The organism is Bacillus sp. BSL6 (assembly GCF_052928345.1).
In genome coordinates, this window is sequence record NZ_JAVGCW010000002.1 from 461,371 (window position 1) to 692,056 (window position 230,686).

The 230,686-nt window shown below is 35.9% G+C and carries 240 protein-coding genes, 6 pseudogenes and 3 other annotated features (1 of these 249 cut by a window edge); of the genes and pseudogenes, 76 read left to right on the top strand and 170 right to left on the bottom strand.

The window, feature by feature from the left end:
* Positions 1-1,085, bottom strand: the 5' portion of a protein-coding gene (locus RCJ96_RS08580) for an FAD-dependent oxidoreductase (RefSeq protein ID WP_416504207.1). Its footprint begins 250 nt before the window's first position; the window shows 1,085 of its 1,335 coding nt (coding positions 1-1,085); the start codon lies at positions 1,083-1,085; its stop codon lies off the left edge, out of view.
* 197 nt (positions 1,086-1,282) lie between these two features.
* Between RCJ96_RS08580 and RCJ96_RS08585 the strand changes: the two genes are divergently transcribed.
* On the top strand, positions 1,283-1,714 hold the full coding sequence (locus RCJ96_RS08585) for a hypothetical protein (RefSeq protein WP_000332405.1): 432 nt from the start codon (positions 1,283-1,285) through the stop codon (positions 1,712-1,714).
* A 42-nt stretch (positions 1,715-1,756) separates the two neighbouring features.
* Here RCJ96_RS08585 and RCJ96_RS08590 read toward each other — a convergent pair.
* Positions 1,757-1,983, bottom strand: a pseudogene (locus RCJ96_RS08590) (YARHG domain-containing protein); the annotation flags it as partial.
* Positions 1,984-2,059: 76 nt separating this feature from the next.
* Positions 2,060-2,845 carry a zinc ribbon domain-containing protein gene (locus RCJ96_RS08595; RefSeq protein WP_416504208.1) on the bottom strand — a complete coding sequence of 262 codons (786 nt, stop codon included), beginning with the start codon at positions 2,843-2,845 and terminating at the stop codon, positions 2,060-2,062.
* Between the two features lie 197 nt (positions 2,846-3,042).
* Between RCJ96_RS08595 and RCJ96_RS08600 the strand changes: the two genes are divergently transcribed.
* Positions 3,043-3,876: a hypothetical protein gene (locus RCJ96_RS08600; RefSeq protein ID WP_446699757.1), complete on the top strand. Its 834-nt coding sequence runs from the start codon at positions 3,043-3,045 to the stop codon at positions 3,874-3,876.
* Positions 3,877-3,910: 34 nt separating this feature from the next.
* On the opposite strand, the gene RCJ96_RS08605 is transcribed toward RCJ96_RS08600, so the two are convergent.
* From RCJ96_RS08605 to trpE, 11 genes are all read right to left on the bottom strand, one after another.
* Entirely contained in the window at positions 3,911-4,636 is a 726-nt protein-coding gene (locus tag RCJ96_RS08605; protein WP_416504210.1) for a DUF5694 domain-containing protein, read from the bottom strand.
* A gap of 118 nt (positions 4,637-4,754) precedes the next feature.
* Positions 4,755-5,438, bottom strand: a complete 684-nt coding sequence (locus tag RCJ96_RS08610; protein ID WP_416504211.1) for a DUF2278 family protein — start codon at positions 5,436-5,438, stop codon at positions 4,755-4,757.
* A gap of 92 nt (positions 5,439-5,530) precedes the next feature.
* Positions 5,531-7,030 (bottom strand): L-lactate permease, encoded by a 1,500-nt coding sequence (locus RCJ96_RS08615; protein WP_270795322.1) that lies wholly within the window; start codon positions 7,028-7,030, stop codon positions 5,531-5,533.
* Positions 7,031-7,144: 114 nt separating this feature from the next.
* A complete protein-coding gene (locus RCJ96_RS08620) occupies positions 7,145-7,504 on the bottom strand; it encodes a DUF4029 domain-containing protein (protein WP_270795323.1) in 360 nt (119 codons plus the stop codon).
* A gap of 74 nt (positions 7,505-7,578) precedes the next feature.
* On the bottom strand, positions 7,579-8,355 hold the full coding sequence (trpA, locus tag RCJ96_RS08625; RefSeq protein ID WP_416504212.1) for a tryptophan synthase subunit alpha: 777 nt from the start codon (positions 8,353-8,355) through the stop codon (positions 7,579-7,581).
* A 3-nt stretch (positions 8,356-8,358) separates the two neighbouring features.
* Positions 8,359-9,552 carry a tryptophan synthase subunit beta gene (trpB, locus tag RCJ96_RS08630; protein ID WP_416504213.1) on the bottom strand — a complete coding sequence of 398 codons (1,194 nt, stop codon included), beginning with the start codon at positions 9,550-9,552 and terminating at the stop codon, positions 8,359-8,361.
* Positions 9,549-10,163, bottom strand: a complete 615-nt coding sequence (trpF, locus tag RCJ96_RS08635) for an N-(5'phosphoribosyl)anthranilate isomerase (protein ID WP_270795326.1) — start codon at positions 10,161-10,163, stop codon at positions 9,549-9,551. Before trpF ends, trpB begins: the two co-directional genes overlap by 4 nt.
* On the bottom strand, positions 10,160-10,921 hold the full coding sequence (gene trpC / locus RCJ96_RS08640; protein WP_416504214.1) for an indole-3-glycerol phosphate synthase TrpC: 762 nt from the start codon (positions 10,919-10,921) through the stop codon (positions 10,160-10,162). Before trpC ends, trpF begins: the two co-directional genes overlap by 4 nt.
* A gap of 1 nt (position 10,922) precedes the next feature.
* Entirely contained in the window at positions 10,923-11,948 is a 1,026-nt protein-coding gene (gene trpD / locus RCJ96_RS08645; protein ID WP_270795328.1) for an anthranilate phosphoribosyltransferase, read from the bottom strand.
* Positions 11,945-12,532, bottom strand: coding sequence for an aminodeoxychorismate/anthranilate synthase component II (locus RCJ96_RS08650; RefSeq protein ID WP_000636343.1), 588 nt, complete (start codon positions 12,530-12,532; stop codon positions 11,945-11,947). The genes trpD and RCJ96_RS08650 overlap by 4 nt, the downstream gene beginning before the upstream one ends.
* A complete protein-coding gene (trpE, locus tag RCJ96_RS08655) occupies positions 12,529-13,947 on the bottom strand; it encodes an anthranilate synthase component I (protein ID WP_416504215.1) in 1,419 nt (472 codons plus the stop codon). Before trpE ends, RCJ96_RS08650 begins: the two co-directional genes overlap by 4 nt.
* 52 nt (positions 13,948-13,999) lie before the next feature.
* Positions 14,000-14,244, bottom strand: a binding site (T-box leader).
* Between the two features lie 42 nt (positions 14,245-14,286).
* Positions 14,287-14,524 (bottom strand) — a binding site (T-box leader).
* A gap of 306 nt (positions 14,525-14,830) precedes the next feature.
* Between trpE and putP the strand changes: the two genes are divergently transcribed.
* Both putP and RCJ96_RS08665 read left to right on the top strand, forming a co-directional pair.
* Positions 14,831-16,309 (top strand): sodium/proline symporter PutP, encoded by a 1,479-nt coding sequence (gene putP / locus RCJ96_RS08660; protein ID WP_074609817.1) that lies wholly within the window; start codon positions 14,831-14,833, stop codon positions 16,307-16,309.
* A 270-nt stretch (positions 16,310-16,579) separates the two neighbouring features.
* Complete coding sequence (locus RCJ96_RS08665) at positions 16,580-17,044, top strand: Ig-like domain-containing protein (RefSeq protein WP_446699758.1); 465 nt, start codon at positions 16,580-16,582, stop codon at positions 17,042-17,044.
* Here RCJ96_RS08665 and RCJ96_RS08670 read toward each other — a convergent pair.
* Both RCJ96_RS08670 and RCJ96_RS08675 read right to left on the bottom strand, forming a co-directional pair.
* Complete coding sequence (locus tag RCJ96_RS08670; protein ID WP_446699759.1) at positions 16,957-17,355, bottom strand: PH domain-containing protein; 399 nt, start codon at positions 17,353-17,355, stop codon at positions 16,957-16,959. The two genes, RCJ96_RS08665 and RCJ96_RS08670, sit on opposite strands and share 88 nt — an antisense overlap.
* A gap of 76 nt (positions 17,356-17,431) precedes the next feature.
* The gene (locus tag RCJ96_RS08675) at positions 17,432-18,343 is read right to left on the bottom strand and encodes a DMT family transporter (protein ID WP_074609821.1); all 912 of its coding nucleotides are present in this window, start codon (positions 18,341-18,343) and stop codon (positions 17,432-17,434) included.
* Between the two features lie 203 nt (positions 18,344-18,546).
* Here RCJ96_RS08675 and RCJ96_RS08680 point away from each other — a divergent pair, with 203 nt between their 5' ends.
* The 6 genes from RCJ96_RS08680 to exsF all read left to right on the top strand — a co-directional run bounded on the left by RCJ96_RS08680 (position 18,547) and on the right by exsF (position 23,766).
* Positions 18,547-19,278 (top strand): alpha/beta hydrolase, encoded by a 732-nt coding sequence (locus RCJ96_RS08680; protein ID WP_001076848.1) that lies wholly within the window; start codon positions 18,547-18,549, stop codon positions 19,276-19,278.
* Positions 19,279-19,370: 92 nt separating this feature from the next.
* On the top strand, positions 19,371-19,889 hold the full coding sequence (locus tag RCJ96_RS08685) for a YjcG family protein (RefSeq protein ID WP_000765876.1): 519 nt from the start codon (positions 19,371-19,373) through the stop codon (positions 19,887-19,889).
* Position 19,890: 1 nt separating this feature from the next.
* A complete protein-coding gene (locus RCJ96_RS08690) occupies positions 19,891-20,313 on the top strand; it encodes a GNAT family N-acetyltransferase (RefSeq protein WP_074609823.1) in 423 nt (140 codons plus the stop codon).
* A gap of 99 nt (positions 20,314-20,412) precedes the next feature.
* Complete coding sequence (locus RCJ96_RS08695; protein ID WP_000191172.1) at positions 20,413-22,479, top strand: ATP-dependent helicase; 2,067 nt, start codon at positions 20,413-20,415, stop codon at positions 22,477-22,479.
* Positions 22,480-22,621: 142 nt separating this feature from the next.
* Entirely contained in the window at positions 22,622-23,095 is a 474-nt protein-coding gene (gene cotY / locus RCJ96_RS08700) for a spore coat protein CotY (RefSeq protein ID WP_446699760.1), read from the top strand.
* A gap of 167 nt (positions 23,096-23,262) precedes the next feature.
* A complete protein-coding gene (gene exsF, locus RCJ96_RS08705) occupies positions 23,263-23,766 on the top strand; it encodes an exosporium protein ExsF (RefSeq protein WP_000492942.1) in 504 nt (167 codons plus the stop codon).
* A 76-nt stretch (positions 23,767-23,842) separates the two neighbouring features.
* On the opposite strand, the gene RCJ96_RS08710 is transcribed toward exsF, so the two are convergent.
* Both RCJ96_RS08710 and RCJ96_RS08715 read right to left on the bottom strand, forming a co-directional pair.
* Positions 23,843-24,028, bottom strand: a complete 186-nt coding sequence (locus RCJ96_RS08710; protein ID WP_002194706.1) for a hypothetical protein — start codon at positions 24,026-24,028, stop codon at positions 23,843-23,845.
* Between the two features lie 101 nt (positions 24,029-24,129).
* Positions 24,130-24,489, bottom strand: coding sequence for a DUF1360 domain-containing protein (locus RCJ96_RS08715; protein ID WP_000899662.1), 360 nt, complete (start codon positions 24,487-24,489; stop codon positions 24,130-24,132).
* A gap of 125 nt (positions 24,490-24,614) precedes the next feature.
* On the opposite strand from RCJ96_RS08715, the gene exsY reads away from it, so the two are divergent.
* Positions 24,615-25,073: an exosporium assembly protein ExsY gene (gene exsY / locus RCJ96_RS08720; protein WP_029437865.1), complete on the top strand. Its 459-nt coding sequence runs from the start codon at positions 24,615-24,617 to the stop codon at positions 25,071-25,073.
* Between the two features lie 61 nt (positions 25,074-25,134).
* Here the strand turns inward: exsY and RCJ96_RS08725 are convergent, their stop codons facing one another.
* From RCJ96_RS08725 to RCJ96_RS08770, 10 genes are all read right to left on the bottom strand, one after another.
* Positions 25,135-25,668: a spore coat CotO family protein gene (locus RCJ96_RS08725; RefSeq protein WP_074609826.1), complete on the bottom strand. Its 534-nt coding sequence runs from the start codon at positions 25,666-25,668 to the stop codon at positions 25,135-25,137.
* A gap of 140 nt (positions 25,669-25,808) precedes the next feature.
* The gene (fabI, locus tag RCJ96_RS08730; protein ID WP_000421886.1) at positions 25,809-26,579 is read right to left on the bottom strand and encodes an enoyl-ACP reductase FabI; all 771 of its coding nucleotides are present in this window, start codon (positions 26,577-26,579) and stop codon (positions 25,809-25,811) included.
* 108 nt (positions 26,580-26,687) lie between these two features.
* The gene (gene rfbD / locus RCJ96_RS08735; RefSeq protein WP_074609828.1) at positions 26,688-27,542 is read right to left on the bottom strand and encodes a dTDP-4-dehydrorhamnose reductase; all 855 of its coding nucleotides are present in this window, start codon (positions 27,540-27,542) and stop codon (positions 26,688-26,690) included.
* A gap of 11 nt (positions 27,543-27,553) precedes the next feature.
* Positions 27,554-28,522, bottom strand: a complete 969-nt coding sequence (gene rfbB, locus RCJ96_RS08740; protein WP_001024148.1) for a dTDP-glucose 4,6-dehydratase — start codon at positions 28,520-28,522, stop codon at positions 27,554-27,556.
* A gap of 15 nt (positions 28,523-28,537) precedes the next feature.
* Complete coding sequence (rfbC, locus tag RCJ96_RS08745; RefSeq protein ID WP_000864162.1) at positions 28,538-29,083, bottom strand: dTDP-4-dehydrorhamnose 3,5-epimerase; 546 nt, start codon at positions 29,081-29,083, stop codon at positions 28,538-28,540.
* A gap of 8 nt (positions 29,084-29,091) precedes the next feature.
* Complete coding sequence (locus RCJ96_RS08750; RefSeq protein WP_074609829.1) at positions 29,092-29,829, bottom strand: sugar phosphate nucleotidyltransferase; 738 nt, start codon at positions 29,827-29,829, stop codon at positions 29,092-29,094.
* Positions 29,830-29,843: 14 nt separating this feature from the next.
* Positions 29,844-30,524 (bottom strand): glycosyltransferase family protein, encoded by a 681-nt coding sequence (locus tag RCJ96_RS08755; protein WP_000651513.1) that lies wholly within the window; start codon positions 30,522-30,524, stop codon positions 29,844-29,846.
* A gap of 12 nt (positions 30,525-30,536) precedes the next feature.
* A complete protein-coding gene (locus RCJ96_RS08760; RefSeq protein ID WP_074609831.1) occupies positions 30,537-31,223 on the bottom strand; it encodes a glycosyltransferase family protein in 687 nt (228 codons plus the stop codon).
* The gene (locus tag RCJ96_RS08765) at positions 31,220-31,909 is read right to left on the bottom strand and encodes a class I SAM-dependent methyltransferase (RefSeq protein ID WP_074609832.1); all 690 of its coding nucleotides are present in this window, start codon (positions 31,907-31,909) and stop codon (positions 31,220-31,222) included. The genes RCJ96_RS08760 and RCJ96_RS08765 overlap by 4 nt, the downstream gene beginning before the upstream one ends.
* A 151-nt stretch (positions 31,910-32,060) precedes the next feature.
* Complete coding sequence (locus RCJ96_RS08770) at positions 32,061-33,161, bottom strand: glycosyltransferase (protein ID WP_074609834.1); 1,101 nt, start codon at positions 33,159-33,161, stop codon at positions 32,061-32,063.
* A gap of 165 nt (positions 33,162-33,326) precedes the next feature.
* Between RCJ96_RS08770 and RCJ96_RS08775 the strand changes: the two genes are divergently transcribed.
* The 7 genes from RCJ96_RS08775 to RCJ96_RS08805 all read left to right on the top strand — a co-directional run bounded on the left by RCJ96_RS08775 (position 33,327) and on the right by RCJ96_RS08805 (position 40,688).
* Positions 33,327-34,178 (top strand): BclA C-terminal domain-containing protein, encoded by an 852-nt coding sequence (locus tag RCJ96_RS08775; protein WP_446699761.1) that lies wholly within the window; start codon positions 33,327-33,329, stop codon positions 34,176-34,178.
* A gap of 122 nt (positions 34,179-34,300) precedes the next feature.
* The gene (locus RCJ96_RS08780) at positions 34,301-35,146 is read left to right on the top strand and encodes a TylF/MycF family methyltransferase (protein ID WP_000428861.1); all 846 of its coding nucleotides are present in this window, start codon (positions 34,301-34,303) and stop codon (positions 35,144-35,146) included.
* Positions 35,147-35,282: 136 nt separating this feature from the next.
* Complete coding sequence (locus tag RCJ96_RS08785) at positions 35,283-36,041, top strand: class I SAM-dependent methyltransferase (protein WP_139302882.1); 759 nt, start codon at positions 35,283-35,285, stop codon at positions 36,039-36,041.
* Positions 36,042-36,047: 6 nt separating this feature from the next.
* Positions 36,048-36,983, top strand: coding sequence for a glycosyltransferase family 2 protein (locus RCJ96_RS08790; protein WP_074609839.1), 936 nt, complete (start codon positions 36,048-36,050; stop codon positions 36,981-36,983).
* 142 nt (positions 36,984-37,125) lie between these two features.
* A complete protein-coding gene (locus tag RCJ96_RS08795) occupies positions 37,126-38,286 on the top strand; it encodes an FtsW/RodA/SpoVE family cell cycle protein (protein ID WP_074609840.1) in 1,161 nt (386 codons plus the stop codon).
* A gap of 74 nt (positions 38,287-38,360) precedes the next feature.
* Positions 38,361-39,101, top strand: a complete 741-nt coding sequence (gene prpE, locus RCJ96_RS08800; RefSeq protein WP_074609842.1) for a bis(5'-nucleosyl)-tetraphosphatase PrpE — start codon at positions 38,361-38,363, stop codon at positions 39,099-39,101.
* A gap of 198 nt (positions 39,102-39,299) precedes the next feature.
* A complete protein-coding gene (locus RCJ96_RS08805) occupies positions 39,300-40,688 on the top strand; it encodes a peptidase G2 autoproteolytic cleavage domain-containing protein (protein ID WP_416504217.1) in 1,389 nt (462 codons plus the stop codon).
* Between the two features lie 47 nt (positions 40,689-40,735).
* Here the strand turns inward: RCJ96_RS08805 and RCJ96_RS08810 are convergent, their stop codons facing one another.
* From RCJ96_RS08810 to RCJ96_RS08825, 4 genes are read right to left on the bottom strand one after another with little or no spacing between them, the layout of a single operon-like run.
* Positions 40,736-41,629: an RluA family pseudouridine synthase gene (locus RCJ96_RS08810; protein WP_074609845.1), complete on the bottom strand. Its 894-nt coding sequence runs from the start codon at positions 41,627-41,629 to the stop codon at positions 40,736-40,738.
* A 15-nt stretch (positions 41,630-41,644) separates the two neighbouring features.
* Positions 41,645-42,442: an NAD kinase gene (locus RCJ96_RS08815; RefSeq protein ID WP_416504218.1), complete on the bottom strand. Its 798-nt coding sequence runs from the start codon at positions 42,440-42,442 to the stop codon at positions 41,645-41,647.
* Positions 42,443-42,460: 18 nt separating this feature from the next.
* Positions 42,461-43,099, bottom strand: coding sequence for a GTP pyrophosphokinase (locus RCJ96_RS08820; protein ID WP_001081482.1), 639 nt, complete (start codon positions 43,097-43,099; stop codon positions 42,461-42,463).
* Between the two features lie 30 nt (positions 43,100-43,129).
* On the bottom strand, positions 43,130-43,501 hold the full coding sequence (locus tag RCJ96_RS08825; protein ID WP_001180009.1) for a UPF0738 family protein: 372 nt from the start codon (positions 43,499-43,501) through the stop codon (positions 43,130-43,132).
* A 146-nt stretch (positions 43,502-43,647) separates the two neighbouring features.
* Between RCJ96_RS08825 and RCJ96_RS08830 the strand changes: the two genes are divergently transcribed.
* From RCJ96_RS08830 to RCJ96_RS08845, 4 genes are all read left to right on the top strand, one after another.
* Positions 43,648-44,226, top strand: coding sequence for a CYTH domain-containing protein (locus tag RCJ96_RS08830; RefSeq protein WP_074609849.1), 579 nt, complete (start codon positions 43,648-43,650; stop codon positions 44,224-44,226).
* Between the two features lie 180 nt (positions 44,227-44,406).
* Positions 44,407-44,805: a globin domain-containing protein gene (locus RCJ96_RS08835; RefSeq protein WP_074609851.1), complete on the top strand. Its 399-nt coding sequence runs from the start codon at positions 44,407-44,409 to the stop codon at positions 44,803-44,805.
* Positions 44,805-45,698, top strand: a complete 894-nt coding sequence (locus tag RCJ96_RS08840; RefSeq protein WP_242303921.1) for a ClpXP adapter SpxH family protein — start codon at positions 44,805-44,807, stop codon at positions 45,696-45,698. Before RCJ96_RS08835 ends, RCJ96_RS08840 begins: the two co-directional genes overlap by 1 nt.
* A 229-nt stretch (positions 45,699-45,927) precedes the next feature.
* Positions 45,928-46,101, top strand: coding sequence for a hypothetical protein (locus tag RCJ96_RS08845; RefSeq protein ID WP_000754592.1), 174 nt, complete (start codon positions 45,928-45,930; stop codon positions 46,099-46,101).
* Positions 46,102-46,221: 120 nt separating this feature from the next.
* On the opposite strand, the gene pepF is transcribed toward RCJ96_RS08845, so the two are convergent.
* The 4 genes from pepF to mecA all read right to left on the bottom strand — a co-directional run bounded on the left by pepF (position 46,222) and on the right by mecA (position 51,724).
* A complete protein-coding gene (pepF, locus tag RCJ96_RS08850; protein WP_416504219.1) occupies positions 46,222-48,048 on the bottom strand; it encodes an oligoendopeptidase F in 1,827 nt (608 codons plus the stop codon).
* Positions 48,049-48,098: 50 nt separating this feature from the next.
* Entirely contained in the window at positions 48,099-49,343 is a 1,245-nt protein-coding gene (locus tag RCJ96_RS08855; protein WP_416504220.1) for a competence protein CoiA, read from the bottom strand.
* A gap of 80 nt (positions 49,344-49,423) precedes the next feature.
* A complete protein-coding gene (locus RCJ96_RS08860) occupies positions 49,424-50,968 on the bottom strand; it encodes a cardiolipin synthase (RefSeq protein ID WP_074609857.1) in 1,545 nt (514 codons plus the stop codon).
* Between the two features lie 72 nt (positions 50,969-51,040).
* Complete coding sequence (gene mecA / locus RCJ96_RS08865) at positions 51,041-51,724, bottom strand: adaptor protein MecA (protein WP_000350710.1); 684 nt, start codon at positions 51,722-51,724, stop codon at positions 51,041-51,043.
* Between the two features lie 326 nt (positions 51,725-52,050).
* On the opposite strand from mecA, the gene RCJ96_RS08870 reads away from it, so the two are divergent.
* The gene (locus RCJ96_RS08870; protein WP_074609858.1) at positions 52,051-52,725 is read left to right on the top strand and encodes a TerC family protein; all 675 of its coding nucleotides are present in this window, start codon (positions 52,051-52,053) and stop codon (positions 52,723-52,725) included.
* Positions 52,726-52,774: 49 nt separating this feature from the next.
* Here the strand turns inward: RCJ96_RS08870 and spx are convergent, their stop codons facing one another.
* A complete protein-coding gene (gene spx, locus RCJ96_RS08875; RefSeq protein WP_000258267.1) occupies positions 52,775-53,170 on the bottom strand; it encodes a transcriptional regulator Spx in 396 nt (131 codons plus the stop codon).
* Positions 53,171-53,763: 593 nt separating this feature from the next.
* Here spx and RCJ96_RS08880 point away from each other — a divergent pair.
* Positions 53,764-53,967, top strand: coding sequence for a hypothetical protein (locus RCJ96_RS08880; RefSeq protein ID WP_000559980.1), 204 nt, complete (start codon positions 53,764-53,766; stop codon positions 53,965-53,967).
* Between the two features lie 26 nt (positions 53,968-53,993).
* On the opposite strand, the gene RCJ96_RS08885 is transcribed toward RCJ96_RS08880, so the two are convergent.
* Positions 53,994-55,640 carry a peptide ABC transporter substrate-binding protein gene (locus RCJ96_RS08885; RefSeq protein ID WP_074609860.1) on the bottom strand — a complete coding sequence of 549 codons (1,647 nt, stop codon included), beginning with the start codon at positions 55,638-55,640 and terminating at the stop codon, positions 53,994-53,996.
* A 352-nt stretch (positions 55,641-55,992) separates the two neighbouring features.
* On the opposite strand from RCJ96_RS08885, the gene RCJ96_RS08890 reads away from it, so the two are divergent.
* Positions 55,993-57,438, top strand: a complete 1,446-nt coding sequence (locus RCJ96_RS08890) for an MATE family efflux transporter (protein ID WP_074609862.1) — start codon at positions 55,993-55,995, stop codon at positions 57,436-57,438.
* Between the two features lie 149 nt (positions 57,439-57,587).
* Here RCJ96_RS08890 and RCJ96_RS08895 read toward each other — a convergent pair whose 3' ends face one another.
* The 5 genes from RCJ96_RS08895 to RCJ96_RS08915 all read right to left on the bottom strand — a co-directional run bounded on the left by RCJ96_RS08895 (position 57,588) and on the right by RCJ96_RS08915 (position 63,302).
* Positions 57,588-58,523, bottom strand: coding sequence for an ABC transporter ATP-binding protein (locus RCJ96_RS08895; protein ID WP_000166346.1), 936 nt, complete (start codon positions 58,521-58,523; stop codon positions 57,588-57,590).
* Positions 58,516-59,559, bottom strand: a complete 1,044-nt coding sequence (locus RCJ96_RS08900; RefSeq protein ID WP_000854348.1) for an ABC transporter ATP-binding protein — start codon at positions 59,557-59,559, stop codon at positions 58,516-58,518. The genes RCJ96_RS08895 and RCJ96_RS08900 overlap by 8 nt, the downstream gene beginning before the upstream one ends.
* An 18-nt stretch (positions 59,560-59,577) precedes the next feature.
* On the bottom strand, positions 59,578-60,594 hold the full coding sequence (opp3C, locus tag RCJ96_RS08905; RefSeq protein ID WP_000974101.1) for an oligopeptide ABC transporter permease: 1,017 nt from the start codon (positions 60,592-60,594) through the stop codon (positions 59,578-59,580).
* The gene (opp3b, locus tag RCJ96_RS08910) at positions 60,591-61,520 is read right to left on the bottom strand and encodes an oligopeptide ABC transporter permease (RefSeq protein ID WP_000534165.1); all 930 of its coding nucleotides are present in this window, start codon (positions 61,518-61,520) and stop codon (positions 60,591-60,593) included. Before opp3b ends, opp3C begins: the two co-directional genes overlap by 4 nt.
* Before the next feature lie 126 nt (positions 61,521-61,646).
* The gene (locus tag RCJ96_RS08915; protein WP_074610631.1) at positions 61,647-63,302 is read right to left on the bottom strand and encodes a peptide ABC transporter substrate-binding protein; all 1,656 of its coding nucleotides are present in this window, start codon (positions 63,300-63,302) and stop codon (positions 61,647-61,649) included.
* A 319-nt stretch (positions 63,303-63,621) separates the two neighbouring features.
* Here RCJ96_RS08915 and RCJ96_RS08920 point away from each other — a divergent pair, with 319 nt between their 5' ends.
* Together RCJ96_RS08920 and trpS are read left to right on the top strand one after the other, a co-directional pair.
* A complete protein-coding gene (locus tag RCJ96_RS08920; RefSeq protein WP_001044991.1) occupies positions 63,622-64,002 on the top strand; it encodes a DUF3899 domain-containing protein in 381 nt (126 codons plus the stop codon).
* 105 nt (positions 64,003-64,107) lie between these two features.
* Positions 64,108-64,324, top strand: a binding site (T-box leader).
* 75 nt (positions 64,325-64,399) lie between these two features.
* Positions 64,400-65,389, top strand: coding sequence for a tryptophan--tRNA ligase (gene trpS / locus RCJ96_RS08925; protein ID WP_000110985.1), 990 nt, complete (start codon positions 64,400-64,402; stop codon positions 65,387-65,389).
* Between the two features lie 157 nt (positions 65,390-65,546).
* Here the strand turns inward: trpS and RCJ96_RS08930 are convergent, their stop codons facing one another.
* From RCJ96_RS08930 to RCJ96_RS08960, 7 genes are all read right to left on the bottom strand, one after another.
* The gene (locus RCJ96_RS08930) at positions 65,547-66,293 is read right to left on the bottom strand and encodes a YjbA family protein (RefSeq protein WP_029437838.1); all 747 of its coding nucleotides are present in this window, start codon (positions 66,291-66,293) and stop codon (positions 65,547-65,549) included.
* 143 nt (positions 66,294-66,436) lie between these two features.
* Positions 66,437-67,225: a DUF2268 domain-containing protein gene (locus tag RCJ96_RS08935; protein ID WP_416504221.1), complete on the bottom strand. Its 789-nt coding sequence runs from the start codon at positions 67,223-67,225 to the stop codon at positions 66,437-66,439.
* A gap of 106 nt (positions 67,226-67,331) precedes the next feature.
* The gene (gene fabF / locus RCJ96_RS08940) at positions 67,332-68,570 is read right to left on the bottom strand and encodes a beta-ketoacyl-ACP synthase II (RefSeq protein WP_000412651.1); all 1,239 of its coding nucleotides are present in this window, start codon (positions 68,568-68,570) and stop codon (positions 67,332-67,334) included.
* A 31-nt stretch (positions 68,571-68,601) separates the two neighbouring features.
* A complete protein-coding gene (fabH, locus tag RCJ96_RS08945) occupies positions 68,602-69,534 on the bottom strand; it encodes a beta-ketoacyl-ACP synthase III (protein WP_001100536.1) in 933 nt (310 codons plus the stop codon).
* A gap of 401 nt (positions 69,535-69,935) precedes the next feature.
* Complete coding sequence (locus RCJ96_RS08950; protein WP_009879752.1) at positions 69,936-70,112, bottom strand: ComZ family protein; 177 nt, start codon at positions 70,110-70,112, stop codon at positions 69,936-69,938.
* Positions 70,113-70,165: 53 nt separating this feature from the next.
* Entirely contained in the window at positions 70,166-71,038 is an 873-nt protein-coding gene (locus RCJ96_RS08955) for an NAD-dependent epimerase/dehydratase family protein (RefSeq protein ID WP_416504222.1), read from the bottom strand.
* A gap of 29 nt (positions 71,039-71,067) precedes the next feature.
* A complete protein-coding gene (locus tag RCJ96_RS08960) occupies positions 71,068-71,802 on the bottom strand; it encodes an alpha/beta hydrolase (RefSeq protein WP_416504223.1) in 735 nt (244 codons plus the stop codon).
* A gap of 157 nt (positions 71,803-71,959) precedes the next feature.
* Here RCJ96_RS08960 and RCJ96_RS08965 point away from each other — a divergent pair, with 157 nt between their 5' ends.
* Entirely contained in the window at positions 71,960-72,142 is a 183-nt protein-coding gene (locus RCJ96_RS08965) for a YjzD family protein (RefSeq protein ID WP_001211116.1), read from the top strand.
* A 37-nt stretch (positions 72,143-72,179) separates the two neighbouring features.
* Here the strand turns inward: RCJ96_RS08965 and clpB are convergent, their stop codons facing one another.
* Together clpB and RCJ96_RS08975 are read right to left on the bottom strand one after the other, a co-directional pair.
* Complete coding sequence (gene clpB / locus RCJ96_RS08970) at positions 72,180-74,780, bottom strand: ATP-dependent chaperone ClpB (RefSeq protein ID WP_416504224.1); 2,601 nt, start codon at positions 74,778-74,780, stop codon at positions 72,180-72,182.
* A 211-nt stretch (positions 74,781-74,991) separates the two neighbouring features.
* Positions 74,992-75,171, bottom strand: coding sequence for a YjzC family protein (locus tag RCJ96_RS08975; RefSeq protein ID WP_000531421.1), 180 nt, complete (start codon positions 75,169-75,171; stop codon positions 74,992-74,994).
* A 492-nt stretch (positions 75,172-75,663) separates the two neighbouring features.
* Between RCJ96_RS08975 and RCJ96_RS08980 the strand changes: the two genes are divergently transcribed.
* From RCJ96_RS08980 to RCJ96_RS08990, 3 genes are all read left to right on the top strand, one after another.
* Complete coding sequence (locus tag RCJ96_RS08980; protein ID WP_001041235.1) at positions 75,664-76,473, top strand: Cof-type HAD-IIB family hydrolase; 810 nt, start codon at positions 75,664-75,666, stop codon at positions 76,471-76,473.
* 105 nt (positions 76,474-76,578) lie between these two features.
* A complete protein-coding gene (locus tag RCJ96_RS08985) occupies positions 76,579-76,719 on the top strand; it encodes a hypothetical protein (protein WP_000516816.1) in 141 nt (46 codons plus the stop codon).
* The gene (locus tag RCJ96_RS08990) at positions 76,720-76,917 is read left to right on the top strand and encodes a DUF3813 domain-containing protein (protein WP_000527392.1); all 198 of its coding nucleotides are present in this window, start codon (positions 76,720-76,722) and stop codon (positions 76,915-76,917) included.
* Positions 76,918-76,942: 25 nt separating this feature from the next.
* On the opposite strand, the gene RCJ96_RS08995 is transcribed toward RCJ96_RS08990, so the two are convergent.
* Positions 76,943-77,800: a YitT family protein gene (locus RCJ96_RS08995; RefSeq protein ID WP_074610636.1), complete on the bottom strand. Its 858-nt coding sequence runs from the start codon at positions 77,798-77,800 to the stop codon at positions 76,943-76,945.
* A gap of 100 nt (positions 77,801-77,900) precedes the next feature.
* Between RCJ96_RS08995 and RCJ96_RS09000 the strand changes: the two genes are divergently transcribed.
* Both RCJ96_RS09000 and prsA (RCJ96_RS09005) read left to right on the top strand, forming a co-directional pair.
* Positions 77,901-78,032 carry a DUF3941 domain-containing protein gene (locus RCJ96_RS09000; protein ID WP_001120845.1) on the top strand — a complete coding sequence of 44 codons (132 nt, stop codon included), beginning with the start codon at positions 77,901-77,903 and terminating at the stop codon, positions 78,030-78,032.
* Positions 78,033-78,162: 130 nt separating this feature from the next.
* Positions 78,163-79,020, top strand: coding sequence for a peptidylprolyl isomerase PrsA (prsA, locus tag RCJ96_RS09005; RefSeq protein WP_001214230.1), 858 nt, complete (start codon positions 78,163-78,165; stop codon positions 79,018-79,020).
* A gap of 49 nt (positions 79,021-79,069) precedes the next feature.
* On the opposite strand, the gene RCJ96_RS09010 is transcribed toward prsA (RCJ96_RS09005), so the two are convergent.
* Positions 79,070-79,924, bottom strand: a complete 855-nt coding sequence (locus tag RCJ96_RS09010) for a CvfB family protein (protein WP_000281267.1) — start codon at positions 79,922-79,924, stop codon at positions 79,070-79,072.
* A 390-nt stretch (positions 79,925-80,314) separates the two neighbouring features.
* Here RCJ96_RS09010 and RCJ96_RS09015 point away from each other — a divergent pair, with 390 nt between their 5' ends.
* The gene (locus tag RCJ96_RS09015) at positions 80,315-80,806 is read left to right on the top strand and encodes a YajQ family cyclic di-GMP-binding protein (protein ID WP_001040153.1); all 492 of its coding nucleotides are present in this window, start codon (positions 80,315-80,317) and stop codon (positions 80,804-80,806) included.
* 483 nt (positions 80,807-81,289) lie between these two features.
* On the opposite strand, the gene RCJ96_RS09020 is transcribed toward RCJ96_RS09015, so the two are convergent.
* Both RCJ96_RS09020 and RCJ96_RS09025 read right to left on the bottom strand, forming a co-directional pair.
* Complete coding sequence (locus tag RCJ96_RS09020; RefSeq protein WP_098923568.1) at positions 81,290-82,192, bottom strand: helix-turn-helix domain-containing protein; 903 nt, start codon at positions 82,190-82,192, stop codon at positions 81,290-81,292.
* 315 nt (positions 82,193-82,507) lie between these two features.
* Positions 82,508-83,809 carry an alpha-amylase family glycosyl hydrolase gene (locus RCJ96_RS09025; RefSeq protein ID WP_074610541.1) on the bottom strand — a complete coding sequence of 434 codons (1,302 nt, stop codon included), beginning with the start codon at positions 83,807-83,809 and terminating at the stop codon, positions 82,508-82,510.
* A gap of 213 nt (positions 83,810-84,022) precedes the next feature.
* Between RCJ96_RS09025 and RCJ96_RS09030 the strand changes: the two genes are divergently transcribed.
* The gene (locus tag RCJ96_RS09030) at positions 84,023-85,255 is read left to right on the top strand and encodes an ammonium transporter (RefSeq protein ID WP_416504226.1); all 1,233 of its coding nucleotides are present in this window, start codon (positions 84,023-84,025) and stop codon (positions 85,253-85,255) included.
* Between the two features lie 270 nt (positions 85,256-85,525).
* On the opposite strand, the gene katB is transcribed toward RCJ96_RS09030, so the two are convergent.
* The 3 genes from katB to asnB form a co-directional block, all read right to left on the bottom strand.
* The gene (gene katB / locus RCJ96_RS09035) at positions 85,526-86,992 is read right to left on the bottom strand and encodes a catalase KatB (RefSeq protein WP_001069156.1); all 1,467 of its coding nucleotides are present in this window, start codon (positions 86,990-86,992) and stop codon (positions 85,526-85,528) included.
* A gap of 59 nt (positions 86,993-87,051) precedes the next feature.
* Complete coding sequence (gene hemH / locus RCJ96_RS09040) at positions 87,052-88,011, bottom strand: ferrochelatase (RefSeq protein ID WP_073543590.1); 960 nt, start codon at positions 88,009-88,011, stop codon at positions 87,052-87,054.
* A gap of 188 nt (positions 88,012-88,199) precedes the next feature.
* Positions 88,200-90,047 carry an asparagine synthase (glutamine-hydrolyzing) gene (gene asnB / locus RCJ96_RS09045; RefSeq protein WP_074610534.1) on the bottom strand — a complete coding sequence of 616 codons (1,848 nt, stop codon included), beginning with the start codon at positions 90,045-90,047 and terminating at the stop codon, positions 88,200-88,202.
* Between the two features lie 238 nt (positions 90,048-90,285).
* On the opposite strand from asnB, the gene RCJ96_RS09050 reads away from it, so the two are divergent.
* The gene (locus RCJ96_RS09050) at positions 90,286-90,840 is read left to right on the top strand and encodes a DUF2777 domain-containing protein (RefSeq protein ID WP_000616042.1); all 555 of its coding nucleotides are present in this window, start codon (positions 90,286-90,288) and stop codon (positions 90,838-90,840) included.
* Between the two features lie 60 nt (positions 90,841-90,900).
* On the opposite strand, the gene RCJ96_RS09055 is transcribed toward RCJ96_RS09050, so the two are convergent.
* Positions 90,901-91,263: a YisL family protein gene (locus RCJ96_RS09055; protein ID WP_000233503.1), complete on the bottom strand. Its 363-nt coding sequence runs from the start codon at positions 91,261-91,263 to the stop codon at positions 90,901-90,903.
* 150 nt (positions 91,264-91,413) lie between these two features.
* On the opposite strand from RCJ96_RS09055, the gene rocD reads away from it, so the two are divergent.
* Positions 91,414-92,604: an ornithine aminotransferase gene (rocD, locus tag RCJ96_RS09060; protein WP_000616655.1), complete on the top strand. Its 1,191-nt coding sequence runs from the start codon at positions 91,414-91,416 to the stop codon at positions 92,602-92,604.
* A gap of 110 nt (positions 92,605-92,714) precedes the next feature.
* Positions 92,715-92,999 carry a hypothetical protein gene (locus tag RCJ96_RS09065; protein ID WP_000926868.1) on the top strand — a complete coding sequence of 95 codons (285 nt, stop codon included), beginning with the start codon at positions 92,715-92,717 and terminating at the stop codon, positions 92,997-92,999.
* Between the two features lie 35 nt (positions 93,000-93,034).
* Here the strand turns inward: RCJ96_RS09065 and RCJ96_RS09070 are convergent, their stop codons facing one another.
* Positions 93,035-93,934, bottom strand: a complete 900-nt coding sequence (locus RCJ96_RS09070) for a fumarylacetoacetate hydrolase family protein (protein ID WP_416504227.1) — start codon at positions 93,932-93,934, stop codon at positions 93,035-93,037.
* Between the two features lie 247 nt (positions 93,935-94,181).
* On the opposite strand from RCJ96_RS09070, the gene RCJ96_RS09075 reads away from it, so the two are divergent.
* From RCJ96_RS09075 to gerPF, 7 genes are all read left to right on the top strand, one after another.
* Positions 94,182-94,361 carry an aspartyl-phosphate phosphatase Spo0E family protein gene (locus RCJ96_RS09075; RefSeq protein WP_000462840.1) on the top strand — a complete coding sequence of 60 codons (180 nt, stop codon included), beginning with the start codon at positions 94,182-94,184 and terminating at the stop codon, positions 94,359-94,361.
* Positions 94,362-94,457: 96 nt separating this feature from the next.
* A complete protein-coding gene (gene gerPA, locus RCJ96_RS09080) occupies positions 94,458-94,679 on the top strand; it encodes a spore germination protein GerPA (protein WP_001111188.1) in 222 nt (73 codons plus the stop codon).
* Between the two features lie 14 nt (positions 94,680-94,693).
* Positions 94,694-94,900 (top strand): spore germination protein GerPB, encoded by a 207-nt coding sequence (gene gerPB / locus RCJ96_RS09085; RefSeq protein ID WP_001012508.1) that lies wholly within the window; start codon positions 94,694-94,696, stop codon positions 94,898-94,900.
* Between the two features lie 67 nt (positions 94,901-94,967).
* Positions 94,968-95,582 carry a spore germination protein GerPC gene (gene gerPC / locus RCJ96_RS09090; RefSeq protein WP_416504229.1) on the top strand — a complete coding sequence of 205 codons (615 nt, stop codon included), beginning with the start codon at positions 94,968-94,970 and terminating at the stop codon, positions 95,580-95,582.
* Between the two features lie 6 nt (positions 95,583-95,588).
* Positions 95,589-95,783 carry a spore germination protein GerPD gene (gene gerPD, locus RCJ96_RS09095; protein ID WP_001052802.1) on the top strand — a complete coding sequence of 65 codons (195 nt, stop codon included), beginning with the start codon at positions 95,589-95,591 and terminating at the stop codon, positions 95,781-95,783.
* Between the two features lie 15 nt (positions 95,784-95,798).
* Entirely contained in the window at positions 95,799-96,185 is a 387-nt protein-coding gene (locus RCJ96_RS09100) for a spore germination protein GerPE (protein WP_000902334.1), read from the top strand.
* Positions 96,186-96,227: 42 nt separating this feature from the next.
* Entirely contained in the window at positions 96,228-96,443 is a 216-nt protein-coding gene (gerPF, locus tag RCJ96_RS09105) for a spore germination protein GerPF (RefSeq protein ID WP_001141566.1), read from the top strand.
* 32 nt (positions 96,444-96,475) lie between these two features.
* Here the strand turns inward: gerPF and RCJ96_RS09110 are convergent, their stop codons facing one another.
* From RCJ96_RS09110 to RCJ96_RS09140, 7 genes are all read right to left on the bottom strand, one after another.
* Positions 96,476-96,763: an RNA polymerase alpha subunit C-terminal domain-containing protein gene (locus tag RCJ96_RS09110; protein ID WP_262726315.1), complete on the bottom strand. Its 288-nt coding sequence runs from the start codon at positions 96,761-96,763 to the stop codon at positions 96,476-96,478.
* A 12-nt stretch (positions 96,764-96,775) separates the two neighbouring features.
* Positions 96,776-100,501, bottom strand: coding sequence for a helicase-exonuclease AddAB subunit AddA (gene addA, locus RCJ96_RS09115; protein WP_416504230.1), 3,726 nt, complete (start codon positions 100,499-100,501; stop codon positions 96,776-96,778).
* A complete protein-coding gene (gene addB, locus RCJ96_RS09120; protein WP_446699762.1) occupies positions 100,498-104,013 on the bottom strand; it encodes a helicase-exonuclease AddAB subunit AddB in 3,516 nt (1,171 codons plus the stop codon). Before addB ends, addA begins: the two co-directional genes overlap by 4 nt.
* A gap of 116 nt (positions 104,014-104,129) precedes the next feature.
* Positions 104,130-104,693: a signal peptidase I gene (lepB, locus tag RCJ96_RS09125; protein ID WP_000751900.1), complete on the bottom strand. Its 564-nt coding sequence runs from the start codon at positions 104,691-104,693 to the stop codon at positions 104,130-104,132.
* A gap of 56 nt (positions 104,694-104,749) precedes the next feature.
* The gene (locus tag RCJ96_RS09130; RefSeq protein WP_000347516.1) at positions 104,750-105,343 is read right to left on the bottom strand and encodes a TVP38/TMEM64 family protein; all 594 of its coding nucleotides are present in this window, start codon (positions 105,341-105,343) and stop codon (positions 104,750-104,752) included.
* A 306-nt stretch (positions 105,344-105,649) separates the two neighbouring features.
* A complete protein-coding gene (locus RCJ96_RS09135; RefSeq protein ID WP_074543157.1) occupies positions 105,650-106,246 on the bottom strand; it encodes a DUF4306 domain-containing protein in 597 nt (198 codons plus the stop codon).
* 212 nt (positions 106,247-106,458) lie between these two features.
* A complete protein-coding gene (locus tag RCJ96_RS09140) occupies positions 106,459-107,040 on the bottom strand; it encodes a competence protein ComK (RefSeq protein WP_000444431.1) in 582 nt (193 codons plus the stop codon).
* A gap of 284 nt (positions 107,041-107,324) precedes the next feature.
* Between RCJ96_RS09140 and RCJ96_RS09145 the strand changes: the two genes are divergently transcribed.
* Positions 107,325-107,510: a hypothetical protein gene (locus RCJ96_RS09145; protein WP_416504232.1), complete on the top strand. Its 186-nt coding sequence runs from the start codon at positions 107,325-107,327 to the stop codon at positions 107,508-107,510.
* A gap of 307 nt (positions 107,511-107,817) precedes the next feature.
* A complete protein-coding gene (locus RCJ96_RS09150; RefSeq protein WP_416504233.1) occupies positions 107,818-108,036 on the top strand; it encodes a hypothetical protein in 219 nt (72 codons plus the stop codon).
* A 126-nt stretch (positions 108,037-108,162) separates the two neighbouring features.
* Here RCJ96_RS09150 and cspA read toward each other — a convergent pair whose 3' ends face one another.
* The gene (cspA, locus tag RCJ96_RS09155) at positions 108,163-108,366 is read right to left on the bottom strand and encodes an RNA chaperone/antiterminator CspA (protein WP_000301522.1); all 204 of its coding nucleotides are present in this window, start codon (positions 108,364-108,366) and stop codon (positions 108,163-108,165) included.
* 352 nt (positions 108,367-108,718) lie between these two features.
* Here cspA and RCJ96_RS09160 point away from each other — a divergent pair, with 352 nt between their 5' ends.
* The gene (locus tag RCJ96_RS09160) at positions 108,719-109,510 is read left to right on the top strand and encodes a phosphotransferase (protein ID WP_416504234.1); all 792 of its coding nucleotides are present in this window, start codon (positions 108,719-108,721) and stop codon (positions 109,508-109,510) included.
* Positions 109,511-109,674: 164 nt separating this feature from the next.
* Here RCJ96_RS09160 and aceA read toward each other — a convergent pair whose 3' ends face one another.
* From aceA to RCJ96_RS09210, 10 genes are all read right to left on the bottom strand, one after another.
* A complete protein-coding gene (gene aceA / locus RCJ96_RS09165) occupies positions 109,675-110,952 on the bottom strand; it encodes an isocitrate lyase (RefSeq protein ID WP_000787352.1) in 1,278 nt (425 codons plus the stop codon).
* A 23-nt stretch (positions 110,953-110,975) separates the two neighbouring features.
* The gene (gene aceB / locus RCJ96_RS09170; protein WP_416504235.1) at positions 110,976-112,565 is read right to left on the bottom strand and encodes a malate synthase A; all 1,590 of its coding nucleotides are present in this window, start codon (positions 112,563-112,565) and stop codon (positions 110,976-110,978) included.
* 184 nt (positions 112,566-112,749) lie between these two features.
* Positions 112,750-113,406 (bottom strand): S-layer homology domain-containing protein, encoded by a 657-nt coding sequence (locus tag RCJ96_RS09175; RefSeq protein ID WP_074610518.1) that lies wholly within the window; start codon positions 113,404-113,406, stop codon positions 112,750-112,752.
* 339 nt (positions 113,407-113,745) lie between these two features.
* Positions 113,746-114,405, bottom strand: coding sequence for an S-layer homology domain-containing protein (locus RCJ96_RS09180; RefSeq protein WP_070805463.1), 660 nt, complete (start codon positions 114,403-114,405; stop codon positions 113,746-113,748).
* 411 nt (positions 114,406-114,816) lie between these two features.
* Positions 114,817-115,488: an S-layer homology domain-containing protein gene (locus RCJ96_RS09185; protein ID WP_416504236.1), complete on the bottom strand. Its 672-nt coding sequence runs from the start codon at positions 115,486-115,488 to the stop codon at positions 114,817-114,819.
* Positions 115,489-115,572: 84 nt separating this feature from the next.
* Positions 115,573-116,475, bottom strand: a complete 903-nt coding sequence (locus tag RCJ96_RS09190) for a DMT family transporter (RefSeq protein ID WP_416504237.1) — start codon at positions 116,473-116,475, stop codon at positions 115,573-115,575.
* 95 nt (positions 116,476-116,570) lie between these two features.
* Complete coding sequence (locus RCJ96_RS09195) at positions 116,571-117,836, bottom strand: M48 family metallopeptidase (protein WP_242303925.1); 1,266 nt, start codon at positions 117,834-117,836, stop codon at positions 116,571-116,573.
* Between the two features lie 134 nt (positions 117,837-117,970).
* Positions 117,971-118,156 carry a hypothetical protein gene (locus RCJ96_RS09200; RefSeq protein WP_009879976.1) on the bottom strand — a complete coding sequence of 62 codons (186 nt, stop codon included), beginning with the start codon at positions 118,154-118,156 and terminating at the stop codon, positions 117,971-117,973.
* A gap of 15 nt (positions 118,157-118,171) precedes the next feature.
* Positions 118,172-118,471, bottom strand: a complete 300-nt coding sequence (locus tag RCJ96_RS09205) for a hypothetical protein (RefSeq protein ID WP_416504238.1) — start codon at positions 118,469-118,471, stop codon at positions 118,172-118,174.
* 37 nt (positions 118,472-118,508) lie between these two features.
* Positions 118,509-119,357 carry a CPBP family intramembrane glutamic endopeptidase gene (locus tag RCJ96_RS09210; RefSeq protein ID WP_416504239.1) on the bottom strand — a complete coding sequence of 283 codons (849 nt, stop codon included), beginning with the start codon at positions 119,355-119,357 and terminating at the stop codon, positions 118,509-118,511.
* Between the two features lie 141 nt (positions 119,358-119,498).
* Here RCJ96_RS09210 and RCJ96_RS09215 point away from each other — a divergent pair, with 141 nt between their 5' ends.
* Both RCJ96_RS09215 and RCJ96_RS09220 read left to right on the top strand, forming a co-directional pair.
* Positions 119,499-120,203 (top strand): response regulator transcription factor, encoded by a 705-nt coding sequence (locus RCJ96_RS09215; RefSeq protein WP_416504240.1) that lies wholly within the window; start codon positions 119,499-119,501, stop codon positions 120,201-120,203.
* Positions 120,204-120,212: 9 nt separating this feature from the next.
* Positions 120,213-121,955: a sensor histidine kinase gene (locus RCJ96_RS09220; RefSeq protein WP_416504241.1), complete on the top strand. Its 1,743-nt coding sequence runs from the start codon at positions 120,213-120,215 to the stop codon at positions 121,953-121,955.
* A gap of 323 nt (positions 121,956-122,278) precedes the next feature.
* On the opposite strand, the gene RCJ96_RS09225 is transcribed toward RCJ96_RS09220, so the two are convergent.
* The 3 genes from RCJ96_RS09225 to RCJ96_RS09235 all read right to left on the bottom strand — a co-directional run bounded on the left by RCJ96_RS09225 (position 122,279) and on the right by RCJ96_RS09235 (position 123,936).
* Positions 122,279-122,431, bottom strand: coding sequence for a hypothetical protein (locus tag RCJ96_RS09225; RefSeq protein WP_000394952.1), 153 nt, complete (start codon positions 122,429-122,431; stop codon positions 122,279-122,281).
* Positions 122,432-122,608: 177 nt separating this feature from the next.
* Entirely contained in the window at positions 122,609-122,974 is a 366-nt protein-coding gene (locus RCJ96_RS09230; protein ID WP_416504242.1) for a VOC family protein, read from the bottom strand.
* A gap of 59 nt (positions 122,975-123,033) precedes the next feature.
* Entirely contained in the window at positions 123,034-123,936 is a 903-nt protein-coding gene (locus RCJ96_RS09235) for an AraC family transcriptional regulator (RefSeq protein ID WP_061184615.1), read from the bottom strand.
* A 137-nt stretch (positions 123,937-124,073) separates the two neighbouring features.
* Here RCJ96_RS09235 and RCJ96_RS09240 point away from each other — a divergent pair, with 137 nt between their 5' ends.
* Positions 124,074-124,559, top strand: coding sequence for an RNA polymerase sigma factor (locus RCJ96_RS09240; protein ID WP_074609629.1), 486 nt, complete (start codon positions 124,074-124,076; stop codon positions 124,557-124,559).
* Between the two features lie 5 nt (positions 124,560-124,564).
* Positions 124,565-125,683, top strand: coding sequence for an anti-sigma factor (locus RCJ96_RS09245; protein ID WP_416504243.1), 1,119 nt, complete (start codon positions 124,565-124,567; stop codon positions 125,681-125,683).
* A gap of 40 nt (positions 125,684-125,723) precedes the next feature.
* On the opposite strand, the gene RCJ96_RS09250 is transcribed toward RCJ96_RS09245, so the two are convergent.
* Positions 125,724-127,103, bottom strand: a complete 1,380-nt coding sequence (locus tag RCJ96_RS09250; protein WP_242303929.1) for an MFS transporter — start codon at positions 127,101-127,103, stop codon at positions 125,724-125,726.
* Between the two features lie 134 nt (positions 127,104-127,237).
* Here RCJ96_RS09250 and RCJ96_RS09255 point away from each other — a divergent pair, with 134 nt between their 5' ends.
* The gene (locus tag RCJ96_RS09255; RefSeq protein WP_242303930.1) at positions 127,238-127,570 is read left to right on the top strand and encodes a winged helix-turn-helix transcriptional regulator; all 333 of its coding nucleotides are present in this window, start codon (positions 127,238-127,240) and stop codon (positions 127,568-127,570) included.
* A 39-nt stretch (positions 127,571-127,609) separates the two neighbouring features.
* Here RCJ96_RS09255 and RCJ96_RS09260 read toward each other — a convergent pair whose 3' ends face one another.
* From RCJ96_RS09260 to RCJ96_RS09270, 3 genes are all read right to left on the bottom strand, one after another.
* A complete protein-coding gene (locus RCJ96_RS09260; protein ID WP_242304090.1) occupies positions 127,610-128,527 on the bottom strand; it encodes an HD domain-containing protein in 918 nt (305 codons plus the stop codon).
* Between the two features lie 271 nt (positions 128,528-128,798).
* A complete protein-coding gene (locus RCJ96_RS09265) occupies positions 128,799-129,905 on the bottom strand; it encodes a metallophosphoesterase (RefSeq protein ID WP_048557257.1) in 1,107 nt (368 codons plus the stop codon).
* A 146-nt stretch (positions 129,906-130,051) separates the two neighbouring features.
* Positions 130,052-130,969, bottom strand: a complete 918-nt coding sequence (locus RCJ96_RS09270; protein ID WP_139302871.1) for an alpha/beta hydrolase — start codon at positions 130,967-130,969, stop codon at positions 130,052-130,054.
* Positions 130,970-131,138: 169 nt separating this feature from the next.
* Here RCJ96_RS09270 and RCJ96_RS09275 point away from each other — a divergent pair, with 169 nt between their 5' ends.
* Complete coding sequence (locus tag RCJ96_RS09275) at positions 131,139-131,684, top strand: TetR/AcrR family transcriptional regulator (protein WP_074609634.1); 546 nt, start codon at positions 131,139-131,141, stop codon at positions 131,682-131,684.
* 49 nt (positions 131,685-131,733) lie between these two features.
* On the opposite strand, the pseudogene RCJ96_RS09280 reads toward RCJ96_RS09275, so the two are convergent.
* The 22 genes and pseudogenes from RCJ96_RS09280 to RCJ96_RS09385 all read right to left on the bottom strand — a co-directional run.
* Positions 131,734-132,085 (bottom strand): annotated as a pseudogene (locus tag RCJ96_RS09280) (hypothetical protein); the annotation flags it as partial.
* A gap of 209 nt (positions 132,086-132,294) precedes the next feature.
* Positions 132,295-133,299, bottom strand: coding sequence for an ABC transporter permease (locus RCJ96_RS09285; protein ID WP_139302873.1), 1,005 nt, complete (start codon positions 133,297-133,299; stop codon positions 132,295-132,297).
* A gap of 1 nt (position 133,300) precedes the next feature.
* Positions 133,301-134,179: an ABC transporter permease subunit gene (locus RCJ96_RS09290; RefSeq protein ID WP_074609636.1), complete on the bottom strand. Its 879-nt coding sequence runs from the start codon at positions 134,177-134,179 to the stop codon at positions 133,301-133,303.
* Positions 134,180-134,323: 144 nt separating this feature from the next.
* Entirely contained in the window at positions 134,324-134,506 is a 183-nt protein-coding gene (locus RCJ96_RS09295; protein WP_074609638.1) for a hypothetical protein, read from the bottom strand.
* Between the two features lie 5 nt (positions 134,507-134,511).
* Positions 134,512-135,102, bottom strand: a complete 591-nt coding sequence (locus RCJ96_RS09300; protein WP_074609639.1) for a MauE/DoxX family redox-associated membrane protein — start codon at positions 135,100-135,102, stop codon at positions 134,512-134,514.
* Positions 135,099-136,904 carry an ABC transporter ATP-binding protein gene (locus tag RCJ96_RS09305; RefSeq protein WP_074609641.1) on the bottom strand — a complete coding sequence of 602 codons (1,806 nt, stop codon included), beginning with the start codon at positions 136,902-136,904 and terminating at the stop codon, positions 135,099-135,101. Before RCJ96_RS09305 ends, RCJ96_RS09300 begins: the two co-directional genes overlap by 4 nt.
* A 592-nt stretch (positions 136,905-137,496) precedes the next feature.
* Positions 137,497-137,658, bottom strand: a complete 162-nt coding sequence (locus tag RCJ96_RS09310) for a hypothetical protein (RefSeq protein WP_000073170.1) — start codon at positions 137,656-137,658, stop codon at positions 137,497-137,499.
* Between the two features lie 266 nt (positions 137,659-137,924).
* Positions 137,925-138,050: a hypothetical protein gene (locus RCJ96_RS09315; RefSeq protein WP_442866598.1), complete on the bottom strand. Its 126-nt coding sequence runs from the start codon at positions 138,048-138,050 to the stop codon at positions 137,925-137,927.
* A gap of 170 nt (positions 138,051-138,220) precedes the next feature.
* Positions 138,221-138,739: an SMI1/KNR4 family protein gene (locus RCJ96_RS09320; RefSeq protein WP_000551522.1), complete on the bottom strand. Its 519-nt coding sequence runs from the start codon at positions 138,737-138,739 to the stop codon at positions 138,221-138,223.
* A gap of 64 nt (positions 138,740-138,803) precedes the next feature.
* Positions 138,804-139,651, bottom strand: a pseudogene (locus RCJ96_RS09325) (hypothetical protein).
* A 177-nt stretch (positions 139,652-139,828) separates the two neighbouring features.
* Positions 139,829-140,479, bottom strand: a complete 651-nt coding sequence (locus RCJ96_RS09330) for a hypothetical protein (RefSeq protein WP_080493759.1) — start codon at positions 140,477-140,479, stop codon at positions 139,829-139,831.
* Positions 140,480-140,521: 42 nt separating this feature from the next.
* On the bottom strand, positions 140,522-141,277 hold the full coding sequence (locus RCJ96_RS09335; protein WP_416504244.1) for an Imm26 family immunity protein: 756 nt from the start codon (positions 141,275-141,277) through the stop codon (positions 140,522-140,524).
* Between the two features lie 164 nt (positions 141,278-141,441).
* Positions 141,442-142,044, bottom strand: coding sequence for a hypothetical protein (locus RCJ96_RS09340; protein WP_416504245.1), 603 nt, complete (start codon positions 142,042-142,044; stop codon positions 141,442-141,444).
* Positions 142,045-142,159: 115 nt separating this feature from the next.
* Entirely contained in the window at positions 142,160-142,684 is a 525-nt protein-coding gene (locus tag RCJ96_RS09345; protein ID WP_001008520.1) for a hypothetical protein, read from the bottom strand.
* A 43-nt stretch (positions 142,685-142,727) separates the two neighbouring features.
* Positions 142,728-142,973 carry a hypothetical protein gene (locus RCJ96_RS09350; RefSeq protein WP_000282232.1) on the bottom strand — a complete coding sequence of 82 codons (246 nt, stop codon included), beginning with the start codon at positions 142,971-142,973 and terminating at the stop codon, positions 142,728-142,730.
* A 181-nt stretch (positions 142,974-143,154) separates the two neighbouring features.
* On the bottom strand, positions 143,155-143,652 hold the full coding sequence (locus tag RCJ96_RS09355) for a barstar family protein (protein WP_446699763.1): 498 nt from the start codon (positions 143,650-143,652) through the stop codon (positions 143,155-143,157).
* 263 nt (positions 143,653-143,915) lie between these two features.
* The gene (locus RCJ96_RS09360) at positions 143,916-144,941 is read right to left on the bottom strand and encodes an S-layer homology domain-containing protein (protein ID WP_270795363.1); all 1,026 of its coding nucleotides are present in this window, start codon (positions 144,939-144,941) and stop codon (positions 143,916-143,918) included.
* A gap of 89 nt (positions 144,942-145,030) precedes the next feature.
* The gene (locus RCJ96_RS09365) at positions 145,031-145,282 is read right to left on the bottom strand and encodes a hypothetical protein (RefSeq protein WP_074609650.1); all 252 of its coding nucleotides are present in this window, start codon (positions 145,280-145,282) and stop codon (positions 145,031-145,033) included.
* Between the two features lie 112 nt (positions 145,283-145,394).
* Positions 145,395-146,927 carry a fatty acid--CoA ligase family protein gene (locus tag RCJ96_RS09370; protein ID WP_416504246.1) on the bottom strand — a complete coding sequence of 511 codons (1,533 nt, stop codon included), beginning with the start codon at positions 146,925-146,927 and terminating at the stop codon, positions 145,395-145,397.
* A 146-nt stretch (positions 146,928-147,073) separates the two neighbouring features.
* Positions 147,074-147,517 (bottom strand): hypothetical protein, encoded by a 444-nt coding sequence (locus RCJ96_RS09375; protein ID WP_242303936.1) that lies wholly within the window; start codon positions 147,515-147,517, stop codon positions 147,074-147,076.
* A gap of 254 nt (positions 147,518-147,771) precedes the next feature.
* Positions 147,772-148,761, bottom strand: a complete 990-nt coding sequence (locus tag RCJ96_RS09380) for a lipoate--protein ligase (protein ID WP_000897258.1) — start codon at positions 148,759-148,761, stop codon at positions 147,772-147,774.
* A gap of 9 nt (positions 148,762-148,770) precedes the next feature.
* Complete coding sequence (locus RCJ96_RS09385; RefSeq protein WP_000784661.1) at positions 148,771-149,505, bottom strand: MBL fold metallo-hydrolase; 735 nt, start codon at positions 149,503-149,505, stop codon at positions 148,771-148,773.
* Between the two features lie 180 nt (positions 149,506-149,685).
* Between RCJ96_RS09385 and yhfH the strand changes: the two genes are divergently transcribed.
* Positions 149,686-149,814: a protein YhfH gene (gene yhfH / locus RCJ96_RS09390; protein ID WP_000567010.1), complete on the top strand. Its 129-nt coding sequence runs from the start codon at positions 149,686-149,688 to the stop codon at positions 149,812-149,814.
* A 39-nt stretch (positions 149,815-149,853) separates the two neighbouring features.
* Here the strand turns inward: yhfH and RCJ96_RS09395 are convergent, their stop codons facing one another.
* A complete protein-coding gene (locus tag RCJ96_RS09395; protein ID WP_000103718.1) occupies positions 149,854-150,867 on the bottom strand; it encodes a LacI family DNA-binding transcriptional regulator in 1,014 nt (337 codons plus the stop codon).
* Between the two features lie 197 nt (positions 150,868-151,064).
* On the opposite strand from RCJ96_RS09395, the gene RCJ96_RS09400 reads away from it, so the two are divergent.
* Complete coding sequence (locus RCJ96_RS09400) at positions 151,065-152,006, top strand: helix-turn-helix transcriptional regulator (protein WP_001082269.1); 942 nt, start codon at positions 151,065-151,067, stop codon at positions 152,004-152,006.
* Positions 152,007-152,090: 84 nt separating this feature from the next.
* On the top strand, positions 152,091-152,594 hold the full coding sequence (locus tag RCJ96_RS09405) for a DinB family protein (RefSeq protein WP_416504247.1): 504 nt from the start codon (positions 152,091-152,093) through the stop codon (positions 152,592-152,594).
* Between the two features lie 49 nt (positions 152,595-152,643).
* On the opposite strand, the gene RCJ96_RS09410 is transcribed toward RCJ96_RS09405, so the two are convergent.
* Genes RCJ96_RS09410 through RCJ96_RS09420 form a run of 3 tightly spaced genes read right to left on the bottom strand, consistent with a single transcriptional unit; the run spans position 152,644 to position 153,883 of the window.
* Entirely contained in the window at positions 152,644-153,327 is a 684-nt protein-coding gene (locus tag RCJ96_RS09410) for a Yip1 family protein (protein WP_171484186.1), read from the bottom strand.
* A gap of 24 nt (positions 153,328-153,351) precedes the next feature.
* The gene (locus RCJ96_RS09415; RefSeq protein WP_270795373.1) at positions 153,352-153,654 is read right to left on the bottom strand and encodes a DUF2087 domain-containing protein; all 303 of its coding nucleotides are present in this window, start codon (positions 153,652-153,654) and stop codon (positions 153,352-153,354) included.
* Entirely contained in the window at positions 153,647-153,883 is a 237-nt protein-coding gene (locus tag RCJ96_RS09420) for a hypothetical protein (RefSeq protein WP_076868305.1), read from the bottom strand. The genes RCJ96_RS09415 and RCJ96_RS09420 overlap by 8 nt, the downstream gene beginning before the upstream one ends.
* A 321-nt stretch (positions 153,884-154,204) precedes the next feature.
* Between RCJ96_RS09420 and RCJ96_RS09425 the strand changes: the two genes are divergently transcribed.
* A complete protein-coding gene (locus RCJ96_RS09425) occupies positions 154,205-154,918 on the top strand; it encodes a hypothetical protein (RefSeq protein WP_270795374.1) in 714 nt (237 codons plus the stop codon).
* A 152-nt stretch (positions 154,919-155,070) separates the two neighbouring features.
* On the opposite strand, the gene RCJ96_RS09430 is transcribed toward RCJ96_RS09425, so the two are convergent.
* The 4 genes from RCJ96_RS09430 to RCJ96_RS09445 all read right to left on the bottom strand — a co-directional run bounded on the left by RCJ96_RS09430 (position 155,071) and on the right by RCJ96_RS09445 (position 161,177).
* Complete coding sequence (locus tag RCJ96_RS09430; protein WP_270795375.1) at positions 155,071-157,872, bottom strand: YhgE/Pip domain-containing protein; 2,802 nt, start codon at positions 157,870-157,872, stop codon at positions 155,071-155,073.
* Between the two features lie 216 nt (positions 157,873-158,088).
* Positions 158,089-158,661, bottom strand: a complete 573-nt coding sequence (locus RCJ96_RS09435; protein WP_000963371.1) for a TetR/AcrR family transcriptional regulator — start codon at positions 158,659-158,661, stop codon at positions 158,089-158,091.
* Between the two features lie 213 nt (positions 158,662-158,874).
* A complete protein-coding gene (locus RCJ96_RS09440) occupies positions 158,875-160,773 on the bottom strand; it encodes a M56 family metallopeptidase (RefSeq protein ID WP_242303938.1) in 1,899 nt (632 codons plus the stop codon).
* 2 nt (positions 160,774-160,775) lie between these two features.
* Positions 160,776-161,177, bottom strand: coding sequence for a BlaI/MecI/CopY family transcriptional regulator (locus tag RCJ96_RS09445; RefSeq protein ID WP_242303939.1), 402 nt, complete (start codon positions 161,175-161,177; stop codon positions 160,776-160,778).
* Between the two features lie 332 nt (positions 161,178-161,509).
* Here RCJ96_RS09445 and RCJ96_RS09450 point away from each other — a divergent pair, with 332 nt between their 5' ends.
* Positions 161,510-162,364 carry a hypothetical protein gene (locus RCJ96_RS09450; protein ID WP_074609668.1) on the top strand — a complete coding sequence of 285 codons (855 nt, stop codon included), beginning with the start codon at positions 161,510-161,512 and terminating at the stop codon, positions 162,362-162,364.
* Positions 162,365-162,422: 58 nt separating this feature from the next.
* On the opposite strand, the gene RCJ96_RS09455 is transcribed toward RCJ96_RS09450, so the two are convergent.
* From RCJ96_RS09455 to RCJ96_RS09470, 4 genes are all read right to left on the bottom strand, one after another.
* The gene (locus RCJ96_RS09455) at positions 162,423-162,950 is read right to left on the bottom strand and encodes an alpha/beta fold hydrolase (RefSeq protein ID WP_242303941.1); all 528 of its coding nucleotides are present in this window, start codon (positions 162,948-162,950) and stop codon (positions 162,423-162,425) included.
* A gap of 172 nt (positions 162,951-163,122) precedes the next feature.
* A complete protein-coding gene (locus tag RCJ96_RS09460) occupies positions 163,123-163,410 on the bottom strand; it encodes an alpha/beta fold hydrolase (RefSeq protein ID WP_270795379.1) in 288 nt (95 codons plus the stop codon).
* A gap of 15 nt (positions 163,411-163,425) precedes the next feature.
* The gene (locus RCJ96_RS09465; protein ID WP_270795380.1) at positions 163,426-163,728 is read right to left on the bottom strand and encodes a hypothetical protein; all 303 of its coding nucleotides are present in this window, start codon (positions 163,726-163,728) and stop codon (positions 163,426-163,428) included.
* A gap of 139 nt (positions 163,729-163,867) precedes the next feature.
* Positions 163,868-166,234 (bottom strand): DUF6359 domain-containing protein, encoded by a 2,367-nt coding sequence (locus RCJ96_RS09470; RefSeq protein WP_416504257.1) that lies wholly within the window; start codon positions 166,232-166,234, stop codon positions 163,868-163,870.
* A gap of 241 nt (positions 166,235-166,475) precedes the next feature.
* Between RCJ96_RS09470 and RCJ96_RS09475 the strand changes: the two genes are divergently transcribed.
* Positions 166,476-167,828 carry a DUF4026 domain-containing protein gene (locus RCJ96_RS09475; protein ID WP_074609673.1) on the top strand — a complete coding sequence of 451 codons (1,353 nt, stop codon included), beginning with the start codon at positions 166,476-166,478 and terminating at the stop codon, positions 167,826-167,828.
* Between the two features lie 39 nt (positions 167,829-167,867).
* Here RCJ96_RS09475 and hemY read toward each other — a convergent pair whose 3' ends face one another.
* The 4 genes from hemY to RCJ96_RS09495 form a co-directional block, all read right to left on the bottom strand.
* On the bottom strand, positions 167,868-169,289 hold the full coding sequence (hemY, locus tag RCJ96_RS09480; protein ID WP_416504248.1) for a protoporphyrinogen oxidase: 1,422 nt from the start codon (positions 169,287-169,289) through the stop codon (positions 167,868-167,870).
* A 19-nt stretch (positions 169,290-169,308) separates the two neighbouring features.
* Positions 169,309-170,244 carry a ferrochelatase gene (hemH, locus tag RCJ96_RS09485; RefSeq protein WP_000726777.1) on the bottom strand — a complete coding sequence of 312 codons (936 nt, stop codon included), beginning with the start codon at positions 170,242-170,244 and terminating at the stop codon, positions 169,309-169,311.
* Positions 170,245-170,258: 14 nt separating this feature from the next.
* Positions 170,259-171,305 carry a uroporphyrinogen decarboxylase gene (gene hemE / locus RCJ96_RS09490; protein ID WP_000252614.1) on the bottom strand — a complete coding sequence of 349 codons (1,047 nt, stop codon included), beginning with the start codon at positions 171,303-171,305 and terminating at the stop codon, positions 170,259-170,261.
* Positions 171,306-171,484: 179 nt separating this feature from the next.
* Positions 171,485-173,602, bottom strand: a complete 2,118-nt coding sequence (locus RCJ96_RS09495) for a transglycosylase domain-containing protein (RefSeq protein ID WP_074609677.1) — start codon at positions 173,600-173,602, stop codon at positions 171,485-171,487.
* Positions 173,603-173,729: 127 nt separating this feature from the next.
* Here RCJ96_RS09495 and hmoB point away from each other — a divergent pair, with 127 nt between their 5' ends.
* Entirely contained in the window at positions 173,730-174,233 is a 504-nt protein-coding gene (gene hmoB / locus RCJ96_RS09500; RefSeq protein ID WP_074609678.1) for a heme-degrading monooxygenase HmoB, read from the top strand.
* 166 nt (positions 174,234-174,399) lie between these two features.
* Here hmoB and RCJ96_RS09505 read toward each other — a convergent pair whose 3' ends face one another.
* The 11 genes and pseudogenes from RCJ96_RS09505 to RCJ96_RS09555 all read right to left on the bottom strand — a co-directional run bounded on the left by RCJ96_RS09505 (position 174,400) and on the right by RCJ96_RS09555 (position 183,896).
* Positions 174,400-175,818 carry a PH domain-containing protein gene (locus RCJ96_RS09505; protein ID WP_242303946.1) on the bottom strand — a complete coding sequence of 473 codons (1,419 nt, stop codon included), beginning with the start codon at positions 175,816-175,818 and terminating at the stop codon, positions 174,400-174,402.
* Positions 175,811-176,287 carry a PH domain-containing protein gene (locus RCJ96_RS09510; protein WP_001182705.1) on the bottom strand — a complete coding sequence of 159 codons (477 nt, stop codon included), beginning with the start codon at positions 176,285-176,287 and terminating at the stop codon, positions 175,811-175,813. Before RCJ96_RS09510 ends, RCJ96_RS09505 begins: the two co-directional genes overlap by 8 nt.
* A 75-nt stretch (positions 176,288-176,362) precedes the next feature.
* Positions 176,363-176,659 (bottom strand): protoporphyrinogen oxidase, encoded by a 297-nt coding sequence (locus RCJ96_RS09515; protein WP_074609682.1) that lies wholly within the window; start codon positions 176,657-176,659, stop codon positions 176,363-176,365.
* Positions 176,660-176,906: 247 nt separating this feature from the next.
* Positions 176,907-177,890 carry a hypothetical protein gene (locus tag RCJ96_RS09520; protein ID WP_074609683.1) on the bottom strand — a complete coding sequence of 328 codons (984 nt, stop codon included), beginning with the start codon at positions 177,888-177,890 and terminating at the stop codon, positions 176,907-176,909.
* Positions 177,891-178,581: 691 nt separating this feature from the next.
* Positions 178,582-178,953, bottom strand: coding sequence for a DUF1304 domain-containing protein (locus tag RCJ96_RS09525; RefSeq protein ID WP_074609685.1), 372 nt, complete (start codon positions 178,951-178,953; stop codon positions 178,582-178,584).
* Between the two features lie 457 nt (positions 178,954-179,410).
* Positions 179,411-179,725 (bottom strand): annotated as a pseudogene (locus tag RCJ96_RS09530) (L,D-transpeptidase family protein); the annotation flags it as partial.
* A 183-nt stretch (positions 179,726-179,908) separates the two neighbouring features.
* Entirely contained in the window at positions 179,909-180,442 is a 534-nt protein-coding gene (locus RCJ96_RS09535; protein ID WP_416504250.1) for a hypothetical protein, read from the bottom strand.
* Positions 180,443-181,144: 702 nt separating this feature from the next.
* Positions 181,145-182,596: a PH domain-containing protein gene (locus tag RCJ96_RS09540; RefSeq protein WP_242303947.1), complete on the bottom strand. Its 1,452-nt coding sequence runs from the start codon at positions 182,594-182,596 to the stop codon at positions 181,145-181,147.
* Positions 182,589-183,065 carry a PH domain-containing protein gene (locus RCJ96_RS09545; protein WP_074609692.1) on the bottom strand — a complete coding sequence of 159 codons (477 nt, stop codon included), beginning with the start codon at positions 183,063-183,065 and terminating at the stop codon, positions 182,589-182,591. The genes RCJ96_RS09540 and RCJ96_RS09545 overlap by 8 nt, the downstream gene beginning before the upstream one ends.
* A gap of 79 nt (positions 183,066-183,144) precedes the next feature.
* Positions 183,145-183,312 (bottom strand): hypothetical protein, encoded by a 168-nt coding sequence (locus tag RCJ96_RS09550; RefSeq protein ID WP_000783813.1) that lies wholly within the window; start codon positions 183,310-183,312, stop codon positions 183,145-183,147.
* A 2-nt stretch (positions 183,313-183,314) separates the two neighbouring features.
* Positions 183,315-183,896, bottom strand: coding sequence for a TetR/AcrR family transcriptional regulator (locus RCJ96_RS09555; RefSeq protein ID WP_074609694.1), 582 nt, complete (start codon positions 183,894-183,896; stop codon positions 183,315-183,317).
* Between the two features lie 155 nt (positions 183,897-184,051).
* On the opposite strand from RCJ96_RS09555, the gene yjcZ reads away from it, so the two are divergent.
* Complete coding sequence (gene yjcZ, locus RCJ96_RS09560) at positions 184,052-184,195, top strand: sporulation protein YjcZ (protein WP_000522744.1); 144 nt, start codon at positions 184,052-184,054, stop codon at positions 184,193-184,195.
* Between the two features lie 39 nt (positions 184,196-184,234).
* On the opposite strand, the gene ecsC is transcribed toward yjcZ, so the two are convergent.
* Genes ecsC through ecsA form a run of 3 tightly spaced genes read right to left on the bottom strand, consistent with a single transcriptional unit; the run spans position 184,235 to position 186,903 of the window.
* Complete coding sequence (gene ecsC, locus RCJ96_RS09565) at positions 184,235-184,942, bottom strand: ecs operon protein EcsC (protein WP_000634131.1); 708 nt, start codon at positions 184,940-184,942, stop codon at positions 184,235-184,237.
* A gap of 13 nt (positions 184,943-184,955) precedes the next feature.
* The gene (gene ecsB, locus RCJ96_RS09570; protein WP_074609696.1) at positions 184,956-186,167 is read right to left on the bottom strand and encodes an ABC transporter permease EcsB; all 1,212 of its coding nucleotides are present in this window, start codon (positions 186,165-186,167) and stop codon (positions 184,956-184,958) included.
* Positions 186,160-186,903 (bottom strand): ABC transporter ATP-binding protein EcsA, encoded by a 744-nt coding sequence (gene ecsA, locus RCJ96_RS09575; protein WP_001292599.1) that lies wholly within the window; start codon positions 186,901-186,903, stop codon positions 186,160-186,162. Before ecsA ends, ecsB begins: the two co-directional genes overlap by 8 nt.
* Positions 186,904-187,462: 559 nt before the next feature.
* Between ecsA and RCJ96_RS09580 the strand changes: the two genes are divergently transcribed.
* The 3 genes from RCJ96_RS09580 (at position 187,463) to RCJ96_RS09590 (ending at position 189,301) form a co-directional block, all read left to right on the top strand.
* Positions 187,463-187,897, top strand: coding sequence for an HIT family protein (locus RCJ96_RS09580; protein ID WP_001016840.1), 435 nt, complete (start codon positions 187,463-187,465; stop codon positions 187,895-187,897).
* 185 nt (positions 187,898-188,082) lie between these two features.
* Positions 188,083-188,445 carry a YtxH domain-containing protein gene (locus RCJ96_RS09585; RefSeq protein ID WP_000030300.1) on the top strand — a complete coding sequence of 121 codons (363 nt, stop codon included), beginning with the start codon at positions 188,083-188,085 and terminating at the stop codon, positions 188,443-188,445.
* Between the two features lie 298 nt (positions 188,446-188,743).
* Positions 188,744-189,301, top strand: a complete 558-nt coding sequence (locus tag RCJ96_RS09590; protein ID WP_000834918.1) for an HTH-type transcriptional regulator Hpr — start codon at positions 188,744-188,746, stop codon at positions 189,299-189,301.
* A gap of 5 nt (positions 189,302-189,306) precedes the next feature.
* Here RCJ96_RS09590 and RCJ96_RS09595 read toward each other — a convergent pair whose 3' ends face one another.
* Entirely contained in the window at positions 189,307-189,642 is a 336-nt protein-coding gene (locus RCJ96_RS09595; protein ID WP_000383662.1) for a DUF1878 family protein, read from the bottom strand.
* A 118-nt stretch (positions 189,643-189,760) separates the two neighbouring features.
* On the opposite strand from RCJ96_RS09595, the gene RCJ96_RS09600 reads away from it, so the two are divergent.
* The 4 genes from RCJ96_RS09600 to RCJ96_RS09615 all read left to right on the top strand — a co-directional run bounded on the left by RCJ96_RS09600 (position 189,761) and on the right by RCJ96_RS09615 (position 194,604).
* Positions 189,761-189,955, top strand: coding sequence for a hypothetical protein (locus tag RCJ96_RS09600; protein ID WP_000172692.1), 195 nt, complete (start codon positions 189,761-189,763; stop codon positions 189,953-189,955).
* A gap of 426 nt (positions 189,956-190,381) precedes the next feature.
* A complete protein-coding gene (gene prsA, locus RCJ96_RS09605) occupies positions 190,382-191,245 on the top strand; it encodes a peptidylprolyl isomerase PrsA (RefSeq protein WP_000710071.1) in 864 nt (287 codons plus the stop codon).
* 377 nt (positions 191,246-191,622) lie between these two features.
* Positions 191,623-193,953 carry an RNA polymerase recycling motor HelD gene (gene helD / locus RCJ96_RS09610; RefSeq protein WP_074609697.1) on the top strand — a complete coding sequence of 777 codons (2,331 nt, stop codon included), beginning with the start codon at positions 191,623-191,625 and terminating at the stop codon, positions 193,951-193,953.
* Positions 193,954-194,040: 87 nt separating this feature from the next.
* A complete protein-coding gene (locus tag RCJ96_RS09615) occupies positions 194,041-194,604 on the top strand; it encodes a hypothetical protein (RefSeq protein WP_416504251.1) in 564 nt (187 codons plus the stop codon).
* Positions 194,605-194,772: 168 nt separating this feature from the next.
* On the opposite strand, the gene RCJ96_RS09620 is transcribed toward RCJ96_RS09615, so the two are convergent.
* From RCJ96_RS09620 to RCJ96_RS09630, 3 genes are all read right to left on the bottom strand, one after another.
* On the bottom strand, positions 194,773-196,221 hold the full coding sequence (locus tag RCJ96_RS09620) for an MDR family MFS transporter (RefSeq protein WP_416504252.1): 1,449 nt from the start codon (positions 196,219-196,221) through the stop codon (positions 194,773-194,775).
* 25 nt (positions 196,222-196,246) lie between these two features.
* A complete protein-coding gene (locus RCJ96_RS09625) occupies positions 196,247-197,638 on the bottom strand; it encodes an MFS transporter (RefSeq protein WP_074609702.1) in 1,392 nt (463 codons plus the stop codon).
* Positions 197,639-197,799: 161 nt separating this feature from the next.
* Entirely contained in the window at positions 197,800-198,165 is a 366-nt protein-coding gene (locus RCJ96_RS09630) for a DoxX family protein (protein WP_074609704.1), read from the bottom strand.
* A 284-nt stretch (positions 198,166-198,449) separates the two neighbouring features.
* Between RCJ96_RS09630 and RCJ96_RS09635 the strand changes: the two genes are divergently transcribed.
* Entirely contained in the window at positions 198,450-198,935 is a 486-nt protein-coding gene (locus RCJ96_RS09635; protein ID WP_416504253.1) for a MarR family winged helix-turn-helix transcriptional regulator, read from the top strand.
* A gap of 52 nt (positions 198,936-198,987) precedes the next feature.
* Here RCJ96_RS09635 and RCJ96_RS09640 read toward each other — a convergent pair whose 3' ends face one another.
* The 4 genes from RCJ96_RS09640 to RCJ96_RS09655 form a co-directional block, all read right to left on the bottom strand.
* Positions 198,988-200,253: an FtsW/RodA/SpoVE family cell cycle protein gene (locus RCJ96_RS09640; protein WP_416504254.1), complete on the bottom strand. Its 1,266-nt coding sequence runs from the start codon at positions 200,251-200,253 to the stop codon at positions 198,988-198,990.
* Between the two features lie 6 nt (positions 200,254-200,259).
* Positions 200,260-200,667 (bottom strand): PadR family transcriptional regulator, encoded by a 408-nt coding sequence (locus tag RCJ96_RS09645; protein WP_074609709.1) that lies wholly within the window; start codon positions 200,665-200,667, stop codon positions 200,260-200,262.
* A 4-nt stretch (positions 200,668-200,671) separates the two neighbouring features.
* Complete coding sequence (locus tag RCJ96_RS09650; protein ID WP_416504255.1) at positions 200,672-201,205, bottom strand: sigma-70 family RNA polymerase sigma factor; 534 nt, start codon at positions 201,203-201,205, stop codon at positions 200,672-200,674.
* A 284-nt stretch (positions 201,206-201,489) separates the two neighbouring features.
* Positions 201,490-201,657 carry a hypothetical protein gene (locus RCJ96_RS09655; RefSeq protein WP_416504256.1) on the bottom strand — a complete coding sequence of 56 codons (168 nt, stop codon included), beginning with the start codon at positions 201,655-201,657 and terminating at the stop codon, positions 201,490-201,492.
* 238 nt (positions 201,658-201,895) lie between these two features.
* On the opposite strand from RCJ96_RS09655, the gene RCJ96_RS09660 reads away from it, so the two are divergent.
* Entirely contained in the window at positions 201,896-202,060 is a 165-nt protein-coding gene (locus tag RCJ96_RS09660) for a hypothetical protein (protein ID WP_000561154.1), read from the top strand.
* 197 nt (positions 202,061-202,257) lie between these two features.
* Here RCJ96_RS09660 and glpD read toward each other — a convergent pair whose 3' ends face one another.
* The 17 genes and pseudogenes from glpD to RCJ96_RS09745 all read right to left on the bottom strand — a co-directional run bounded on the left by glpD (position 202,258) and on the right by RCJ96_RS09745 (position 223,406).
* Entirely contained in the window at positions 202,258-203,940 is a 1,683-nt protein-coding gene (gene glpD, locus RCJ96_RS09665) for an aerobic glycerol-3-phosphate dehydrogenase (protein ID WP_000672813.1), read from the bottom strand.
* Positions 203,941-204,073: 133 nt separating this feature from the next.
* Positions 204,074-205,564 carry a glycerol kinase GlpK gene (glpK, locus tag RCJ96_RS09670; protein WP_416504746.1) on the bottom strand — a complete coding sequence of 497 codons (1,491 nt, stop codon included), beginning with the start codon at positions 205,562-205,564 and terminating at the stop codon, positions 204,074-204,076.
* Positions 205,565-205,577: 13 nt separating this feature from the next.
* Entirely contained in the window at positions 205,578-206,399 is an 822-nt protein-coding gene (gene glpF / locus RCJ96_RS09675; RefSeq protein ID WP_001272193.1) for a glycerol uptake facilitator protein GlpF, read from the bottom strand.
* 228 nt (positions 206,400-206,627) lie between these two features.
* Positions 206,628-207,188, bottom strand: coding sequence for a glycerol uptake operon antiterminator GlpP (glpP, locus tag RCJ96_RS09680; protein WP_000394287.1), 561 nt, complete (start codon positions 207,186-207,188; stop codon positions 206,628-206,630).
* Between the two features lie 1,012 nt (positions 207,189-208,200).
* On the bottom strand, positions 208,201-209,052 hold the full coding sequence (locus RCJ96_RS09685; RefSeq protein ID WP_038356538.1) for a DUF2935 domain-containing protein: 852 nt from the start codon (positions 209,050-209,052) through the stop codon (positions 208,201-208,203).
* Positions 209,053-209,225: 173 nt separating this feature from the next.
* Positions 209,226-209,426 carry a sporulation YhaL family protein gene (locus RCJ96_RS09690; protein ID WP_000449227.1) on the bottom strand — a complete coding sequence of 67 codons (201 nt, stop codon included), beginning with the start codon at positions 209,424-209,426 and terminating at the stop codon, positions 209,226-209,228.
* Positions 209,427-209,506: 80 nt separating this feature from the next.
* On the bottom strand, positions 209,507-210,382 hold the full coding sequence (locus tag RCJ96_RS09695) for an alpha/beta fold hydrolase (protein ID WP_446699764.1): 876 nt from the start codon (positions 210,380-210,382) through the stop codon (positions 209,507-209,509).
* 235 nt (positions 210,383-210,617) lie between these two features.
* Positions 210,618-210,809 (bottom strand): hypothetical protein, encoded by a 192-nt coding sequence (locus RCJ96_RS09700; protein ID WP_080493761.1) that lies wholly within the window; start codon positions 210,807-210,809, stop codon positions 210,618-210,620.
* On the bottom strand, positions 210,809-211,897 hold the full coding sequence (locus RCJ96_RS09705) for a response regulator aspartate phosphatase (protein ID WP_074609720.1): 1,089 nt from the start codon (positions 211,895-211,897) through the stop codon (positions 210,809-210,811). Before RCJ96_RS09705 ends, RCJ96_RS09700 begins: the two co-directional genes overlap by 1 nt.
* A 255-nt stretch (positions 211,898-212,152) precedes the next feature.
* The gene (locus RCJ96_RS09710) at positions 212,153-213,130 is read right to left on the bottom strand and encodes a ring-cleaving dioxygenase (protein ID WP_001072554.1); all 978 of its coding nucleotides are present in this window, start codon (positions 213,128-213,130) and stop codon (positions 212,153-212,155) included.
* A 44-nt stretch (positions 213,131-213,174) separates the two neighbouring features.
* On the bottom strand, positions 213,175-214,119 hold the full coding sequence (locus tag RCJ96_RS09715; RefSeq protein WP_416504745.1) for a ring-cleaving dioxygenase: 945 nt from the start codon (positions 214,117-214,119) through the stop codon (positions 213,175-213,177).
* Positions 214,120-214,620: 501 nt separating this feature from the next.
* Positions 214,621-216,048, bottom strand: a complete 1,428-nt coding sequence (locus RCJ96_RS09720; protein WP_074609723.1) for a serine hydrolase domain-containing protein — start codon at positions 216,046-216,048, stop codon at positions 214,621-214,623.
* A gap of 294 nt (positions 216,049-216,342) precedes the next feature.
* A complete protein-coding gene (yhaM, locus tag RCJ96_RS09725; protein WP_000726638.1) occupies positions 216,343-217,287 on the bottom strand; it encodes a 3'-5' exoribonuclease YhaM in 945 nt (314 codons plus the stop codon).
* A gap of 41 nt (positions 217,288-217,328) precedes the next feature.
* Positions 217,329-219,587: an ATP-binding protein gene (locus tag RCJ96_RS09730; RefSeq protein WP_270796832.1), complete on the bottom strand. Its 2,259-nt coding sequence runs from the start codon at positions 219,585-219,587 to the stop codon at positions 217,329-217,331.
* Positions 219,588-219,799: 212 nt separating this feature from the next.
* Entirely contained in the window at positions 219,800-220,930 is a 1,131-nt protein-coding gene (locus tag RCJ96_RS09735) for an RNA-guided endonuclease InsQ/TnpB family protein (RefSeq protein WP_446699765.1), read from the bottom strand.
* 641 nt (positions 220,931-221,571) lie between these two features.
* Positions 221,572-222,168: pseudogene (locus tag RCJ96_RS09740) on the bottom strand (AAA family ATPase); the annotation flags it as partial.
* A complete protein-coding gene (locus RCJ96_RS09745; protein ID WP_242304093.1) occupies positions 222,165-223,406 on the bottom strand; it encodes a metallophosphoesterase family protein in 1,242 nt (413 codons plus the stop codon). The pseudogene RCJ96_RS09740 and the gene RCJ96_RS09745, both read right to left, overlap by 4 nt.
* A gap of 168 nt (positions 223,407-223,574) precedes the next feature.
* Between RCJ96_RS09745 and RCJ96_RS09750 the strand changes: the two genes are divergently transcribed.
* A complete protein-coding gene (locus RCJ96_RS09750; RefSeq protein WP_000539556.1) occupies positions 223,575-223,760 on the top strand; it encodes a YhzD family protein in 186 nt (61 codons plus the stop codon).
* A gap of 26 nt (positions 223,761-223,786) precedes the next feature.
* Here RCJ96_RS09750 and RCJ96_RS09755 read toward each other — a convergent pair whose 3' ends face one another.
* The gene (locus RCJ96_RS09755; RefSeq protein WP_000582791.1) at positions 223,787-224,149 is read right to left on the bottom strand and encodes a hypothetical protein; all 363 of its coding nucleotides are present in this window, start codon (positions 224,147-224,149) and stop codon (positions 223,787-223,789) included.
* Between the two features lie 154 nt (positions 224,150-224,303).
* Here RCJ96_RS09755 and RCJ96_RS09760 point away from each other — a divergent pair, with 154 nt between their 5' ends.
* Positions 224,304-224,444, top strand: a complete 141-nt coding sequence (locus RCJ96_RS09760; RefSeq protein ID WP_000273537.1) for a YflJ family protein — start codon at positions 224,304-224,306, stop codon at positions 224,442-224,444.
* A gap of 136 nt (positions 224,445-224,580) precedes the next feature.
* On the opposite strand, the gene RCJ96_RS09765 is transcribed toward RCJ96_RS09760, so the two are convergent.
* The 3 genes and pseudogenes from RCJ96_RS09765 to RCJ96_RS09775 form a co-directional block, all read right to left on the bottom strand.
* Positions 224,581-224,745 (bottom strand): hypothetical protein, encoded by a 165-nt coding sequence (locus RCJ96_RS09765; protein WP_175574543.1) that lies wholly within the window; start codon positions 224,743-224,745, stop codon positions 224,581-224,583.
* 32 nt (positions 224,746-224,777) lie between these two features.
* Positions 224,778-225,172: pseudogene (locus tag RCJ96_RS09770) on the bottom strand (carboxymuconolactone decarboxylase family protein).
* A complete protein-coding gene (locus RCJ96_RS09775; protein WP_074609777.1) occupies positions 225,172-226,341 on the bottom strand; it encodes an MFS transporter in 1,170 nt (389 codons plus the stop codon). Before RCJ96_RS09775 ends, RCJ96_RS09770 begins: the two are co-directional and overlap by 1 nt.
* A 178-nt stretch (positions 226,342-226,519) precedes the next feature.
* Here RCJ96_RS09775 and RCJ96_RS09780 point away from each other — a divergent pair, with 178 nt between their 5' ends.
* Positions 226,520-227,365, top strand: a complete 846-nt coding sequence (locus RCJ96_RS09780) for a helix-turn-helix transcriptional regulator (protein ID WP_074609732.1) — start codon at positions 226,520-226,522, stop codon at positions 227,363-227,365.
* A 194-nt stretch (positions 227,366-227,559) separates the two neighbouring features.
* A complete protein-coding gene (locus RCJ96_RS09785) occupies positions 227,560-228,552 on the top strand; it encodes a zinc-dependent alcohol dehydrogenase family protein (RefSeq protein WP_074609779.1) in 993 nt (330 codons plus the stop codon).
* A gap of 31 nt (positions 228,553-228,583) precedes the next feature.
* Here the strand turns inward: RCJ96_RS09785 and RCJ96_RS09790 are convergent, their stop codons facing one another.
* On the bottom strand, positions 228,584-229,351 hold the full coding sequence (locus RCJ96_RS09790) for a transglutaminase-like domain-containing protein (RefSeq protein ID WP_416504744.1): 768 nt from the start codon (positions 229,349-229,351) through the stop codon (positions 228,584-228,586).
* A gap of 182 nt (positions 229,352-229,533) precedes the next feature.
* Between RCJ96_RS09790 and RCJ96_RS09795 the strand changes: the two genes are divergently transcribed.
* Positions 229,534-229,830: a hypothetical protein gene (locus tag RCJ96_RS09795; RefSeq protein WP_416504743.1), complete on the top strand. Its 297-nt coding sequence runs from the start codon at positions 229,534-229,536 to the stop codon at positions 229,828-229,830.
* A gap of 66 nt (positions 229,831-229,896) precedes the next feature.
* On the opposite strand, the gene RCJ96_RS09800 is transcribed toward RCJ96_RS09795, so the two are convergent.
* Positions 229,897-230,208, bottom strand: a complete 312-nt coding sequence (locus RCJ96_RS09800) for a YbjQ family protein (RefSeq protein WP_000637511.1) — start codon at positions 230,206-230,208, stop codon at positions 229,897-229,899.
* 142 nt (positions 230,209-230,350) lie between these two features.
* Positions 230,351-230,554 carry a DUF4028 family protein gene (locus tag RCJ96_RS09805; RefSeq protein WP_416504742.1) on the bottom strand — a complete coding sequence of 68 codons (204 nt, stop codon included), beginning with the start codon at positions 230,552-230,554 and terminating at the stop codon, positions 230,351-230,353.
* Positions 230,555-230,686 lie beyond the last annotated feature (132 nt).

Below are 230,686 nucleotides of genomic sequence, written 5' to 3' on the forward strand. Positions count from 1 at the left end.
GTGGAATCTACTTTGACTGTTTTATACGGGATATGTAATCCTTTTGCTTCCTTTTCATTTAAGCCTGTTCTTGCGAGCGTCAAATTCATAAATTTAATAATGCCTGTACCCAACGTTCCTTTAAAAGCTCTTCGTTTATTCAGCATATTCAGTCCAGCAAGTCGCCCTTGTTTATTTGCAGTTGTTCCAATTGGAATATGATCATGAATTTCTTTTATAACGTGATAATGTGTCGCACAATCACCAGCTGCATATACGTCTTGCACATTCGTTTGCATATATGCATTTACCTCGATTGCCCCTTTATGATTTGTACGTATATTCGTTCCTTCAAGAAAATCAGTATTCGGCTTCACTCCGACAGATACTAGAACAAGATCCGTTTTATACGTACCTTTATCCGTTTCAACTGCTTCTACTCGTTCATTCCCTTTAAACGCTTTTACATTTTCATTCGTTAAAATTTCAATATGATGTTTATCTGCTTCTTTATGTATATACTCCGCCATATCCGCATCATAAATCGTACCAATATGATCATTTCGCTCAATCATTCTTACTTTTTTACCAAGTTCAACGAATGTTTCTGCCATCTCAAGCCCAATTGCACCGCCGCCAATAATAGTTACATCTTCAACTTTATTCGTTTCTAGCGTTTTTAATATGCGCTCAGCATCTGGGATTGTTTTTAAAAGATGAACGCCTTGTAAATCTCGCCCTTCCCATTCTGGCATAACAGGACGTACTCCGGTCGCAATTAATAAACGGTCATACGAAAATTCAAAGACATCTTTCGTCTTCGTATGCTCTGCGTATACCATTTTCTTTTCCGTATCTACTTTCGTTACTTCATGTCGTACTTTCGCATCAATTCCGTATTTCTCACGAAACGTCTTTACATTACGCGCGATTAACTTTTCCGTTGAAGCGATAGCACCACTAATGACATATGGTAACCCACACTGCGCGTACGAATAAATTTCACCTTTTTCTAACGTCACAACATTTGCATTTTCATCGTTTCTAACAATTTGCATCGCTGCACTCATACCAGCTGCATCTCCGCCAATAATGACATAGTTCACTTTACCACTCCTTCTTTTTTACATACTCTTTACGTTTTCCATATTTTATAGAAATAACACCTACTTCTATTGTAAAGAAAGAGAATTTCATCTTCAAATTTAGTGCACAAACCTATGCCTAAATAGGTAACTGTCGTGCCTTATAAACAACATGTTTAATATGCTATAACAGTTACTATTGAAAGTAGGTGAAATATATGTGCGCCGGCCTTCTCGCCCAGCTTCCAGATGAACCGCAAGAACCAAAAGAACCGAAACCCGCCGTCTCACTTGACCAAGAATTTTCCATTAATGCAACAATATATAGCGCTCGTGCTTGGTTATCTAACGATGATACATTTGCGCAAGATATTTGGAAAGCTACCCAATTCGCTTCAGCATCACATGCTGGCAAGTCCATCTTTCCAGTCGGTTCTGTTAAAATTATAAACTTCTCTGATGATACAATTACTGTTATTGCTTCACCAGAATCAGATCATGCGCTCAAAATAGTCGTACCACCCCATTCCGAGGCAGCCCTAACGTCTGGTCCTTTATCACATATACAGGCTAGTACATCAGGAGGATCCAGTAAAGTCACATTTCTCTTTCACATCTTTTTCTCAAGGGATCCTGGTTCAGATAAATAACGATAAAAAGGTACAGTTATGCACTGTACCTTTTTATCGTGTTTATTCTCTTGATTTAATGAGTTCAACATTATAAGATTCAATATCCGTTAGCTTTCCTGTATAATACTTGTTTTCTCTATACCAAGACTGCTTTGAAAAATATGTCCATGCCTTGCGTATATTTCGTTTCTCTCTATTTTCAATTGTTCTTTCGATAAGTATGTTAAGTCCCCACTCGTTAATTTTCGGATATCACTATCAAGAAAGATGAAGCCATTATATACATACTGAGGTTTTGACAAAATTGAACACCGTCTGCAAAATGAATGCCACACTTTGTACATACATTCATCCACCTTTTCGTTAGAAGCCAGTGAATCCCTGTGTAAAGGTTTGAATTATCGTGCTAATGTAAGACCACAGTACAATGAATGTTGCAATTCCAATTAAAACATTTGCGATAAGAAGTGTATAAATAAGGTCTAATCCGCCGTTATCTAGCTTTACTATAGCGACAATTATACTAATTGACATATACGTTGTAGCCAGCCCTAATAAGATTGGTAAGAAAAAGATTAATAAAAAGCTAAACAGAAAAGAAAGAACTAATATAGCAATAGCTGGCGTCGCTATCGTTCCCCACACACCGAATACTTCAAGAAATGAAAATGAAGATTTCATCATCTTTCCACTTACAAAAATAATAAATCCGACAAATAAAGTTAAAATTAGTAAAAATAAAAAGACCGTTACAGAGTCCCAAAAGAAATTAGGAGTCGTTATATCTGGTGCAAATGTTCTCGTAACAGCAGCTGCTGTGCTCATCATTCTATAAAAAATACATGCTCCTAAAAAACAAATAAGAACAAGACTTACAATTCCATTTCGTACTTCAACCTTGCCGCTTTTCATAATCGCTGTTGGTGCTTTGAAAGCATGTTTAAAAAACTGAAAATACCCACTCGCAAATCGCTTCGCTTTCTCTACCGTTTCATTCGGACGAGTTTCCTTCGCTTGTGCTACGCGTACTTGTTGCTCACCTTCTTCCTGTGAACTACTCGCTACTGCCCCCTCCGTTAACGAATGTCCACAATTCCCGCAAAACTTTGCCTCTGCTGTATTTTCCGTATGACATGCCGGACATTTCATTCTCTCATCCCTCCTTAAGGCATATACCATATAGGGTGTTACAAATTCAATATATGAATTAGGACATAAAACATGACTACTAGAAAAAGATTATGCAATCCTTCGTTCAAAAGAAAATATATGTGCTAGCATTCTTGAAAAATAATGCTATTATGAAACAGAGCAAATAACATTTTTAACAGATCGGATGAAAAACAATGGAATTTGTAAACTCAATTTTTCAAATACTCCTTACAAGCATAATCCAATTATTTTCTTTAATTGGCATTATCATTGTAATTGGATTTCTATTAGGCTATTTAGAATCTCTCACACGAATGTATTGGTCGAGAGCTTTCGGCAGAAAAGGATTCCTTTTAACAGCGTGGATTGGTGTCCCTATTCACGAACTCGGACATGCCATTATGTGTGTATTATTCCGTCATAAAATTGTAGCAACGCAGTTTTTCCCAACAGATACAAGTCAAGGTGCTTTAGGTTACGTACAACATCAATACAATCAAAAAAGTGTATATCAACGAATTGGGAACTTCTTTATCGGCATCGGGCCTATTATTTCTGGTATTACGGCATTAATCCTTTTAATGCGCTATTTCGTACCAGATTCATATTTCTTATTTAATACAACTCTCGAAAAAACAATCGCTACTACTTCTATTAATGTAGAAATGGTGCAAAACATGCTCTTGTCGACGTTCGTATTATTAAAGAGCTTATTTACAATAAGTAATGTATTGAATCCTTCCTTTTGGCTATTTTTATTTATCGCCATTTGTATTTCTGCACATATCGCTTTAAGTAAACCAGACATTAAAGGATCAATAGACGGTGTCATCGTCATGTTTATCGTGTTATTTTTATTCAATATTATAGCGGGACTTTTTCAGTATGATAGCAACCAGCTTATTGGAAAAGTGATGAAGTATAATATGTACCTCATTGCGTTTTCTAGCGTAGCACTACTGTTCTCTTGTATTTCTACACTTGTTAGTTTTGGGTTTTATAAAATAAGAGGAGGGCGTTCTATTTAAATAAAAGGGTATCCAATTACAACTGGATACCCTTTTATTTAAATGCATGTTCTTCATACAGATATTTATCTGCTAATACGACCTCACAATTCTCTCCTTCTTCAAGGAATCTAGCAACAATCGAACAATGTGACACACCAACTATAAATAAAATACGCTCCTCAGTTGATTCAATTAAACGAACAATATTTGAATACATAATTAAATTTCTTTTATACCACCATGTTAACCATTCCATCCCAACATATTGACCGAAATCACCAATGCGTGCCATATTCACATATAACTTATGTAGTTGATTAAATACTTCTTGATTATTCATTTCTTGGTAAAAATCAAGAACACTTTTAGTATCCGCTAAATTTATTTCTGGTACCAAACTAAATATTTCTTCAAATAAATCTGGTTGATTTTCTTTCACCCATTTATGTACATCCCAAACATCAGTAACTTCATTTCCACCCATCCAATCAATTGCATATACCTGTTTATGCTTTAAGTTTGCTGCCATTCTAAAACCAATTTGATCTATTTCATTTAATGCTAATTCGTATGCACCTATCTTGTACTCTTTAAAATCCTCATTTAATTTATCCTGCTTATCTGTAATACTTTCAACTGCAATTTTTGTTGGCTGGAATTTCTGTATGATAGAAACAAGCTCTCTAATTTCGGCTTGCCTCTTTTCCGATAATAATTCTTCATGCTCACTCATATGACACGATCCCAGTATTAGAACTTTCGGTTTATTTCCTTTCATTTCCACCCTCTTTTTTTCTGACTATTCAATTATATCAAGGTGGACAAAATTGTAAATAATTGTATCACACAAAAAAAGACCATCTATAACTTGCAATGGCCTTTTCCTGTATAATAAACTATCTCTTACTTGTATAATCACAATGCTCAACCGGAACACGAGCATGTCCCTCTTCATCGGTACACCATGACTGCGATTGGAAGGCAAGAAAAATACCGACCCATTCTTCTTCCTTTTCAAATTGAATGAGTATTCCTCCGTCTTGCCATATGCCATTATCACCTTTCCATTTCTCTACATTTCCTTGATTCATGTGAATATCGTGTATCCCGTTTCCTGGTTCGAAATGAAAGTAAGAATCGGGTGTATTTTCTTCGGGTCCCCATCTTTCACCAAACGCATAAATAATTGCTTTTTCTTCTATTGCTCGTTTTATATAACGTTCTATTTTTTCATTTAAATCATTATCCACTCCTGCTTTTTCAGCAGGTAAAGGAATCATTTGTTTTGAGTCAAATAGATTTCCTCTTACATAATCTAAAGCTACTTTCGGTTCATTGTTTTTTATTTCTGTAAAACCAAATGGTAATGTCGGTAAAATATGAATCGCCTCTGACCGAATATCGTTACTCGCAAAATATAAAACTTCTGACGGATAACTTTGCGACTTTACGTTAATCGCAATGCGATAATCTACTTCTGCTTCATCTTGTAAATGAACTTGATAATGAGGAGTTTTCCCTTTTCCGATCTTAGATTGTATAACGGTACCTTTTAACACACCATAATTTTTTAAGGGCATACATTTCATCTCCTATCCATTTAGTAGAAGCTTTTCATAATTTAAAGCATTATCCAGTAACAAAAAAAATCCTCCTAAATATAGGAGAATTTTTAATTTCTCAACATATACCAGAAAATAACTTCCACTACTATAAGTAATACCGCACCAAAAATCATTAACGTCGTCTTCTTTAATAGTTCATTTTCACGATACGGGATGTTACATAAATACGCACCTAGTGTAATCCGTGATGGGCAAGCAATTGTCGCTACTGACGATGCGGTGTTTTGCAGTGTTGTGACGTATTGCCAAGGGAGTGCTACGTTTTGCGCGGTTTGCATTTGTAGTTTTATAAACATCGCATTTGATCCTGCGTTACTACCTGTTAAAAAGCCACCGATCCCACCGATAAACGGAGCAACGAAAACGAAAAATGTTCCAAATGAGTCACCAGCTGTTTTTGCTAGTAATGAATGCATGCCAGATGCGCCCATTAGTTCTGAAATAGCAATAAACATTGTCGTTGTAATAGCGAACGGGATCCATTGTTTTATCGTTTGTGAGAGTGATTGTTTCATAATATGAGATGGAATGCGGAAGAAAATAATAGTAAATAAACAAGTCATACCGAGCCAAAAACCTGGTGAATACAGCATTTCTAATTTGTAAGAGTATGATTTTAAATCAAGGACTGCATATGATCTGAACAAGTCATGTAATGCAGGAACGAGGCGAGAAAGTAAAATACAAACTGTTAGAAATATATAAGGGCTAATAATTTTTATAATAGATACTTCTCTTTCCGTTGCCGCAGCATGTTCTGTTATTAGATTTTGTTCGTTTTTTCCCTTTAATTTAATGATAAGAAAGCCAAATGTAATTGTAACGATAGAACTTAATATACCTGCGAGTTCAACACTTACGTATGCGTTAGAAAGATAGATTCCGAGAGAAAATAATAGAAAGAAGCCGAATCCTTCCTTCCACTTTTCAATAACCGCCTGCCAGCCACCAACAACATGTAAAGAAAGAATGACGAAATAAGCGAACATCGGGATACTTAATAGCGCTGTATTTGTACCGAGTGTTGTAAGCGGCATATCGATGAGCTGGGAACCGATAATCGTACCAGTTGCCATTGCGCCCCATGAACTAGCTAGTAAGCCGATAAAAGAGAGCAGTACAGCTTGAAACGGTTTATAACCTAATGAAAGAAAAATAGGTGCTGCAACCATAAAGCCAATTCCAAATCCACTTACTGATTCAATTAGTGGGCAAATGCCAAAACACATAAGAAGCATTTGTAATAAACGATCGTGCGTCACTTCTTCTAAAAAACGTGCTACTTGATCGATGTACCCCATTTTGTTCATGAGGTGAAATAAAAAAATACCGAAAAATAAAACGTACCCGACAATAAAACAAATTAACCATCCTTTAATCGTTGCGTGCACAGTTTCACTTATCCCTAATTGAAACGTTGGCGAGAGTAAAACGATTCCAACACATACCGCATAAGAAATTAACGAGGATCTTAATGACGTTTGTTTAAATAAAAATAAACAAATGAAAATCATCATAATTGGGATAAGTGCCAACAATATGGCCATGTTATCATCTCATTTCGTTTAAAATACAATTTTTAACTATTATATAACAGATGTCATAATTTTCAATTGTTTTTACAACAGTTTCAAAAAAGAGCCGTTTGGCTCTTTTTTGGATCACTCCCATTTTCTATTATCCTGAAAAACTGTCTGCTGCCTAATTATTTTGTCTAACACAACAAACACAATATAAGCACATATGACTTGCAATACAACATTCCCAAATTTCATGAATTCAAATGAATGGATCCATCGGAATAATTCATTTAACAATACAATCGAAACGATACTAAATAATTCTATACTAATCGAAAATATACATATTTCTAAAATAGATTGCTCTTGAATGCGATTTAAGTTGGAAAAGATGAATACATATCCTAAAAATAAAGCCATCAACTCTATTTTCGTCATGCTAATGAGCCAAGCGTATAGTGGTACAGTTAAGAGAAGATATAGTAGTTTACGTCTTAGCATGCTTTCTCACCCTCTAAATTATATGTATTTTCTGTATATTTTAACATTTATTATAGAAAACAAAAAGAAGAGACTTATGCCTCTTCTTTTTGTTTTGTTGCCTGTATGAATTCACATATTTCTTCTCGTTTTTCATTTTCTAACAGTTCAATAATTTTACTTCCAACGACAACCCCGTCACATATTGTAATCATTTCTTCTACATGTTCCTTCGTTGAAATACCGAACCCTGCCACTACCGGTAAATGCGTATGTGATTTTACTTTTTCTAAGTAACTATGAATCTCCTCTTTAAAATTTTGACGTACGCCTGTTACGCCCGCTACTGTAACGGCGTAGACGAACCCTTCTGATTCACTCGTAATTTTTTTGATTCGCTCAATTGGGCTCGTAACAGTAACAAGTGGAATGAGCGCAATGTTTGCCTCTCGAAGTAACGGAGCAATAATGTCTTGTTCTTCATACGGTAAATCCGGAACGATAATACCGTCTACCCCTGCTTCCATACAGTTCTCGATAAATCGTTCTTTCCCGAATGCAAGTACTGGATTTAAATATGTCATAAGTACAAACGGAATTTGTACTTCTTTCCTTACCTCTATTAATGCTTGAAAAATGCCTTTTACTGTTACACCGCTATCTAGTGCTCGTTTCCCTGCTCTTTGAATTGTTGGGCCATCTGCAACTGGATCTGAAAACGGGATACCAATTTCAACGATGCTTGCTCCTGCTTCATCAAGAAAACGAATTCTTTCTTTTAATTTTTCAAGGCCACCATCTCCGCCCATTACGTACGGAATAAATGCTTTCTTGCCATTTTCAAATGCTGCTTTCATTTTTTCTACTCCCATTGTTTACACCTCTTCCATATAACGTTTTATACTCTCTACATCTTTATCACCGCGGCCAGATAAACAAATGACCAGCCCTTTGTCTTGCTTCATTTGCGGCGCTAATTTTAAAGCGTACGCGACAGCATGCGAGCTTTCTAACGCCGGGATAATTCCTTCTTTTTTCGTTAATAATTGAAATGCTTCTAACGCTTCATCATCTGTAATGGAATGATACGAAACGCGGCCAATATCTTTTAGTAAACTATGTTCTGGCCCAACACCAGGGTAATCAAGTCCCGCCGAAATAGAGTGAGCTTCTTGAATTTGTCCTTCTTCATTTTGCAGAAGATACATCATCGATCCGTGGAGAACGCCAACGCTTCCTTTCGTTAAAGTAGCTGCATGCTTTTCTGTATGAACTCCTTTTCCAGCTGCTTCTACGCCGTAAAGAGCAACTTCTTCATCGTGTACGAACGGATAAAACATACCCATCGCATTACTACCACCACCAATACAAGCAACGACTGCTTCTGGTAACTTTCCTTCTAATGCTTCATATTGTTTTTTTGTTTCTTTCCCAATTACACTTTGGAAATCACGAACAATTTGCGGGAATGGATGTGGTCCGAGAACAGATCCCATAATGTAGTGCGTATCATGCACATGTGAAACCCAGTAGCGAAGCGCCTCGTTTACCGCATCTTTTAATGTACCGCTACCTGCTGCTACACTTTCTACTTTCGCTCCGAGTAATTCCATTCGGAACACATTTAATTTTTGACGTCTTACATCTTCTTCTCCCATAAAAATGACACATTCTAAACCGAGTAGAGCACATACAGTAGCTGTTGCAACTCCGTGTTGTCCAGCCCCTGTTTCAGCGACAACTTTTTTCTTGCCCATTCGCACCGCAAGAAGTGCCTGACCAATTGTATTGTTAATTTTATGAGCTCCTGTATGGTTCAAATCTTCACGTTTTAAATAAATCTTTGCACCTCTGCAATACTCCGTCATATTCTCAGCGAAATAAAGCGGCGTTTCTCTTCCGACATACGTTTTTAAATAATGATTTAATTCCTTTTGAAATGCTTCATCTTGCATCGCTTCTTTATATGCTTCTTCTAGTTCTAATACAGATTGCATTAACGTTTCTGGAACGTATCGTCCTCCGTATATACCGTAGTGACCTTTTTCATCTGGATATGCGTAGTTCATTTAGAACACTCCTTCGCTTTTATAATAAATTGTTTTATTTTCTCTACATCTTTCTTTCCTTCTGTCTCTACTCCGCTGCTCACATCGACCATATATGGCCGAACAGTTCGAATTGCTTCTTCTATATTAAGAGTGTTTAATCCACCAGCTAATATCGTTTTCTCTCGTAATTCTTTTGGCATATGCGCAAGTAACTCCCAAGAAAATGTCTTTCCATTTCCCCCATGAAACTTTTCCTTCGGGCTATCAAATAATATATAGTCCGTTTCATACCCTTGAGCGTTTTTCATATCCCTCTCTGAAGTTACTCCGAGCGACTTTATAGACGGAATATTCAATCTTCTAATTTGATGATTATCTTCATCCCCATGTAGTTGCACATGCGTTAACCCGCATTCATCTGCAATTTTCTGGATTACTTCTACTGATTCATTTACGAAAACACCGATTTTTAACACGTTGGCTGGAAGTTCCTGAATGATTTCTTTCGCTAGCCCTGGAGTAATTTTCCGCTTACTTTCTGCAAAAACAAATCCGAGTGCATCAGCTCCGTATTCGCAAGCACGTTTTGCTGTTTCCATATCAGTGATCCCGCAAATTTTCACTTTCATATGTTCACCTTACAATCTTCAAAAAAGGTATGAATAGAAGACGATGTCATAAGCGCTTCTCCAACTAGTACACCTTTTGCCCCAGCTCGTTTAACGCGGATCATGTCTTCTTTTGAATGAACCCCGCTCTCACTAATCCAAAGTAATTTTTCCTCATTTAATCGTTTTCCAAGCTTTTCTGTTTGACTTAAATCGACTTCGAATGTTTTTAAATTACGGTTGTTAATACCGATAACGTGCGGATTTAATTGAATTGCAATTTCTAATTCCTGTTCATCATGAACTTCAACAATCGCTTCTAATCCTTTTCCTAGTACGTAGCTATACAACTCTTTTAATTTCTCTTTCGTTAACGCCGCTACGATTAGTAAAATAATATCTGCACCAGCTTCATACGCTCTATCAATTTGAATCTTATCGATTATGAAATCTTTACATAAAAGCGGAAGGCTACTTTCTTCTCTTGCCGTTTGTAAATCATAAAATGATCCTTTAAAAAATTGACCGTCTGTTAAAATAGAAACTGCACCAGCGCCACATTCTTCATATGTCTTCACTTGTTTTCGTACATCAACATGTAAATTAATATCTCCTTTTGATGGTGATGCTCGCTTTACTTCTGCAATGACAGTAAATTGCTCTAGAGCCTTTACAAGTGAGCGCGTTTTTCTTTTTTCTTTTACTGGTGTATATGTTTCATATAATGCCGCAACTTCCTTTTTCTTTTGATCTACAATTTTGTCTAAAATCGTCCCCACTTTAATTCACCCTTTCTAATTTTTCGTTACTTGCTGCAATTAATAAGTTTAGTTTCACTAATGCTTTTCCAGAGTCAATGCTATGCGCTGCGAGTGTTATTCCTTCTTCAATCGTCTTTGCTTTTCCATTTGCGAAAAGAGCAAGCCCTGCATTGAATAAAACAGTATCACGGTAAACACTCTTTTCTCCGCTTAATACTCCGAGCGTAATCTTTGCATTTTCTTTCGAATTCCCTCCTCTAATCTCTTCGTTTTTCACTATTGAGAATCCATATTTCTCAGGTTCAATACTCGTTTCTACTATTTCATTATCTTTTAAAATGACAACATGATTTTCTCCTTGCAATGATGCTTCATCTAAAAACCCACTTCCGTTTACGACAAGTGCTTGTTTTCTTCCTAGTTTCTGTAGTACTTGCGCAACTGGTAGTAACATATCTCGTTTATAAATGCCGACAAATTGTGTTTCTAAATTCACCGGATTCGTTAACGGTCCAATTAAGTTAAAGATCGTCGGAACGTTTAATTCTTTTCTTATTTTCATAATGCGCTTTAATGCTGGATGCATCGCTGGTGCGAATAAAAATGCGATTCCGACATGCTCTAATAAATAATCAATTTCGTTTGGCGTACTACTAATATTTACACCGAGTTCTTCTAATAAATCTGCACTTCCTGTTTTACTAGAAACAGCACGATTACCATGTTTTGCAACCTTTACGTCAGCTCCTGCCAGTACAAATGCTGATGTTGTGCTAATATTAAACGTTTGGGCACCGTCACCACCTGTCCCGCAATTGTCCATCGCGCCTTGTATATGATTCGAAAACGGTAATGCCTTTTCGCGAAGAGCTCGAACGAGACCGTATATTTCTTCTGCCGTTTCACCTTTCGCTTTCAGTAAGACTAAGAAAGCTGCAATTTCACTTTCCAATATGTTTTCATTTAATAAAAGAAGCCCCGCTTTATACATTTCCTCTTCTGTTAAATGTTGTCCCTCCACCAATTTACGAAGATAGTTATTCATACTCTTTCCTCCTCTTTCACTTCGCCTAAAAAGGCACGTATTAACTTTCCGCCTTCTTCTGTCGCGATTGATTCCGGATGAAACTGTAATCCGAAGAGCGGATAATAATTGTGACGAACTGCCATTATTTCTCCATCGTCCATCGCTGTCGCTAATATGTCAAAACACTGTGGCAAGCTCGTTTGTGCTGCAACAAGAGAATGGTAGCGCATCGCTGTTAGCGGCTGCGTCACATATGAAAAGATTGACGTTCCGTTATGTTTCACACGCGATGTTTTTCCGTGTTTAATGCGCTCTGCTCTTACAATCTCTCCTCCAAACGCTGATATAATTGCTTGATGACCAAGGCAAATACCTAATATGGGAACATTCTTATAAAAATGATGAATCACTTCAATACAAATGCCAGCATCCTCTGGTTTTCCTGGTCCTGGTGAAAGCACAATTCCTTTCGGCTTCATTTCTTCTAATTGTTCTATCGTTATTTGATCATTTCTTACGACAACAATCTCTTCTTCGTATTCGCCTAATAGTTGATACAAGTTATATGTGAATGAATCATAATTATCGATCAGTACAATCATTTCATTACCTCCAATAGCGCTCTCGCTTTATTTAATGTTTCTTCATATTCAGCTACTGGATCTGAATCGTAAACGATACCCGCTCCTGCCTGAACGTATGCTTTTTCATCCTTTACAACCATTGTTCGAATGGCGAGCGCCATATCAAGATTCCCTGAAAAACTAACGTATCCAACTGCACCGGCGTACACATTTCTTTTTTCATTCTCTAGCTCATTTATAATTTCCATCGCTCTAATTTTCGGAGCACCTGATACCGTCCCCGCTGGTAAGCAATACGCTAATGCATCAAATCCGCCCATTCGTTTTCGCAATGTTCCGTAAACTTCAGATACAATGTGCATAACATGAGAATATTTTTCTACTTTCATATATTTATCTATCGTAACTGAGCCGATTTCACTCACCCTACCAATATCATTTCGCCCAAGATCTACAAGCATCATATGCTCCGCTCGCTCTTTCTCATTTTCTAACAGCTCTTTTTCAATTTCCGTATCTTCCTCCTTCGTTTTCCCTCTCGGCCTCGTACCAGCAATTGGATTTGTCATCACTTTATCCTCTCTTACTGATAACAAACTTTCTGGCGAAGAACCGAGTACAACATAATCTTGAAAATCGATATAGAACATATATGGTGATGGATTGGCAATTCGAAGTTTTCGATATAACGCGAATGGATCACCAACACATTCACTTTGCAAACGCTGAGATAATACAACTTGAAATATGTCCCCGGCCCCGATGTGTTCTTTCGCAGTTTCTACCATCACGCAAAATTCTCTTTCCGTTATAGAAGAAGTGAATGATAATGTTGATCTTATTTCAGTTACTTCCGCTTCTTCTCCCTGTAGCACTTCCTCTTTGTATATTTGCAACCTTTCATATACTTCTTCGTAATCTGCTGAATCATCTTCCCTGCATACATATACAAACGACAACTTTTGGCGTAAATGATCGTAAACGATAAACTCACGATATAGTAAAAGGTGTACTTCTGGAATATTCAATGGATCATGTAAATCTGCTCCAATGTTTTCATATTGCCGAATGACGTCATAGCCAATATAACCAACTGCTCCACCGCAAAATGGAAATGGACTATCTACTTGAGCTGACGCGATCACTTCTTCTAACACTTGAAGTACGTTACTTTGCAACTTTTCTGACCTGCCGTAAATGGTTCGTTCCACTTCCGTACCAACGCTTTTCACTTCTCCATAAGGATTACATCCTAAGTAAGAATAACGCCCTTTATCTTGATGAAGCTGTGAACTTTCTAATAAAAATTTCTTCTTCCCTTTCATACGTCTATATAAAGAAATTGGCGTAATGCTATCTCCTTCTTCTTCAATAATTACTAAAAATATTTTTCTTTGTTCTTTCTGTTTTATAAATTCCTCTTTTGTCATCATGCCTTTCACCTCATCCTGAAAAATAAAAAAGTCCTCTACATATCGAAAATATGTAGAGGACGATAAATTTACCGTGGTACCACCTCATGTTGGACGCAAAAGCATCCCGCTTTATTCAGGTACAAAATATATACCTTATCCTTGTAACGGCGGAACCCGGGTTGCCTACTGAAAATAATTGTTCAGCATACCTCTCGTAAGCCCATTCCGTATATAGCACCGCACCGGGCTCCCACCTATTCCCGGCTCTCTGTAACGTCTCCAATATACGTACTCTTCTTACTTAAACGATTTCTTCTATTTAATTTTTTATACACAAAAAGGGAGTACTCATCCTATAGAAAGGACGGGTACTCCCGTGGTGCCACCTTAATTCGTTACGAACGTAACGCACTTTACCGTATCAAAAACAATACGTGTCTCTTGTATCGATGAGATCGTGTCGCCAAAGCCTACTTCTTTCGTTTCGGTTTGGAAGCTCCGAAGCCCATTCCACATCAATTCCATACTGATTCGCACCAACCATCAGCTCTCTGACATGTTCATCATGTGTACTCTTCTTCATCAACGCTTGCATTTTTTTAAGTTGCACTCATTATAGACCTAACTTTTTTCACAAGTCAATACTTTTTAAAAAATTTTATTTTTCTCTCCTTTCAATATTATATTGACAAAACAACCTCTTTTTATGTAAATATAATAAATACTCTATTAAAAATAAGGTTTTTTGTATGAATATTATATATTAAAAAAGTAAAATGACATCAAAAAACGCTTACATTTCTGAAAATTCATATTTCTATATGGATTTTTCAGAATAATCATGATAGATTATAAATATGCATAACGCATCAAAAGACATGACAAAAGGAAGGGGAACTACATGAGTACGCAGATGTTAACTTTAACTTCTATCTCTATTTACATGCTCGGGATGTTAGTAATTGGCTATTTTGCCTATAAACGAACGTCCAACTTAACAGATTATATGCTTGGCGGGCGTACACTAGGCCCCGCAGTAACGGCATTAAGTGCTGGAGCATCCGATATGAGTGGTTGGCTTTTAATGGGCTTACCCGGTGCAATGTTTAGCGTTGGATTAAGTAGTAGTTGGATTGCGATCGGCCTAACACTAGGCGCATACGCAAACTGGCTATATGTCGCTCCTCGCTTACGTACCTACTCAGAAATTGCAAACAACTCTATTACTATCCCAGAATTTTTGGAACATCGCTTCCAAGACAAATCCCATATGCTACGCTTAGTATCTGGACTTGTTATTATGATTTTCTTTACTTTTTATGTAGCTTCAGGATTAGTTTCAGGCGCTGTATTATTTGAAAATTCATTTGGTATGAACTACCATGTTGGATTATTCATTGTTGCAGGCGTTGTTGTAGCTTACACGTTATTTGGTGGTTTCTTAGCAGTAAGTTGGACAGACTTCGTGCAAGGAATCATTATGGTGATTGCTCTTATTCTTGTTCCTACTGTTACAATTATGAATGTAAATGGGCTTGGTCCAGCATTTAGCACAATTAAATCAATTGATCCAACATTATTAGACATTTTTAAAGGCACTTCTGTATTAGGTATTATTTCATTATTCGCATGGGGCCTTGGTTATGTTGGACAACCACATATTATCGTACGCTTTATGGCGATTTCTTCTGTAAAAGAAATTAAAAGTGCAAGACGAATTGGTATGAGCTGGATGATTTTCTCTGTTGTCGGAGCTATGTTTACTGGTCTTATCGGTATTGCATACTACTCAGACAAAGGATTAAAACTATCCAATCCAGAGACAATTTTCCTTGAACTGGGAAAAATTTTATTCCACCCACTTATTACTGGATTTTTATTAGCCGCTATTTTAGCAGCGATTATGAGTACAATCTCATCTCAGTTACTCGTGACTTCTAGTGCCATAACTGAAGACTTATATCGTACTTTCTTTAAACGTTCTGCTTCTGATAAAGAGCTTGTATTTGTCGGCCGTATGGCTGTACTTGTTATTGCATTAGTTGGATGTACATTAGCGTTTAAACAAAATGATACGATTTTAGCTCTTGTTGGATACGCTTGGGCTGGATTTGGCTCTTCATTCGGACCTGCTATTTTATTAAGCTTATATTGGAAACGTATGACGAAGTGGGGCGCACTTGCTGGTATGATTTCTGGTGCCGCTACAGTCATTATTTGGACTCAATTCAAATTCTTAAAAGAATCCTTATATGAAATGATTCCTGGTTTCACTATTAGTTTACTAGTAATCGTAATTGTTAGTTTACTAACACAGCCTTCAAAAGAAATTGAAGAGCAATTTGAGGATTTCGAAAAACAACATAGTGATAATCTATAAAGGAAAAGCTCTGCTGTTATGATAGCAGAGCTTTCTTTTTATCCCGCTATTTGTTGGCAATAAGACTCACACCTCAAAATTCGGCGAATATGAAGGAGTTAGGTGGGAAATAACTGCCCGATTGGTAAGAACTAATTAAATTTGCAATTTATCAATGTTCGACAATCTTCTGCTCGAATTTAACAATTTCTTTATGTTTCATTAAATTAAACGTAACACTACTCCTTTATAGTAGTACTATCAGCACTTATACAGAAAGGGGACTCCAACATGTTAGCAGCTTTCCAGCAACAACAAACACGAAAGTTTTCACCTATCACCAATACTTCTGCGTCTTGTTTGAACATACAACCTAATCCACCTAAAATTTCAATTGCTCCTTCTGTTATTTCAGTCATCGGTGTTCATATGGAAAAAAATAAGTTGAAAATAAGAACTGGCCAAAGCACTGAGTTATCCGCCACTGTTTTGCCAGTACAAGCAACCAATAACGAACTTATTTGGACAAATATGAATGCTGATGTTATCACACTGTATCCAAAAGGTGATACAGTAACGATTACTGGAAAAAGTGCCGGAAGAGCAGTCGTAATTGTCACAACTGCTGAAGGAAAGTTCCGTGACCTATGTATCATTCATGTACAACCTTATATGACAAATCCAAAGTATGTATTTTTACTTGTAACGAGATTGATGAATTGCTCTTTATCTTTAGGAGAAATAATTTCTGTTTGATGTGATCCATAAATAATTTCAAGTCGATCAAATGATAAGGCATAAGCTGCTATTGGATTTTTCGTATTTGAAATTTGTTTTATATCTCGTATAAATATGCGCTTGTTAACGGAACCTGATCTAATAGTAATTGTTTCTTCTCCGACAATATATTTTGTTGAAAACCAACTCCAAATAAATACTATGGCTAACGGAATTGTAAAAAATAAAAGAAAATATTCTCTCCCTGCAAATATAGGAGCAAAACACGCTCCCATGACAACGAAAAAAATCGGATATAACCATGTATCTTTTTTTGATGGAAACTCCATTTCCCTTCCCCTTCTACGCCCGTATTTCTATAAAACAAAAAGAGAAGTATCACAACCTCTCTTTTCTCTCTTAACATTATAATTCCTGTGTATAAACAGGCTCGTTTACGACATTTTTTGCTGTTCGTTTTTGTTGCTGCAATAAGAAAACAGATACACCAAACAATACGAGCATGCTACCGATCATTTGCATTGCATTTAATCTTTCCCCAAGTAAGAAAAACGCTAGTATAGATGCTCCAACTGGTTCCCCTAAAATACTCATCGAAATTGTTGTTGCATTTACGTAGTTTAATAACCAATTATTAATGACGTGTGACACTGTCGGCACGACCGCAAGTAAAAGAAAGACGGTCCAATCCCACTTTGTATAACCTGTAAAAGGCACTTGCAACACTATATTATAAATCCCCATAAAAATACCTGCGAATGCAAAAACAGTAAAGCTATAAATCCAATGTGATACTTTCTTTACTGTCGTTTGCCCGATAAATAAATAACCGACAACTGCTATTACACTTAAAAAGGATAATATATCTCCATAAATTGCTTGTTCACTTAGTCCTAAATCTCCCCAACCGATACACACTACACCTAGTATCGCAATTGCCATTGTCGCAATGGCTGAGTATGTTGTTCTTTCTTTAAACAAGAAAAAACCTCCAACTAAAGATACGATTGGTTGAAGCGCTAAAATAATCGTCGAACTCGCAACTGTTGTATGCTTTAAAGATTCAAACCATAAAAGAAAATGAAGTGCTAAAAAGAAACCAGATCCAATTAAAAATCCCCAATCTTTTATTTGAATCTTACTAAACTCTTCCCGTTTTTTCCAAACGATAGGCAGCATAAGAAGTACGATAATCCATAATCGATACATACTTAATATGGAAGATGGTGCTGAGGACATCTTTACAAAAACTGCTGCGAATGAAATGGCTATAATGGAAATGGCTAATGGTAGTGCGATTGACCTTTCTTGTTTCAAATTCCGTCTCCCCTCTCACCTGTCAAAAATCCCACTTCATTATATCCGTTTTCTTTCCTAACTTAAATACTAATTTTTTAGATTCTTCGTACCATTATGGTAAAATAGAAACGAAAGCACCTATTAGTGAATATTTCTTTCTTTTTCACTACAAGCGTCGCTCTTACAATCATTACAGTAAATTTTTATTTAGGGGGATCTACATGAATCAAACAATTGGGAGAATTGAAGAGATTTCATTTTATAGTGCATCACTTCAAGAAGATGTTACACTTCTCGTTTACTTACCGGTAAATTACACACCACTGCACAAACATACAGTTGTCATTGCACAAGATGGCAGAGATTATTTTCAGCTTGGGAAAGCACACCGTGTAATTGAGCGCCTTCGTGAAACTGAAGAAATTGACCGTACAATTATTGTCGGTATTCCATATAAAAATGTACACGATCGTAAAGAAAAATATTTCCCAAATGAAGTAAAAAACGCTGCGTATATTCGTTTCCTTGCTCATGAACTTGCACCATATATCGATGAAAATTATCCAACGTACCAAATGGGAAAAGGTCGTGTGCTAATTGGTGATTCTCTCGGCGGAACAGTTTCCTTTATGACTGCACTTATGTATCCGCATACATTCGGTAAAGTTGTTATGCAATCACCTTTTGTGGATGAAACAGTAATGAACTTAGCAAAAGACTTCAAAAATCCGGAGGCGCTAGAGCTTTATCACGTTATTGGGACAGAAGAAACAGCTGTAAAGCGCACTGATGGACAAGTATCTGATTTCGTAGGGCCGAACCGTGAGCTTAATACCCTTCTGACAGATAGAAATTTCATCACACATTACGAAGAGTTTGAAGGCAATCATACGTGGAAATATTGGCAAACTGATTTACCGAAAGCTTTCTCTCATATGCTATCAATGAAATAATAGAGAGCAGTATTCAGAATAATTTGATATAATAGAGTAAGAGAGTTATTTTCTCAAAATCTAACTAGACTTACAAAGGGAGGAATTGGAACATGAAATTAGGCATTGTAATTTTTCCATCTAAAATGATTCAAGATAAAGCGAACGGATTGCGTAAACGTTATGATCCACACTACGCATTAGTTCCGCCACATATTACATTGAAAACACCCTTTGAGACGCAAGATGAACAATTAGAATCGATTGTAAACGAGTTACATACAATCGCAAGTAAAACGAACCCTTTCACCCTTCATGTTGGAAAAGTTGGTTCATTCGCACCTGTTAATAATGTTATTTATTTTAAAGTAGAAAAAACACCTGAACTTACTTTCTTAAATGAGGAAATGCATAGCGGATTCTTTACACAAGAACGCGAATACGCTTTTGTACCTCATTTAACAATTGGGCAAGGCTTATCAGATGCAGAGCATGCTGATGTACTAGGTCGATTACGTATGAAAGATTTCTATTACGAACAACCAATCGACCGTTTCCACCTACTATATCAATTAGAAAATGGAACATGGACTGTACACGAAACATTCCGCCTTGGAAAGGGGAACAACTAATTTGCATGCACAGATCGTACAAACGGACGAACAACTAAGAGATGCATTCTCTGTACGTAAGCAAGTATTTGTGAAGGAACAGCAAGTTTCTGCTGAAGAAGAGTATGATGAGTTTGAAGAAACTTCCATACACGTTGTTATATATGATAATGATGTTCCCGTTGGTGCTGGGCGTTTTCGCACCGTTGATGGAATAGGAAAAATGGAACGCATTTGCGTACTAGCTTCCCATCGTAAAAAAGGCATTGGAAAAATTGTTATGGATGCACTTGAAGCATATGCGAAGGAAAACTCGCTACCAAAATTGAAGCTGCATGCTCAAACACATGCTGAAGATTTCTATAAGAAACTTGGATATGTAACGAATTCTGATGTATTTATGGAAGCAAATATTCCTCACATCGTTATGACAAAAGAATTGTAATTTGAAAACAGGAGGTATCCCCTCCTGTTTTTTACATTGCTATTTTCTTTTTCTTCCGCTAAAGTTAAATGTTGATGCTATAGTTTTGAAGGTGAATATATGACACAAGAAAAATTTTCACAAAAATCATTAACGCACGCTGATATTCCACGTGCAACATATCATATTCCGAAAACATCTACCCATTTAATTATGGAAGAAGATGCAGATGCAGCGTATTTCCGCGCTCTCGAACAGCAAAATGTATTTTTAAACGAAAAACAATTAGAAGCCGTACGAACGACAGAAGGTCCTGTTCTTACACTGGCTGGTGCCGGAAGCGGGAAAACATCTGTTTTAACAACTCGCGTCGGTTATTTAGTAAATGTAAAACAAGTTCATCCGAGAAATATTTTATTACTTACATTTACACAAAAAGCAGCTGAAGAAATCCGAAATCGTGTAGCGAATTTACCAGGTATGAATCATGCTGCAAGTAGCTACGTTGTTGCCGGTACGTTCCACTCTGTCTTTTTAAAATTGCTTCGTAGTCAAGGATATAATCAGCAAATTTTAGCAAACGAAAAACATAAACAAATTATGATAAAGAAAATTTTAAAAGAATTGCGTTTAAAAGACGATTATGATGCTGAAACGATGCTCGCGATGATTTCACTTGAGAAAAACAAATTAAATCGTCCGAAAGATGTAAAAGCAAAAACACCCGTTGAACAAGAATTTAAAGAAGTATACGAGCGTTTTGAAGAAGTGAAACAACGATATAATTATATTGATTTCGATGACATCTTATTAGAAACATATTATATGTTAGAAAATAACGCTCCTTTGCTTACCCAATTACAACAACGTTTCCACTATATTGAAGTAGATGAGTTCCAAGATACATCGTATGCTCAATATGAAATTGTAAAATTGTTAGCTTCGCCAAGAAATAATTTATTTATCGCAGGTGATGACGATCAAGCTATATACGGTTGGCGAGGAGCAAGTCACCAAATTATTTTATCTTTTCCAAAAGAATTTGATAACACTACGATTATCGCCCTTAATACGAATTATCGATCCAATCCTTTTATTGTCGGACTTGGAAATGAAGTTATCAAACTAAATCAAGAACGGTTTGATAAAGAGCTATATTCTGTTCGTGAAGAAGGTGTACAACCTTTTTATGCAAGACCGGCTACGACTCTTGATGAAGCAAATCAAATTTTGCAGCTCATTCAAGAAAAAGTAGATAGTGGTGAACGAAATTATAAAGATTTTTGTTTGCTGTATCGCACACATTCTGTAAGCCGTTCGTTACTTGATCAGCTTACCATTCATAAAATCCCGTTTATTAAGCACGGTGCGAGTCAGTCATTTTATGAACATTCTTTAATTAAGCCTGTATTGGATCATTTACGACTAGTAATTGAACCATTTCGATTAGAATCACTTTCAAACATATTGCCAACGATGTATATCGGGCGTGATGATTGTATTTCATTTATTGAACGTGAACAATGGAAATATGGTGAAGGCCGTTTCCCTTCTCTTCTTCATTTCTTATTATTAAATCCGAACTTAAAACCTTTTCAAGTGAAAAAGGTAAATGAGCGTATCGATTTTATTAAATTTATAAAAGAATTAGAACCGAAAAAAGCATTAAAAGAAATTATTCATGGCAAAGGAAAGTATTTAGAGTACTTACAAAGTAACGATCGTTCATCCTTTACGATGCATAAAGATATACAAGAAGAAATGTTAGAAGAATTAATGGAGTCAGCAAATCGTTTCACCGACATTCCAGCTTATTTACAATTTATTGATGAAGCAATTCAAGGGCAAAAAGAAATGGAAGCATTAAAAACAATGCCGCAAAAAGATGCTGTTTCACTTATGTCTATTCATAACGCAAAGGGCCTTGAATTTCCATGTGTCTTTTTACTTGGAGCGAGCGATGGTATTCTGCCCCATACTTCTTCTTTAAAAGATGCAAATGATCGTGTTACAGAGACTTCTGAAGCTTTAGAAGAAGAACGCCGACTACTTTATGTCGCAATTACACGTGCAAAAGAAGAATTGTACATTTCCTCTCCACAATTTTTCAGAGGAAAAAAATTAGATATATCTCGTTTTTTGTACACTGTACGAAAGGATTTACCTGAAAAGACATCCACTAAATAAGGATGTCTTTTTTTATATTGCATTATGTACATCCCTCCTATATAAATTCCCTGTTTTCATCATGATAATTAACGTAATATCAACCATATCTCATTCATATTGTAATAGTGTATGTCAGAACTCACGAGAAGGAGTGAACATAATGAGCTGCAATTGTAACGAAGACCATCATCATCATCACGATTGTGATTTCAACTGTGTATCAAATGTCGTTCGTTTTATACATGAATTACAAGAATGTGCAACCACAACATGTGGATCTGGTTGCGAAGTTCCATTTTTAGGAGCACATAATAGTGCATCCGTAGCAAATACGCGTCCTTTTATTTTATACACAAAAGCTGGAGCACCTTTTGAAGCATTTGCACCTTCTGCAAACCTTACTAGCTGCCGCTCTCCAATTTTCCGTGTCGAGAGTATAGATGATGATGATTGCGCTGTATTGCGTGTATTAAGTGTAGTATTAGGTGATACTTCTCCTGTACCACCTACCGACGATCCAATCTGTACATTCCTAGCTGTACCAAATGCAAGATTAATATCGACTAACACTTGTCTTACTGTTGATTTAAGTTGCTTCTGTGCTATTCAATGCTTGCGTGATGTTACGATTTAAAACTAAATAATGAGTTAAGCATGGATTGGGTGGCAGATAATTCTGCCACCCAATCCATGCTTAACGAGTATTATTATGTAAATTTCTTAAAATTGGGAACTTGTCTAGAACATAGAACCTGTCCTTTTCATTAACTGAAAGTAGAAACAGATAAAGGAGTGAAAAACATGTTCTCTTCTGATTGCGAATTTACGAAAATTGATTGCGAGGCGAAACCAGCTAGTACACTACCTGCCTTCGGTTTTGCTTTCAACGCGTCTGCACCTCAGTTCGCTTCATTATTTACACCACTACTATTACCTAGCGTAAGCCCAAACCCAAATATTACTGTTCCTGTAATAAACGATACAGTAAGTGTCGGAGATGGCATCCGAATTCTACGAGCTGGTATTTATCAAATCAGTTATACATTAACAATTAGTCTTGATAACGTACCTACTGCACCAGAAGCTGGTCGTTTCTTCTTATCATTAAATACACCAGCAAACATTATTCCTGGATCAGGTACAGCGGTTCGTTCTAACGTTATTGGTACTGGTGAAGTAGATGTATCCAGTGGTGTTATTCTTATTAACTTAAATCCTGGTGACTTAATTCAAATTGTACCAGTCGAGTTAATTGGAACTGTAGACATCCGTGCTGCAGCATTAACAGTTGCACAAATTAGCTAGTAAAAAGCGGTATTTCTCCTTTGAAATACCGCTTTTTATATGTATAATAAAAAACACTCACAGTAGCATGAGTGTTTCATTCTTCATAGTGTTTTATTGTGTTCTTTTTTTTCCCACAATTACATCCCTTTTTCTTCACAAACCCTTGTTGTTGCAATTGTTCTTGATATGCCTGTTGTTGTGCATAGTGCTGTTGCTGTATGTTATACCATTGCTGCAGGTCATATGAATTTTGCCTTGGATTATTGCTCACAGCAAACATCTCCTCTACTGTCAATTCTGTCTATTTACTATATGAACAACTCTTTATTTCCGTTCCCTCATTCTTTTAAACTCCGCTTTTTCTCGTATTATGGAAATATATTATTCTCCCATAAAATATCCTGTAATCGTTTCAATGATTGCTGCTGCTCCTGCAATAGCTAATAATGCAAGTAACGGCTCTGCAACGATCGGAATCCAATTATATAAAACTAATAAAAAAGCACTAACCCATACACCTGTACACCAATAACAGCTTAACAATTCGCCAATCCACTTTCTTAATCCTTTACCTTTTACTTTTGTAAAAGTTGATACACTTCCATCCGGTTCTGTAATCTCTAATTCATCAATAAATGGTCTTCGCAAAAAAGCTGTAATTTTATCATACACAATTAAACGGGTGAGCCTAAAAGCCGCTAACGCGAAAATAAAAAATAAAAGCCAACTTGTAAACAGCATAATTCCACCTTCCCTTATCTTCTTTCGCCTATTTAAAAAAAAAGGTCTTGAGATTGTGACCAAATCTCCTCGACTCCAATATCTTATTAATGTAAATACAAACAAGAAGATAAGGAGTGACATTAATGAGTTGTAACGAAAATAAACACCATGGCTCTTCTCATTGTGTAGTTGACGTTGTAAAATTCATCAATGAATTACAAGATTGTTCTACAACAACGTGTGGATCTGGTTGTGAAATTCCATTTTTAGGTGCACACAATACTGCATCAGTAGCAAATACACGCCCTTTTATTTTATACACAAAAACTGGAGAACCTTTTGAAGCATTTGCACCATCATCAAGCCTTACTAGCTGCCGCTCTCCAATTTTCCGTGTGGAAAGCGTAGATGATGATAGCTGTGCTGTGCTACGTGTATTAAGTGTAGTATTAGGTGACGGTACTCCGGTACCACCTGGTGACGATCCAATTTGTACGTTTTTAGCTGTACCAAATGCAAGACTAGTATCGACATCTACTTGCATTACTGTAGATTTAAGCTGTTTCTGTGCGATTCAATGCTTACGCGACGTTACTATCTAATAAAGTGAAGTAAACTAAAAAACTATTGGGGTGGTAGAAAGTTTCTACCACCTTTACATATTTAAAAGCCGGCCATACTAATTGATTGGATTTCATCTATAGACAACTTAATATCTCGCATACTATTTGGCGGCATAATCGCTACAATTCCATTACGATACGATATGATTGATCCGACATATGAGAGGGTAGCTGTTTTTATTCTGCACCTTACTTTCGGAATATAGTGAGGGCGATTTAACAAAAAATGAATCTTCTCTTCATTATTCATATCCTTAAATGATTTATTATACGGAACAGTTCTCACTGGCTCTTGCTGTTCTTGTACTTGTTCCTCTTCTTCTATTTTCCCTTCCACTTGCTGCTCCTCTTGTTGTTCCTGTTCTTGTTCTATTACCTCTTCCACAGCACTACTTACAACATTTTCATCTCTATTACTTTCCTCTTTTCGATCCTCATTTTCAAAGTTTGTTAAGATAATTCTTTTTATTTTCGGTGCAGCAAGTTCCAAACTTACTTGCGCAATATATAACAACGGTTTTCCAACTGTTGAACTTTTATTTTTATTCTTCACACTCGTCCCTCCCACTTCCATACGTAGCTGAATAAATCGTGTACTATTATAGTTATATTCATAACGTGGTAAGAACTTTCGTTAAAAATCGTTCTTTCTAAGAACAAATAAAAAGGACAATCTCAACATGTAGAGATTGTCCTTTAAAATTAATATTATATTTATCCTAAGATATGATACCCTGAATCAACGTGAATGTTTTCTCCTGTTACGCCGCGTGCTAAATCACTGAATAAGAATACTGCTGTATCCCCAACTTCTTCTTGCGTTGTTGTACGACGAAGTGGTGCGCGCTCCTCAATTTCTCTTAAGATTGAGTTAAAGTCGCCTACACCTTTGGCAGATAACGTACGAATTGGACCTGCAGAAATAGCGTTAACGCGAATGCCGTGTTGGCCTAAATCATTTGCTAAATATTTCACGCTCGCTTCTAATGAAGCTTTCGCCACACCCATAACGTTATAGTTTTTCACAACGCGCTCGCCGCCAAGATATGTTAACGTTAAAATATTTCCGCCTTCTGTCATTACTTTCTTCGCTTCTCTTGCTACAGCTGTTAAAGAGAATGCACTAATATTTTGTGCAAGTAAAAATCCATCGCGAGAAGTATCTACAAATTCACCTTTTAAGTCGTCACGATTTGCAAAAGCAATACAGTGTGCAACACCGTGAATTGTACCAACTTCTTGCTTGATTGTTTCAAAACAAGCTGTAAGTTCTTCATCATTTGTTACATCACAAGGTAATACAAGCGATTCTTGTCCTTCTAATGTATCCGCTAATTCACGAACATTTCTCTCTAAACGTTCTCCTGCATATGTGAAGATTAATTTTGCACCTGCATTATGCAAAGAGCGAGCAATTCCCCATGCAATACTTCTTTGGTTCGCAACGCCCATAACAACAAATGTTTTCCCTTGTAATAGTTCCATGATATATCCTCCCAGAAATACTTATACTTGTTATTAGTACCTGATACTATAATTATAGTAACATAAAACCTCTTAAAGGCAAACAAAAAAGTCATTAACTTAAAATTGTTAATGACTTTTGGTTTCTATAAAAAAACGCTCTAATCCTTCTTCCCAAGAAGGCATTTGCAAAAAACCATTTAATCGTAGCATGTTATGTTGGAAAATAGAATATTTCGGCCTTGCTGCTGCAGCCCCAAATTCTTCGGTTGAAACAGGTAACACATTCACCTTCATATTTGCATACGAAAATATTTTCTTTGCAAATTCAAACCAAGAACATGATCCTGTATTGGATACGTGATACGTACCGTATAAAGAAGTATGAATGAGCTTATTAATCATCACATTTAAATCCGCCACATACGTAGGAGAACCGATTTGATCCGCTACAACAGATATTTCTTCTCTTTCTTTCCCTAATCGTATCATCGTTTTCACAAAATTATTTCCATACTTACCATATAACCACGATGTACGAACGATAAAGTATTTATTATGTAACTCTTTGACGAACTGCTCTCCCGCATATTTAGAAGCCCCGTATATATTGATCGGCGCCGGATTATGAAATTCATCGTACCCCTCCGGTCTGTCGCCTTGAAATACATAATCGGTACTAATATAAACTAACTTCGCCCCAACTAATTGTGAAGCAACTGCTACATTTCGAGCTCCTATTGCATTTATTCTATACGCAAGATCTCGTTCTTTCTCAGCATGATCAACCTTCGTATACGCTGCACAATGAATAATGATATGTGGCCTTATTTCTTTTACTACTTGCTGCACTTTGGATATATTTGTTATATCTAGTAACTTTTTATCAAATGGATATATGTCATATTCTTCAGGATTTAACTCTTCTTGTAGTTGCTTTCCTAATTGACCATTTGCTCCTGTTATGATAATCCGTTCTTTCATTTATATACCCCTTACTTTTTTAATGGTTTCCACCATTCCTCATTCTTCTCATACCATTGCACCGTTTCTTGTAACCCTTGCTCAAACGTATACTTCGGTTCCCAATCAAATTCATTCTTCATTTTCTCTGCATCAATCGCATAACGGCGGTCGTGTCCTAAACGATCTGTCACATATTCAATATCCTTTTCCGTTTTTCCTAAGAGAGTAATAATTTGTTCCACAACATCTATATTTGTTTTTTCATTATTTCCACCTATATTATATACTTCTCCTATACGTCCCTTATGCAAAACAACGTCAATCGCACGACAATGATCCGTTACATGTAGCCAATCTCTTACATTTAATCCATCCCCATATAACGGTAATTTTTTTCCTTCGAGCGCATTCGTAACCATTAACGGAATTAATTTTTCAGGATATTGATACGGCCCATAGTTATTGGAACAACGCGTTACGATAACTGGTAATTGATATGTTTTATAATAAGATAAAGCTATCATATCGGCGCTCGCTTTGCTTGAAGAATATGGACTATTTGGAGCTAACGGTGTTTCCTCGGTAAATCGCCCTGTTTTTCCTAAAGATCCATACACCTCATCCGTTGATACTTGCACGAGTTTAATATGCGGATATTTTTTTACTAATTCTAATAAGGTGACTGTCCCAATTACATTTGTATCATAAAAAGGGATCGGATTTTCAATACTACGGTCCACATGTGATTCAGCTGCGAAATTGACGATGACTTGCACATCACGTTCCTGAATAACATGCTCCAGCAGCTCTCCATTTTGAATTTCCCCTTTTACAAAATAGTAATTCGGATGATCTTGAATAGACTTTACATTATTTAGATTTCCACTATATGTTAATGCATCGAAATTAATAATTTTATATGTTTCATAGCTTTGTAACATATAATGCACAAAATTACTTCCAATAAATCCAGCTCCACCTGTTACTAATATATTCATAAACAACTCTCCTACTCAAAAGCTATCTTCACATTCCTGAAGTAATGGTAATATTCGATCTTTATCAGACAAAATAGGACTTGTTACCGGCCATGGAATTGCTAATTCTTTATCGTTCCAAAGTACCCCTGAGTCATGATCGGCACTATAATACTCATCTACTTTATACATAACAATCGTATGCGGGACAAGTGTACAAAAACCGTGCGCAAATCCTTTTGGTACTAATAATTGCCGATGATTATCTGCGCTTAAAATATATCCTCTCCACTGTTTAAACGTTGGTGAATCTTTTCGCAAATCTACGATAACGTCATAGATTGCTCCTTGCATAACTTGAATAAGTTTCGTTTGTGCTTTCGGATTTTTTTGAAAGTGTAATCCGCGAATCGTTCCCGCTTCCGCTGAATACGAAACATTATCCTGTACAAATGAATGCGTAACCCCTAATGTTTCTAGCACCTTCTTATTATAACTTTCAGTAAAAAAGCCACGATCATCTCCAAATAACCTCGGTTCCAACAATTTTGCGTCGGTAAAGTTTGTTTCTATAACTTTCATATTCTCACCTATTCTCCGTTAAACTGTTTACCAAAGTTTATATCCCGCGCTAACGTATTCGCCCTTTGAAGAGAAACATGAGTTCCTGCATCAGTCCACCAGCCGCTCATTTCATTATAAGTAAGTACCCCTCGTTTTAAATACCAATTATTGATATCTGTAATTTCAAGTTCTCCCCTTGCGGAAGGTTTTAATTCTTTTATATAAGAAAAGACTTTCGAATCATACAAATAAATTCCTGTAACTGCATAGGAACTTTTCGGCTCTTTCGGCTTTTCTTCAATTTCAATTATTTTTCGGTTTTGAATATTTGCCACGCCAAATCTCTCCGGATCATCTACAGATTGCAGCAGTACTTTCGCACCTTCTTTTTGATTTGTAAACTCTTCAACGTACGGACGAATGTCATCTGAAAAGATATTATCCCCTAATATAACTACCATGCGATCATTCCCAACAAAATCTTCACAAAGCCCTAATGCTTGTGCAATTCCGCCAGCTTTATCTTGCACACGATAAGTGAAAGACACGCCAAACTCTTGACCGCTTCCTAAAAAACTAACAACATCTCCCATATGCTCTTTACCTGTAATAATCATAATATCTGTGATTTCACATTGTTTTAGCTTATATACCGCATGATAAATCATTGGATATCGTCCAACAGGAAGCAAATGTTTATTCGTTACTTTTGTTATGGGATATAATCTCGACCCAGTTCCACCTGCTAAAATAATTCCTTTCACCCTGCATCTCTCCCTTATGATGGAGATAGTATATCTTTGTAATGTTCTACAAACACTTTTCGATCCTTCTCATATGTATCCGCATCAAACTCATCCCCGTTGTAGTGAATACACCATAAATTTGCTTGATTAGGGATACCAATTAAATAACCTGCCTTTTGAAACTCTAAAGACTGCGACACATCATAAAAGTGGAATCCTTGAAATAAGTCTTCTCGCCACGGGATATCATACTGTGTGGCCATTAATAATCCATCAATTGCCTGAACTGACATAAATGATTGATTCCCATAAAAGAGCTGATCTAAATTTAATAGTTGGTAATTCTGTCTTCTATACTCAATCACTTTCCCTACTAAATTTTTCCCTTCCCACCATATCCCATTGCTCGGTAAAAACTGAGCACCAGCTACTCCAATTAAACCAAGTTTTTCGTTATCTTTAAAAAGAGAAATAAGTGTATAAAACATCTCACGATTAATAAGATAAGTATCTTGATGTATATAAACCTTATACTTCGCGGGATATGAAAGTGCTCGGTTATATGCACTTGCCATACTTTTCGCATCTCGTATCGGAAAAATTTGTACAACATAACCAGGGGGAACAAAAAGGTTTCTTATCTGTCTCTCGCACTGTTCAAATAACTCTTCATTGTTTATACAAACAACGACTAATATTGTATGATCTTTCATTTTGTAGCCCCTCTATTCGTCTTGATTTACATCTGACATATAGTGCTCCACAAATATCTTTCTATACTTGTCATAGTTGGTCATATTCACATCAATATGATAGTGAATGCACCAAGCATCACGCTGTACAGGAACCCCAACTGTATAGCCAGCTTTTCTAAATTCAAATGATTGGGACACATCATAATAGTCAAACCCATCAAACAAGTCTTCTCGCCACGGAATATCGTATTGCGTTGCCATCAATAAACCATCAATACATTCCACAGGCATAAATGTTTTTGACTCATGGTACGGCTGTTCTTGACTTGCCATATAAAATAAATCATTCATATAACCAATTACCTTTCCAACAACTCCTTTTCCTTCGTTCCATATCCCGTTTGGAGGAACGTATTGTGCTCCAATCATTCCTATCATCCCAAGATGTTCATGTTCGTTAAATAATTGCAGTAGTCCATGTAAAAATGCTACATTCATAATAAAAACATCTTGGTGTATATACACTTTATATTTCGCTGGATGCGAAATCGCTTGATTATATCCGCTCGTCATACTTTTCGCATTCCGAATTGGCATAAACTGTACAACATATCCTGGTGGCACTGCCAATCTCAATATATGTCGTACACACTGTGCATACATTTTCGAATCATTTATACATGTAACAAATAATATCGTTTTCTCAGCAGCGCTCATAACGATGATTTTTCTGCTTCAATAATATACTGAAATACGACCGTCTCAGCCATGAAGCCACTTCCAAGACGATATTTTTTACAAACTCCATATAACTCCTCAATTAACGGTTCATACATTTTATGATCAATATATACACGATCTACTTTACTAATAGAATATCCTGCTTTTAAAAACATTCGAAGCATTTCATTAAATGTAAAGAAACGAATATGCGTTTTATCTAATAAACCATATTCTGTATACGTCCAATTTCCAGCAAGTAACGGTGCTAATACTGAAATGTGAGCAACGTTTGGTATACTTGCTAAAATCACACCATTTTCTTTTATATATGGCTTTACTTTTTCTATTACAGCCCAAGGATCAAATAAATGCTCTAATACATCCCCAAATATAACGCAATCAAATTGTTCCTCCTCGTACGGCATATCCATTGTTTCTATATCACCTAAAACAACATGATCTAGTTTTTCCTTTGCTTGTTCTGCCGCCTCTGGGAATGCCTCAATTCCTGATACACGTGTGCCATTTTCTTTTATGGCAGCTCCCAATGCACCACTCGAGCAACCGATATCAAGAACTTCTTTCCATTCCTTTTTTATATGCTTTAATAAATTCGGATTCACTGCATTATAATAATGCCCAGACTTTTCTTCGTATAAAGAATTTTTTGGGGAATTCATTTTACACACTCCTTATGCAAATTGAATTTAAAATATAAATCTCATCTAAAATCTATAGATATAACCAGTACTAGTTACATTGCCAATACTTTACTATATAGCCAATCTATTAGAGTTAGAATCGCGATGAGCCATTTCTAAAAAAAGCTGCCTATAACGATTTATATTGTTTATCAAAAACACTCCGAAAATATTTGCGGTTATATTCGATTGCAGCATTATTTGGAACATAAGCAGCTGCTAATTCGTTGTAATAATAAGCTTTGTCTTGCTCTCCTAACTTGCTATAACAAATACACATTTGTAAATAGGGAAGCCATGTGTAGCTCGCTGGACTATGAAATGGACTCTCCGTGGCCATTGGTACTTCCGTTGCAAGTTTAAACCAAAATATCGCTTCATTATATTTTTGTTGTTCCATATATATATATCCTATTCTTGTACAATTCTCTCCTCTAGGAATAGCATACCGAAACGACTTCACACAAGATTCAACTGCCTTTTCCCATAATCCAAGCTTTGCATAGCAATCTCCTAATTTACCACATGCATAAATTTTCTCTTCATACCATCCTTCGTCTTGATTAAGAAATGTTTCATATAGAAGAACTGCATCATCATATTTTTGGTTATCCATACATTCATTTGCGTAATAAAATAAATCTCTCGGACTCAATTCTTCTCCAGCTGCTACAGCATCTTGAAAAATTTTCAAATTACGATTTGTTACCTTTTTTTCTTTTTTATGTGTAATAGCAACATTACTACTAAAAGTTTCACCAGAAATAGCTAAATATTCATGGACCTTTCCAAACCATTGAAATTGTTTTTCACGCTTTACAAGTCGATTTCTTTTTGTACAATATAAAGGTTTCCCGTTAGAATCCATTGCAAGATGATAAGGCATCGAAACAGCATCAATTTTAGGATCCAATTCTCTTTTTAACAGTTTCAATGCTTCTTGAGCATCTTCTAATAATACGTCATCTGCATCTAGCCACAATATATACTCTTGCGTCGCTTTTGAAAAAGAAAAATTTCTAGCTGCCGCAAAATCATTAATCCATGGAAAGTCATATATGTTAGAGGTATATTGAGCTACAATTTCTTTCGTTCGATCAACGGAACCTGTATCAACAACTATAATTTCATCCACAATTTTCTCTACGGTGTCTAAACAACGGGCTATGGTCTCTTCCTCATCTCGAACAATCATACACAAACTAATTGTAATTCCTTGCTTGTTCAACATAATCACCCTCTTCCAAATCAATCATATGTTATACATATACTAAACTTTCCACTTTTTTAAATTGTTCAAGCAGTTTAAGATTTCTTTTCAATAATTCAAATGTCCGTGTCATTTTCTTTCGGTTTTGCATCTACTATATAATGAACGCTTTATGGAGGTGAATTTATGTCAAATCATAATTATTCAGATGGATTAAATCCCGATGAGTCTTTATCAGCTAGTGCATTTGACCCTAATCTTGTAGGACCAACATTACCACCGATACCACCGTTTACCCTTCCTACCGGACCAACTGGGCCGACTGGACCAACTGGACCGACTGGGCCAACTGTACCAACTGGGCCGACTGGAGCAACTGGACCGACTGGGCCAACTGGGCCAACTGGAGACACTGGTGCTACTGGACCGACTGGAGCAACTGGAGCAACTGGAGACACTGGTGCTACTGGACCAACTGGGCCAACTGGAGACACTGGTGCTACTGGACCAACTGGGCCAACTGGAGACACTGGTGCTACTGGACTGACTGGGCCGACTGGAGACACTGGTGCTACTGGACTGACTGGGCCGACTGGTGCTACCGGACTGACTGGGCCAACTGGACCATCAGGGCTAGGACTTCCAGCAGGATTATATGCATTTAACTCCGGTGGGATTTCTTTAGATCTAGGAATTAATGATCCACTACCATTTAATACTGTTGGATCTCAGTTTGGTACAGCAATTTCTCAATTAGATGCTGATACTTTCGTAATTAGTGAAACTGGATTCTATAAAATTACTGTTATCGCTAATACTGCAACAGTCAGTGCATTAGGAGGTCTTACAATCCAAGTGAATGGAGTACCTGTACCAGGTACTGGATCAAGTTTAATCTCACTTGGAGCACCTATCGTTATTCAAGCAATTACGCAAATTACGACAACTCCATCATTGGTTGAAGTAATTGTTACAGGGCTTGGGCTATCATTAGCTCTTGGTACGAGTGCATCCATTATTATTGAAAAAATCGCTTAATTTTTTACTTAGCAGTAAAACTGATATTAGTTTTACTGCTTTTTCATTTTTAAATTCAATCATTAAATCTTCCTTTTCTACATAGTCATAATGTTGTATGACATTCCGCAGGAGGCACTTATATGGAAAATAAATCAGCTGTCCAGCTTTATCTTGAGCTATTAAAGAAAACCATTTTATTTGAAATATGGTTGGAATACGAACCATACTTACCTGCTTCGTTACATATATCTAAAGAACTATCATATGAACCAGTTACGGTCCCACTTCCTTTATTTCTTAAGCAGTATGTAGAAAATCACAATTTAAAAATCGTTAACCCTAATGTTTCAAACAATGAGCGTCAAGGTGGTAAGGATTGGCCAAGAGCTGCACACAGTATGGTTGGTCGAAAACGTATGAATCAATTACAAGAGGCGATGGAGACTGTAGTCAGAGAAAATATAGAAGGCGATTTTATTGAAACTGGTGTATGGCGCGGAGGATCATGCATTTTTATGAATGGGTTTTTACAAGCAAACAACATTACGGATCGTACTGTATGGGTTGCTGATTCGTTTGAAGGTTTGCCCGCACCTAACTTAGAACAATATCCGAAAGATTACGGTGATTATTTGCACACATTCGATTACTTACGAGTTTCTTTAGAAACAGTGCAAGAAAACTTTAGAAAATATGATTTATTAAATGATCAGGTGAAATTTTTAAAGGGTTGGTTTAAAGATACATTGCCTTCAGCACCGATAGAAAAAATTGCAATTGCTCGCCTTGATGGTGATATGTATGAATCAACGATGGATAGTCTTGTAAATTTATACGATAAAGTTTCAATAGGTGGCTTTATTATTATTGATGATTATGGACTGATAACATGCGCAGAGGCCGTAACAGATTTCAGAAGTGAAAGAAACATAAAAACTCCTATGACTCAAATCGATGATTTCGGTATTTTTTGGAGAAAAGAATAGAATAAAAAATTATTTAATTGAGGGGTACTATTATACTACTAATTCATGAAAACAAATCTTGTAATGAATAAAAGCAAAGCTCCCCTCAATATAAGGTAGAAATTTCCTACTTTACTATAAGAAAGGTGTGAATTTTTTGAACGAAAATGAGAAAAAAATCACATTAATTCCACCCCCAGAACTCGTTCAATATGTAGGTGGTCATTTTGAAGAAGTTGGAAAAGAGTTTATGCAGTATTTTATTGAAATTGGCAATTTAAAATCAAATGAAACAGTGTTAGATGTAGGCTGTGGTATCGGCCGGATAGCGGTTCCATTAATGAACTATTTAAGCGATGATGGTAATTATTATGGATTTGACTTATTTAATAAGGGAATTACATGGTGCAAAAATAACATTTCAACACGCCGTAACAATTTCCATTTTGAACATGTCGATATATATAACCAATTCTACAATCCCGATGGAAAAGAAGATGCTTCTCAATACAAGTTTCCATATGAAGATGAATCATTTGACTTTATTTTTTTAACGTCTGTATTTACCCATCTTCTTCCGAAAGAATTAGAGCATTACTTAAGTGAAATTTCTCGAGTTTTGAAAAAGGATGGGAGATGTTTTATTACTTTCTTTTTAATTAATCCTGAGTCTTCCTATTATTTAAATGCAGGTCTAAGTGCGTTAGGTTTTTATCATCAAATTGACAATTGTTATGTTCTAAATAAAGAGATCCCAAATTTCGCAGTTGCCTATCCTGAGGAAGATATTCGTACCCTATTAAATAAGTATGGACTAGAATTGCAGACTCCTCCCCATTATGGTTCATGGTGTAGCAGAACTGAATACACAAGCTATCAAGATATTATTCTTACACAAAAAATTTCCGAAAGGTAGTTGTATATGAATAATATAAAAAATCCGCCTCTCGTTTCCATCCTTATTCCAACCTATAATCGGCCTCATTATTTTAAAATCGCTCTAGAAAGCGCATTAGCACAAACCTATCCAAACATTGAAATTATTGTAGGAGACGATAGCACAAATAATGAAACAGAAAAATTAATATACAGAGATTATTTACATAAGCATAAACATATAACGTACATTCGAAACCCCTCTACTTTAGGACAATTTCATAACGCCCTTATGCTTTTAGAACAATCAAATGGAGAGTACATAAATTTCTTAATGGATGATGATATATTTTATAATAATAAAATTGAAAAAATGATGTTTTATTTCCAAAAAGACTTAAATCAAAATCTCGCACTTATTACATCTTATCGTACTTGGATTAATGATGATGGAGATATAATTGAACAACACCCCTCCATGAAAAGATTATATGATGAAGATACTCTACTAAATGGGAAAGATTTTGGAAACCGTATGCTTATACTAGGGCAAAATATTATTGGTGAACCTACGACTGTACTCTTTCGAAAATGCCTATTAACAGAACCTTTCGGTACTTTAAATGGTAGAAATTATAATTGTAGTGTGGATATGGCTTCTTGGATCAGTTTACTTTCCAAAGGTGATGCAATCTATATTACGGAACCTTTAAGTTCTTTCCGCCTTCATACGGGACAGCAAGTACATCACAAATACCTTGAAGGTTGCGAAGATTTTTCACATCTCGTTTTACATTCAAAAAAATATGGTTTTCTACAAGAGATTGACTATTACAAAACGAGTCTGTTAAAAGCTTGCGAATGGTATAAAAACGCTACAACATTTTATCAGCTATATCCAGAACTCATTCCAACGACCGATACACATACTCGCCTTTCTCATTGTTTGAATATAGTTACAAAAGAACTCCATGCAATCTAATCCATCACAAGGGGGAATTCCTTCCTTGTGATGTATGACTTCCCGCAAATAGTGGAATAAATGTATGCATAGTCTGCTTGTATATTATTTTTTTCATGACATAATCCACATATTTACTAGGCGATAGAAAGGAATACATACATTGAAAGATCCAAATTCTCAATATCAAATAGACTACGTATTACTATGCATCTTATTTGCCATTGGGACTGTTAGTTGCTTTGCAATTGCAAGTGCACAAGCCTCTTTACCACCATTTTTGCAAAATGTAAATTTTGTATTAAAGCAAATCCAGTGGTACTTCATTGGATTCATAGCCATTGGTGTTATTATGATTATCGATTTCGATCGTTATCAAAAAATTGCTTGGTATTTATATAGCTTTGCATTGGTACTACTAATTGGGCTAGAACTTCAAGTACCAGGTGCCATTACAATTAAAGGTGCGACCGCTTGGTACAGGCTCCCAGGCATCGGAAATTTCCAGCCTTCTGAAATTATGAAATTGTTTTTAATTATCGTCACCGGACGAATTATAGCAAATCACAATGAGAAATATTTTTACCGAACAATACACGATGATTTTTTATTACTCGGAAAAATATGCGCAACAAGTTTGCCGCCCCTACTACTTATCGCAAAGGAACCTGATTTAGGAAACACAATGGTAATTTCAGCTATGCTTGCAGCAATGATATTAGTTTCTGGTATACGTTGGCGTTTTATTTTCGGGTTAGCTTCCGGTATCTTTGCAGCTGGCGTTACATTAACGTATATTTTTTTTACTCATACAAAATTCTTTAAAGCACACATTTTACAAGAATATCAATTAAATCGCTTCTACGGCTGGTTAGCTCCATACAAATATGATGCGCAAGGCTATCAATTAAGACAAGCTTTCTTAGCTACTGGATCAGGAGAAATGCAAGGAAAAGGTTGGGAAAATGGACAAGTATACTTTCCAGAACCACATACAGATTTTATTTTCACTAATGTCGCTGAGCAATTCGGATTTTTAGGCGCAAGCGTCATTATTGCACTTTTTTTCCTACTTATTTTCCGCATGATTCATATCGCTATAGAAAGTAATGACCCTTTCGGTAGTTACATCTGCGCTGGTACAATCGGAATGTTTACTTTTCAAGTATTTCAAAATATCGGGATGACAATCGGACTACTACCTATTACAGGAATCACATTACCCCTTATGAGCTACGGAGGAAGTTCCTTACTCACATACATGATAGCGATTGGATTTGTTTTAAACGTCCGCTCAAGAACGAAAATCTTTATGTTTAACTGAAGCACAAAAACGGTATATTTTTATCTCTATCCTTTTTTAGATATACTAATGAAAAATATGATGGAGGTTTAAATATGAAATATGACATTATAGGGGATATACATGGATGCTTACAAGAGTTTCAAAATTTAACAGAGAAGCTAGGGTATAACTGGAGTAGCGGTCTACCGATTCACCCTGATCAACGCAAACTTGCATTTGTTGGTGATATTACAGATCGCGGCCCTCATTCATTACGTATGATTGAAATTGTATGGGAACTTGTCATACATAAAAAAGTAGCTTACTACGCTCCGGGAAATCACTGTAATAAACTATACCGATTTTTCCTTGGGCGTAATGTAACAATCGCTCATGGACTCGAAACAACTGTTGCTGAATATGAAGCACTGCCTTCTCATAAACAAAACATGATAAAAGAAAAATTCATCACACTTTACGAGCAATCCCCTTTATATCACGTACTCGATGAGAAAAGGTTACTCGTGTGTCACGCCGGCATTCGGCAAGATTACATAGGAAGACAAGATAAAAAAGTACAAACCTTTGTATTATATGGCGATATCACTGGAGAAAAACATGCTGACGGTTCACCTGTCCGTCGCGACTGGGCGAAGGAGTATAAAGGAACAGCTTGGGTTGTATATGGACATACACCCGTAAAAGAACCTCGCTTTGTAAATCATACAGTCAATATTGACACTGGTGCTGTATTTGGTGGCAAACTAACTGGACTACGTTATCCTGAAATGGAGATTGTTTCCGTTCCTTCCTCCCTGCCTTTTGTCCCTGAGAAATTCCGCCCAATTTCATAACTCATATGTAAGGATTACCGTATCCTTTAGGCGTCTCTCATATAAAGTGAAACTTTAATCAGCCCTCACCAATCCCACTTTAATGGGCAGCCCGTCCATTAAAGTGGGATAAAAATTGGGTAAAGTCATTAAAAAAAGATGCAATAAAGTGCATCTTTTTTTAATGACACGGCATATACTGTCGCAGGAGGTGACAGAATGAAGAAAAAATCTTCTAAACAAAAAAGAAAATGCCCGCCTTTTTATCTGCCCATGTACGGAATTAACAACTGGTGCAGCATTCGAGCTGCAGCTGTAGAAGAACTGGAAGAACAAGAGGCTTCCACAAAAAACAAAGATAGACCAAAATATGTCTCATTACAGAATGCTGTAATGAGCCGCATAATTGATAATAGAAAAGCAAAGATGCAGCAAAAAAATAAACCTCTCTCTACTCATATTGAACAGATTGTGCCTTCTGAGCAAGTAGAGAAGAATACAGAAGAAAACAGCCCTGTAGCAATAAATAAAAAAGCGGAAGCAGACATTCCAGCTGCTATTATAAATCAAGTAAAAAAAATTAAAGAAGCATTAGTACCGTCAGGTGATATACAAACAGAAAAAACGATTATCATTCAGACCCCTACATCTGAAAATACAAAAGTAAAAAAAGATGGGCGGTATGCATATGCAGAGGGTCTTCACTCTCATGCAGAGGGTACAGCTTCACATGCAGAAGGACTTCTGACACATGCAAAAGGTTCTTTCTCTCATGCAGAAGGATCAAAAACGAAAGCAACTGGACATAGTTCCCATAGTGAAGGAAGTGAAACGACAGCAGGTGGCTCCTATTCTCATGCGGAAGGTAAACATACAATCGCTTTAGGCGAAGCAGCACATGCAGAAGGAACCGCGACTATCGCTAACGGATTCTCTTCTCATGCGGAAGGTAATCATACATCAACAGCTCATTTTGCAGGTAGCCATATTATGGGGCGCTTCGGCGCAGCAGATGAATCTTATTCTTGGTTTATTGCAAACGGTACAAATGAAACCGATCATAATATCGGTGCAAAGTGGCTTGCTCATAATGGAGAAATGTACATTGAGGGCGCTTCTTACAATGCAAGCGGAACTGATTTTGCGCAAATGTTTGAAACAGTAGACAATACTTTTATTGATGTAGGTTATTTCGTTACATTTAGTAGCGAAGAAAAAATTCGAATCGCTACTTCAAACGATTCATTCATCTTAGGAATATCTAGTGCCACCCCCGCTCTTATAGGAAATAGCGGTGCTTTAAGTTGGCAAAAACGCTATAAAACAGATAGCTTCGGAAAACGTCAATATGTACGTACGGAATCGCAAGACATACAACCTCTTTTAAATACAGAATGGGATCCAGCTTGCAAATATATAGCAAGAAAAGACCGTAACGAGTGGCTTCCTGTCGGATTAATTGGACAAATGTTAGTACGTGATGACGGTACTTGCGAAACGCATGGATATTGTCGTCCAAATAACGATGGCATTGCTACAAAATCTGAAAGTGGCTTTTTCGTTATAAAGCGCACGGGCGACAATCAAATTTTAATATTATTCCGCTAAGAAAAAGGGAACAAAATTCTTCGTTACATAAGAATTTTGTTCCCTTTTTAAGTATGTCTTAATACCGCTTGCATATCGCTTGGAATCGGTGTAGTGAAAGACATTTCTTTCTCTAAAATAGGATGATAAAACGTCAAGGATGTACTGTGAAGCGCTTGTCGTTTCATTTCATCTCTTTTTCCACCATATAAATTATCGCCAAGTAGCGGATGTCCTATGTACGCCATATGCACACGAATTTGATGCGTTCTCCCTGTATCGAGCTCAAGTGATACGTGCGTCTTATGATTGACGCTATCGATCACTCTAAAATGAGTAACGGCTCTTTGCCCCTCCTCACAAACGGTTCGCTCAATAATGCTATCCGATTTTCGTCCAATCGGTGCGTCAATCGTTCCTTCTCTTTCTACCATCTCACCGTGAACAATCGCTTCATACGTTCTTTTCACAGCTTTTTGTTGATGCTGTTTCGATAAAAGATGATGTACGAAACGATTTTTTGCAATAAGCATAAGCCCTGAAGTATCACGATCTAACCTCGTTACGATGTGCACCGTACTTGCAAGATGTCGCTTATCATAATGAGATAAGAGCGCATTCGCAACACTTCCTGCCGGATGTTCTCTAGACGGGATCGTTGACATGTTTGCCTCTTTGTTTATGACAAGAACTGCATCATCTTCATATACGATACATAAAGGAATATCTTCAGCAATCATCCCTTCACTTCTTTCCTCTACTGGAAAAAAGACACGTAATTCTTCACCAGCTTGCAACTGATGACGAACGCTCGCATGTTGACCATTTACTTCTATAGATCCGCCATGAAACTTTATATCCGTTAATGCGGCTTTGGAGATCCCTTTTGTTTTTAAAAATTCTCTAACCAAAGTTCCTTCCTCAGCCGAGTCTATATCCCATTTCAATGTAAATCTGTTCAAATATATAAACCCTTTCTATTTATCTGCAACAAACGAGTCACGAACTCGTTTCCAGAACGGAAATGGACGGAAACGAACGAATCGTACTTTCTCATTTGCCACGCGATACTGAATTGATTTCACATTTTGATGAACCATCGTTAAATGGTCCACCGTAATTTGTAAGTTCATTCCTGCAGTCGGCTTCAGCACGCATGTATGATGTTTCGGCAATACGAGCGGCGAACCTACCGTACGAAACACACGGTTATTAATCGATGCCATTTCCGCAATTTGAATCGCTTCAATAGAAGGGTGAATAATTGCTCCGCCAAGCGCCTTATTATACGCAGTACTTCCCGAAGGAGTAGAAATACAAAGGCCATCCCCGCGGAACGTTTCAAAGTACTCTCCGCGTATTTCCACTTCTGTTACTAATGTACCTTCTGCACTTTTTACAGTCGCTTCATTCATCGCTAAATACTGCGACTCTTTACTCCCATTCACATAGCGAATAATCACTTCTAAAAGCGGATATTCCACCACTTGGAATGGTGTTTTAGCAATTGCAATTACTAATTTCTCTACTTCTGTCGGTAACCAATCTGCATAGAAACCTAAATGCCCTGTATGTACACCAACAAATGCTGTTTCATCCAATCGATTATAATAACGATGAAACGCATATAAAAGCGTTCCATCTCCCCCAACAGAAATTACAATATCGGGTTCCTGTTCATCCATTATAAATCCAAAATCTAGCAAGTATTCTTTCATCGTGCTTGCCAGTGCATCTGATGATTGATCTCCCTTTGACATAATTGTAAATTTCATCGCCCAACACCCTTTAGTTTATGATTCGGAATCTTTCGTTTCTTGCTTTCTTGAAAAAGCTTTCTGCGCTTCTTGAATTTCAAGACGGATAGAAGACATTTCTTCATCTAATAAAAATGCTGCTTCCGCTGCACGTTGCAAGCGTATTTTAATATCTTCAGGAAAACGTCCACTATATTTATAATTTAAAGAATGCTCAATTGTTGCCCAAAAGTTCATTGCTAACGTACGTATTTGGATTTCTACCAACACTTTTTGTTCTCCTTGAATTGTTTGAACAGGATAACTAATAACAACGTGATAAGAACGATAACCACTATCTTTCTTTTGCGTGACATAATCACGCTCTTCCACGATTTCAAAGTCATTTCGTTTTCTAAGATATTCTACAACAGGCTTAATCTCATCAACAAATTGACACATCATTCGAAGGCCTGCGATGTCTTGCATATCTTCTCTTAGCCTGTCTAACGGTACATTTCTCTTCTCCGCTTTATCAATAATGCTTGCAACCGACTTTACCCTTCCTGTTACAAACTCAATTGGAGAATGCTCTGTTAACATTGCAAATTGAGTACGCATTCCTTTTAGTTTCACTTTCAGCTCTGCCACCGCTTGATGGTAAGGTGCTAAAAATTCTTCCCAATTTCGATTCATTTCAACCACCACCAAAATCAATCCATTTGCTTATAGAAATACTTTTTCTACAGCAGTTACTAGTTCTTCTCCGTAATTTGCATTACCTTCAATATTTTCAACTAAATATTCTACTTCTTCTTTTAATCCTTCTAATTCCATTTCAATGTCATTCACGCGAACAAACATAACCACATCGTTATTCATCGCTTCATGCATTGCTTCCCAGCATGTGTGCGGAATACTTACATAAATGAAAGATGATTCGTTTTCTAAGATATATAAAAATGATAAATTGTCTGAGTCTACAAGTACGTGATTACGCGCACTTAACCCCTTTACCTCTATTTCACTATTTTCCGCACAAAAAATAAGAGCATTCTCTCTCTTTTCTACGCTCTTAACTTGGATTTTATTTTGCATGCTCTAACTCCTCCATCTCAACTTCCTGTCTTACTTAACAGTATTATTGTATCATAACATGGACGCAAACAAATAAAACATTGAACCAAATTTGTGAAAAAGCGATAATGTTTAAAGAATTATTTTTCAAAAGGAGCGCGCATACAATGACACAAGAAATTGAAATTGAATTTAAAAATATTGTTACAGAAGAAGAATTCCATGCATTATGTAAATCATTTTCTATTGAGGTATTTACGAAACAAGTGAATCACTATTTTGAAACACCGAACTTCTCATTAAAGGAAGCTGGCTCTGCACTTCGTATTCGTCATAAAGGAGAAACTTATACATTAACATTGAAACAACCTGCAGAAGTCGGCTTGTTAGAAACGCATCAAGTTATAACAGCAGATGAAGCAAGATTGATGATGGAAACAAATACAATTATTCAAGGCGCTGTAGTAGATCAACTACACACATTACAAATTCCTGTTTCTACTTTAACTTATATGGGTAGTTTAACAACTGAAAGAGCCGAAACACTATTTGAAGGCGGAACGCTTGTCTTTGATCATAGTTTCTATTACAATCACGATGATTATGAAATTGAATTTGAAGTGCAAGATGAAGAAGCAGGCAAAGCTGCATTTATTCATTTATTAAAGCAACACGACATACCAATCCGTCATACAAATAATAAAGTAAAACGCTTTTTCCTTGCCAAACAAAACAAAGCACGCTAAAGTGAAAATTCCACTAGTGAATACGTTCTACTAGTGGATACATCTCACTTTTTGAAAAGGAAAAGATTCTTTTACATCTGTAGAATAAGCAAAGAACGTTATGAAGGCTGTTTATTTGCCCTCCCTAACATTCCATTGCTACAATAGATATACATTTCATGGAAAAAGGAGTTTAAAAGGATGAGCAAGCAACCGATGACACCATTTGAAGCAATTGGCGGTGAACAATGCATTGCAATATTAGTAGACACATTTTATTCCTATGTCAGTAAACACCCTGACCTATCTCCCATCTTCCCGGATGATTTAACAGAAACAGCTAGGAAGCAGAAGCAATTTTTAACACAATATTTAGGTGGTCCTAATTTGTATACGGAAGAACATGGTCATCCTATGTTAAGAGCACGCCATCTCCCGTTTGAGATTACTCCAAAACGAGCAGAGGCTTGGCTATCGTGCATGGAGCAAGCAATGGATGACACAGGAGTGCACGGTCATATAAGAGAGTTCGTTTTTGAACGTTTAGCATTAACTGCTCAGCATATGGTTAATACTCCAGACGAAACAGGTGAACTATAATGGATAAACAGGAAGCAAAGCATATCAATATGCCATCTCCTTCCGCATGTGAGCATAAGTCTGTAGAAGCATATTTATTTATTGATCCACTTTGTAAAGATTGCTGGGAAATTGAACCCTTTATTATTAAACTATGGCTTGAATATGGGAAATACTTCTCTATTCGTCATATCGTAACAGGAAAAGTGGACGGAACGAACGCTTCCTCACACAAATGGAATAAACCTGCTAATATTCGATTTGTGTGGGAAAAGACAACAAGTTTACAGGGTTTTTCATGTGATGGAAAGGTACATATGCAAGAAGCATCGTCAACACCATATTTAGTTTCGATGGCAATTAAAGCAGCGGAGTTGCAGGGCCGAAAAGCAGGTTCGAAGTTTTTGCGAAAACTCCAAGAATACATTTTCCTTGAAAATGTATCAAATCCTGACTGCGAATTATTACTTGCATGCGCAAAAGATAGCAATATTGATGTAGAAGAATTTAAAAAAGACCTATATTCCGCTAGTGCAAAAAAGGCTTTCCAATGTGACTTAAAATTCACAAATGAGATGCATATTACAGAAATACCTTCTCTCGTATTCTTTCATGCAAATTCAGATGAAGAAGGTATTAAAATCGCTGGAACGTATTCCTACGACGTCTACGTACAATTATTGAAAGAACTTGTAAAATGTGAAATCGAGCCAGAGCCATTACCACCTTTAGAAGTATTCCTGGAAGCGACACAATTTATCTCTTCAAAAGAAGTAGCATTTATATATGACTGCTCGAAGCAAGAAATTGAACGTGAACTAAAAAAATTACAACTGAAACGAAAAGTACAAATGATTGACGTAAAATGTGAGCGTTATTGGAAATGGATAGCAAAAGAAAAAGACCTGGTGTAAACACCAGGTCTTTTTCTTTACGGCTTATAAAAATATTAAAGGGGATGGGAGAAATTTTCACGTTCAAACAAAGGGGTATATGTTTGTATGTGAATTCGTTCACGCTTATTATATTACAAGATTCGACGTCAGATGACAACCCCTTTTGTCGAATTTCACACTTTTGTCACATTCTAAACGTTTTCATTTTTGAATAAGCTATAAAAAAGCTATTTTGGAGGTGTTTTGTATGAAAAAAACGTATATTTTACTTATCATTCTAGCTATCATTGTTTCTTTTTTCTTGTACATCCTCTCCCTACTACAAGCTTTTCCTAAAATGATTGCCTTTCCTCTTTTATTCGGAGTCATTGTCATCGCTCTCTCTTATTTCAACCATAAAAAACGATTTAAAGGGTTTTAATGAACTGTAAAACTGCCTTCTAGTTTAGAAAAAAGAAGACAATTCGATTTATTCTCCCGACAAATATCGACAAAATAACATGTAAACAAAAAGACGAGGAGAAATCCCTCGTCTTTTCTATTACTTCTCTTCAAATAATAATGCTTCTAATTCATTTAATTTCTCTTCAAATACTTGCAATGCTTCTTTTACCGGTTCTGGAGATGCCATATCTACTCCAGCTTTTTTCAGCACTTCAATTGGATAATCCGAACTTCCTGCTTTTAAGAACTCATTAATATAGCGTTCTACTGCTGGTTGCCCTTCTTCTAAAATTTGTTTAGATAGAGCAGTTGCTGCACTAAATCCTGTTGCGTATTGGTATACGTAATAGTTGTAGTAGAAGTGCGGAATACGTGACCACTCTAAACCAATTTCTTCATCAATTACTAAAGCATCACCGAAATATTTCTTATTTAAATCATAGTAGATCTCCGTTAACATGTCTGGCGTAACCGCATGTCCCTCTTGTACTTTCTTATGAATAATATGCTCAAACTCTGCGAACATCGTTTGACGGAATACAGTACCACGGAATCCTTCTAAATAATGATTTAATAAGTATAGACGCTCTTTCTTATCTTCTGTCGTTTTTAATAAATAATCGTTTAGCAACGCTTCATTACAAGTTGATGCTACTTCCGCAACAAAGATTGAATAGTCACCGTATACGTGCGGCTGCGTTTTTCTTGTGTAGTAACTATGCACAGAATGACCAAATTCATGAGCAAGTGTAAATAAATTATTTACATTATCATGCCAGTTCATTAAAATATAAGGATTTGTTCCATACGCACCAGATGAATATGCTCCGCTTCGTTTTCCTTTATTCTCATACACATCTACCCAACGATTTTCATATGCTTCTTTTAAAATATCAACATACTCATCACCAAGTACATGTAAAGACTTTAATAACATGTCTTGCGCTTCTTCATACTTCACGTTCATTTTCACTTCTGGTACAAGTGGTGTATATAAATCATACATATGAAGCTCATCAAGCCCTAGTGCACGCTTACGAATATCAATGTAACGATGTAACAAGTGTAAATTATCATTTACAGATTCAACAAGTTGATCATACACTGCTTCAGGAATATTATTATTACTTAATGCCGCTTGACGTGCAGAGTCGTATTTACGAACGCGCGCATTAAAATTATTACGTTTCACAGCTCCGCTTAACGTACTTGCAAATGTATTCTTATATTTTCCGTACGTTTCATATACAGCTTTAAATGCATCTTCACGCACACGACGATCATCACTTTCTAAAAACTGAATGTAACGACCATGTGTAATCTCTACTTCTTCTCCATCCTCACCTTTAATAGATGGGAATTTCAAATCCGCATTATTCAACATACCAAATGTATTACTTGACGCACTCATTACTTCAGATGCTTCTGCTAATAAAGCCTCTTCCGCTTCAGATAATACGTGAGGGCGTTGACGCGTAATTTCTTCTAACGCATGTTCATATACACTTAAGTCTCTATTTTCTTTCAAGAATGTTTGCAATGTATCTTCTGAAATCGATAAAATTTCAGGCACAATATATGCTGTGCTACTAGATACTTGTGAATATAAATTTGTCGCGCGGTCATTTAACGCTTGATACACAGAGTTTGTTGTATCTTGATCGTAACGCATATGTGCATATGTATATAACTTACCTAATCGCATTGAAATTTCATCTTCATATTGCAATGCTTCAAGTAAATTGTTCGCAGAGTCACCAAGTTTCCCTTTAAATTCAGTTAACTTCGGTAATAGCTCTTTAATAGCTTGGAATTCTTGTTCCCATTCTGCATCTGTTTGGAAAATATCTTCTAATCGCCACGTATTTGATTCTTCAATTTCGTTACGATCCGGTAATGTTTTTGCTGTGTTTTGTTCAGACATGCTTTAAGCCCTCCTTTAAATATCTCTACTTACATACAATTCGATTTTTCTTATGTAATTCCTTCACGATCAGTCTTTATTATATCCGCTTTTCCTTCTCTCATGTTGTACTTTGCCTCAAATAAAGATAAGGCATACGCTAAACTCCTTTCATCATATTTCATAACTTCCTCCTCTGTTTTTAACATGGATATCCCCCGTATTTTCCGGTACTTATAAGTCCCTACTCTCTGCAAGACACCTGCATAACATAAAAATGTCATATATTCAGTAACTGCCACTTTCCATATATGCTGTGAAAAGTACGGGAGCATACACCTTTTCGTATACTTTTTTATATAACTACACACATACTTGAGGGAAATACAATCCCCTACCGCAAGCCCACCTATACACTTCATGTATATAAAAGCTTGCCATATAAATGGATTTGTTCGAAAAGCAAATGTGGACGGGAGTGGCACACCAATTTCAGAAGGGAAATTTGCTGGGTTACATTTACATTGGTATAAGAGGCGCAATAGTGACTTATCATTATAATTCAAGATGGGCAAAGCGTTTTGACGAAAATAGTCCTTTCGCCTCTTCCATTCTCGGTTTAATACTTCCCTTTGGAAAGGAACAGGAGAAAAGAGCATTTCAAAAGTAGTCGTTTCAATTGGTAAATATATAATATGTGAAAAAGCAACGCTTGTAGAAAATGATGTAATAAACGTGCATTTCATAAATGATTTTTGTTTCGAACAGAAGAAAATAAGAAGTGGCTGAGGATAAGATTGTAAGGAGAAAGCCATAAGTGAGGAGAATTTCATCCAATATGCTGATTGCTTCTTCAATTGATTTCCACCAATAATCCAAATGACCCGTATACCAGCTCGCCAATACGAATAGGTTCGTTTGCAGAGCTGTTCTATAGAAAGATTCGCGCACTGGTATTCAATCGCAATTTTTCTCCCTGCTCTCTCTATAAAAATATCCGGTCGTTGCTGAATCTCTGGTAGATAATGCTCTATCTCTACATGAACATTTTGACGTTTGAACCACCGATATAACAATTCTTTACCGTACATATGATATATAGATTCTGCTTCATAAAAGGCTAAACATGAATCTACTTTCTTATGAGCAAAATGCCACCTTTTTTGTTTTCCTAATCTCATTAGTACTTCCTTCCCGCAAGCTATGCAAAAGAAACTTTCCCTTTTGCGCATATGGTGTAAAAGCTCTTCATCATGATGATCGAGTAGATGAATTTTTTCTCCGTTTTCTCTTTTTGCGATAAATATCGGAATCACACCCTTTCAGCTCCTTATATTCTACAATTTATTACAAATTCCTTTTAAAAAAGAGATGTCCCAATTTTGGACATCTCTTTTTATAATAAAGGCGATAATAACCGGTACGTTGATTCAACAATTCGTCTATGAAGACGCCTTTTATGAAAACGATCGACGTGAATTTCACTTGATTCTTCTAAATCGTCTTTAAAATCTTGAACAAGTTTTCGAATGCTATCTGTATCATATAAAAAGGCATTTACTTCAAAGTTCAAATGAAAACTTCTCATATCCATATTCGCTGTCCCAATTGAAGCTAAATCAGAATCGACAATGACAACTTTACTATGGAGAAAACCTTTCTCGTATTCATATATCTTTACCCCTGCATCTAAAAGCTCTGGGAAATACGATCTCGATGCGTAAAAGACAGTGCGCTTATCAGGCTTACTCGGCATTAACAAACGAACATCGATACCAGCAAGCGCAGCTACCTTTAATGCGGATAAAATATCATCATCCGGAATGAAATACGGCGTTGCAATCCAAATGGATTTCCGCGCAGAAGCAATCATAGCAAAATATAAATGTTTAATTGTTTCCCATTTATTATCCGGCCCACCTGCAACGAGCTGCACGCCTCCCCAATGCTCCCCCTCAACTGCTTTCGCTTGTAAATATTCAGGGGCTAGCACAGCCTCACCAGTCATATAAAACCAATCTTGAAGGAAAATAAGCTGCAAACTTTGCACAGCTTCACCACGCAAATATAAATGCGTGTCTCGCCAAAAGCCGAAGTACTTATCCTTTCCTAAATATTCATCACCAATATTTAATCCACCTACAAATCCTTCATTTCCATCAATAATAACGATTTTTCGGTGATTTCGATAATTAATCTTATCGTTTAAAATCGGAAAGCGCACAGGGAAGAACGGAATCATTTCGACACCTGCACCGTTTAACTCTTCAATATATGATTTTGATAATTTAAAACTTCCAACCGCATCATATAAAAAACGAACGACTACGCCTTCTTTTGATTTTTGTATTAAAATATCTTTAATTTCTGTTCCAAGTTTATCATCACGCACAATGTAATATTCCATATGAATGTGATGTTTCGCTCGTTTTAATCCATCTAAAATAGCCTGAAACGTTTCATCTCCATTTGTTAATGTTCTCGTTTCAGTTTGAAATGAAATATTTAAAGCGCCTAAGCGATCCGCTAAACGAAATAACAGCTCTTGATGCTTATGATTGCGCAAAATCCGTTCTTCGTAATCTTCATGTCCCTTATATTGTAAAAACGCTTGTTCATCGAGCAACGCCTTCTTTTGGAACATTCTCTTCCTTCGAAAGTTCTGTCCGAATAATAAATAAGCGAAGAATCCAAATACGGGAAAAATACCTAAAACAATGAGCCATGTAAGTGTTTTTGACGGATGACGGTTCTCTAAGAAAATAACGCAGCCAATTAAAAATGCAGATACCGTAAATAAAATACTAATAATACCTAAAATCGAAACATCTTTTATCCCAATTACATCCGAATAAAATGCCACATCAATAAACATACGTAATGAAACAAATAATGCGAACAATAGTAAAACAAAGAAAATCAACTTTAACGTATTTTTCATCTCTTACCTCCTTACTAAGAAAGCTTTCCTATTCTTCATATAAAAAGCCGATTTCATACTACAGAAATCGGCCTACGTTTTAGCAGGAAAATTATTGCGAATTGTTTCAAGCGCATGCTCTTTCACAATTTGTTTCCCATACTCACTTACACGATGAATTGTTAAAGTTGATTCTTCTCCGTATTCTAAAACAATACTTAAAATGCGATCAATTTCTTCCTCATCATGTAGCACTTCATCGAATTCCACATATACATAATAGCGGTCCTCAAATGAATACAGCTCATCTTTTATATCTTCAAAGATAAGACGATGACTTAATGAAATGACATCTTCAAAATCATTAAACTTAATTAAAAAGCCAAACGTACCATCTTCGTTAAAGTTTGTACCTGCTTGTTCCTCTACCTCTTCCACTAATTCTTGCTGGAATAATGATTCAATACCTTCATCTAGAGGAATGTCTATAATTTTATCTACACCTATTGGTAGTTCTAGCTTTTGTCCATCCTTTGAAAGTTCTGCTTTCGTTACAAGTACTTCAATCCCTTTATCGACTGCTTGCACTTGAATCCATAACGGCCCATCAATAAAGAAATCGTCATGATCACGAGCTTCGTCCATCATTTCCCAAAAGAGCTCTTCGCTTCTTTCGCGGTCATACCAAATTTCCTCACGATTAAAGCCTCTGTCCTCTATATCAATGTACGTAATAAAAAATTTCATCGTATGATCATTAATTCTTTCAATATCCAAAATACAACTCTCCCTTCCTGCTTAGAATTGTTATGAAGGGATTCCCCACTCATATGACAAATCAATAGATTCTTGTACTCTCATTTTATGATAAGATTCTCCAGAATGGAAATAAAATCGATTTATTTTACAAAAATAGTTATATGCCTATCTTTAATCGACCATCTACACAAATATATCATTATAGCGATTTCTCACTCCTAAAAAATTTGGACATACATTTCCACCTTCCCCCGTACACTGTAATAAAGTGAAACTTTTATTAGAGAAGATTCACCACATACATATAGTTCGCTTATTAAAACATCATAAATGGAGGCAGACGAATGGACTTAGAGTTTTTAACATCTGTACTAATGATTGTCGGTATCGATGTTGTATTAGGTGGTGACAACGCAATTGTTATCGCACTAGCTAGCCGAAATTTACCTGAATCGAAACGAAATAAAGCTATTTTGATCGGTACTCTTTTAGCAATCGTACTAAGAATTATCCTTACTATACTAGCTGTCTATTTGCTCGACATTCCATTTCTGCAGCTTATCGGGGGCATTTTACTTACATTCATTGCAGTAAATTTACTAACTGATAATAGCAACGATCTTTCTTCTATTCAAGGAAAAACAACTTTATTTCAAGCTGTGCGTACAATTGTATTCGCGGACCTTGTTATGGGATTTGACAACGTTATTGCCATTGCAGGGGCAGCTCACGGAAGATTTTCACTCGTAATAATCGGCTTGCTCATTTCTATCCCGATTATTATTTGGGGCAGCAAACTCATTTTAATGCTTATGGAACGCTTTCCATTCCTCATTTATTGCGGGGCAGCAATTCTCGCTTATACAGCAGGCAAAATGGTCACACATGAAGACAGACTTGCATCCTTTTTTCATAACAATCCAAGTTTCACTGCAGGCATTCCCTATTTGTTCATTTTCACTATTTTATGCATCGGCTTTATCGTACAACAAGTTCGATTACGCAATGTGAAACATTAAAAAAAACCTTCTACTATATAATAGGTAGAAGGTTTTCATATTATTATAATTAATTTACAAGACGCTGTGCTTCACGCAATTGGAACGTTCTTACTGTACGTGGTAAGAAACGGCGGATTTCGTCTTCATTGTAACCTACTTGAAGGCGTTTCTCGTCAATCATAATTGGACGACGTAAAATCCCTGGATAGTCACGAATCATCTTATATAAATCTTGAAGTGGTAAAGACTCTAAGTTTACATTTAATTCTTGGAAAACTTTTGAACGAGTAGAAATAATCTCATCCGTTCCGCTTTCTGTCATACGTAAAATCTCTTTAATTTCCTCAATCGTTAATGGATCTGAGAAAATATTACGTTCTGTATAAGGAATATGATTTTCCTCTAGCCATAATTTCGCCTTTCTACAAGACGTACAGCTTGGAGAACTATATAATGTTACCATACAAAGCTCACTCTCCTTAAAGAGTACAAATTCTGTACTAATTACAGTTTAAATTTCTAAATTCAGCAATTTTGCGCGATACCTTGTCTTAAAACAAAGTAAAAAAATTGCATTTCATGTAAGCAACAACTTTTAGTAAACAACAATTACTTTTAATAAGTAACTTCTATAATCATTATACAATAGATTTTGCAAGAAATATACAGTAAATTTCCTTCTAATTGAGAAAACTCTTCCGTGCATTTCACTGCTATGTAACATAATCACACTTACTTCAGCTGTTCTTTAACAATAATCTTCAACCCTCTTAACGCTTGCTTTTCATAGATTTTTCATATGATTTATAGTTATTTCCTCATAATCTTTTCTATGAAAACGAGAACGTTTTCTTACCTTTTTTTGATAAATCAATTAAGAAATGTAAGACTATATAAGTGAGAATCTTAAAGAACATTTGTTCTTATTTTAACAAACATTCTCATTCATGTCTATACGATTTCTAAAATAAACCCATTATTTTTCTGACATTTCTTTCTTTTTTATCTTTTATCTCATACAATAAAAATACAGACAGGCAAAGGGGGAATTTGCAAATGATTGCTTTTTTTATTGATTTTGTCACTGTTGCTACCCTCATCATCGGAATAACAGCATTGATTGGTGTCATTACAAATAGCATTGGTGAAAAACTCTTTGGCGGAAAAGAAAAGATGAAGTTTGTTAATAAAAGTTTGGATGTGCAATCCGGCTGGAACGAGGTCGGTGGGAAAGGTATTTATAAGAAACGTACGTATTAAAAAAAGCAGGCAATCACCTGCTTTTTTTATTTCTCTACTGACGCCCATTTAAAGCTTAAATCGCCGCCATATTTATGGTTGTACATATTTTTAATTGAATCTCTTTGCAAGTATGCTCTACCACGTTGATATACTGGAACAATCGCAGCGTCATCAAGTAACATTTTCTCTGCTTCTAGTAAGCTTTTCCAGCGAGCATTTACATCGCTTCCATCTTTTTTCGCTTTCATGATGATCTCATCATATTTCGGATTAGAATATTTCATTTTATTTTGTGATCCGTCAGTTACAAACATATCAAGATATGTAATTGGATCTGGGAAGTCCGCACTCCATCCAGAGAATGACATGACAAAATCGCCCGCATCTTCTAATTTTAGTTTTTGTGCGAATGGTTGTTGTTTAATTTTCACTGTTAAACCTGGTAAATTCTTTTCTAACTCACCTTTTAAATATTCCCCTGTTTTCTTCGATAATTCAACATCTTCATTTAATAACTCTAATTCGATTTCATTTTTACCAAGCTCTTTTTTACCAGTTTCCCAATATTTCTTCGCTTCTTTCACGTTTGGTTTTACAATATCTCCATTTACAGCACGGAAGTCCTTTTTATCCGGTCCTTTAATGAAGTTATCAGGAATTAATCCTGTTGCTGGCTTAGAACCGTTATTTAATAATGTATCAACGAACGGTTTACGTTCAAAAGCAAGTGAAATTGCTTTACGAATATTTTTATTTGCTAACGCTGGATCTTTTTGATTTAAACGAAGGAAGAATACAGATGTATCTTCTACTGTTTGGAAATCTGGTTTTCCTTTATATTTATCGATGAACTCCGCTAATAACGTCGCTCGATCGACTGCGTTTGTTTCATACAAATTAATTGGTGTAGACGTATCTTTAACAATATTAAAGTTTACTTCCTCAATCTTCACTTCTTTATTGTCCCAATATGACGGGCTCTTTGTCATTTTAAAGCTACGTTCATGTTGCCAATCACTTAATGTAAATGGTCCGTTATAAAGTGTTGTATTCGCTTCCAAACCAAACTTCGTACCTTGTTCTTTTACAAACTTTTCATTCACAGGATAGAAGATTGGATATACCATTAAATCTACAAGGTATGGAATTGAATTGTCTAATTCCACTTCTAATGTATGATCATCAATCGCTTTTACACCTAATTGATCCGGACTCATCTCTTTTTTATTAATTTTCTCTGCATTTTTTATATCATACATAATGTACGCTGATTTCGCAGCTGTATCTGGGTTAATTGCTCTTTGCCATGCATATACGAAATCTTTCGCCGTCACAGGCTCACCATTTGACCATTTTGCGTCTTCACGTAATGTAAATGTATATTTTTTACCGTCTTCTGACTTTTTAAATTCCTTCGCTACACCAGGAATTAGCTTATCATCTTTTCCTAAACTGTATAAGCCTTCCATCGTATTAGTCATTACTCTTGAAGAAACTGCATCAGCTGATAACGCTGGATCCATCGTTGGAATTTCTTGCGTTTCAATTAAATTAATAACTTGCTTCGCACCGCTTTTCCCGCTATCCCCTTTTGCGTTCGCTTGCGGTTCATCTTTTTGGTAGCTACATGCCCCTAACATCATGCTCATTGCTACTGTTGATACTACAAAAACTGGCATCTTTTTTTTCATACTTCCACCCTCCACAAAAATGTTAGCCCTTTCATTTTCAAACAAAAAGAAATATATATATGTTCTAATAATTCATATTATACACACAAATATATTTTTTGTATATTTATATTTCTATTTTATTAAAATTTTCTGTTAAAAATCAAACCTTTGTAAACGCTTCATATTGCTGATTATCCTTACTAAAGTGTTGAAAATAGTCATTTTTATATTTTTCTAAATTATCAGAGAAAAACAAATTTTATATTTTATAATACTTTACGCATAATTATCCTTCTGTTTTTATCATAAAATAGCACTCTCTTCATAATAAAAATATGTAGGTTAAAATGAGTGCAAAGGATAAGAAAGTATGTTACGATACACTTTGCTAAAAATAGATATCGGTAAAGAGGGGACGGACATGACAGCAATTCAGGCAAAAAACGGGCCTACAGAGAAATTAAGTTTATTCTTATTAACATGGCCTATTTTTCTAGAAGTTTTTCTATTTATGTTAATGGGGATCGCTGATACTTTCATGTTAAGTGCATTATCAGACGATGCTGTATCTGGGGTTGGTGCAGCGAATCAATATCTCCATATCGCTATTTTGGTACTAGAAGTCATCGGGAACGGCGCAGCCATCGTCGTATCTCAATACCTCGGTTCCAAACGTTTTATGGAAGCATCAAAAATATCAGCTTTAGCCGTCACATTAAATTTAGTGGTCGGACTCGTTATAAGCGCTGGTTTTCTTTTATTCTCAAAACATATGATGATGGCAATGAACTTACAAGGCGATGTACTTATGTATGCACAAAGCTATTTATCCATCGTCGGAGGAGCTATTTTCCTTCAAGCTATTATTAATTCATTAGCCGCAATTATCCGCGTACATGGCTTCACAAAGCAAGCGATGTTTATTTCTCTTGGAATGAATATTATTCATATCGCCGGAAACTACGTACTCATTTTCGGAAAATTTGGTTTCCCAGAGCTAGGTGTACAAGGGGCTGCCATTTCTTCTGCTGTCAGCAGGCTAATCGCGCTTATCGTTTTCTTCTTGTTACTGTACCGCGTTATGGAGTACCGTGTAAAATTACAATATTATTTCACCTTATCAAAAGAATATATCGGGAAAATTTTAAAAATCGGAATTCCATCTGCATTTGAGCAGGTTATGTATCAAGCTTGCCAAATTGTCTTCTTATACTATGCAACATATTTAGGAACGGAATCGTTAGCGGCTAGACAATACGCTACGAACATTTCTATGTTCACTTATTTATTCGCTATTGCAATCGGTATGGGAACTGCAATTATTATCGGACGCCTCGTTGGCGGTGGTGAAAAAGATGAAGCGTATGAACGCGTATGGAAAAGTGTAAAGTGGGCGATTGGTGTCACTTTATGTATGGTTGCTCTCGTTATTACATTCCGCACACAATTAATGGGACTATTTACAGATAATCCGCACATTATTGCGTTAGGTGCAAGCGTCCTTTTACTAAGTGTACTACTTGAAACAGGGCGTACGATGAACATCGTCATCATCAATTCACTTCGCGCAGCTGGTGATGCAAAGTACCCAGTTTTAATCGGCGCATTCTCTATGGTGTTAATGAGTTTACCACTCGGTTATTTTTTCGCCTTCCATTTAGATATGGGACTCGTTGGTATTTGGCTAGCAATTGCTATTGATGAATGGACGCGCGCCATTATTATGTTCTTCCGCTGGAAAAGTAGAGCGTGGGAGCGTTATGCACTTGTTAAACCTGAAGAACAAGAGGAGATTGTTTCTGTTCAAGCGCAATAATACGCGTTTCATTAAGGTGTAGTCATTCGTATAGGAAACTTATATTTGCGATTCTTTAAATATATCGACTTACCGAGAAATAGTGACAACTCTTTTATATAGTAGAAAAAAGCCATTCTTCAGTAATAATAGAAGAATGGCCTTTTTTATTATTGATAAATCTCTTTATATTTCTTATACTCCGCTTCAGAACATAATACGAAATGTCCTGGGCGAATTTCACGCATTGTCGGTTCTTCACTACCATAATTGTGCTGAGATGGATCGTATACGATACGTTTACGATTGCGCTCATAATCTGGATCTGGAAGTGGAATTGCTGATAATAGTGATTTTGTATATGGATGAATTGGATTTGCATATAACTCATCACTTGTTGTTAATTCAACGATTTGACCACGGTACATTACACCAATGCGGTCACTAATGTATTTTACCATTGATAAATCATGGGCAATGAATAAGTATGTTAAACCTTTTTCTTTTTGTAACTTTTTCAGTAAGTTTACAACTTGCGCCTGAATTGATACGTCAAGTGCTGAGATTGGCTCATCGGCAATGATAAATTCAGGTTCTACAGCAAGTGCACGAGCGATACCGATACGTTGACGTTGTCCACCTGAGAATTCATGAGGGAAACGGTTTGCGTGCTCTTTATTTAAGCCAACTGTGTTTAATAATTCATGAACACGGTCCATACGCTCTTTTTTGTTTTTCGCTAATCCGTGAATATCAATACCTTCTGCAATAATATCCCCTACTGTCATACGAGGGTTTAATGATGCATATGGATCTTGGAAAATCATTTGCATTTTACGGTTGAATTTCTTCAATTCTGCGCGTGATTTTTTGCCATGTACATTTTCACCGTCGAACAATACTTCACCAGCAGTTGCATCATATAAACGAATAATCGTTCTTCCAGTTGTTGATTTACCACAACCTGATTCTCCTACAAGACCAAATGTTTCTCCGCGGTAAATATCAAATGAAATATCATTAACCGCTTTGACAACACCACCACTCACGTCGAAGTGCTGCTTTACATTTTTTACTTCAATTAATTTCTCACGTTGTTTAGTCATGTTGTTCACCTGCTTTCATTTGAAGAATGCGTTTTTCAACGACTGCCGGCGGTCTTACTTCTGGAGCTTGCTCATGAAGTAACCAAGTTGCCGCATAGTGTGTATCACTTACTTTAAATAAAGGTGGGTCCATTTCAAAATCAATTTTCAGTGCCTGCGGGTTACGTGGTGCAAAAGCATCTCCCTTTGGCGGCTTCAATAAATCTGGAGGCGTTCCAGGAATTGCGTATAACTCTTCCTCTGAGCCATCTAAACTTGGCATAGATGCGATTAAGCCCCAAGTATACGGATGTTTTGGATTGTAGAAAATTTCATCTACAGTTCCGATTTCAACAACTTTACCAGCGTACATAACTGCTACGCGGTCCGCAACGTTCGCCACTACACCTAAGTCATGCGTAATGAAAATGATTGCTGCTTCTGTTTTTTGTTGAATGTCCTTCATAAGCTCTAAAATTTGCGCCTGAATTGTAACGTCTAGCGCTGTTGTCGGCTCATCGGCAATCAATAATTTTGGGTTACAAGCTAATGCCATCGCAATAACTACACGCTGCCTCATACCACCAGAGAATTGGTGCGGATATTGTTTTAAACGAGCTTCTGGATTTGGAATACCTACAAGGTCGATTAATTCCAACGCAACTTTACGTGCGTCTGCTTTACTCATTCCTTGGTGTTTAATAAGGCCTTCCATAATTTGATTTCCAATTGTCATCGTTGGGTTTAATGATGTCATTGGATCTTGGAAAATCATCGCGATATCTTTACCACGTACTTGCTGCATTTCTTTTTCTGTTAATTTCGTTAAGTCACGACCTTCAAATACGATTTCACCATTTTTAATGCGTCCAGGAGGATTCGGAATTAATCCCATTAACGCTTTAGAAGTAACTGATTTCCCAGAACCAGATTCTCCTACAATCGCTAATGTTTCCCCTTTTTTCAAATCAAAAGTAACGCCGCGTACAGCTTGTACTTCACCTGCATGTGTATCAAAGGAGACTTGTAAATCTTTTACCTCTAACAATGTTTTCATCTTTGCCTCTCCCCTCTTTTACTTACGCATTTTTGGATCTAACGCATCGCGTAATCCGTCTGCCATTAAGTTAAACGCTAAAATTAATATACTGATGACAACCGCAGGAATGAACATCATATGCGGATACGTTTGAATTGATTTATAACCGTCATTTACAAGAGAACCAAGTGATGCGAATGGTGGCTGAATACCTAAACCGATGAAGCTTAAGAACGCCTCACCAAACACCGCTGTTGGAATTGTAAACATTGTCATTACGATAATTGGTCCCATTACGTTCGGGATTAAGTGTTTTACAATTAATTGTGTATTTGTTGCACCTAATGTACGAGATGCTAATACGTATTCTTGATTTTTTAATTTAAGGATTTGTCCACGAACGATACGCGACATCCCTATCCAACCTGTAATTGCCATTGCGAGTGTAATTGACCATATACCAGATCCCATAATGATTACCATTAAAATAACGATGATTAAGTATGGAATACCGTTAATAATCTCCATAATACGTTGCATAATGTTATCTACTCTACCGCCATAGAACGCTGAAATACCTCCATATGCAACCCCAATTACTAAGTCAATTGCTGCTGCTAAAAGAGCGATATATAATGATACGCGTGTACCTTCCCATGTTCTTGTCCATAAATCGCGTCCAAGATCATCTGTACCAAACCAGAAATACTCTTTAATATCACGTTTTTCATATTGGTCAACACCATATTGATCTGTACCGTCAAATGGTAACCAATGAACATTTTCAATAACTGGAATTTTCGGTGGCAATTTTGCACGTCCTAAATCTTGCTCTTTATACGAGTGCTTACTTACCATCGGTCCGAAGATTGCTAGTAAGATAATAAGCGTTAATAAAACTAAACCAAACATTGCTCCTTTATGTTGGAACAAACGTCTTCTTACATCTTGCCAAAACGTTAAGCTTGGACGGGCAATGACTTCATTATCCACATTATTTTGATTAGCTTGTTGAAATAAGTCTGGAGATAATTTTTGTACATCTTTCATCATTTTTTCCCTCCCGCTAAACGAATACGAGGATCAATAATTCCGTATAAAATATCAACAATGAAAATAACTAAGATGAAGATCGCACTATAGAAAATTGTAGTTCCCATAATAACTGTATAGTCATTCACTGTAATAGATTTAACGAACTGTTCCCCTAGTCCTGGTACAGCATAAATTTGCTCAATAACTAATGTACCTGTAATTAACCCTGCAACCATCGGTCCTAAAATTGTTACAACTGGAATTAACGCGTTACGAAGGGCGTGTTTGATAATGATAACGCCTTGGCTAATTCCTTTCGCTTTCGCTGTTAAAATGTAGTCAGCTTGCATAACTTCAATTAACTCTGCACGAGCGAAACGTGCGATTGTTGCGATAACTGCCATCGATAAAGCAATTGTAGGCATTACTGTAAACTCTGGTCCTTTCCAGAATGCTACTGGGAACCATCCAAGTTTTACCCCTACGAAATATTGTAGTAATGCGGCGAATACGAACGATGGTACCGACATCCCGAGTACGGAAATAATTGTCGCTCCATAGTCGACCCACGTATTGTTACGAAGTGCCGCAACGATTCCTAAAATTAAACCGATAAATGTTCCTAATATAATCGCTTGTAAACCAAGTTGTGCTGATGGTCCAATGCGATCCACAATCATATCTGTTACTGGACGGTTATCATATTGGAATGATACCCCTAAATCACCTTTTGCTAAGTTACCTAAGTAACGTGCATATTGAACTGGTACTGGATCATTTAAACCATATTTTTCAAGAATGATTTCTTTTTGTGCAGGTGATAACTTCTCCTGATTTTTAAGCGGAGAACCTGGAAGTAATTTCATCAAAAAGAAAGTCAACGTAGTAATTAAAAATAATGTCAAAGCCATGTACACGAAACGTTTTAATACATAACGTCCCATAGTCAAGCACCTCCCCGTTTTTCTCAAAAGCAATAAGATAGTTTAAAATATTCTTACTTTTATTTTTTTAAAATAAGAGTACATGCCCATCATAGGCATATACCCTAATAAACGATGGAAAAAAGATTATTTTTGTTCAACAGATGCCCATTTGTAAGTTAATTTACCCCCATAGTTAATTGGGATAATATCTTTAACGGCACCTTTTACTACATACGCTGAACCTTTTTGGAAGATTGGAGTGATAACTGCATCCTCTTTAATTAACATCTTCTCTACCTCTAAAAGATTGTCCCAGCGTGCTTGTAAATCTTTTGTATCTGTTTTAGCTTTTAGAATTAACTCATCATATTTCTGATTAGAATAGCCTGTTTTATTTTGAGAACCATTTGTAACAAACATATCTAAATATGAGATTGGATCTGGGAAATCTGGTCCCCATATACCAAACGCAATATCATATTGCTGAGAATCTTCTAATTTATTTTTTTGTGCGAATGGCTGCTGTTTAATTTTAATTGATAAACCTGGTAAGTTCTTTTCCATCTCACCTTTTAAGAATTCGCCAACTTTTTTCGCATCTTCATTATCGAAGTTTAAGAATTCTAGTTCGATTTTATCAGTGCCAAGCTCTTTCTTCGCTGTTTCCCACAGCTTTTTCGCTTCTTTTGGATTTGTTTCAACTAACTTTCCATTTTCAGCTCGGAAATCTTTTTTATTCGGACCTTCAGCAAAATCTTTTCCAACAAATCCATAAGCTCCAATTGCACCATTATTTAAAATAACCTTCGCAATGTTATCACGATCAAAGGACATTGAAATTGCTTTTCTTAAGTTTTTATTACTTAAGTATTGATTACTTTGATTAAATCTTAAGTAAGCAACCCCTGCTTCTTTTCTTGTGTGGAATTCTGGGCTTTGTCTAAACTTATCAACAAATTCTGAAGATAGAGCCGCACGATCAATCGAGTTTGTCTCATATAAATTTACATCAGTTGACGTATTTTTAACAATATTAAAGTTAATTTCTTCGATTTTAACCGTTTTATTATCCCAATATGATGGGTTCTTCTTAAACTGGAAGCTTTGCTCATGTTTCCAATCACTCATAACAAATGGTCCATTATATAATGTTGTATTTGCCTCTAACCCAAACTTATCACCTTGCGCTTTCACAAAGTTCTCATTAAGTGGGTAAAATACTGGATAAACCGTTAAATCAACAAAGTAAGGAACGGGATTGTCTAATTCCACTTCTAATGTATAATCATCAATCGCTTTTACACCTAATTGGTCAGCAGGTAATTCTTTTTTATGAATTTTCTCTGCATTTTTAATATCAAACATAATGTACGAATACGTTGCTTTTGTATCTGGATTTACTGCTCTTTTCCATGAATACACAAAGTCTTTTGCCGTTACAGCTTCCCCATTCGACCACTTTGCATCTTTTCTTAATTTAAATATGTATTTCTTTCCATCCTCTAGCTTTTGAACATCTTCAGCAATTCCAGGCAATCTCTTTTGATCTTTGCCGATACGATATAAACCTTCCATCGTATTATTTAATGCTGTAGAAGATGCAGAGTCAGATGCTAATGATGCATCCATTGACGGAATTTCAGATAACTCTGTTAAATTAAGAACCTGCTTTCCGTTACTACTACTCGTAGCGTTTTCTTTCCCTTTTGCTTTTGCGTCATCTTTTTGATAGCTGCACGCACCAAGCAACATACTTGCAGTTAAAGTCGATGCAAGTAATAACGGTATCTTTTTCTTCATGTTGTGTTGCCTCCCCTAATTGCACTTCCTGTACCCTCACTTGTAAAAAAGTAGAATTGAAAGAATAATCTCCAAGTTTCTACAATTTTCATTATACATATAATATAACAATTGTGAATATAGTTTTTTGTTTTTTTGTTAAAATTTTTAATAAAATGTTTATATTTTTATTTTTTTGTAAAGGGATACGTTAACATTGCTACCATCATCTTGCAATCAGACCTTTAATTGCGTATAATTTTCAAAAAATTAATTCTAGTACATATTATAGCTTTTATAGTATAATAATTCTAGTAATATTTTGACGGAGGGGAACATTTTGAATAAAGTTTTTTTTCATACTTGTATACTAATTTTCATAGCGATAATTGCTTCTAGTATTGGCGCATTCCTTGTTTCATCGCAGTTTTTGTTGAATTTTGTCAACATCTCGTTCTATATCGCACTATTTTTTATTCTTATAGGCGGTTTTTTATTCATATTTCAAAATGGATTTTTTAATGTAACAATTTACGCCTTCCAAAGAGTATTTGGTACGAACAAAAAAATCGACTCTTTAATTGAAGAAGTAGAGGAACCTGTCGATAAGAAAGAACGTATTTATAAAACATATTCATTCAAATGGACGTATCCAATTTGCATTACCGGTATCGTTCTTGGGTTGTTCTCGACCTTCATTAGCTTTACTATTTTGATGTAGTTTGCAAACACTATCCCATATGATATAATAATCTGCAAAACATTTTGTTATAAAACTTTAGTTCTTTCATATTTAAAGAGCTCAAGTAACAATAAATAAATTTATATGTATGCGATGATAAAGAAGAGTACATATTGAGGCAATTTCAGAGAGCTTGTGGCTGGTGTGAACAAGTAATTGTACAGTATGGAATGGGCTTTTGAGCTCCAAACCGAACCGAAAGTAGTAGGCTTTGGCGTTATATCCAAACGTTATTATGGATTAGAGAGATTTCACAGTAGTGAAATAATTAGGGTGGTACCGCGGTCCATTCGTCCCTATAATTTTTTGGGATGAATGGGCTTTTTTGTTTGCCTTCTCTTCCCTATCACGCATTCAAATTTAGGAGGAATTACTTATGTCAGTTATCTTTTCTGGTATTCAGCCGAGTGGAACGATTACACTTGGAAACTATTTAGGAGCTATGAAGCAATTTACAGAGCTTCAGAACGAACACGACTGTTATTTCTGTATTGTAAATCAACATGCGATTACAGTACCTCAAGATCCCGTCGGGCTTCGTAAAAACATCCGCAGTCTTGCTGCACTTTATGTAGCATGCGGTATCGATCCTGAAAAAGCTACGTTATTTGTACAATCAGAAGTACCGGCACACGCTCAACTAGGATGGATTATGCAATCAGTTGCTTACGTTGGAGAATTAGAGCGTATGACGCAATATAAAGATAAAGCGTCAGGTAGAGATTCAGTACCAGCTGGATTACTAACGTATCCACCATTAATGGCTGCTGATATTTTACTTTACAACACTGAAATCGTGCCTGTTGGTGATGACCAAAAGCAACATATGGAATTAACACGTGACCTAGCAGAGCGTTTCAACAAACGCTTCCGTGAAGTATTCACAATTCCTGAAATTCGCATTCCAAAAGTAGGAGCTCGCGTTATGTCACTAACAGAGCCTACGAAAAAAATGAGTAAATCTGATCCGAATCCAAAATCAATGATCAGCATGCTTGACGAACCAAAAACAATTGAAAAGAAAATTAAGAGTGCTGTAACTGATTCTGAAGGTATCGTGAAATTTGATAAAGAAAACAAACCTGGCATCTCTAACTTATTAACAATCTACTCTTCATTCTCTGGAAAAACAGTTGAAGAAATTGAAGCAATGTACGAAGGAAAAGGATACGGCGACTTTAAAGGCGACTTAGCGCAAGTAGTCGTAGAGGCAATTCGTCCAATCCAAGACAAATATAACGAACTAATCAACTCACCAGAACTAGACGAAATTCTAGACAAAGGTGCCGAAAAAGCAAACCGCGTCGCATTCAAACAACTACGCAAAGTAGAAAACGCAATGGGACTAAGCAGAAAACGTAGGTAATTTATAAAGCGGAGGCGGCTCGTTCAGCTCTGACTGGCTAAGGTTCTTTCGCATAAAAGGCGCTTTTTGCCTTCTTATGCGGAAGGTTCTTAGACACGAAGAGCTTGCTGCTGAAGATAAGTTACACCAAATTAAAAAACCGCCAATTGGCGGTTTTTTAATTTACCTTTTGCTCGTTTTCCATTTCCCATAACTTTTCAAAAAATGGCTGTCCTTTTACGAGACGCTCGCATAATTGTTCGTGCTTCTCAGACCAACCTGATTTCGCTTCATCATACAGCTTAGCCCAAATATCTTCAAATTCCATATGCTGAACCATTCCGTATGCTGATGGATCCCACTCTGTGAACCAATAGCGAATTTCTGCTGTGTTTTTCGTTGTATGTAATTGATCTAACGCCATAAATAATAATTGTTTAAGCTGTCTTTCTTTACGAGTTAAGCCATTCATAATGAAAGGTGATGGTGATAAAATATGATGTTCTTTTTCCATTTCTTCTACTTGGAACTCATACTTTTCTGCTTGTACGTTTTCTACCATCTCATATACCATCTGCTCTTGGCGCGGTATAAGTCTGCTCTTTCGAATTGGCACGTTGTAACCAATTGTATCAATCGCAATAATTCCTTTTCCATCTGTAACTACAAAGCAATACTCTTGCTGCAAACGTTCATGATTTTTACGAATATAAGCCTTATGATGTACGTCTTCCAACATTTTTTGCGGAAGCTCTAACAATTCGTTCTCGATGTAATGATATAATGTGGAATCTACTTTTAATAATGGCACTTGATCTAATAGCTCAATCGTATCATCTTTCCGCCATTCGTAAAAATGACAAACGTTATACCCATTCTCTTCACCTTCAAACCAATTTACCCATACATCATGTAGATATAACATTCACTACCCCTCACTTCACTACTGTTTGTATCCATCATTATGTTCAATTTTTCTTAACTTTATTCCACCTAAGGAAATATATTCTAATTATTATTTTTTCTTCTATTAATACTAAAAAAACAGGAAAGAGAGCTCCTGTTTTTTTATATATGAAATGTATTGGCTTTATTTAATATTTCTTTCGCATCTATAGGCAATAAAGAAAGTGTATCTTCTCCTTGCAAAGTTACACAATCTTTGACAATATGAAATCCAAGCGCATAGCCAAGCATCTTTGGATAAGAGTGAAATCCATTTAATAAGATGTCGTGCTCCCTTGTTCCTCGCTTTATACTTATTCTTTCATGTACAACGTTTTTCCAATAATATATAGCCCCTTCTTTTGAAAGATACGTCGTCCACGGTGCATTGTTTTTTTCTGAATATCTTTCCGTTACCGCTTGCTCAGCTAACCCTTCCATAATCATCGTATCAAGTAATGTATATTCCGTTTCTTTCGTCTCAATTTGATGCAACCTGCATATGTGATGATATTCATGCGCCAATAGCACTTTTAATTCTTCCACCGAATTCCGCCCACATACGAATAAGAAAATAACGTGACGCATAGATAATCCAGCCCTGCCGTTATACTCTTCTTGTATAGTTCGATTATAGGAATCTGATAATAGAATAAAAACAGGGACATCTGGACCTTTTAACCAATTTTTCAGTTTCTCATACTCCGCACGTAACTCTTTCCAAACTTCCTTTTTCTCTAACTCTTTAATTTCTCGTTCTCCTCGCATAACAGGGCGATACATACCTTTAGAAATTAAAAAGCGATACAACCTTTCTTTTGGCAGCGGGATATACTTCGTAAACTTCTCACACAGCTTTTCTGGCCGTCCATAATATAGATGTAACCACTCAGCAGTTTCAACAATCCCCATCTTTATCCCTCCTTTTTCTTATGTATATGCAAAAGGAGAAAAAGGCGTAAAAATAAATAAGGAGTTTTTTCGCAATATGTTACGAAAAAACTCCTTATTTCATCTATTATTTATACGCTTTAAATACTAATACTGCGTTATGACCACCGAATCCTAATGAATTACTTAACACCGCGTTTACTTCTTGATGTCTCGCATTATTCGGTACGTAATCTAAGTCACATTCTGGATCTGGTGTTTCATAGTTAATTGTTGGAGGAATTACTCCATCTGTAATTGATTTAATAGAGAAGATTGCTTCAACAGCACCAGCTGCCCCTAATAAGTGACCTGTCATTGATTTCGTTGAGCTGATTGCTACTTTATACGCATGCTCACCGAACGTTTCTTTAATTGCCATCGTTTCATACTTTTCATTCGCATCCGTACTTGTACCATGCGCATTAATGTAATCAATATCTTCTGGCTGTAGACCTGCATCCGCTAAAGCTTGACGCATTGCGCGCACGCCGCCTTCACCACCAGGAGCTGGCATTGTAATATGGAATGCATCACCAGTTGCACCGTAACCAGCGATTTCCGCATAAATGTGAGCACCACGAGCTAATGCGTGCTCTAATTCTTCAAGAATTAAAATACCTGAACCTTCACCCATTACGAAACCACTACGGTTTTTATCGAATGGGCGGCAAGCTGTTGCTGGATCTTCATTGAATGTTAATGCTTTCGCTGAGCTAAATCCTGCGAATGCCATACTTGTTAACGGCGCCTCTGCTCCGCCTGTAATCATTGCATCAGCATCACCACGCTGAATTGCTTTAAACGCATCACCAATTGAGTTTGCACCAGATGCACAAGCCGTTACAGAACAAGTGTTAATTCCTTTTGCTCCTGTTGCGATTGATACTTGGCCTGCTGCCATATCTGGGATCATCATCGGTACGAAGAATGGGCTCACGCGGCGCGGGCCTTTCTCAGTAAAAATCTTAAATTGTTCTTCGTATGTTTCCATACCACCAATACCAGAACCAATCCATACACCAATTCGAGGTCCATTTTCTTCTGTAATCTCAAGCTTTGCATCTGCCACTGCCATTTTCGCTGCTGCTACTGCATATTGTGTAAAGCGATCCATACGACGCGCTTCTTTTTTATCAATATATTTCTCGACTTCAAAATCGTTAATTTCTGCTGCTACTTTTGCTGGAAATAGTTCCGGATCAATTCTTGTAAGTCGTCCGATTCCAGATACACCTTTTTTAATGTTTTCCCACGCTGTTTCAACATCTGTACCGACCGGTGTAACAGCTCCTAGTCCTGTAATTACGACCCTCTTTTTTTCCATACAAAATACACTCCTTTTTTTCTCTCAGTCCTTATTTACCCCAACGAAGAGCGACTGCTCCCCATGTTAATCCGCCGCCAAAACCAACAAGTATAATTAAATCACCATCTTGAATACGTCCGTTTTGCAATTCCTCTACCATTGCAATCGGAATGGAAGAAGCTGATGTATTACCGAACTTCTCAATTGTCATACTCATTTTTTCTTGTGGTAGATTTAATCTCTCTCTTGCAGATTCCATAATACGAATATTCGCTTGATGCGGTACTAAGAAATCCACATCTTCTTTCGTAAGACCAGCTTTATCTAGAACGCGAAGACAAGAATCCCCAAGTTGACGAACAGCAAATTTAAAGACTTCTCTGCCATTCATCATAACATACTCATCTTGATAAAGATGCTTACCGCCACTTCCGTCCGCTCCTAATTCGAAAGATAGAACGCCTTTACCTTCTGAAACAGCTCCCATTACGATCGCACCGGCTCCGTCTCCAAATAGTACTGCTGTATTTCGATCGTTCCAATCTACAATTTTAGATAGTTTATCACTACCAACTACTAGTATATTTTTATAAGTTCCCGTTTGAATAAATTGCTGCGCTGTAATCATTCCGTACATAAAACCAGCACACGCTGCACTTAAATCCATTGCAGCTGCATGTTTTGCGCCAATCGCTTCTTGAATAACACAAGCTACTGCTGGAAAAGCACGATCTGGCGTTACTGTTGCTACTAAAATAAGATCGATATCCTCTCCGCTAATCCCTGCATCTTCAAGTGCTTTTTTAGAAGCCTCTACGGCCATATATGAAGTATCTATTGTATCATCGGCAATGCGTCTTTCCGCAATACCTGTTCTCGTACGAATCCATTCATCGGATGTATCCATTATTTTTTCTAAATCGTGATTTGTGACTACTTTTTCCGGCACATATCTTCCGATCCCTAAAATGCCCACGTTCACATCGCAGCCCTCCGTTTTATATCAATTATTATGACTTGGTACTAATTTTAAAACATAAATGTATTTTTGTCTAGAATATATTTCAGCTAAAACATAAAGCTAACGCATTATTCACCTTATTGTTTATGAAAAGAAACGAAAACATACCTTTACCTGTTCTTTCGAAATATAAAAAAGCCTGAACCGTTTCTACTTACAGTTCAGGCCTCTCTTCCATCTAAATTTTTATTCTTTATCTGCTTTCCTTCTAAACTAGAGGGTTCTCCTCACTACTTTTTCTTTAGCCTCTTCATATATCTGTTTTTCCCCCGGCGAGAATAAAAAAGGCCCTGACCGCTTCTATCCACGGTTCGGGCCTCTCTTCCATCTCAAAAAGATGCTTTTTATTCTTTTTATGCTTTTTATTCTTGATCTGCTTTCCCAAGCTCATATGCTTCGTTCATAACTTTCATCAATAACTCTAATACTGGTTGAGCTTTCTCCATATCAAGGGCAATTCCATTATCATCTAAAATGGCCTTTGCTTCTGGTAAATGCTTCATTGCGATTTGTAAAAATTGCATGCTTTTCTCATTCATATTATGTTCTTCCTCTCCATTAAAACTTTCACATACATAGTGTAACACGCTCGCTATCCTTCGTATAACTCTTTATATTTTTTCATATGTGCCAATTGTTTATTTAAACCGTATTCTAACGGAGTATTTCTTTTTATCGAAATAACCTCTACTGTTCCATCTCTTTCTTCCAGATTCTCTTTTTTCACTTTATCCTCTGCACGTAAAAGGTTCATACCTTTTTTCCATAATGATTTTTTACCACTAAGTAAATTATATATACCGAGATATTCCTCGTTCATTCCATTTTCCCATAAGTATTCACATACATCTTCAACGTACAGTAGATCAATTCCGTTTTCCTCGCTGGCATAATGGCACTCTTTCTCACCCAGTTCTGATAAAATGAGCTGATGATACATCATAAAAGATGGTTGCCATGGCCCATATAATGTAGGAACTCGAAATACACTATATTGTACCTCTCCTTTTTTCAATCCTTCTTCCACTTTCGCAAATAGACGTTTATTTTCGGACTCATCTACGTTTCCTACTTCAATAGAAGAAATTAGATTTAACTTCACTTTATGTTCTTCACACAGTCTTATCATTCGCTTTAAATACTGTAATATAACTCTTTCATTTCGAAAGCCACTTTGTTGGTTAGGCTCATACAGACAAAAGTAAACGGCATCAAATTTCTCTTCCTCTACGGATCTCCATCCGTCTTCATCTCTTATTGAATAATACGTAAATAACGCATTTCGCCCAATTAACAATAACTTCTCTTCATTAATTTTTGTCATACTATCAAATTCATCAAAATCAAGACCATATACTTCTACTTCTTCTGCAATCATTTTATTCACAAGGTGATAACCTACAAACGTAAGTGCACCTATAATTAGCACGCGTTCCATACCACCCACCCTTTCTCCTTGAAACAAATAGCTCCTCATTTATGTATATGGGAGCTTCACAATTCTTCTTCATATTTTTTAAAGAAATCAGTCGTTTGCCTAACCATTTTATATTTCACATCTTGCAGATGGAATAAGACAGAAGTATCGCATTGATTGAATTGCCTCATTTTCTCGTATTTACGTAGCAACTGTTTTCTTCCTCTTTTTTCTTGTGTTGATACAAAAATTTTAACAGGTACACAAGACGGAAGAAGCGTAAATGATTTCTTATTTATTTTCGATTCTAATTCTTCTTCTTTAGCATCATACGCTAAACTTAATTCCTTCAAGAGTCTCTTGTAAAAAAATTTATGCTCTTTCTCAAACTCCACATATTCTGGTAAATCTAAACACGGATTTAACATAATGACAGAACGTATACATTCAGGGTATTTGTTCATCATTTCAAGCGCAACAAGTGCCCCCATACCATCTGCCATAATGTGCATTTTTGCATTTAATGTCTCTTTTCTCAACACAACATCATATAGACGTTTTGCTAGACGAACAGATTGATCGTTTCCCCAATGTCTGCCGTATAAATTAGAAGAAAAGACCGTATAGCCTTCCTCAATAAGGCCGTGTAAAAAATAAGATCTACCCGCATGCTGTGTCCATAAACTTGTACCATTCTCAATAAAGTAGTTGTAATCCCCAAGAAGCATGACAGAAAATCCATTTGGCTTCTCCGGTAAATAAATAACGCATGGTTCTTTTTCTAAGTAAAAAAAACGTTCCGTAATACTCATTTTTCCCCCGCCTTATTTTCTAAACGTATAAAAAGTACTCTTTTATAATGTATGAACAGAATGCAAATTTGCGTTGAAAAATCTACAAATATTTTTCTATATTCTTTTTTCAATTGTGTTACAATAAGGACAGATTGAACGAATAGAGGTGTAAAATATGCGTTTCATTTGGGCATTAATTTGGTCGTTCTTGCTTGTACATATGATGAGCTACGTAATCGGCTCTATGACTGGCGGTACATACGATTTTAACCAAGCGTCTATTTTCTCAGTTGTTCTTGCAGTATTAGTACTAGCGATTTCAGCTGCAATTCCAAACGAGCCAGTAGAACAGCACTAAAAAAAGAGTCCGGATTTTATCCGAACTCTTTTTTATTTTACTTCACATGAACAACTAATTCGTTATTTTCTACATCAACCACTACATGACTATTGTCAGTAATCGTACCTGCAATTAATTCTCTCGCTAATTTCGTCTCAACTTGACGCTGTACATATCGTTTTAACGGACGAGCTCCGTACATCGGATCAAATCCGGCTTCGACAACAAACTCTTTCGCTGCGTCTGTTAATTGTACTGTAATATGACGGTCAGCTAAACGGCCTTGTAATTCTTTTACAATTTTATCAACAATACCTTTAATTTCATTCGTTGTAAGAGGTTTGAATAAAATAATTTCGTCGACACGGTTTAAAAACTCTGGTCGGAAATGACCTCTTAATTGTCCCATTACAAGTTCTCTTGATTCTTCTTTAATGGAGCCATCTTCTTTTAATCCATCTAATAAATGAGCAGATCCAATATTTGAAGTCATAATAATAACTGTGTTTTTAAAGTCTACTGTACGGCCTTGCGAATCTGTAATGCGACCGTCATCTAACATTTGTAATAAAATGTTGAATACTTCTGGATGTGCTTTTTCGATTTCGTCTAATAAAATAACGGAATACGGTTTACGTCTTACTGCTTCTGTTAATTGACCGCCCTCTTCATATCCAACATATCCAGGAGGCGCACCAATTAAGCGTGACACAGCGTGTTTCTCCATATACTCAGACATATCAATACGAATCATTTGTTCTTCACTATCAAATAAAGACTGCGCTAACGTTTTTGCAAGTTCTGTTTTACCAACACCAGTAGGTCCTAAGAAAATGAAGGAACCAATCGGACGGTTCGGATCTTTAATACCAGCGCGCGCACGAAGAACTGCGTCTGATACTAAGCTTACCGCTTCCTCTTGTCCGATGACACGCTCTGATAAAATTTGCTCTAAGCGTAATAATTTCTCACGTTCACCTTCAACGAGTTTTGCGACAGGAATACCAGTCCAGCGTGAAACAATCTCAGCAATCTCTTCTTCACTTACTTCCTCACGTAATAAACGATTTTCTTGTTTATTATTTGCGCCCATTTCTTCTGCTTCTTTTAACTCTTTTTCAATTGCAGGAATTTTTCCATGGCGAAGTTCCGCTGCTTTATTTAAATCGTAATTCCCTTCTGCTTCTTCTAATTCACGGCGCAGACGCTCTAAATGTTCACGTAAGTCACGCACTTTGTGAATATCTTCTTTTTCTTTCTCCCATTTCGCTCTCATACCACTTGCAACTTCTTTTAAATCCGATAATTCACGTTGCAATGTTTTTAAACGTTCTTGGCTACCAAAGTCCTTTTCTTTTCCAAGAGCCGCTTCTTCAATTTCTAGCTGCATAATGCGGCGCGTTACTTCATCTAATTCTGTCGGCATAGAATCGATTTCTGTACGAATTGTTGCACAAGCCTCATCGACAAGATCAATTGCTTTATCCGGTAAGAAACGGTCCGAAATATATCGATCTGATAAAACTGATGCTGCTACAATCGCGCGGTCATGAATATTTACACCATGATAAATTTCAAAACGCTCTTTTAAACCACGTAAAATGGAAATTGTATCTTCAACGGTTGGTTCTTCTGCTAATACTTGTTGGAAACGTCTTTCTAGAGCTGGATCTTTCTCAATATATTTACGATATTCATCTAACGTCGTCGCCCCGATACAATGCAGTTCACCACGCGCAAGCATCGGTTTTAACATATTTCCTGCATCCATTGCGCCTTCTGTTTTACCAGCGCCGACAATTGTATGAAGTTCATCAATGAATAGTAAAATACGACCTTCACTCTTTTTAATTTCATTTAATACAGCTTGGAGACGCTCTTCAAATTCACCGCGGAATTTCGCTCCAGCTACAAGCGCACTCATATCTAATGCAAAGATTGTTCTATCTTTTAATCCTTCAGGTACATCCTTTTTCACAATACGCTGTGCTAACCCTTCAACAATTGCTGTTTTACCAACACCTGGTTCACCAATTAAAACTGGGTTGTTTTTCGTTTTACGTGAAAGAATGCGGATTACGCGGCGAATTTCACTATCGCGGCCGATAACAGGGTCAATTTTCCCCGCTCTTACTTCCGCTACTAAATCACGACCATATTTTTCTAACGCTTCATAAGTTGCTTCTGGATTTTGACTAGTCACTCTTTGATTCCCCCGAACTGTCATTAAAGACTGTAATAAGTTATCTTTCGTAATATGAAATCTTGTAAATAATTGGCTTATATCGCCTTTTTCTTCATTAAAAGCAAGTAATACATGTTCAACTGAAATGTAATCATCTTGCAATTTCTCTGCTTCTTTTCCTGCTCTTACTAGCAGTTGTTGCAAAGCACCTGTTATATATAATTTACCTGCTTCTGCACCGCTTCCCGTTACGGAAGGCTTTTTCTTAATTAAATTTTCTACACCTTGTTTTAATGCTTCTATATCGACATTCATTTTTTGAAAAATACGTACTGCTAGCCCATCTTGCTCTTCTAATAATGTAAACAAGAGATGAACAGTATCTACTTCTTGATGGTGATGAGATACCGCTAAAGATTGTGCACTCATAATCGCCTCTTGTGTTTTTGTTGTCATTTGATTTAAGTCCATCTTTACAGTCCTCCAAATGTTTGACTTTCTTTGACCTTTGATTTGATTATACGCCAACTGACTTTTTTATACAATAATTTTGACTATGTATTTTCAAACTTATTATTGGAAAAAGAAAAAAGGAGCATGCATGATACAAGTGAAAAATATACGGTAAATGAAATTATTATGTGTAACGACAAAAAAGCCGCAATAATGATTGCGGCTTCTGTTACGGTTTTCTTTTATATGTCCACTGACGGTTATGATTTGTGTTATCTGGAAACTTTTCACCAGCAGTTAGTTTTACCATTTGCGGATCTTTCACCATACTTCCCGTTTCACCAATTTCTACGTAAATGCCATCATTCGGCGCTTTTTGTCCAGAACGAAACCTACGATTTTGTCCCATTTCCATTCTCCTTCCATGACGTCTTTGCCTCATTAGTATATCCATTTTAAAAGAAAGCTTGTCTGTCATGTTTAGGAAACAAGTACTACATTTCATTCTTGTACATATACATGAATGACACAAGCTTAAAGCAGGGATTTCTTTCCGATTTGTAGAAAAAAAAGAAACCAACCTACTATAGGCCAGTTTCAAAGGAGAGTCAAACATATACGAGAAGATTACATGTTCATTATAAGCCTCATCCTACGACCAATGTAACCCTTTTCACAATTTGTCCATAATGAAAGAAACATTATTTGAACTTTCTAAAAAGATGTTGACTTTTCTTAATTTCCAGCGAGAAATAGTAGACACCGCAACACTTTGCGACGTAAGATGGATATATAGTGAACTTTCCATCTTTGGTGGTCTCACCCAGTCTAACCTCTTATTTCTGCATATAAAAAACGGAAATACAGATAAAAACAAAAAAATATTATAAGAGGTGAAATTATGAACAAACAACATTTAATCGCACTAGACTTAGACGGCACTTTATTAACAGACAACAAAATAATTTCCACTCGAACAAAACATACAATTGCAAAAGCAAAGGAACAAGGACATATTGTTGTTATCTCAACAGGACGTCCATTCCGCGCTAGTTATGATTACTATAAAGAACTTGGTCTAAATACACCAATCGTAAACTTTAATGGCGCTTACGTACATCACCCTCTTGATTCAAAGTGGGGCACACATCACTCTCCTCTTGAGCTAGCAACAGCGCAAGAAATTGTCCGAGCTTGCTTTGATTTTGGCGTAAAAAATATATACGCTGAAGTAATGGACGATGTGTATGTTCGTGAAATTGATGAAGATAAAAAACATATTTTCGAATTCGGTTCTCCAAATATTTTTACAGGAGACTTATTAAATATTTTAAACGATCATCCAACTTGCTTATTAATTGACGCACATGACGAGCATTCCAGTGCAATTCGTCAACATTTAACTGATATGCACGCTGAAGTAATCGACCATAGAAAATGGGGCGCACCTTGGCCGATTATTGAAATTGTAAAAAGCGGATTAAATAAAGCTGTTGGACTACAAAAAATTTCTAGTCATTACAACATTCCACAAGAGCGAATTATCGCTTTCGGTGATGAAGATAACGACTTTGAAATGATTGAATTTGCTGGTCACGGCATCGCAATGGGAAATGCCATTCCTGAATTAAAATCACTCGCAAACCATACGACGCTAACGAACGAAGAAGATGGCATTGCACTATATTTAGAAGAGGTTCTTGGGTTGTAATCTAAAAATTCCCTGCTTATAGTTTCTCGCCAAACGCTCATACTATCATTAGACGCACAAGTTAGCGCGTCGATTGTTTTCAGCTAAATAAAGGGGGTTTTTCGAATGGGTAAAAAGAACAAATCAAAACGTTTTATCCAACAAGGAGCCGATGCTGTTATGAAGCATGATGCAAGATTCCCGTACCGAGGTACATTAGCTGAGGCAGAAAAAGCGAGAAGTAACTCTTCTTTTGGAGGGGTCTAAATGGGGAACTTACTATTTCAACAAGCTAGAGATGCTGTTGCAAATGCCGTATCTTGTTCAAGCGGTGCCGAGCAACAAGATCTCGTATATAGAGCCAAAAACGCTTTGCACTCTGCATACGCAAACTCTTCAACAGCTGAAAAAGTTCAGCTACGTGAAATGCAAGAGCAGTTGCAAAACATTACGAATGCACATTAAAAAAGAGGACCAGCTTTGGTCCTCTTTAATCTTTTCGAAACAATCCGAACACCCCAACTGTTTGCAGTACGTTTGTAAATGCACCTGGGTCCACTTGTTTAATAACCCTCTCCAATTCGTACAGTTCGTAACGAGTAATAACAATCATTAGCATTTCCTTATTTTCATTCGTATAAGCACCAGTTGCTGGTATAGTTGTAATCCCCCTCACTAAGCGTGAGTGAATCGCCTTTCGTATATCTGCCCCATTTTTCGTAACGATTAATGCCGTAATCTTCACATGACGCGTATGAATTGCATCGATGATTCGCGTTGACACATACAAAGTCACTAAAGTATATAATGCTTTTTCCCATCCATACACATAGCCGGCAGCGATAATGATCAGTGCATTAAAGAAGAAAAAATACGTACCGACAGGCTTGTCTTTAATCTTTGATAAAATCATGGCGATTATATCTAAACCACCTGTAGAAGCCCCCCACTTCAACGCAATCCCTACCCCGATTGCTGAAATAAGCCCACCAAAAATCGCATTTAATATGATGTCGTTTGAAACTGCTCTAACTGGGATAATTTCTAAAAACATAGTCATAAAGATAACGCAAAGAAAACTAAAGAAAGTAAAGGCCTTTCCAACCTTTTTCCACGCTAAAATAACGACTGGAATGTTAAACAAGCTAAATAATACCCCGGTTGATATGTGAATAGATAAAAAATCACCTAATATTTGTGATAGCAATTGAGACAATCCAGCAAAGCCACTTGCATACACTTTCGCTGGCGTTAAAAATAAATTCATTCCAATCGCATTTAACAAACCTGCGACGATTACAACGATTAACTTCTTTATAAGTTCGGTATAATTCAACTTCAAATCCATTTCCAATCCACCTTCATTATTCATGAATACACTGCTATACATAGTCTTTACGAAAAAGGAAATGATAAACGTACAACGTTTAGAAATGGAGTTGATACATATGCCACATACGAGTGATAACGACAAAAAAGCACGCGATAATAATGCAAAACGCGCGCAAAAAAATGAGCAAGAACAAAAGAATATAGAGCAAGGTAAGCGTGCCTATTCTAAAAAGACCGATCACCTTTGATTCCATCGTACATCAACAATATTGTTGGTGTACTTTTTTTACAGTTTACAGGGAAAAAACATTAAAAATTCACTTCATGTTCACTTCTATATTCTACAATAGCGATAACATATTCGGATGAGGTGTTAGCATGAGAGGAAAACACATTTTCATTATTACTGCACTACTAAGTATATTAATGCTATCTGCTTGTGGACAAAAAAACGACTCAGATACAGTCGCTACAGCAACAGACTCAACCATTACGAAGAGCGACTTCGAAAAACAGTTGAAAGATCGTTACGGAAAAGACATGCTGTACGAAATGATGGCGCAAGACGTTATCACGAAAAAATATAAAGTATCTGACGATGATGTAGATAAAGAATTACAAAAAGCTAAAAATCAATACGGAGACCAATTTAAAAACGTATTGAAAAACAATGGTTTAAAAGATGAAGCTGATTTCAAAAATCAAATTAAGTTCAAACTTGCTATGAATGAAGCGATTAAGAAAAGTATTACAGAAAAAGACGTGAAAGACCACTATAAACCAGAAATTAAAGCAAGCCATATTTTAGTAAGTGACGAAAATGAAGCGAAAGAAATAAAGAAAAAATTAGATGCTGGTGCTTCATTTGAAGAACTAGCAAAACAAGAATCGCAAGACCTACTATCAAAAGAAAAAGGCGGAGACCTCGGATATTTCAATTCAGGTAGAATGGCACCTGAATTTGAAACTGCTGCCTATAAACTAAAGGTCGGACAAATTAGCAATCCCGTTACATCACCAAACGGTTATCATATTATTAAATTAACTGATAAAAAAGAGTTAAAACCCTATGATGAAGTGAAAGACTCTATTCGCAAAAACTTAGAAGAAGAACGTATCTCTGACCCTATATTCGGCAAAAAACTATTGCAAAATGAATTAAAAAAAGCAAATATTAAAATAAACGATAGTGAGTTGAAAGATACGTTTACTCTTGTACATGAGCAAGGGAATTAAAAAAGCACCACCTTATAGGTAAAATATAAGGTGGTGCTTTTTATTTCCTTTATTTCTTAAAGTACGTCCAACCTTCTTCTTGGTAAACCTTTTCTTCTTTCATCAACTTACCAAGTGCACGCTTAAATGCAGCTTTACTCATATTGAAACGTTCTTTAATGTCTTCTGGATAGCTCTTATCCCAAAACGGCATTGCTCCGCCTCGTTCTTCCATATATGCATAAATCACTGTAGCATCATCTTCCATTCCTTCTTCTTTACGAGGAAGAAGGGAGATGTTAATTGTACCGTCATCTTTTACATCAATAATTCGTCCCGTTACACGTTGACCGATGCGAACTTGCTCTTTTCTTTCTGTATGATGTAAAAATGCACGGAAATGCTCATCTGTTAATACGAACGAACCAACTTGAAGTGAACGATACACACGTCCGTTTACGTTTTTATTACGCATAGATGGTGTCGCATCTACAACGATTTCTTGCATATCACTATCTCTTGCTGGAAGAGCAATTAAACGATCACGATTCGTTAATTTTAACGTACAATATAATTCGTCTCCAACTTCTGGCCATACTGGCATATAAATTGGGAATTCATCAGCTGGAATTAGTATATCTTTTGATACACCAATATCAACAAACACACCTAAACTAGGAATAACTTCTACAACCTTTACCCAGTTCCAATCATATGTTGTAATAATTGGCTCCTTCATTGTTGCCGAAATACGATTTTGGTGGTCAAGGTATAAGAATACATCAATCGTATCGCCTTCTTCAATTTCTCCAGCTACTTCATTTTTATGTAGGAAAATTTCTTCTTCTTCATTTCCAACCATATATCCAATTTCCGTTTCGCGTAAAACAGTTACCTGTTCAATCGATCCTATTTGTAAATACATATTTTTTTAATTCCCTTCTCTATATATAAAGTGAAACTTTAATCAGTGGAGGTTTTGTTCCTTCCCACTGATTATTAGTTGAACCAATCGGGCTTTTACGGGCAGTTGATCTCCCGCCTCCCTTCTTTGATACAGTCGAATTTTGAGGTGGGAGTCTTACTGCCCGTTAATGCGGGGTAAAATTAACTTTTTTATCTTTTTATCATTCCAAACAAAAGTTAATTATAACACGATTTTCTCTTTATTTGTCCAACTGCCCAAAATTCACTATAATAAAATGAGGTTATATCATTATAAGTACGAAAACACTTAAGTCTAAGCTCGTTTTCAGCTATACTTTAGTATGTACAATACATAAAAAGATTAGAAATTTATTTGGAGGTGCTAACTATGGCAAAAGATAGTTCTTTTGACATCGTTTCGAAAGTAGAATTACCTGAAGTAACAAACGCAATTAACACTGCATTAAAAGAAATCCAAAACCGATATGACTTTAAAGGAAGTAAAAGTGATATTAAACTTGAGAAAGAAGTACTTGTTTTAACTTCTGACGATGAGTTCAAATTAGAGCAAGTAAAAGACGTTCTTATTTCTAAACTCGTAAAACGTAACGTTCCAATTAAGAACTTAGATTACGGAAAAGTTGAAGCCGCGGCTGGTAACACTGTTCGCCAACGCGCAACACTTCAACAAGGTATCGATAAAGATAACGCAAAAAAAATTAACAATATCATTAAAGAAATGAAATTAAAAGTAAAAACACAAGTACAAGATGATCAAGTACGTGTTACAGCGAAAAGCCGTGATGACTTACAAGCAGTTATCGCAGCAGTTCGTAGCGCTGACTTACCGATTGACGTACAATTTATTAACTACCGCTAAAAAGAAAAACATCCTCTATGTAGAGGATGTTTTTCTTTTTAGCGTGTAAAAGTCTAAACTTACGGGCAATCGGATAAATTTTATGCATAAATGAAGAAGACCCTTTTAAAAATCGGAACAAAAACCTCCCTCCCCAATCAAATGTAACAAATTATGAGTATATGAATATTTTCCACCCTTTCCTGTAATGTAAAATTAGTAAGGAATTTATTTTATGAAAAATGTTAATTAAAAAGAGTTAGAAGTGGTTATTTGAAGAAATTAATACTATGTTTTTTATTAACTACATTCTGTCTATATATTGCAGGGTGTTCTAATAATATAACTACACCTGGGGATACATCTAAAACTTCAACACCTGTGAATTGTAAATACATCAACAAAGCTTGGTATAAGAAACCTACGAACTGTAATAATCGATGATATAAGTCATAAAAAAGACACCATAAGGTGCTTTTTTTATAGAGAATAATAAGATGTTCATCAGAAATTATGAGTGATTTTTTTATTTTGTTGTTCAAAATATTTTTCTTTAACTATTTTTATCAGATCTTCTTTTTCTGTTAGTTCAAAGATAAATAATGCTTTTTTCATATTATCAGCTACATCTTCTTCATTACATTGTTTCAGCTTTAGCATGTTCCAAGCTTTCCCATAGTATAATTCGCCTAATAAATATAAAGTATTTAGATTAATAGCTAATTTAATACCCATATCATTGTATTTTATTGCCTCTTCATGTTGATTTGCATGACCTAACATTTTCCCTAAATTAAAAATGATTTTTAATTTAACCTCTTTATCTCTAGGGAAATCTAACTTATTAAAATTAGTTAAACATCTTCTTAATATAGTAATACTCTTTTCATATTCTTTATTTGCCCAATGAAATATAGCCATCGACTGCATAATATCTATTTCTCTTTCCGATAAAAAATCACCATTCGTTACAGTTAGTTTTAGTGCATTATTTAAAAGATTTAAAGCAGTTTTTATTGATTTATTCACATAAAATATAGCAATCGCTTCATGCCATATTAGAAATTGTTTATCTTCTTTTAACTGGAAATTATTTTCGGTTTTCTCTTGTTTCACTATTTCATAAAGTTCATTATATTGTTTTTGTTTTGTACAATCTCTCATTACACATTTTACATTTTCTACATATTTTAGTTTTTTGTTTTGAGTTAGTGCGAAAATATGATTTGGATCAATACCAAGTCTTTCAGATAATTGATATAACAATATGCTAGATGGATAAATCATACCTTTTTCTATTTTGCTAATTTGACTTTGCGAACATATTCCATGACACAATTCAGATTGTGATATATTCTTTTTCATTCTAAGTTCTTTAATGGTAATACCCAAATCGTAAAATTCCATTTTTCCTCCTCAAATATAGCCCTCAATGAGTAACAAAATACTTTTCATCCTTTAATGTAATGTAAAATTAGTATATTTTCAATTATTGTTCTTCTATCGATTTTTTTACTTCTTTGCTCAGTTGCATTTCGAGGTGAGAGTCTTACTTCAAAGAAAAACAGACTAGGGAGAAAGTTTTCTCCTTAGCCTGTCCCACCGAACAAATTCCCCATCGTCACTGTTATCCCCAAAATACAGAATTACGAATACGATAAGAAGACTTAAACATCTCACCTCATCACGCACTTTTAATTGAACACAAAAGAGAATATCCCCTTATTTCCGCTTCTTTTTAACCACAATTAAAAAAGCAATAAACAATACGTTCACACCGACGATTAAAGAAATAAATAGCCAATTCACACCTGTTTCCCCGTTAACTTTATACACATTTGATTCTTCACGCTTTAAAACGAGATAAAATTTTCCGTTTTCTTCTCTTATAATTTCATCTTCTAACAATCCCCTTAGCTCTTGTTTTTCACCAATCGCACTTGCAGGTAAAGCAACTTTTTGTGTTTCTCTCGTATTATTAATCGCTACTACCGTCACTTCATCTTTATACTTTCTCTTTAGTACACTCATTCCATCTTTATCGTATAGAAGCTCAAACGTACCGCGGCGTAAAGATGGTCTCGCTTGTCTAAGCTCACCGAGTTTCGTTATATGTTGCATAAACTTTTCATCTGATTTGAAGTCCATTAATCGTCTATTATCTGGCGTACCTCCTCCATCCAATGCAATTTCAGTTCCGTAATAAAAATTCGGAATACCTGGTGTTGTTAATAAATATGTAAGAGCTAGTTTCAAACGAGGTGGTGGATAATTCATATTCTCTTTTGCAATACGAGCAAATCTTTTTGTATCTTGATTATCTAAAAATGTAGCGGCTGCTCCGTCTTTTTTACTTACATCATATAAAGGTTTCACCGATACGTCCGCTTTGGAAAACGCATCTACTATTTTTTCGTTGTATTCACTATCTTCTTTTGTCATAACTCGAAAATCTTTCTTTATCACTTGCATATCTTTTTGCACATCATCCCAAAAAGCAGGCGACTTTTTTTCACTATGTATTACATAACTTGCATCTAAATCAACTTCTTTAATCCACCATTTCATCGAGTCGATTACTTGTTGTTCGTTTTCTCCAAGTGGAAATTGAAATACAACTTTCATTCCTTTTGCATGAGCTTCTTGCAAAAGTTCTTTCACATCATTTTCTGTTCCGAAATGTTCATTTACCTTCTGAAAATTGCGCACGTCTAACCCATCGTATTTTACACTTTCAAAAAGCGGCGAAAGCATAACAGTAGTAAATCCCATTTTTTTTATGTAATCCAGTCTTTTTATAATACCTCTTATATCTCCGCCCTGATATCCTTCTAAATTGCCAACTTCTAACTGTTTGTCATTTTTCGGTTCCCCATTATTAAAACGATCAATCATAATGGAATATATAACTTCGTCTCGCCACTCTCTTTTTTCATCTGCAAATGTATGTATTGGTACAAACAAAACGACAGCTAAACAAAAACAAATGAATAGTTTCCTAGTATGTATTTTCCCCACACGCATCCCCCATGTATTTTAATTGTAAGAATATTATATCAATTATCCAAACGAATCGCATACGTTGATTTCATTCTTATTAAATTAATACATGTTAGATTTTCTAACATTACATATAAAATTTTCTGAATTTTTAGTTGATTTTTCTTTTTATTTCGAATATGATATGAAACATAACAAATTGATGTTATTTTTTCTAACATTATAGGAGGAGAGAGAATGAATACAGGAGATACGGTTTTTATGTTTGTAGCGACAGTAATGGTCATGTTAATGACACCAGGATTAGCACTTTTTTATGGAGGTATGGTTCGCAGTAAAAACGTACTCAGTACGACAATGCATAGTTATAGCGCAATGGCTATCGTTTCGATTCAATGGATTGTAATTGGTTATTCTTTATCATTCGGACCAGATTGGCACGGACTTATCGGCACATTCGATTGGTTCGGTTTAAACGGAGTTACCTACGCACCAAATCCAGACTACTCATCTACTATTCCTCACAATTTATTTATGATGTTTCAACTCATGTTTGCTATTCTAACCCCCGCTCTAATTTCAGGAGCATTTGCCGAAAGAATGCGATTTTCAGCTTTCCTTATTTTCATCCTTCTATGGACAACAATCGTTTACAATCCTGTCGCTCATTGGGTATGGGGCGTTGGTGGATGGCTAAGAGAACTTGGCGCATTAGACTTCGCTGGCGGTAATGTCGTTCATATTACATCTGGCGTGGCTGGCCTCGTATTAGCTATTTTCCTTGGAAAACGCAAAAACATAAACGGTTCGTCTCCTCATCATTTACCATTTACGATGTTAGGCGCTGGGCTGCTATGGTTCGGCTGGTTTGGTTTTAACGTCGGAAGCGCATTATCTTTAAATGATGTAGCTTTAACTGCATTTATTAATACAAATATAGCTGCCGCTGCCTCCGCATTAACTTGGATGCTTTCAGAGTGGTTCTTCCAATCAAAACCGACCGCGATGGGAGCTGCTTGCGGCGTTGTTTCCGGTCTAGTCGCTATTACACCAGCTTGCGGGTTCGTTACACCTTTCTCAGCTCTTCTTATCGGAGCAATTGGCGGCGTATTATGCTTCGGAGCGGTCTTTTTCTTAAAAACAAAATTCGGATACGACGATACACTCGATGCATTTGGATGTCACGGCATCGGCGGAACTTGGGGCGGCATTGCGACAGGACTATTTGCAACTACCACCATAAACAGTGATGGCGCTAACGGATTATTTTACGGAAACGCCGCGCTGCTGTTGAAACAACTTATAGCAATCGGCGCAACATATGCGTTCACAATTATAATGACGTACGCGATTATTAAAGCAATTAACTTCTTCCTCCCTGTCCGGGTAGATGAGCACGAGGAACATATGGGACTTGATATTTCAATGCATGGGGAGAAAGCTTATGAATATACTGAGCGAGTAAACTAAAAAAGAGATGCAATCTATTGATAGTAGATTGCATCTCTTTTTATTAGACTTGCCGCATACCCCGAGCGGTATTAATATAAATATATCAGCGATTCTTCGGATATATCGACGATTTTTCAAATATATCAGCGATTATTTCAATATATCGACGTTTCGACACGATATATCGATTTACCAACAAATTCCGACATAACGAAACTGAAGAATACCCGCGTGTAACTTTACATAAACAAAAAAGACGACCGTTTCATAACAGTCGTCTTTTCCAATTTATTTCGGAGCATTTCCTACATATTGCGTAATATCAACGTTTAATGCTTGCGCTAAACGCATACCGTACTCTTGATCTGCACGGAAGAAGTTACATACAGCTAGTAATTTCGTACGTTCATTTACGTCTTTTAAGTCATTTGTTAAGTTTGCAATTAAGTTGTCTTGCTCTTCTTTAGAGAACGAACGGTAACGCTCACCTGCTTGTTTGAAGTCATTTGGTTTGTCAATTTTTTCACGAGATACGTAGCCTTCTACTTTCATAGTTGAATCGCGGTAAGCTGGGTCTTCAACTGGATTTTCAGCATGACGGCTCGGTTCGTAGTTAATTGTAGATGGGTTTTGATTGATTTGCATCGCACCATCACGTTGTTGGTTATGAACAGCTGCGTATGGGCAGTTTACAGGAATTTGTAAGTAGTTTGCACCAAGGCGGTAACGCTGTGTATCTGGATAAGAGAATAAACGACCTTGTAATAATTTATCTTCAGATGGTTCAATACCATTTACAGTTGCACTTGGAGAGAACGCTACTTGTTCTACTTCAGCAAAGAAGTTTTTCGGGTTACGATTTAACGTCATTGTCCCTACTTCCATTAATGGGAAACGATCTTCTGGCCAAACTTTCGTCGGATCCAACGGATCGAAATCTAAAGAATCCGTTTCTTCTAGTTGCATCACTTGTACGTGTAAATCCCACTTCGGATAATTTCCTTTTTCGATTGCATCGAACAAGTCACGAGTTGCATGGTTGAAGTCTTTTCCTTGTACTTCTTGCACTTCTTTTGCACTTAAGTTACGTACACCTTGCTGTGGTTTCCAATGATATTTAATGTAGACGATTTTACCTTCTGCATTAATCCATTTGAATGAATGTACACCGAAACCTTCCATTTCACGATAGCTTGCTGGTGTACCGTAATCAGAAAATACCCATGTCATCATATGTGTAGATTCTGGACTTAACGTCATGAAATCCCAGTAACGATCTGGTGTTTGAATATTTGTATCAGGTGCTGGTTTTAAAGAATGCACCATATCAGGGAATTTAATTGCATCACGAATGAAGAAGACTGGTAAATGGTTACCTACAATATCGTAATTTCCTTCTTCTGTATAAAATTTAACAGCGAAACCGCGTGGATCACGTGCTGTTTCAGGAGAACCTTGACCATGAATAACCGTTGAAAAACGAACAAACACAGGTGTTTCAGTTCCTTCATTTTGTAAAAATGCTGCTTTCGTATATTTCTTCATGCTGTTTTTCGTTACGAATACACCGTGAGCACCTGCACCACGTGCATGCACAACACGCTCTGGAATACGTTCACGATCAAAGTGAGCTAGTTTTTCTACTAAATGATAGTCTTCTAATAATACTGGTCCACGGCGACCAGCTGTACGAGAATTTTGGTTATCTCCGACCGGAGCACCTTGGTTTGTTGTTAAGCGATTATTTGGATTCATCTAGGGGGATCCTCCTCTTTCTTTCATAGTAATTATTATTTATTTAAAATTATTATAAATTAATTATTGTTCAAAATTAGTTCTTTGTCAACTATTTCTTTCATTTTTTTGGAAACAATTGTAGCTAAACAATCAATAAATATAGATTGTGCATTCGGCATATTCGGTCTAAAATACGCAGCATTTAATTCATCCGTCACAACTTTACACTCATAATCGTTGTCATATAAAACTTCTAAATGCTCTGCCACAAAACCGACTGGGCAATATATGAAAGCTTCATATCTATGATCTTCAAATAAATCTCTCGTTAAATCTTGTACATCCGGTCCAATCCATGGATCAGATGTATTTCCGGCACTTTGCCAACCAATTGTATAGTTTTGAATATTTGCAGCTGCTGCGATTAAATCCGCTGTATGCTGCAATTGCTCCACATAAGGATCACCTGCTGCAATAATTTTTTCTGGTAAACTATGCGCTGAAAAAATTACGACCGCTTTCTCTTTATCTTCAATTTTTGTAAATGTTTCTTTTATTTGATCTGCCCAATACGAAATAAACTTCGGTTCATCGTACCATTGGTCAATCGGCTCAATAACAGGACCACCTATTTCCTCCGAGAGACGAATTGCACGCTCGTTATATGCCTTAATGCTAAAGGTAGAATAATGCGGTGCTAATACGATACTAATTGCTTGCTCAATTCCATCGCGCTTCATCTCTTCTACTGCATCTTCTATAAACGGAGCAGTATGTTTTAAGCCTAAGTAACAATTAAATTCATACTCTGTAAACATATTATTCATTGAGTCTGTTAATTTATGCGCTTGCTCTTTCGTAATTTTTGCAAGCGGTGAAATTCCACCAATCGCTTTATAGCGTCCAATTAAATCTTGGAGTGCTTCTTCGGACGGCTTACGCCCATGACGAATATGTGTATAATATGCCTCTACTTCATCTAATGAATCCGGCGTTCCATACGCCATTACGAGTAAACCTATTTTTTTCTTTTTCATCTATATAACACCTCAATTTTATAAATGAGAATCTTTTTCAAGAACATTTGTTTCCAATTATAACAACTAATAATAAGTACGTAAAGATAATTATTCTAAATAAATATTTTTTCTAATATGATTTTGAATTTTATATGACAATTTATTTAATAAAAAGCGACTTACTTATAAAGTAAGTCGCTTTTCTCCTATTCTTTAATATTTACTCCATATTCTTTAAACCAAACGTGAATTTGTGCTAAATGAGCTAAAAGTTGTGGCCCAGTCATTAATTGACCATACCATGGCGTTTGGAATGCACTGCCGCCTGACTCAATTAATCCACTCAGCTGTTCTTTATCAAATAGCTCGTGTAAAATCGAGCCTTTATCTGTTAATAAATCTTGTATCCATACTGTTACTGCTTTCGTATAGTGCGGATTATGTGTTTTTGGATACGGGCTCTTCTTTCTATATAATATCTCATTTGGAAGTAACCCTTCTAACGCTTTACGCAATAGACCTTTTTCGCGGTTTTTATACATTTTCATTTCCCAAGGAATATTCCACGCATATTCGACAAGACGATGATCTGCAAATGGAACACGTACTTCTAAGCTCGCCCCCATACTCATACGGTCTTTTCTGTCTAATAATGTTGTCATAAACCATACCATATTTAAATAAAATAATTGGCGTCTTTTCGCTTCTAGCGGACTTTCCCCATCTAAAATAGGAACTTCTTGAATCGATTCCTCATAACGTTGTTGCACATATTGTTGTAAATTTAATTTATTTCTCCATTCTTTCTTTAGCAATTGTTCACGCGCTTCTGTAGAACGCATCCACGGAAATGCGCTCGATTGTAAATCATCTTCTCTATAAAACCAAGGATAACCACCAAATATTTCATCTGCACATTCCCCAGATAAACCGACGACAAAATCTTGTTTAATTTCGCGGCAAAACCATAATAATGACGAATCGATATCTGCCATACCAGGCAAATCACGAACGAGTACTGCTTCTGTTAAATACTGCGCTAATTGTTCATTTGAAATGACGCAGCGATGATGGATCGTTTGAAACGTCTCCGTCATCAAATGAATAAATGGTGCATCTGAATTTGGCTGAAACGCATTTGCTTTAAAGTATTTGTCATTATCTTCGTAATCAACCGAATACGTGTGTAATTGACCTTTTCCCGATCTTTCGTATTCTTTTGCAGCAATTGCTGTTATAGCGCTTGAATCTACACCGCCTGATAAAAAAGTGCATAATGGTACATCAGAAACGAGCTGCCTTGTAATCGAATCTTGTAATAAAAAGCGTGTTTTTTCTACTGTTTCTTCAAAGGAATCTTCATGCTTTTTACTTTCTACATTCCAATATCTCCATATACATAAACCGTTCTTCGAAAATGTCATCGCATGACCTGGACGTAATTCTTTTATACCAGCATAAATGCCGTGACCAGGCGTTCTAGATGGTCCAAGGCCAAATATTTCAGATAATCCTTCTAACGTCACTTCCGCCTTCACATCTGGATGCGCCAATATCGCTTTTAACTCTGAGCCAAATAGTAATCGCCCACTGTCATATTTATAAAATAGTGGTTTTACCCCTAATCGATCGCGCGCAATAAACACTTGTTCTTTCTGTTCATCCCATACAGCAAACGCATATATACCGTTTAAATGATCGACACATTCTTCTTTCCATTCGATATAAGAAGCTAACAATACTTCCGTATCAGAGTGACCTCTGAACGTATATCCTCTTCTTAATAGTTCCTTTCGAATATCTTCCGTATTATACAGTTCACCGTTATAGCAAATTGCATAATTTGCTTCATCTTTTAAACAAGTCATCGGCTGTTTACCACCTTCAGGATCAACAACGATTAACCGTTTATGCCCAAATGCGACATTGCCTTTAATCCAAACTTTATTATCATCTGGGCCACGCTTCGCTAACGTCTCAGCCATCTTCGTAACGACGTCCCGTTCTCCTTCTAATGAGCGTTTATAATCCACCCATCCTGTAATCCCGCACATATAAATCATCCTTCCATCTTATTTCTTTTCTTGAACGTACAGTAACCCCACTCTAAAAGTGCGGATCAAAAAAATGACAAACTTGACGATAACCTACTATCCACATTTGGAATAGCATTTTCACTCAGTAAAACGTGTTTTATTGTATGCCCACCTATGTCCGGATGTGTCTAGTTATAAAGAATGCACGAACTGTCTATAACAGAAATAACTACTTTTCATAAAGGAGAAAGCGTGTATGATACAACGTAAACATATTTTATATAACCAGCCCCGCGCTCATACAGTCGGTAATGTAGAATATATAAACAATGAATGGATATTCTTTGATGACGAAAATGAGGAAGCATTTTTATTAGAAGAGATTGCCGAAGATGGCTTTGAGATTTTATATAACAACAACTGGCTACCAGCGCGTTTCTATGAACAAGATGTATTACAAATCGCCGACGAACAGCATCATTTACAAAACGGAGAAATGATACGAATTCGAAAAAAATTACTTCTTAGCTATAAGGAATGGCTTGAGGAGTTACCCGATTCTGTTTTCACCTTATTAACAGAATCATTGCAATCACTTCATTACTCTTTATATGATTGCATGTATTGTCATAATTATTTATCCTTCTTACCGAAAGAGGAAACATGTGAAGGAGTAAATATTCTTTTATTCGATAACGAAGAAATGATTTGTTCACTGCAGCACCATTTCGTTCGTCACGCTACATCAAATAAAAATATGTTTCGTTTTACGAAAGTAAACGGAGAAGAGTTGCATATCGATGCAACATAAAATAAAAAACCACCTTATCTCCCAAACATTTGAGATTATAAGGTGGTTTTATTTTCTTTATTAGAATACTTGCCAACCAATCGGTAATTTCAGTCCTAGATAAAATACCGCTACAAGCGCGATAATAAATAATCCCCAGAATGCCCCCGTTGCCTTGTTCTTGCTCATTTTCACAAGAACCATTTCCATTCCAGCGATTACCAATATACCAGCTAGCATTTTTAGACCGTACCACATGTGATAGCTCTTATCGACTATAGTTTGATCTAGGTATAACCAAACGCCTGTCACAATAATGATAATGTACATGAGACGAAGCCCCATATGTACACCTTTCCCTTTTCTTCCTGCTGAATAAAGTGAATACGCAACGAAGAATAAAATTAAACCTAACGCCCATGCTGTAATATGCATATGTACCATCGTATCCCTTACCTCCTCTTTTCACACTTTTTCACTCTATATGATAACATGTTCATTTATTTTCAGGAAATGTTTCGCTTTTTTACATTTAAATGCTATAATATTTAGAGTATTTACAAACTTCTTGTAATAACAAAAGGGGGAACAATCATGATTCAAACTAAGGATATTATCGAACTTACAGACACATACGGGGCAAATAACTATCACCCACTTCCAATCGTTATTTCTAAAGCAGAAGGCGTTTGGGTAGAAGATCCTGAAGGAAACCGCTATATGGACTTATTAAGTGCATATTCGGCAGTAAACCAAGGTCATCGTCACCCAAAAATTATTAACGCTTTAATTGACCAAGCTAATCGTGTTACGTTAACTTCTCGTGCTTTCCATAGCGATCAATTAGGTCCTTGGTACGAAAAAGTTGCGAAACTAACTAATAAAGAAATGGTACTTCCAATGAATACAGGTGCAGAAGCTGTTGAAACTGCAATTAAAACAGCTCGCCGATGGGCTTATGATGTGAAGAAAGTAGAAGCAAACCGTGCTGAAATTATCGTTTGTGAAGATAACTTCCACGGACGTACGATGGGTGCTGTTTCTATGTCTTCAAACGAAGAGTACAAGCGTGGATTCGGTCCAATGCTTCCTGGCATCGTTGTAATTCCTTACGGTGATTTAGAAGCGTTAAAAGCTGCTATTACACCAAACACAGCTGCATTCATTTTAGAGCCAATCCAAGGTGAAGCAGGGATTAACATCCCACCAGCTGGTTTCTTAAAAGAAGCTCTTGAAGTATGTAAAAAAGAAAACGTTTTATTCGTAGCAGATGAAATCCAAACTGGCTTAGGCCGTACTGGTAAAGTATTTGCTTGTGACTGGGACGGTGTAACTCCTGACATGTACATACTTGGTAAAGCACTTGGCGGCGGCGTATTCCCAATCTCTTGCGTTGCAGCAAACCGCGACATTTTAGGGGTATTCGAGCCAGGTTCTCACGGTTCTACATTCGGTGGTAATCCACTTGCATGTGCTGTTTCTATCGCAGCTCTTGAAGTGTTAGAAGAAGAAAAATTAACAGAGCGTTCTCTTCAATTAGGTGAAAAATTAGTTGGACAATTAAAAGAAATCGATAACCCAATGATTACTGAAGTTCGCGGTAAAGGTTTATTTATCGGTATCGAATTAAACGAGCCAGCTCGCCCTTACTGTGAACAACTAAAAGCAGCTGGACTGTTATGTAAAGAAACACACGAAAACGTAATTCGTATCGCACCACCTCTAGTAATCTCTGAAGAAGATTTAGAGTGGGCATTCCAAAAAATTAAAGCTGTATTATCGTAATAATAGAGAGGCTGTCCTACATGTTGGGACAACCTCTTTCATTTTATATTGATTTATACTAAAATAAAATTGTAATTTTCTGTATTTTAAATTCGTAAAGGAGGTGCGATATGTTATTAAGATACGGCAAACATATTAACTATTTAGCTACAACTTTTCTTTTAGTTACATTCTTTGGCTTCCTACTTTCCGTAACATCGCTTAGTCACTACTCAACTCCCACTACATTCACACTACTGAAAGCATCATTTTGGACTACTGTTATTCTTACTATCATTGGTTTTGGACGCGAAAAAAGCGCACTTACGGTTATACTATTTGGCATTTGTACACTTGCAGTCATTGGTCTTTACACTTTTTCCGTTATCGATTACCTCTATCACCCAAGACCATAGAAACGAGCTATCTAGTAATAAGATAGCTCGTTTCTTCACTTCACTACATTTCGCAAAGTACCAATTCCTTCTACTGTAATAACTACTTCATCACCGGCATGCAAAAACTTCGGTGGTGTGAAACCTTTTCCAACACCAGCCGGGGTTCCTGTTGCGATAATATCTCCTGGTTCTAATGTCATTCCTTTACTTATCGTTGAAATGATTTCTTCTATTGAAAAAATCATTTTATTTGTATTTGAAGTTTGTCTTACTTCCCCATTTACTACCGTTTCAATGTGTAACGCATTTGGCGCACTAACCATCGATTTATGAATTAAATACGGTCCCATCGGACAAAATGTATCGAAACTTTTTCCAAGGAAAAATTGCTTATGCTTCCTTTGAATGTCGCGAGCAGTTATATCATTTATAATGGTATAACCAAAAACATGCTCAAGCGCTTTTTCTTTTTTTATTTGTTTCCCTCGCTTACCAATGATGATAGCTAGTTCTCCTTCATAGTCTAATTCATTTGTTGCGTGGGGATGACTATTAATTTTTTCATCCATTCCAATCACTGTCGTTGGTGCTTTCGTAAAGATCATTATATTTTCTGGAATTGACTCTACGCCGCCCATTTCCATCGCATGCTCACGATAATTTTTTCCAACGCAAAGAATATTCTTTCTTGGCCTTGGAATTGGTGCTAATATTTTCACCTCAGTTAACGGGTAATACGCCGTTCCTTCATTTTCCTTCGCCCAATTGACAATTTCACACATTTTTTCAACACATTCGGTTCCTCTTTCAATACACTCTAACATTGTAATTGGAATCGTAACCTTTTCCCCTTTTTGTCTTTGTGCTTCTCTTACATGCAATACCTTTTCTTCCTCTTCATCCACAATACCTACAAATACCTTTTCATCTTTTTTCGCCGTTACCAAACGCAATGTTTCCACTCTCCATCCTAAAACTCATACACTTTAATTGTATTCGCATCCGTAAGAAAAAAACCTTCTCATACACGCTAATTTTTACAATATTCTTCTCATATCCGATTCGTTACTCCTTTATCATTTGGCATAAAATGTAGAAATTTTACTTTTTTTAGCGAATGCATTTCTTTTTTATGTTTTTTTTGTATAATATGTACTACATATATACTAAAAATTTCATTTAGAGATGGAGCCGATTTCAATGTTTGAGCAAGCGATTGAAAAAAAACGTGAAAAAATGATTTATTTTGCTGAACGCTACGGAATGACTTCTCAAAAAACAGTGGATTGTAGCCAAGAACTGGACAGGCTCTTAAATGCAATTTGGCATGTACATACGGATTTTCACCCTAATCAAACACTCGACACACACACACAATAACGTGTGTGTTTCTTTTATTTCAAAAAAACACACATTTTATTAAAAACGCCCATACAATAGTAGAAAAGAAAATTTTAAAAACGAAAGGTGTTTTGTATGCCAGCTATGGTCGGACATATTCGTATCGTTAATATTGGATCAAGTGGTATTTTTCATATTGGAGATGTATTTGCGATTAGACCTATTAGTTATTCACGCGCTTTCGCGGGGGCCGGCTCTTTTAACGTTGGAGATAACGTTTCTGTCTACAATTATCAAAGCGCAACGACTGTTAATGATTCAGATGTCGTTGATCAAGCGATAATTGGTTCAACTTAAAGGGGGCGATTGTATTGAATTTTTATGTAAACCAAAGCATCATCATTAACAGTATTAAAATTGATAGCATTACAACCTCTTCTGTATTCCAAATTGGTACTGCCGGAAGTATTAAAGCCCTATCTAAATTCTCAAATACTGGCGGATTTACAGAACCCCTTCGCCCATTACAGGCAAAAGGACAAATTATTTCTATCAAACCATCAACTAGTTCTTCTTAAGACATCCTTGTCATAAATATATAGTAGGAATATATTTACCCTCCCTATTGAAAAGGAGGTTTCACAAATGAATCAAGATATATATACTTACTTACACCAACTTCAACAAGCTCTTCAAGCACAACAAGCGACCATTCTTAACTTAGAAGATCAAGTTCGTCAATTACAAGAAGAGCTTAATGAATTAAAAAGTCGCCCCTCCTCTTCTATAGGAAAAGTGGAATATAAATTCGATCAATTAAAAGTAGAAAATTTAAATGGCACTTTAAATATTGGATTAAATCCATTTTCAACAAAAGGACAACAAATTGAGGATTTTCAAGTTGACACGGAAACTTTGAAGGTCAATCCTGAAACAGATACAAACCCAGACTTTTACCAAGGTATCCTTCAGGAAATGCATCGTTACTTAGATGAAGAAGCATATAATCGAATTCTCCATTTTGAACAAGAAGAGAGAACGCCGCTCGATGAAATGTATCGACAAATGATGGTTGACGACATAAAGAAACAGATGGAGCATAGACTTCCTTATTATTTATCACAAGCACAATCACATGAAGGGGTTTCAACAGATCCAGATTATTTACGAGATATCATTATTCAAGCTATGAAACATGATATCGACAAAGCCTTCCTCTCTTTTATTCAACACATACCGGGCAATTTCCGAAAGGAGTAAGTATGTATGAACCTTAACGTTGTAAACCGCGAGTTCAAAGTCGGACAGATTAAAATGAACGGTGTATCGTCGTCCGCACTCTTTTTAATTGGGGATGCAAATTTCCTCATTCTATCTTCTATTCTTGATACGCCGTTTGAAACTGTTACAGAGGGTCCATTTGTGCCATTAGTAACAGATGTCCCTCCTACTCCAGGTTAAGGAGACTGAGAAATTATGTTACATCACGTGTCTATTGTCCAAAATGTTTCTATTGTTTCGTTAGGGATTGCTGCCGTATTTCAAGTTGGGGATGCAAATCAAATGGAATTAAAAAGTAGAGCTCTTGCCGTTCACCGGGAATTCCCTTGTTATATAAAAGACGAAGGTCGCTTAGATGCATTTGAAATCTTTACAGATGAATACATTACAATCCCGAAACGAACGACAGATGTAAAATTAAACATTATAAATGAGTGTCCTTTTATTGAAGTGAATAACGTTGAATTGCGCACACTTTTAAACTCTGGTGGATTTCAAATTGGAAATGTTGATTATGTTTTTAATAACTCTCGTATTATGCAAATTCGCCAATATATTACAGATGAACCTTCCGCACAATAATTCATATAGTAATTACAAAGTTTAGTAAAGTAGGTGGATGGTATGCCTTCTGTTGTTGGAAATCTTGTCGTTCAAAACAGTAATGGTTCTTTCAATTTAGGGGATTTTTATAACGTTTCTCCGAAAGAAAATACGAAAGCTTATAATGGATCTGGAGCTTCCAATGTTGGATTTGTCGTGAATACGTTTAACGGTGTTAGTGCAACAAATACGTTTGATTCTGATGTGGCGGATCAAGACCAGATTGGGACAGCGTAAAAAAAGTAGGAGAATATCTCCTACTTTTTCTTTTATTTAAATGATAACCCGCTCTCCTCCAAAGCCTTTCTAAGCTTTGGCAAAGATGCTGGTCCCATACCATGTAGTTTTAAAATTTCTTTCTCACTATACTTCGAGAGTTCTTCTACAGTATGAATTCCATGATGTTCTAGTGCCCTTCTGGCCGGTGCTGAAAGAAGAGCGAGAAAACCTTCTTTCGGCGCTCTCTCGTTCTCACAGGTTGGGCAAGTTGGACAATCGCTACTTTTGTAGTATTCATGTCCTTTTTCACACGTTCTTAACGTCTTTTCCGTTGCCATTTTCAAGTTCCTCTATTCTTCGATTTTTACAACATGATTACCATCAAAGAAGTATAAACATTTCTCTTTCACAGGATGTTGTAAGCTTTTCTCAAGTGCCTTTGCATATAACGAAAGCTGGACTTTATATCGCTCTTCTAAAATTGGTTTCGCTTGATCAAATCCACCTGGGAACTTCCCTTCAATCGTATCCGTTTTAAAGTCGATTAAAGTAATACCATCTTCCTCTTCAATCATGCAGTCAATAACCCCTTGGACAAGAATGGATTCCCCGCTCTGCCCTTGCCAATCTTGATACGCTTCTTCTGCTGCAAGCATCATCGTAAATGGTACTTCACGCTCAACACTTTTCGCCGCTAATACCCTTTTACCTAGGTCACTATCAAAGAATGAAATTACTTTTTCAATCGCAATTTCTTCCGCCTGCTCGAATGTTAATAATTCTTTATTTACCATTCCAGCAATTTGCTCCCGAATCACTTCTTCTGTAATCGGCTTCTTCAAATCAACATGCTGCATAACGGCATGTACTGCTGTTCCGCGCTCTGCATATGTTAATCCCTTTTTCTCCATAAAACGAGGACGTGTTTGAATTGGTGCACGTAATTTTTTAATAAAGGCATTATCGCTACCTTCTTCAGATTGATAATTTCTCTTTATTTCTGTAACAGATTGCTTCGCACGATGAGATGTCGCTTCCTCATATCCGTACTTCCACATTAATCTATCGTACACCTCTTCTTTCCGTTCACTTTGCAGGGGAACGGCCTTTTTCTCACGAAGTGCTTCTAACAATTCTTGTTTCTCTTCTTGAACCGGTTCTGGCGCGAGTAACGTGTTACCGTCAACAACTTCTACTTTCCAGCTAGTGTCATACCCATAAATTTCATCTGGAACACTTCCTTGTCCTAATTCAAGAAGTATTTCACTATCACGGTGCCTATATAATGAAGGTGCAATCCAGTCTAAGTAGCAAGACGCTCCGGCACGTATATGATCTGGTAATAACCATTCACTATGCTCTCTCGCATCCAGCCATTTTTCCATTTCCTTAGTTGCATCCTTAACTGTTCCAATTAAAATTAACTTCTCTTTTGCACGTGTTAACGCTACGTATAATACGCGCATTTCTTCCGCAATTAATTCCATTTTCATTTTACGCTTAATTGCAAGTTGTGATAATGTCGTATATTTAATTCGTTTACGAGGATCGATAAATTGCGAACCGAAACCGAAGTCTTTATGCAGTAAGAAACGCTTCATTAAGTCTTGTGTATTAAAGCGACGACCAAGTCCAGCGACAAATACGACTGGAAACTCAAGTCCTTTACTTTTATGAATTGTCATAATGCGAACGACATCTTCTTGTTCACCTAAAGCTCTCGCCGTACCCATATCATCACCGCGTTCTAAAATACGCTCAATAAAGCGTAAGAAGCGGAATAGTCCTCTAAACGATGTTGCTTCATATTGTCTTGCGCGGTCATATAGTACACGCAAGTTTGCTTGCCTTTGCTTTCCAGCTGGTAAACCACCGACAAAGTCATAATAACCTGTCTCACCGTACACTTTCCAAATTAAATCGGAAAGAGACTGTTGGCGCGCAAATTCACGCCATCCTTGCAGTAAGTTGTAGAACCATTCTAATTTATCATGTAATTCTTTTTCTTCTTCAAGCGGTGCCCCTTTTAAGAATGAGCTCATTACTTCATAAAACGATCCTTTCTTCCCATGAGCACGAAGCGTTGCAAGTTCTTCATCATTTAATCCAACGATTGGGGAACGAAGTACGGCTGCAAGCGGAATATCTTGCATCGGATTATCAATAACGCGGAATACGTTCATCATAATATTTACTTCTGTCGCTTCAAAGTAACCAGTCGCAAGATCAGCGTATACTGGAATTCCTTGCAATTTTAACTCTTCCATAATTTGCGGTGCCCACGGCATGGAGCGAAGTAAAATAACGAAGTCGCGGTATTGTACAGGGCGCATACTATCCGTTTTACGATCATACACTTCATAACCTGAATCAACCATCGCTTTAATGCGCTGCGCCATAAGACGCGCTTCAAGCTGTGCTTTTTCTACTTCCACACCTTCTTCACCGTCTATTACTTCTTCTTCTGTTTGCTGAATGCACAATAGTTCAGCTGCTACATCTTCACCTTCTGGATAGCTAGCACCTAGCTTTAATTCAGCGTCAGCATCGTAATCGATTTCCCCAACTTCTTCACCCATAATTTGTTTGAAAATAAAGTTGGTACCCGCTAACACTTCATGACGACTACGGAAGTTTTTCGCTAAGTCAATTTTCATTCCGCCGCCTAATCCTTCTTGCGTGAAGCGTTTATACTTTCCTAAGAATAATCCTGGTTCTGCTAGTCGGAAACGATAAATCGACTGCTTCACGTCACCAACCATGAATAAGTTTCCTTCACTCTCAGAATCTTTCGTTACGAATTTAATAATTGATTCTTGTACGAAGTTCGTATCTTGATATTCATCGACTAATACTTCAGCAAATTTATTACGATATTGAAGCGCTACTGCTGATGGCTTCATTTCACCATTTTCACTTTGTTCACTTAAAATTTGTAAACAGAAATGCTCTAAATCTGTGAAATCGACCATTCCTTTATCTCGCTTCATCGTTTGGAAACGTTCTGTAAATACTTTTACGAGCTGAACAAGCTTTTCTAATACAGGATGCATATCTTGAAAATCTCGTAAGAAACTTTCAGGCTTACGGCTAAATAGCTCTTCTTGTAATTTTTTCACTTCATCTTTCGCTTTATTACGAAGAGAGTCTACTTGTTTTACAACATCCTCGCTGTAATCACTTTTCTTAATGCGCTTTAACGTTTGCCACGATACGTTTTGCATCGCTTCATACACGCTTGTCCATGACTCACGAGCAGCTGATGATAACGTTCCAAGTAAAACTAAATCCGCTTGCAGCGTTTCAACGCGAGGCGCTGGACCGTCAGGAAGCATTGCGAGCTCTGTCGCTTTACGAATATGCTGTTCTGCTGTTTCAAGTTGAAATTTCACATCTTCTAATAAGTAGGAAGCGTACACTAAATCTTCAATTGTCTTTCCTTCCACATCATATGCTTCTACTAATTTATCAAGCCATTTTTCCGGATTTGGATGCGCTCTTGATTCTGTATGAAGCGCTAAAATCATACGTTGTAAATCATCGTCACTACGGTCACTCGTATAACGATCAACGAGTTCAAAGAATATTGTATTATCTTCTATCCCATACTCTTCTTCTAATATGTCATCTAGCACTTCTTCTTTTAACAATTCATTTTCGGTTTGATTCGCAATGCGGAAACGAGGATCAACATCAAGCATGTAATAATATCCTCTAATGACTTGTAAACAAAATGAATGGATCGTTGAAATAGAAGCTTTATTTAATAAGCTCAGCTGCTTTCTAATGTGCTGAGAGCCCGGCTCATCAATTAATACTTTTTCTAACGCTTCCCCAATTCTGTTTTTCATCTCTTGCGCCGCTGCATTCGTAAATGTTACAACGAGCAGGCGGTCGACATCAACTGGGTTTTCTTCATTAATAATCTTTTTAATAATACGTTCAACTAATACTGCTGTTTTCCCTGATCCTGCTGCTGCCGCGACTAAAATATCACGTCCGTTCGCTACAACCGCTTTCCACTGGTCATCTGTCCACTGACTACCTTCTGGTTTTTTAGGCCAATTTTCTATCATTCTCCGCCAACCTCCTCTCTAATTTTCTCCATCGCTTCGCTATCTTTCATATCTTTTAGCGTACGGAATTGGTTATCTTCAAGTGATTCATCAAACTGACAAACAGATTTGAAGTTACAGAACGTACATGCCGCTTTATTCCCCTTTTTGTAAGGAGCAATATCAATAACGCCTTCTGTAATGTCTTTCCCGATATTTTCAAACGTATGGTGTACGTATTTTTGCAGGACGTTAAACTCTTGTTCACTGGCAATACTTGAACGCGCACTAAAACTACCGTCTTTTTTCAGACCAGCAGAAATAATATCAGAGCTTCCTGTTGAAAGTTTGTTATCCATTAAACGAACAACGTCAGCATCTCCTAGTACGAGACCTTTCATTTTGAATTTCTTTAAAATTTCCTTTTCAATTTCTGCTTCAGATGCGTCACCTTTTACCTCCACAATTGGGTTATGAATGTGGAAATACAATACACCAGCTGGTGATGCCGTGCCGCCTTTTTTCATCCACGTATGCGCATTTGAAGTAACAACATCTAAATACGTTAACATTTGAAGTGCTAATCCGTAATACACTTCCGTTAAGTCTAACGCTTTTGAGCTTGATTTATAGTCAATAATACGTAGGAATGTTCCCTTTTCATCTTCTGCCTTATCAACACGGTCAATACGGCCAACTACTTCCATCTTCACACCATTAGGTAAGGAGAATTCCATTGGCGGAAGTGATCCTGTACCGCCCATACCAAATGGCACTTCTAGATCAACTGGTACGAAACCGCTAGACTTCGCATGTTCACGAAGAATGATTGACGTACGGAAAATGATTTGTTGTAGTTTTTGTTTTAAATAGAAGTGACGGTTTGAACTTAATAAAATTTGTCTTTGTAATAACGGTGCAATCTCTTCTATTACTACAGCAGAAAGATGCTCACACTCTTTTATTGATAAATCCGCCCAAGTACGGTTTTCATGTAATAGCCTATCTGCAATTCTCTTCAGCGCTGCATGGAAGAGCTCTCCGATATCTGGCGCATCAAGTTTGAAAATATCACGCTCTCTTAACGATAAACCGTGCTGCGCAAAATGAGCGTACGCACAACGGTTAAATAATTCCATACGAGAAACGCTTCCTTTTATTTTATCTCCGTATAAATCTCTACTTACAGCTGTACTTAGCTTTTGCGCACGATTTCGGTAGAATAAGCTTGATAATACGCGGCTACTTTTTTGCTTCCATTCATCTGAAGTAACGTAGAAATTATATACATCCCACCAAAAGTCTAAGTTGCCTTCAAATCCATATCGCTTCCACGTTTGAAGTTGCTGCATAACATATGACAACGTTACTTCTGGTGTTGCTACATATGAAATTTGTTCCGAACGTGATAAATCATTTACGTCGTTCGTAATAAATGTATCTTTCACATCAGGGAACATTCTTTTTATTTTCTTAATAAAGCTAGAAGCAAGTAACGTCTTTCCTTCCTCATCTGCAAGCGGGCATGAAATGTATAATTTCTCAGTTGCTCTCGTTACCATTTGGTACATAACGAACTGTTCTTCTAATAAAGTTTGTCTCGTCGTTGGTGCGAGTTCAATACCTGCAGCGCTAAGAACATCTCTTTCTTCATCAGAAAGCATACCTTCATCCATCGGTGCTGCTGGAATCACACCTTCATTCACTCCAATGACGAATGTTGCTTTCACATTTGATAATCTAGAACGATCAATATTCGCAATTAACACTTGGTCTAATGACGGCGGAATGTTTGCGAATTGAAGCGCCTCAAGACCTGTCGACATAACGTCTGTGAACATAGAAAGTGACATTTTTTCTTCGCCAAGCATCTCAACGAACGTATCAAGAAGACTCATTACTTCTTCCCATACTTGTTCATGATCTGTCGCAAATAAGAAATCTCCGCTCTCTTCTGCACGAATACGTAATGCTTCTAATTTTTTCGGAACGTCAAGCTCTTCTAAAAATAAGTAAACAGCTTCGCACATTTGCATAACTGTTCCCGCGCGCTTCAGTCTTTTTTGCATACGAATAACAGGCGTTCTTACAACATCACGCAATCGATTTATTTTCTCTTCCATTTCACGTTCACTGTCTGTAATCATCCCGTCCGTATCGTCAAGAGAACGATAGCGGCGATACATCCACGGATCTTCAGAAGTCCATCTTTTCCCTTGTACACCGTACGCTAAACAGTAGTTTTCAAACTCATCCATCTCTTCGCGCATCGTTTCTTTTCTTACGTCTAATGGATATAAAAGTTCTGTTTTCACGCAGCGAAATACTGCATCATAACGCCAATTCCCGCTAATAATCTCGAGTGCAGAACGAATGCATTCTACTAACGGATGATGTGACATCGGGCGTTTTTCATCGATAAAGTGCGGGATATTATAATCTGTAAATAGAGTCCGCATTACATCGTAATAACTTTCTCCGTTACGAAGAAGAACTGCAATATCTCGGTAACGATAGTCTTCATCTGCTACAAGTCTACGAATTTCACGAGCAACGCCTTCTACTTCAGCTCGTAAATTCGCGGCTGTATGAATCGTTACACTTGCTTCCCCGTTAAATTTCTCATTCGGACGCGCTTCATAATGAGCTTCTAAATGCGCTAATGCTGGAGAATGAAAACGCGGTTGTTCCATAAGCGGAATCGTTTTTTCAATTTCTATTTTCTCTTCACGCGCTACTTGTTTTATTTTTTCATACGTTAACGTCGTTTCATAAAATAAATCTAGTTCATTTACTGGCTGCGCTAACGTTTTTTCATCTATCGTTAATGTAATTGTCACTCTCGCACCGCAAATCATAAGCTGTCTTACAATTTCTAGTTCTTGCGGTGAAAACGAATGGAAACCATCTATATAAATTTCAGCTCCCTTTACATATTCAGACTGCGGAAGCTTTTCCACTAGCAATTGCAGATAGTCTTCTGAATCTAAGTACTTTCCGATTAAAGCACGTTCAAAATCATCATATAATAACTGTAAGTCATACACTTTATTCGCTAATAGCTTTTGTTCAGCACTGCTACTATGTGCATCTAATTGTTGCCACATTTCATATACGTTTGATGGCGTCACGTTATATCGTTTAAACTCCGCAATCATACTGCCAAGATGTTCAAAGAAACCATTTTGCTCCGCTGCTTTTTGGAATACCGATAATCCATCTTTACGAGACTCTACAATTTTACGAAGTAACATATGTACGCCCGCTTCATCAATGTGAAGACGACTCGCTCCGCCAACTTCTTGCAATACTTTCCACGCTAATCGTGAAAAACTAAAAACTTGTGCCCGAATAGAACCTCTAACATCCTCACTACCAATTAACGCCTGCTGCGTTTGGAATGTCATCTGTTCTGGCACAAGATATAATATTGTTTCCCCTCTTGGACGCTGCTTTAACTCTTCTTGCACTTCGTGTAAACAAAGTGTACTTTTTCCACTTCCCGCTCTACCAATCACAAATCGAAGTGACATGTAACCCCACCTTTCACTTACATAACGAACGTTAGTTTGCTACTATAATTGTATTATAGGACACGAAAAAAGACAAACGGAGTAGTTTGTCTTTTTCTATACTTCTACCTATTATATCAACCTTTTGAAAAATTCGTTTGCACCTCTTGAATTGGCCAATATCGTAAATCAACTTTACCGACAACTGTATCAGCTTTTACAAAACCAAAATGTCTACTATCCCAGCTCCCGAGGCGGTTATCACCTACTACAAAAATATATCCAGGTGGCACCGTTTTTTCCTTCGTTAACTCTTCTAGCGTAAAGTCACCTGTTAGTTGTCGTCCATTTATCTCTTTCTTATATTTCTCTAGATAAGGTTCATCCACGAATTGTCCGTTTATATATAGTTTATCATGCTTATATTCAATATGATCCCCAGGTAAACCGATAATTCGTTTTACGTAGTCCTCTTTTTTGTTCGCATGAAATACAACAACATCAAACCTATTCAAGTCCCCCACTTGATAACTCACCTTATTTACAACGAGCATATTGCCATCTTGCAATGTCGGCATCATTGATTTCCCCTCTACAACGTACGTTGAAAAGAAAAACGTTCGAAAAAATACAGCTAATAATACACCAATTAAAATTGTTCGTATCCACTCTATGCCTTCTTTTTTCAAAGTTTTCTTCATCCGCTTCTCCCCTTATCCATTAATAATGAAGCTTTCCTTTACAAAGAAGACTATTCTTAATGTAGTTCTAACTTTACTTCGATTTTCTTACCGACATACCATAAAATAAAAATACCAATTGCTACAATGACTGATTTCACCGGATTATGAATAAATGACATTAAATCATGACCGATATACGTTAAAATAAAAATCATCACAAGCTTTCCGAACGCGAGCGCAAGGCCAAACTGTTTTACACTAATGCGAGATAGACCAGCAACAACATTTATAAGCGCAGATGGTGTAAACGGAAAACAAAATATGACGAAAATCGGTGCGAACCCTTTCCTTTCAATCCATCCCATTGCCTTTCGTACTTTCTCATGCTTATTCACAAAAGAAAAGAAACGACTTCGGCCAAAATGGCGGATTATGAAAAAAACAAGTAAGGCACCCATTACTGATCCAAGCCAAGAATAAAGAAAACCGAGCCAAAATCCAAATGCAACAGCATTCGCCAGTACAAATACGATAAGTGGCAATGCTGGAATTAGCGCCTCTATCATCGGTAACCCAATACCAAGAAGTGGTCCGAACGCTTTATAGCTTTCAACAATATGATCCATATTTTCTGGTGAAAAATACTCTTTGATTGTCTGAAAATCCATTCTACACTTTACCCCTTTACTCTAAGTACTACCTCTACTGTATCATTGCCTATATGAAAGAGGAAATGGTAGATACGACATATGGAGATGTAATTATTAAGTTTCCATATCTTTCATGAGAATTCCTTCATTATTATGCTATGATAATCTATCAATATTCGACAGGACGTGAAGTTATTTTAAATAACATGCGCCGATTATAGCTTAATGGTTACATTTTATGAGAAAGAAGAATATGCAAAAAGTAATAATTAGTCTTTTTCATATAGGTAACGACGGATGATTATTTTACCTTCAAACAATCCTCTAATGGCTAGTTCTTACAAGCAATTTTTTTAGCAAGCGTACACTGTCAATCACGATAAGTATTAACATATGTAAGAAAGATAGTATTAATAATGTACTCCGAATAGGTACCATTCGAAATTTGTATAAAAATTTATCAATCATATATATATCTTCTTCATTCGTTATAGTTGCAGGAGTGAAGATAAGATAATCTTTCCAGTTATCTATCCACGTTAAATTAACTGCGGAAAATTCCATCGTTCCTAACCACAAATAAAGAAAAATTGGTATAAGAATCATATATTGCAGGCTATGTAATATCTTTCTTTTCTTCTTACATTCAATAATTTGAAAGACAATAAGTGTCAGTACATACACGATTGACAGAAAACATACTATAGTGACAAACGGTTGAATTGAAAAAGCAAATAGCAATTTATCAATTTCACTAATTTGACTATAATCTGTCGTATTTTGAGGTGTGAAAACAAAATATCGTTTATCAGCGACTATCATCAACTGACTACCAGTGAAACTAGTAAACACAAATGTAAGAAAAAATATAGGCAAAGCAAGAATATATTGCGCCCAAAATAACAGGTTCCTTTTCAACATACCATCTCCTTTTTATACAGGACGAAAAAATATACTGTATGTTCAAACTATAGTGAATATGTATAATTTTCCCATTATATTGTAATTATATATTATCTTGAACCCTTCGAGAACAAAAGTTTGTACATTCTCTCATTTTGTTTATAAATCTTACAACGTAAACTGTATATATAATGAAATCAAAAAGGATGAGTCACCTCATCCTTTTCCTCTCATACATCCTCTTCTCTAACAACATACACTCTCTCATAAGCTGGTCTTAATGTTGATTCATCCCTTTGATCAACCTCTTTAAAGCAAGGATTCCCTTGTTTTTTCCTACGATCTTCATACTCCGTTCGCAATTTCGCAGTACGATTTTGTTGATTTTCAAAACTAGTTTTCGATATCTCTAACTTCACAGCAAAGCCATTTATAAATCGGATAATAAGGTTTCCATCTTTTAATTCTTTATTGCTTTCAATATAAAAATGAGATAACCACGCGCACTCTTTTCTAGAATACGAATAGGTAGGGAAAAAATAAAGTTGATCGGTCGGACTAATTGCAATTGGTGCTTTATGTGTAATGTGAGTTAACTCTTTCGTTCCTTCTTTTCTGCCTAAGAAACTAGAACCATGCTTGCGACAACTTCTTTCTATAATATCTAGAGGTTTTTGAAATACGAAAAAAGAGTCTTGCACTTCAACAACTCGCGTAACAATTTTCTTTTCACTGAGAATTACAGGAAGTAAGGCCATTGTATTTTTATTTACAACATAGTTTTCGACGTAGCGTTCTACTTTACTTTCCATATTCCACTATCTCCTTTTTTCTATTTATATTAGCAGCTGCATGTATAATTTTAGCATCTATGAAAAGGAAATGGCTTACAGATTCCGCTTTTTTACAATACTTTATTATTTGTCAAATACCTTTTAAATTATAAAATAAAAATATATTATTTTTATAATAATAAACCTATACAAAATCTATTTATACTACCTATAAATATTTACAACTACTTCCTCATTTCGCATCATTAAGACAATTAACTTTGCTATAATTAAAATAAAAATCCAATATATGGAGGTCCACTATGAAAGAAAAAGAAATGCAACCAACGATTCACATGAAACATAGCAGCATTGTGATCGTGAACAACTCAGCTAGCATTATATTCGCTTTATTTTTCATTCTATTATTTTTTGCAAAGCCTTTTCGTAAATCGAAATGCTCTGAATGTAAGAAAAGCGCGAAGAAAAAAGTTGAAAAAGAAGAGTAAAAGGCTTTCTATTTTGGAAAGCCTTTTACTCTTCTTCATATTCATATTTTCTTCCGAGTGTCCCTGTATCCCCTTTATTTTCTAATATTATTACATATAAAAAATTATCCACTACGTTAAAAAGTACTTGTACGTGTTACCCATTTTTATTAAGAACTTCACCTTTATAAATCACTAGCAACTTTTTAACTCGTTAAATCTGCAATATAAGTTTTGTATATAATTCCACTTCAAAACACAAAATATGTAAGTGATTATTTATGATTACATTCGTTTTTTATCTAATTCCAAAAAGGAGCTGTATAATATGGAGAAAAAAAGTCTATTAAGCCAACAGATTAATAGCGTCCCATCAGATGCTCTGAATACCCCTAGTAAGGAGCAAGAACAAATGTTAGAAACATCATCTCAAGACGAACAAAATTCTAACAACAACGCTAACAAAAAAGATGTTACTCAAAGCCTATATGGCGCAGATTTACCCATTTCAGATGTAGACGGAACAACAAATAAAGTGAAACTTTAATCAGACCTCAACAATTGGGCGTTAACAGACAGTTGATCTCCCGCCGAATTTTAAGATGGAAAGACTTTCCCCACAACAAAAAAAGGATGGCAGCAGCCATCCTTTTTTCCATAATAAACTATAAAATTATAGTTTGATTACGTTTTTAGCTTGAGGTCCACGGTTACCTTCTTCGATTTCGAAGCTAACTTTTTGACCTTCTTCTAGAGATTTGAAACCTTCAGTTTCGATTGCAGAGAAGTGTACGAATACGTCGTTTTCGCCTGGAACTTCGATGAAACCGAAGCCTTTTTCGTTGTTAAACCATTTTACTTGTCCTGTTACTGCCATAATTATTTCCTCCTAAGAAAATACATTTTTTAAAATTTTTAGTTTTCCTATCTAAAAAAAGAATCCACACATTATCAAATACGAAACATAAACTAGTTCTCACATACTTTTTCTCGTTCGTTTTCAGCACTTGATAATATATGGATTGCTTAATTTAACTATTCAACTGATATTATCATAGCACATTAAAATAAAATGTACAATCTTTTTTGAAAATAACTGACAAATTAAATCACGTATGCAATTATCAATATCTTATTTGAATAAAAATAAACAAATCTTTCGAATGCCACTTTATTCCTTTTTCTACGTGTTAAAATGTAATCTGACAGTACTTACTGGAGGGGATGAAATGTCAAACTACACAAACGAAGAAAAGCTTACAGGGGGAAACGTCTCAAACGTATATCGTTCTAAAAATACTGTTCGGCGAGAATTGAAGCCAGACAGCGCACAAATTCATAAGTTATTACAGCATTTAGAAAACAAAGGTTTTCATTACGCACCAAAGTTTTTAGGTATAGATGAGAAAAATAGAGAGATTTTATCTTTTATTGAAGGAGAGGCTGGGAATTATCCTTTAAAAGAATATATGCAATCTAATGATGTGTTAAAAGAAATAGCAAAGATGCTTCGCCTTTATCATGATGCTGTAAGTGACTTTCCGTTATTAGATGATTGGAAACCTATGGACCATACCCCAAATAATATTGAGGTTTTATGCCACAATGATTTTGCTATATATAACATTATATTTAATAACGAGAAGCCAGTAGGAATTATTGATTTCGATGTTGCTGCCCCTGGACCAAGAAGTTGGGATATCGCTTATACACTGTATACTTGTGTGCCTTTAAGTAGAGTGTATTATACGGAATCAGGCGAGACAATTCATTATGAATCGGCACAACATGCTGACCGTATGAAAGAAAGAATAAAATTATTCGTCCAGTCCTACGGTAAAAGTATGGATGAAGATTACTTAGGTATGGTACTACTACGTCTAGAAGCATTATGTACATATATGAAAAGAAAAGCAAACGAAGGCGACATAAATTTCCAAAGAATGATTGATGAAGGACATTTAGAGCATTATGAAAAAGATATGAAATTTATTCGTGATCATGGAGCTGAGTGGATTTGATCATATTGTCTTTTTTTGTCGGTAAGTCGATATCCTTTGTCGAATCGTTGATAAATTTTAAGTTATAATAGATATATCGAAAAAAATCGTTTATATAACTTCATTCACACTTGAATGGTTTAGAAAATAACAAGGGGCACCATTTAAACAGGTGCCCCTTCCTTTTATTTCGTAAACTGCGCCTCTTCCGTAGATCCTTTTAATGCTGTCGTTGATGAAGTACCACCTGTAATCACTTGTGCTACTTCATCAAAGTAACCTGTTCCTACTTCTCGTTGATGGCGAGTTGCAGAGTAGCCGTGTTTTTCTGCTGCGAATTCTGCTTGTTGTAGTTCAGAGTACGCTGCCATGCCGCGCTCTTTATAGCCGCGTGCTAATTCGAACATGCCGTAGTTTAATGAGTGGAATCCAGCAAGTGTTACGAACTGGAACTTATAACCGTAAGATGCGATTTCTTTTTGGAAGCTCGCAATTGTTTTCTCATCTAGTTTTTGTTTCCAGTTAAATGAAGGTGAACAATTGTATGCAAGCAATTTCCCTGGATGCTCTTTATGAATTGCGTCCGCAAATCGTTTTGCATCTTCTAAATTTGGTTCAGATGTTTCACACCAAACGAGGTCTGCATAAGGAGCGTATGCTAAACCACGTGCAATCGCTTGATCAAGACCTGCTTTCGTACGGTAAAATCCTTCTGGTGTTCTTTCTCCTGTAATAAACGCCTTATCAACCGGATCGATATCGCTCGTAATTAAATCTGCTGCATCCGCATCTGTTCTTGCAACAATAATTGTCGGCACTCCCATTACGTCTGCCGCAAGGCGTGCCGAAATTAAATTACGTACCGCTGTTTGCGTTGGTAGTAATACTTTTCCACCTAAATGACCGCATTTCTTCTCTGAAGATAATTGATCTTCAAAGTGTACACCAGATGCGCCTGCTTCAATCATACCTTTCATCAGCTCAAATACGTTTAATTGTCCGCCAAATCCAGCTTCTGCATCTGCTACAATTGGTACGAAATAATCTGTATCACCGCTTCCTTCCATATGCTGAATTTGATCCGCACGTTGAAGCGTTTGATTAATTCGTTTTACTACAGCAGGTACGCTATTTGCTGGATATAAACTTTGGTCTGGATACATATGTCCAGAAAGGTTTGCATCTGCTGCTACTTGCCATCCACTTAAATAAATTGCTTTTAACCCAGCTTTTACTTGCTGCATCGCTTGGTTTCCTGTTAATGCGCCAAGTGCATGAATGTAATCTTCCGTATGAAGCGATGCCCAAAGCTTTTCAGCACCGCGGCGCGCTAACGTATGTTCAATATCAATTGACCCGCGCAGGCGAATTACATCTTCTGCCGAATATGGACGTGTGATCCCTTTCCAGCGCGTATCTAGTTCCCAGCTCTCTTGTAATTTCTCGATTCTTTCATTTTTCATTTGTTCCATCCCCTTTTCACTTTTTATAAAATTTCATAACCCGGTAATGTTAAAAATGGTACGAATTCATCATTCCGAACGAGATTTGTAAATAACGTTGTCGCCTCTTGGAATCTCCCTTTCTTAAAGGCTTCTTTACCAATCTCTCTTTCTATTTTTGCTAACTCTTCTTCTTTTAGCTCTTCCATTAATTCAAGTGTAATATTACGGCCATCATTTAATTTTCCACCTTCATGGCGAATCCATTGCCATACTTGTGCCCTAGAAATTTCCGCTGTTGCCGCATCTTCCATTAAGTTATAAATTGGTGCTGCTCCCCGTCCGCTTAACCAAGATGCGATATATTGAATACCTACGCTAATATTCAGACGAAGACCCTCTTCTGTAATCGTTCCCACTGGTACTTCTAATAAATCCTTTTCTGTAACATGTATTTCTTCACGTTTTCTAAAAATTTGATTTGGCGTTTTCATAATGTGATTAAATACTTCCATTGCGACTGGTACAAGTCCCGGGTGGGCAACCCAAGTCCCGTCATGACCGTCTAAAGCTTCGCGCTCCTTATCCGCACGTACTTTTTCAAAAGCTGCTTCATTCGCTTTTGGGTTGTTTTTAATTGGAATTTGTGCTGCCATTCCTCCAATAGCTGGTGCATTACGACGGTGACACGTTTGAATGACTTTCAAAGAATACGCGCGCATAAACGGCGTCGTCATCGTGACTTGCGCTCTATCTGGAAGTAAAAATTCATTATGATTACGGAAACCCTTTAGAAAACTAAAAATATAATCCCATCTTCCGCAATTTAATCCAGCAGAATGATCTTTAAGCTCATACAAAATTTCATCCATTTCAAACGAAGCATGTATCGTTTCCAGTAACACTGTAGCTTTGATCGTTCCGTTTGGAATACCGATATATTTTTGAGCAAATACGAAAACATCATTCCATAACCTTGCTTCTAAATAACTTTCCATTTTCGGTAAGTAAAAGTATGGACCGCTTCCTTTTGCTAAAAGAGCTTTCGCATTATGGAAAAAATAAAGTCCAAAATCTACTAAGCTACCAGACATATTCTTTCCGTCAACTTGCATATGTTTTTCTTCTAAATGCCATCCTCTTGGACGCACAATTAATACTGCTGTTTTACTATTTAAACGATATTCTTTTCCGTTTTCATTTTTATGTGAAATCGTTCCCTTCACTGCATCTCGTAAGTTTATTTGACCTTCAATCGCATTTTCCCAAGTTGGTGAATTCGAATCTTCAAAATCCGCCATAAAAAGATGTGCTCCTGAATTTAAAGCGTTAATAACCATCTTTCTATCTACTGGGCCAGTAATCTCTACGCGGCGATCCTCTAAATCTTTTGGCAATTTAGCAATTGTCCAATCCGCTTCACGTATGTGCTTCGTTTCTTCTAAAAACTTCGGAAACTCCCCTGCATCAATTCTCTTTTGTTTCTCCGCACGCTTTTGTAAAAGTTCTATGCGGCGCTCATTGAAATTTCCATGTAGTTCCTTCAAAAAACTAAGCGCCTCAGGTGTCAATATTTCGTTGTACGCTGGCAACATTTCTCCGGGCAATGTAACCCGTGAAGTTTGCGTCGACATATTAGCATCCCCTTCTTAAACTGTTTTATAACAGATTTGATTTTATGTTTTATATTATATAACAAATCTTCAGAAAAGGAAGTTTTTTTTGAAAATTTAATTGTTTTTTTGTAAAACTGTATTCTTTCACCGGTATTACACATGAAAAAAAAGCCAGTGTTATACAACACTGACCCCTTTTTTATTAAAGCGCTCTAAATAAGAACTGCGCATATTGTTCACGTGTTACTTTCATGTTCGGAGCGAAGTTACCCTTCCCATCTCCTATTGAAATACCATTTGAACCTACTGCATTAATCGCATTTTCTGCCCAATGTCCTTTTGGTACATCTTTAAATCCTGCTGATCCTTTTACTTGTAGTCCAAATGCTCTCGTAAGAACTTGCGCCATTTCTGCACGTGTTAACGTATCTTTTGGTCTGAAGTTTCCTTTCTCGTCACCTGTAAAAATACCTAATTCTGTTACTGCTAACACTTCGAAAGGAAACATCGTTGAGTTATCATCAACAATATCATTATACGGGCTTTCTAATTCCTCATCTTCACCAAATTCTTCATCAAGGTCAAGCGCACGATAAATTAAAGCGGCTACTTGTTCACGTGTTACGTTATGTCCAAAACCGAACACACCATTTCCATAACCAAGCATAATTTCTTGTTCTGCTAAAGTTTGAATTGCTTCATAAGACCAATGTCCTGCTGGCACATCTTTAAAGATTGCCTGACTTGCTTGTTGTGGCTTTGCAGCTAATTCAGCTTTTGCTGTTGTCCCTTCAGCACTAAATGCCACTCCACCCATAATTGTTAAAGCTGTTGCTACTTTTAAAAACTTTTTCTTCACAGTATTCTCTCCCTAAAAACATATTTTTTTCTAATATAAAGAATTAATGGAAGCGTAACAATATAATTTCCATGTAATTTTTGTCTAATTTATGAACTATATTTTATATACTTTTATTTACACTTTATTAACAATAAAGTTACTAAAACGTATATTTAAACAATAAAAAGTCACTTTATTCAATCTCTTCTTATCCACTAAAATCGAAAAACTAAATTACGAATAGAAAATCGATATAATTACAAATAATTTTAAATAAGAAAAAAGCGTGGAATTCCCGCGCTTTTTTCTTAATATATATTATATTAATATAACTTAAATGTCCTTATACTTTAACTTTCATTCATAATCTTCATCTTTTACTGGAAAATAAAAAACAGCTCTATTTAAAAACGTTGCATATTGCTCACGTGTTACAACTTTATTCGGTTCAAATTGCCCATTTCCTGTTCCTACTATGACATGATTAGACTGTAGTGCACTAATCGCATTTTTTGCCCAATGATTATTTGGTACATCTTTAAATGTATGGTTCTTCTTCACCTCAAATGTAAATGCATTCGTAAGAATTTGTGCCATTTCTGCGCGTGTTACTGGTGCAGTTGGCCTAAAGTTTCCTTTTTCATCACCTTTAAAAATACCATGCTCTGTTAATACTAAAATTTCATCTAAAAACATTGTTGCTCTCTCAGAAATATCTTTGTATGGATTTTTTAAAGGTCCTTCCCTTTTCAAATTCAATGTACGATACAGCACTGCTGCTACTTGTTCTCTTGTTACATTATCACCTACACCAAACTTACCATTTCCATACCCTAACATTACTTTATTGTATACTACATCCATTATATCGTCATATGCCCAGTAGTTTACTGGAACATCATCAAACACAATCATTTCTGGATATTCTTCTGCTTTTACGTTTGGAACATTCGTACTTACAAACAAACCACCCATAATAGTTACCGTTGCCATTATACGTAACATGTTCTTCTTCATTGCCCTCTCCCCTTTACCTCCATTTTAAAAAACGGAAAATAATAGACTGAAATCCTTTCCAATATTACATATGTTGCCTTTGCACCATTTATGCAATATATTACATTTAAAAAATCTATTATTGTGAAAATCACTACTAAAGGAGAGCCAATTCGCTCTCAATTTCAATTTTTATACCGAATTGTACGCAAACTAATTTTCTTTCCTGTATTCATGTAAAGGTGTTTCTATAATATAAATATTCTACTTTTTTCAAAAGAAATCCTTCACGTTTTAAGAGTTCATTTTCTAGACAAAAAATGCAATTATATCGACTTAACTACAACATACGACAATAGTAGCCTCTCTATTAACAAAAGCTCATAATGAGCGAAAGATACCTCTTCCACAAATTATGAGCTTTCTCTTTATCTATTCCATTTTCCCTGGAGAATTATCAATTGATCGTTGTAAAAACTTTGCAAATTGCCCACGTGTAACGAGCATTTCAGGCTGGAACTTGCCATCTCCTGTTCCTACCGCTACTTTATTAGACTGCAATGCGCTAATTGCATCCCTTGCCCAATGATTTTCTGGTATATCTGTAAATGTATGTGGACTCTTTGTTTTCAACTCATATGCTTTCGTTAAAATTTGTGCTAATTCTGCACGAGTCAATGTATCTTTCGGACGGAAATTCCCATTTTCGTCTCCTTTAAAAATACCAAGCTGTGTTAAGCGTAAAATTTCGTAAGGGAACATGGTTGATTTCGCACTAATATCTCCATATGGATTTCCAATAGTCGCACTTCTTTTTACATGAAGTGCGCGGTACAATACTGCTGCCGCTTGTTCACGTGTTATATAATCTTCCGTCCCAAACTTACCATTTCCATAGCCATACATAATGCGATGATGTACTAAATTTGTAATTTCATCATATGCCCAATGATCTGTTGTTACATCATCAAACTTTATCATAATATTAGGACTAGATTTTTGGATAATATCTGTATTTGCAGACACACCATTTGCACTTACAAATATTCCCCCCATTAAAGTTAGTGATGTCGCGATCTTTACTAGCTTTTTCATCCCTCTCATCTACCTTTTCCTTTATTTCCCTGCAAATTATATTATACAATAAATCTGAAAATTATAAATTCATTCCGACCTAATTATTTACAATTAATAATATAATTTTTCTTCTACTACTATTTTTTCACCCTTTGTTTTTCGAAAAGTAAATGCCATTCCTACAAATATAAGAACAATTCCTACTATTTGCATACTAGTCGGTCTAAACCCGGTAAAGACTGTATCTAATAGTATTGCAACCGCTGGATCTAAGAACACTAATACAGAAATTAATCTCGTCGATAAATCTCTTAAACTGTCAAAAAATAAGTAATATACAAATCCCGTATGTATAAGACCTGTCGCTGTAATCATCATCCAATTCATCTCTGTTAACCCTTGAAACTTGCCAAAGTCTACGAATGGTAGCAATAAAAATATACCTAAAAATGTTTGTAAAAATGTCATCGCATATGCGCTCGTATGCTGAATTCCTTTTCCTAATAAAGTGGTAAAAGCATAAAATAGTGCCGCAAGTAGTGCCCATACCATGCCAGATGACATCAGTTTTTCAAGTGATAGACTTCCATCTACTCCAGCCACTAACACTGTACCGATAAAACAAATGACAATGGACAAAACAGCAAACATTGTAAGTCTCTCTTTAAATACGATACTACCAATCATTAATACGATAATGGGTGCAAGATGGTAAACTGAAATCGCAATTGTAATCGACATAACTTCAAACGCTTTAAATAAAAATACCCAGTTAAAAACGAGAAATATACCGCATGCTAATATTTGCATGACTTCTTTTTTATTCCATTGCTCACTTTTATATTGTCCTGTTACGAGCCAACATAATGCTAAAAATATAGTCGCACAAATACAACGAACGAATACTAATTCAAAAGACGGTAAACCTGTTTGAACAGAGAAAAATCCAATTGATCCGAAAATAGACATCGAAAGGACCATTTTTATAGCCGGCATTGATTTTGAATGAAACAAAATATTAACCTCCTAAACATTTCACTGAATATTCCATATATTATACACTATAATTTTCCAAAACTCGAATAACGCATAAAAAAAGAAGCAGTACACTACCGCTTCTTTTCCTTTTCATATTGTTCAAACGTATGAATTCTTTCGAAAATTGGTGGATGTGTGTATAAGAAAAACTTCACTAACGCAGGAGGATTTACTTGGCTTAAACTCGTTTTTGATAAATATTGAAACGTTTTTACACCAGATTTCCCGTCCTTTGTCATGTCTAAAGCGTATTGATCTGCTGCTCGTTCTTCTATACGAGAAACGTAGTTTGTTGCTGGCTGTGATGCAAAAGAGAGTACAGAAGAAATTAAGAAAAATAAAGGTAAAATTGAAAAACATGCTGCTTTTGAAATTTGCAGCGTATTCCCCCATTTTCGAATACACATATTGATAATACGACTAATGAGGTACATCCCTATAAACGATAGCAACACATAACTCGCAACGCCCCAATATATATGTTTCATAACATAATGCCCCATTTCATGAGCCATTATAAATAAAATCTCTTTATCTTTTAATTGCTTTAGCGTTGTATCCCACATTACAATGCGCGAGTTAAGTCCTATTCCTGTTACATATGCATTTAACGCATTCGTTTTTTCCGACATATTGACTTCATATACATGTTTCGCTGGAATATCGGCTTTGTCTGCCATCGCTAAAATTTTCGTTTCTAATTCCTTATTTTTCAGCGTCGAAAAGTCGTTATAAAGTGGATCAATAACGACAGGCTGTATAAATGTTAAAAAGATTGTAAACGGAACAGAGAGTGCCCACCCTGCTAACCACCATCTCTTCGGGAATTTGCGAATAAGCCATAGAAGAACCGTAACTACAATTAACATCGTCGCATAGCTCTCCCAAAAACCGATAACATGATCTTTTATCCAGCTTTGTGTACTTTGCGTTGAAATGCCGTAATCAACAGAAACTTTTCGGCTAATCCATTGCATCGGCAGGGCAAGAACTGTTGTAAGTAGTGATAAATAAAAGAAATAAATCGCAACTTGCAGAACACTTATTTTCGTCGTTTCCTTCGACCATTTCTCAAACTTTTTTGAAATACCGAGCACAAGTACAAACAATAATATAATCCATTCTAGAGGCGTCGCTAAAAAGTACAGTAAATTTTTCACGCGCGAATAATCTTGGCTTAGCGTAAGCTCTCTTGCATTCATAAACGTTTCTGGATCTGCACTCGTTCCTTTATACATGTCCGGAATCAGTTCATGACTCCATCCAAATAAATACCAATATATAAATAACGCAAACCCAACGTACAAAAAAAGCGACCACCCAATAACCTTCCTCACGCTATTCCCTCCTCTATGCTGCCTGTCTATTATTATTGTAAGTTCGTACATGCTAAATTAGAACAAGCTTATTATGCAAATTGCTCAAGAACCCTCTATTTACATAAAAAAACTCTTCTACATAAAGAAGAGTTTTACCTACCTTTAGACACTTTATTCGGTTCATAATCTGGGATAAGAAATATACTTACAACCCAACATATTAAACCAGCACCTTTTATATAGCGTATATATTCATAGTCCTGAAAAAATAACGTCGTTACAATAAGCGTAAAAAAACCGACTAAAACTAGTACGTATCCTATTTGCTTCTTAGACAAACATAACGCGCCCCCTTAAGGAAGTACATCCATTAATAAGCTAAAATCTTGCAGAGAAAAAGAACTATATTTCATAATCCCTTGTACAGCTAAAAGTAAAATAAGACCGGTCACACACATATAATTAATGCTTTCTTCATTCTTTTTTTCAGCAACTACGCCGCCACTGATACATAGAATTCCTAACAAATGAAGCGCTAAATACATAAAGAAATAAGCTTCCTCCCAGCGAAGAATAACGTTGACTGTCGTTATTAGCACTATACTAAGCACAATCAAATAAAAAAACTTATTTGATGATATTGTTTCATTCATATAATTTTATACACCCCTTTCAATCGTCTTCTTCATCTCATTTACTCCCCACTACGTCTGAAAAGCTTTTTTCCTGCTCTACATATATAGCGGGCATTTCTTTACTCCAATATTTGCGGTTAACAAATAAAAAGATGAGTACTAAGTTTAATCCTGTTATAAAAATAATAAGTCCTGGAAAGAACGTCGTATAATTTGAGAAATCTGCAAAACTCATTATCTCTTCTTTATTTATTAAAAAAGAAGCACCGATTACAAATGCATTGTTTAACATGTGAATAGCGATTGGCATGAGTAAACTATTCGTACGAATATATACGATTGATAGTACAACGCTAAATACAATTGCACCTAGGAAATCAACATGTAACAATGCAAACAATATTGCTACAACAATGATCGCTATACTCGTTCCCCATTTTGCTGCGAAGCGTTGCAGTAAAAATCCGCGAAAAACAAATTCCCCAATAATTGGTGCGATGAATACGACCATAATAACTTGATAAACGTATCCTCCAGTGCTATCCATAATCGGTTCGCGTAATGCGTTCATAATAAATGTCGGTGTAATCCATGCAAAGCTATACATGTACAAAATAAGATATCCATAACTAAACACGCATAACATGATCGTAATGTATAAAACTTGCACCAGGTTAAATGTTTCATTTCTATTAATAAATAATGAAAATGCAACATGGTGTTTTTTATACTCAAAATAAATCCACGTAATCGGCAGGATATAGAATATAAGAATATTTATAAAAGTAGAATTTTGCATATGAAATGTATTTTCTATCAATTCATTACTGGCTCTTGCAACTACAGTTAATAGTGCAAATACAATTAAAAAATATCTAGCTCGCATCGTTTGAAACGGATTCACACTCATCTCCTCCCCTATGTTACTTTTATCATATCATTTGATTCTTAATTTTTTGAGAAAGAAAACCTTAAAATTTCCTTAAAAATTCCATAAGTTACAGAAAGATGATATGATATTCGAGGAAATTAGGAGGGATTTTTTATGTATGAAGCAAATATTTTGCTCGTTGATGATGAAACAGCAATTTTACAATTACTAACTACCATTCTTGAAAAAGAAGGTTTTTCTCATATTACAACTGCAACATCAGCTGAAATGGCTTTATCTCTCACTCAGCAAAACGATTACGATTTAATTATTTTAGATGTCATGCTTCCTGGACAATCTGGTTTTGATATTTGTCCAATCATTCGCAAAAAAACAGATTGCCCTATCTTCTTCCTCACAGCTAAAACATCTGATTTAGATAAAATATCTGGATTTTCACACGGTGCAGATGATTATATTACGAAGCCATTTAATCCACTTGAAGTAGTAGCTCGTATGAAAGCACAACTCCGTAGACATATGAAACAAGCAGTATCCAATGAACAAAAAGCACACTCCAGTTCATTTGGCAGATTTGAAATTGATCGATATTCCGCAGAACTTACAGTAGATGGACATGTTGTCGAATGTTCCGCCCAGCTATTTCAGCTATTACTCTTCTTTTGTGAGAATCCGAACTACGTATTTTCAAAAGAAGAAATATACGAGAAAGTTTGGGGAGCACCTGCCTACAATGGCGATGACAATACCGTTATGGTCCACATTCGAAAACTACGTGAAAAAATCGAACAAGACCCAAGTAAACCAGAATATATAAAAACCGTTCGCGGGCTTGGCTATAAGTTCATTACAAAGTAGGGTGACGATATGAACTTTAATAAACGACTTATTATCCAGTTTATCATGCAACACGTATTTGTTTTAGTTACATTACTGATTGCTGTAGTAGCTGCATTCACGTATTTAATTTTTCTTGTTACGAGTACTTCATACGAACCGAACATTCCAGATGCTGAAAATTTTATGATTGCAAGATACATTTCTTCAGAAGATGGCGATATTTCGTTAAAAGCTGAAGTAAAAGACTTAATTAAAGAGAAAAATGATTGGATTCAAGTTGTAGAGGAAAACGGAAAAGTTCTCTATCACTTTAATACACCTAGTGACGTACCGACATCTTATACGAAAACATCTTTATTCTCGTATATACAGAATCACATAGAAAGTCCTTATACATTTACATATTGGGAAATTGAATTAGAAGAAAAAAACGTACTTGTTATTTACGGTGGTATGTTAAAAAGCAATGCATTACTAAAAACAATCCAGAAAACGCACCCTTCTGTATCTACAGATTCGTTCACATTAACAGAAGAAGAAAAACAGTTACTTTCTAAAGAAAAAGCAACACTTCAAATCTTTAATAGCGTTGGCGAAGAAGTATTCTCCTATCCAAACGGAAAGAAAAAAACATTTTCTGTTATACAAGCCGCTCTTAGCGAAAAGGAACCGTGGAATCATAAAGAAAACACGTCTAGCTTTTACGACACAAATAGCAATCATCTTCTCGTTGTAACTGCCAAAAATGAGTACTACTACCCAGATGATGAAATAGACGATGTATTTGCTAAAAAGTTTCTAATCGGATGCGGATTAATCCTTCTTATCGTATTTGTTTATTTAGTCATTCTTTCTATTTGGTACGGTAATAAATTTGGAAAACCGTTATTACATGCGATGCGCTGGCTTAAAAACATAGCTGGTGGAAAGTACGAAGAGCCTGTTAGTAAAAAAGGAAAACCTATCAGGTTCAGGAAATCTGGTAAAGAAAAATGGTCATTCCGCTTATTTAGTGATGTTACAAATTCACTAGAGCACCTTTCTATTACACTCAAAAAAAATGATGCGATGAGGCAAGTACTCCAGCAAACACGTGAAGAATGGATTACTGGTCTAACGCACGATTTAAAAACACCACTAAGTTCTATATACGGCTACGCATTATTACTAGAATCAAAACAGTATAACTGGACTGATCGTGACATTCAGCAATTCGGCAGCGTTATGAAAGAGAAATCTCAATATATGACCACACTAATTGATGACTTAAGCTTAACGTATCAATTAAAAAATAATAGTCTTCCTGCACAGCATGTAAACATTGAAATGAATCAATTCGTCCAAAAAGTATTATTACAATTTATTAATAATCCGACACTTCAAAATCAAAATATTGAATTCGTACCAAGCTCAAATAAAATTCAATATTTCATTGAAGAAAAATGGTTCCAGCGTATTATTGAAAACTTACTCGTAAACGCTGTAAAACATAATAATGAAACGACTAATGTAATTGTAAAGCTTTCACAAAATGCTACTTCATTCACACTCTCTATTTCAGATAACGGAAAAGGAATGGATGATAAAACGAAAGAGCTTCTATTTGAGCGATATTACAGAGGAACAAATACGGAAGAAAGCAACATCGGAACGGGACTTGGCCTCGCCATTACAAAACAGCTCGTTCATGCTCATAACGGAACGATTTCTATCGATAGCAAACTAGGAAAAGGAACGACAATTATACTTGTGTTTCCGTTTCGTTCATAGAAAAGGCGCTATGTGGCGTCTTTTCTTTTTTTGGGAGAGTTCAGCGGTATATGAAATTATATCGGCGATTTTGCGAATATAGCGGCGATTTTTCAAATATATCGGCGCAAATCAAAGTATATCAGCGATTTTCTAAATATATCGACTTACCGACAAAAACCGACAACGCTAACCTACTTCCTCTACTATACAAAGTAAAAATAAAACTATTAACAAATACATTTCTAAACTGTTATACTATAAATAGAAGTATAAACTAACTAAGTTTTGCATAAAATGAAGTAGACGAGGTGCTTCCAACACCCCGTCACTGCAACTAAAGCTTATTTGCGCTTAGAAGACTTCCCACGCTTCGCAGGCAGACGGGTGGTCTTCTTTTTGCGCTTTTTTGTCGTTAATTTCTTAAATCCCATCACTATACCTTCTCTAGCTATAGTTTTTGTGATTTCCAACAAAATTTGCAAAAGAAATTCCATACGATTACACCTCCTTTCTTCACCAAATGAAGAAAGGGCATAACCTTCCACCCGCAATATTTAATTGCTATTTTACCATTTTCAAATGTATTACAGATAAAGCAATACAAATTTAACAATCCACTCATAAAAAATAACCTTTCATAACTCACTATGAAAGGTCACTCCATATTTCAGCTATTTTCCTACCAATACAAGCACATTCTCATCAGGTGCTTCCATTACCGCAACGTGTCCTGATTCTGTTGGAAATGGTTCACGAATCCATTTAACATCTTCATTATCTTTTAAACTTTCATACGTTTGTTGCACATCTTCTACTAATACTTCGACTTCCATAAAATGAATATCCGGATGATTGCTTATTACTAACTCCGAACTTTTCTCATCTGGAAACTTCAATCCGATTAACGTCCAAATAACCCCTTCTTCTAGTTCTCTTTCTATAACCCAGTTTTGCTCCATTCCCATTTCTTTATAAAAAGAAACGGATTTTTCTATATCCTTCGTATGTATAGATACACATTCTAGTTTTTTGAACATATTCCCACTCTCCCTTTATAAAAAAGCGAACCATTTCTCAATGACTCGCTCTTACTCTATTATTTCTTCTTCACCGGTATCCAAAGCTCTACTTGAGCGAACTCACTTTTATCTTCGTGACAACGCTCATCGTATAATTCAAACTCTGTAACGCCGCAATGTTCGTATCCTGAATGCGGGAACCACTCTGAGAATACTGCATTCCATGTTTGGTGAATAGACGATACCATTTCTTCATGAGGAACTTTCGGCGTTGTAAATACCGCATATGTTGCTGCTGGGAACGTGCGCTTTGCAATTTCATTTGGTACATTTTCAAAGCCTGTAACTTCCATTCCGATAATATAAGTGAAGTCCCCTGTTTCTAAATTAAAATCAGTACATAATCCAAGCTCTACCCATTGGCTCGTATCTTTACGATTCGGAATTGTCGTTCCAAGATCTTTTTGTAAATATTCTTGCCAAAATGCTGGAATGTCTTGATGGTTCTTCCCTTCTTTACTTGTCGTCTTCAGTTCATAACCCGCCACTAAAAATTCCGGTTTATTTACAATACGATATTCCATTTGTATGCCTCCTAAATACGGATTTAATTTTCTTTGCTTTACATTCACGCTGTAATACATCGGTGTCTCTATTTCTTGCTTTCGATATTCACTCGGTGTCATTTGAAATAATTTTTTAAAGGCTCTCGTGAACGTTTCGTGAGATTGAAAGCCATGTTCAAATGCGATATCAATAATTTTTTCATCCGTATGAGAAAGTTGATAAGCTGCCCGGGCTAACCTCCTCTTCCGAACATACTCCATTACCGTATCACCTACTAACGCCTGGAATACACGATGAAAATGCGACTCAGAAAAACCTGCAATGCGAGCTAACTTACGCAGCGTCTGTTTTTCCATTACATCTTCCTCAATATAATCAATGGACCTTTGAATTTGTGTTTCATAGCTTTCCATCTCTGTTCACCCGCCTTATATGTATTATGATAAAAGAGAATCTTATCCAATTCTTGACGTTTTTTACTATAATTCCATAAAAAATTGTAACTTTTTTATATGTTTTTCGTTGTTATGTGTGAAGGGAGGGAAATGTAGTGAAACGTAAACAATCATTAGAAGAAATTTATTCAGAACATATGCAAGATTTATTTCGCTATCTTCTCTCCCTAACCGGAGATTCCCATTTTGCTGAAGATCTCATGCAAGAAACCTTTTACCGCATGCTCGTCCATATTGACTATTACAAAGGCGAAGAAATTAGACCGTGGTTATTTACAATTGCCTACAACGCCTTTATCGATTGGTATCGAAAAGAAAAAAGATATAAAACGACGACAATTACAGAATTCCATTTACCAAACGTGCCAAGTACAGAGCACTCTTATTTCATAAAACATGAGATTGCTAGTTGGTTAGAAGGTTTATCTTCTCTTCCGCTTGAAAGACGAAATGTTCTGTTACTACGAGATTACTATGGATTCTCTTATAAGGAAATAGCAGAGATGACCGGTCTCTCACTAGCGAAAGTGAAAATTGAATTGCACAGGGGACGAAAAGAAACGCAAAGCATAAAGGAGTGATACAGATGGGTTGTACGGCATTTAAAAAACTATGGGAGAAGTACGAAAACGGAACGCTCACGCATGATGAACAAGAACTGTTAGAAAATCATATTGAGACATGTGAAGAATGTGAAGCTTACTTAGATCAATTGCTTTCGAAGAGTGAACCAATAAAGAAAAAACTACCACCACAAAAACTGAAAGTCCTATTTTGGAAAATAAAATGGAAACAACGTTGGCAAACCGTTAGTTTTGTCCTTGCCGTTTGTATTGCAATCTATTTTGTCGGCCATTTTTCGTCTTCTCTTTACTTCTATAATATGAAAAAGTTAGTCGAAGTAGATGAAATCCCAGCACTCGCACTAGAAGCAACAATTCCAAATAGTCGTTCCACTGGAGGCAGTACAAAGATTAAACCCTTTTTCCGTACAGAAATTGAAATGAATTTAGTTAAAACGGTCGGTAAAAAAGAAATGCCAATTGGTACAGTAACAACGCGTAGCTTCTTATCATCTGTAACTGACACAAATCAATCATGGGCAAATAAACCCTATTCCAACAAACTTTCCTTTGTTCACCCAAAAATAAAGCAAGATGATCATTTGAAAGAAATCTCTAAAAAAGTTTGGAGTACACTCGGAAAGATACATGAGGGCACCGTTGCAGAAGTAGCGATATCTTTTGACAAACCTTACACTTTACAAGAATTAGCATCCATTCTATATAGCACATTTGAAGCACAAGAAATGCCGCCCACTCCTATATGGTACGCTTTAGACACAGGGCAAGAAAGAATAGATGAAGAAGATTTCATTCTACATGGCGGAGAGGTTATCGGATTTTCAGAACATATAAATCTCCCTGATAATGAAGCAAAACGACCGAAGACAAAAGAAGATGAAGTAATCGAAATGATGCGTATTCTTTCTACACATAAAGAAACTGTAAGTAAAACTACTCGGATTTCTGAAAAAGAGCTGAACTTAGATAAACGTTATGAGTATGTAAAAGATAACGGCGTAAAAGTATATGGCATTGTCATTACTGGGCCGTCGAAAGAATTGTTAAAATTACAAAACTCGCCTCACGTTCGTTATGCGACTCTTGGAGATATTGAGGTTTGGAATTGGTTTGATCAGTGATGTGAAAAAGTAGAGCATCACTCCTAGATGCTCTACTTTTTTATTCCCTCTCAACAAACTTCCAAACTAAAAATGCTGCACATAGATAGGAAAACCCAATAACTAAAAAGCTATAGCTTGCCCCTCTGTACCAAGTGGATGATTCATTTAAAATGATTCCCATAATTGCTATACCGACTAATGCACCAATTTGACGATTTACATTTAAAGTTGCTCCAGCCATATTCCCATTTTCACGACCAGCAGATTTCATTACAATTGTAGTCATGGCAGGTACTGCTATACCGATTCCAAGATTAACAACACTATAAATGATTGCAATTCCTATATAACTCACATTATTTACTAAAAGCATTAATAATAAAGAGCCTATACTAGCTATAAATAACGCTATGAATAGTAACGATTTTGAGCTAAACTTACTCACCATTTTTGCAAATAATATATTCCCTATAACAAATACGCTCATCATCGGCAATAGTTGTAATCCTGCTACAAATGGACTTGCTCCATATGCTTTTTGTAAAAAGAGTCCAAACATAAATATGCCGCCAAATAACGCAAAGTTTATTAGAAATCCAACTATATTCGCCGAGCTAAATGTCTTGTTTTGGAACAACACTCTTGGTACAACCGAGTTTTTTGATTTTCGTTCTGCATAAACAAAGAGAATAGTAGTTAATATCGTCCCCACTACTCCTCCTAAAATTTGAGACGAAGACCATCCGTAACTTGGCCCTTCAATTAGAGTAAACGCCAACAATGTTATTGCAATTATACCGATTAAATGATTCGCTACATTTATCTTCTCCTTTTTCGGTAAAACATTTGGAATAATTACAAAAGCCATTAAAATACCAATCATCCCGATTGGAAGATTTATAATAAAAATGCTTCGCCAACCAAATGTATTTACTAAAAGGCCACCAATAAAAGGGCCCGTACCAGAAGCAATAGAGACAATTGCGGACCATATCCCAAACATTTTAGCTCTCTTCTTTTCATCCGGAAACGATAATACTAATAAATTAAGTGAACTTGGCATAAATAAAGCCGCTCCAACACCTTGAATTATCCGCCCTATAACAAGAGCGTTCCCCGTTGTAGCAACCGTACATAAAAGAGAGGCGAACACAAAAATAATTAAACCAATTAAATATATTCTTTTTGCTCCAAATCGATTGGCCAGCGCCCCTCCAGCCAATAATAATGCTGCAAATGATAAAATATATCCGTCGACAATCCATGTCGAACTATACAATGTCAGTCCTAATGTTTCTTGAATATTCACTACCGCAACATTTACTACTGTTACGTCTAATGTTGCCATAATAAACCCCATCGCTAAAGCGATTAAAATGATAATACCTGATTTCTCTTTAGTTTGAACATATAAATTTCTACTAGCCACCCCACTCACTTACTTACTCCCCTTTCAAAAATTAGTAATTTACCTATATATTCCTTTAGGACTATAATAAATAAAGTACTTCATTTATAAAAGTACTGATTTTTATATAGTACCTATACTTTTATATAGTAAGGAGCGTTTATATGGAAAATATAAATGAAGAAATTTTATTAAAATGCCCCATTGAAAAAACAATGTCTGTAATAGGTGGCAAGTGGACTTTCTTAATTTTAAGAGATTTGTTTTATAGTCCTAAACGTTTTGCTGAGCTTGAAAGATGCCTAAACGGTATTAGCCCACGCACCCTATCTCTTCGCTTAAAAGAACTTGAACAAGAAAATATTATAAAGAGAAAAATCTATTCAACTATGCCACCTCACGTGGAATATTCACTAACAAAAAAAGGGGAAACACTCCGTCCTATTTTTGACGCGATGAAGGATTGGGGAAACGAGTGGAAAATATTAGATGAATAGAAAGAAGGTATCATCTTATGTGATGATACCTTCTTTCTGTTAATCCGAAATCACTTTCACATACATCCCTCTCACCGCTTTTTCATAAGCGACCTCACTCATCTTTCTTATGTTTTCTGACACAACAGACGAGTGAATAACTTCCCCTTCACGAAGTAACGGAGGATCAATAAGGCGTACTTTATTTTTCTGATATAAATCATAATCGCTTCTATCTTCTTTTACTTTTACATTCGGATGGACTTTGCTTACTAAAACATGTACTTCTGAATCATTACATTGCTGCAATTTCGAAATTAGCTCATCATCTTCAAGAAGAAAATCATCTGCATGAATAACCTTTTTGTGTAGAGCTAACTTTAGCGTTTTTGCTAACATGTCATTTCCATAAATATTCATTGGTTGCATAAAGAAATCGATGACTTCTTTGTAATACGTTTCTGTAAACCATTCAGCTATTTCGATATTTTGAAGGACCATTCTCCCCTCTACTGCGATAATATCCTCTAAAAATCTATGAACCTCTTCTAAAGAAATATATCCGTATGTATACATATCTCGTAACGTATAATCTACTCGGTCTGCACATAATTCTGGCGCTGACCTTTCCAGTAATGTCCACTTCGAATCATCTAACAAAATCTCTTCATAGTTATAACCATACTTTGAAAGAATCGCTGGAATTTCTGAATTTTTCACAACAGCACTAAATATTTCTTCATGATAACTTTCATTTTTGTTATCAAAAACATAATCAATCACATGAGAAAAAGCAGTATGCGATACGTCGTGCAGTAAACCAGCAATTTGTTCCTCTACTGAGCCACCGAGTTTCTTAATTAACAACATAACGCCAACTGAATGATCAAAGCGCGTTACATTCCATTCCTCATTTATTAAGTAGCTTGCGCCAGTTTGATGAATACCTTTTAACCTTTGCACAGACTTACTTACAATTAATTATTCTACTACTGGATCCACTTCAAATTCTCCGTATAGCACATCTGATATGATCACTTATAATCCCCCTTTATCTTATAATCGTAACTCTTTTATGAAATCGACACCAAAAATATTAAATTCATATATATTGATTTTAAATTATAAGTATTGTATATTATACATGTCTGTTATTTGTTTTAATTCATTTATTTTTATTGAGTGCTCCTTATATGGAGCCTTTTTTATTTGTAAAAATAGAGAGCCATTAGCTCTCTATTACATACACTTATTCAAACGTAACCTCCACCTGTACAATCTCCGACCTACTTCCAAGTCTTAATGGTGGCCCCCAAAATCCGAAACCAGAAGAAACAATCGCGTGGAATGCACCTTTTTGTGCGTATCCCCAGTCTAGTTCGTACATTCTTCTCGTTACAATATGATTCGGTGCCATTTGTCCGCGGTGCGTGTGACCAGATAATAGTAAATCTACGCCAGCATCCGCTGCTTGTTTCAACTCAAATGGTTGGTGATCCATTGCGATAACTGGCATGGATTTATCTACTGTACTCATAAGTTTTTCAAAGCTTTGGCGATCTCGCTCTGTTTTATCTCTTCTTCCAACGAGATAAAACTGATCTTCAATTGTAATCACTTCATCTAAAAGAATGCGAATATCAATTTTATCCATCTCTTGTAAAAATTCAGGAACTGCTCGCCCGTAATATTCGTGGTTTCCTAACACACCATATACGCCTAGTGGAGCTGTCATTTGTTTCATAATATGTCCCATATTTTTTTGAATGAAAACACCTGGATGATCATCGATAATATCACCTGGCAATAAAATAATATCCGGCTCCATTTCATTTACATGACGAACAAGCCTTTTCAAATGCGAAACGCCAGATAATTTACCGAAATGCATATCAGAAGCCATCGCAATGCGTAAGCTTTTACGTCCCTCTACTTTTTTCGGAATGTGCACCTCATACTTTCTTACTACCGGGCTATATGCATTAAATACTCCGTACGCAAAGATAAAAATAAATGCAGCTAACACAGCTGCCCCTGTCCAAATAATTGCCGCTTCTTTCTCTACTACAAACTGTAAAAGAAAGACTGTAATATTAGCTAACGGCAATAACATAAGCGCGTATTGTATAACCGCAAACCAAATCGAACCTATCGTTCGTAGAAATGGCAAAAACTTAAACACTTGCACGAGAATGTACGCATACGAAATGAAGCCAACAACGAAAGCGTAATATCCCCAAGACTCCCAGCCAAATACGGCATGAAGCCAAACCCAGCCGTTCCAGCCTATGTAGAGCATAAGTAGTGTGTATATAATTAATATCGTAAATATATTGAGATAACGAAGATTCTTCACAACTAGCCTCCTTATTCATTTCTTCTATTATATCTTGTTATGCACTTATAGCGTAAATATTAAGCACTTCAATCTTCACAATAAAAACCCCTAATTGCTAGACGCAAATCTAACAATTAGAGGTGCAATTCAAAACAACATTCCTTTTACAGATTTTCGTTATAGAAACTTGTTAATTTTTCAACTGCAATTTTTACTGGTTCTGGTTGATCATATAAATCGTAGTGACTCGCGCCTTCCACAACAAGTAAGTCTTTCTTCTCTGAAGCTGCTTTCTCATAAAGCTCATGACCATCTTTATAAGAACCGAATGCACCTTGCTTGCTACCGACAATAATTTGCAGCGGCTGCGTTAATAACGTATCTGCTAAATGGAACGCATCAAAACCAATTACCGATCCCATACTCGTAAAGTTTAACTTATTTGGCGAGTTCACACTTTGACCTCGCGGCGTTGTGTAATACTCAACTGCTTCTACAATATCTATATCCGTCATACCTGCTTCCGCTAACTCTTCCTGATTTTTAGGAATCCAATTTGTAATCATTACCTCTGCTCCGCATGCTTCAGCAGTACGTTGTTTACCAATTGCCTCTAACACACCAATCGGGTTAGACTCACGATTTAAACGACCGATATTTGCACCAACAACTGTACCAACCGCTTTAATGCGGCGCTCTGTCATCGCAGCATTTACCGCATAACCACCGCCTGCACAAACACCTAACACACCGATACGTTCTTCATCTATATAAGGTAGAGTCGTTACATAATCTACTGCTGAGCGAATATCCTCAACTCGCGCAGCTGGCTCTTCCATATATCTCGGTGCACCTTCACTTTCCCCTTGATACGATGCATCAAACGCAAGTGTTACATACCCTTGTTCTGCTAACTTTTCCGCATACAATCCTGCTGTTTGATCTTTACAGCTACTACCTGGATGCACACAAACAATCGCTGGATTTTGTTTCTTTTCCTCAGCATCTTCAGGAATGTTCAAAATACCTGCAACTTGTAAACCTCTTGCATAAAATCTTACATTTTTCTTCGTAACTGCCATATATAAAACCACCCTTATCTCATTTTTAATATTACACTTGTGAGAGTTATTACTCACGTGTATATTTATAATAAAATGAGTAGCACCTTGTTTCAATGACCACATTTACGCATTTAGGTCATAATACACACATACAGAAATATGTGTATCAACAACGGAGGAACACCATATGAAGAAAATCGATCGAAGAATTATAAAATCACAAAACGCCATTCAATCGGCATTTATAGAGATGTTAATTACAGATGGTTTTGACGAAATTACAGTAAAAAACATTACCGAAAAAGCAAACATCGGGCGAAAAACTTTTTACTTACACTATCTAGATAAGTACAATTTATTAGATAAAATTGTGGACGATCATTTAGAACAATTAAAAGAAATATGCTATGAGAAACAAAACAAAGGGTTTATAGAAGGAACGATCATATGGTTTGAATACTTCAAAGAACACAAACCATTTTTCGCGGCGTTATTTAAAAGTAACAGCACATTATCGTTTCAAAAAAAGTTATTAACTTTCATCATGGGTGAAATAGAGAAAAAGTTAAACACAAACACATCAATAAATAAAAACATCGATAAACACATCATTTTAAAATTTTTAGGAACGGCTGTAATGGGCATTTTGGAATCTTACGTGTTAGACGAAATTGATAGTGATGTTGCGTTTGTTGCGACGCAAGTTGGGGAGTTGATGAAGAGGAATATATAACGGTTATGAAAAAGCGCACCCAGATTGTTGAGTGCGCTTTTTTATCATCTCATATATTAATTGTATCAACATAATACAGCCTATCATCCATCTGAAAATACATAACAGATCCGAGGCTATAATAAGCAACAAATTGAATCGGTTCTCCTAGTTCATTACGAAGATTCACATCATGCACATGATTATTATTTAAATCATAAACAACCAACTTTTTATCTTGCGTAATAAATACTACTTTGTCCTGAGCAACCGCAAAACTTTCCGACCGTATTTCCTTAATTACATTTATTTCATTCCAAGACATATGAAATTTTTTTATCTTTCATTTGAACTAAAGGAAATTCTGAATAATAGAGCCAAACGTCTCCATCTAGCACATTTATTGCATAACAATCAGCTATATAAGATATTTATAAAAAAGAAAAGCCGATATCAGCTCTTCTTTCTACAAATTATTTTTCATTTAATTTTCACCATTCATTTCCTCTGCTGTCCCAGGTTAAAATTCTTTTAGTTTTTTTCAATATCTCTAGTTTTTTCTTCATATAAATATCCCTTTTTACTAAAAAAGATGTTTTACACCCACCTATAGGAATATATTGCTCCAATGCTATTTGTCATCATAGAGTGTAAATGAATTAGCGGGGAATTGTTGTGTAAAATTAGAAGTATTGAGTTGTTCTATTGGTTCTTGAGATGTTTGTTTCATGTGTCGTTTTTCAAATGCTAATTGTATCCTTTGTAGCATAATATGTGCTGTAATAATAGTCAGGATGAAAAATGTAATAGGAACCATTGGAATCCAAGGTTGAACAGAGAGGGAACGAAAATAGAGACCAATTAAACCTGACCATTCATTGCTAACTGACTCAGCTTCATTTCCGTAGAAAAGAATTGTACCACCAAAAAATAATTCTAAAATACCAAAATGAGAGAAAATGATTAAAGTTTGTACAAATTGTTGCATCATGACAATGATTAGAATAGGAAATATATTTGGAAATATGTGTTTTATAGCGAGATGAAATTTGCTTCCTCCTAATATTGTAGCAGCTTCTATAAATTCTTCATTCAGTATCTTTTTTGTCTCTTTTGCAAAATAAAATATAAGAACGGGTAAAGCGAGAATGACTAATACTATGATTTCAAAGGATGCTCGTTCAAAGAAAGAGGGAACTGGAGACCCGTTTTGAAAACGCAATACTGTATCAAGAATAAAGTAACCAATGAGGGTCATTGGAACAACTGTAAAACAATCAAAGAGAGCTTCAAGTGTCTTAAAAATTTTTCTTACATAAAAAGCGAAGAATAATCCAATTGCTAACCCGATAAATGTTCGTAGAAATGCTATTAATAACGATATACCAATGGTCCATTTCGCTCCATCTACTACTCTATGTAATAAATCATATCCCTTCATATCCGTACCTAACAGAAAAGTGAAAGAAGGAGGAAATGGTGCCGCGTGTACATTACCACTTTCATCATATAGAATCGATGTTTGGCGAACTTTCCCATCAAAGAATATGGAATTTCCAATGCTTGCTATGATTAATAGAAGCAAAAAGGATATACAAATTATGAAATACTTATCTCTTTTTAAATGGGCCCACATGTTAAGATTCTCCTTTCAGTTCATCAGGTATGAAAATATTGAAAAGCTTAAAGACAATAAAGATAGGAATGTAAATTAAAAACAATGTAACACAAAATATTTCAGGTGCTGGTTCTAATTCGGTATTATACGTTTTTAAAAATGTGAAAATACCTTGAACATTGAGTAAGTATTCAATAATGTATAAATTAGATAACATATACCAAATATTTGTTTTTGAGAAGTAGAGAGTACTTAAAAAGACGTTTCTTAGAACGTGACGATTGAGAATATAAAACGTGTCAAATCCTTTGGCGCGTGCTAGCAAGGTATAATCTTTTTGTAATTCATTTTCAAAACGTAGCAAGAGTAGCTTATTAAACATAAGAATAGTTGGAAAACTTAAGCAAATAATTGGAAATAGTAAGATTGAGTTGTCTTTTGTGCCAGCTATATTTGCGATTAAAAAGTTGGTCTGTTTATAAATCCAAACGACAAGTAATTGGAGACATAAAATAATAAAAATATCGGGAATTGCTTCTAATAGTAAAAAAAATGATTTTATTCTTTCTCTTTTTTTTACAGGGAGTAGCAACAAGGCATAAACAGTCATAAAAGAAATTAATACGGAAATAAAAAGAGCAGCTAAAAAGATAATAATCGTGTTTCCATATTGAATTAGAATTTGAGGAAATAGGGGTTTTGCAAATTTCGTGTAAGTTAATGGATCCCATCCTATTAATTTAGAGGTGACGTCCGTAAGTGTGTGCAGGTAATTGTTAAAGTCAATCTTCATCCCAATAAATAAGTGCGGTAATGTGCCGATAAATATAATAATAATAAACGATAAGAATAGGTGGAACGGTATCGTTAAATATGTTTGTGCAAAATTTTTTTTCATGTTAGCCTAACCTTTCCTATAAAGTGAAGCTACCATTAGTAGAGATTCTCTACTGACGGTAGCCTAATGAACTAGTTTTTACAACAAATTCAGGAAAAAGAAACACTTCATATACTTGTATTGAAAGGAAAAAAATTTTATTTATTAGCTTTTCATTAACTCTTCTTTGTTTATCTCCATATTTGTCTTAGCAGAATTTTTAAATTCGATTATATTTACTTGATTTTGGAATTTATTCAAGAAGTCTGTTACTAACCTAATTAACAAAAAGAAAATAATCATTTGGATAATCATGCAAGTCCAAAGTAAATAATCCGTCCAGTTCATATCTTTCACTCCTTTATTTGTTTTGTAAGATATAAAAAATGATTCATACTACGATAAATTGTGAATGTTGAGTTTAAAATTGCTATTAATAAAACTAAGAATGTTGATAAAAGTATAGAGAAGATTCCATTATGATTGAAAATTAGTGATATATCCTTTTCATATATAAGGAGAGATTGCAAGCTGAAAAAATCTGTTTCATTTTTAATAAGGAAAATAATTAATCCTACTAAAAAAATATTACGAAACACTAAAGTCCAAGATAAGTTATGATCTCCTACAATTCCACCACATCCGCAAGAAATATTGGTTCTCTTCCTATATAAATTAACAATGATTCCTATTGTATACATAATTAATAAAAGTAAAAGTATAGCGCCTACCCAAAACTGTAATAATCCTAGAATGAGTGAAATGGAACAAATTAACGCAAGGCTTACTTCCATCCTAGAAAAGAATTTTATGAATTTTTTTGGGAGGATTTTATATTCCCCTACAATGACAACGTGTTTGCTAAAATGTAATAGTTTACTAATAGAGGACGATAGAAAAAGAGTACCTATTAATATCCTTAAAATTAAGATAATTTCATTCATATTAAAACCTCATCAAGTTTATTTTGATATAGAGTTGCTTGGGTTGTGTATAATTCATAGTATTTCCCTTTTTTTAGAAAAAGCTCTTCATGAGTACCGAACTCAACTAATTCACCATTGTCTAATACAACAATTTTATCTGCTAATTTAGCTGCAGACATTTTATGAGAAATCATAATTGTAGTTTTCTGGTTAGTCAGTAATTCAAATTTATCAAAAATTTCTCTTTCTGAAATAGGATCTAACGCAGCAGTTGGCTCATCTAGAATCATGATATTACCATTTTTAAATAACGATCGAGATATTGCTAATTTTTGCCATTGACCTCCTGAGAGCTCTTCCCCCTCTTGTAAAAATCTCCCTAATGGAGTGTTGTATGCATTCGGGAATAGTTGGATATCTTCATGGATTCCTGACTGCATAGCTACATTTTTTAGTTTTTCATCATTATTTATTTCGGAAACATTACCAAGGGCGATATTTTCTCTTATGGTTAAATGGTACTGAATAAAATCTTGAAACATTACTGTCGTGTGCTCTCTTAAAGAATGTAATTGAATTTTGTTAATAGGTATATTATCAAAATATATATTTCCAGATGTAAGTGGATATAGTCCAAGCAGGCATTTTATTAATGTAGTTTTTCCAGATCCATTATGACCGACTATTGCTATCTTTTCATTAGGTAATATAGAAAAAGATACATTTTGTAAAATTTTATTTTTATTATTAGGGTATGAGAAAGATACATTTTCAAAGCGTATGCCATATTGTAAAACACTAGGAAATGGTACTTGTTCATCGGTATTTATTTCATCCTCATCTAGTGAATCGATATAATGAAAATAGTCATATATATATAATACATCCTCATATAATTGAGCCAAATTAGCTGAAATGTTATGTAATGCATTTTGTGTATTATGTACTGCTTGTCCTATAGAAACGAAGTCACCAATTTTAACAGCAGATTTTTTAATGAGCCAAATAATAATTCCGGCCGAACCACAATATGAAAGAGCTACTAGCAACTCCAAAAATATTTCCGCTTTACTTTTGGTTTTTAAGAAATTTAAAGAATAACTCATATTTTTATTATATTTTTTTTCCCATCTTTGTATGAAGTACGTATGTAGGTTAAAAATTCTAATTTCCTTAATCGTATCTTTTTGCATTAACAAGTTCTCTATATAATTTGTCTCCCTTAAGAGGGGAGTAGTTTTTTTTGTGAGTTCAAATCCTTGTTTACCAAGATATGATTTTATGAAAAGAGCTGGAAAAAAGGTAATACTAGCAACTACAGCTAAACTCCAATGAATAGAGAGTAAAAAAATAATTAAAGATGAAATGGTTATTAAAGATTGTGCAATTAAAAATAAATTGTTAATTGGTGATAGTAGACGTCTACCAGTATTTGATTTTATTCGATTGGTATAGTTATAAAAATCAGGATTATCAAAATATGAATACGGTATTTTAAATGTCTTATAAGCAATTTCTTCAGTTAAAAATTTAGTGAGCTTAAAGCGCATATTTTCGTCAATATAATACTGGAATTGTTTAATGATAGTTTCAATTAATAATAGCAAAAATTGTAGTACAAGCAGAGTAATAGCTAATGTATAATTTTTATTTTCACTTGTAATGATGGTAGATACATTGTTAACAAGTTCTTTTGTAGTCCATATTGTAGCCACAGGTAACATCCCTAAAATAATCATGAATATGCTAGAAAAGCAAAACCAAATCTTATTGAGTTTCCAAATTAGTTTAATAGTTCTTAGTATGTAAGTAATGAACATATAAAAAACCCTCACTTTTTTTCTTTTAGAGGAAATTGTCAGATATTGGAGAGAACTTAGTAATAGTAGCTTCAGAATTTATACGTATAAATGTCGGGAAAACAAATATTTGTAATTGTTTTTTTTGAATCTCAGATAAAGGAAATACCGGAATCTTACAATGCGCTGGAATACTATTATTAAATTGACTGTATAAATCTGGGGTTTCGGAATATAAATATATTATTAGGTTATGTGATTTGTGCTTATTTTTATGAATAATTTCATTTAATTTTTCATGGCATATTTTACATGATGCGGCCATTAACAAGATAATAGATTCATCATGGATGGAATAAGAATTTGGTAATTGTAATATATTGCTAATATCTTTTTTTATTAAAGAGTTTGATTTTTTCTGAATAAATTTTGGTTTAGGTAATAGAGCGAGCGCTTTTTTCAACTTACTAATTTGTATAAGTAGAACTAATAGAAAAAGTAACCATATGAAAAATAGTAGAAGATATATAATCATATTAAACGCCTTTCCATCTTTAATTTAATAGGATTCAAAGCTAAGAATTTTATATTCTTAGCTTTGAATTTTACACTTTTAGCAACAACCAACAGCAACAAAACGTCCGTTACCATAATGACGAAGTAATGTGCGACGGCTTGTACCACAATAACTATCATAGTCACAGCCTTCTTCATAATATTGTGGACCAACAACCTCATTTTTCACCCCAAATAATTTTGCTAAAACATTACTCATACTAACAACCCCTTTGTAAAGTATTGGTAATACATTACAAATTTTAACAATAAAAGACAGAATATTCAATATAAATAAAATTTTCTCAAGTTTTTTTAGTTTATAGCACATTAATTATAAAAAGAACCCATTTCACAATTATTTCTTTTCCTATTTGCCAGTTTTTCTAGTAGAGAAGACGTTAAATTACAGCACAGTTATTCAAAAAAATAGTTATAATTCATTTTGAATAGAAAGATTTATAAATTTTCTCAAGTTTTTTCAGTTTATAGCACATTAATTATAAAAAAGAATCTGTTTCGAAATTCCAAAAAAATCCATGATATCTCATTAGGCTTCTCTTCACCTTTATTTTGAAAAACACCATCACAATCATTTAGCCATGCTTCCATCGATTCTAAGTAATCCGCTAATGTTATATTATCCCACTCTTCTTAATTTTCTTTGAAATCTTTTGAAGGTAAAATAAGAATTCTACTAGCTTTTCTTTTGAATCTACACCATCAGCTAAATTGTAAATATCCATATCGTTACTCCTTCTATCGTATACATTCCTTTTCTATTACACTAAACCACGCACCGCTTCTTCTAATAACAAATTCAACCATTCTTCCATCGTTCCTAGGTCTCTTAAAACTTTCTTATTTCTTAAATGTAATTCTAATACTCTATTCTCTTCATTAATAGCATATATTGTGCCTAAATCCATTGAATCTGCAAAGACAAAATATGATTCAGGAATTTTTTTAGAATCATATAATTGTTGAAAACTCTTTAATTCAAACGGTTGAAAATATTCTTCCTCATCAGAAAGACCACCCACTTTCGGCTGCCCTGCTATACGAACTAAATTCGCTAAAAAGCTTCCGTTCATAAGAGATAGTAGATATTTATATGGTTCTGGAAATACAGTTTCCATCTCATCTTCAAATACTTGAATTTCTTCTTTACTAAGAGGCGGATTTATCACATTCATCCAATTAACTTTATCTATATTTCCAAACACCCTAGTTCCAGTTCTTACAGTTTTTGTATCTTTTCCATATACAGGTTCCAGTTTTTTCACAATAATATTGTGCATAATTTCAACTCTTTTCATACAAACTTAACACTCTAATACATTCAGCTTTCTTTCTATTATTTCCTCACATATTAAGTACATCAACATAATACAGCGTATCGTCCGTCTGAAAATACATAACAGATCCGCGGCTATAATAATTAACAAATTGAACCTGCTCCCCTAGCTCATTACGAAGATTCATATCATGCATATGATTATTATTTAAATCATAAACAACCAACTTTTTATCTTGCGTAATAAATACTACTTTATCTTGAGCAACCGCAAAACTTTTCGACCATATTTCCCTAGTTACATATATTTCATTCCACGACGTATGAAATTTTTTATCTTTCATTTGAACTAAAGGAAATTCGGAATAATAATAGAGCCAAACGTCTCCATCTAACACATTTATTGCATAACAATCATCTATATAAGGTATATTATATTTTTCTACATATTGATCATAACTATCAAAAATTAATTGACCTGTAGAATCAAAAGCAACTATACCATTTGCTCCAATTGGGCACTCTCCAAAAATCCCTTCATCACAATAACTAACCCATATATCTTCATTCGCATCAACCTGGCAATCTTGAATCCCTTCTCCGGCATAAAACTTAACATATTCACTTCCGTCCGGATTATAAATAACTGCATTCTCATCTTTATAATTAAATATAAGCAACCCTCTCTCTCCGATTCGTTGCATACATTGAACAGATTCAACATGAATATCCGCATTTAAATTGAAATTACTTATATTCACATTATTTTTATCTAAATAAATCATACAAGGTCGATTCTGATTGTCTTGTACTAGCAAAATTACATTTTGCTTGTAATCTAAACTCATTTTTTAATTTGATAGGCTTCAACAATAGACTTAAAACTTATTAACTCTTTACATACGATCTCTTTCATATAGATGAAAATCCTCTCATTAATTCTAAACATATAAATAAGCGTCAAACTTACTTAATCTTAATAAGTTTGACGCTTACTCTCAATTATTATTTTAACTAATACATTTTAATCTCTTAAAGAAGTGATGCACTTCCTCTTCTCATTCAAATAAACCGTTCAGACCGCGGAACAAACTTAAGTGCTCTGCATGGAAGTTTGTATGATTAGACATTCTTTACATAGATAAAAATATAAAAAACTCTGTCCTATTTGAAAAGTTATTCCTCCTGTAAGTCCCCCTTCATTCCCATAATCCTCTCCGGTCAACATAGCCACATAGTTCATACTTTTCGAGCAACAAGGACACGTTGCCTCTATAAAATCGTCTATGTATAGAGGTGCTCCAAGTATTCTACAAATATAGTCTCTTCCCATCGCATCAAAAGCTTGGTCATTTTCATCTTCATCACAAGGGACATCATATTTCTCCATCGTTATTAATTTCATATCATATTTCGGCAAAGGAACTGGTATCTTATCAATTAATTCATACTTCCAATCAAACATCTCACTTTGAGTAATGGTATGTATAGAACGTTCCATTATATTTATTTTGAAATTTTGTATATCTTCATATAAGGAACAATTTAAACAAGTAATTAACGGCAACTCTCTTAATTCTTCTGTCTTAAGTTCCTCTAATCTCGAATCATTCAAATCAAAGGTAAATATTTGATGCGCTTGTTCATTACATTGCGGACATATAGGAACTTCCCAAGTTGCTCCACCAAAATAATGGCTATATCCCTCTTCCCCGCGAATAACTCTAAATCCTAATTTATTCATGCATTTTCCTCCACTTTATAATACGGATAAAAGTTGCTATCCTCAGTTATACTCAATTATAAAATTTCTATTATCAGATATCTCTTCTACAAACTTTTGTTTCTTTTCTAACTTGTATTCTATGCAGAAATCTATTAAATGAGCAGTAGACCAAGTCACATTTCGAACTGGGTTTTTCCTAGTGTTTTCATTTATTTCTCCCATTATTTTCATATCAACAATAACCTTAAGAGTATAATCGTCAAATACCATTCCATTAAGCATCAATGCTGTCAAAATGTTAGCATTATCGATCTCCTCCTTAGTAGGTACTGTTTTCAAATGCAAATCGAATATAACACATAAAGGAAACACGTCTTCCATCAATTCAACAATTTGTCCGAAAAAATATGTTTCATTTGGTAAAGAGATAGAAAATACATCCCCAGCTTTCCATTTTTGTTTTTTAGGTCGTTTCCAAGATTCAATGAATTGTTTATACTCTCTTTTATTCTCAAATGTAAATTCTTCGTCTATAAGCTTATTCACCAAAATCGCAACTTGTAACATTGTCTTTCCATTTGTTGAATATATCTCTACACAATCGCTCTCTGAATCAAAACGGACTTTACCTTTTATTCCCGCTTCTTTAACTTGATTTCGTATAAAAACCATTGCATCATAATTTGTCTCTAAATCTAAAAGCCCGGCTAAATCCTCAAAAATGATATATTCTTTTGAACTAAAATCCGGTATAAACATACGAATTCTCCCGATTTGTAACGTATAATTTAATTCATTGAATAGTACTGATTCCATTTATTCTCTCCTATAACACTCTAACTGTTTTTCATTGAAACTATTTTCTTCTAATAATAAAACCCTCTCATTGATTCTACACATAAAGGTTGTAAAAAATGCACCCAAAAATTCAGGTGCATTTTCATTCTCAATGTAGAAACTTCATGTTTTGCTGCTTCATTCTAATCCATAATACGTTCTTCCGCATAACAAACAAATACTTGCTTTTCCGAACGTAAAGATACTAAATAATACTCATCTTCAAAATGCCCTACTATATACCCCATTTCCCCCGCCAGTTCAATTGTTTCTTTATTGAAATATACTCTTGTCCGATCAAAATTTATATGTTTTATAATATTCTCTAACTCATTATCGTTTACTTCTTTTTCAGAGAAAAGGAACATGAGGCTCCCTTCCATACATACAGGAGAAATCACATCGAAAATATCAGTTGCAGGATCATACTGGTTTATTAAAATTGTGCTCTTCACAATCGACTTTTTCCAGTTTAACTCTTTTAATTCTTTTTCCCAAATGTAATTTTGCACCTTTGTTAATTCCTCTTGAATCCCTTCACAATTCACTAAAATATATAAATGAAATTTCGACATCATTGTTTTCATAAATTGTTCCATGCTTGTATCAACATCAACTATATATCTATTAATTTTTGATAACAAATTTAAGATTTTATCATTTTCAAAATTATCATGTTCATCTAACACTAGAAAATAGTCGTTCTTTTCTGTTGCAGGTTTGTGTATTTCGATGTATGTGTCCATGTTTTCTCCTTAAAAACAATTTTTATTTACGACTAAATTACCCTGGCATATATAAAGAGAGAAGAGCTTATATTCACTCTTCTCTCTAATATCTTTATCCATCCTTACTCTTTTTCTATATTTCTAAATTGTTACTAGCAATTGTTAATAATGCACCATCATATTGAATAAATGCACACGCCGATGAGGGGACTAATGTAATTTTCGGAACAAAACAATTCCCCATTACATACTCTATAATCTTATTTTGATTTAATTTTTTTAATTTAATATCAACCTTTTCTCCCAAACAAATTATAGCTAACGTGTTTTCTATACTTACACTATAAAATAATTTGATAATATAAAGTACTTCTTTCTTTTGTATAGATTCAAAAACAAAGAAAACATTATCCCTGCCAAAGTCTAGCATCTTATAAAAAATATTTTTAGAATCGACTTCCTTTTTAAAATGTAATATTTCTGATTTACTTACATGTATAATGAATTGACGAATCCTCTGTTGAAAAAGCAAATTCAAATTATCAATATTAAAATCATCATTATTATGTAAATCCGTTTCATATATATCAGTAAAATCATTCACCCGATATATATTACTATCTTCTATACACTGAACTTTTTTGAATTCAAAGTTCATTTTAGTCCTCCTTATTCAGTTCTAAGCTATAAAGCGCAAAGTATTATTCAAGCGAATCTCCAAATATATCAATCCATTCCTCTAAAACTCTACCAAAATCATTAATATTATCCTGTTCATCAAAGCCTTTTTCAATTAACTCATCTGCCAAAATGTCTCTCAACTCATGGATGATTTCAATTTCTAACATACGAAAGTCTTTACAATCTACAATCCATAATAGTTCAGGTGCCTTTCTCCTTACTATCTGCTGCAATAATTCTTTTGTATCCTGCTTAAAATTATACAAGTTGACTTTTCCTTTCTATAAACAACGGCGAACTCCTCAAAGAGATTCCTCTTTTCATCTTATAATACGTTTCAACAATTACTAGCTACATTTTAAAATATTATGAACCTGTAATATTTAGAGGGATAGTTATAAAAAAGCATTGTGATTACTACCACAATGCTTTTTTATAACTGCAAATTTATTTTATAATATCAAATTCAATTATGCCTGTGGACTTAAACCTCTCAATTATATGTTTCTCTTTATTATCTATACAACAAAAAAACACATGAACAGGGGTTGGAAAAGTTATTAACTCCCCATATTCCCTACCTTCTGCCCACTCCATACACGTATCAGACAATATATTTATTAACACTTCAAAATTCTCATTGTCATTCACCAACAATTTATCTGTTTTACTAATCAAAATTACATATTGCTCAGATGTTAACCAACTTAAATCGTTTATACACTCATCAAAAGCATTCCAGTTACCACTGAAATAATCTGGGAAATTCATTTTCTTTGAGAATTCGCTAAATAACCCATTCATATCCATACATTTACTACCATCAATAGATATTAATTGGATATTCTCTTCTATTCTTAAATGTTTAGAATGATTAAATTCATTTATAAATAGTAAATGTATAAATGGAGGAGTTAACGATTTTATTTTATTATCAATTCGCATGATCTTATCATCCTTTTTACGTGGTAATTGAACAAAAGTTTTATAATGATTTTTTGTATAATATGCTTTTCAATTTTGACCAATTACACTCCTTTGCTAGACATACGCACCTGTAAAGTATACATATTGCCGAGGTCCATTTCCACTAATAACGGATTAATATTATCCTCTACACTATCCTATCAATAATTGACACATAAAAAAGCACACAATCCATTCACAAAAGTGAACGTTGTGTGCCTTCATTTCTCATTCTATTTCATTTATTTCTTCAACTTATCCGCCTTCGCAATAAATTGTGCTGCTTCCGCACGGCTTACCGCTTTATCTGGAGCCCAGCCATTATCTGTTCCAATTGAAATCTTTTCTTGGATTAAAATATTGGCATACTTCGCACCCCAATGATTGTTTAAGTCAGCAAATTCTTTCGGTAGTTTTATATTTTCATTTCTTTCTAATTTATATGCATTTACTAACATAGAAGCCATTGATGCACGGTTAATTAACCCGCTCGGATTAAAGTTTCCCTTCTCATCACCTTTTACAATACCCGCTTTTTCTACAGCAGCAATGTATGGAGTTGCCCAGTGATTTTGTGCATCAGGGAATGATGGCTTTGCATCTTTCTTAATTTCTAACCCTAAAACAGTTGCTACTATTTTTGCTGCAGAACTACGATCGATGCTTTCAGCTGGAGCAAATGTACCATCTGGTTTACCGTGCACTGCTTCTTTATCTACTAAATATTGAACTGACTCTTGTGCCCAAGTTGGTACGTCAGAGAATTTAGGCTTCTGTTCCATTGCACTCGCGTCGATTTCAAACTGTACTTGATATGTATGATCATATTTAATTGCTGGAATTAATATATGCATTTGCATATTATATTTTTTCGAAAACTCATCAATTTCAAATTGAACAACTTTCGTACCGTTATTTGCTTTATCTTCAGAAATTACTTTTACATCATGGAATGTTCCTAATTTTTTCGGATCTTCTACTCTAAGATACTGGAAATAGCTACTATCTTGAACTGTTAACGTAACGATTTTTTTATCACCTTGAATCGTTACTTTTGCATTTTTTAAATATGTAGAAGCAACTGATGTATCATTCGTTTGATCTTTATAAGTCTTTAAAATAACGTCATACGTACCATCTGCTAATTTGCTAGCTGCTTTCATTTCTACTACCGCTTCTGCTTTCGCAATCGGTGCCATCATACCGCTAAATGGAACTGCTAACGTTGCTGCTATAACGAATGCATTCATATATTTTTTCTTAATCATTATCAATATGACATCTCCCTTTATATAAATATACTTAACACAACTATCATATTGATAATGATTATCAATGTCAAATAAAAATAATACTATTATTTCCTACATAAGTACGCTTTCCGCTCATTTTTAAAAAGTAAATAATGCGCTGTATGAACTTTCCTTTCCAAATAATCGATAGAATACGTGCTCGATGGATCAACTAAATCACCTATCGCTCCTGAAAGATGATCAATGACTTGCTGCAATATTTCTAAGTTGTTCTTCTCATTTTCAGCATTCATTTCATCCATAATGTCACAAATAAGATACTGCACTCGCCGTAAACGTAATTCCTTCTGTTCCACTTATATCTCCTCCTTATTAGTCATATTACGGTTTAAATATATGGCACCATAGCTTAACCAATGCTAAAAAATAGAAAGGCAACCATCTTCATAAAGATGGTTGCCCCTATATTTAAACTTGCATCGCTTTTTCTCTCAAAGCTCTTCTCAGCAACTTGCCTGTCGTATTCTTCGGCAGTTCTGTTAAAAATTCAATACTCTTTGGTACTTTATATTTTGCTAAATGTAACGCACAGTAATGCATCAGTTCTTCTTCTGTTACGTTCGTTTGTTTCAGAACGACGTACGCTCGCACTGCTTCTCCTAAGTTTTCATCAGGAACACCGATTACGACAACTTCCGCCACTGATTCGTGCATGTACAATACTTCTTCTACTTCACGAGGGTATACGTTATAACCGCCAACTAAGACGATATCCTTTTTACGATCAACGATATAGAAGTAACCTTCTTCATCCATTTTCGCTAAGTCTCCTGTATACAGCCAGCCATCTTTCAATGTCGCAGCTGTATCTTCTGGCGCATTATAGTAACCTTTCATAACGTTAGGCCCGCGAACAATTAATTCCCCAACTGCACCAACAGGTACTTCTTCCCCAAGTTCATTTACAATTTTATTTTCTACATGCCAAATATTTGTACCGATTGACCCTGGCTTACGCGGACGATCTAGTGGATTAAAACAAGTAACTGGTGATGCTTCTGATAAACCGTATCCTTCTGAAACGATAACGTCAAAACGTTTTTCAAAGTTTTGTAGAAGAGCAACAGGCATTGAAGCACCACCTGAAATACAAAGGCGAAGCGTCTTCACATCTTCTGCGCTCGCTTCTTCGAATAAATATAAATAATTGTACATTGTTGGTACGCCGGCAAAAATCGTCGGTTCGTACGTGCGGCAAATACGGAATACTTCTTTCGGACTAAATTTCGGTAACATCAAAATCGTTGCCCCGTTCACAATCGGTGCATTGACCGCCACTGTTAAACAGAATACGTGGAACATTGGCAGTGCTGCAACGACGCGATCATCAGCCGTATATTGTAAATACGACGCCACATCGCTCGCATTACTATATAAATTTTTATGCGTTAACATAGCGCCTTTCGGTTTTCCAGTTGTGCCCGAAGTGTATAGAATAACCGCTACATCTTCTTCATCTAGTTCTGGGCCTTCGTAAGTTACATCTCCAGCCCCTATCATTCCGGTAAACGTTTTCATTTTTTCGGTTTCTGTATGGTTAAAATCTGATGAGGTTTCGCATATGATGATGTTTTCAAGTGAAGGAAGTCTTGTTGTAAGAGATTGTATAACAGGTAGAAGGACGTCGAGTACGATAATTGTTTTTACATCTCCATTTTGTAAAATGTAATGCATTTCGTCTGCTGTATAAATTGGATTAACTGGAATAACAGTTGCTCCCGCTTTCATTGTTCCGTATAAACCGACCAAAAAATGTGGTGAATTTCCAACAACTAATGCAACATTGTCCCCTTTTCCAATGCCCATTTCTGCTAAATTGCTAGAAAACCTTGTGACCATTTTGTTTAATTGGTCATATGAGACCGACTGATCCATAAATATATAAGCCGGTTTATCCCCCTTCTTTTTCGCCGTTTCAGCCAAAGATTGAACGAGATTCACACAAACCCCACCTTTATAAAATTTAGAATATTTAAAAATTCTAAATTAATTATATTAAAAGAAAATTAAAGTGGCAAGTGTTATTCCATTAACTGCATATAAACAGATCACCTCCTCTTCATTTACTTTGGAAGGATAAGGGAATTTCATTTACAAGTAATTTTTGAAACTAGACCAAAAATCATTTTAGGATAATATGCACTCATCTTTTCTCTAAGTTTAGTAAGTTCCTCTTTATTTAACGTCGTATGCTCTCCAAACAAGTTAATCGCGTCCGCTCCATCTTCATGAAAATACACCGTAACATATAGTGCCGGTAACCCTGTATTGTCTTCATCTATTGAAAAGACGACATCTGGTGTCTTATTAACAGTGCTGAATGTTTCATTTCTTTTCCACTTCTTATTTTGAAACATGACTTGTATTTCCTGTATCTTTCGTCTGTTATCTGTATGCGTAAAATATATAACATTATCTTTCGCTGGTTTTCCAATAGATAAAATTGTACGACTTGAGGAAGTTTCATCGTTACAAGCTGCTATTCCAATAACGAAGCTGAGCAATAATACAACGTACATTACTCTTTTCATTTCGATCCGCCTCCTTTTGAATATGTATATTCTTTTATAAGAGGCAGATGTCCTGTGATTTTATCGTATATAAAATTATATCGGCGATTTTTCAGATATATCAGCGCAACTCGAAATATATCAGCGATTTTCCAAATATATCGGTCGTAACCCGGAATATATCAGCGATTTTTTAAATATATCAACTTACCGACAAAACATGACAATCTACGCAAAAAGAAAGAGGCTGCTCGTTACGACAGCCTCCCTTATTTTTAGAAGAACAAATGTAAGAAATCTTCTGTTGTAATATTACCGAAGTAACGTGCGATATCTACGCCTTCTAAAGCTGCAGTGAATGCATCTTTATCAAATTGTACGCCTGTTAGACGTTCTTCAATATCATGCACATCTAGTGAACCGAAGAAGTCACCGTAAATTTTGCATTCTGTTACTGTTCCTTTTTTCACTTCAAGACGAACGTCAACTTGTCCAACTGGGAAGCGGTGTGAATGTTGTAAGTTGAACTTCGGAGATTTTCCGTAGTTCCAGTCCCAATTGCGGTAGCGCTCTTCAGAAAGTTTATGGATTTCTTTCCAATCTTCTTCTGTTAATTCATACGTTGGAATTTCTGTTTCTCCTTCAAAAATTGTTTCTAGAAGAAGTTGTCTAAACTCTTCTGTCGTCATTTCTTCGTTTAGGAATTCTGTAATGTTCGCAACGCGGCTACGGATTGATTTAATTCCTTTTGATTGTATCTTATCCATTTTTACTTTCAGTGCTGATACGACGTGATCGATTTCAGAGTCAAATAGTAACGTACCGTGACTGAACATACGACCTTTCGTTGAGAACTGCGCGTTACCTGAAATTTTTCTGCCTTCAGCTAAAATGTCGTTACGACCACTTAGTTCTGCATTTACGCCTAATTTACCAAGCGCTTTCGTTACAGGCTCTGTGAATTTTTTGAAGTTGCTGAAACTGTCTCCATCATCTTTCGTAATAAAGCTGAAGTTTAAGTTTCCTAAATCATGATATACTGCGCCTCCGCCTGATAGACGACGAACGACATGAATACCTTTTTCTTTTACGTAATCTGCATTAATTTCTTCTACTGTGTTTTGGTTTTTACCAATGATAATCGAAGGTTCATTAATGTAGAACAGTAAATATGTTTCGTTAATATCTAAATTCTTCACACAATATTCTTCAATCGCTAAGTTTATTCTAGGATCTGTAATCCCTTTATTATCAATAAATAACATCGTATCACCTCATGAGTTCCATACGTAGCCACTATGCGCTAACGTAATATGGCCACTGAAAATTTGTTTTGCTTCTGTTACTAAATCAGCTGGATTGCCTGTATGCGGTAAGTGCGTTAATAAAAGTTCTTTTACATTCGCATCTTTCGCAATACTTGCTACTTCTGTACTATTCATATGCCCTGCTTTTGCAGCCTCTTGATGTGCATACATATTACACTCACAAATGAAAAGATCAGCATCTTTTGTGAATGGAATAAATTCAGGAATATAACTGGAATCTGCGCTATATACTACAGCGTCATTACCTGCTGTAATACGCATCGCAAAGCATGTAACAGGATGAACAGTTTTTAAGAATGAGATCGAGAACGGTCCAACTTGAAGTGTTTCTTCTGGATTGTACGCGATTCCTTTCGTATGCGGTTCATGCGTTAAAGAATGGAATCCACTCTCATCAAACGTATGACCGTATATTGGTAGTTCCGGTAGTTGTCCCTTTGTCGCACTCGTAATTAGTCTCGCATATTGCAATACCCCAATGTCTGCAACATGATCGTGATGATAGTGCGAAAGTACAACTGCATCTATATCAGATGGTGTTATATATTTTTGAAGCTGTGCTAGTACACCACTACCACAGTCTACAAGTAAACGAAAACCATCGTGTTCAAACAAATACCCCGACGTTGCTTCTCCCGCTTCTGGAAAGCCGCCCCAAAAGCCGACAACAGTCATTTTCATATGTATCCATCCTTTCTAAAACCGAGTAGAAATGCATGTTTCACTTACATTCTACATTGTTAACTATAATCCATTTCCTAAACTTTTTCATTAATTTTCAATTTTGTTATAAAACAGTTGTTGACTTTTGTTTTTTGTACTAATACAATGATAGTAAGAAATGGAAATGGAGGGATTGACATGATCGATCAACCAATGGAGTTTTTCAGAAATTTACCGACGAAAACTTGTGCGCACTGCGGGAAAGAAATTGATGAGCAACACGAAGCATACCATAATAAATGTGATGACTGCGTTCACGAAGAATAGTAGTTTGTGAACAGAAAAAAACCTAGCAGACATAGTCTACTAGGCTAATAACATCGTATCCTTCATCGTTGAACCTTTCACCAAGAGCTCCAGTTCAAACTCATACAATTCTTTTTTTCGATAATTTTTCGTATGGATTTTATCCATCATCAGGTCGACAACTTTTCGGGCCATCTCATCGATTGGCTGTTCAATTGTCGTAATACCTGGCTCTGTAATCTGTGATAAAATTTGATTATCAAAACCGATAACAGCGAGATCATCTGGAATGCTCCAGTCATGGCGTTTCGCCTCTGAAATAATTCCAGCTGCTACCTCATCGCCTCCTGCCAAAATCGCGGTAGGATTTTTTTTGTCCTTTAATACTTCATGGAATATTCGTTTTCCATCTTCCCAAGAGAAAGCGTTTTCAAGAAAATCAATCGCTTCTACTTGGCGGCTCTTCTCCGTTATTGCACGTAAAAAGCCCATTTTTCGCTGTTGGCTAACCACTTTGGTTTCGTTACCACGGCAAAAAATAAGATTACGATATCCTTGTTCTAACACATGCTTAGCAGCTATGTATGCTCCTTGCGCATGATCAAACTTCACTGTTGGAATATTTGCTTCCTCAATATATTCATTACATAACACGATTGGACCGTGTTGTAAGTATGGCTCTACATCTTCCCACGGATTTTCTAGTGAACATAGAATAATCCCATCTACTTGTTTCGTAGATAATAATTGTAAATACTCCATCTCTTTTTCCGGTAAATATCTTGTTTGACAAATAATCAGTTTATATTTATGTTCAGAAGCAGCAATCTCGATTGCTTCAATAAATCTACTGAAGAAAGGATTTGTAATCCTTGGAACTAGCACCGCAATTGTTTCCGTTTTTTGTTTACGAAGCCTTCTCGCCGCAGAATTAGGAACGAAGCCTAAATGCTTCATTGCTAATTGAACCCTTTTTTTCTTCTCATCTGAAACATATGGATGATTATTAATCACCCTAGAAACCGTTGTCCTTGATAACCCCGCTAATTTCGCCACGTCCTCTATAGTCGACACGAAATTCTCCCCCTTTGCATGAAAACGTTTTCTTAAATTGATTATATAGTATATTATTGGAAACTGCAATACGGCTTCTTATGATTTTACTATATTAATATTATACATAGGGAAAAGTATGTTAATGGGAGGGGAATTTATATTACTTTTAGAAGTTTACAGGAGGCATATTTATTAAAGATAAAAGGAGATATTTCATGAATCGGACCGATCGTTTATTAGCTATATTAATTGAATTACAAAGAAGACAAACTGTTACAGCACAAAGCTTAGCGGAAAAATTTGAGACAAGTATAAGAACGATTTATCGAGATATGGATGCACTTAACGAATCGGGTGTTCCTATTTATTCAATGCCTGGTCACGGTTATTCATTAATGGATGGTTATTTCTTGCCCCCCATTCAGCTTACGCCTGAAGAGGCTGTTACTCTTTTACTAGGCGGTGATTATATCGAGAAAACTTTCACTTCTTCTTTTTCTGTACATGCACGATCAGCAAAAGAGAAACTTGAAATTGTTCTCCCTGCTGATCAACAAAAGAAAGCCCAGGAATTACGAGAAACTTTTCGTTTCCTTTCTCCTATATTTTCACATCAGCAATCTGAACAAGAAAAACTAGAAAATCAACTTCTTCTATTGCAAGAATCTATTCAAAAAGAACAAGCTATCTCTTTTTCTTATCGGAAACCGAGAGAAACTACAAAAATAAAGCGGACCGTTCATCCTTATGGCTTAGTCAATATTTCAGGAATTTGGTACATCGTTGCCCACTGTTTACTTCGAAAACAAATACGCAATTTTCGTTTAGATCGAATGGATACATTACAGCAAGAACAAGAATTCTTTACAAAGCCGAAAGATTTTTCTTTACAAAACTATAAACCTGAAAGCAATCGGACTGTTACGGTTCATTTATTGTTTCCATCTCATATTGCACATAAGATTATTGAGTCCCGCTACTTTTTTATAGATTCATACGAGCATAGAGATAACAGTTTTCACGTTTTTTTGAAATCAAGAAACATAGACGAAGTGTTTCAATGGGTATTGAGCTGGGGGAGCCAAGTGCAAGTACTTGAGCCAAAAATTCTTTCTGAGAAAATCCGTGATGAAGCAAAAAAAATGTTAAAACTTTAATTTCACTACTGACATAATGTTGTCAGTAGCCATCCTTTATATTAGGTATTAACAAATACATTTTTATAAAAAGGGGTTAACAATATGAAGAAATTTGAGGAATTAGCAACGTATTACATAGACGAATTAGAAAGGTACTCTATAGAACAATTTAGGATGAAGCCTTCTAGCGAAGAATGGTCCCTCGGTCAAATGTATAGTCATTTAATTGCCTCTACATATATGCAGTTAGATGCAATTGCGAAATGTAAAACTGAAACACCATCAGCAACTAACAAGAAAACGGACATGGGTGAAAAAGTATATAAACTTGGTGCTTTCCCGGATATACAAATCAAAGTACCAAATCATCCTGGATATACACCTGAAAATCCCTCTAATAAAGAAGAAATACAAAAACGTATGCTAGAATTAATTACAGTTGTTAAAGATATTGAGCCAACACTTTCTTCTATTCCAAGTGATTGTAAAGTAAAGCACCCTGGGCTTGGTTACTTACATGCAGCAGAATGGTTCCAACTTATTTCTATGCATTTTGCACATCATTTACGTCAGAAAGAAAGATTGGAGACAAAAGTTTTAGTGTGAAAAATGAAAAAAAGGTGGTTTCTTCTATTTCCAAACCACCTTTTTATTTCTATCTTTGCGGCTTTGATATTTCCTGCATAAATCCAGCTATACTCGCTAATAAGCTAGTAAAAACGAAAAGTACAATAATAAGAGGAATAAGTTTATCTTTATTTAAATTCGTAATCGTTTTTAAACCTATACCTAATAAAATGTAATACCAAATATTAAATATATCTATTCTTTGAGCGATTGTATGTAGAACCATATTATCCGTTGCTATCGCACCTAAACTTGTATAAGATATCTCATACCCACTTAGAGACAGTGCAATTAATCCGTTTAAAATCATCCCTAATCGCAATACAAATGAAGCATAAATAATTATCGGGAATGTTTCCTTATAGTTAATATCAACCCCAAAAAAAATCATAATATTTTTATAGAATATAGGCGCAAAAAATAAAGCTACGATTCCACTGACTGTAGAAATTCCAAATGTGGTAAAGAAAGTTATGTATTCCGGTACAGTAAATCCCGTTTTATCATGAAACATACTAAGCGCAGGATTGTTTAAAGTATTCCAAGACATTAACGCACTTGAAACTATAATGAATACTATTAAAAGAGCGAGTGGTAAAAATATATTTCTTTGATTCTTCATCCTTTTGAATTGCAGTGTTGGTGAAGTAAACATCCCTAAAATTGATGGTTTCCCTGAAATCTCTTCATGTATAAGACTACTAGCTTGCAAGAAAATCCCCCTTCCTCATTACACTCATAGCTCCTCCCACTTCGTCCAAACTTCTCTCCTATTTATATGGTACATATTATCCTCACGATCCATAAACCCGTGCACAATAAACTCACGCCTAATCGTACAAAAATCATCATGATATTGTTTTATGAATGTATTCATTTCTTTTTCCGTATATTGATTTTCAGCGTTTAATTTGCTAATTAAATGCTCCAACAATACTAGTTTTTTCTTCTTTTGACCTGGAATCGATTTTAAACGGTCCTCTTTATCGAAAAAGTTACGAATGGTCGTATCCCTGAATTTCATTTCACTTTCAGTCATTTTGTTTTCCTCCATCGGTTTTTTCTTTATCATTTTTATTGATTTTTTTACTTAAAAAGTCAATAAAATAATAACCACCCATTAACAGATAGTAGAACGTAAGTATTCCAAATGCATCTCTCATACTTGTATATACTTCTTTATCAAACAATATAGGTGAAAGGGCATAAACAAGAAAAATTATTAGCGGATTTATAATTAAATAAGAAATATGTTTTCTTTTCATCATATCCCCCCCTCTACTCTATGTTTCTCTGTAAATTGTTGTAATTCCTATCCTTTTATTTAGCCTACACATGAAATATGGTGAAATTAAGAAAAAAAAGGGATACAAAACAACCATTACATTATGAAGAAAATATTTTATCCACTTTAAATACAGTTGTACACCTTTCTTACAACTGTATTTCTTTTTCATTTTTACTCCTCTCATCTACACTTCTCTTAATTTATTTATTACTTTTACGTCTGCAACTTTTTATTTAAATTAATAAATTCAATATGGTAAATTATGTTATAATTTAATTATACATACTTTGGAGGGGAAATAGTGAAAAAAGCTATTATCGTATTAAGCATCCTATATCTTATTTTAACCGTACATACAGGAGCTGTTCTTTTAGGAAAAGAGGATTATAAAGGGACTATCAATACATTAAAGAAAACAAAGGAAACCGCTTCCTTCCAATCTGCAAAAAACGGTGTGATTTTATTAAAAGGAACATTAACTACCGCGCAACCTATTACAGAGGAAAAACTTCAAAATAAAGAATTCGCACTCCTTGAAATTAATACATATAAACGACGAAAAGCAAATTGGATAAACATTAATACTGAGCAGCATATTGCAAAGCAACTCTTACTAAACAATGAGACTCTTCCTGCCTTAAAAAAAATCCGTTTCTCAATGGAACCAATTACACTGTCAGGCAAAGATATTTCTGCCGAAGACTATTCACTAAAAAAGAATGATACCCAATTAACAATTAAAGGTAAAGGATACCGATACACCGGAATAGAAAACAAATCAGACGTTCTTATTTTTGGCATAAAAAAAGGAGATACACTTGAAGGTTATAGTGGCTCTGAAATTCTAATAGGAAAAACAAAAGAGGACATTGCCAGCAACATGAAACTATATACTTTTGCTGAAAAATATGGTCCATTTGTTTGGATTGTAGCTACAATTATTCTTATAAGTATTGCTATATGCTTCTTCCGTAAAAATAGAAAAACAAATGAAATTTCTCAGCCTATAAAGTGAAACTTTAATCAGTAGGTGTTTTGTTCATCCCTCACTGATTATTAGCCCACACTAATCAGGCGTTTATTGGCAGTAAGACTCCCACAAATAGCGGGGTAAAAAAAGACCAATAAAAAAGGCACCATTTCGGTGCTTTTTTTTATGTTCCTTATTTACGCTTCAACCGATTGATTTTCAGCAATATTTTTAAATTGTCGTTTGTGCATCCAAGTTAATGAAGCAATTGTTCCAAGTGATAACACAACGATAAAGATCATGAGTATTCCTATGTTTTGCCACATGAAGTTAAAGTCTCCGCTTGATACGACTGCTTTCAATCCTGATACAGAATATGTCATCGGTAACCATGCATTAAATGGTTGTAAAAACTTCGGAATCAATTCTAGTGGGAATGTTCCAGCACTTGTTGTAAGCTGAATAATTAATGTGATGATGGCGATGAAACGCCCTGCATCACCAAATGCTGTTACTAAACATTGAATTAATGAGATAAACGCTAAACTTGTAACGATGCTAAAGAGTATGAAATAAGGAATACTTTGTACTTCTACACCTAATCCAAACAGTAATATGACATCAGCTACTACTGCTTGAATAATACCGACTGATAGTAATACGCCGAACTTACTAATAAACCAACTAAATCCTGATTTCGGAACACCAACTGTATCACGTAATGGATATACGATAGATAATAGTAATGCCCCAACAAATAAACCGAGTGATAAGAAATACGGTGTAAATCCAGTTCCGTAGTTTGGAACTTCCGCCATTTTCTTCGTCTTCACTTTTACAGGACTTGCAAACATATCATACGTTTTATCTGTTCCTTTTACTTCACCAGTTTTCTCTGCCCCTTCGCCTAGTTTCTCAGCAAGTTCACCTGAACCATCATTTACTTTCACGAGGCCATCCGTTACTTTTCCTGATCCGTCTGCTAGTTTATTTACTCCGTCGATTAGCTGGGTTGAGCCGGTTGACATTTGATTTAGGCCACCATTTAGAGTACCTAAGCCAGTTGTTACTTGATTAGACCCATCTGCTAATTGATTTACTCCACCTGCCATTTGGTTTGCTCCTACAGATAATGTTCCTAAACCGCCTGTTACTTGGCTTGAGCCATCTGCTAATTGATTTACTCCACCTGCCATTTGGTTTGCTCCTGTAGATAATGTTCCTAAACCGCCTGTTACTTGGCTTGAGCCATTTGCTAATTGATTTACTCCACCTGCCATTTGATTTGCCCCTGCAGATAATGCACCTAATCCACCTGTTACTTTATCCGATCCATCTGCTAATTGATTTATCGCATCAATTAATTGACCTGATTCGTTTTTAAATGTATTCGCCCCTTCTTTAGCATTATTTAATTTCACACCAAACCCTTGGAATTTTTCAACAAACCCTGTTTGTGCACTGGATAATCGCTCAATACCAACAGTTAAAGATTGTAATTCTGCTGCATTTGGCAGTTTGCTTTGTCCATCACTCGTTTTTTGATTTATTTCGCCTTTTAATTGTTTTACTTCTTCATTTAATTTATTTGTTCCACCTGCTACTCCAGCAGCTTTTTGTTGAACTGTCGCTGTATTTTTTACAGCACTTGTTATGAATGGTTGTAACTGCTCTTGATATTCTTTCGGTAAACTTTCAATTTGCTTTTGTAAATTCGCTACATCTTGCGCTGCAATTTTTGCATCTCCTGCTGTTGATTGCGTAAGTTCATTTAACTGATTTACATTCGCCCCAGCTTCATCTATTTTCTCATTTACTGTATTCCCTTTTGACTGTATTTCCTCTAAAGCTGCAGCAGAACTTTTCACTTTACTATTTAAATCTTGCAAACCTTTTTCAATTTTTTGAGAGGTTTCCTCGAATTGTCTTTGTCCCCCAACCAGTTGTTCCATACCATTCGATAGATCCGTTGTTCCTGTTTTTAATTCACCGGATTTACTTACTAATTTGTTCAAACCACCGGTCACTTTCTCAGATCCATCATGTAATTCACCAATTCCTTTTTGCATTTCACCCGTTTTGCTATTTAACGTATTTAAACCGTCTGTTACTTTTCGAGAGCCATCTATTAATTTTCCGATACCTGTCTGCATCTCACCCGTTTTGCTATTTAACGTATTCAAACCTACTGTTACTTTCAGAGATCCATCTTGTAATTTCCCTATACCTACCTGCATCTCACCCGTTTTGCTATTTAACATATTTAAACCTGCTGTCACTTTCCCTGACCCATCTACTAATTTATTAGATCCATCTGCTAATTTCCCTACTCCATCCTTCATCTCCCCAGACTTTCCTTGAAGTGTATGAAGGCCATCTGTTACTTTACTTGAACCATCATGCAGTTCACTTGATCCGTCGTATAATTTATTTGCTCCTTCCGCCCCATCTGCTAATCCTTTTGAGACGTCTTGAATGGAATCAAACATTTTCTCTGCATATGTTTTCGTTAACGTACTTGCTACTTCACCTTTAATTTTTTCAATGGCTGTTCCGCCAATTTGTGAAGATAAGAAGTTTAAGCTTTCATTTGGAATATATTCTAAGTTTAATGGCTTTGGATCGTCTTTTAATAACGTTGTAGCGTTACTTGAGAAGTCATCTGGAATGCGTACTAACATGTAATACTTTCTACCTTCCATTCCTTTTTTCGCTTCTTTTTCACTTACAAATTCCCATTTAAAACTTGTATTATCTTTTAAATTATCAACGAGTCCTTTTCCGACCTCAATTGGTTTCCCATCAAATACTGCACCTTTATCTAAATTGACTACCGCAACCGGTAAATCATCTAACTGTTTATATGGATCCCAAAAGGCCCATAAAAACATACCTGCATATAAAATTGGTACGAATAGAACCGCGATAATTGGAATTAATATTTTTTTACTTTTTATAATTTGTGTGAACTCTTTACGAAGTAACTGATTTCCTTTCATCATTTCTCCCCCTTTTTTGAAATGACCGAAATGTTCAATTGGTCATTTTTACCCAAACAAAAAGGCTATACTGATTCATACATATGCCTTATCCCCGAATTTATACTATGCAACTGTTTCTTACTATAAAGTGAATATTTCTATTATCCCTCCTAAATTAAATATATGACCATTTTGTTCAATTGGTCACTTTTTTATAATAATAAAAGGATTATCTTAGTTTGACAATCCTTTTAATAAATAAAGTTCAAATAATTCTGCAATTTTTTCTTTTTCTAGCGGTTCATGATTTTTTTCCCAATCAAAAATAAGCGATACATATAAGCGAAGCATAATAAATGCTGTAATTTCTGGATCACATTTGCTAATTTCACCTTTATCAATCGCAATCTTTAAATACGATTGAATGAAAGAGACAATTTCCACATCTACTTGTTGCATCACTTCTTGTACTTCTTTCGTTCCCATATCGCGCTCTTCTTGAATTAACTTAATCATGAGCTGATGTTCTTTTCTGAATTCTAATATGCTATATAATGCTCTATGTACATTTTCAAAAAATGAAACATCTGAACGAATTGCATTTTCTGCAACTTGCTTCATTTCTGTAATTAAATTAGAAATAATCTCGCCAAATAGCTCTTCTTTATTTTTGAAAAAAGTATAAATCGTTCCTTTTCCTACATTCGCTAACTTCGCTACTTGATCCATCGTTGTTGCTTTATAACCGAATGCTGAAAAAGACTTTGTTGCAGCCTCAATAATAGAACGTTTTCGATCTATCGCCACATCGTCACCTCCAAAAATGACCAATTGGATAATATAGTCAATCAGTACATCTTTGATATTACCACACGCTTACATTCTATACAAGTTCTCTTTGTTATTATTTCCAGTATAAAAAATTCCAGTCAAGTTATATCATACTTTCCATAGTTTATCAGAAGAAAAGAGAAAAGGAAAAGGTGTTCTTGAGATATACATCTCTAGAACACCTTTTTATTATTTCAACATAGAAAGCATAATTTTCTCTAACTCTTTCTTATTTACATTTTTATCAAATACTGCTTCTCCTTGGTTCTCTAAACTATGATTAATAATAACGATTTGGTATGCACTATTTTTCCCTTTTGCTGGAACAATCATCTTCATACCTTGTAAATTACTATCCGAGTGATCAGTAGCGTAGAATATTTGATTCTCTTCTAATTCGTACTGTTCTATATTTTCAGGCACTACAAACTGGTGGCTGAATGAATCTTTACTTTCCCCAAAAACTTGTGATTGAGAAATTGCATAATTTGCTTTTCCGTTTGTATATTCTAAATCAATAATTAATTCAGGTCTTCTCTTAATAAAATAACCTACATTTTCATTCTTCAGATTGTATCCTTCAATTGTATACGTCGGCTTCTTAATTTGAAAATCAACATGTTCCTGCGCTTCTTTCACTGTATAATTTAAAGATTCATGCACTTTGTCATCAAATGGTTTTGCTTGATCATAAAGTGCATATAATTTGTCACGATCGGCTTTTGATAAACGCTCTTCTCTAAAAAATGTTGACTCGTAGTCAGAAACTCTCGGAGCACCTTTTTTCTGTATATTAATAATTTTTTTAGATAATTTTATGTACTGCTGGAATTCATCTTTTGTTAAAGCTTTTTCAGCTAAATATAAGTAATCTGTCTTTTCTTCATACACTCTTGCTGAATAATGATATTCTTTTTTCGCATTTTCTTCTGTACCATACAACATATCTACAGCATTTTGGAAAGCATCCTTTGACTGCTCTACTTTATCCTCTTGTTTTTCTTTCCCTTCCGTTTCACGTGCGTTGAATAAAGAAAGAGATGCTATAGCAACTATGACGATAATTCCGAGTAAAGAAAGACGATACGATTTCTTTTGAAACTTTTTAATCATAACGATTCTCCTTTTTAATGTTCGTTTATTTCTACTTAAATTTGCTAGGTTTGGTACTTGATAGGAATAATGTTCTAGGAGGGTAATAATTGTATGACCATATGCAATTTGCTCCTCTTTATCTATAAAAGTAAGCGCATATGCATCACAGGCTAATTCTTGATCTTCTCGCATACAAAAATAGGCGTACCAAAGAATCGGATTGAACCAATTTAATAGAATTAAGCTGTACATAATCCAATTTACAGCTACGTCGTTTCTCTTAATATGAGCTAACTCATGGTAAAAGACATATTGTAATTGTTGCTCGTTTAATACTTTCATATGTTTTTTTGATAGTAATACTTTCGGGCGAAAGAAACTAAACACAGTTGGACTCGCAATCTTTCCTGCTAAACGTAATGAAACTGCCTTCTTCATTTTCATAGACTGCTTACAGCGATTAAACACCGTAATGACCTGTTCATCCGTAATATCGGGTTGTTTCTTTATGTAAGAATATAAACGTCTATTTGTAATAAACGTTATAACTGCTAATAGGATTACCCCAGCTAACCAAACATACATAGCAAGTTTGTATAAAGAAAATGGAGTCTGTTGCTCCGTACTTACGTTTACTTCAGGTTTACCACTTTTTGTAACGGTTTCAGCATGTGATTCTAATTCCACTTTACGGTCACTTTCTATGTTCATCTTACTCTCAGTAGACGGCATATTTTTCGGAATAACTTCCGATACACTAGAACGATAAGAAAGTAATGAATAAATGCTATAAGAGCTATCTGGTGACCATGGTAAAAGGAGTCTAATCATTAATACAATCCACAGCATATATTGCCACCGGGGTGCTAATTTATTTCTAAATAGTATTTTTATACATAAAATAAACCCTACTAATATGCTAGCCATAAGTGACGTTTCTATAAGCCAATCAAAAAAATGAGGAAGGTATACATTTATAAGCATGTCTATCATTTTTATCGATCCTTCCTCTTGTTCTCCTCTGTCTTCTCATCTAAAATGCGTTTTAATTCATTAATATCTTCTGAAGATAATTTCTCCTCTTTTAAGAAATTAACAAGTAATGGCTTAAACGCCGCACCGCAAAAACGCTTTAGTAAAGATTTTGTTTCCACTTGCAAATAATTATCTTGTGATACTAACGGATAATAAGCGTACATACGTCCTTTATCTTGATGGTAAGAAACAGCTTCCTTTTGTACTAACCGATTAATTAATGTACGGATTGTTTTCGGTTTCCAGTCCATTGTATCTTCCAGTTCTTCTATAATTTCATTCGCTGTTTGTGGAGATTTCGACCAAAGTACTTTCATAATTTCTAATTCTGCTTCAGATATTTTAGGTAATTGATTTGTCATAATATATTTCACTCCTTCGTATTACATTTGTAATCTATAACTAAGATTACAAATGTAATACTTAATTGTCAACCATATTTTAGAAAAAACTAATTTCAACTAAACCTTACTTCCCAACAACAAATTTCTCTTTTTTCAAATAATCAAATAAAAAAACAAGAAAATCTTTACATTTAATAGTAATATAGAAAATAGACAAGTTTATCCGACTTTAATGGGCAGTAAGACCCCCACCTCAACATTCAGCGAAAGCAAAGAATTTAGGTGGGGATCGGGCTGTCCATAAAAGTCCGATTGGTGAAGACTAATAATCAGTGGGGGCTTTTTCAGTCATGATGCGTGCACTTCGTTTAAATATAAAGCAAGCTTTTTGTAATCGTGTTTCTTTAATTATTATGTTTAGTGGATTCGTTCTTATTTGTATTTATCATTATTATTATGTCATTCGTTATTTAGGAGACGCTGCGAGCGGACCTATATCAACAGATATAAAATGGATTGGATTTCGTGACAATGAAATGGATGTTTATTTATTATTAATGCCAATTATTGCGAGCCTTCCCTTTAGTACAAGTTACAACTCGGATAAATCTGATGGCTTTAAACAGTTTGTAAGTAAAGGAATTAATTTATTCTCTTATTCAATAACGAAATATATTGTTACATTCTTTTGCGGCGGACTTCTTTATACGCTTCCATTTATCTTATCTTTATTATTTTGCAAATTAACCATTCCAGACGGAGAAACGCCGGCTGGTTCAGGCATCATAAATGTTAATGGGATGTTTGCAAACTTATATGAGGCTTCTCCCATTATTTACATTACTGTATATATTGGAATTAACTTTTTATTTGCAGGTTTAATGGCTCTTTTAGGACTTGCTGCATCTGCATGGTCACAAAAAGATTATATGTCGCTTCTATTTCCATTTGCAGCTACCTCCATCCCTTACGTCCTGCTAAATACAGTCTTCCCTACAATAGGCGGAGCACCAATTCATTTATATGATCCAAAACAACCATTGGATGGAATGTCACCGTACATTTTAACGGTGCAATGTGCTTTCTTTCTTTTCGTTAGCTTACTTATGTATATACAAGGAGTAAAACGTGATAGAAAAAAATATAAAAGAAGACTGCAAAAAAGAGATCGATGTAGAAAAGCGTTTCAAGTAATTTCAGACTAAATCATTGAACGAATAAGAGCGTAATTCCCTGAGTTATATGGGAGTTACGCTCTTATTCTTAGTTCTCAAAAAAACTATATGCGATATTACACATTTGTTTTGGCTGTTCCACTACCGTCCAATGTCCGCAGTTTGCAATCTCTACAAACTCTATATGAGGTATATATTCTGTAAAATGTTCTTTTATAGTAGCAAGAGTTAAAATATCATGACTTCCTTGCGCAATTAATATTGGAATTTTCGAGAGCTTTTTTATATGTTTAGTCACATCATAATTTTTCACCATATCTGCACCTAGTATCGTATTAACTTCATTACTAAAAGTTGTTTTCTGTTTATAAGTTAAAGTTTTCGTAGCAAATACATAATACGGATCTAACACTTGTAACATCTCGTATATAGAAGCCTCTCCTCTTTTAATCTTCTCGCTTACTTCAGAAATGATTACTTTATCTTCTTCCGTTAACCTCTTCTGCAGTTCTTCACCAAACCTTTCTAATCCCTTTACATTAACTCCTATCGCAGCAGTTAAAAGTAACTTATTCACTCGTTCAGGATATGTAGTTGCATATAATAATGCAAGCATCGATCCCCATGATTCACCTAATACATTTATCCCACTTTAATGGGCAGTAAGACCCCCACCTCAAAATTCGGCGAAAGCAAAGAAGTTAGGTGGGGATCAACTGCCCATAAAAGTCCGATTGGTTCAACTAATAATCAATGGGGGATGAAAAAAACCCCCACTGATTAAAGTTTCACTTTATTTTTTCAAACCCTAATTGCACACGCAGTGCTTCTAAGTTTTCAATCTCATCCCTCATAGAATATTGATTATTCTTTGGCGCTTCCGATTCTCCACAACCTGTTTGATCATAAAAAACTAATTGGAATTTTTCTGCTAGTGGAGCCATATAGGGCAGAAAAAAATGGTGTTCACTTCCAGGTCCTCCATGAAGAAATATGATTGGTTCACCTTCTCCTAACATTTTTACATAGAGATTATTAACATTTACATGTATCAATCGTATATTTTCAATACTCATATAATCATCTCCCCTTTACGGCGTACCTGCCAACATCCATAAAACTACAAAAACAACCATATAGATTATTTGAATTCCTACCGCCGAACATACTGAAATAATGGCATATTTACTTAATTCCTTTTTAATACCCAATATAGTAAAAATTACGGCTAGACCGAATGCTATATAAGCGATATTTGTACTAAGCGTGCCTAAATAATACATACCTAGCGATTGCGTAAGACCTGTTACATCAGCTACAAACTTAATGATTATAAAAATGCTAACAAAAATCGCTAGTTGATTCATTAATTTCCCGTTTAGTTGAGCTACCATACATCCAAACCTCCTTCATAAAGGCATGAATATTCAATTAATTATACGCCATTTTACAAAAAAAGGGATTCTTTCTTTGTAATTATATGACGATGCAAAAACAAAAAAGAACGCTTAGTTACCTAAGCGTTCCCCTACTTTAAGATGCCTTCTTCAAATCAATTTGAGCAAGTACTGGGTCGTGGTCACTTACACGTCCGTGTTCTTTCATAATGTTTGAGTTTAAGTGTACTGGATCTACGATTGTGTGCGGTGCGATGTTGTTTGTTACTAAAATATGATCTAGCACTTGTGCATTTCCTTCATGAATGTACGTGTAACGGTTCTCTTTTGGCACTGTGTTTAACATATTTTTTAAGTTTGTTCCTTCTAATGTTTTTAGTGGTTTAGCAAACTCAAAATCGTTCATATCCCCTAACACAACAACTGGTGCATTCGTGTTCTTTTTCTGAATTCCTTGTACGAAATGATTGACTTCTTGTGCTAATTGAACTCGTTTTTCTTCACTTTTTAATACGAGCGGTTGTACTTTTCCAAATGGCGTTGCATCTCCTATTTTTGAGTTTAAGTGATTTGCAACAACAACTAAATTTTGTCCTTGGAACGTAAATTCTGCCGCTAACGGTTTACGTGTACTTTCAAACAATGGATTTTCGTCTCCAATGCGAACGACATTTTTATCAAGTAACTTCGGTACTGTTGCTAATTTCACGCGTGATGGGTTGTAGAAGAAACCGACGCGAATATTCGCTCCTGGTGCTCCTCCGTCTAGATTATTGTGCGGCGCAATTTCTACATACTCATACTTTGGCCCACGAATCTCTAGCACTGCATCAATGATACGTTTTGCGCTTAATGAAGCATCCGTTGTACCGTCATTAATCGTTCCGTTATTATCTTGCATTTCCTCTACCCCGATAATATCTGGCATTTTTAAATTGTATTTAATAGAATACGCTAATGCTTTTACTTTTTCATCTGTTGTTTCTTTTTTATTCGCCGAGAAGTTTTCAATGTTATATGTAGCAACCGTTAATTTATCAAGACGAGGCTGAATATTTGCTCCTATTTGCTTAAATCCGCCTTCTACTACAGATGGTAATTCTGTTATTGGCGCAATGCGGAACGCACCGTAATCATATCCAACTACTCCTGTTATATCTCCAGTGAAAGTATCTCCTACTTTTGCTACATAATCACGAGGTACTTTTACAGAAAGACGCTCTGGGTTTAATTGATTTTCATCTAATACAGGTGTGCTATATTTCGTTACGACTTTATTTCCGCCATTTTTCACTGTTACATATAAATTCCCGTTTTTCTGAGGTGCAATAATTTTTGGCGTTGGCATCGTAACGCGCATACCTTCTATACTTTCATAAAAATCGATTGCATCTTCATTTGGATCAAATAAACCAAATGCATCATTATCGATAATTTGATCAGGAATTTTCACACCGTTTTCTCCAAGTACAATCGGTGCTGGTAAATCTTGATTTTTTGCGATTACAGCAACGCGGCTCGCTTTAATTTCAGTCGTCGTTAAGTCTGTGTCAAACCTTTCTGCATATCCAGGCCCAACATATTCTTCTACTACTCCATCAACTTGAATAAGATCTCCTACTGCTACATTCGCATCCTTTTTGTACACATACATACCTTCTGAAGTAGCTGGATCATTATCTGGCTGATTATCTTCTATATAAAAACCATTTTTATCAAGCGCTGTTACAACGCCTTCCACATTGTATACTTTCTTCCCGTTGTAAGGAGAAATATGTGATTTTCCTTGAATATCATGAATACGAACCTGTTCATTGTTTACGATAACAAATGAAAATGTTGAAATCGCTGAAGAAGTAAGCCCTTCTTTCTCTGCAATTGCTTTAATCACACTATTTTCATTCACTACAATTTGTCCGTTATAACGAACACTTTTATTTGTAGGGTTAGAGCCATCTAACGTATAGTAGATTGTTGCTCCTTCTGTATTCGTTGTTAACGTTACCGCTGTTCCTTTCGCAATTTCTCCGCCACTAGGCGACGCTACGACATCGCTAACACGGTTTTGTCCTTCTCCTTGAAACTTATGAGCTGTTACTGATTTTAAACCTGGGCTACTAAAATATAATTCAAGCGTCCCTGTTAAACTAACTTTCTTCCCGATATTTTCAGGATGATCTTTTACATTCACTGCCGCTCTCACGTCACCTTTTGGCAACTGAACAGGCATGATCTTGTCTGGATTTGTTTCGTTTGGTGAATCGGCAATTGCTACATTTGTATCATCAAATTTAGCCGGATCCTTCGTGTACTTAGAAGGACTTTGCGTATATCCAACGATATACCCTTCCACTGTCCCCTTCGTTTTCCCTTGCTGCTTAAATACTTGAATTGCTTTTTCTACTGACATAGAAGTCGTTTCTTCTGCTTGTACTAAAGTTCCAGTAAATGAAAGCAATAGTATGAATGATAAAAAAACACTTAACAATTTCTTCACAGCTATTTCCCTCTCCCTATTTCATATTTTCTCAGCATTTCTATCATAACAAATGATTCGTTATATAGAATGATATTTCGACAAGTTTTACAAAAAATTAATCTTATTTACTCGTTTTCAAACTATAATACAAAATAATAATTTTACACTTTCTACGAATGCACTCTATAATGTTAGAGAGAGAAAACAGAAAATATCGATATTTCATTGGCATGTAAAATGGATTCATTTGAATAGGAGTGATTGGATGGAAGTGCAAACAGAAACATACCGCGCAGCTATGAATGGAACATTAGAACGTCATTTTTCAGATATGATTGCTGTTATACCGACTAGAATTACAATTGAGCAGTTAAAACAACGGCTAGAAACTATCGCTACTAAAGTTGATGAGTTAAAAATTGTTTATAGTGATGAGACAAGCCTTATCATTGAGTTACATATGGATGAAAAAGTCATACCGTATGAACTGCATATTGATGAGGCGAATGACCCAGAAGAATATAAACTGTACAATAGACAAGATTCTACAATCGTAGATCGTAATTTTGAAGATGCGGCTTTCGGTACTGAAATTTTCACCCGTACGCTATTTGTAGGCGATGTGCTGGACTGCTTTTTCCAGCAAATACAGTTTTTATGGAACCTCGCCCCAGATTTGTTATTTGTAATTGATTCAAGTGCAGCAATGAAGGTAATATCTAGAAGCTATATTGAATATCACGTTGAAAATGAATTATTACCTGACATTCCTGACTTGTACGTTATTCATTCCGTTTATGAAGACGATAAAGAAGGCGAGCCTACGCAATATTGGTTTCATACACACGGCCTTTTAAGAGCGGGCGTAACAGAAATAGAATTAATTATTCCAAATCGCATTCCTTCCTACTATGGCATTGGTGACCTCTTTCAAACATTTGCGAATAATGCCGTTGAAAATGGACAAGTCCCTATGAATGAGCCTATCGTTATCGCACATAGTCAGCAAGGTTCTATACATGCAGTAGCTGTGCCATGGGAAAAAGGTTTATCTTATATTGGGCATAAAACGAGTATAGATCAATTATCTTCAATTGAGGATGAAGAAGTGAAGCTACAACCAATAGATGCACAAAACACATTCTTAGGCGGGATGGATGACCGAGATGAATACCATCAATCGCCATCTGTTCTCTTGTTCAAATTTGATACTTCAGAAGAATGTATCGAAAGCTTTTTCAAAGAACACGAGGAAGCTACAGGGCTCATGTTCTATAAAACAAATAGTGAAACGGCTCGTATGGCTTACAATGCAAAAAATACTTTCGGGTATTTCAGCAACATTTTTCAAATTGAACAATCAAATGAGGAGTTTCGTTTTCTCGCTAAGTTTGGCGTTTCCTATGAAGAGGGTAAAAGCGAGCATATGTGGTTTGAAATGCAACATATTACAGAAGACTTTATTCAAGGAATACTCATTAATGAACCATATTTTATAGAAGATATGAGTGAAGGAAATAGTTATCATTTAGATTTTGATGACCTAACAGAATGGGTTATTTATGCAGGAGATGCCGTTATAAAGCCAAATAACTTATATATGTTTATTGGTGAATAAGTAACAAAACGCCTTCAATATGATTGAAGGCGTTTCTCTTTATTGTGCGATTAATTCCGTATTCATTACTTTCTCCAAATGAGAGAGTACACGTTTTGCAGCCTTCTCACCTTGATCAATACAGTCCGGCAGACCAGAACCAGCGTAAGAACTACCTGCCAAGTATATACCTGGCAACTCTTTCTCCATAAATGTTGTGAGTTTCTTCATTCGCTCGTTATGGCCTACTGTATATTGGGGCATTGCTTCTTTCCAACGGCTTACGACTGTAAACTCTGGATTCTCTGTAATATCCATCGTCTTTCGTAAGTCTTCTAGTACGAGCTGAACGAGTTCCTCTTCTGTTTGTTCTACAACTGCTTCATCACCAGGTCGTCCAACGTAACATCGAAGAAGCGTTTTTCCTTCTGGCGTTGTATGTGGCCACTTTTTATGCGTCCACGTACATGCTGTAATTGTGTAATCACTATTTCGAGAGACAACAAATCCTGTACCATCAATATCTCGCTGAATGGCTGATTTCGGGAAAGCCATTGCTACATTCGCAACTGATGTGGACGGAATGTTGCGGAAGAAACGAAACTGCTTGTACTGTGCAAACATAGATGGCAATACTTTATGTGAACTTGCCACTACGACCGCGTCCGCTTCTATTTCTTTTCCGTTACTAAGAGTAATCGTATAGCCATCACCCTGTTTTGCAACTTTTTCAATGCGAGTTCCCTTTATTATCGTACCTTCATGCATCTTTGCTTCGAGAGATTCTACGATAGATTCTAAACCTGTTTTCATTGTTTGGAAGATTCCTTTTTTCGGTTCAGCTTTCTCTTCTTTCGGAGCGAGCGTACGCATACCGAGTGAAATACTGCGATGTTTCTGCTCAATTTGATACATTTGCGGGAATGTTGACATTAAGCTCATTTCATCAATATCCCCTGCATAAATACCCGATAGTAACGGTTCTATTAAGTTTTCAACCACTTCATTTCCGAGGCGATGTCTGAAAAAGTGCCCGAGTGATTGGTCAGATACTGGCTTTGATCTTGGCATTAATAGATCAAAACCAGCTCTTAGTTTACCAATTGGGGAGAACAGCCCGGAAAATAGAAACGGCGTAATTTGCGTTGGAATTCCCATCATTGATCCGCTCGGCATTTTATGTAACCGATTGTTTACGAGGATAAATGATTGACCGGCCTCATTATTTACAAGTTCATCGCCAAGACCTAATTCTTTCACTAATCTAGCTGCACTTTCTTTTCGTGCTAAGAAAGAATCCGGTCCGCGCTCAATTGTAAATCCATCTTTTCGAACGGTTTGAATTTTTCCGCCAAGTTTACCCGATGCTTCTATCAGTAATGTATCAATCGGCAAGTTTTTTTCATGAATATTTTTTTGTAAGTTATACATTGCTGTTAATCCAGTGATGCCTCCGCCGATGATCACAACTTTTTTCCTCAAGCAGGCTCCCCCTTTCTTCTTACAGTACAGATTCTTTTTTCTTTACTACAACATCTGTTAAGCAGTCAATAAATGCATCCGATGCATTTGGCATTTCTGGACGATAATATTTCGCGCCAATTTCATCTGTTACAACTTTACACTCAAAGTCGTTGTCATATAAAACTTCTAAATGTTCCGCAACAAATCCAACTGGTGCATATACGAATGAAGTATAACCGTGCTTTTCATTTAGTTCTCTCGTTAAATCTTGTACATCTGGACCAATCCAAGGATCTGGTGTGTTTCCTGCACTTTGCCAACCTACTGCATAGTTTGCTACTTCAGCGCCTCTTGCAATATAGTCCGCTGTTTCATTTAATTGATCTGGATATGGATCGCCCATTGCGATAATTTTTTCTGGTAAGCTATGAGCTGATACGATTAATACTGCTTTTTCACGTTCTGCGTCTGACATACCGTTATATATACCTTTCACTGCATCAACCCAGTACTGGATAAATTTCGGTTCTTTATACCAGCTATCAATGCCATGAATTGTTAAGTTTCCAAGTTTCTCAGCTTCTTCTTGTGCTCGTCCAACGTATGATTTTACGCTAAACGTAGAATAGTGCGGCGCAAGAACAAGTGCGATTGCATCTTGTATACCGTCGTTATGCATATCTTTCACCGCATCTTCAATGAACGGTTCAATATGTTTTAAGCCAAGATACATATGGTACTCGACTTCATCTTGCACTTCATTTAAACGCTTCTCTAACTTCTTAGCTTGCTCTAATGTAATAGTAGCTAAAGGAGAAATACCACCAATTGCACGGTAACGCTCTGTTAAATCTTCTAGCATTTCAGGACTTGGCTTTCTTCCTCTACGAATATGTGTATAGTAACGTTCAATATCTTCTTCTTTATATGGCGTTCCGTATGCCATTACAAGCAAACCAATTTTCTTTTTCATACAGCAATTCTCCTTTACTTCGCTAACTGCCCTTTAGAGTATTCATGAATAAATGTAGTTAAACGTTTTAATGTATCTGGATTTACTTCTGGGAATACACCGTGACCTAAGTTAAAGATATAACCCGGCTGTTTCATCCCTTGATCTAAAATACCTTTTACATGTTCTTCAATAACAGACCATGGTGCAAGTAAGAACGAAGGATCCATATTACCTTGTACCGCCTTGTGAACGCCGCGTGCACGTGCTTCTTCAATTGGTAAACGCCAGTCTAAACCGACTACATCAAGCGGTAAGTCATGCCACTCATTCACTAAGTGTGCAGCTCCTACGCCGTGCATAATCATCGGTACACCCATCGTGCGAACTTCTGCAAAAATACGCTCCATTGCCGGTTTAATAAATACGCGATAATCTGCTACGTTTACTGTTCCAACCCAAGAATCGAAAATTTGAACTGCTTTTGCTCCTGCGTTAATTTGCGCTTTTAAATATGTAATAACCATATCTGCTAGCTTATCCATTAAAGCAAACCAAGCTTTCGGCTCTGCATACATGAACGCTTTCGTATTATGATAGTTACGAGATGGACCGCCTTCAATCATATAGCTCGCTAACGTAAATGGAGCTCCTGAAAAGCCGATTAACGGTACGTCTAACATTTCAGTCGTTAATAAACGAATTGTATCTAATATGTACGGTACGTCATCTTCTGGATTGATTTCCCCTAGTTTTTCTACGTCTTGTAAAGAACGGATTGGATTATCAATAACTGGGCCAATACCTGATTTAATTTCTACATCCACACCAATTGCAGGTAGTGGTGACATAATATCTTTATAAAGAATTGCTGCGTCTACGTTATACTGATCAACTGGCAGTTTTGTAACGTAAGCACATAACTCTGGATTATGTGTAATTTCAAATAAAGAATACTTTTCTTTTATCTTTCTATATTCCGGCTGCGAACGACCTGCTTGACGCATATACCATGCTGGTACATAATCAGTACGTTCCCCCCTACATGCTTTTAAAAATGTCTCATTTATAGTTCTTACCAAGACCCTAGCTCCCTTCCTTACCACAATGCTTCGAATACGTTCGATATTTATCTTTTTTTACTATACAGCTTGTAAAAACAAAATGCATAATATTATGTACGTTGTTCATTAAATTGACACAAACATTCTTAAAAACGCTTACTATTTTCACAACATTCTTATTATAACACAGAGAAAAACTATGGTTTAGCTACTTTTGACTTTTCTCCTTCGCGATTCGTTTGTGTGTTATATGGCACAACGTAAAAACTCGGTTTTGAAAAGATGTTAACGAACTTTTCCTCATATTCCCCGGCACCATTTACAGTACCTACATGCGTATGAATTCCATTTTCCACTCTATAAATACGATACATAATTCTTTCATCTGGAAGTGGTGTCCAGCTTAATTTCGCTTTAAATAAACCGAAAGGGCTAAATGCTAATTTCATTTTCACATCTTCAATCTTGCGCAGCCGAATTGGAGCACCGATTGTTTCCACACCTTCTGGTTTCCTAAACTGCTCTTTCTGTTCTACATTTGCTTTCGTTAAAATTTTCTTAAATAATTTTGTTGCTGACGCACTTTCTCCTTGCAACTTATGCTCTTCATCTATGCGGTCATAACCAATCCAAACAGCGCCTACTAAATTTGGCGTATAGCCAACGAACCACATATCTCTCGCTCCATTATCGTCATTTGGTAAGGAAGTTGTACCTGTTTTCCCAGCTAACGCTCCGTTATATACACCGGCTTTCGCTGTCCCTTCCTTTACAACTCCTTCTAACATTTTTGTCATATACCATGCCGTTTGTTTCGAGAAAATTTTCGTTTCTACTTTTGGTGATTCTCCAATGACTGCGCCGTGTCTATTTAACACTTTATCAATAACGTGCGGCTCAATAATATCACCATTTGCTAAAAACGCACGATACATTTTCACAAGATCAAATGTTGAAACACCATTTTTCAATCCGCCAAGCGCTGTGCTTAAACCAGCATCGGCAATGTGAACATTTCCTTTCTCTAAATATTGCTTTCCTTCTTCTACCCCTAACTCATTTAATAAAGAAACTGCTGGTACATTTGCTGACTCTAAAATCGCATCGTACATCGTTATTTCTTTCGAATATTCACGGTTATAGTTTCGAGGTTCATACCCTTCAAAAGAATGTCTTTCATTCGTCAATAAAGAATACGGATTATACTTTTTCGTTTCGAGTGCTGGCGCATAGACGATAAGTGGTTTTAGCACAGAACCGGGCTGTCTTTTTGCAAAAACACGATTGAACCCTCTCGGAACGTACTTTCTTCCGCCAATCGCCGCTTTAATGCCGCCTGTACGATTATCCATTAATAAAAATGCACCTTGCGCCCCCTCTTCTTTCCCAGGGAAATTTCTTGCATCTTGAAACTGGTTATATGCTACCTTTTGAATTTTTTCATCCATCGGTACGACAAACGTATATCCTCCGCGAAGTACTTCTTGATGAGACAATCCATATAAACGTGCTGCTTCATCTATGACCATATCAATATACGGCATATATGCAAGCTCATTCTCATCTAAGTTTTTATAGAGAGCGATTGTCTTTCCTTGATAACGTACGCTTTCTTCGGCAGTCAAATAGCCTTGTTTATGCATAAGTGACAATACGAGATCGCGGCGTTCTTTACTCTTCTCTGGAGAAAAATAAGGTGAATATCCGTTTGGCGACTTCGGAAGACCTGCAAGCATTGCTCCTTCTTCTACTGTTAAATCTTCTACATTTTTATTAAAATATAACTTTGCTGCTGCTTGAATACCGTAAGCTCCATGGCCAAAATAAATATGATTCATATACATTTCAAGAATTTGTTGCTTCGTATATTTTTGCTCTAATTGAAGGGAAATTGCAACTTCCTTCAACTTACGCGTAAATGTTTTTTCACGAGTTAAAAAAACGTTTTTAGCAAGTTGCTGCGTAATCGTACTGCCGCCTTCGACCTTCCCTCCAGCTAACGTGTCTTTATAAAGAGCACGAAATATAGACGGGTAATCAATTCCTTGATGCTCATAAAAACGAGAATCTTCCACCGCAACGAACGCCTGCTGCACATATTTCGGAATTTGCTCGATTGGCACCAAGTCTCTATTTTCTACGTATAATTTCGTAATTTCTTTCCCCTTCTGGTCAACGATACGTGATGAAGAGTGGAAAACGAGCTGCTTTTCATCCATCATATAGCCACCAGCTAACACAATTAGTTTATAAAGGACAATCGCTAATACAAGCGTTGCTAACCCACCTAATAAAGTCCACTTCACTTTCTTCATACATCGGCCTTCTTTCCAAATGATGGTACATTTATTATTTGAAAAAGAGGTATCTTTATGTATATAATCTTCGAAGTTTTTTAAGAGAGTTGATATAATAGAAACAAATAAATAAGGGGGCATTAAAATGAAGGCTATTATTTCATACGAAACACCTCTAGAACAAGCACATTTCACTGCAAAAAATGATGAAAAAAATATGTTTTATAAAGAAAATACAGAAGAATCTGTAGAAGGATCTCTTAAGTATGACGTACTAGACGCTGTTGGAGAATTTAAAGGACAACCTGGCTATATCGTTTGTAACAACATTTCTGTAACAGACGAAGGTCGCCCAGTATTTGAAAACCGTTTTAAAAACCGCGCAGGCCTTATTGAAAACGAACCAGGATTCCAAGCAATCCGCGTTCTACGCCCATTAAGTAACGATACATATGTCATCTTAACGATGTGGGAAACAGAGCAAAACTTTAAAGACTGGACAGAATCTCGTTCATTCGAAAATGCTCATAAAAAACGTCCTGCCCAAGCAGAAGGACAAGCTCCAGCTCAGGCGCATCCACATGCAGAACAGCAAAAGAGTATTTTCTCTCGTCCGTCTTTCGTGACTACTTTTGATGTGTTAGTTTAGGGTTTTGGAGTTCGAAGTTTGAAGGTCACAGTATTTGAAATTATATCGGCGATTTTCTGAATATATCGGCGATTTCCCGAATATATCAACGATTTTTTCAATATATCGACGATTCGACAAAGAATATCGACTTATCGACAAATGACGACATAAAAAGGAAACACCGTTACACACCGGTGTTTCCTTTTTCTTTGTACCAATTATATATACAAAGCGCATCTTCTTTTTGCATATGTTTCACTTTGTAAGGATGCCCCGCTACTGATACGGTAGCTGCACATAGCTCGTCTTTCTTTTGAAAATACGACTGACTGTATCCGACTGCTTGAACATGCCTTCTTCGCATGATTCCTGTATATTTCGCGAGTCCTCGGTACACCATGACTAACTGATTTTCTCGTATCATATAACCACTACTTGTATACCGAGCGTATGCAAGTAACGTAAATATAATGAATAGTGGTATGAGAGTGAATAACGCAATATTTTGTTTAAAATATATACTCGCACCTATGATTGGCACAGTGAGTACGGCACTTGCAATCCAGCCCATGATGACATAACGACGTAATGCTGCTTTCGGTAAATGAACGATTTCCGCTTCCATTTCATACGGCAACTGTAAATATGCGAGTAACTGCTGCACATCTTTTTTCTTCATAAAAGGATGTAACATCACTTCATTTCCTGCCGCTTCTATACTTTGAATGACTTCTACTTCGACAGAGCAATATCCGAAAGGCTGGCGGAGAATGCCTTCTTTCACCGTAATCGCTTGAATACGGTGTAATTTTAAAACAAACTCTTTCTTATCAAATAAACCTTGCACGATGCGAACTTCATTTCCGTTTCGCTCAATTTTAAAGTTCGCATATTTTAATGCATAACCTGCTGTTGAAATGACCCACGACACTGCCATTAAAATCGCCGCCATAACGATTAATTCATATACACCGTTATCCATCACATACGCTTCCACTTTATTGATGAGCCATTCTGGTAAAAATTGATTAAACTCTGTGTAAAGGATGACTAACATAGAAAACACTAATCCAAATCTGCCAGATGTAATAGATGCTGCTAAAATCTCTTTCGTTGTTAACTGATATACCGTCTTACTTCCTTCTTCCGCAGGCCCTTCTTCACTCACAACACTTCTTTCTTTATGTAATAAAGCAATGAGTTCCTTCGCTTCATCTTCTCTAATACCCGCCAACATCACTTCTGGCTCAGTACCGCCGCCTGCTACTTCTATATTTAATTTCGTCAGTCCGAGCACTTGATACATGATGTTAGAAGACGTACTAATATTTTGCACACGTTCTTTATTTAAATAACTTTCTTTCTTAACGAACACACCGTGCTTTATATGTAAAATATTACTTTCGACCCAGTACACTTTGAAATACCATTTTATCGCTGAGAAAATTGTCATAATGAATAATATGGCTAAAAGAACGAGATGAAAGAAATACCAAGGTTTTACTTGACCATCTGATTTAAATAAAACAAGGAAAATAAAAGGCAATAAACCCGCAACTCGAATACCTAATAAAATCGTGATCGGATGTTGCCTCTTATACATCCTCATCACTCACTTTCGCAAGTTCTCCAATTTGTCTTTTCAACTGCTCTGCTTCTTCTTTCGTTAAACCTGGAATACTATGAGAAGTTGCTGCTGTTGAAATATGTAATTCTGCTAAATTGTACTTTCTCATAATCGGGCCCTGTTCAATCGTTACGTGCTGCACACGAATCATGGGAATAAGCACACGTTTTACAACGAACATTCCCTTTTGAATCTCAATCTCTTCTTCATTTAATCTGTAACTATAATAGCGCTGACGTAAATTTGGAAATACAAAATAATCGAGCGGAATAAATAGAATAGCTCCTGTGACTAACAAGCCAAACAACCAACCCCACCAATTAAAATTGATCATAAAAAAGAAATACGCAATTACGACTGCTAGTATAACTGCCGCCCCAATTAAAGCATGAATTCGCCACACTTTCAGCATATTAGAATGAATCTCCCTTTCTAACGGCTGCATCTCATCACTCCAATTATATGAATTTATTACTTATATATTAGTTGGTATATACATTTTTGTAAAATTATAGTTTTTTTACATCGTATCGAGAACTTCTTTAAAATTCCCTTCATTAATGGAATACACTTGAAACTGAATGTAATCTATCTCATTCGTATCTGGCTTAGCAAATGGCAAAATGTTAAATCTAGAAGCCGATCTTCCTAGCATATCTACAATCATAAGAGAAACGTCAATATACTCGAAGTCTACACAGAATACGACTGCTTCTCCCATACATTCATACTCTTTAATCGCATCATAAGACTTATTGGCACTAATTAACATTACTTTTAATAGTTGGTTCAAATTTTCTGGTTTAAAATTAATCATATACGTGGCTCCTTTTTCAACAAAACACTACAAAAATAGTGTAATCTTATACTTTCATAGCTTCACACATCAATTATATTAAAAATAAAGCTAGTTTTTTATAAATTTTTTGATATAATTACTTACGGGAAAAGGGAAGAATTTTGTCTTCCCTTGTGTTTTTATTTGCATCTAGTACTTTTGCTAGATGCTTTTTTTTACGCTAAAAAGGTATCCTCAAACACTTTGAGGATACCTTTCCATTAATTTAGTGCACTTCAACAATTGTACCATCTTCAAATACTTTAAATACGCCAGTAAATCCTGATCCAGCTGCGCCTTCTATTTTATATGTCGTACGCACTCTAATTTGATAATATTTCTTTCCATTCTCTACTTGCGTATTTTCTAGCATATAATCATAGTCTTCTTTATATTCATTTTTAATATATTCTTTCGCTTTCTCAAAAGTAAATGCATCTTGAGTCTTTCCTGTTTCTACCTTTTGGTTCTTCTCTGTCGTTACCTTCTGGTTCTTTTCTGTTTCTACTTTTTGAGTCTTCTCTGCCGTTACCTTTTGGTTCTTTTCTGCTTCTACCTTTTGAGGCTTCTCTGTCGTTACCTTTTGGTTCTTTTCTGTCTCTGCCTTTTGAGGCTTCTCTGTTGTTACCTTTTGATTCGTTGCTACATTAGTTTTTTCTGCCTTCGCTACCGTTGCATTCTTTTCTGCTTCACCAATTTTAGTAATTAATCCTGAAGCCTTTTTATTATATTCTTCAAGATTTTTGTTATCTTTTGTTTCTGAAACTAGCTTATTTAATATATCTTTCGCTTCTGCGTAATTTTTCTTATTTATTAACTCTTCACTTTTCGTCAGTTGCTCGCTATACTTCTTTTTTTGTTCTAAAATGGCTAGTAATGCTGTTCGTTCTTCCTTGGCCTGCTTTATCAGTGTAGTATTTCCATCCTTCATATTCTCTACTTTTTCAAATGATTGAATTGATTCTTCTATCTCTTTTTCTTCTTTTAACTTCACTGCTTCCATCATGATTTTCGTTTGTTCTACAAGCACTATTGCACCTGAATCGTCTTTTTTCTCATCCAGCGCTCGCTCAAATGATGATAAGGCATTTTTATATTCTTTATTCGTTAACGCGGTCTTCCCTGCATCCATTTCTTTTTCAAAATCTCCATTACTACATCCTGCTAACATTAAAAATGTAATTCCAATTACCGTTAATAACTTCCTCAATGTTTCTCCCCCTATGCATTCCTAAAACAATAACGTCATATGTATAAAAGTCTGTGTAGTAATTAGACTGAAAGTAAATATGTACTTTGTGTGCGGGAAAGGAAGTACATTTCATTTACTATCATTACTTAAAACCCCTAAATAGTTGGTAGTTGGTTTTCTTCTTCTTTTAAGACAGAAAGGAATTTTAATAATGTGCGTAAAGTTCTCACCAGGCTCTTTACTACACACACTCTTATACACATAGGAAAACTATTTTTATTTTGGTAGTTTTTTAACTTTATATATTCTCGGTTGATTGGATATGCACCTTAATTCGTAACATACCGAAAAACATTAGAAAATAAAACGTAACAAAAGTTACATACTGTAACTCATTTGTAACATAAATGTAACACAAGGTTTTTAAACATACAATAGTTTTTTTACATTATTTTCCCCACTTTCTATATTTTAAAGAGTTAATTCGGTTCCAATCCTTGATGTAATACGCATTTTCATAATAATTACGCAAAAAAAGAGAGGATTTACATTTCTAAGTGAAAAGGTACAAAGTTATTATTTTCGCATGTTATACACTTCTTAAGTTGAAGGATATGAAAATGAAAAAATACGCTATTCTTTCCTATGAGCCTACAGAAAGAATAGCGTATTTTTCAAAAATGATTTTTTTTATTCAAACGCTTTGGTTCTATATCACAATTAAAAGGGCAATCAACGCTAATATAGCTGGAAGTCCTTGTTTCACAATAATTGATTTATTAGATGTGAAACCGCCAAAAAGAGCTGCTACTACCACACACATTACAAAAAATAATTGAACCATATAGCCAATTGAATTGAGCCCAAGTATAAGTCCCCAAATGAGACCAACAGCTAAAAATCCATTATATAAACCTTGGTTTGCAAACATAACGGCTACGTTTCGATCTCCTTCTAAATGCTCCGGTAATTTAAAAGCACGTTTTGCCACTTTTGAATTCATAAAAAACATTTCGAGGATCATGATAAATAAATGTTCTAATGCTACGATCCCGACTAAAATAGCTGCGATTATTTCCACAGTATTGTGCCCCCTCTACTTCCTAATATCAAATTTATACTATCTTCTCTTTAATTTTGTAGCTTATATGAAATTCCGCCTTCTTTCTTATCAAATATTAATTGACGCATCAATATTTGATATGTCAATTAATATACAACTCCCCTTTTAGTTTTGCAAGTTTTTTTGCTCAATTCGTTTTATTTTGTTCCGTCAACTTTAAATCAATTCAAAACCTCTGTTCACTCTCTAGAAACTATAGTGTTTTTCAATAACTACAAAGAAAATCAGCTGAATCATCAAATTAATAATTAGTTGTCTCCAAAGACGAAAATTTTATATCATTTTTATTATTTTAGGGGCAGTCCATTTGGTTAGCTCTATGTGCATCAGGATCACACCAACGAAACAAGAATTTCATACTTAACAAAAAAGCATACTAATGAAAGTAGGCTTAAAATTTTTTAAAGTTATCAAATTAATAATTCATCAGTTCATTTTCAGGCGTTTGAATAATAACCGGGTTTTTCCCTGGATCAATCCATCTTAAAATATCAATCACATTTTGTTTATCTACACCTGTACATCCTTCTGTCCATGAAGTAGAGACATGGAAGAAGATCGCACTTCCTTTGTATGGTGTACGTGATTCCGTATTATAATTAATTACGAATCCATAATCATATGCTGGGATATACATATTTTCAGCTGATTTCCATCTATTCCTTACAGGCTTTTCTTGCAGCGTATTATAATATGGAGATTTAGAATCATCTACCCAAACATGATTTGGTTTTGCTTCCAAACTTTCGCAACGTTATTTTCTTACATAGTATTTAATTCACTTGATTATCAAAAAGGAATCCTATTATTTATGTATATTAGTGTTATCAGTCTTAAACTACAAAATAAATAATCAAAAGGTTTCCTATAAACTCAACCACTAAAAAATCCTCTAATCCATTAAAATGTATAATTAATCTTCAGTTTGCTTTAATCGAAATATACTTATTCCTTTTTCCTTAGCCATGTTTTCAAGATTACTCTCTAAATATTCATAGACTTCTTCAATAGAATCTTTAGACAGAAAAATATGTTCTAAATCCAAAGGATCTTTAACCGTTATACTTTTTTTAGAAAAAAGATTTATGATTTGTGGCAAAACACGTATAGTTTCGCACTCTAAATGTAGTCGTCTTCCATTTTTCAAATTGAGAATTAAGTCTAAATTAATTCGAGTCCCAGGAAGGAAAAGAACAGCGGTGAGCTTCTTAACAACAGAAATCTCTATATTGCTAATTTCGCTGTACATAAACTCTTCTACCGGCTCTTTCTTTTTTTTAATTCTAAGTGCCTCACAAAGTGTGATGGTAATATTATGCTCTCCCAAAGTAGTTATACAAAAAGGGTGTAATTTACTAGCATATGCAGGATAATATCTTCCTTCTAATTCAATAAATGTTGGTAATATTCTATTTTCGGAATACAACAAAAATTCTTCCTTTTTCATAACCATTCCACCTTATAAATATATTATTAAAACAACATTTAACAACAAATGCTTAAATATATCACAAATAAAATCTAAAATTTTACTAATTAGGATAAAGTTGGTCTACAATTATTTTACCACAATCTCGAATATATGTATTGTCTTGTCCGTATTTCAGACATTTTCCTTATTTTCACTTATATTTATCGATTTACTGCCAGTATTTTATTTAAGAAAAGAAACACATCCGCCTTCCAATTGCTACGTTTATGAATAATCTAACGGGTGATGATACAAACTTTTCTAACCCCAAGTTGGAACAAATACAAAATGTACCCCCTCGAATAGACTTTTTTTAGTGTCTATTCGAGGGAGTATTTCTGGTTTTGTTACAAGATATCTATTAAACTATACATATACACATTTTCACCATAACTATCAATTTCAAATCCTATAGTGAATACAAAATCACCAAACTCCCCCTATATTTTACCATGTGAATATTTTTAAAAACATACTAACGTCCCTATAACAACTGTTTTAGGACCGAACTCTATTCATAAAAGCAGAAGAATTTTCCCCTTACCATCGTATATTTGAAGAAATATCATTGAAATAAATAGACTTAATGGAAAATAAAAATATAAAACTCAAATTATTTCCTATCATCTTCACAAAAAAAAAAACAGCCCGCCTTCCGCAAAAGACGAGCCATTCCATTTAATTCTCACTTATTCTCTTCTTATACCAATTCTGCATTCTCTCCGCATCTTCTACTCTCGTATGCTCTAATTTATAACTCGATGATGCGCTCGAAAACTTATACGTACATAAATCCGCGCGGCGCTGGAAATAGGATTGCGTCTTTTCCATCGATTGGACGTGTCTTCTTCTAATAAGTCCTGTATATTTTCCGACGCTGCGATATACAAGTGTAATTTGCTCTCCGTTTACACTGTAACCATTTGTTTTAAATGTTACGTAACCAAGTATAAAGATGAGGACCGCAAGCGGAATGAGTGCCCACATGATGAAGTGCTTTTCAAAGTATATACTTATTCCAATAAGCGGGATAGCTAGCATTGCGAAAAAGATGAAGCTATCAATGAGATAGCGGCGTAATGCTGCTTTTGGTAATGAAATAATATTTGTATTCAGTTCGTATGGTAGTTGTAAATGCGAGAGTAACTGTTGTACTCGGTCTTTTCGGATGATTGGATGCAGTGTAACTTTTTCTTTTTCGTCACCCGTTCCCTTACTTTGAATCACTTCTACTTGCACAGCACAATAGCCGAATGGCTGACGTAAAATACTTTCTTTTATCGTAATCCCTTGAATACGATGTAACTTTAGGACGAGTTCTTTCTTCTCAAGTAATCCTTGTGAAATGCGGACTTCGTCATTTCTTCGATTTACTGTGAAATCTCCATGTTTTAGCGCATAACCGATTGTAGATATAATCCACGAAAGGACGAGCAAAATAACTACCATGAAAATCCAGCCGTATATATCATATTCCATTACATACGACTTTACGTCATTCTCTATCCATTTCGGAATGTACTCCTCTACTTGGTGATACACGAAAAAGATTAACCAGAATAATAGCCCAAACTGACCCGATGTAACAGATGCTAGTAAAATTTCTTTCCAAGTCAATTTATATTCTGTCGTTTGTTTTTCTTCTGTAACGATTTCTTTTTCTATTGCATGTTCCGCTTTTTCGTCTAGCGTTCCTTCTGCTTTCATTTCTGGAGTTGGCTCATTTAGCAAAGCAATAAGCTCAGTTGCCTCTTCTACTGTAATACCGGCTAAGCTAACCTCCGCATCATCTCCCCCGCCAGCTGTTTCAATTTGGATTTTCTTTAAGCCAAGCATTTGATATAACACGTTAGAACTTGTATTAATCGTTTGAACACGTTCTTTATTTAAGTAGCTCTCCTTCTTCACAAAGAGACCTTGTTTCACATGTAATACGTTATTTTCAATCCAATATACTTTGTAATACCAGCCTACGATAGCTGAAACAATCGTGATTACCGCAAAACCGATAGGAACTAAATACCAAAATGGGAACTTTCCTTTTAAACTAAAGAGAAAAATAATAAATGGTATAAAATCTGTTATTTTTAATTCTAATAACATCGTGATTGGATGTTGCCTCTTATACATCCTCATCACTCACTTTCGCTAATTCTGCAATTTTCGTTTTCAACATTTCTGCTTCATACATCGTTAAGCCTGGGACGCTGTGAGAAGTTGCTGCTGTTGAAATGTGTAATTGTGCTAAGCCATATTTCCTCATAATTGGCCCTTGTTCAATCGTCACGTGCTGTACACGAATCATCGGTACTAATACGCGCTTTACGACGAAAAGACCGTGCTGAATTTCAAGTTCTTCTTCATTTAGTTGGTAGCTGTAATAACGTTGACGTAGTTTGGGGAATACGAAGTACTCCAATGGTGCTAACGCAACTGTTAAACCGATTAACACGTACAAAATCCACGCCCACCAATCAAACTTTATCATGAGGAAAAGGTAAGCTAAAATGACAAGAATACCGATTCCTTCTTCAATTACAGCCCGAACTTTCCACACCTTGACCATGTCAGGGTGAATTTTATTTCTCAATGGATCCATGTAACCACTCCAAATCTAGTAATCTAATATATAAATAGTCTCAATCTATATTTTACATAACCTTACAGAAAATTGAAATTTAATCTTCTTTCTTCTCAGGTATAAAATATCCGAACCAAAGTAGCCAAATGAAACCGATTAACTTCATCCAATTTCCATCCGCTTGAAAAGCTTCTATCATGCCTGGAATTTTATACACCCCAATGAACCCAAGAAAACCGAGCCACCAGTTTTTTTGCATTTTCATCTTTACTCCTCCTTCATGACGTTTTTCACATTTCGAATCCAAATTTCTTTATACTTTAACTGAAATCCCATGAGCATGTAATTGCTCATATTATCAATTACGAGCGCTAGCGTATGAGCGTTTTCTTCCGTTGCATCTTGTGACACAACGCCTAGTCCCGCGCCTTTCTTCAATAGATCGTGGAAACCATTTAAAAACTCTTCTTGTATTTCAAATAAGCGTTTCTGATACTTTTCATTTCGCGCCGCAGTTACGATAAATTCATTTATGACCCGCAGTATTCCTTCTTGTCCTTCATATTCAGATAGCATATGTAAACCATCTGCGATTAACTTTTCTGCAAAATTTTCTCTCGTATATTGCTCTTTATCAAAATAACTCACGAAATGATATCCAGAAAAAACTTCTTCAAATAAAAAGTCCACTAACGCTTCTTTAGAAGAAAAATGATAATAAATAGCCGGTTTTGAAATTCCCACCTCTTTCGCAATCATGGAAAGGCTCATCTTCTCAATGCCGTGCTCTGCCATAAGCTTAAATGATGCCTCTACAATATTTTGCGATGTTTGTAAATTCTTTGTCATACTGTACCTCACTTATTTTTACTTACCGGTCGGTAAGTAAATTATAAAATGAAACGAAATGATTTTCAAGTTAGTTAGCGCTCCAGGAGGAATTTATTGGTAAATGAAGAAAAATATAAAACAAAAGCAATATATAACAATAAGGAGGCTAGCATATGGGACTTGGTGGTAAAGGTGGTAGTGGCGGTAACGGCGGTGGTGAAGCTGGACAAGCTGGTAAGAGCGGATTTTCATTCATCATTGTGCTTTTTGTCGTATTGATTATAGCTGGCGTTAGCTATATCGGACTTGGCTTCTAAAAAAGGCGTCCTACATTACACATGTAGGACGCCTTCCTTTTAATTCCTATTTAATAATCGCATACGATAACAATTCATCGTTACTTCTCCAAGTCGTTGCAGTAATTGATAGTTTGCATATGCGCCGACCGGGGCACCGATTATTGGTACAAGCTGAAGCATTTTCGCTAAATCGATATAGTCTCGGTACTCTGTTTGGAACTTTTCCCAGTCCATATGATTTTCTTCTTCTGTATCCCACGTTTCGATGGCTTTCCATATTTCTTTTCGGTGTTCGTCACTTGAAAAGGCAAGTTGGAAAACGTGAAGGATAAAAAGGCGCTCTTCTTTGTCGCTCGTATCAAATCCGTACAATGTTGCTGCATCGAATAAAAATTTAATTTTAATGCCGAGTAAAAGCGGAAAGTCAGCAAGGCCAAGGAGAATACCGCCTGCTCCCGTCCCTGCTCCTTCTGCCGCTGCTATTTTTTTGTACTCATCCATTTTTTTACGTACTTCATCGTCTCGTCTTTGCAATGACCAGTTCGTCTCTTTTAATTTCGGCTTTATAAAGTTTGATCCGGCACTAATTGTTTGCACCATCATCCGAATCGTTTCTGTTAATACTTTTTGTACTTTCGCCGGAATAAGCTGCTGTACTTTCGTCTGCACTTTCTTTGAGAACCGTGTCATCATAGAAGAATCTTTCATAAATGTAGCTTTCCACTGCTCCAGTTCTTTTATAACCTTTTCTTCATATGTAATCATAGGTTCATTCCCTTCAATTTAAACGCTCAATACGTTTTGCTCCGTATTGATAAACGAAACCGATACTAAATACTATGCTTACGACTAGTAAAATTCCCGTCATCATGAAATCTTTCGTCGCTAGTAGAAATATAATTGTAAATATAACGCTACCTGTAATAAGAATTGCATTTAATAAAGTAAGAAAATCTTTCTTCTTCTCTTCTCCGCCTACCGGGTACAAATCAAGCCAAATTTTCATGCGGTGATGTTTCCATAAAGTTAATAGCTGATAACCGATTAAGTATAGGAAGATAAGGCTTACGATAAATCGTCCATATAAAAACGGAATGAAGTAAAGAATAATTCCGCCAAGGGCAAGCAAGCGCACATATAAGCCGAAATAGTTACCAGATCTTAAGAACGTTCTCGTATATAAGTATAAATAGGTACGCTTTTCGCCTATCATCGCCAGAATGAAATCAAGCCATTTTCTACGTGCTACTCTCTCTTTTAATGCTGGTACATCAACGAACATATTCGCGATGCGGTACAGCAGCATCATCTTCTTACCTTCTTCAGAAATTAAATACTCCCAGTTTAGTGGTTTTCCCTTCACCATTTGATGCATGATCGCAAGGTATAACACCATGAGAAGAATGATTCCGCCAATAAACATAACGGAAGTACGTTCTACAAGGAAATACACAAATAATCCGTTTAAAATAAAACGAATGAACCAATCGGCTCTTTGTATATTTTGGTCTGTTAAAAATGATTTTTCCCATGCCACGAATAAATTCCACGCTTTTACAATGATAAACGCGATTACAATCCATATATACGCCGCTCCTGTTTGCTTCATTTGCTGGAAGTATAACGGGGCAAGCGCTGCTGCTACGATGGCGATTATGTATAACTGAATCATAAACGTAAAAAGAAATGCCTTTGTGAAGTACGGTTTTAACTTTTCTTCCACTGGCAGTAAGTAAACGAGATCTGCTTCTTTTAATAACGTTTGAATAGATCCGGCTGTTAATACGAGTCCAAGCAACACTGCCATAACGAGCGCAGTCGGAAATGAAGGTGTTAACGTTTGTAACCATTGCTGGTAATAATACGCTCCTGCGCCGATGATGAATACGAAAATAAATTTTAAATGATCATTAAATACGTATTTACTATATGTACGAACTTCTTGTAGAAAGTGACGAAATCGTTCTTTCCATAACGCTGTGCTATTCATAATCTTCTTCCTTCGTTAATGCAATATAAATATCATCTAACGTTGCACCTGGCATATTAAACTGTAATTGCAGCTCAGATAATGTTCCCTTCGCTCTTACTTCGCCTTGATGCAAAATAATGAACGAATCACAATAACGCTCTGCCGTCGCTAAAATATGTGTACTCATTAAAATACCTGCACCACTCTTTTTCATTTGATCCATCATTTGAAGGAGTGATTGGATCGCTAACGGATCAAGCCCAACGAACGGTTCGTCCACAATATAAAGAGATGGCTCCACTAAAAACGCACTCATAATCATTACTTTTTGTTTCATCCCTTTTGAGAAATGAGACGGAAACCATTTCAAACGATTTTTCATACGAAATTCTTGTAATAGTTGTCCTACGCGTTCTTCATATTGTTTTTCATCTACACCGTACGCCATCGCTGTTAACTTCAAATGTTCTTCTAGCGTTAGCTCATCATATAATACTGGTGTTTCTGGGATGAACGAAAAACTAGAACGGTACGCTGTCATATCATCACGAATTGTTTTCCCATTAATTGTGACAGTTCCTTTTTTCGGTTCCATTAAACCAATAATATGTTTAATCGTCGTACTTTTACCTGCTCCATTTAAACCGATTAAGCCGACAAGTTCGCCTTTATTCACAGAGAACGAAACATCTTTTAATACAGGTCGTTTCGTATATCCTCCTGTAACATTTTCTACACGCAATAACTCGCTCATACGACACCACTTTCTTCATTTATATTCGTTCTATATTCATCTTACCAAAAATTACGCTGTACTACATAGTATCGATGCATTCAAAAAAAATTAAAATTTGTTCGCATATATTTTTACGAAAGCGGACATCATAATTAAGGAAGAAGGAACACATTGAAAAAGCGACCACCTATTGATGAGTACAACAACATAGTGAAGTCATCATGAAATGGGGTGTCCAAGTTGGACAAAGGAATTTACACATAACCAGATTATTTGTTTTATTTTCGAAACGGGGTGTCTCCGAAAGAGCATATACTGTTTTAAAAAGTAAACAATTTCATTTAAAAAGATTGCAATTCATTTCACTTGAAAATGGGGTGTCTACGGCAGAAACTTTAGCCGATTTACCGTGCATTTCTTAAAATAAATGAGGTGTCTGCGAAACGTAAATTACGATAATGCTTTTTCAATCCATCTTCAGAAAACAGGAAGCTGAGTCAGCTTCCTGTTTTTCGTGTTTGTTCTCTTATGTAATTATGGTAAAATACGGCTAAGGATATTTGAAAGGATGAGATCGATGAATCATACAGCAGATAATTGTATTTTTTGCAAAATCATTGACGGGCAAATCCCTTGCTCAAAAGTATACGAAGATGAACATGTGCTTGCATTTTTAGATATTAGTCAAGTAACAAAAGGACATACTCTTGTTATTCCAAAAGTTCACAAACAAGACATTTTTGCGTTAACGCCAGAAATCGCATCACACATTTTTTCTGTCGTTCCGAAAATCGCAAACGCGATTAAAGCAGAGTTTAATCCAGTTGGCTTTAACCTACTTAACAATAACGGCGAGAAAGCTGGACAAACTGTGTTCCACTTCCACCTTCATTTAATTCCACGCTACGGTGAAAACGATGGTTTCGGTGCTGTTTGGAAATCACATCAAAATGAATACACAATGGAAAATTTACAAAACATCGCAAGTACAATTGCAAATAGTGTGAAATAGTGACACTATAATAAGAAGTAATACATAACAAGCCACTTTCCTAAAGTGATTAAATATTGCACGGCTTGTTTCTCCACTCAAGATGCCGGGGAATGTGCACTGCACACTTTTCTTTCCCTCGTCTTAAAGATATGCATATTTTTTCACATCATGAATACGAACAAAAAATAAGGAGGTCTCCTTTTATGTCAAAAGCTAAATCCTTTATTACAGGTGTCATTTGCGGCGGAGCAGTTGCTGGACTAGCTGTTCTTTTCTCAACTCCTTCTTCTGGCAAAGACATGCGCGGCAAGTTAAAAGAAAAAGGAAATGATATTAAAAAGACTTTAGCTGATATTACAGCTGATACAAAATTATTAAAACGTCAAATCGTTGAAACTGCTTCAGAAGGTAAAGAAGTGTTCCAAGAATTAAAAGACGATATGCACGATACACTTTCTAACTGGAAGCAAGACATTTCTCAAAACAAACGCCATATTGAGAAAGAGATTTTGGACATTCAAAAATCAATTGAGAAACTACAAGAAGCTGTTCCGGAAAAAGCGTAAACAAATTCCTGCTTAGTTTTTTGCATATAACAAATATTTTTTATATAAATCGACCTTAACACGGCATATCACATAGATATGCCGTGTTTTTATGCATTTACAATATATGTTATCACTTAACATGTATGGACAACACATGTATTCATGACTCATAAACCGCTTCCATAGTTATGCATGATTTGTATAGAATGTCATTTTTTTAAAAAATTTTCACAATTCTCACAAAAAGACTTTATTAATTTTTATTTTACTGGCATAATAGATAGTAATGAAAAAGAATGTTAAAGTGGGTGAGTATATGAAAAGTGGAGAAAAAGATTACTCGGTAAAAGAAGCGATGATTTTCAGCCAACGCATTGCTCAATTATCGAAAGCGTTATGGAAATGTGTAGAGAAAGATTGGCAGATGTGGATTAAGCCTTATGATTTAAACATCAATGAGCATCATATTTTAACAATCGCTTATCATTTAAAAGGGGCTTCTATTTCTGAGATTGCTAAGTTTGGAGTTATGCACGTATCAACGGCGTTTAACTTCTCGAAAAAGCTGGAAGAACGCGGCTATCTTGTATTCTCGAAAAAAGAAGATGATAAACGAAACACGTACATTGAAATTACAGACAAAGGGGAAGAATTACTACTTCGCTTAATGGAGGAGTATGACCCTGAAAATAATTCAGTGTTTAATGGGGCTCTTGCACTTCGTAATTTTTATGGGAAGTTCCCAGAAAATATCGAACTGATTGCAATCTTGCGTAACATTTACGGACAAGACTTCATCGATATTTTTGAGAAATCATTAGAAGATATTGAAGAGAACTTTACAGAATCCGATCAGAAGTTAGTTAAGAAGTAATCTATTTATTTTTTCGCAATCATGCTTAAGAATTCATTCATAAGCGGTTTGAATAAACCTTGTTTTGCTAGCGCTTCCGCAGTTTCGTGTACTTCGAGCTGATGTGGAAGCGCTTTTTCAAATTGATCTAACAGCGCATCGAACAAAAGAAGGCCTTCTGCTTTCTCCGCTACATATTGTTCGTTCAGTTTTTCACAAAGATTTAGTATACGTTCAACATCTTTTTTACGAGCTTTTTTCTTTATGATCAAAGAATAAAATGGACACTTTTCTTCATCAATCATTTTAAATAGTAGGTCTACGTAGTATTCAGCTTGTTCTAATCTTCTAACAACGTCCATTTTCTCCCTCACTTTCTAACACAAAGTCTTCTATTTCTGAATTTTATAACACGAACAAAATATCGTATGATACAATATATAAAGTATATGTATTTTAGCCAAAAGGAGGTCTCGCCTCATGACACTTATAACAGTTGTTTTTGTCGCATTCGCACTTCTTGTTATATTTTACACGAATTTCATGACACATACACTGTGTGAACGAAAACAAATATCTGCGAGCCGCCAACCCGGTGTCTTTCGGGTTATTAATGTATGTATAACAATTTTATTAATTTCTAGTTATATAGAAATTATATTTCATGGAAAGTGAGGAAGGAAAGCCCCTTCCTCACTTTTTTCCTCTATAAGCAAATTATACCTACAATAACCAATAAAATAAACAGTACAAGTAATAAAATAAGTTGAGAATTCATCCCCCATCCCCTCCTCTTTTCTGTATATGCGACATACGCCCAATATGGCACACCTTCAAAATCTGACACGTACTGGTTAATTTTTCTTTATCAATATGAAATCGAGTCGAAATATGATATATTAAATTTTGTACATATTGCTTATACTATGAAATAAATGACACGCATCTTAACTTTATCCTAAAGCCTCGGTAAGCCCTGTTAAGCGCGCTTTACCAATATACAAAGCAAAAGTATCAGTGAGACTTAACCGGGCTCTGATGAACTAAAATTCATTGGTATAGGATAAATTAAAAATACATAATAGTAGGAGTGTTTATCGAATGAAGAAAGCTATGCTTGCCTTAGCCGCAACAAGTGTAATCGCATTATCAGCATGTGGAACATCATCATCAGACAAAATCGTTACATCTAAAGCTGGTGACATTACAAAAGAAGAATTCTACGAGCAAATGAAGACACAAGCTGGTAAACAAGTACTAAATAACATGGTTATGGAAAAAGTACTTATTAAAAACTACAAAGTTGAAGACAAAGAAGTAGACAAAAAGTTCGATGAAATGAAAAAACAATACGGTGATCAATTCGATACACTATTAAAACAACAAGGTATTAAAGAAGAAACGTTAAAAACTGGTGTGCGTGCTCAATTAGCGCAAGAAAAAGCTATCGAGAAAACAATCACTGATAAAGAATTGAAAGATAATTACAAGCCTGAAATTAAAGCAAGCCACATTCTTGTAAAAGATGAAGCAACTGCTAAAAAGGTTAAAGAAGAACTTGGACAAGGTAAATCTTTCGAAGAGTTAGCGAAACAATACTCTGAAGATACTGGTTCAAAAGAAAAAGGTGGCGACTTAGGATTCTTCGGACCTGGCAAAATGGTTAAAGAATTCGAAGAGGCTGCTTATAAGCTGAAAAAAGATGAAGTAAGCGAACCTGTGAAATCACAATTCGGTTACCACATCATTAAAGTAACAGACATTAAAGAGCCAGAAAAATCATTCGAACAATCTAAAGCTGACATCAAAAAAGAAATCGTTCAAAAGAAAGCACAAGATGGCGAATTCATGAACGACCTTATGATGAAAGAAATCAAAAAAGCTGACGTAAAAGTTGACGATAAAGATTTGAAAGATCTTTTCAAAGAGCAAAAAGCTGACGCTAAGAAAGACGAAAAGAAATAATGAAATAAAAAGCTCGGGCTTCGGCCCGAGCTTTTTTATATGCCCTCTTCCCCGGTAGCTATGTCCGATTTCGGTAAATGAAATTATATAGTTGGTCCTCTGAATAAATTATATCGGCGATTTTCATAATATATCGACTTACCGACAGAAACTGACAATAACTGCGAACCCTCTTAAAACACAAAAAAACCTCGATTCACGCCACACGGAACCAAGGTTTATCTTATTATCATTGATTAAATTCAGAAACTATGTTAAATTAGTACAGAAACACGTTTTACAAATTAACTAAAACATATTTATCCGTATATCAAATATACCATAATTTCTTTCTTCAGTCAACCTCTATTTTTCACTTTTAAAGGAGTGCTTACCGTATGAACAAAAAACTTGATTTAGAGCAAAAACGATTGGATACCGTAATCGAAACGATTACGCAGCAAATTGATAAACTGGAAAACGAAACTGGCAGACGCCGGGCAGAAGTAATCAATATTCGTAAACACTTCTGGGATGACGTGAAAGTGAATACTGATACTTTTGATGATTATCTTGAAACAGTTATCAACTTAAGACAACAAGCTCAGTCACTAGCTGTCACACAAATTACCCATAAGCACACCTTTAATCGACTTGCCGCACTAAGACGCATGCATAAAGCACCTTATTTTGGACGAATTGATTTCAAAGAAGAAGGAGAATCTGCTGCGGAGAAAATTTATATTGGCGTAGCTACACTTACTGATGCTAGCGGAGAAAACTTTCTTATATATGACTGGCGCGCACCCATTTCGAGTGTCTACTACGATTATCCACCAGGACCGGCTGAATACAGTACACCAGGCGGCGTAATTCACGGTAATGTGGAGAAAAAATTACAATACATTATTCAAAATGGCGAGATTGATTCTATGTTCGATACGAGCCTTACAATTGGCGATGAAATCTTGCAACAAGCGCTCGGAAAAGGTACGAACAAACATATGCAAAGTATCGTCGCTACGATTCAGCGCGAGCAAAATGAAATTATTCGTCACGATGAAGGCCGACTCCTTATCGTGCAAGGAGCTGCTGGTAGCGGTAAAACGTCCGCTGCGCTGCAACGAATCGCCTACTTACTATATAAATATCGCGAATGGCTAAAAGCGGATCAAATTATTCTCTTCTCCCCTAACTCTATGTTCAATAGCTACGTTTCTAACGTACTACCTGAACTCGGCGAAGAAAATATGCAGCAAGTGACATTCCAAGAATATTTAAATCATAGACTAAGTAAGTCATTTGATGTGGAAGATCCTTATGAACAATTAGAATATATGTTAACTGAAACGAATAACCCTATCTATAAAACGAGAAATGCGAGCATTCGCTTTAAAGCATCTACTCAATTTTTCGAGATGATTAGAGCGTACAGACAATCTCTTGAATCTTCAGGCATGCTATTTAGAGGAATGAAATTTAGAGGAAAGCTAATTGTTTCTGCGAAAGAAATTACAGAGCAGTTTTACAATACCGACTCCTCCCTCCGCTTCCATAGTCGAATTGAAAAGTTAACGGATTGGCTAAATAAGCAAATAGATGCACTTGAAAAAGCAGAACTGAAAAAGCCTTGGGTAGAAGAAGAAATTGAACTACTGAGTAAAGATGAATATCAAAAGGCTTATAAATATTTACAGAAAAAAGGTGAGTTTGACGACAACTCCTTTAACGATTTTGAGAAAGAAGCGAAAGTACTTGGACGTATGATTGTCCGTAAAAAATTGAAACCACTTCGCAAAGGTGTTCAAACATTGCGTTTCATCAATTTCACAGGCATATATAAACAGCTATTTACAGATGCATCATGGGTTACGGGAGAAAAACCGAAAGAATGGGATGACATTTGCTCACTAACGGTGAACATGCTCGATGAAGGAAAACTATATTACGAGGATGCAACTCCATTTTTACTTTTAAAAGAGTTAATTGAAGGCTTCCAAACGAACAGATCGATTAAACACGTACTCGTAGACGAAGCACAAGATTATTCGCCGTTTCAGTTCGAGTTTTTAAAACGTCTCTTCCCTGCCGCAAGAATGACGGTACTTGGAGACTTTAACCAAGCAATATTTGCTCATGCGAGTGAAACAGTTAATTTCGATACACTTACGAATTTATACGGACCAGACGAAACGAACGGCATTAACTTAACCCGTAGCTATCGCTCAACAAAACCAATCATTGAATTTACACGTGCTCTCGTACCGGAAGGCAACAACATTCACGCCTTTGAACGTGACGGTGAGAAACCTACAGTGACGAAAGTAGCGAATGAGAGCGAACTGCACGAACGTATTACTGCCAAAGTTGCTGAATTACAAAAACAAAATCACAACACGATCGCAATTATATGTAAATCTGCAGCTGAAAGCGCCGCTGCCTATGAGGCACTTAGTAGCATTGAAGATATTAAACTTGTGAAGAGCACCTCTGCTGAATACGAACAAGGCGTTGTTATTATCCCTGCTTACTTAGCGAAAGGTATCGAATTTGATGCTGTTATTATTTACGATGCTTCTAAAGATGTGTACAGTGATGAGAGCGTTCGTAGATTGTTCTATACTGCTTGTACGCGCGCGATGCATGAATTACAACTTTATAGCGTTGGCGAGGTTAGCCCTTTTATTATTGAGGCTGATTCGGAGAGTTTTGAACTTATTACACCTTGATAACAATCAAGGTGTTTCTTTTTTGTGCAGGATTTACAACTTTAAAGTAGAATATATCAGTTTAGAAAAAAGTTAAGGAGCGAAAAGATGAACCATTATTTTATTGCTATTTATGACGGGGAATTTCCTGCCGAAAAATTACATACCATTTTACAATCTAATCAAACTTTTACTAACCTAAACGTCCGCACCATTTCAATCTCCTCACCAAGACCTTTCACATTATTAGTTGGCGAAGAACACGATGCACTTACAATTGGACTTACAGACAAATACCACTTATTAACGAAAGAGTTGCAAACACTTGAGCAGCAAGAAAAGTACTACTATGTATACGATTATAAAATTAGAAAGACCATCGAGAATCCTACCCAAAAATGCTTTCCATTCGCACAAATCAATATAAGTGTTACGAAATTCCATCAGATGATTCAAAAAGTAAAAGACTTAAAACGACCTGTATTTGCAGGTTATAACATCGTCTCTCATGATGCAGACATACTTACGATTGATGTACTTCTTTCTTCACCTTTATTGGATCCTAACACTTCTGAAAAAGACGTAGCAGAATACGCCTATTTACAACAATTAGCTGAATCAATTTCTCGTTCTGAATTGTGTACTTCTATTAAAGCGAGTTCACTTATTTAAACATAAAATGAAACTTTATCGCTAAGTTAGAGTTGTTCTATTATAAATTTAAACAGGTGTGCTATCCGAAAAATACTATTTTAATAAGAAGGAACCCAAATCAAATTACTATGTAGGAACAAAATAATAAAGAGGGTAGCCCTCGGCATCCCCTCTTTACTTCGCCCCTTAACTTTCTGAAGTCTGCGAACGTTTTATAAACAAAGCTACAACAACTGCAAGTAGTGCCAAACCAAAGCCAATTGTAAATGCGTTATGCACACCTGAAACCATTGCTTCTGTCAATTGAGCTGGGTCAGTCGGATTTGAAGATGCATCCAAATATTTCTTCTGTCCGGAAGTCATAACGCTAATAAAGAACGCAACTCCTACCGCACCCGCTACTTGTGATAGAGTATTCAAAATAGCTGTTCCGTGAGGATAAAATCGCTTCGGAAGTTGGTTCAAACCGTTCGTTTGCGCCGGCATCATAATCATTGAAATGGATACCATCATAGTGACATGTAATAGGATGAAAGTTATTTTAGACGTATCTGCCGTTACTTGTGTAAAGAACCACATCACACCTGCTAATAATATCGTACCAGGAATAATGAGCGCTCTTGGACCAAATTTATCGAACAGCTTCCCTGAAACTGGAGAAAGCAGACCATTTAACAGGCTACCTGGAAGCATGATAAGACCAGTTGCATAGACAGTTAAGCCTAAAGCACCTTGGAATAAAAATGGTAGTAACGTCATTGTCGAGAACATCGTCATCATCATGATCGTCAATAAAATTGTCGTTAGCGTAAACATCGGATACTTAAATGCACTAAGGTCTAGTAATGGCTCTTTCAATTTCAATTGACGCAATACGAAGAATAGAATTGCTACAAGACCAATTAGGATTATGCCATATACTTGGAAACTACCCCAACCTTCGCCTGAGCTACTAAATCCATAAACAATTCCGCCAAATCCAATTGTAGATAAAAGAATAGATAATACATCCACCTTTGGTTTAGTAGGCTCTGAGACATTTTTCAAATAAATAAATGCAAAAACAATAGAAAAAATCGCGAATGGAAGAACGAAATAAAATAGCCATCTCCAATTCAATGTTTCCAAAATGAGCCCTGAAAGTGTCGGCCCAATGGCAGGGGCAAACATGATTACAAGCCCAATACTCCCCATTGCCGCTCCTCTCTTTTCAGGAGGATATAGAAGGAGAATCGTATTCATTAATACGGGCATTATTAATCCCGTACCTGCTGCTTGTAACAAGCGACCCATTAATAGTATAGAAAATCCAGGCGCAATCGCACTTACAAGTGTACCGAAAGTAAAGATTACCATAGCACCTATGAATACTTGTCTTGTTGTAAACCATTGTACTAATAAAGCAGAAGCTGGAATGAGTACAGCAACTACAAGCATGTACCCTGTTGAAAGCCATTGAAGAGTCGACGCTGTTACATTCAACTCAATCATTAATTGTGGAAAAGCAACGTTCAATAATGTTTCATTCAAAATGGTGAAAAACGCTCCAATGATCATTGATATTAAAATCGGGAGTCTTTTCACATTGTCAAACTCCTTTGACTGCGAAGAAACAGGTGCAGTTTGAGTATTCATACATAAACCCTCCTTGTATTTTCTTTTATAAGTTTTTACTACCTTTGCTAGTCATATTTAACGTAGAAACGCCCATACCAAATTGAAAACGGTAGAGCACAACTACAAGTAAGATCAACAATGACATCACGCCGAAGATATTACTATACATATTTGCAGCTTCATTTGCAACAAAAGGATTTAGCTTTAGTGAAGTCGATCCCTTATCAAGCAATTTCCCTACTACACTCATAGCCATCGCGCCAGATATGAAATTAATCATCGACAGTAATCCCATTCCAACACCTGTCTCTTCCTTTGACAGTGTTTGTGAAATTGTATTAGACATTGAAATCTGCATAAAGGTCTGTCCTACATTTCCGAAAATTAAAATCAATGCTATGACAAAAGCCGAGACCCCAATGAAAGTAGATAATAATGAGAAAGCAAGGAATATGAATACTGAGGCAATAAAAACGAGTGCAAAATTGCCCCGAGTATCAGCTACCCTTCCTCCCTTTCTTCCCATAATTGCCGAGGCAATTGCAGCTGGAACTAAAACAAAACCAATATTCGAAGGAGTCAATCCATTTACTGCTGATAGAAATTGCGGCGTCATGAATGTCATGCTAAAGCTCATCGCTGTCGTCATAAAAGCAAGGAGTAACCCAATCGAAAAGTTTTTATTTTTAAACAAAGTCGGTTTAATAAAAGGCTCTGTAGCTTTTCTAATCCGCAAAATGAAGAACGCTAACATAACAAATCCACCAAGGAATAACAGCACTTGCATTTGCGTAATAGCAAGCAAGAAGAACGCGACCGATACAGCTAATAGACCTCCGCCAAGAATATCAATACTACCCGCCTTCCCTTTTGCATTGTCTAAATACTTTCTAAAGAAAGGTAGCGTTAGAAGCGGTAGTAATGAAAGAACAAACATGAGTCTCCAGCTTCCAAAACTCGTAATTAATCCAGCGGCAACGGGCCCTAAAGCATTCCCAAGCGCTAAACCAACTGCTGAAGTTCCAAGCGCACGGCCTCTTTTTTCTGGCGCAAAGTATCTAACCGGAATAATCATTGCTGTCGCAGGAAGAACAGAAGCTCCCGCCGCTTGAATGACACGGCCTAAAATGATAACCCAATACTCAGTAGCAAGTAGACCAAGCAAGGAACCTAGAGCGAAAATAAGTAGTCCATACGTTAACAAATCCTTTAATCGATATTTATCCGCCAGTTTTCCCATTACGATGGAACCAACAGCATAAACGACCATATAACTCGTCATAATCCAACTAACCTCTGAAGGGACAAGGTTGAATTCTTTACCGATTTCAGGAAGAGCTACATTAAACATCGTACCGTTCATAACCGAAAATATTAGCGTAACTACTAAAACTGCTAGCAATTTATCTGCATTTTGTGATGAATGATCTACCATCTTGTAGACCCCCTTTTCTCTTTCCCATAATCTATACAAATTTAAATGAGTATCAACATAATGAATATCCTCACTATTTTGTTATAATGAGGATATCATTTTTATCGTACGTGCTCAGTTTCTACCTCTATTCAATCAAATCTACTAATCTACAATTTGCTTTACAAAAGTTCTGTTACTGCTGAAAAATGAACGACCGCAAGAACTAGTGCTAAAATCATAAGCACGGCTGCTGGCATGATTTTTCCAATTGGATCTTTCACACGCATATGTGACAATACAGCTCCTAACATAATACAAGCAATCCATAATGCTGCTAAAACTAATACGACCTCATTCCAGAAACCAAAAATCAGTCCCACCACTCCTGCTAAAGCGATCCAACCTGTCGCAATTCTAAACCATTGAGGTAAACCTAAATGAGCGAAAGCCTCTACTTGCATTTTTGCTCCCGCAATTTTGCTCACACTTGAAAAGAAAAATGCAAAAATTAATAAACATTGAAGTACTAATGCTACAATAGTCATGTACAATCCTCCGTTACATATGTTTTTTTAAGGGTATTGCTATTGAATGCTGAAACGATTTGAAATTCCTTATATACATACACCTCGCTCTATTATCGTTTTCTATAGATCCCCGCATCAGTTATAATAGTAATTATCCCGCTATCACACATTATGAGCATACGATATAATGAAGTTGCTCACTATTTTTTTACAATATAGAGAGGATACTCACTAATAATATACAATATATTTATGAAACGTGCAAAAATGAACTACAAAATAATGAGGAGGTCATCCCATTCATGAAACCAAATAATCCAGCTGCAATAGATATCATTCATATTTTAATGCAATCGTCCAACTATGTTCAAAGAGAATTTCAATCTCAATTGTCAGCCCTTGACACACCTTATCATCTAACAGGGCCAAGGCTACGCGTTCTATCCACCGTTTCTGAAAATGGTCCCATTCGAATGAACGCATTAGCTGCTAAATTAGGCGTCAAAGCACGTACAGTTACCGATTTTGTCGATGCACTCGAACAAGACAAGCTCCTAATTCGTATACCAGATCCAAGTGATCGCCGGGCTACATTAATTCAACTTACTGAACGCGCGCACTCCAATATGGAAAAGGCGCTCGCGTTCCAAGACAAGGTCGCAGACGATATTTTACAAAACCTCACATTAGAACAACGCGAACAGTTTTTTGAACTTCTATTACTATTAATAAAAGATAAGCAAATTCCAGATTCATGCGGAGAAGTTGAGAACGGAAAAACTTGTTAAGTGTGTAAATAAAACCACCTACACCCTAAAAAGGGACTAGGTGGTTTGTTTTTTAAGCTGATTTTCTCGCTGGAATGTCTTTACGTCGATATACACTTAGTACGATTCCCATTACAAGCGCATGAAATACAGTTGGTGTTAATCCATAACTAATAAAAGGTAATGATATAGCAGTAATCGGTAATAAACCTAAAATCATACCGACGTTATAAAGGAATTGCACTACGAAAAGAGTCATGCCTCCAATGAGAAGCAATTTACCATACCGGTCATTTATTGTATAAGATATGAAGATTAACCGTGCTACAAAAAGAGAAAGAATTAAGACAAGGACCAGTGCAAGCACATATCCATAACAATAAGTCAAACTTGCAAATACAAAATCAGTATCTGGATTAGGGATGAATTTTACATCTCCGTATGTACCAAACCAACCTGCTGACGACATTACCTCCTTTAAACGTATATACATAAATCCTGCGCCCTGTGCATCACGCTCTGGATTCAAATACCCTAAAAATCTATCCAAATAAACTCTTTTTACTGTGTGCCAGGAAAAATAGGCCCCTATAATCAATAAACAGATTGGTACAATTGTAATAATTAATGCCTTTTTCTTCCCTAACTTACTCCACCAAAGCATAACGAATACCATCGTGATATAAATAAAAATCACTGAAAAAGCTGCGCCAATAAAAAATAAATACAAAGAAAATAAATAAAGAGCCACAAGATGCATTACTTTTATCCTACTATTATTGAAAAAAGAAGCCCAAGCTAGAAAAAAGAACGGCACTGCCATTAAACGGTCAATTGCAATAGGACCAACTTTTATTATCGGTTCTCCAAGCATCCCAGCATTCGGAAAGCAGTATAGCATTAACAAGATAAGTACACCAATTGTATAAAACAACCATCCTAATCTCTCTAACTTCCGATAATTAATCAGCATCATCCCTAACGCTGTTGCAATACCAAGAACAACAAATATCACCTTATCCATTAGTAAATCATTCATATATCCAAAAGCTATAACTGGCAAAAATCCTAACCCCATCGCAGCCACTAACAAAATAAGTAAGAACCAATCAACCTTTGGCTTATGCAGTTTGTTAAGTTCTTGTCCCAGTTTAATTGGACTCCCCATTTGCTCAACAGCCTTATCTTCAGCAACTTCCTCACTTAACCCTTTATCCATCCACATATTCTTTGCCTGTTTTAAGTGAAAATTCAGTTCAGTTGCTACTAAGTCCTTCGCTTCTTTTGATTTAATATGGTTCGTAACTTCTTTTAAAAAACGCTCCCCTTTTTTGTTCAATTTTTCTCACTCCTGTACTAATCCTTTTAATATAAATCGTGCCTTCGTAGCATTCTTCTCTGCCTTTCGCAGCATCTTGTTTCCTTTATCATTTAATTGATAATATTTAGCTCCTTCGTGGTCCCAGCTAGATTGGATAAAGCGATTCTGTTCTAGACGATGTAATAACGTGTATAGAGACCCTTCGTCCCCTTCGAATTTTTGAATCCCTCTCCCGCGCAGTAACTGCATCAATTCATAACCTGTTTTTTCATTTATAAGAAGTTGCAACACTGCTAAAAGAATATCTTCTTCTTTTTCGGACGATTGATTGATTTTTTCACGCACCCGCTTCTGGTGCTGATCAGAAAAACTCAAATGTTTAAAAGTTGTGTTCTCCATTGATTTTCGCAAGCCTTTTAATCGATCTTCCATTTGACTATTCCTCCAATCCTTTCTTCAAAAGCTCCTTCGCTTTTTTCAACCTCGTTTTTATCGTGTTTTCCTTCACTTCTATTACCGTAGCAATCTCTTTAATTGATAACTCTTCATAATAAAATAGATAAATGACTTCTCGATATTTGATCGGTAAACTCATTACTGCAGAAGCAAGCCTACTATCCTCTGCACTTTGAATAACTATTTGTTCCACACTTTCTTTTTGACTCTCCATATACGTAAAGTCATCCTCTGTCACGATGACCTTTTTGTTATACCAACTTTTTAAATAGTCCTTACAATGATTAATCGCAATTCTCCATAACCATGTTTTTAAGTTCGAATTCCCTTTATATGTATGAAGAGATTTATAGCATTTCACAAATATATCTTGCGTTAAATCCTCCGCAACCTCTTTATTATTCACATATGAATACACAAGCTGTAAGACTTCTTGTCCATACTTGTTCATGATTTCGTCGATAAGGTCCTCCTTATCTTCTATTTCAAACGCTTCTACCGTTAATTCATCCACATCATTTCCTCCTTCCCATATATTAGACGACGCACTGCATGGAAAAGTTTTATAAATTAAATAAAATAATTCGGTTGATAATAACGTTTTTTATAAAACACTTCCTCAGTAACTTACATATAATAAACCGAATAGTCGTTACAATACATTCACCTAAAGAGCGCCCCTCTCCCAAGGCGCTCTTTAAGTTTGCAATAAGAGTTTTGTGTTAGTTTTCTATCGTCAAGATTCCCCTCATCGCTAAATGAAAAAAGAGAACCCATTTCATTGAGTCCTCCTTCTTTCTAACGCTCACTTAAAGAATCTAATATTTCATGGCCATACAAAGATGGATCGATACTATCAAAACCAGTACACGCTTCATACAAGTGTAGTATTTGAAATTCTATACATAATGCAGCTGTTTGTTCTTGTTGATCTACTGCTTTTTCTAGTTCTGCTGTGTATTTCATTTGGATATTGTTATCAGTATCTTTATTTTTTTAGTTATGTTTATTTAACAAGGAGTCAACTACCCCCACTGAGATAAAGCCTTTCAGTGGGGGTTTGAGTTTGAACGCTAGGGCTTTTTATCTATATGTCTTGTTCCCTATTTTAAAACATAATACAATTAAAATGTAACTTAATAAGCTATAACTAGTAGGTGTGGTAATCATCTCTTCCATTTTGAAAAAGGGGGGAGGTGATAAAATGATCGCGATGTTTGTCATTAAATTAGTGTACGGTATCCTAACCGGAGCTGGCGTTGTCATCGGTAGAAGATACGTCGGTCCGTGGCTAATTTCTGTATACAAAAAAGCGAGAACCACCCTGCTTCGTGGAAAAGGTAAGGGCGGTTCTCGGCTAAAACGTTAATGTAATTGTCTTATAACCGCACCTACTACCACCACAATAGCAAGTTAGGTTACAAAGGCAGAAGTTTCTCAGGCTTCTGTCTTCTTCATTTTATGCAAAATTCATACTACATACTCTATCATCATTGTAACACATTCTAATTATTTTTAGTCAAGAGAAAAAACACCTAAAGGGCTCGCCTTCAGGTGTTTCTCTTTTTACGCTAACGCAGCTGCATGTTCTTGTTGATCTACAGGAATGACAGCGTCTGTTAATGCTTTCTCTAATTCAGCTGTGTATTTCATTTGTTCTTCTTTGCTCCAGCCTAGTTTCGCAGCCATGTAGTTGATTACTGCTTCTTTCCACTCGTATACCCAGTGGATGTTGAAGAATACAGCGCCTCTGCGGCGTACGAAGAAGTCAACTGGTTTTGCTGTCATTTCGTAATCCATTGCGTATACAAGTGGGATTAGAACGTCTAGTGGCATGTTGTATTCTTTCGCTTCGTCTTTATGTTTTTTCGCTAGGTCAAATAGTACGTCAACGTTAGAGCCGTAGAATTTCGCGAATTCTTCTGCTTGTGCTGTTGTTAAACCGTATTTCGTACCTTCACCTGCTTTTTTCGCGATAAATGCTGGTAATCCTTTAGAGCCATCTACATGTCCACCAGAGATTGGCATATGTTTCGTTGTGCTCTTCGGATATGCACTATGCCCTTCTTTTTGTAGTAAGTTCGTTACGTAGTCTACTACCATTTCAGCCATTTTGCGGTATCCTGTTAATTTACCACCTGCGATTGTAATTAAACCAGATTCAGAAGTCCAAATTTCGTCTTTACGAGAAATTTCAGATGCACTCTTACCTTCTTCGTAAATTAACGGACGTACGCCAGCCCAGCTTGACTCGATGTCTTTTTCCGTAATTTTTACGCTTGGGAACATGTAGTTAATCGCATTAATGATGTACGTGCGATCTTCTGTTGTCATTTGTGGTACAGCTGCATCTTTATCATAGAACGTATCTGTTGTACCTACATATGTTTTTCCTCCGCGCGGAATCGCGAATACCATACGTTTATCTGGTGTATCGAAGTAAATCGCTTGACCTAATGGGAAACGTTTTTGATCAATTACTAAGTGAACACCTTTTGATAACTGAAGTACTTTTCCTTTTTTCGAGTTATCTTTTTCACGAAGTGTATCTACCCAAGGGCCAGCTGCGTTTACAATTTTCTTACCGTAAACTTCGTATACTTCACCGTCTAGTAAATCGATTACACGTACACCACATACTTTTCCATCTTTATATAAGAAACTATCAACTTTTGCGTAGTTAACAGCTTTTGCGCCGTGCTCAATCGCTTCTTTCATTACTTCAATTGTAAGACGCGCATCATCAGTGCGATATTCAACGTAGTAACCGCCGCCTTTTAATCCTTCTTGTTTTACAAGAGGCTCTTTCTTCAGCGTTTCTTCACGGTTAAACATTTTTCTGCGCTCGCTTCGTTTTACACCTGCTAAGAAGTCGTATACACGAAGACCAATTGATGTACTGAATGATCCGAACGTACCGCCTGTATGGAACGGAAGTAACATCCACTCTGGTGTTGTTACATGGGGACCGTTCTCATATACGATCGCACGCTCTTTCCCCACCTCTGCTACCATTTTCACTTCAAGTTGTTTTAAATAACGTAGACCACCGTGTACAAGCTTCGTTGAACGACTTGATGTACCTGCTGCAAAGTCCTGCATTTCAAACACAATTGTTGATAACCCGCGTGTTGCTCCATCTAATGCAATACCAGAACCAGTAATACCTCCACCAATTACGATCACATCTAATTCTTGTTTATTTACTCCGTTTAATACGTCTTTACGTTGTTTACTTGAAAATTTCATGGTAATTCCTCCCTTTGATAACGAAAAAAGAGACCACAAACTCCGCTATAGATTTCGCCTCTATAGCGTGTTGTGGTCTCTCCAAATCTCCTACCGAATTATTAACTTGTCACCATTATAACACTGTTTATGATTATTTGAAAGCTTTTGTTGCTTCAATTGCTTTTTTCCATCCAGCATATAGCTCTTCGCTTGTTTCCGCTTCCATCGTTGGTTCAAAGCGTTTGTCCATATGCCACTGTTCTTTAATTTCATCTTGGTTTTTCCAATATCCAACCGCAAGACCAGCTAAATACGCTGCACCTAAAGCTGTTGTTTCATTGATCACTGGACGCTCTACAGGAACGTCTAAAATATCACTTTGGAACTTCATTAAGAAGTTATTTTTAACTGCTCCGCCATCAACGCGTAATGTTTTTAGTTCAATACCTGAATCTGCTTCCATTGCGCATAATACGTCTTTTGTTTGGTAAGCTAAAGATTCTAGTGTTGCACGAATGAAGTGTTCTTTCGTCGTACCGCGCGTTACACCAAACATAGCGCCGCGTACTTCACTATCCCAGTAAGGCGTACCTAATCCTACGAATGCTGGTACAACGTATACACCGTCAGTTGATTCAACGCGAGAAGCATATACTTCACTCTCACTTGCATCTTTAAACATGCGCATTCCGTCACGTAACCACTGAATTGCAGAACCTGCTACGAAAATACTTCCTTCTAATGCATAGTTTACTTTACCATCTATTCCCCATGCAATTGTTGTTAATAGACCGTGCTCAGAAGCTACTGCTTTTTCACCAGTGTTCATTAGCATGAAGCAACCAGTTCCGTAAGTATTTTTCGCCATACCTTCACCGAAACAAGCTTGTCCAAATAATGCCGCTTGTTGATCACCAGCTACACCTGCAATCGGTACATTTTGCCCGAAGAAGTGATAGTCAATTGTTTCTCCATACACTTCAGATGATGGACGTACTTCTGGAAGCATGCTCTTTGGTACTGTTAACATTTCTAGAAGCTCATCATCCCACTGTAAGTCGTGAATGTTAAACATTAATGTACGTGATGCGTTTGAATAATCCGTTACGTGTGCTTTACCACCAGATAGTTTCCATACAAGCCACGAATCAATTGTTCCGAATAATAGATCGCCGTTTTCTGCTTTCTCTCTTGCACCTTCAACGTTATCTAAAATCCATTTTACTTTCGTACCAGAGAAGTATGCATCAATTAAAAGACCTGTTTTTTCGCGAACCATTTTGCTATAACCTTTTTCTTTTAACTCATCACAAATTTCAGCTGTTTGGCGAGATTGCCATACGATAGCATTATAAATTGGTTTACCAGTCGTTTTATCCCATACAACCGCTGTTTCACGTTGGTTCGTAATACCGATACCAGCGATTTGTTCTGGTTTTACATCTGCTTCGCTTAAGCAAGTTGCGATAACCGCTAAAATAGATCCCCAAATTTCTTGCGCGTTATGCTCTACCCAGCCTGGCTTTGGAAAATGTTGTGTAAATTCTTTTTGAGCTGAATGAACAATTTCACCTTTTTTATTGAAAAGAATTGCGCGTGAGCTAGTTGTTCCTTGGTCTAATGAAAGAATATATTTTTTCATAATGGTTTCCCCCTTATGCTACTTTTCTACTATTTGTATTGCTTCCACTTTTTTTGCTTGTCATATAAGAGATTGCTAGTACAATCACAGTTGCAATAATCACATAAATAAGTGCTGCATTTTGTTTTCCTTCAAATACAACTTGATGGAATAATCCTGCAAGTGATCCACCTAAAATCGGACCTACTACTGGAATCCATGCATACTTCCAGTTTGAACCGCCTTTTCCTGCAATCGGAAGGAAGAAGTGCGCGATACGCGGACCTAAATCACGTGCTGGGTTGATTGCGTATCCTGTCGTTCCACCTAACGATAAACCAATACTTACAATTAAGAAACCTACGATAAATGGATTTAATCCATCTGCAAATTTATTTGCACCAATTGCTAATATACCAAATACTAAAACGAATGTCCCAATCATTTCACTTAAAAGGTTTGCAAATGTGTTCGGAATTGCTGGACCTGTTGCAAATACACCTAACTTTGTTCCTGGATCTTCTGTTTCTTTCCAGTGTGGTAAGTAATGTAAATATACGATAACTGCCCCGATAATTGCCCCAATCATTTGTGCTGCGATATAACCAGGTACGTCACTCCATGGGAACGCTCCCTTAAATGCTAATCCTATCGTCAAAGCTGGATTCAAATGTGCCCCACTAATTGATCCAACCGCGTACGCTGCAACCGCTACCGCTAAGCCCCAGCCCATTGTAATAACAATCCAACCAGAATCTTTCGCAAACGACTTCTTTAAACTTACACCAGCACAAACGCCGCCACCAAGTACGATTAACAACGCAGTCCCTATTAACTCTCCTAAAAATGCTGACATAGTATCCCTCCACAATCAATTTAAACGCTTTCAAATGTGATAGAGGTAAAATGAATGGCCATTCGTTTTTGTCAAAAGAAAAAGACCCACAGCTTTGCACGCTTCTATATAAATTTATATAGAAACAATGAAATGTGGATCTCTACTTTTCTCCGTCACGTTTATTAACTTGTCTATAATGTTAACCGTTAATGAAAGCGGTGTCAACAGAATTATTTCACATTTTCGTCACTTTTTTTGGTAATGTTTCCATAGTTCGCGTTTTGATGTCGTAATTGCTGTCGCACCAGCATTTAAAGCTCTCTCTACATCATCAACAGTACGAATAAAACCACCCGCTAAAATTGGTACACCAGTACGCTCTTTCACTTCAGCGATCACATCCGTTAACGCTCCTGGGAGCACCTCTATATAATCCGGCTTCGTCTTTTCTAAAAGATTGCAACTCTTCTCCATTGCACTCGAATCGATTAAAAAAATACGCTGAATTGCCACAACACCTTTTTGCTTCGCCTTCATAATGACGCTCGCCTTCGTTGAAAGTAACCCGTACGGTCTAAACTCCTGACATAAATACTCCGTCGCATGCCCATCACTCTGCAAGCCATGAATTAAATCCACATGTAAAAACACCTTTTTACAATATTGCTTCGCAAGTGATATAACACTCTTCAATTGACCGACATGAATATCTAAAATAACGATATACTCATACGAACTATGTAATAGCTTTTCCAAATCTTTAATTTGCCTTACTGCCGGCAAAATCTTTTGTTCATGAAATTCCATTCTAAATGTCCCCTTCTTTATGTCATCCTATCCTTTATAGTACACAATTTGAGTGAAAAGAACAGCTAGTGTAGGGGATTTCTTTCATTTTTCTCGTTCTTCTTTTAAACGTTCACTAAAAATCATACTATGTTTCTCACCTATCTACGTCTAGTAAGAGCAAATACATGATGATGAGTAAAGCGAGTTGTCGTTGCGTAGGCTGTGCAACTTGTGCGTTACAGCTTATAATGGTGCTATTTAGTATGTACACTCTATATGCTATGTTCCAATAATAATTTCCCGAACAATAACCGTGCTTCTTAATATTGTCGTTTTGTGTCGGTAAGTCGATATCCTATGTCGAATCGTCGATATATTGAAAAAATCGTTGATATATTTCAAGTTGTGTTCGATATATTTGAAAAATCGTTGATATATTTCAAGTTGTGTTCGATATATTTGAAAAATCGTTGATATATTTTAGGAAATAAAACCGAATCCTTATCACTATCCTGATTCCCCTTCTTATCATTTTCCAGAAAGAAAATCATTTTATTCATCTCCCAACTTATACTAGTATCTAGGAAAATAATGAAGAAATACAATTAGAACGAACAAAAACCCTGTAAAAATTATTACAGAGTTTCTTGCCGATTATTTATTGTTTTGCATACCGAATACGAACGTTATCGTCCATATGATAAATTTGTAATGTGTTTCCATACTGGTAATGCTAAACTTACTAATTTTTTTGCTTTCATGATTACTAATAACCCTTTATTTGTAAAATTTAGTACAAAAAGTTAATATACTTAACTAATAAATTTCCCCCGAATAATTTATTAGAATCTACTACACATAGATTTCTTGTACATTCACAATCTTTCCATATATATCACTTTACAAATAATTACATATTTGGTCAAAGGGAATTATGTAGTTTTTAAAGAGACATTTCTACACAAAAAAGAAGCTAACAATACATTGTTAACTTCTCAACTGAAAGCAAAATAGTATCTTTCCTTACCTTCTAATATCTAGGTTGTGATTGAATATTTGTAAGATGAACATCATACATATCAATGATTTCAAGAAATCTATCAGCTTCACGGAAAACATGGTCTGCCAATAGTGGGTGAATGATACTCTTTATTTTACATTGCTCAATTAAATCACGTGCTGTCTTCTTAAAATCCCGAAGCGATGCAACTGACACACGATTTTGATCTAAAAATTGATCTAAAAGAGGGACTGTTTGGGATTGTGGTTTCATTGATTCTAAGTCAATTGCTTGATACATTAATGCATCAAAATCATTGCTAAAATTCCGAGCTGTATCTACAAGCTTTCTTTCTGATGGATCAAGAAGATGACCAATAAATTTAGCATGGTCTGCCATAATCCTTAGAAAGAAAACATTTTCTTTAATAATAGCATCAGGAAGGGCATCTAATTTCCCTTCATTTAATTCCATTAAACGTCTTCTAAAATAATCAGCTTCCCTACTTGTATGGTCAACTAACAGTGGAAAGTTATTTTGTCCTGGTAATTTACATGTGAGAATCAATCCTAAAATTTTTCGTTTAAACCCCCAAATATTAGTTGCGGCTTGTTGTACTTCTGCATTAAATCTTTTGATTTGCTCAGGATCTGTTTCATTTGTGTAGGAATGCGCTATTTGTTCAATATGTTCAAACAATCGATAAAATTGATTCGCCTCTTCGATTAATTGCGTATCCTCGCATCTAAACCCTAAGCGAAGAAAAAGAGAATGTTCCTTCATGATTCTAGACCAAAAACGAATTTCATTTAATGAACGCTCAACAAACATTACAGATGTAACACCTGTATCCGGATGTAATGAAGTTTCATCCCTATGCATTTTTAATCCCCCCCAGTAAAATACCCCGCTAGTTCCATTCTTATGAGGAAACATATATATAAATGCCATCAATAAAAGTTCATGATGAATTTCGTATACATGCTCCCCCAAAAAGAAAAAGGCTACCACCTAGATGTAACCTTCTACTAGATGGTAGCCTTTGAACATTTCTATTAAAGCAATACAGAATCCTTATCACTATCCTGATTACGTTTCTCGCGCTCTTCTGCTAAACGCTTCATATACACTTCGCCTTCTTTTTCAATAAACTCATTATCCATCTCTTGCTCTTTTTTTGAAGTATATAAAACCATGTAGCCACTTAATACGATTCCAACGATTACAAGATACACCCACCATGGTAAAGTTTCCACTCTACTTCATTCCTTTCCTTAGACAAGCCTTATTAGTTTCACTGTATGAGGAAAGAAGTAGATTTATGCTTAAAATTTTATCATTGTGGATTCTTCGTGAAGAACGCTTGTACATATTCCATAAACTCGATTGGTTCCTGGCGAAACGGCGCATGGTATCCTTTTTCAATAATATGGAACGTACTATTTGCAAATAAACCATGATACAGTTCACCATTTTTCCAAGAAACACTCTTATCGTGTCGTCCCCATATAATTAAAGTCGGCACCTTAATTTTATCAGCTTCCATCGCAATGCGGCGCTCTCTCATTTTCGTCAGCTGATCATAATGCCCTTTATCATCACGACTATTTTTCACTTCATTTTTATTGTAATCCGTAATCTCAGTTACCGTTTGAAGATCGGTTGATAGCGGCGGCACTTCATAACTTTCTTTTTGCTGGAAAGATTCAATTCCTGTAGAGTCTGCTAAAATGAGATGCGTCACTGCGTCCGGATATAAATACGCTAAATTGAGGGACATCTCTCCGCCCATCGAATGACCGAGCACCGCAAACTGATCGTATCCGAGCTTCTTCATTAACTTATAATATAAATTCACTTGCGCAGGAAACGAATACTCAAAATCAATTGGCTTAGAAGAACGTCCAAACCCTAAAATATCCACTGCAATAATCGTGTGGTCCCGCGCTAGTTCCGGATAAATATCACTAAATCCATCTGAAGAACCACCAAACCCGTGCAGCATAAGTAAAGGAGGCTTCCCCTCACCAATTTTCTTAAAATAAATCGTCTGCCCGTCAATTTGCGCCATACTCTCTTTCGTATTCAGCTTCATCATAACAGTATCTTTCACTTCTCCAACCTTCGCAATCGGCTTATCAACGAAGTTACATACGATAAGCAAAACGAGTACAATACCGCTAATCAAATAAAACTTAAACCATTTCAACATTCCCGTCTCCTTTCTCTTATTGCTATTTAAAGTTTTTACATTTTTTGGTTGTTTTATGATTAATTTTAATTGTAACTATAACAGTTACAATTATACTAAAAAATATTAATCACTGCTATTAGTGATAGTTGTTTTGTAACTATTATAGTTACACATTTAAAGTAAGTCAATTCTTTTCTCTACATGGCCTGAAAATAGAAAAAGGGACTTCATGTTGAAGTCCCTTTCTTTGTTATTATAGTTGGCTTACTCCGCCGTCGCCTTTATTATCTGCTGGTGCTCCTCCTGTGTCGCCAATGTTAACGTAGTCTGGTCTTGCTGGTGCTCCTCCGTCACCTTTATTTAGTGCATTGTTACTAAATAGATTTGAGCTCAAGACCGATAACGTAAAAACAAACCCTGCCACTGCAAATACAATTTTTCTCATTATTTTAACGCTCCTTTACTCATTTGTTTATGTCTAGCCTCTTTACTCATGTGATAATACTTACTAGCTTTTTCATGATTGTTCTCATTGTAAAATCTATCTGCCAAACGATCTGTATATTCTTCAATACAATCAAATAATTCTTCTTTTTCAAAGTACACAATTCCTGCTAAAACAGATTTTTCTAGCTCTTCAGTACTTGTAATCATTTCTTTTAAAATCGTAAAACGATATTGATATTCTTGATTTTCCAACTGATTACAAAGATATATTCCTTTCTCTATCAGCGGTTCAGCTCTACTATATTCATTTAATTTTAGATATTCATCCGCTTCCAAATATAGTGCTCTGAAATGATTTGGAGATTTTCTTGTAACTTCTGATAAGTGACGAATTGCAAGTTTTGATAAGTTTTGATTGGCATACATCAAACCTAAATTATTACGAACCATCAATGTAAATCGTTCAATACCTACTTGTTGAAACACATCCAATGATTTTGTAAAACTTTCTTCGGCTTGCTCAAATTGTCGTAAGTCAATACAAGCCATTGCAAAAATATTCTCACATAAAGCAATACAAACTTCATATCCAGGATGTTTTTCATATTCATCTTTTGCTAAACGTATTTGATCAATTGCCATCAATGGTTTATATGTTTGATAAGACATATATGCAAATCTATAATTAAATTCAGCATGTTCCAACGAAGATGTTATATGTTTCAGTAATTTCCCAGCCTCTTCAAAGTGATTTTGTGACTCAATGTAATTTGATATATACATTGCATGAATGCCTTTGAAGAGGTGATAATAATGTGTTAAAAGTGCGTCATTAGGAATTATAAGAGCATCAATTTCATCAAAACTATTCCTTGTAATACTCAAACTATCAATTAGCACATGATAACGGAATTTTAATAATGCTTGATAAAATGCTGCATACTGATCTTCTTTAATATAAATAATCTTGGACTCTATTTCTTCATTTAGTGCTTTTGCTTTAACCACATCTTGTTTTAACATTGAATGATACCAATCATCCAATAAGTGTTTCATTTGCTCCCTTGTTACTACATCTACTCCCATACACTCGCATCCCCTTTTCTTAAACTTACAAAATTAGGATATTTATACAATTATCCAAATTGTATATTATCACCTCTTTTCTATGTATTGAAAAATAATTATCAGAAAATTTATAATTTAAATGAATTATACCGAAGTTTTCCTTTTTAATAATTTGAGAAACAATTGTCAGAAAACTTAATAGAACAAATAAAAAAGCAAGCAGTTCCAGCTATCAGCTAAAACTACTTGCTCTCCTACTTATTACCTCTACTTTTACTCTTTAATAAATTCCTTCGTGCTTCTTACTGTATCAATTGGACGAACTAATTTTTCGATTTCTTCACGTTTTGGCTCTAGGAATGGAGGTAAAGATAATTTTTCGCCAAGTGTTTCGTATGGCTCATCTCCCATAAATCCTGGGCCGTCTGTTGCAAATTCAAATAAGATTTGTGGTGCAACTCTTGCGTATAATGACTCGAAGAAGTGACGATCTACATAACCAGATGAAGGAAGCCCTACGCTACTGATTCTCTCAATCCATTCTTCTAATACAGCGCGATCTTCTACGCGGAATGCAGCATGGTGCACTGTACCAAAACCTTGTCGTGCTTCTGGAAGAACCGTATTATGTTCTACAATGACAGATGCACCGTTTCCGCCTTTGTTCACTTCAAATAAATAGAATTCTCCTTCTTGCGCAACCTCTTTAAATAATAGAACTTTTTCTAACACTTCTTTGAAGAAACTAAAGTTTGCAATACGGATGAATACAGGTCCTAAACCAGTAATTGCATATTCTAATGGAACTGGTCCGTTTTGCCATGGTGTACCTGATTCGATCCCTTTATCAAGTTCATCTGAGATTAATTGATAATGTTGGTCATCAAAATCAACGAAAGATAGAGTTTTCTTACCAAATTGCTCTTTAATTCCTGTATGTTCGACTTCCAGGCGGTCAAAACGTTTCACCCAATATTCTAAAGCTGCATCAGTTGGCACGCGGAATGAAGTTTTTGAAATTTCATTCGTACCGTGTACTCCTTTTGGAATACCTGGGAAGTCAAAGAATGTCATATCTGTTCCTGCACTACCTTTATCATCTGCAAAGAATAAATGATATGTTTGAATGTCATCTTGGTTTACTGTTTTTTTAACTAAACGCATTCCTAAAACGTGAGTGAAAAACTCATAGTTTTTTTCTGCACTACTTGTAATTGCTGTAACGTGGTGAATTCCTTTTAATTGGTTCATTTTATATTCCTCCAATGGTTTTAAAATTTATATTTTCTCTTCTATTACTTCTCTTCAATAGGTGCTAAATTCGCTTCAATCTCTGCACGCTGATCTTCTAGGAACGGTGGTAAATCAAGTTTTTCTCCTAAATGTTCCACATCTCCATCAACTGTAAATCCTGGTCCATCTGTCGCAATTTCAAATAGGATTCCGTTTGATTCGCGGAAATATAAGCTTTTAAAATAGAAACGGTCGATGATTCCTGAAGACTGGAAGCCTCTTTGTATCACCTGTTCTTCCCAATAAGCAAGCTCTGCATCATTTTTTACACGAATTGCTAAATGGTGAATGCTACCGCGGCCCGGTTTTTCAGTAGGACCATCTAAATATTTCACAACGATTTCTCCAAAAGCCTCGCCTTTAATGGACTGAAAAATCGCTTCCTCTTCGCTGCGGCTAACCTCTGTATAACCAAACATGTCTGTAAGTGTACTCGCCATTTTATCAAGTCTACGAACTGTCATTTCCACAGAACCCATTCCTTGAATTTGATGCTCTACAGGAACTTCTGATTTCTCCCAAGTTTCCCAGTGCTCCACTTTTTCTCCGTTTGAAACGAGTAGTACTAAGCGAAGTCCTTCAGCATCCTCAAATTGTAAAGCAGGACGATTTGCATATATTGTTATTTCACTATGTTTTACATCAAATTTCTCAAATCGTTCTTTCCAGTAATGTAAGCTATCCTCTGAAGGAACGAGTAATCCAATTCGAGTAATGGCATTCGTACCGCGGTACGTTTTTCCTACTAAAGGAATTTCAAAAAATGATAATTCTGTACCTGGACTTCCTGTTTTATCTCCATAAAATAAGTGATACATTGATGGATCATCTTGGTTCACTGTCATTTTCACGCGACGTAAACCAAGTACATTTTTATAAAAGTGATTATTTTCATTTGCATTTTTCGTAACCATCGAAATGTGATGATGCCCTTTAATTTCATACATTGTTTATTCCTCCGTTTCGTTTTACTAGTCAAGTGATAACTAAAAAAATGACATTTTCCACAACTAATATGGTTTTTAACGTTTCAATTTATTCTTAATTATATTTTTGTAAATTCATCTTAGTTTTTACTGCATAACTTACTTTGTTTTTTATCGAAAGCAACTGAGTGTATGTTTTCCATATGACTCAATCACTTTCGTTACTATCACTTTACACCTCAAGTGATTAAAAAGCAAGAGATTTATCTCAAATTCGAGATATTTTTTTATAAAGTCTTATGTACTTCCTATAAAAACAGCTGTGCAGAAATAATATAGTTGTTTAAAAATCCTTATTCCACGAACGGAGCAGGTTCGTGGAATCTATGGTAATTAGGTTTGGCTGGGAATTTTGTCGATGATATTAAAAAAGACACCGAAGTGTCTTTTTTTTAAATTAAGCATACCGATAAATTAAAATTTAATTACTTAACATTATGCTTATCTTGGGAGCGAGGTATTTTATCGGTGAGTGTATACAAACCATGTAATACTTGCTGTTAATAATGCTGACGAAATCAAAGCTGTAAGAACACTATATGTTTGCCACATAAGTATTGTTGACCAATCGAAAGCACAGCACAGTATACCCAGGGCAATCGTAGCGGTCAGGAAAATAACTGTTACGGTTATTCTCTTTTTTGTCATTGGCTGCCGCTCATTCGTTCTCCTTCTGCGTAATCCTAAGAGAAATAGCAAAACGGCCAATAGGCAAAGAATAATTGTGATAGACGACAAAATGATATCCAAAAGCTGTGTGCCGCTTATTTCATATGACTGAGTTAGATTGCCTTCTAATATATCTTTAACTTTTAGTACCATGTTTGTATTGGTATTTGCGCCGTTGCTCAGCAAGGAGACGGCTGTTCGTTCATTTGGCAGTATGACTACTTCGGTTCTGAAATTTGGATTGCCCCCAGTGTGTTCTATAATCGTTTGTTCGGCGTTTACGGACCAGCCTGCCGCATAATACATACCGTTGACAGCCGAAACAGACATATCACCCCTATGTGATTTTTCGATAACCATGTGAAATATTTCGGGTATGTCCTGCACGATCCCCATCTGTATGCCCATCCAACGCGCCATATCTTTTGTATTAGAAATGATGTAGCCTGCGGGTTTATTCCCAGCATAATCCGGAGCTTTAAATGGAGTTGTCATAAAAAAGGAAGAACGGTAGCCCTGTGCCAACTGTCCAGTGGCTTGAGCAGCTTCTTTATAAACATACGTCTGGTGAAGACCTAACGGTTGAAATACCTGTTCCTTCATAAAGTCTTCATAGCTTTGTCGCGACACAATCTCAATAACCAAGCCCAATACGTCATAATTAACGGTTCCATAGTTATACTGTTCACCGGGAGGGAACGCCAATTCAGCATCCACGAGCATTTCCACAGTCTTTTGCAACATATCCGGTGTATTGCCTTGTGGAATATTTTGAAGATGCCTAATATTTGTTAGACCACTGGTATGGTGAAGAAAGTTATTTAGTGTAAGACTTTGCATATCAACAGGTTTCCCTTGATACTTTAATGTAAACCAAGGTAAATATTTTTGGACAGGGTCAGTCATTGAAAGCAGCCCTTGCTCTTCCAATAGCATAATACCCATACCGGTAAAAGCTTTACTGACCGAGGCTAACTCATAGAGTGTATTTTCACTTGCAGACAACCCCTTTTCACGGTCTGCATACCCTGAAGAAAAGTAGAACACTTCATCATCAGCAAGTATTGAGATTGACATTCCCGGCACACCTGATATACGACAGGCATCATCTAGCAACGCTTGTATTGCCGCAGATTGCGAATCTGACAACGCATAACTTTGTGTTGCAAATCCTGAGAATAATATAAATATCGTTAATACAAAAACAATAATCTTTTTCATAAACTCTCCTTTTTGGAAAATTATAAGAGAATAATATAAATAACCTCCTTTTACAACTACGAAACTAAATTTTAATTTATCTTTCTATTCACCTGTATAATATCAAATAATTGCGAATAGTTACACTTGAACGAACAGATGGATGTAATTTGAAACAACTTTAAAGAGCCTTGCTACGTAGAATGTAGCAAGGCTCTTAGCTTTTTAATAATCAAAATTCAATAACTTTATTATCATTATACAACAGCCTCACTAAGCGTATTAACACTTAATGAGGCCACTTTATTCACACTATTAATTATGGAACGACGGTTTATAGAACGAACGATTATCAAGAGCAAAGACACGCTCTGTGTATTCGCCTGGTTTTGTGCGTCCTAATGCACGGTCCATCATGTTCATTTTTGCATCTAAGTTATCGATGTAATGCAGAATTTCTGCTTCTTTTACTAATGGTGGTTTCGGGCTACCCCATTCTGCTTTTCCGTGGTGAGAAAGGACGATGTGTTGAAGAATTAATACTTCTTCTGCATCGATTTGCAATTCGTCTGCTGCTTTCCCAATTTCGTTCACCATAATCGAAATGTGGCCTAGTAAATTTCCTTCTAACGTATACGTTGTGGAAATTGGGCCAGATAATTCGATTACTTTACCAAGGTCATGTAAAATAACGCCTGCATATAGTAAGTCTTTATCTAATGATGGGTATAGATTTGAGATAGCTTTTGCTAAATCAAGCATCGATACGACGTGATACGCTAGTCCAGATACGAATTCGTGATGGTTCTTCGTCGCTGCTGGATAGTCTAAAAATTCGTTTTGATGCTTATTTAATAAATGTCTTGTTAGACGTTGAATGTTCGGGTTTCTCATTTCAAATATGTATTGCGTAATTTTTTCAACCATATCTTCTTTTTTCACTGGCGCTTTTTCTACGAAGTCCGAGATGTCTGTTACTTCATTTTCATTCGCAACTCGGATTTGTTTCACACGTAATTGAATACGGCCTTTGTAGTTTAAAATATCTCCAGCCACTTTCACGATTGTTTCCGCTACATATTGTTTCTCAACTTCTGGTGATACGTCCCACAATTTCGCTTCAATATCTCCACTTGGATCTTGTAAGATTACTGTTAAAAATGGCTTTCCATTGCTCGCGATACCTTTTGTCGCTGTTTTAATTAACAAGAAAATATCGACTTGTTCACCAACTTCATACTCTGCAATTTTCTTTTTCATTCGAATTCCTCCACCAAATCAGTTACTTTTAGTATAGCACACTACAACTCATTTTCTTTACGCATATGTGTTAATTTTATAATCTGTTTTTCTGTAAAATACGCGAGTAAATGCGCATGACATGTAAAGAAGATCACTTGTCTATCCTTTGCAATTTCCTTTATAAGTTCAATCGTCCGATTCGTCCTTACCGCATCAAAGTGCACGAAACTGTCATCAATAATAAATGGATAATCATGCTCAAATGTTTTTGCTAACGCAAATCTCAGCGATAAATACAACTGCTCAGCTGTCGCTTGGCTTAGTTCATGACTATAAAAACGCATACCATCGTTACGCTCTACAATAAACGGCTCCGCCTCTGACGGTGAAAAGATTTTACTATATCGTCCGCCTGTTAAATAGACGAAATACTCTTCTGACTTTTGTAAAATACGAGGAAGATGTACTTCATGATAATATTGCTTCGTTTTCGTTAACACTGTCTTTGCAGCAGCATAAGCAGCCCACTTCTTCACTTGTTCACGCACTTGCGCTTTTTTCATTTCCCATTCGTGTAGTAAATCGCCGTACGTACTTCCTTCTTCTAAATTCGCAATTTCCATACGATGTTTCGCAATGCGCTCTGTCAGTTCTTTTTCCTTTGTAAGACAGTTTTGCATGACTGTCAGTTCTTGCTTTAATTTTTCATCATAACCGTCAGCTTCATAATGTTCAGCTAATGATAAACTCGTTAAACGTTGTTCTAACAGATCAATTTGCGGCAATAAACGCCCTACTTGTTTCTCTGCATCTTCACGTTTTTCCGCTAGTTTACCTGCTTCTAAAAACATCTCTTCATTTGTAGCTTCTGCAATATGCCATAAGCTGTCTCGTTCTACTAACAGCTGTTTCAATTGTTCTTGCATGAACTCATATTCTTCTTGCCATTCCGTCAGTTTTTCTTTTAACTGCTTACAAGTTTGGCGTTTTTCTTTCTCATTTTGCATACGACTTTGCGCCTCGTGCAGCTTACTATACTCCGCACTACCGATAACAGTTTCTAGTTTATGTTCAAATTGCGAAATCATTTCATATAATGAAGATTTTCGCGTGCCTTGTTTCTCTAATTCACGATATAATTGCTGCATTTTTTCCATACGCTCAAACGCCGGCAATATGTGCGCATACGTATAAAATTCAGGGAACGTATAGCGCTTTTTATACACATTTACTTGTTCGCTCGTGCGGAACGTTTCTCTCTCCCATTCCTCATACGATGAAACGACTTTATCATACGCTCGCTCCATTTGCTGCAATTTATATGACTCACGCTCAAATAGTTTACGTATCTCTTCATCTTTTTCTAACTGGTAGCGCACAGACATCGCTTCTTCACTTTGTCTCCCGCCGGCACTTTGCTGAAGAGTAAGAAGCTCTTCTTGTAATCCGCTTGACGGATCTTTATATAAAACGAGGGCAAGAACAATCGCTACAAACACAATAACACTAATAAATAAGAGCGGGCGATTGTCTATAAATAAGCTTGTGAATAAAACGCCGGTGTTAATAAGAAGTAACAGAAGACAAACTCTTTGCCACTGCTTTTTCTTTTGCATAGCCGCTCCTGCTTTTTCCTCATACTTGCGCTTCATTCTCTCAGCGCCCATACCGATAAACGCCGCATCTTGGAACGACTTCTCTTTCTCAACTAACGCACTTCGCTCTTCATCCGCTAACATTTGCTTCTGAATCTGCCTTATATTTTCTTCTTGTTCTTCTAATTGCTCTTGCGCTACTTTAAAACGATCATCAAGCTGTGCTTTTTGCGTTTCTAATTCGCGCGCCTTTTGCACTGCTTGCGTAATTAACTCTTTCGTTGCCAAACTCATATCAAATGAAAGAACTGTTTCTTTTTCAAAAGTAGCACCGATTTGTTGTTCTAGTTCCGCAAGCTCTTCTTTTATATTCGTAATCGTCCCTGTCACATCACGCATTTCTTGGCGTGCATTTTCGTAAGACATATGCTGCATTCGAAGTTCTTCTACGTAACTTTCTTTTTGTAAAAACTTTTCATCTATTTGAATCGATTCCATTTCCGATTGCACTGTCTCTATTTTTTTATAGAGCGAATCAACTTGTAATTGGAGCGGCTCCATTTTCGCCTTAATCGCTTCATAACGCGCCATTCCGTTTACCGGAAATTGCCCGCTCTCGTTTTCTAACACTTTCTCATGCGCACGCTTTTCAATAACGAGAGGTTCAAGTGCTGCTAATATTTCATAATCTTGCTTTCGTTTTTCTGCACTCTCTTTTTCCACTCGAACAGAAGCAAGTTTCTCTTCACTTTCTTTTAACTGTTCGACCTGTTTTTCATACGTGCCAATTTTCCGATACGATAAACTTAACTAAATCTATACAATTCAATCAAATTTACACAAGTTAGTGCTTCAAAGTGTTCTCGCAGCCCCGAAGGGACGAGGGGTATAACACTCCACACGAGGCAGTATCGTTACCTCCTATTATCAAGCATTTATTTTACCCATCTTGATAAATTTATCGAAGCATTCAAATCCCTATCGTGATGGCTATTGCATAGAACACAACGCCACTCACGTATTTTTAAACTCCACTGTCCTTCTGGTTGAACGGAATGGTCGTATTTCACGCCGCAACATGAGCAAATCTTGCTTGAGGCGAACCATTTATCAGCTTTTACATACGCAATGCCATACTTCTCGCACTTGTATGATAAACATTGAAAGAAGAAGTTTAATTTTTGAAATAAAAATGCTTTCGATAGTTTTTTGTTTTTTAACAGGTTTGAGATAGATAAGTCTTCCACAACAATCCTCATTGGTTTGGTTTTCACCAATTTAGCTGTTGCTTGATGGATATGGTTATTTCGGATATTCTTAATTTTCCTAGATAACCGCAGGTGCTCAGCTTTCGCTTTTTCATATCCGGCAGATTGAGTTTTTACACCTTTTTTAAATCTCCTAGACATATCTCTTTGCGCTGACTTTTTCCTTTTCAAAAGTTTTTTAACCTTGGCATCTTTGTTTATATTTCGTTCTTTCGTACCATTAGAAGCTACAAACAGCTCTTTTAAACCAACATCCACACCAATCGACTCATTCGTTAGTTCTTGTGATTCAAAGGATTCTTGGAATCCTACACTAATCCACCAGTGACGACCATCAAAGGTAACTCTTGGATTGAATGGTTTTTTGTTTCTTGGTAGTTGTTGGCTTGTTTTCATTTCTCCAATAGACTGAATATGAACGACTTTCTTTCCTATAATCAGTCTTTCATAATTGGCATAAAATCCTTGGATTACATCTTTTTTTGATTTATAAGAAGTGTGATACCCATTTTTGTACTTTTTGAACGAATGTTTTCTCGCCTTATCAAAATCTTTTGAAGCCTGTTTGAGAACTTGTGCGTTGATGTCATTTAACCACTCATATCTCTTTCGCTTCTTGATCTTTGTAAATCGTTTCTGTAAAGCTAACTGTGAAACAGATTTTCCAAATAGCTTATAGTATCTATCACTCATTCTTTTACAATAGTTATAAGCGAATCTTGCAGCACCGGCATGGTTTCTAAGCACTTGTTCTTGTTCAGGCGTTGGAATCAGTCTAACTTTCTTCGCCAATATCATTAGAATGTAACTCCTTTAATGAAAGATTTGTTCTTCTGAATAGTAGCGTGTTCCACCAGCATTCTCCTGAGAGCACTCGGATGCAAACCTGTTAATTCTGATACTTGACTAACTCGTGAAAATTTCATTATTATTCTTACCTCATTGAAACCACCATAGCACATACGTTCTATATATTCAATGAGGTTTGATAGATTTAATTAAATGTATCTCGTTCAACTAAGGGCGCAATTCCTTAGCCAGTTCTCTTATGAACTTCTCATGTTTTCACATGAGCGCAGACTATATGTTTATCTCTTTAGAGATAGAGGATTTTTCCACCACCATAGGCTTGTGATGTACTCTCGTCAGTTATACGAGATAGTCGTTGAACGTTCATCTTATCACTTTTGACTTAGATGATTCGAGGCGGAAGACCCATTGTTCTAGTGTTTAGGATTTAACCTTGCACCATCTGATTGATTTTTTCTGCTTTCGCGACATTCACGCTCGCCATTTCTAGCCACGTTGTAGTTCAATCAGCTTTAGGGATTGCCCGCAGTTAACCCTCACTACTAGCCAATCACTTGACTAGCAGGGCTTACTGATATATTTAATTAACTTTGGTTATAATTGGTTAAATAAATTGTAACAGTTAGTTACCCTTGCCACTCTTTCATCTTCTCTTCCAGTTTCTTCATCTCTTGCAGTGACACGTTAATTTCTGGTTTACGCCCACTCGGCTTAAAGCGCTGATCCATTTCTTTCTCTAGCTTTTTATCGAGCTGCAATAACGCATCACTTCCGACTGCACTTGCCGAAAATAAATAATTGCCGATATCCGCTTCGCCAAGCTGATGAATGTTTTGAAGACCGTGCATATCAAAAGAAAAGACCGATTCAAATAAACTTTCATTCATCCCGCTTAATATATCGTTTAAAATTTCTTCGCCGCCCGTTTTCCCGTCTTCAAAATAAACAGTTACCTCACCAGCAGCCGTCTTTGGCAATCGTTCAATTTTCAAACGGCCGTACTTCTCGGTTTGCACAGTGATCGCACCGCCATACTTCCCGCCTTCTTTCGGCTCATAACGGCGCTGTCCTCTCGTCGGAAAACCGAATAAAATACTTTTCATAAACGAGCGAATTGTTGATTTCCCTGCTTCATTTTCACCGTATAACACCGTCAGCATTGACAGATCCATTTCCACATTTTCTAATTTTCCGTATCCATAAATATGGAGTTTTTCCATTCTCATTTCTTATCCCTCTCTTGCTGGAATAATTGTTCTAAAATAATATTTTCCGCTTCCTTTTGAATCTCTTTCTTCTCTTCTTCTGTAAAAGATTCAATACTATTACGCGCTACAGGAGATGTCCAAATGGTGCGCAATACTCCGTCCATATTTGTGAAAGCTTCTAACTCCTTTAGCACACTACCGACGAAATGATTTTCTTCTTTCAAACGTTCGATTTCCGCAAAAGAGACCGTCTCATTTTTCCACTTCATCGCATACACGAAATCTTTTCGCTCTTCGCCAGCTGCTAAAATATGAAAAATCTCTTCCACACGCTTTTCGTCACGTAAATACGGAGAAAGTGGGCCTTGTCCTATAAATACGACAGTTAGTAGCGTCCCTTCCTCTTCTCTTCGGCACTCACTCATCGCAGTTGACACACTCGTCATAAGTTCATCAACAGTTTCAAGTCCATCAATATTCACTTCTATCTCATCCCACACAACATCAGCCGTATGGAAAAATGAACATTGCGTTCCTTGTTTCGTAAGTTCAATCAGGTATGCACCCTTCTCGCCTGCTTCCTTACGATGACGTCCTTGTATATTACCTGGATAAATGATGCACGGATCTTCTGATAAAATTTCACGTTTATGTATATGGCCAAGAGCCCAATAATCAAACTGCTTTTCTTTCAGCTCACGAATTTGAAACGGCGCATATCGATTATGCTCTGCATCGCCTTCCACACTTCCGTGAAGCATTCCAATATGAAAAGGCGCATCACTCATTTTCGTATACTGCGCTGTCATATTATCCGTTACCGCTTGCTGCAAATAACTAAATCCGTAAATAGAAGCTAACAACTCACCATTTTTATAAAATGATTTCTCTTCTACATAAGGCTCGGTAAACACATGAACATTTTCCGGAAACTCAATTGCTGCCCAGCTTCCCCCTAAATGATCGTGGTTACCGTGAATAATAAAAACAGGGATATCGTACTGCGAAAGTCTCTTCATTTGCTCGCGCACAAACACTTGCGCCCTCAAACTTCTCGTCTCCGCATCATACAAATCCCCGGCTAGCAATACGAAATCAACGCGCTCTTGAATCGCTTTATCAACAATACGTTCGAACGATTCAAACGTACTCTGCTTCATTCTCTCCCAAACAGACTGCGGTACATTCATCTCCATTCCTTTAAACGGACTATCCAAATGCAAATCAGCCGCATGTATAAACTTCACTTGTTTCACAAATAACGATCCTTTCTTTTTCCGTACTTTACTACAAATAGTAAATCTAGTGTCCATAAAACTTTCACTCTATTTTAACACGCAATGTCATATATTTCTTTGCATATTCTATTGATTTATGCCAAAATAGTTATAAGATTCTGATTTTTATTATTGGAGGGAATTTTCATGGGAGTATACGTTCTAACAGTCTTTGAAAAAGATGGTTCTAAAGCATTAGACGAATCATTCGAGGCGGCAACTGAAAAAGAAGCGAAAACAAAAGGTGAATCTATTTTACGAGAAAAAGGATTGTACGAAAAAACACATCGCTGCACATCTACTGCAGGTAAGCTCGTTTTATTCCAGCGCTAAAAAAAGAAGCGTCATCCGCTTCTTTTTCACTCTACTATATCTTCGTCACACCACGTAAACACCACATCTAGAATGCGATTACCGATACGTACGCGCTTATTCCATTTTCCTGTTTGGATCTGATGTTGCAATTCCGCTTTCATCTTTTCCGTCCAGTCGTGAATCGTTTCACTACCGTCGTACGGATATACGCCCTGAAACTCTTCCTGCAGTAGATGCAAGCTCTCTGCATCAAAATGAAAATGGAAGAAGTAGTTTGCTGTAAGCGATGGTTCTTGCAATCGTAAAAACTGATCATCAATTTGCTTTCTATTTCGATAGAAAGTAAAGATATTCACCTTACCACTCGTAATTTGGTCAATTTGAATTTCGTGCTTCTCTATAATCACGTCTTGTCCACCTCGTTGTATACTATCTTTAGTATATATGTCTTTTGCAACAAAGTTAACCATTTTCGCGCGAAATTCATTTCCTTCATTATATTACCTGTACCTCCATATGCAATCAGAACAAATAAAAACAAAGTTGAAGGGGAGCGATCACATGTATTTCGGAAGCAAAGGTTGGTATGTAAAAGAACTTAAAAAATTAGGTATTCGTACTTACGAAGGTAAAAAACTAGAGTCGTATCGTACGCATGTGTTATCTAGTTTACTTGAGAGAATGAAGAGAGCTTCGGCTTAATAAAAAATAGAAGAGGCCACTTTTCAAGTGGCTTCTTGTCAGAGTATTAGGAAAACCTTCCATGGTAGTATCTTTATCCATCTCTTTAATATAAGGTTTATCCATGAGAATTAATTCCGCATGCTCACCAATCCACTTATGTATCCATAGCAAATCTAGCTGCTCGTAAATCAGTGTCATTAATTTCAAAGCCACCTTCTTGTAAGGGGGCATCTGCAACATCAACTAGTGTAAAATTATGTCTTTCATTCACAAAGACATTTTTATTTTCCATTAAACCTGCTATGTGCATGGCTATCAATAATCATATTATTCTCCATCCCTTACGTTTTTTTACTTTGTTGCCATTTTTCTTTCTTCAAATACTTCCGTAGCAACTGTCAAAATCGTATTTAAAGCTATTGGAAAACCACCATAAATCAACATTTGCATCATTACTTCTACAATTTCTTCTTCTGTCCACCCTACATTTAAAGCTCCATTAATATAAAACTTAAGTTGTTGCGTATTTCCTAATACCGTTAACCCAGCTACTGTAGCTAATAGACGAGACTTTAAATCTAATCCTGGTCTTGAAAAAATTTGTCCGTAATTAAATTCAACAGCTAATGTGCCTAAATCTGGTGCAATAGAATCTTTAAAACTATCGACAATCGCTTGATAATTCTCCTCGTCTATTTTTTCAGAATATCTAGACCTTTTTGATAATTCTCTTCATTCCTTACCATTATGCATCGCCCCTTTTCATATTTTCAACCATTTTTAAGCTCTTAACCTCATTTTTCATGTTTAAAAGACTCGTAAATCCTAAACTCACCATCACCATACCTGTTATGCAAACTCCTAGCCAACCCCAATTGCTCCAAGCTAATACCCCTATATACGATCCAAGTGCCCCACCTAAAAAAGTGGCTACCATATACAGTCCATTTAATCTACTACGTTTATCTGGGGAGAGCTGAAATATTCTGGCTTGACATGCAACTTGATTTGCTTGTGTACCTACAGTTACTAATAATGCAGATAAAATTAAAGCAGTTAACCAGTAACCTAACGTAATAGAAATAATAAATGCTATGAATGTAATTGTCATACAAAGAGTATTCGCATAAATTGGGCCCTTTTTATCAATTACCCGCCCAATTATAGGAGTAGCAAATGCACCTCCTATTCCAACTAACCCGACTAATCCTACAACATCACTTCCATATGAATAAGAAGGTGATTGTAGAAGGAAGCCAAGAGTTGTCCAGAACACGCTAAATGCACCAAATATCATTCCTTGGCTTATACAAGCTTGACGCAGTACTTTTTCTTGTATAAACATAGGGCCTAATGAAGTCAATAACTCACTATACTTCATAGAAGCAACCCCTTGACTTTTGGGTAGTAAAAGTCTTGTGAGTACAATGATTACCAGCATACTTGCAAAGGAGACCCAATACATTGCTCTCCAACCAAAATGCACGTCAATCAAGCCACTAACAAAACGTGCTCCTAAAATCCCACATACCAAGCCTATGGCTACATTTCCTAGGACCTTTCCGCGCACCTTTTCATCAACCAAACTAGCTACAAGGGGTACAATTATCTGAGGAATAACCGTACAAATCCCTATCAAAAAGTTGGTCACCACAAGCCAAGTCACATTTGGTGAAATAGCGGCTGCTGCTAGTGAAAGACTTACTGCACATAGCAACGTTAAAATTAATTTTCTTCTCTCAAATATGTCCCCAAGTGGTACTACTAAAAGATTCCCTAAAGCATATCCTACTTGTGTTAAAGTGGCTACAATACCAATAGATGCTGCTGCTACATTAAATGTCTTCCCCATGCTTACAAGCAAAACCTGATTTAAATACACATTCGCCACTGTAAATCCACAAGTAACTGCCATGAAAAAGATTACTCCCTTTGTAACTCTTGGATTTTCTTGTACAGAAGCATTGGCCTTATTCACTTTATTCACCCCCTTTATCAAAACTGCAACTTTAATATAAAACAAATATTTTAATGTAAATAGATATCCAGTTATACTAGTATTAACAGTACTACCTTAAAGAAAGGGGCTTTTTATGAACAGTGAACAGGAAAGAAAAAAAGAACTCGGAAATTTTTTGAGGTCTAGACGCAACCGACTTTCTCCACAAGATTTTGGATTACCAATTAGTTCACGCAGAAAAACCAAAGGATTACGTCGTGAAGAAGTAGCACAACTAGCTAATATTGGGGTAACTTGGTACACGTGGATTGAACAAGGCCGAGATATCCAAGTCTCAATACAGGCTTTAGAAAGTTTAGCTGATGCCTTACGCTTAGATAAAGAAGAACGTGAGCATATGTTTTTATTAGCTCATCAACAGTTACCTCCTGAAAAGCCTTTAAAAACTGATGACGAAGTAAGCCCTGTACTACAAAATTTTATAGATGATTTAAAGTTTTATCCGATATATGTAACAGATCAACTTTGGGATGTTGTAACCTGGAACCGTGTTGCAAGTGCAGTATTTGGAGATTTTGAAACTATGAGTTTCAAAGAAAGAAATGCAGTTTGGAGATGTTTTGCCTCTCAAGAATATCGAACCTTATTAGCAAATGATTGGGAGGCCCATGCAAGGAGACTTTTAGCACAATTTAGAGCTACATGTAGTCGTTTTGTTGGTGAAGAATGGCTCAAAGAAGTAGTGGAAGAATTAATGGCTATTAGCGTAGAGTTCCAAGAATGGTGGCCCGCTCACGATGTTCTCGGTACACCGAGTGGAAAAAAGGAAATCCATCATCCAATAGTAGGTACACTATTATTCGAACATATTACATTCCGGGTGTATGACGCTCCAGACTTAAAACTAACTATGTATCGACCTAAAGACCCAGAAACTTTAAATAAATTAAGACAATTACTACAATTAACTTCTAATTAAATATAAATTACATACTCATACTGATTATTAACATAAAGCCTACACTGCAAATTATGCAATACTAGGCTAAATTTTACAGACTAGAACGAGAAGAATAATAGCTTTCTGTTCCCTTTTATTCATTTTTAACAAAATAGTCCTTCAAACCAAAAATGCTATAATAAACCCAATCAAACTAAGGGGGCACATTTATGTTGCACGGAACATGCATTCAATTTCACAAATTCGGCAATCCAAAAGATGTATTACAAGTGGAATATAAAAATATAGAACCATTAAAAGAGAATGAAGTGCTAGTTCGTATGTTAGTTAGACCGATTAATCCGTCTGACTTAATTCCTGTTACCGGAGCGTATGCCCATAGAATTCCGTTACCTAACATACCTGGTTATGAAGGTGTTGGCATTGTAGAAGATGTAGGGGCTTTTGTTTCTAGAGAACTTATCGGCAAACGTGTTTTACCGTTACGCGGAGAAGGTACTTGGCAAGAATATGTGAAAACATCAGCTGATTTTGTAGTTCTTATTCCCGGTTCCATCGATGATTTCACAGCGGCACAAATGTATATTAATCCTCTTACGGCGTGGGTCACTTGTACAGAAACGCTAAACTTACAGAGTAATGATGTTTTATTAGTAAATGCTTGTGGATCCGCTATTGGGCATCTATTTGCACAGTTATCACGAATTTTAAATTTCCGACTCATTGCCGTTACAAGAAATAGTAAACATACAGAGGAATTACTTGAGCTTGGTGCCCACCATGTAATAGATACTTCCACTACCCCGCTTTATGAAACCGTTATGACATTAACAAACGGGCTCGGCGCGGATGCTGCGATTGATTCTATTGGGGGATCAGATGGAAATGAATTAGCTTTTTCCTTACGTCCAAACGGCCACTTTTTAACGATTGGTCTTCTATCAGGCGTACAAGTAAACTGGGCAGAGATTGTCACGAAAGCAAAAGTGCACGCGAACATATTTCATTTACGACATTGGAATAAAGAAGTGTCACCATATAAATGGCAAGAGACGTTTCGTCAATTAATTCACTTAGTAGAAAATAAGCAATTACGTTTTATGAAAGTTCATTCTACGTATGACTTAACAGATGTAAAAACTGCCGTTGATGTTGTGCAGTCTGCAGAGAAAACGAAAGGGAAAGCGTTTTTGACGAGTTATTAAATACAAAGGAAACGTATAAAAAGGATTCAGTTTAGCTAACAGTATTGATCAGAATCTCTTGCTTTAATTTCAGATACAGATTGTTAAAACGTTTTATTTCATTTTGATACTTGTGGAGATTACTATGTCCGCTGTAGGTTTCTATTCCTATTTCGGTTAGTTTATTAATTACTAATTTCCATTCTTCCCATACTGTTGTTTTACTTAGCTTTCCATTGTAAAATGTATCAAATTGGTCAAGAAGATAAAAGTTTGATAATATCTCTGATACATCCCTTTTTGTATGTAATGCAACAATGCAAAAAGGGATTATTTGTTGTGTAGTTGGTATAGATTCTCTAGCAAAACTTATTCTCTTTTCTAACCAATGATTTATATCTAAAACACCAAATGCGGTATCAATAGGAATCCATTTTTTTAGCTGTTTGTTGTAATATTCCAGCCATCTATGGTCGTTATGATTCCAACCAAAGATCGAATAGAAATCTCCATGTGTTTCAATTAAATGAAGAGAAAAGTTTTGTCTTTCCATACTTTCGGGATAGGAATTTATTTCCAAGGTCCACCTAGTTTCTATTCCGATATGAGTTAATACTTTTTCAACTACCTTTGCCTGTTCAGCGCAATTTCCTGCTTTTCGCGCTAGAATCTCTTCTACTGTCCTATCCACATAGTCAGTTTGCACCCATTCAAATTCTTCATTTAACCAAGAGAAAATTGTATTCACCTTTTCACTTTCATCTTTTATTTCTCGTATTCTTGCGTTAATTTCATTAGATATTCCAACATGAAATGCCAACTTTAAGTTTCCCCCCTTTCCTTTTTCATCTACAATATTTTAATATTTTTTCCGATTTTTAAATAATAAAACCGCATTAATATTCACCAAAAAGGTTAGAGACGAAAGATCTCATCCCCGCTCAATTAAAAAAATGTAAATATATGGTATAGTTTAATTAAAAGGTGAAAGGAGACTCTCACATGTGGTTACTCACGACAATTGCGCCTGTTGTAATAATTGGAGGAATCGTATTATATGTGGTTGGAAGGCTTAAACATAAATATAACAACGGCACATTAGGTAAGAAAAAGTCAAAAAACGCTCAAATTTTATTAGATAGCTTCATACCAATGGGAATGCTCGTTGGCTGTATAATCGGTTTAATTTCCGGCATGTTTTTCCCGAATTATTTACTTCTTGCAGTTAGCATAGGAACTGGCGTAGGCTACTTACTTGGATTTTTTGCTTATGAAATTTATAGTAAGACAGCAAACTAGTATTCATAATCCAAAAAAATCCCCTCGAAGCATAATCTTCGAGGGGTGAGCCTGGTTTTTATTTACTTATATACGTACAGCTGTACCACTTACAGCAACCATTAACATTCCATCACGAACAACCTCGTAATCTACGTCAACACCAACGATAGCGTTCGCACCTTTTTGTTTTGCAAGTTCTTTCATTTCATCCATTGCGATATCACGAGCTTCTTTTAGTTTACTTTCGTAAGAACCAGCACGACCACCGACAACATCACGAACAGAAGCGAATAAATCGCGGACAATATTTGCACCCATAATAGCTTCACCATTTACAATATCGATATACTCAATAATTTCTTTACCTTGAATTCCAGACGTTGTTGTTACAATCATGACTGACACGCTCCTAATAATTTGTAGTTTGAATAAGCTTTCTTATGTCTTTATTATGACATGGAACAAGCAACGAATCTATTGAATTACCTTACAGGAATGTGACAGTTTTGTAAGAATGAACTGCACATTATGTTTCATTTTAATAGAGCGCTTTAACATTCGGATACACAAACGAGTCTCTATTTTCTTTCCAGTCGCGTTCTACTTCTTTAAAAGTTGGTCGTCCTAATTCTTCATTGTTTTCATGTTTACGAAACCATTTCTTCACATACTGATCCCCATTTTTATTTTGCACTGTACAAAGGAAACTATTACTACTATCCTTTAATATTTTTACAATCACGAATAGACACCTCTTTCCTTTTAAATAATAGAATAGAACTTGATCTTTTACTATAAGCCCTTCCTCTCTTATAGTCATACGACTCCTCGGTCGCGCCAAAGTTGTAAGACCAAAAAACGATATTTACTTTGT

What these genes read in the sequence shown, in the direction of transcription:
- cotY (WP_446699760.1), top strand. Translation starts at nt 22,622, where the DNA reads ATGAGCTGCAATTGTAACGAAGACCATCATCATCATCACGATTGTGAT.
- RCJ96_RS09420 (WP_076868305.1), bottom strand. Translation starts at nt 153,883, where the DNA reads ATGATGAAAAGAAAACATATTTCTTATTTAATTATAAATCCGCTAATA.
- RCJ96_RS09655 (WP_416504256.1), bottom strand. Translation starts at nt 201,657, where the DNA reads ATGAAATACACAGCAGAACTAGAAAAAGCAGTAGATCAACAAGAACAA.
- yjcZ (WP_000522744.1), top strand. Translation starts at nt 184,052, where the DNA reads ATGGGACTTGGTGGTAAAGGTGGTAGTGGCGGTAACGGCGGTGGTGAA.
- ecsC (WP_000634131.1), bottom strand. Translation starts at nt 184,942, where the DNA reads ATGATTACATATGAAGAAAAGGTTATAAAAGAACTGGAGCAGTGGAAA.
- RCJ96_RS09180 (WP_070805463.1), bottom strand. Translation starts at nt 114,405, where the DNA reads ATGAAGAAGAACATGTTACGTATAATGGCAACGGTAACTATTATGGGT.
- helD (WP_074609697.1), top strand. Translation starts at nt 191,623, where the DNA reads ATGAACAAAAAACTTGATTTAGAGCAAAAACGATTGGATACCGTAATC.
- RCJ96_RS09465 (WP_270795380.1), bottom strand. Translation starts at nt 163,728, where the DNA reads ATGGTAGCTCAACTAAACGGGAAATTAATGAATCAACTAGCGATTTTT.
- RCJ96_RS09495 (WP_074609677.1), bottom strand. Translation starts at nt 173,602, where the DNA reads ATGAAGAAAGTGAAGTGGACTTTATTAGGTGGGTTAGCAACGCTTGTA.
- RCJ96_RS08620 (WP_270795323.1), bottom strand. Translation starts at nt 7,504, where the DNA reads ATGCTAAGACGTAAACTACTATATCTTCTCTTAACTGTACCACTATAC.
- RCJ96_RS09440 (WP_242303938.1), bottom strand. Translation starts at nt 160,773, where the DNA reads ATGATAGACATGCTTATAAATGTATACCTTCCTCATTTTTTTGATTGG.
- RCJ96_RS08880 (WP_000559980.1), top strand. Translation starts at nt 53,764, where the DNA reads ATGATTGCTTTTTTTATTGATTTTGTCACTGTTGCTACCCTCATCATC.
- putP (WP_074609817.1), top strand. Translation starts at nt 14,831, where the DNA reads ATGAGTACGCAGATGTTAACTTTAACTTCTATCTCTATTTACATGCTC.
- prsA (WP_001214230.1), top strand. Translation starts at nt 78,163, where the DNA reads ATGAGAGGAAAACACATTTTCATTATTACTGCACTACTAAGTATATTA.
- RCJ96_RS08985 (WP_000516816.1), top strand. Translation starts at nt 76,579, where the DNA reads ATGGGTAAAAAGAACAAATCAAAACGTTTTATCCAACAAGGAGCCGAT.
- RCJ96_RS09775 (WP_074609777.1), bottom strand. Translation starts at nt 226,341, where the DNA reads ATGGCAGTTACTTGTGGATTTACAGTGGCGAATGTGTATTTAAATCAG.
- RCJ96_RS09295 (WP_074609638.1), bottom strand. Translation starts at nt 134,506, where the DNA reads ATGAACTGGACGGATTATTTACTTTGGACTTGCATGATTATCCAAATG.
- RCJ96_RS09015 (WP_001040153.1), top strand. Translation starts at nt 80,315, where the DNA reads ATGGCAAAAGATAGTTCTTTTGACATCGTTTCGAAAGTAGAATTACCT.
- RCJ96_RS09630 (WP_074609704.1), bottom strand. Translation starts at nt 198,165, where the DNA reads ATGACTATTGTAGCATTAGTACTTCAATGTTTATTAATTTTTGCATTT.
- RCJ96_RS08895 (WP_000166346.1), bottom strand. Translation starts at nt 58,523, where the DNA reads ATGACTAAACAACGTGAGAAATTAATTGAAGTAAAAAATGTAAAGCAG.
- yhaM (WP_000726638.1), bottom strand. Translation starts at nt 217,287, where the DNA reads ATGAAAAAGAAAATTGCAGAGTATGAAGTTGGTGAACAAGTCGATATT.
- RCJ96_RS09580 (WP_001016840.1), top strand. Translation starts at nt 187,463, where the DNA reads ATGAATCATACAGCAGATAATTGTATTTTTTGCAAAATCATTGACGGG.
- RCJ96_RS08665 (WP_446699758.1), top strand. Translation starts at nt 16,580, where the DNA reads ATGTTAGCAGCTTTCCAGCAACAACAAACACGAAAGTTTTCACCTATC.
- asnB (WP_074610534.1), bottom strand. Translation starts at nt 90,047, where the DNA reads ATGTGCGGGATTACAGGATGGGTGGATTATAAACGCTCATTAGAAGGA.
- trpB (WP_416504213.1), bottom strand. Translation starts at nt 9,552, where the DNA reads ATGAACTACGCATATCCAGATGAAAAAGGTCACTACGGTATATACGGA.
- RCJ96_RS08765 (WP_074609832.1), bottom strand. Translation starts at nt 31,909, where the DNA reads ATGAATTCCCCAAAAAATTCTTTATACGAAGAAAAGTCTGGGCATTAT.
- RCJ96_RS08610 (WP_416504211.1), bottom strand. Translation starts at nt 5,438, where the DNA reads ATGCCCTTAAAAAATTATGGTGTGTTAAAAGGTACCGTTATACAATCT.
- RCJ96_RS09620 (WP_416504252.1), bottom strand. Translation starts at nt 196,221, where the DNA reads ATGAATACTCAAACTGCACCTGTTTCTTCGCAGTCAAAGGAGTTTGAC.
- RCJ96_RS08835 (WP_074609851.1), top strand. Translation starts at nt 44,407, where the DNA reads ATGAGCAAGCAACCGATGACACCATTTGAAGCAATTGGCGGTGAACAA.
- RCJ96_RS08775 (WP_446699761.1), top strand. Translation starts at nt 33,327, where the DNA reads ATGTCAAATCATAATTATTCAGATGGATTAAATCCCGATGAGTCTTTA.
- RCJ96_RS09685 (WP_038356538.1), bottom strand. Translation starts at nt 209,052, where the DNA reads ATGCATAGGGATGAAACTTCATTACATCCGGATACAGGTGTTACATCT.
- hemH (WP_073543590.1), bottom strand. Translation starts at nt 88,011, where the DNA reads ATGAAAAAGAAAAAAATAGGTTTACTCGTAATGGCGTATGGAACGCCG.
- RCJ96_RS09600 (WP_000172692.1), top strand. Translation starts at nt 189,761, where the DNA reads ATGACACTTATAACAGTTGTTTTTGTCGCATTCGCACTTCTTGTTATA.
- rfbB (WP_001024148.1), bottom strand. Translation starts at nt 28,522, where the DNA reads ATGAATATATTAGTAACAGGTGGAGCTGGATTTATTGGAAGTAATTTT.
- trpF (WP_270795326.1), bottom strand. Translation starts at nt 10,163, where the DNA reads ATGAAAGTGAAAATTTGCGGGATCACTGATATGGAAACAGCAAAACGT.
- glpD (WP_000672813.1), bottom strand. Translation starts at nt 203,940, where the DNA reads ATGAAATTTTCAAGTAAACAACGTAAAGACGTATTAAACGGAGTAAAT.
- RCJ96_RS09615 (WP_416504251.1), top strand. Translation starts at nt 194,041, where the DNA reads ATGAACCATTATTTTATTGCTATTTATGACGGGGAATTTCCTGCCGAA.
- aceA (WP_000787352.1), bottom strand. Translation starts at nt 110,952, where the DNA reads ATGAAAAATGAAAGAATCGAGAAATTACAAGAGAGCTGGGAACTAGAT.
- ecsB (WP_074609696.1), bottom strand. Translation starts at nt 186,167, where the DNA reads ATGAATAGCACAGCGTTATGGAAAGAACGATTTCGTCACTTTCTACAA.
- RCJ96_RS09025 (WP_074610541.1), bottom strand. Translation starts at nt 83,809, where the DNA reads ATGCGTGTGGGGAAAATACATACTAGGAAACTATTCATTTGTTTTTGT.
- RCJ96_RS08915 (WP_074610631.1), bottom strand. Translation starts at nt 63,302, where the DNA reads ATGAAGAAAAAGATACCGTTATTACTTGCATCGACTTTAACTGCAAGT.
- opp3C (WP_000974101.1), bottom strand. Translation starts at nt 60,594, where the DNA reads ATGATGAAAGATGTACAAAAATTATCTCCAGACTTATTTCAACAAGCT.
- RCJ96_RS09020 (WP_098923568.1), bottom strand. Translation starts at nt 82,192, where the DNA reads ATGGAATTTTACGATTTGGGTATTACCATTAAAGAACTTAGAATGAAA.
- RCJ96_RS09285 (WP_139302873.1), bottom strand. Translation starts at nt 133,299, where the DNA reads ATGTGGGCCCATTTAAAAAGAGATAAGTATTTCATAATTTGTATATCC.
- RCJ96_RS08680 (WP_001076848.1), top strand. Translation starts at nt 18,547, where the DNA reads ATGAATCAAACAATTGGGAGAATTGAAGAGATTTCATTTTATAGTGCA.
- RCJ96_RS08760 (WP_074609831.1), bottom strand. Translation starts at nt 31,223, where the DNA reads ATGAGCGCTGCTGAGAAAACGATATTATTTGTTACATGTATAAATGAT.
- RCJ96_RS09050 (WP_000616042.1), top strand. Translation starts at nt 90,286, where the DNA reads ATGATACAACGTAAACATATTTTATATAACCAGCCCCGCGCTCATACA.
- addB (WP_446699762.1), bottom strand. Translation starts at nt 104,013, where the DNA reads ATGTCACTTCGATTTGTGATTGGTAGAGCGGGAAGTGGAAAAAGTACA.
- RCJ96_RS09555 (WP_074609694.1), bottom strand. Translation starts at nt 183,896, where the DNA reads ATGACAAAGAATTTACAAACATCGCAAAATATTGTAGAGGCATCATTT.
- RCJ96_RS08840 (WP_242303921.1), top strand. Translation starts at nt 44,805, where the DNA reads ATGGATAAACAGGAAGCAAAGCATATCAATATGCCATCTCCTTCCGCA.
- fabF (WP_000412651.1), bottom strand. Translation starts at nt 68,570, where the DNA reads ATGGAAAAAAAGAGGGTCGTAATTACAGGACTAGGAGCTGTTACACCG.
- gerPD (WP_001052802.1), top strand. Translation starts at nt 95,589, where the DNA reads ATGAACCTTAACGTTGTAAACCGCGAGTTCAAAGTCGGACAGATTAAA.
- RCJ96_RS09235 (WP_061184615.1), bottom strand. Translation starts at nt 123,936, where the DNA reads ATGGAAAGCTATGAAACACAAATTCAAAGGTCCATTGATTATATTGAG.
- RCJ96_RS08830 (WP_074609849.1), top strand. Translation starts at nt 43,648, where the DNA reads ATGACACAAGAAATTGAAATTGAATTTAAAAATATTGTTACAGAAGAA.
- RCJ96_RS09590 (WP_000834918.1), top strand. Translation starts at nt 188,744, where the DNA reads ATGAAAAGTGGAGAAAAAGATTACTCGGTAAAAGAAGCGATGATTTTC.
- gerPC (WP_416504229.1), top strand. Translation starts at nt 94,968, where the DNA reads ATGAATCAAGATATATATACTTACTTACACCAACTTCAACAAGCTCTT.
- RCJ96_RS09405 (WP_416504247.1), top strand. Translation starts at nt 152,091, where the DNA reads ATGAAGAAATTTGAGGAATTAGCAACGTATTACATAGACGAATTAGAA.
- RCJ96_RS08715 (WP_000899662.1), bottom strand. Translation starts at nt 24,489, where the DNA reads ATGCTGTTTACAAGTTGGCTTTTATTTTTTATTTTCGCGTTAGCGGCT.
- RCJ96_RS08790 (WP_074609839.1), top strand. Translation starts at nt 36,048, where the DNA reads ATGAATAATATAAAAAATCCGCCTCTCGTTTCCATCCTTATTCCAACC.
- RCJ96_RS09585 (WP_000030300.1), top strand. Translation starts at nt 188,083, where the DNA reads ATGTCAAAAGCTAAATCCTTTATTACAGGTGTCATTTGCGGCGGAGCA.
- RCJ96_RS09645 (WP_074609709.1), bottom strand. Translation starts at nt 200,667, where the DNA reads ATGGAAGATCGATTAAAAGGCTTGCGAAAATCAATGGAGAACACAACT.
- RCJ96_RS09310 (WP_000073170.1), bottom strand. Translation starts at nt 137,658, where the DNA reads ATGAGTAATGTTTTAGCAAAATTATTTGGGGTGAAAAATGAGGTTGTT.
- RCJ96_RS09540 (WP_242303947.1), bottom strand. Translation starts at nt 182,596, where the DNA reads ATGTATAAGAGGCAACATCCAATCACGATGTTATTAGAATTAAAAATA.
- RCJ96_RS08770 (WP_074609834.1), bottom strand. Translation starts at nt 33,161, where the DNA reads ATGTTGAACAAGCAAGGAATTACAATTAGTTTGTGTATGATTGTTCGA.
- clpB (WP_416504224.1), bottom strand. Translation starts at nt 74,780, where the DNA reads ATGGACTTAAATCAAATGACAACAAAAACACAAGAGGCGATTATGAGT.
- rfbD (WP_074609828.1), bottom strand. Translation starts at nt 27,542, where the DNA reads ATGAAAGAACGGATTATCATAACAGGAGCAAATGGTCAATTAGGAAAG.
- RCJ96_RS08805 (WP_416504217.1), top strand. Translation starts at nt 39,300, where the DNA reads ATGAAGAAAAAATCTTCTAAACAAAAAAGAAAATGCCCGCCTTTTTAT.
- RCJ96_RS08975 (WP_000531421.1), bottom strand. Translation starts at nt 75,171, where the DNA reads ATGGGACAAAATCGTAGGTTTCGTTCTGGACAAAAAGCGCCGAATGAT.
- RCJ96_RS08935 (WP_416504221.1), bottom strand. Translation starts at nt 67,225, where the DNA reads ATGGGGATTGTTGAAACTGCTGAGTGGTTACATCTATATTATGGACGG.
- RCJ96_RS09415 (WP_270795373.1), bottom strand. Translation starts at nt 153,654, where the DNA reads ATGACTGAAAGTGAAATGAAATTCAGGGATACGACCATTCGTAACTTT.
- RCJ96_RS09340 (WP_416504245.1), bottom strand. Translation starts at nt 142,044, where the DNA reads ATGGACACATACATCGAAATACACAAACCTGCAACAGAAAAGAACGAC.
- RCJ96_RS09305 (WP_074609641.1), bottom strand. Translation starts at nt 136,904, where the DNA reads ATGTTCATTACTTACATACTAAGAACTATTAAACTAATTTGGAAACTC.
- RCJ96_RS08990 (WP_000527392.1), top strand. Translation starts at nt 76,720, where the DNA reads ATGGGGAACTTACTATTTCAACAAGCTAGAGATGCTGTTGCAAATGCC.
- fabI (WP_000421886.1), bottom strand. Translation starts at nt 26,579, where the DNA reads ATGGAACTATTACAAGGGAAAACATTTGTTGTTATGGGCGTTGCGAAC.
- RCJ96_RS08930 (WP_029437838.1), bottom strand. Translation starts at nt 66,293, where the DNA reads ATGTTATATCTACATGATGTATGGGTAAATTGGTTTGAAGGTGAAGAG.
- RCJ96_RS08710 (WP_002194706.1), bottom strand. Translation starts at nt 24,028, where the DNA reads ATGTTTGCTGTGAGCAATAATCCAAGGCAAAATTCATATGACCTGCAG.
- glpP (WP_000394287.1), bottom strand. Translation starts at nt 207,188, where the DNA reads ATGGAATTTCATGAACAAAAGATTTTGCCGGCAGTAAGGCAAATTAAA.
- RCJ96_RS08755 (WP_000651513.1), bottom strand. Translation starts at nt 30,524, where the DNA reads ATGAAAGATCATACAATATTAGTCGTTGTTTGTATAAACAATGAAGAG.
- RCJ96_RS08670 (WP_446699759.1), bottom strand. Translation starts at nt 17,355, where the DNA reads ATGGAGTTTCCATCAAAAAAAGATACATGGTTATATCCGATTTTTTTC.
- RCJ96_RS08815 (WP_416504218.1), bottom strand. Translation starts at nt 42,442, where the DNA reads ATGAAATTTACAATTATGTCAAAGGGAGATCAATCATCAGATGCACTG.
- katB (WP_001069156.1), bottom strand. Translation starts at nt 86,992, where the DNA reads ATGAATCCAAATAATCGCTTAACAACAAACCAAGGTGCTCCGGTCGGA.
- RCJ96_RS09010 (WP_000281267.1), bottom strand. Translation starts at nt 79,924, where the DNA reads ATGTATTTACAAATAGGATCGATTGAACAGGTAACTGTTTTACGCGAA.
- ecsA (WP_001292599.1), bottom strand. Translation starts at nt 186,903, where the DNA reads ATGAGCGAGTTATTGCGTGTAGAAAATGTTACAGGAGGATATACGAAA.
- RCJ96_RS08650 (WP_000636343.1), bottom strand. Translation starts at nt 12,532, where the DNA reads ATGATTGTACTGATCGATAATTATGATTCATTCACATATAACTTGTAT.
- RCJ96_RS09230 (WP_416504242.1), bottom strand. Translation starts at nt 122,974, where the DNA reads ATGTTCAAAAAACTAGAATGTGTATCTATACATACGAAGGATATAGAA.
- rfbC (WP_000864162.1), bottom strand. Translation starts at nt 29,083, where the DNA reads ATGAAAGTTATAGAAACAAACTTTACCGACGCAAAATTGTTGGAACCG.
- RCJ96_RS09145 (WP_416504232.1), top strand. Translation starts at nt 107,325, where the DNA reads ATGAAAGAAAAAGAAATGCAACCAACGATTCACATGAAACATAGCAGC.
- RCJ96_RS09160 (WP_416504234.1), top strand. Translation starts at nt 108,719, where the DNA reads ATGTCAAACTACACAAACGAAGAAAAGCTTACAGGGGGAAACGTCTCA.
- RCJ96_RS09625 (WP_074609702.1), bottom strand. Translation starts at nt 197,638, where the DNA reads ATGGTAGATCATTCATCACAAAATGCAGATAAATTGCTAGCAGTTTTA.
- RCJ96_RS09320 (WP_000551522.1), bottom strand. Translation starts at nt 138,739, where the DNA reads ATGCACAATATTATTGTGAAAAAACTGGAACCTGTATATGGAAAAGAT.
- RCJ96_RS09660 (WP_000561154.1), top strand. Translation starts at nt 201,896, where the DNA reads ATGATCGCGATGTTTGTCATTAAATTAGTGTACGGTATCCTAACCGGA.
- gerPA (WP_001111188.1), top strand. Translation starts at nt 94,458, where the DNA reads ATGCCAGCTATGGTCGGACATATTCGTATCGTTAATATTGGATCAAGT.
- RCJ96_RS09460 (WP_270795379.1), bottom strand. Translation starts at nt 163,410, where the DNA reads ATGAGTATTGAAAATATACGATTGATACATGTAAATGTTAATAATCTC.
- RCJ96_RS09330 (WP_080493759.1), bottom strand. Translation starts at nt 140,479, where the DNA reads ATGAATAAATTAGGATTTAGAGTTATTCGCGGGGAAGAGGGATATAGC.
- RCJ96_RS09795 (WP_416504743.1), top strand. Translation starts at nt 229,534, where the DNA reads ATGTGGTTACTCACGACAATTGCGCCTGTTGTAATAATTGGAGGAATC.
- RCJ96_RS09130 (WP_000347516.1), bottom strand. Translation starts at nt 105,343, where the DNA reads ATGGATTTTCAGACAATCAAAGAGTATTTTTCACCAGAAAATATGGAT.
- RCJ96_RS09475 (WP_074609673.1), top strand. Translation starts at nt 166,476, where the DNA reads ATGGAAGTGCAAACAGAAACATACCGCGCAGCTATGAATGGAACATTA.
- aceB (WP_416504235.1), bottom strand. Translation starts at nt 112,565, where the DNA reads ATGTCGACGCAAACTTCACGGGTTACATTGCCCGGAGAAATGTTGCCA.
- spx (WP_000258267.1), bottom strand. Translation starts at nt 53,170, where the DNA reads ATGGTAACATTATATAGTTCTCCAAGCTGTACGTCTTGTAGAAAGGCG.
- rocD (WP_000616655.1), top strand. Translation starts at nt 91,414, where the DNA reads ATGATTCAAACTAAGGATATTATCGAACTTACAGACACATACGGGGCA.
- RCJ96_RS09535 (WP_416504250.1), bottom strand. Translation starts at nt 180,442, where the DNA reads ATGAAAAAGGAAGAATTTTTGTTGTATTCCGAAAATAGAATATTACCA.
- RCJ96_RS09550 (WP_000783813.1), bottom strand. Translation starts at nt 183,312, where the DNA reads ATGAAAATGCAAAAAAACTGGTGGCTCGGTTTTCTTGGGTTCATTGGG.
- RCJ96_RS09215 (WP_416504240.1), top strand. Translation starts at nt 119,499, where the DNA reads ATGTATGAAGCAAATATTTTGCTCGTTGATGATGAAACAGCAATTTTA.
- RCJ96_RS09065 (WP_000926868.1), top strand. Translation starts at nt 92,715, where the DNA reads ATGTTATTAAGATACGGCAAACATATTAACTATTTAGCTACAACTTTT.
- yhfH (WP_000567010.1), top strand. Translation starts at nt 149,686, where the DNA reads ATGATCGATCAACCAATGGAGTTTTTCAGAAATTTACCGACGAAAACT.
- RCJ96_RS09140 (WP_000444431.1), bottom strand. Translation starts at nt 107,040, where the DNA reads ATGGAAAGTAAAGTAGAACGCTACGTCGAAAACTATGTTGTAAATAAA.
- RCJ96_RS08885 (WP_074609860.1), bottom strand. Translation starts at nt 55,640, where the DNA reads ATGAAAAAAAAGATGCCAGTTTTTGTAGTATCAACAGTAGCAATGAGC.
- prpE (WP_074609842.1), top strand. Translation starts at nt 38,361, where the DNA reads ATGAAATATGACATTATAGGGGATATACATGGATGCTTACAAGAGTTT.
- RCJ96_RS09275 (WP_074609634.1), top strand. Translation starts at nt 131,139, where the DNA reads ATGAAGAAAATCGATCGAAGAATTATAAAATCACAAAACGCCATTCAA.
- RCJ96_RS08695 (WP_000191172.1), top strand. Translation starts at nt 20,413, where the DNA reads ATGACACAAGAAAAATTTTCACAAAAATCATTAACGCACGCTGATATT.
- RCJ96_RS09455 (WP_242303941.1), bottom strand. Translation starts at nt 162,950, where the DNA reads ATGCTTGCATTATTATATGCAACTACATATCCTGAACGAGTGAATAAG.
- trpA (WP_416504212.1), bottom strand. Translation starts at nt 8,355, where the DNA reads ATGGGAGTAGAAAAAATGAAAGCAGCATTTGAAAATGGCAAGAAAGCA.
- RCJ96_RS08685 (WP_000765876.1), top strand. Translation starts at nt 19,371, where the DNA reads ATGAAATTAGGCATTGTAATTTTTCCATCTAAAATGATTCAAGATAAA.
- RCJ96_RS08860 (WP_074609857.1), bottom strand. Translation starts at nt 50,968, where the DNA reads ATGAAAAATACGTTAAAGTTGATTTTCTTTGTTTTACTATTGTTCGCA.
- RCJ96_RS09360 (WP_270795363.1), bottom strand. Translation starts at nt 144,941, where the DNA reads ATGATTAAGAAAAAATATATGAATGCATTCGTTATAGCAGCAACGTTA.
- RCJ96_RS09720 (WP_074609723.1), bottom strand. Translation starts at nt 216,048, where the DNA reads ATGAAAAAGATTATTGTTTTTGTATTAACGATATTTATATTATTCTCA.
- gerPF (WP_001141566.1), top strand. Translation starts at nt 96,228, where the DNA reads ATGCCTTCTGTTGTTGGAAATCTTGTCGTTCAAAACAGTAATGGTTCT.
- RCJ96_RS09430 (WP_270795375.1), bottom strand. Translation starts at nt 157,872, where the DNA reads ATGAAAGGAAATCAGTTACTTCGTAAAGAGTTCACACAAATTATAAAA.
- RCJ96_RS09100 (WP_000902334.1), top strand. Translation starts at nt 95,799, where the DNA reads ATGTTACATCACGTGTCTATTGTCCAAAATGTTTCTATTGTTTCGTTA.
- RCJ96_RS08825 (WP_001180009.1), bottom strand. Translation starts at nt 43,501, where the DNA reads ATGCAAAATAAAATCCAAGTTAAGAGCGTAGAAAAGAGAGAGAATGCT.
- RCJ96_RS09150 (WP_416504233.1), top strand. Translation starts at nt 107,818, where the DNA reads ATGGAGAAAAAAAGTCTATTAAGCCAACAGATTAATAGCGTCCCATCA.
- RCJ96_RS09355 (WP_446699763.1), bottom strand. Translation starts at nt 143,652, where the DNA reads ATGCGAATTGATAATAAAATAAAATCGTTAACTCCTCCATTTATACAT.
- RCJ96_RS08995 (WP_074610636.1), bottom strand. Translation starts at nt 77,800, where the DNA reads ATGGATTTGAAGTTGAATTATACCGAACTTATAAAGAAGTTAATCGTT.
- RCJ96_RS09055 (WP_000233503.1), bottom strand. Translation starts at nt 91,263, where the DNA reads ATGGTACATATGCATATTACAGCATGGGCGTTAGGTTTAATTTTATTC.
- RCJ96_RS09760 (WP_000273537.1), top strand. Translation starts at nt 224,304, where the DNA reads ATGTATTTCGGAAGCAAAGGTTGGTATGTAAAAGAACTTAAAAAATTA.
- RCJ96_RS09515 (WP_074609682.1), bottom strand. Translation starts at nt 176,659, where the DNA reads ATGATTAATTTTAAACCAGAAAATTTGAACCAACTATTAAAAGTAATG.
- RCJ96_RS08965 (WP_001211116.1), top strand. Translation starts at nt 71,960, where the DNA reads ATGCGTTTCATTTGGGCATTAATTTGGTCGTTCTTGCTTGTACATATG.
- trpS (WP_000110985.1), top strand. Translation starts at nt 64,400, where the DNA reads ATGTCAGTTATCTTTTCTGGTATTCAGCCGAGTGGAACGATTACACTT.
- RCJ96_RS08820 (WP_001081482.1), bottom strand. Translation starts at nt 43,099, where the DNA reads ATGAATCGAAATTGGGAAGAATTTTTAGCACCTTACCATCAAGCGGTG.
- RCJ96_RS08950 (WP_009879752.1), bottom strand. Translation starts at nt 70,112, where the DNA reads ATGAATGAGAAAAGCATGCAATTTTTACAAATCGCAATGAAGCATTTA.
- RCJ96_RS09345 (WP_001008520.1), bottom strand. Translation starts at nt 142,684, where the DNA reads ATGAACTTTGAATTCAAAAAAGTTCAGTGTATAGAAGATAGTAATATA.
- RCJ96_RS09445 (WP_242303939.1), bottom strand. Translation starts at nt 161,177, where the DNA reads ATGACAAATCAATTACCTAAAATATCTGAAGCAGAATTAGAAATTATG.
- RCJ96_RS09695 (WP_446699764.1), bottom strand. Translation starts at nt 210,382, where the DNA reads ATGTTGAAATGGTTTAAGTTTTATTTGATTAGCGGTATTGTACTCGTT.
- RCJ96_RS09510 (WP_001182705.1), bottom strand. Translation starts at nt 176,287, where the DNA reads ATGCAGCCGTTAGAAAGGGAGATTCATTCTAATATGCTGAAAGTGTGG.
- trpE (WP_416504215.1), bottom strand. Translation starts at nt 13,947, where the DNA reads ATGATGACAAAAGAGGAATTTATAAAACAGAAAGAACAAAGAAAAATA.
- hemH (WP_000726777.1), bottom strand. Translation starts at nt 170,244, where the DNA reads ATGAAAAAGAAAATTGGTTTGCTTGTAATGGCATACGGAACGCCATAT.
- RCJ96_RS08900 (WP_000854348.1), bottom strand. Translation starts at nt 59,559, where the DNA reads ATGAAAACATTGTTAGAGGTAAAAGATTTACAAGTCTCCTTTGATACA.
- trpD (WP_270795328.1), bottom strand. Translation starts at nt 11,948, where the DNA reads ATGAATAACTATCTTCGTAAATTGGTGGAGGGACAACATTTAACAGAA.
- RCJ96_RS09220 (WP_416504241.1), top strand. Translation starts at nt 120,213, where the DNA reads ATGAACTTTAATAAACGACTTATTATCCAGTTTATCATGCAACACGTA.
- RCJ96_RS08870 (WP_074609858.1), top strand. Translation starts at nt 52,051, where the DNA reads ATGGACTTAGAGTTTTTAACATCTGTACTAATGATTGTCGGTATCGAT.
- exsY (WP_029437865.1), top strand. Translation starts at nt 24,615, where the DNA reads ATGAGTTGTAACGAAAATAAACACCATGGCTCTTCTCATTGTGTAGTT.
- cspA (WP_000301522.1), bottom strand. Translation starts at nt 108,366, where the DNA reads ATGGCAGTAACAGGACAAGTAAAATGGTTTAACAACGAAAAAGGCTTC.
- lepB (WP_000751900.1), bottom strand. Translation starts at nt 104,693, where the DNA reads ATGAAGAAAACTTTGAAAAAAGAAGGCATAGAGTGGATACGAACAATT.
- hmoB (WP_074609678.1), top strand. Translation starts at nt 173,730, where the DNA reads ATGAAGGCTATTATTTCATACGAAACACCTCTAGAACAAGCACATTTC.
- RCJ96_RS08600 (WP_446699757.1), top strand. Translation starts at nt 3,043, where the DNA reads ATGGAATTTGTAAACTCAATTTTTCAAATACTCCTTACAAGCATAATC.
- RCJ96_RS09335 (WP_416504244.1), bottom strand. Translation starts at nt 141,277, where the DNA reads ATGGAATCAGTACTATTCAATGAATTAAATTATACGTTACAAATCGGG.
- RCJ96_RS08890 (WP_074609862.1), top strand. Translation starts at nt 55,993, where the DNA reads ATGTTACGATACACTTTGCTAAAAATAGATATCGGTAAAGAGGGGACG.
- RCJ96_RS09380 (WP_000897258.1), bottom strand. Translation starts at nt 148,761, where the DNA reads ATGTTATTTATTGATAATAAAGGGATTACAGATCCTAGAATAAACTTA.
- RCJ96_RS09505 (WP_242303946.1), bottom strand. Translation starts at nt 175,818, where the DNA reads ATGTATAAGAGGCAACATCCGATCACGATTTTATTAGGTATTCGAGTT.
- RCJ96_RS08725 (WP_074609826.1), bottom strand. Translation starts at nt 25,668, where the DNA reads ATGGAAGTGGGAGGGACGAGTGTGAAGAATAAAAATAAAAGTTCAACA.
- addA (WP_416504230.1), bottom strand. Translation starts at nt 100,501, where the DNA reads ATGATAGAAAATTGGCCTAAAAAACCAGAAGGTAGTCAGTGGACAGAT.
- RCJ96_RS09255 (WP_242303930.1), top strand. Translation starts at nt 127,238, where the DNA reads ATGGAAAATATAAATGAAGAAATTTTATTAAAATGCCCCATTGAAAAA.
- RCJ96_RS09400 (WP_001082269.1), top strand. Translation starts at nt 151,065, where the DNA reads ATGAATCGGACCGATCGTTTATTAGCTATATTAATTGAATTACAAAGA.
- RCJ96_RS08615 (WP_270795322.1), bottom strand. Translation starts at nt 7,030, where the DNA reads ATGGCCATATTGTTGGCACTTATCCCAATTATGATGATTTTCATTTGT.
- RCJ96_RS09800 (WP_000637511.1), bottom strand. Translation starts at nt 230,208, where the DNA reads ATGATTGTAACAACAACGTCTGGAATTCAAGGTAAAGAAATTATTGAG.
- RCJ96_RS09545 (WP_074609692.1), bottom strand. Translation starts at nt 183,065, where the DNA reads ATGGATCCATTGAGAAATAAAATTCACCCTGACATGGTCAAGGTGTGG.
- RCJ96_RS09315 (WP_442866598.1), bottom strand. Translation starts at nt 138,050, where the DNA reads ATGGAAGCATGGCTAAATGATTGTGATGGTGTTTTTCAAAATAAAGGT.
- RCJ96_RS09110 (WP_262726315.1), bottom strand. Translation starts at nt 96,763, where the DNA reads ATGGCAACGGAAAAGACGTTAAGAACGTGTGAAAAAGGACATGAATAC.
- RCJ96_RS08780 (WP_000428861.1), top strand. Translation starts at nt 34,301, where the DNA reads ATGGAAAATAAATCAGCTGTCCAGCTTTATCTTGAGCTATTAAAGAAA.
- RCJ96_RS09750 (WP_000539556.1), top strand. Translation starts at nt 223,575, where the DNA reads ATGGGAGTATACGTTCTAACAGTCTTTGAAAAAGATGGTTCTAAAGCA.
- RCJ96_RS09290 (WP_074609636.1), bottom strand. Translation starts at nt 134,179, where the DNA reads ATGAAAAAAAATTTTGCACAAACATATTTAACGATACCGTTCCACCTA.
- pepF (WP_416504219.1), bottom strand. Translation starts at nt 48,048, where the DNA reads ATGTCTGAACAAAACACAGCAAAAACATTACCGGATCGTAACGAAATT.
- RCJ96_RS08960 (WP_416504223.1), bottom strand. Translation starts at nt 71,802, where the DNA reads ATGAGTATTACGGAACGTTTTTTTTACTTAGAAAAAGAACCATGCGTT.
- RCJ96_RS09780 (WP_074609732.1), top strand. Translation starts at nt 226,520, where the DNA reads ATGAACAGTGAACAGGAAAGAAAAAAAGAACTCGGAAATTTTTTGAGG.
- RCJ96_RS09075 (WP_000462840.1), top strand. Translation starts at nt 94,182, where the DNA reads ATGTTTGAGCAAGCGATTGAAAAAAAACGTGAAAAAATGATTTATTTT.
- RCJ96_RS09000 (WP_001120845.1), top strand. Translation starts at nt 77,901, where the DNA reads ATGCCACATACGAGTGATAACGACAAAAAAGCACGCGATAATAATGCA.
- RCJ96_RS09270 (WP_139302871.1), bottom strand. Translation starts at nt 130,969, where the DNA reads ATGGCAGTTACGAAGAAAAATGTAAGATTTTATGCAAGAGGTTTACAA.
- RCJ96_RS08595 (WP_416504208.1), bottom strand. Translation starts at nt 2,845, where the DNA reads ATGAAATGTCCGGCATGTCATACGGAAAATACAGCAGAGGCAAAGTTT.
- RCJ96_RS08585 (WP_000332405.1), top strand. Translation starts at nt 1,283, where the DNA reads ATGTGCGCCGGCCTTCTCGCCCAGCTTCCAGATGAACCGCAAGAACCA.
- prsA (WP_000710071.1), top strand. Translation starts at nt 190,382, where the DNA reads ATGAAGAAAGCTATGCTTGCCTTAGCCGCAACAAGTGTAATCGCATTA.
- RCJ96_RS09705 (WP_074609720.1), bottom strand. Translation starts at nt 211,897, where the DNA reads ATGGGAGTAGATGTAGTAACAAGGGAGCAAATGAAACACTTATTGGAT.
- RCJ96_RS09225 (WP_000394952.1), bottom strand. Translation starts at nt 122,431, where the DNA reads ATGGAATTTCTTTTGCAAATTTTGTTGGAAATCACAAAAACTATAGCT.
- RCJ96_RS09185 (WP_416504236.1), bottom strand. Translation starts at nt 115,488, where the DNA reads ATGAGAGGGATGAAAAAGCTAGTAAAGATCGCGACATCACTAACTTTA.
- RCJ96_RS09595 (WP_000383662.1), bottom strand. Translation starts at nt 189,642, where the DNA reads ATGGACGTTGTTAGAAGATTAGAACAAGCTGAATACTACGTAGACCTA.
- opp3b (WP_000534165.1), bottom strand. Translation starts at nt 61,520, where the DNA reads ATGGGACGTTATGTATTAAAACGTTTCGTGTACATGGCTTTGACATTA.
- RCJ96_RS08605 (WP_416504210.1), bottom strand. Translation starts at nt 4,636, where the DNA reads ATGAAAGGAAATAAACCGAAAGTTCTAATACTGGGATCGTGTCATATG.
- RCJ96_RS09300 (WP_074609639.1), bottom strand. Translation starts at nt 135,102, where the DNA reads ATGAATGAAATTATCTTAATTTTAAGGATATTAATAGGTACTCTTTTT.
- RCJ96_RS08845 (WP_000754592.1), top strand. Translation starts at nt 45,928, where the DNA reads ATGAAAAAAACGTATATTTTACTTATCATTCTAGCTATCATTGTTTCT.
- RCJ96_RS09635 (WP_416504253.1), top strand. Translation starts at nt 198,450, where the DNA reads ATGAAACCAAATAATCCAGCTGCAATAGATATCATTCATATTTTAATG.
- RCJ96_RS09135 (WP_074543157.1), bottom strand. Translation starts at nt 106,246, where the DNA reads ATGTTGAAAAGGAACCTGTTATTTTGGGCGCAATATATTCTTGCTTTG.
- RCJ96_RS09700 (WP_080493761.1), bottom strand. Translation starts at nt 210,809, where the DNA reads ATGAGAAAAATTGTATTTGCAGTGGCAGGGTTTGTTTTTACGTTATCG.
- RCJ96_RS09715 (WP_416504745.1), bottom strand. Translation starts at nt 214,119, where the DNA reads ATGTATGAAATTAAAGGGCATCATCACATTTCGATGGTTACGAAAAAT.
- glpF (WP_001272193.1), bottom strand. Translation starts at nt 206,399, where the DNA reads ATGTCAGCATTTTTAGGAGAGTTAATAGGGACTGCGTTGTTAATCGTA.
- glpK (WP_416504746.1), bottom strand. Translation starts at nt 205,564, where the DNA reads ATGAAAAAATATATTCTTTCATTAGACCAAGGAACAACTAGCTCACGC.
- RCJ96_RS09710 (WP_001072554.1), bottom strand. Translation starts at nt 213,130, where the DNA reads ATGAACCAATTAAAAGGAATTCACCACGTTACAGCAATTACAAGTAGT.
- RCJ96_RS09375 (WP_242303936.1), bottom strand. Translation starts at nt 147,517, where the DNA reads ATGAAAAGAGTAATGTACGTTGTATTATTGCTCAGCTTCGTTATTGGA.
- RCJ96_RS09030 (WP_416504226.1), top strand. Translation starts at nt 84,023, where the DNA reads ATGAATACAGGAGATACGGTTTTTATGTTTGTAGCGACAGTAATGGTC.
- exsF (WP_000492942.1), top strand. Translation starts at nt 23,263, where the DNA reads ATGTTCTCTTCTGATTGCGAATTTACGAAAATTGATTGCGAGGCGAAA.
- RCJ96_RS09450 (WP_074609668.1), top strand. Translation starts at nt 161,510, where the DNA reads ATGATGCGTGCACTTCGTTTAAATATAAAGCAAGCTTTTTGTAATCGT.
- RCJ96_RS09245 (WP_416504243.1), top strand. Translation starts at nt 124,565, where the DNA reads ATGGGTTGTACGGCATTTAAAAAACTATGGGAGAAGTACGAAAACGGA.
- RCJ96_RS09205 (WP_416504238.1), bottom strand. Translation starts at nt 118,471, where the DNA reads ATGAATGAAACAATATCATCAAATAAGTTTTTTTATTTGATTGTGCTT.
- RCJ96_RS09735 (WP_446699765.1), bottom strand. Translation starts at nt 220,930, where the DNA reads ATGATATTGGCGAAGAAAGTTAGACTGATTCCAACGCCTGAACAAGAA.
- RCJ96_RS09385 (WP_000784661.1), bottom strand. Translation starts at nt 149,505, where the DNA reads ATGAAAATGACTGTTGTCGGCTTTTGGGGCGGCTTTCCAGAAGCGGGA.
- RCJ96_RS08980 (WP_001041235.1), top strand. Translation starts at nt 75,664, where the DNA reads ATGAACAAACAACATTTAATCGCACTAGACTTAGACGGCACTTTATTA.